We start from the raw sequence: 222232 nt of genomic DNA, 5'->3' as shown, positions 1-222232 counted from the left end.
ACAGCACGGTGGCGGGATCGAGCTTCCGCGACAACACCTTCCTGCTCGGCGTGCGCGTGAATCCCTGAACCGTTCTCAGAATCGTTCGACCCAGGGGCGCAGCTCGAGCTCCGTGGTCCAGGCGCTGCGATCCTGGCGCAGCAGGTCGCGGTAGGCGCGGGCGATGGCATCCGGATCGAGGTGGCTGTCGGGCGCGTCCGCTGGCTCACCGCCGCGCGCCGGGTTCCGGATGGCGCCGTCGATCACCACGTGGGCGACGTGGATGCCCTGCGGCTGCAGTTCGCGGGCGAGGCTCTGTCCGAGGCCCCGCAGGGCGAACTTGCCCATCGCGAAGGGGGCCGAGCCGGCAAAACCCTTCACGCTGGCCGACGCGCCTGTGAGCAGGATCGCCCCGTGCCGGTGCGGCAGCATCCGCCGGGCGGCCGCCTGCGCCACCAGGAAGCCGCCATACGCGGACACCATCAGCGACTGCGCCACCGCTGCGGGATCGAGGTCGACCACGGGCCCGCGCAGCCGCCCGCTTGCATTGTAGACCACCACGTCGGGCGGACCGCCCAGCGCCGGCTCCATCCGGGCGAACAGGGCTTCGACCTGGCCGGGATCGCTCGCATCGCAGGCGTGGATTGCGGCGCGGGTCTCGGCCGCCAGGGAAGCCAGCTTGTCGACGTCGCGGGCGGCGAGGCCGACCTTCAGCCCGTCCGCCGCCAGCAGCCGGGCGAGCGACGCGCTGAGGCCGGAGCCGGCTCCGACGATCAGCGCGCGGGAATAATGCGGGGTCATGGGCCAACGCTCCGTTCGATCCCGTCAGGATGCCGCGCGGCGACGCTTGTTCAAGCCCCCGCTCGTTTCAGCCCTCACGCGCGCCGCCCGGCGAAGAATGTCCGCAGCAGCGCGGCCGCTTCGGTTTCGCGGAACCCGCCATAGACCTCCGGGGCATGGTGGCAGGTCGGCTGGTTGAACACCCGCGGTCCGTGCTCGACGCCGCCGCCCTTGGGGTCGGGGGCGCCGTAATAGAGCCGCCGGATCCGGGCGAACGAGATCGCGCCGGCGCACATCGGACAGGGTTCGAGGGTGACGTAGAGATCGCAGCCGGACAGCCGCTCGTCGCCGATGGAAGCGCAGGCTGCGCGGATCGCCAGGATCTCGGCATGGGCTGTCGGATCGTGCAGTGCCCGCGGCCGATTGTGGGCGACGGCCAGCACCACGCCGTCGCGCACGACCACCGCCCCGACCGGCACCTCCCCGGCCTCCGCGGCCGCGCGCGCCGCCGCGAAGGCGCGGTCGAACGCCCCCGCGGCGTTCGCGGTTTCGTGCTCAGCGTCCTGGATCGGATTGGCCGTCACGGTGTTTATCACCCCATCGCCGGGACAGGCACCGACCGGCGCCGGAAGCCGATCCAGGTCAATGTTAATGCCTGGAACATTCCTCTCATCGTCACCGTTGCCTTTACGATTGCGGCGCCGCCGCGAGAGATTGGACGGAAGGAAACGCCATGAGCAGCACCACGGACAAGATCAAGGGCGCCGCCAACGAGGCCCTGGGCAAGGCCAAGCAGGGCCTCGGCGACGTGACCAACAACGACAAGATGAAGGCCGACGGCGCGGCGCAGGAGCTCAAGGGCAAGGCCCAGAGCACCGTGGGCGATGCCAAGGGCGCCGTGAAGTCGGCGACCGACAAGATCTGAACCTTCATGAATGACGGGATCGGAATCCGCCCCTCGCGGGTTCCGATCCTGAACCGGCTGAATTTCGTGAGGATGCCATGATCGGTTGGGCTATCACGTTTCTCGTCGTCGCCCTCGTGGCGGCGCTCCTGGGTTTCGGCGGCATCGCCGGCACGGCCGTCGAGGCGGCCAAGATCATCTTCTTCGTCGCGATCGCCCTGTTCCTGATCTCCGCCGTGTTCGGCGTGATGCGGGGACGTTCCCCGAGGCTTTGAACGGCGGACTGGCGCGCGGATCTTTCGGGGCGGTCCGGCTGGGCCGCCCCTTTTGCGTTCGCGGGTTGCGCGTCGTCAGGTTGTGCATCCGCGGATGCTCAACCCGTCTCGCCTGTCCGGGCCGGCTCTGGTATGGCCGGCTCATGAGTGACTTGCCGAAAGACGACGGTCCGGGGGCTTCTGCCCAGCCGGACACCGACACCACGCGGACCGAGCGCTGGAAGCCCGCCACCGACGCGGGCAGCGAAACCGAGACGAAGCCCAAGGGCAAGCCTTCGCCGAGCGACCCGAGCCCGCCTCAGCAGGCGGTCGCCGCCGAGCCCGTTGCCGAGGCCACGGAACCGGAGGCCGAGGCGCCGACCCCGCCGGGCGAACGCATCGCCAAGGCGATGGCGCGGGCGGGCATCGCCTCCCGCCGCGACGCGGAGGCAATGATCCTGGCCGGTCGCGTGAGCGTCAACGGCGAGACCCTGACCTCCCCGGCACGGAACGTCACCGACGACGACGCGATCCTGATCGACGGCGAGCGCATGCCGGCGCGCGAGCGTAGCCGCCTGTGGATCTTCCACAAGCCGCGCGGCCTGGTGACCACTGCTCGCGACCCGGAAGGCCGCCAGACGGTGTTCGAGGTCCTGCCCGAGGATCTGCCACGGGTGGTCGCAGTCGGCCGGCTCGACATCAACACCGAAGGCCTGCTGCTTCTCACCAACGACGGCGGTCTCGCGAAGGTGATCGCCCATCCCGATACCGGCTGGCTGCGCCGCTACCGCGTCCGTGCCCACGGCGACACCGACCAGGCCCAGCTCGACAAGCTCGCCAAGGGCGTCACCATCGACGGGATGGAGTACGGCCCGATCGAGGCGACCCTGGACCGCGTGCAGGGCGACAACCTTTGGCTCACGCTGGGCCTGCGCGAGGGGAAGAACCGCGAGGTCAAGCGCATCCTCGAGCATCTCGGCCTGTCGGTGAATCGGCTGATTCGCCTGTCCTTCGGGCCCTTCCAGCTCGGCGACATCGAAGTCGGCCTGGTCGAGGAGGTGCGCATGCGCGTGCTGAAGGACCAGCTCGGCAAGGCGCTGGCCGAACAGGCTGGAGTCGATTTCGAGAGCCCGGTGCGCGAGCCGATCGGCGCCTTCGGCAGCCCCAAGAAGGCCGAGCGTGCCCCGGCGCCCGCCAACACCCGCAATGCCGCGCGGCCCGCGCCGGCACCCCGAGTCTCGACCGGCGGGGCGGGATCCGGTCCGCGCCGCTCCGCGTGGCGGTCGGATCAGGAATCCGGCAAGCCGCGGGCGGCTCGCGTGCCGCGCCGGGGCGAGGATCCCCGCGCGTCCCAGGCTGCCGCGGCCGAGCGGGGCCACGAGCGGGTCGGCTCGATCCGCACCGGTGATCGCCGAGTCGTGGTCGAGCGCCTGTCGGCGAGCCCGGTCGCGCCGGCACCGGAGGAGCAGCCCCGGCGTCGTTACGCCGATCGCGGCGCCTCCGATGGCGCGCAGCGGGGCGCCCCCGGCCGCTCGGATCGCGAGAGCTGGGGCAATCGCGGACCGGCTCCGCGGAACGACAGAAGTCCGGGCGACCGGCCGGGCTTCGGTGACCGGTCCGGGCCGCGCGATGCGCCCCGGGGCGCACCCGGCCGGCGGGACGACGCACGGCGGGACGATCGCCGCGACGGCAGGCCGCCCGAACGCCGGGACCGGCCGTTCGGAGGTTCATCCGCCGACGGCCCGCCCCGCGGCAATGGCGGCTTCCGGAGCGAGCGCTCCGGACCCGGGGGCAAGCCGGCCTTCGGCGGACCGAAGCCGGCGGGTGCGCGCCCCGGCGGCAAGCCAGGCGGTTTCGGCGGGAAGCCCGGCGGTTTCGCGGGCAAGGGCGGCGGCGGATTTGCCGGGAAAAGCTCGGGCGGTTTCGGAGGCAAGAGTGCTGGCGGCTTTGCCGGCAAGGGCCCGGGCGGCAAGCCGGGCGGGCGTCCCGGTGGCTTCAAGGGCGGCGGCAAGCCCGGCGGCGGTGGCGGCGGTGGCGGTCGTCCGCCGCGCGGAGGCCGATGAGGATCGTTGGCGGCGCGTGGCGCGGCCGTAGGCTCGCGACCCCGCGCACCGACGCGATCCGGCCGACTTCCGACCGGCTCCGGGAATCGCTGTTCAACGTGCTGACCCACGCCTACGACGAGGTCGTCGCCGGGGCACGGGTGCTCGACCTGTTCGCCGGCACGGGCGCGCTGGGCTTCGAGGCGCTGTCGCGCGGCGCGGCCTACGCGCTGCTGGTCGACGAAGGCGCCGAGGCCCGTGCGGTGATCCGGTCGAACATCGAGGCGTTCGGCGCCGAGGGGGTGACCCGGCTGTTTCGGCGCGACGCGACGCGCCTCGGTCCGGCCGGGGCCACGGCTCCGTTCTCGCTCGTCTTCTGTGATCCGCCCTACAATCGTGGGCTTGCGCCGCAGGCGCTGGCAAGCGCCGCCAACGGCTCCTGGCTGTCGCCGGGCGCCCTGGCCGTGGTGGAGGAAGCCGAGGGCGTCCAGTTGGACTGGCCCGCGGGCTTCACCGCGCTGGAGCGAAGGGTCTACGGCGACACAGCGGTGTCCGTGGCGCGGTTCGCCGCCTGAGGGCGCCTCAGTCGCGAACGTCCGCTGCGATCTCGGGCCCGAAATGGATCGCCAGCCAGATCGTCGGCGAATCGGTACGCTCGACGCGGTGCCGACGACGGGGCTCGATCAGGACGGTATCGCCGGCCGACACGGTGCGCGGCGCGTGCTCGTCGGCGAAGCGTAAGTCGGCGGATCCCACAAGCACCGCCACCCATTCGGCATGGGGCTGATCGTAGTGGAATCCCGGCGGGCTGGCCTGTCCGGTCGAGACGATGCGCTCCACCCGCAGGCCCGGCGCCGTGTGCAAGACGGTGACAACCTCCTCGGCGGCTGCAAGGTCGAGATCGGTGTAGAGGTTCGTCAGGTCTAAAGCGGACATCGCCCGCGCCTCCCGAAATGACTTCGCGAGACGACGTGTGTCAGCGGACGGGGCCGGTCAACCGATGCCGACCGGGGCGTCAGGCCGACGGTGCGGCCACGCCGTTGGTTGTGGCTCGGTGCGGGGCGCCGTCCGCCGCTGTGGGACCATGTCCGATCCGGGCCGCGGACTTCACGAGCGCGATGACGTCCCGGCGCATCTGATCGTCGCCGATCTGATTGTAGGCGCGGAGCAGTTCCACGGCACCGGCGATCCGGAGCAGCGCGGGGCCGTTCTCGGAGGCGGCCTCCGGCTCGGGCTCGAAGAAGCTCGAGACCGGGACGCCGAGGCGCTCGGCGATCGCCTGGAGGCGACCCGCGCCGACCCGGTTCTTGCCGGTCTCGTACTTCTGGACCTGCTGGAAGCTGACGCCCAGCGCGCTCGCCAGCGCGGATTGGCTCAGCCCGTTGGCCGCGCGCAGGAACGCGATGCGGCTGCCGACCCCGTGATCGATGGCCGTGGTCTGTTTCGGCTTGGGGGTTGGGTTGGACATGGTGGAGAGTCCGAACTTCTTCAGGTTGCGGCGGGCGTGGTCGTGCGGATCTTAAGCCGCAGCTCACAACCCACAGGTGCAACATTGAGCGGCCAAGGTCCAGCCGGGTCGCATGTTGATGCCACAGTGCAGCTGAGTGTGCAATGAATGGTCACGCTTGCGCGACCATGCAGGGCGAGCATAGCCACCTTGGTTTCTCAATGGCTTCAAGGCGATCGATACAGAGTGCAACGGCCGATCAATTCTGGCATCACCGACTACGCAGACGGGGACTTCCGGCAACCGGTCGCCCTTGCACGATTGCCTACGGCGCAAGTGATTCGGTTTTGTCTAAACTGGCGGGATGCGGATCGGCGCCGATTCGGTCGCCGCGGATCCTTGTCGATCACGCGGCGGGGCCGAGCCAGTCGGTGACGATGCGAAGTTGTTCCGCGTCGAGCAAGGCCGGGGCGTGGCCGCAATCCGGGATCTCGATGCGCTCGGTGGGCGGTCCGCGGCGGGTCATCTCGTCCGCGGTCGAGGCGAGGAGCAGCTCCGAGCGCTCGCCGCGCAGCAGCAGCACCGGGCAGGTGATCGCGTCCCATTCGCGCCACATGCTGACGCTGTAGACCCGGCCGGGCCGGAAGGCGTCGCCGATGGCCGGGTCGTGGTGGGGGCGCCAGCCGCCGTGGGGCTCGGGGAAGAAGCTGTGCTTGGCGATGTGGCGCCACTGCTCGTCCGTCAGCGGGCCGAAGGCCGCCAGGACGGTCCGAAGGCGCGACTCGCCCGAGGCCAGGTTGTGGTGAAGCCGCGGAGCATCGCGCAGTCGTGAGCCGATATGGCGGATCGGCGCCCAGGGCAGGAACGGCCCGATATCGTTGATCACCATCCGGCGTATCGGGGTGTTGGCGGAGGCCGCCAGCACCATCCCGGTGAGGCCGCCGAGCGACGTGCCGACCCAGTCGATCTTGCCCGTGATCCGCAGGTGACCGATCAGCGCCGCCATGTCGGCGGCGTATTGGGGCAGGCCGTAGAGTTCCGGATCCTTCAGCCAGCCGCTCAGCCCGCGCCCGGGCAGATCGGGGCACACCACCCGGTAACCCATCTTCGCCAGCTTGTAGCCGAGGGGATCGAAGTCCCGGCCCTGCCGGCTCAGGCCGTGGACGCACACGACCACGTGCGGGCTGTCCGGGTCGCCCCATTCGACATACGCGATCCGATGGAAGTCGTGCGGCGCGTAGGCCGCGAAATGACCGGCCCGGAACGGCACGTCGGCACGGCTGAGATCGTCCAGGCGCGGCATCGGCTCGGGGGCGGCCGCCTCAGGCCTCTCGGCGGCGGCGGAGGTCACGGGGTATCCGTGCGCGATGCGGCCTCACGCGCCAGGCGGGTCGTGGTCTGGTGCAGGTCGACCATCTGGTCGGTGAGGCGGCGCGACTGCTCTTGCATGAACGTCACGTGCAAAGCCGCCACCTCGCGGGCGTCGGCCGCTTTCGCGAGGCGTTCGGCGAAATCCAGTGAGGCCCGGACGTTGGTGTCCGAGGCGACCAGCATGCGATGCCCGATCTCCCGCATCGCCGCCATCGAGTGGCCGGCATTGTCCTCGAACGCGTTGTAGAGGCGCGCCCCGGCGGCCTCCCATTGCTCGCGCATCCTGCGGGTGCCCGCGACGTTGCTGTCGGAAAGCTGGTGCGCGGTCTCCCGGCTCGAGCCCATCACCGAGCGCCAGCCCTCGAACGTCTGAGCCATCGAGGTTTCGAAGGCGTTCAGCGCCATCTCGCCGGCTTCGGCGAAGTGTTCGTAGGCCTCGCGGACCCGGGCAACACTGCCCTCGGCCATCTCGCGCCCGGCCTGTGGCGGCCGAACCATCGGTAGATTGTCGTCCTTCACGAGCCCCTCCCCCGCCGACTGCCATGACCGCCCGGTCAGGCACCGGATCCGGCATCCGTCAGGGCGGGGCCGCCGTCAACCGCTGCAGCGTGACAGACCTCGGGCCACCCCGCCGGGTCCTCCGCGCCGGGTCCTCCGCGCCGGCGCGGCCGATGATGACCGACACTGGCTGTAACCAGCACCCCGATTGACAGTCCGGAGGGACGCGACGTCATCTCTCTGCCTGCGCACGCCACGCCAGCCGCCCGATCAGAAGGCCCACCGATGACGGAGACAGTTCCGCCCCGCGCGGCCGCCCGGGACTCCGATTCTCATCCGTTCGAGACCGGGCTAGACCGGAACCGGGCGAACTACGTCCCGCTCACGCCGGCCAGCCTGCTGGCCCGGGCCGCCGCCTCCGTCGGGGCGCGGGTCGCGGTGATCGATGGGGATCGCCGTCTGACCTACGGCGAGCTGTACGCGCGGTGCCGCCGCCTCGCCTCCGGCCTGGCCGGGCGCGGGATCGGGCACCTCGACACGGTGGCGATCCTGGCGCCCAACGTGCCCGAGATGATCGAGGCGCATTTCGCCGTGCCGATGCTGGGCGCGGTGCTGAACCCGCTCAATACCCGCCTGGATCCGGCGACCATCGCGTTCTCCCTCGACCATGGCGGTGCCCGGGTGCTGATCGTCGAGGCCGAGTACGGTGCGCTGGCCGCCCGGGCGCTCACCGATCGCGCCGAGCCTATCCTGATCGTGGAGATTGGCGCCACCGGCATCGCCGGCGCGGTCCCGTACGAGACCCTGCTCGCCGGGGGCGACCCGGACTATGCCTGGCCCGGGCCGGCCGACGAGTGGCAATCGCTCTGCCTGCTCTACACCTCGGGCACCACCGGCGACCCGAAGGGCGCGGTCTACAGCCATCGCGGCGCCTACCTTCAGGCGCTCGGCAACGCGGTCACCTTCGGCCTCACCGCGGAGAGCGCCTATCTCTGGACCCTGCCGATGTTCCATTGCAGCGGCTGGTCGTACCCCTGGGCGAGCGTGGCGGCCTGCGCGACGCAGATCTGCCTGCGCAAGGTTGAGCCGGCGGCGATTTTCTCGCTGATCGCCCGGCACCGCGTGACGCACCTGTGCGGCGCGCCGATCGTGCTCTCGATGATCGCCCACGCGCCGGCCTCGGACCGCGTGCCCTTCCGGCATCGGGTGCGCTGCGCGGTGGGCGGGGCTGCGCCGTCCTCGACGATCATCCGCACCATGGAGGAACTCGGCTTCGAGGTGACGCACCTCTACGGCGCCACCGAGAGCTACGGGCCGGCCACCGTCTGCCTGGAACAGCCCGACTGGGCAGACCTCCCGGACCAGGACCGCTACGCCCGGATGGCGCGCCAGGGCGTCGCGCTGGCGACCCTGGAGGGTGTCGTCGTGTTCGATGCCGCCACCGACCGGCCGGTGCCGCAGGACGGCACCACGGTCGGCGAGATCTGTCTACGCGGCAACACGGTGATGAAGGGCTATCTCGGCAACCCCGAGGCCACCGCGCGGGCGTTGGCCGGCGGCTGGTACCGCACCGGCGACCTCGCGGTCTGGCACCCCGACGGCTCCGTGGAGATCAAGGACCGGGCCAAGGACATCATCATTTCGGGCGGCGAGAACATCTCCAGTCTGGAGGTCGAGGAGGTGCTGATGCGCCATCCCGCCGTGATGCTGGCGGCCGTGGTGGCGCGCCCGGACGAAACCTGGGGCGAGAGCCCCTGCGCCTTTTTGGAGATGAAGCCGGGTGCGGCCGCTCCCACCGACCGCGAGCTGATCGATTTCTGCCGGGAGCGGATGGCCCGGTTCAAGGTGCCCAAGACGGTGGTTTTCGGCCCCCTGCCGAAGACCTCGACCGGCAAGATCCAGAAGTTCGTCCTGCGCGAGCAGGCCCGGGGGCTGTCGGATCCTGTCTGACGGCGGGTATCCCACCTGCCCCCTCATCGTGAGGAGCCCGCCTCAGCGGGACTCGAAGGAGCCCTCCGTCGAGGGCTCCGCTCCGAGGCGCCGCCTCAGAGGCCGTGGGTCTCTCGATTCATCGCTCGCGACAGACGATGACGCTGCAGCATTCCTTTGAAGGTTCATCCAGGCTCGCGATCCCAGGTGGGACGTCCCCCCGAAGGTTTGCACCCGAGGTCGATGACGGAGCGCGACGCGCCCCCTCTCCCGTGCGGGAGAGGGCTGGGGTGAGGGATCAGGTCTTTCCGGAAAACGCGCATCCCTCACCCTGCCCCTCTCCCGCACGGGAGAGGGGACCCGCGGCTCATGCCGGCGGCATAGGCCCGTCCGGCGCCGCTAAGGCGTCGGGTGCATGGAAATCGAAGGATGATCGATCGAAAAACTCACAGCCTCTCAGGATGAGGGGGTGGGTTGGATATCCCCGGGTTCGAGCGTCAGGCTGCGGGCTTCGACGGCTTCCAGATGTCGGCGGCGGCCTCGGTCGCGGTGCTGAGGCGGGTGTGCAATTCCGGATCGGCATCGCGTGCGCCGGATCGAATCAAGTCGACCAAGTCGTCCAGGGCGTCATGGTCCGCGCCGCCCAACAGCCGCGCGCTGGCCTCCCCGAGCCGGTCCGCCTGTGCGATCTCCCGGGCGGCGATGCCGATCGCGTTGGCGACCATCAGGGCGACGTAGCGCGGGCGGCCGGTGAGGCCGGGGACGACCTCTTCCGTCAGCGCCCGGCGGGCGGCATCGAGGAGCGCGGCGCCGGAGGGTACGTCCTGCATTGTCAGCTCCAAGTCTCCGGGGCGGTCGCCCGCAGGATCGTCCGCTCCAGCTCGGGTACCATTCGGCCGGTGAGCGCCAGTTCCAACGAGAATTCCCGGCCCGAGACGTGGCGGGCGCCCTGTTCGAGGGCGATCACCGCCCAGCGCAGATGCGCCATCACCTCCCAATAGGCGACGCTCGCCTGATCGATGGTCCGGCCGCTCTCCTGCGTGTACCCCCGGTAGAACGACGCCCGGGAGCCGATGCCGCCGGCCTCCAGATCCGTTCGGCCGAAGCGCCAGCAGGCGGCGCAGAACCAGCCGAGATCCTGTGCGGGATCGCCCCAGCCGGCGAATTCCCAATCGAGGATCGCGGTCAGGCCCGATGCATCCACCATGTAATTTCCGGTGCGGAAATCGCGATGCACCAGGGACGGCGCCGGACAATCCGGCGCGCGAACCTCGCCCCAGCGCAGCCCCCACTCGATCGCCGGACGCTTGGCGCCGATCCCGTCGAGGCTGGCGCGCAGGCGGGCGATTTCGGCCAGCGCCGGCTGCTTCTCGGGCTCTCCGAGGAAGGCGAGCGCGGCCGGCACCTCGCGCGGGTCGAGCGCGGCGTGGATCCGGGCGAGTTCGCGGCCGAGCGTCTCGGCCAGAAGCTCCCGGTCGCCGCCGAGGCTCAGGTCCTTGGCGATGCGCGGCCCGAGGCCGACACCCTCGACCAAGCCCATCAGCGCGAATGGCGCGCCCACCACGGCGGGATCGGCGCAGAAGCCGACCGGTTCCGGCACCCGCACGCCGGCCTTCCAGACCGCCTCCAGGATCCGGAATTCCTCCGCCCGGGACCGACTCGACGCGATGGTCGCGGCGGCGTCCATGCGCAGCACGAAGCCCCGGACGGTGTCGCCGATCCGGCAGCGGACCAGTCGGTTCTCCTGGATCGAGCCGCCGCCGAGGGGCTGGACCGCCTCGATGGCGAGATCCGGACAGCCGAGATGCGAGGCGATCCAGTCGCGCAGCTGCGCCTGTTCCATCCGCTAAAGCCCCGACACGAGGTGGCCGCCATCGACCGCGACGACGCTGCCGGTCATGTACGAGCCCGCCGCGGAGGCGAGCAACAGCAGCGGCCCATCGAGTTCCGACGCCTCGCCCAGCCGACGCTGCGGCACGCGCTTGATCAGCGCCTTGCCGGGTTCGGATTCGAAGAACGCGTCGTTCAGCTCGGTGGCGATGTAGCCGGGCGCGAGGGCGTTCACCCGGATCCCGTGGCGGGCCCATTCCAGGGCGAGGCTCTTGGTGAGCTGGACCACCCCGGCCTTGGAGGCGGCGTAGGGCGCCAGCCCACCGGCGACCCGCAGGCCGAGGATCGACGCGATGTTGACGATGCTGCCGCCGGAACCATGCCGGACCATGCGCCGCCCGGTCGCCTGCGCGACGAGCCAGACGCCCTTCAAATTGGTGTCGAGGACGGAGTCCCAATCGGCCTCGTCCAGCTCGAGGGCCGGCTTCGTTGCGGTGACGCCGGCATTGTTGACGAGCACCGCCACGGGCCCGAACCGCGCCTCGGCGGCATCGAGCGCCCGCTCGACGCTCGCGGCGTCGGTGACGTCCATGACGATCGCCTGCGCCTCGCCGCCTTCCCCTTCGACCCGGGCGACGGTCTCGGCCAGCGCGTCGGCCCGCCGGGCGCAGAGCGACAGGCGGGCGCCGGCTTTAGCCAGCGTGCCGGCGAAGTGGCGGCCGAGGCCGCTGGAGGCGCCGGTGACAAGCACGTGCCGGCCGGTGAGATCGAACAAGCCGGCCATCTCAGTGCAACCGCTCGATCGCCATGGCGATGCCCTGTCCGCCGCCGATGCACATGGTGACGAGCCCGTAGCGGCCATTGACCCGGGCGAGTTCGTAGAGCGCCTTGACGGTGACGATCGCCCCCGTAGCGCCGAGCGGGTGGCCAAGCGCGATGGCGCCGCCGTTCGCGTTGACCTTGGCGGGGTCGAGATCCAGGGCGCGGGAGACCGCGCAGGCCTGGGCCGCGAAGGCCTCGTTCGATTCGATCACGTCGAAGTCGGCGGCGCGCAATCCCGTGCGCGCCAGCAGGCGCTCCACGGCCGGCACCGGACCCATGCCCATCTCGGAGGGATCGACTCCGGCATGGGCGTAGCCGACGATCCGGGCGAGTGGCCTGGACCCGTCACGCTCGGCCGCCGCCGCGCTCGCCAGCACGACGATCGCCGCGCCGTCATTGAGGCCGGAGGCGTTGCCGGCGGTGACGCTGCCGGTCTTGGAGAAGGCCGGGCGGAGCTTAGCGAGGTCCTCGGCGCTGGTGGCCTTCGGGTGCTCGTCGGTGTCGAATCCCACGGTCTCGCGCTTGCGCTGGACCGCGACGGCCAGGATCTGCTCGCGGAACCGGCCCTCGCGGATCGCATGGGCGGCCCGGGCCTGGCTCTCGGCCGCGAACGCGTCTTGCATGGCCCGGGAGATGCCGTAGCGCTCGGCCACGTTCTCGGCGGTGACGCCCATATGGCCGTTGCCGAACGGGTCGTTCAAAACGCCGACCATGTAGTCGATCAGGGTCGCGTCGCCCATGCGCTGGCCGAACCGCCCGGTCTCCAGGAGATGCGGCGACCGGCTCATGCTCTCGGCGCCCCCGGCGACCGCCACCTCGGCATCGCCCAGCATGATCGCCTGCGCGGCCGAGACAATCGCCTGCAGGCCGCTGCCGCACAGGCGGTTGACCGTGAGCGCCGGCACGGCCTGGGGGATCCCGCCCTCCATGGCGGCGACCCGGGCGATGTAGGCATCGCGCGGCTCGGTCGGGATGACGTTGCCGATCACCACGTGGCCCACCGCCTCCGGCGCGGTCCCTGACCGCTTCAGCGCTTCCGCGACGCATTGCGCCGCCAGCTCGGCCGGCGGGATCGCCGCGAGCGAGCCCCCGAAGGTGCCGATCGCGGTGCGCACCGCGCCGGTGATCACGACATCCGTCATGTCTCTCGGACCTTTCCTCTCGTCGGCTGAGCGCCGATCCGGGCGCTCCCGGTGCCGGTTTTTGTTCTTTGCTGGCGAATGAGCGGACAAACGGTCATCGCAACCGCGCCGTCATCCTCAGGTGCCCGCATCAGCGGGCCTCGAAGGCGCCCTCCAGTCCGTCGCGCGATCCCTGGAGGCCTCCTTCGAGGCGGCTTGGCCGCACCTCAGAATGAGGACGGTGGATTGGACGTCCACCTTGCCCCGGTGGGAGGACAACCGTCACCCCTCCAAACCCCAGGTCCAAAACGAATCGCCCTCGGCTTCGAGGTTGCGGTTGAGCACCATCTTGTGGACTTCGTCGGCCCCGTCCACCAGCCGGGCCTGGCGGGCGTAACGGTAGATCCATTCGAGCGGCGTGTCGGTGGAGTAGCCCCGGGCGCCGTTGATCTGGATCGCGATATCGGCCGCCGCGTGGATCAGGTTGGCCACGTGGACCTTGGCCATCGAGACTTCCTTGCGGGCAAAGCTGCCCTGGTCCAGCGCCCAGGCGGCCTTCATCACCAGCAGCCGGCCGATCTCGATCCGCATGGCGAGGTCGCCGAGCATGAGCTGGATGCTCTCGCGGTCGGCGAGCCGGATGCCGAAGCCGTGCCGCTCGCCCGCATAGGCCCGGGCGATCTCGACGCAGCGCTTCGACAGGCCGAGCCAGCGCATGCAGTGCGTGAGCCGCGCCGGACCGAGGCGGATCTGCGTCAGCTTCAGACCGTCGCCTTCGGTCATCAGGACGTTCTCGGCCGGGATCTCCAGCCCGTCGAACAGCAATTCGCAGTGGCCGCCGTGCTCCTCCGGGCCCATGATCGGGATCCGGCGCAGGATCTCCCAGCCGGGCTGGTCCTTGTGGAACAGGAAGGCGGTGAGCCCCTTGCGGGCGTCGTCGGAGGTGCGCGCCATCAGGATGAAATGGGCGGCCTCCTCGGCCCCGGTGATATACCATTTGCGGCCGGTGACGACGTAGGTGTCGCCCCGGCGCTCGGCCCGGGTCTGGATCATGCCAGGATCGGAGCCGCCACCGGGATGCGGCTCGGTCATGGCGAAGGCGGAGCGGACCTCGCCGCGCACGATCGGGTCGAGCCAGCGCGCCTTCTGGGCCGGGGTCGCGACCTTCTCCAGCACCATCATGTTGCCGTCGTCGGGGGCGGCGGAGTTGAACACGACCGGCCCGAAGATCGAGCGGTTCATCGCCTCGTAGCAGACCGCCATGCCGACCTTGTCGAGGCCGGCCCCGCCGGTCTCGGGCTTGAGCTGCAGGCACCACAGCCCCTCGGCCTTCGCGAGGCCGCGCAGCCGCGCCAGCTCGGTGAGGCTGATATTGCCGTGCCCGTCATAGGCCGCCGGGTCCGATTCCAGCGGCACGACATACGCATCCACGAAGGCCGCGATGCGCGCGCGGTAATCCTCGACGCGGCGGGAGATGGTGAAATCCATGGTCGCGGGCTCCGGCGGCGGCGCGATGCGGGTCAGAGAGGTTGATGCGCGAGAGGAGGGGTATCAGGTCTTCGGTCCAGAAAAAGCACGCCCCCGAAGTCGGCATCGTGGGACAGGCGCTGGCTGGTGTCGCGCCCCGCCCGCAGGCGACGTTGGCTAAGACGTGGCGGAGACGAGCGGTTTCTCCAGGGCCGATCGGACCTGTTCGGGCATCCGATCGATGACGTGGAGATAGCCGAGCGCAGCCGGATCCGGCTTACGTCGGCCGGTCTCCCAATTGCGGATGGCCGACAACCTATCGGCGGCCGAACAGCCGCTCGATATCGGACAACTTCAACGCGATCGAGGTCGGGCGGCCGTGGTTGCATTGCCCGGAATTGGGCGTTGCCTCCATCTCGCGCAGGAGCGCGTTCATCTCCTCCGGGCGCAGGCGACGGCCGGCGCGGACCGAGCCGTGGCAGCTCATGCGCGACAGGATCGCGTCCAGGCGCCGCCCGAGCGGGCCGCCCTCTGCCGCGGGGGCTCCACCCTCCTCATCGCCGCTGGCTTCCAGCGCGTCGAGGATATCGGTGACGAGATCGCGCACGGAGGCGCCGACCAGCGCGGCCGGCACCTCGCGCACCAGCACGGCACCGGTGCCGAACGCCTCGATCGACAGGCCGAGGCGGTCGAGGTCCGGGGCCGCGGCGACAAGGCGCTCGGCGGCGTCCGGGCTCATCTCGATAACGTCTGGGATCAGCAGGCCCTGGCGGGCGATGCCGCCCTGGGCCCGCTCCGCCTTCATGCGCTCGTAGACCAGGCGCTCGTGGGCGGCGTGCTGATCGACGATCACCAGGCCGTCCCGGGTCTGGGCCAGGATGTAGGTCTCATGGATCTGGGCTCGCGCCGCGCCGAGCGGGTGGTCGATGGCCTCGGCCGCCTCGACCACCGGCCGGACATCCGCCTGGGGTGGGGCTGCGAGATCCGCCTCGGGCGACGGCGCGAACGGTGCCTGCGGAGCCTCGCCGAACCCCTGCGTGTCGCCGAAGACGGGCTCCGGCTCGGGTGTCGGTTGCCAGCCGTCCGGCCTCCAGCCTTGGGCTCGGCTGTAGCCCGACGGCGCCGCCACCGAGGGCGTGTTCGCCGGGAAGAAGCTCGGGCGGGCGGACCGGAACAGGCTCGGCGCGACAGCGCCGGTATGGGTCGCGAGCGCGGGGCCGGCCGGCCGCAGGGCGTCGAGGGTCCGGCTGGCCCCGGTGGTGGCCGCCCGCGCGCCGCCCCGGCGCAGGGCATCGTGGATCGCGCTGACCACGAGCGCCCGCACCAGACCGGGCTCGCGGAACCGCACCTCGGTCTTGGCGGGGTGGACGTTGACGTCGACCAGGTCGGAATCGCACGCGATGGCGAGCCCGAGCACCGGGTGCCGGTCGGAGGCGAGCGTGTCGGCATAGGCGCCCCGCACCGCACCGAGCAGCAGGCGGTCACGCACGGGGCGGCCGTTGACCACGAGGTGGATGTAGCCGGCGGCCCCCCGGTGATAGGTCGGCAGGCCGACATGGCCGGTGACCGAGAAGCCTTCCCGGGCAAGCGACACCGGCAGCGCGTTGGCGGCGAAATCCGCGCCCAGCACGGCGGTCAGGCGGCGCAGCTCGCCCTCGGGGCCGGTCTCGGCCGGCAGCAGCAGCGGCTGCCCCGCATCGGCGCGCAGCGTGAAGCGGATGCCGCGCTGGGCAACGGCGAGCCGCCGCAGGGTCTCCGCGATGGCGGCGTTCTCGGCGCGGTCGGATTTCAGGAACTTCAGCCGCGCCGGCGTCGCGGCGAACAGCTCGGTCACCTCGATCCGGGTGCCGCGCTGGGCCGGGGCCGGACGGACCGGGCCCTTCACGCCGGCCTCGACGGTGAGGCTCGCCCCGGCCTCGGCACCTTCTGGACGGGTGGTGATCGCGAGCCGGGACACGGCGCCGATCGAGGGCAAAGCCTCGCCGCGGAATCCCAGCGTGTCGATGGCCGAGAGGTCGCCGCCGGGCAGCTTCGAGGTCGCGTGGCGCTCGACGCACAGAGCGAGGTCGTCCGGGCCCATGCCGCGGCCGTCGTCGATCACCCGGATCAGCCGCCGACCGCCGTTCTCCACCACCACCTCGATGGTGCGGGCCCCGGCATCGATCGCGTTCTCGACCAGCTCCTTCACGGCCGAGGCCGGGCGCTCGACCACCTCGCCCGCCGCGATGCGGTCAACAAGGATCGGGTCGAGACGGCGGATGACGGGCGAAAGGGTGGACATCGACGCCCACGATAGCGGCTGGGCGGCGGCGCTCCTAGATCGTCGTCCCCGAAATCAGAGCCGGAACGGCGATCGAGGCTTCTGTTTCTACGTCATCTTTTTCCGAAAGCCGGAATCCACCTGTCGGGATGATGCTCTCGCGCACCCGATGACAGGGACCGTGTCGCGAAGCCGCGGCGCTCAGGCGCGGCGGCTCGATCCGCCCAGCGAAATGCGGCTGCCGGCGGGCCGGGCGCCATGGCTCGGCGCCTTGTAGGGGCGACGCGACGCGTCATACAGGGCGGTGCCGACGACCCCAGCGGCCCGTCGCAGGGTGGCGCCGTCGCAGGTCGCAGCGACGCGCACGCCGATCTCGTGGGTATGGCTGCGGCCGTACAGCCAGACCGCGAGGCGTGCCCGGGTCGCCTCGGGGATGCCGTCGAGGATGTACGTCGCGGTGTCGGCGTCGGCCTTGATCAATTGGCCGACGGTCTCCGGCGGGATCGGGCAATCCGCCGCCGGATCATCGATGCTCAGCGGCTGGGTCTTCGTCATGGTCAAACCTGTCAGCCTGGGAACTGCAGGTTGAGCGGGTGTGGTTAATGATCCGTCAACGAACCGGCACCCGCCGCGTCTCACAGCGGCTTGCGGATGATCCGGGCGATCAGGCCGACGATGCCCTCGCGGAACAGCAGCACGCAGAGCACGAAGACGCAGCCCTGGATGATGGTCACCCAGGCGCCGAACTGGGCCAGGTAGGTCTCCATGGTGACGATCACCATCGCGCCGACGATCGGCCCGAACACCGTGCCCATGCCGCCCACCAGCGTCATCAGCACCACCTCGCCGGACATCGACCAGTGGACGTCTGTGAGCGAGGCGAGCTGGAACACGATCGCCTTGGTCGAGCCCGCAAGCCCCGCGAGCGTCGCCGAGAGGACGAACACCGCGAGCTTGTACTGGTTGGCCCGGTAGCCCAGCGAAATCGCCCGGGGCTCGTTGTCCCGGATCGCCTTGAGCACCTGCCCGAACGGCGAGTGAATGATCCGGTAGATCAGCAGCATCCCGGCCATGAAGACCACGCAGACGACGGCGTACATCGCCCGGTCGTCGGCGAGGCTGAACACTCCGAACAGGTTGCCACGCGGCACCGCCTGGATGCCGTCCTCGCCGCCGGTGAACTTCGCCTGCAGCGAGAAGAAGAACGCCATCTGAGCGAGCGCCAGGGTGATCATCGAGAAGTAGATGCCCTGCCGGCGGATCGCCAGCGAGCCGAAGACCAGCCCGAGCAGGGCCGCCGTGGCGGTGCCCGACAGGATCGCCAGTTCCGGGGTGAAGCCGAGGTTCTTGGCCGTGTAGGCGCAGAGATAGCTCGCCATCCCGAAATAGGCGGCGTGGCCGAACGAGAGCAGGCCGCCGTAGCCGAGCAGCAGGTTGAAGGCGAGCGCGAACAGCGCGAAGCACAGCACCTTCATCAGGTAGACCGGATAGAGCACCAGCGGCGCCGCGGTCAGCACGACCGCGATGCCGACGAAGATCATCCAGTGCAGCGCCTTGTCGTCGCGGCGCGTCGGCAGCGCGGCGGCGATCGGGGCGACGTCGATGGCGGCGGTGTCGGCCATGGGGATCGAGCCTCTGATCTGGTTCAGGCCGTGCGCCCGAACAGGCCGGCGGGTTTGACGAGCAGCACCAGCACCATGATCACGAAGATCACGGTGGCCGACGCCTCCGGGTAGAACACCTTGGTCAGGCCCTCGACCAGGCCGAGGGCGAAGCCGGTGATCACCGAGCCGATGATCGAGCCCATGCCGCCGATCACCACCACGGCGAAGACCACGATGATGATGTCGGCGCCCATGTTCGGGTTCACCGAGTAGATCGGGGCGGCGAGGACCCCGGCGAAACCCGCGAGCGCCACGCCGAACCCGTAGGTCAGGGTCAGGAACAGCGGCACGTTCACCCCGAAGGCCTGGACCAGGGTCGGGTTCTCGGTCGCGGCCCGGAGGTAGGCGCCGAGCTTGGTCTTCTCGATCACCAGCCACGTCGCGATGCAGACGGTGAGCGAGGCCACCACTACCCAGGCCCGGTAGTTCGGCAGGAACATGAACGGCAGGCGCTGGCCGCCCGACAGCTCGGCCGGGATCGCGTAGGGCAGCCCCGACACGCCGTACTGGTTGCGGAACAGGCCCTGGATGATCAGCGCCAGCCCGAAGGTCAGGAGCAGGCCGTAGAGGTGATCGAGCTTGTAGAGGCGCGCGATCAGCACCCGCTCAAGCAGGATGCCGAAGGCCCCCACCACCAGCGGCGCCAGCCCGAGCGCCCACCAGTAGCCCAGCCCGACATAGGTCAGCAGCATCCAGGCCACGAACGCGCCCATCATGTACAGCGCGCCATGGGCGAAGTTGATGATGTTCAGGAGCCCGAAGATGATCGCGAGCCCGAGCGACAGGATCGCGTAGAACGAGCCGTTGATCAGGCCGAGCAGCAACTGCCCGAACAGCGCCTGGGTCGGCACGCCGAAGATCGTGGTCATAGCCGTCCTCCGTGCCGGACCCGCACCGTCAACCCTTCACCAGCGGGCAGTTGCCGTCGGCAAGCGGGCGGAAGACCTGATCGCCCGGGATCGTCTCGAGCTTGTTGTACAGGTCCCACTCATCCTTCGACTCGGAGGGCTTCTTCACCTCGAACAGGTACATGTCGTGGATCTTGCGGCCGTCCGCCCGGATCGTGCCCTTGCCGAACAGCGGATCATCGGTGGGCATGGACTTCATCTTCGCGACCACGGCGGCGCCGTCGGCACCGGATTTCAGCTCGGCCATCGCCTTCAAGTAGTGGAGCACGTCGGAATAGACGCCCGCGTGGTTGGCGGTCGGCTTCGAATTGCCCTTCATCTGCTTGGCGAACCGGTCCGAGAAGGCCCGGGTCTGGTCGTTCAGGTCCCAGTAGAACGGCTCGGTGAGCACGAGGCCCTGCGCGACCTTGGTCCCAAGCGAGTGCACGTCCGAGGAGAACACCAGGAGCCCGGCGAGGGCCTGGCCGCCTTCGGTAATGCCGAACTCGCCGGCCTGCTTGATCGCGTTGATCGTGTCGGTACCGGCGTTGGCGAGCCCGATCACCTTGGCGCCGGACCCCTGCGCCTGCAGCAGGAACGATGAGAAGTCCGAGGTCGGGAACGGGGTCTTGACCGAGCCGATGACCTTGCCACCGTTCTTGGTGATCACCGCGCTGGTGTCGCGCTGGAGGGTCTGGCCGAAGACGTAGTCGGCTGTGAGGAAGAACCAGGTGTTGCCGCCGCGCTTGACCATGGCGCCGCCGGTGCCGTTGGCGAGCGCCACCGTGTCGTAGACCCAGTGGATCGTGTTCGGCGTGCATTGCGGGCCGGTGAGGTCGGCGGTGCCGGCGCCGGTGTCGATGAAGACCTTGTTCTTCTCCTTGGTCACCTGGCTGATCGCCAGGGCGACCGACGAAGTCACGCCGTCGGTGATCATGTCGACGCCGTCGCGGTCGTACCATTGCCGGGCGATGCCGGCGCCGACATCGGGCTTGTTCTGGTGGTCGGCGGAGACGATCTCGACCTTCAGCCCGTGCTCGGCCGGCTTGAAGTCCTCCACCGCCAGCTTCGCGGCAACCACAGAGCCCTCGCCGCTGATGTCGGAATAGGCGCCCGAGCGGTCGCCGAGGATGCCGATCTTCACGTTCGTCTGCGCGCTCGCGCCGCCCATCATGAGGGCACCCGCGAGGGCGGCGAGGGACACGGACCCGATGAGACGTCCGAACATGATCTTCCTATCCTCCTGCGGCGCAGCGGATCACCGCCTGCCGAGCCTCTGACGCCGTTCTCCAGCGCTTATTGGGTATTCGCCGTCCGCCTCAGACGCCGAGATAGGCGTGAAGCTTGTCGATATTTGCGTCAAGCTCGGCATTCGGGATCATGTCGACCACCCTGCCCTGCTCGATGACGAAGTGCCGGTCGGCCAAGGTCTGCGCGAAGCGGAAATTCTGCTCCACCAGCACAATGGTATAGCCCTGAGACTTCAACTGCTGGATCGTCCGGCCGATCTGCTGCACGATTACCGGCGCGAGACCTTCGGTCGGCTCGTCCAGCAGGATCAGCTTGGCACCGGTCCGCAGGATCCGGCCGATGGCGAGCATCTGCTGCTCGCCGCCCGAGAGCTTGGTGCCCTGGCTGCCCGCACGCTCCTTCAGGTTCGGGAACAGGGTGTGGATCTCGGCCACCGTCATGCCGCCGGGCTTCACCCGCGGCGGCAGCATCAGGTTCTCGTGGACCGTGAGGCTCGCGAAGATGCCGCGCTCCTCCGGGACGTAGCCGAGCCCGAGCCGGGCGATGTTGCGCGAGGCCATCCGGATCGTTTCGACGCCGTCATAGACGATCGAGCCGGCCCGCTTGCCCAGGATGCCGATGATCGCCCGGAGCGTCGTGGTCTTGCCGGCGCCGTTCCGGCCGAGCAGCGTGATCACCTCGCCGGCCCGGACATCCAGGTCGATGCCGTGCAGCACGTGGCTCTCGCCGTACCAGCCCTCCAGGCCGCGGACGGTGAGGAGCGCATCGGTCGCCGCGGCCGGCGCGGGTCTCTTCACGGCGGCCTCAAGCATGTCCCGACCCAATATAAGCCTCGACCACGCGCGGGTCCTTCGAGACGGTGGCGTAATCGCCCTCTGCCAGGACCTGCCCGCGCGCCAGGACGGTGATGCGGTCGGACAGCGACGCGACCACCGAGAGATTGTGCTCGACCATCAGGATCGTCCGGTCCTTCGAGACCCGGCGGATCAGCTGCGCCGTCCGGTCGACGTCCTCGTGGCCCATGCCGGCCATAGGCTCGTCGAGGAGCAGCATCTCGGGATCGAGCGCCAGGGTCGTGGCGATCTCGAGCGCGCGCTTGCGGCCGTAGGACAGCTCGACCGCCAGCGAGTCGGCGAACTCGGACAGGCCCACGGCCTCGACAAGCGCCAACGCCTCGCCGTCGAGCGCCCGCAGCACCTTCTCGGGACGCCAGAAATCGAACGAATCGCCCCGGCGCCGGCGCTGGAGCGCGATGCGGACGTTCTCGGTGACCGTCAGGTGCGGAAACACCGCCGAGATCTGGAAGGACCGCACGAGGCCGAGCCGGGCCACATCCGCGGCGCGCAGCCCGGTAATGTCCCGATCCTTGTACCGGATGGTACCGGCGGTGGGGATCAGGAACTTCGTGAGCAGATTGAAGCAGGTGGTCTTGCCGGCACCGTTCGGGCCGATCAGCGCATGGATCGTCCCGCGCTCGACTTCCAACTTGACGCCGTTGACGGCCCGGAATCCCTTGAATTCCATCGTCAAGCCATCGGTCGCCAGGATCACGTCCCGTGCCAAGCGCGTCCCTCCCGCGTATGATTTATTGCCTGCCATATCGCCGATCACGCCCTGAACAGTCCATCGCAAACGCTCGGCGCGGCGGGACAATCCCCGGCTCATGATATGCTGATTCTTGGCTGATCCGGGCCGAACATCCCGTCGCGGTCATGATACCGACACGGAAGGGCGTCCGGCGACCCGTCACCCCAAGGCCGGGCGGGCGGCGGCGGCGCGCTTGACCTTGTTCCGGTCGGGCCTATAACTCAGACAAATTATTGGTAGGGAGGGCGTGCATGGTCGGTCGGGCCGCCTACATTGCCGTCGATTGGGGCACCACCAACCGGCGCGCCTACGCCATGTCGGAGGCGGGCGAGGTCCTCGACACGCTTCAGGACGATCGCGGCGTCCTCGCGCTAACCCCTGGCGAATATCCCGACGCGATTGCACAGCTGCGGGAGCGTTTCGGCGCGCAGGCCGTGGTCGCGGCCGGCATGGTCGGCTCGACGCGCGGCTGGCGCGAGGCTGCCTATATCGATGCGCCCGCAACGCTGCAGGACCTCGCCGAGGCGAGCCTCGCGGTCGCCCCCGACGTGCGGATCGTCCCGGGCGTCGCGCTCCGGAGCGGCCCACGCCCGGACGTGATGCGGGGCGAGGAAGTCCAGGTGCTCGGCGCGATCAGCAGCGGCGCCGCGCCGCCGACGGCGTTGTTCTGCCAGCCCGGCACGCACAACAAGTGGATCGCCACGGTGGACGGCGCGATCACCGATTTCGCCACCGTGATGACCGGCGAACTCTTCGCCCTGGTCCGCACCCACGGCATCCTGGCCGGCATGCTGGACGGTGCGGTCGCGGACGGTCCCGCCTTCCGGGAGGGGCTCCGCCGCGGGAGCGAGGCGCGCAACCTCGCCGCCGCCCTGTTCGAGGTCCGCGCCGGGGTGCTGCTCGACCGGCTGGCACCCGCCGATGCCGCCGCCTACGCCAGCGGCCTGATGATCGGTGCGGATGTCGGCACGCGCACCGATCTCGCCGAGCGTCCGGTACACCTGCTCGGCGGCGGCGCTCTGTCTGCGCTCTACGACGTTGCGATCACGGAAGCTGGCGGCCATGCCGTGCCGGTGCCGGACGGCGCCACGACGGCCGGCATCCACGCCATCTGGCAGGCCATCTCGAAAGTGCGGGCATGACGATCCTCGACCGATTCGAAGTGGCCTTCGCGGCCTGCCCCCTGGTGGCGATCCTGCGCGGGCTCACCCCGGACGAGGCGCCCGCCATCGGCGACGCGCTGGTCGAGGCCGGGTTCACCCTGATCGAGGTGCCGCTCAACTCGCCCGATCCGCTCAGGAGCATCGGGCTGCTGGCCGACCGGTTCGCCGGGCGCGCCCTGGTCGGGGCCGGCACGGTTCTCACACCGGCGCAGGTCGGCGACGTCGCGGCGGCAGGCGGGACCTTGATCGTCTCGCCCAACACCGACCCGGCGGTGATCGGCGCGACCATGGCCGCGGGCCTCGTCTCGCTGCCCGGCTACCAGACGCCGAGCGAGGCATTCGCCGCCCTCCAGGCCGGCGCAACCGCCCTGAAGCTCTTCCCCGCGGACATCGCGACCCCGGCCGCGCTCAAGGCGCACCGGGCGGTGTTCCCGGCGAGCGCCCGCGTCCTCGCCGTCGGCGGCGTCACGCCCGACAGCGTGCCGGTCTGGCGGCAGGCCGGCGCGGTGGGCTTCGGTCTCGGCTCGAACCTCTATCGCCCCGGCAAGCCGGCAGCCGATGTCGCCCGGGACGCTTCAGCCTTCATCGCGACAATCGGGGGATCTGCATGATTGCGGGCCCTCAGGGTACCAGGGTGAACCAGAGAACACTCACAATTCTTGTGGCTGGAACGCGACAGTGACGGCGCCCCCGTCTAGAACCGCGCCCGCATGGATGGCGGGAGCGGGCGGATGGCGGATGGGCAGTTCACACGGCCGGACGGCTTCGATGGGCTCGAGACGCCCTGCCTGCTCCTCGACGCGGACAGGCTGACCGCCAACGTCGCGACCATGCGGGCGGGGCTCGACCGGCTGGGCGTAACGCTGCGGCCGCACCTGAAGACCGCGAAATCGCTCGACGTCGCCCGCATCGCCATGGCGAGCCCGTCCGGACCCGCGACAGTCTCGACCCTCCGGGAGGCCGAGCACTTCGCCGAGGGCGGCGTGCGCGACCTGATCTACGCCGTCGGGATCGCGCCGCAGAAGCTCGACCGCGTCGGGGCGATCCGGCGGCGCTGGGGGGCAGATCTCGCCATTGTGCTGGATTCCATCGAGCAGGCAAACGCCGTGGTGGCGTGGAGCCGCCGCACCGGCGACCCGATGCCGGTGCTGATCGAGGTCGATGCCGACGGCCATCGCTCCGGTGTCGATCCGCGCGATGCGGATACGCTGGTCGCCATCGGCCGGGTGCTCTCCGACGGTGCCTCCCTGCGCGGCGTGCTGCTGCACGCGGGCGACAGCTACGGCCTGACCGAGCCCGCCGCGCTGAAGGCAGCAGCCGAAGCCGAACGCGCCGCCGCGGTGGCGGCGGCGGCGATCCTGCGCGGCGCCGGCCTGCCCTGCCCTGTGGTCAGCGTCGGCTCGACGCCGACCGCACGCTACGCCGACAACCTCGACGGCATCACCGAGGTCCGGGCCGGTGTGTTCATGATCGGGGACCTGTTCCAGGCGGGCGTCGGCTCCTGCCGGATCGACGAGATCGCCCTGACCGTTTTGACCACCGTGATCGGCCACCAGCGGGAGAAGGGCTGGATCATCACGGATGCCGGCTGGATGGCGCTGTCCCGCGACCGCGGTACGGCACGCCAAGCCGTCGATCAGGGCTACGGAATCGCCTGCGACATGGCGGGGCAGCCCTATCCGGACCTGATCGTGCGGGACGCGAACCAGGAACACGGGATCGTGGCCCTGCGGCCGGGCTCGTCGGCGCCTCTCCCCGACCTGCCGATCGGGGCCCGGCTTCGAATCTTGCCCAATCATGCCTGCGCCACCGGCGCCCAGCACGACCGTTACCATGTCGTCGCCGACGGCCGGCTGACCGGGGCGGTCTGGCCGCGCATCAACGGCTGGTGACGGCGGATCTTACCGCCCGTTCGAGACGGTCCGCACCGGACGATCCGACTGATCCATCACCATGCGGCAGCCGGCGCTGAGATTTGGCCGCTGCTGGCGCAGGCAGGCCGTGATCGCTGCCACGTTGGGGATCTGGGAGGCGCAGAGCTGCATGACGTCCGGGGTGCACGCCGCGCGGTCGGCGCGGGATTGCGCCAGCGCGGGCGCTGCGCCGGCGATCAGGGCGAGCAGAGCGAACGTGGCGGACTTCATCGAAACAGATCCTCAGACGGATGATGGATCGGCTGTTACAGCCGAGCCTCGAAGTGCGGCGTGAACGCCGCGACACACCGAAATATCCACCGCGCGACCGCCCTATTCTGTCGCAGCGCCGGGATTACGCGGTGCCGAGCGGCACCTCGCCCGGACACCCTGCAAGGCGTCCGACGCGATCAGGGTCTAGTCACCGGCGTGATCGCCCCGGTCGCCACGGGCTCGATCTGAGACGCGGCGGCGTTGGCCGGCGCCTTTTGCCGATCGAGCTTGTCCGCTGAGACGAGAGCCGCGGTGATCAAGGCCACCGCCGCTATCGTCGCCTTCAAGACCTCCCAGATTCGCGTAAGCATGGCTGAGTCCCAATGGCGTCACTGGATCTTCAGCATGTCTGCCTGGGGCGAAGCTGTTCAACACGCTCGCCCGGCGCCGTCTCATCGATCCGTGACTTCCGGATCTTCGACGGCGACCCTTCCCAAAACCTTTCCGGTCCACCGTTCCGCACTCATGCGTCGAGACCTGATGCATCCGGGCCTCACCTGGAGGCGGGGTCCGCCGCAGCCTCCGCGGCCATTGCCTCGAAGACCAGCGCATGCCGCAGCGCCAGCGCCTCGACATCGTAGGTGTAGCCGCCGCCGATCACCGCCACGACCGGGATGGCGCGGGCGCGGGCCTGCGCGATGACGAACCGGTCTCGGGCCAGCAGGCCCGCATCCGTCAGGCAAAGCCGCCCGAGACGGTCGTCGCGGTGCGGGTCGACCCCGGCATTGTAGAAGACCAGATCGGGCGCCAGCGCGTCGAGAAGCGGCGGCAGCCGGGCGCGCAGCACGTCGAGGTATCCGCCGTCATCGAGACGGTCCGGTAGGCCGATATCGAGGTCGCCGGCGATCTTCTGAGTGGGATAGTTGTTCTCGCAGTGGATCGAGAGCGTGAACAGCTCCGGGCAGAGCGCCAGACAATCCGCGGTACCGTCGCCTTGGTGGACATCCAGATCGACCACCAGGACACGCCGCACTGCGCCCTCCGCCTGCAGCGTGCGGGCGGCGACCGCCACGTCGTTCAGCACGCAGAAGCCCGCACCCTGAAGCCGCCGCGCGTGATGGCTGCCGCCGGCCGCGCTCCCGGCCAGCCCCTCGGCCAGGGCGAGGCGGGCGGCCAGGAGGGTGCCGCCCACGGAGGCGCGGGAGCGGCGGACGAGGGCGGCATCCACGGGCAGGCCGATGGCCCGCTCGATCTCCGGCGGGACCGCGACGGCGAGGACGGCCGCCACGTAGGCGGGGTCGTGCGCGTGGACCAGGATCTCTGCCCCGGCGAGGTCCGGCGTGACGAAGCCGAGCGGCGCCAGTCCCTTGGCCACCAGCGTCTCGGCCAGCAGGCCATACTTGCGCATCGGGAAGCGATGGCCCGCCGGCAGGCTCGATTCGTAGGCCGGGTGGAAGGCGATGGGCGGGATCACGCGGCCGGGCCAAGATCGCCGAGGATCGCCTGGGCCAGCGCCAGGCCGCTGTCATGGGCCGCTTCGATCCGAGGCCCGAGACACCAGTCGCCGGCCGCTCCCAGTCGGAGAGCAGGGTCGTACTGGCACGGGCGACCCAAGGCGGTCTCGACTTGGGCGAAGCGCCAGCGATGCGCCTCCGCGTAGCTCGGCCTTAATGGCACGGCCAGACACGCCGCCGCAGCCCGCGTCAACTCGGACACGACGACCTCTCGCGACAGTTCCAGATGCGCGCGCGACCAATCTGGCTTCGCGTGTACGGTCAGGCGGATGCCGGTGGGCCGCCCGGGCTTCGACGAGTCCGTCGCGATGAGCCCGAGCGGACCGTCCTGCGGCTCGATCAGGGCTGCTGAGGGCGCCTCATCGACCGCGAGCATCAGCGACCAGCACGGCGCGTAGGAGGCATGCTGTATATCGGGCATCGCAAAGCCGGAGGCCGCCAACAATGTCACAGTCTGGGGGGCCGGGAAGGTGATCGCCAGCGCCGAGAACGGACCGTGATGCCTGCCCGCGGCATCCGTCAGGCGCCAGGATGTGTCGTTGCGGTCGATCCGCGTGATCGTCGTGCCGCTGAAGACCGGGAGATCGGCCAGAAGGTCCTGGACCGGTGCGGTGATGCCCGGCACGCCGACGTGGCGCATCGACCCGCCCCAGGGAGCGGTGATCCCGCGCATGTCCCAGCCGGCAATCCGCGCCGCGAAGGCATCGCCGTGCGCGCGCAGGAATTGCGCGCCATGATCGAACTGCATCGTGCCCGAACGGCGGGTCGCCATGCGGCCGCCGACGCCGCGTCCCTTGTCGAACACCTGCACGGGCAGGCCGGCCTCGGCGAGATGGCGCGCCGCCGTGGCGCCAGCCATTCCGGCGCCCAGGATCGCGACGCGTCTGTTGTGACTCACGATATCGCCCCCGGCGCGACGCGGCCCTCGCTCCCGCGTTGACGGCAGAGATAGGGGACGATCCGTCGGAGGTCAGAGCGAACGGTCCGCGACGCAAGCGCTCGTGCGGGTGGCAACCATGCGGCCGAGGCCGGATGCTGTCATGGGCGATGCCGCGATAGGCCCGGTCCGATGCGCGCCATTCGATCGCTCGGTCGCCGAGACGATGGTGCGGGTAGAGGGAATCGAACCCCCACGCCTTGCGGCTGGCGATTTTGAGTCGCCCGCGTCTACCAATTCCGCCATACCCGCGCGCGTCGGGCTCTTCGCATAGGTGTGGCCTTCACGCCAAGGGTGCCGGACAGGTTTTTTGCCGGCGCCGTCGATCTGGCCAAGGCGCGGCGCCTGTGCTCAAAGGACGGCCGCTTCCTCACGACCCGGACCCTGAATGCTCCGCCGGCTCTACGCGTGGATCCTCGCGCTCAGCGGCAGGCCCTCCGCGCCCTACGTGCTCGGGGCCGTCGCCTTCGCCGAGAGTTCGTTCTTCCCGGTCCCGCCGGACGCGATGCTGGTGCCGATGGCGGTCAGCCGCCCGGACCGGGTCTGGCTCTACGCGACGATCGCCACGGTGGCCTCGGTCCTCGGCGGACTGGTCGGCTACGCGATCGGGGCGCTGCTATTCGATTCCCTCGGCGAGTGGCTGATCCGCCTGTACGGGCTGCAGAATTCGGCCGCGACCTTCCAGGATTCCTACGCCCGCTACGGCCATTGGGTGATCCTGTTGAAGGGGCTCACGCCGATCCCGTACAAGCTCGTCACGATCACGTCGGGCTTCGCCCATTACAGCCTGTTCTGGTTCACGGTGCTGTCGATCGTCACCCGCGGAGCCCGGTTCTTCATCCTGGCCGGGCTGCTGGGCCGCTACGGCGTCCAGATCCGCGGCGTCCTCGATCGGCATCTCAACGTGGTCGTGGCGATCTCGGTCGCCGTGATCGTCCTCGGCTTCCTGCTGTTCAAGGTGATCCTGTAGCCATGAACCTCGCGTCGGCGCTGCGCCTCAAGAAGGCGGGTCTTGGGCTGGCTCTCGGCTCCGCTTTGGTCCTGGGGGCCGTGTTGGTGCTGCAATACGGCTACGGCTACGCGCCGTGTAAGCTCTGCCTGACCGAGCGCTTGCCCTTCTACGCCGCCCTGCCACTCGGGCTCGCCGCGCTGTTCGCGCCCGAGCGCTTGGCCCGCTTGGCGCTCGGGCTCGCGGCCCTGGGGCTCCTGTATGGTGCCGGGGTCGGCGTCTACCACGCGGGCGCGGAATGGGGATTCTGGCCGGGACCGAGCGATTGCGGCGGCGGCACGGGTGCGAACCCGGGACAGGTCGGCGATTTCCTGAACCAGCTTCAGACCACGAAGGTGGTCGACTGCTCGGTGGCGGCGATGCGGGTCCTGGGAATTTCGCTCGCCGGTTGGAACGCCGTGATCGCTTTCGTGCTGGCCTCTTTGGCCGGCACCGCCGCCTTGCGTTCCTGAACGCAGCCCGATCAGTTGCGGTCGTCGGGCATGATCGGGATCGGCGCGACGTCGATCCCCTCGTCGATCAGGGCTCGCGCTTCGGCCGGGCTGGCCTCGCCGTAGATCGAACGACCCTCCGCCTCGCCGTAATGGATCTTGCGCGCCTCCTCGGGGAAGCGCGCGCCGACATGCTCGGAATTGGCCACGACCTGCTCGCGCAGCGCCCGCAGCATGGCCCGCACCTGCCGCTCGGGCTCCGCGATCATCGCCAACGGAGCCTCGGCCTGGGTCGCCACCGGCACCGGATGCTGCCCGCGATCGCTGCGGACCACGTTGGGCGCCATCAGCGCCTTCGTGACGTTCGCGCTCTCGCAGATCGGGCAGGTCACCAGCCCGCGCTCCGCCTGCGCATCGTAGGATTCGGAGGACGGGAACCAGCTGTCGAAGCCGTGGGCGGCTTCGCAGACGAGACTGTACCGGATCATGTGTTTGCTTACTGTGCGGCCTGAACCTGAGGCCCGATGCGCTCGACGGTGAACGCGCGCGAGTGTTGCAGTGCGGGAATCCGCGCCCGGGCGTCGGCGACCTGGGCGAGGTCGATCTCGGCCAGGATCACGCCGGGCTCGGCCCCGCCGGCATCGGCGAGCACCCGGCCCCAGGGATCGACGATCATCGAATGGCCGAAGGTCTCGCGACCGTCCTCGTGGATCCCGCCCTGGGCCGCCGAGATCATGAAGGCGCCGGTCTCGATCGCCCGCGCCCGCTGGAGGATGTGCCAGTGTGCCTCGCCGGTCTGCCGGGTGAAGCAGGCCGGTGCGGTGAGCACTTCGGCCCCGGCCTCGGCCAGCGCGCGGTACAGGGCCGGGAAGCGGATATCGTAGCAGATCGTCAGGCCGAGCGTCGCCAGGGGCGTCGCCGCCACGACCGCGCAGGCGCCCCCGGTATAGGTTGCCGATTCACGCCAGCGCTCGCCGCTCGGCAGGTCGACGTCGAACAGGTGCAGCTTGTCGTAGGAACCCAGGATCTCGCCGTCCGCGCCGATCAGGAAGGCCCGGTTGGCGATCTTGTCGCCCGACCGCACCGCGAGCGACCCGACATGCACCATAACCCCGGTATCCCGGGCGGTCTGCCGCAGGCCGGCCAGGGTCGGATCCTGCTCCGCCGCGGTGACGTGCGCGAACAGCCGCTCGCGGCTGCGCTCGACCAGCGAAGTCATCTCGGGGGTCTGGACGTAGTGCGCGCCGCTTTTCGCAGCCTCGCGCACTCCGGCGACGGCCGCGTCGCGGTTGGCGCCCGGGTCGCGGCCCGAGCGCATCTGCAAGCAGGCGGCGGTGAAGCGCCTCTCAGGCATCGGCCTTGTCCGTCAGCAGCGGATCGAGCTTGCCGGCGCGGTCCAGGGCGTAGAGATCGTCACAGCCGCCGACATGGGTCGATCCGACGAAGATCTGCGGGACGCTGGTGCGGCCGCCAGCACGCTCGACCATCGCGGCCCGCCCGCCCTGGGCGCGCTCCACGTCGATCTCCTGGAAGGCGACGCCCTTCTCCTTCAGCAGGCTCTTGGCCGCCGAACAGTAAGGGCACCAGGCCGTGGTGTAGATCGTGACCGGCTGCATGGCGGGCGTCGTCTCGCGCGGGAACTCCCGTCATATAGGAGTATGCCCGTCGAATTACCTATGCCCGCGTGGTCACAGCCGGGCCGAGCCGCATCCCGCGCGGCCCCCGGCGCATCTGAGGTCGGTCAGGCGGCCATCAGCTTCTCGACCTCGTTGACGAGATCACGCAGGTGGAACGGCTTCGACAGGACCTTCGCGTCCTTCGGAGCCTTCGAGTCCGGGTTGAGCGCCACCGCAGCGAAGCCGGTGATGAACATCACCTTGATGTCCGGGTCGAGCTCGGTGGCGCGCCGCGCGAGCTCGATCCCGTCCATCTCGGGCATCACGATATCGGTCAGCAGCAGCTCAAACGGCTCCTCGCGCAGCCGGTTGTAGGCCGAGAGGCCGTTGTCGAAGGACAGGACATCGTAGCCCGCGTTCTGCAGCGCCTTGGCCAGGAACCGGCGCATGTCGTTGTCGTCTTCCGCCAGCAGGATTTTCATCGGCCGTTTCCGAGCCCTCGAGTCGAAATGTTGATCCCATAAAGGGACGCGATGGTAAACAAGGTGTTAGGATCGGAGCCCGCAGCCGGCGCCGCGTGTCTCGAAAACGGCCCTGTGGGCCGTCGGCACCAGAGTGGACAGGCGATCGTTCGCATACCACACTGCGTATCCGCCGCGCTTTTCCAACCGCCGGGGTGTGCACGCAATCCATGACCGCGCCCGAAACGGTACAGCCCGACGCCCTCGGTTTCGCCCCGGCCTTCGCGGTCGAGGAGCCGGCGACGCACATCCTGCCCTTCGTCTTCAATACTGGCCATTCCGGCGCCGTCTACCCCCCCGATTTCGTGGCTGCCTCGCGCCTGGACGCCCTCACCCTGCGCCGGTCCGAGGATGCCCATGTCGACCGCCTGTTCGCCTCGGTTGTCGAACTCGGCGCACCGCTGCTCCGGGCGAACTTCCCCCGGGCCTTCCTCGACGTGAACCGCGAGCCGTATGAACTCGACCCGCGCATGTTCGACGGCCGGCTTCCGCCCTTCACCAACACCCGGTCGATGCGGGTCGCGGGCGGGCTGGGCACCGTTCCGCGGGTGGTGGCGGACGGCCAGGAGATCTACGCCCGGCGCCTGCCGGTCGGCGACGCGATCGCCCGCATCGAGGCCCTGTACAAGCCCTACCACCGGGTCCTGCGCGGCCTGATCCAGCGCACGGCGCGGACCCACGGCCACTGCATCTTGATCGATTGCCATTCGATGCCGTCCTCGAGCCTCGGACGCGACACCGAGATCAAGGCCGACATGGTTCTGGGCGACCGCTACGGGACCGCGTGCGCGCCGGGCCTGATCGAGGCGTTCGAGGCCGCGTTCCGGGCCCAGGGTTTTCGGGTGGTCCGCAACAAACCCTACGCCGGCGGCTTCATCACCGAGCATTACGGCGAGCCCAACCTCGGGCGTCACGCCCTGCAAATCGAGGTCAACCGGGCCCTGTACATGGACGAGGCGAGCCTTGCGACGACGCCGGATTTCCCGAGCCTCGTGAAGGCGTTGCGGTCGGTCGTGGCCGGCGTGGCGGCCGATCTCGGTGACCTCAAGCCCAGCCGGATCGCCGCCGAATAGGCTGCGGCCATTCCGTGTCCGGCGCCGCGTTCATTCCCAAATGATTTTTGCCCGGGGCGTTGATGACGCCCGCCCTGGCCTTCGACGCGAAACGGGCGCCCTCACGCGTCGATCGATCGACGGCGTGGCACCAAACCGGTCCGGAAAAGAAAAAAGGCCACTCCCGAAGGAGCGGCCCGAAGTCTAGGGAGGAAACGCCCAAGAAGGGCTACGGGACCGCGACGCCATCGCGATCTCGCAATGCACAAATGACAGTGCGGCGCACAAGACGCAAGGGCGAAATCGTCGCCGCCCGCGCGCCGAATGCATGGCTCAAGCGCGCAACGCGCAAAGGCCTCAGCTCTGCTTCAGGAGTTTCTCGATCTCGGCGCGCAGCGGGCCGGCGAGATCCGGGCGCTCCAGCGCGTAGGCCAGGTTCGCGGTCAGGAAGCCGATCTTCGAGCCGGTGTCGTAGGTCCGGCCCTCGTAGTGCATGCCGAAGAAGTCCTGCGTGCCCATCAGGTCGATCATGGCGTCGGTGAGCTGGATCTCGCCGCCGGCGCCCTTCTTGCCGTGCTCCAGGATCCCGAAGATCTCGGGCTGGAGGATGTAGCGGCCGGAGATGATAAAGTTCGACGGCGCGGTGCCCTGCTTCGGCTTCTCGACCATGCCGGTGATCTCGAAGGACTGACCGTAGGTCTCGCCGACGCTGACGATGCCGTATTGGTGCGTCTCTTCCGGAGCCACCTCCTCGACCGCGATGACGTTGCCGCCGTGGCGCTCGTAGGTCGCGAGCATCTGCTGCATGCAGCCGCGGCTCAGCATATCCGGCAGCAGCACCGCGAAGGGCTCGTCGCCGACGATCTCCCGGGCGCACCAGACCGCGTGACCCAGGCCGAGGGGGGCCTGCTGGCGGGTGAAGCTCGTCTGACCCGCCTTGGGCAGATCGCGCTTCAGCTCTTCGTAGGCAGCGGTCTTCCCGCGCTCCTGAAGGGTGTGCTCGAGTTCGAACGCAATATCGAAATGATCCTCGATCACAGCTTTGCCGCGACCCGTGACGAAGATGAAGTGCTCGATGCCGGCTTCGCGCGCCTCATCGACGACATGCTGGACGACCGGCCGGTCCACGACCGTGAGCATTTCCTTCGGGACCGCCTTCGTGGCGGGCAGGAATCGCGTGCCCAGCCCCGCGACGGGCAGGACAGCCTTGCGGATCGGTTTCATCAAGCGGCAACCTCGGAAACAGAATGGGACGACACGGGCAATGGATCAGGCAGTGAGATAGCCTAGCACGATGCTTCGCAAGGCCTCTACGTCGATAGTATGAGGCAAAGCACCGTAAATATCCCGTCTGCGACCACCTAAAGTGGCCGTTACCAGAAGATATCTCACCAGGCGTTTGAACGCGCGATGAAGCGGGGTCCGCGCCTTGCCTGTCCGTGCCCGGTTCGGGCAAGGCTCCCGGCAGCTTCCCTCGGAGCGGCTTCGGAGCGGGCGAAAACATGGCGGTTCTGATGATGGGCGGGGCCGGGTCTATCCGTAGCCGCCAGGTCGTAGTGCTCGACGGCCGCACCAGCGGGTTCGACCGGGCGCCGGCCTGGATGGGCAAACCCGGTCCGCGTAATCGGGTTTGAGGCGATGCCGTCGCGCCGCACGCTGCTCGCCGCCGCCCTCTGCCTCGTCCCCGCGGTAGCCCGGGCCGCGAAGCCGCCGGGTCCGAACGCCGCCTTCCAGGCGTTCGTCGCGACCCTGCGTCCGGAGGCCGAAGCCCGCGGCGTCTCCGCCGAGACCTTCGCGGCCGCGTTCCGGGGCATCACGTCACCCGATCCCGGCGTCCTGGCGCGGACGCGCCAGCAGGGCGAGTTCGTGAGGCCGGTTTGGGATTACCTGGTCGGCGCGGTCTCGGCGGGTCGCATCGCCCGCGGACGCGAACGGGCGGGCACCCTGGCGTCCACGCTGAAGGCGATCGAGGCACGCTACGGCGTCCCGGCGCCGATCGTGCTGGCGTTCTGGGGGGTCGAATCCGATTTCGGCGCCAGCGCCGGCAGCCTGTCCACGATCCGGGCGCTGGCGACCCTCGCGGAGGCCCGACATCGCGGCACGCTGTTCCGCGACGAGTTGCTCGCCGCCCTGGCGATCCTCCAGCGCGGCGATATCGCGCCCGAGCGCATGAGCGGAAGCTGGGCGGGGGCCATGGGGCAGGTGCAGTTCCTGCCATCCACCTACTTGGCCCACGCTGTCGATTTCGACGGCGACGGCCGCAGGGACATTTGGACCAGCGACGCGGATTCGCTCGGATCGATCGCGGCCTATCTCAAGGATCTGGGCTGGGATCCGACGGTGTCCTGGGGCTACGAGGTGCGTCTGCCCGAAGATTTCGACCTGACCGCCTATGCCGGGCCGCTCTCCGGTTTCGCTGCGCGGGGTGTCCGGCGCACGGACGGAAAGCCGTTGCCCGGGCGCGGGGACGCCGCGCTGTTCCTGCCCGGGGGCCTTGGGGCGCCGGCATTCCTGATCACCGGCAACTTCGAGGTGATCCGCCAGTACAACACCTCGGATTCCTATGCGCTGGCCGTCGGACACCTAGCCGACCGCCTGGACGGCGGCCCGGCGCTCGCGGCGCCCTGGCCTACGGGACCGCGCCTCGACGGTGCGGGACTGCGCGCGCTGCAGACCGGTCTGGCGACCGCCGGCTTCTACGAGGGCCCGACCGATGGACGCGCCGGGCCGAAGCTGCGCGACGCCGTGCGGCGCTACCAGATCGCGGCCGGCCTGCCGGCGGACGGGTATGCCTCGCCGGCGTTGCTCGCCCATGTCCGGGCCCGGCACGATCCGGCGCGATGATCCGTGCCCATGGGCGGGTTTAGACGCGCAAGCCGGTCTCCCGTATAGTGCCGCCTACCGACCGGTGTTTCGGTCGCCTTCAAGGTGCGGGATCTGCATGGGAGTCGCAGTCTGGCGTCGTACGGCGCGTCCGGCCATCCTCGGACTCGCCGTCCTGCTGAGCCAAGCGGGCCTGTCCCTGGTTGGCGGCACGTCCGCCCAGGCGCAATGGGGCGACAGCTATCAGCGGCCCGAGGGCGGCGCCTATTACGAAGCCCCGCCGCGGCGGCGCCCGCGCGATGCCTACTATCGCGACGACGGCTCCACCGCCCGCCAGCCCCGCTACGCTCCGCCCCAGGAAGCACCGCGGCAGTTCTACTGGCCGTGGGAGGACCGGCCCCAGCCGGTCGCTCCGCCGCCGGAGCGCACCTATCGGGCGCCGCGCCCGCGCAGCACGATCGGAAACGCGGACGCGCAGCGACCCTCGCCGGCCGTCAAGCGCCGGGAACGGCCCGCCCGGGCGCCGGTGCCGCCGAAACCCACCATCGCGAAGACCGCACCGAACGTCCAGATCGCCGTGTTCGGCGATTCGCTGGCCGACCACCTCGCCCACGGCCTGGACGACGTCTTCGAGGACAATGCGGACATCGCAGTCGTCGATCGGGCGAAGGGCGACAGCGGGCTTGTGCGCAAGGACGTGGTCGATTGGCCCAAGAGCGCGGAAGACTACCTGCGCACCAATTCCAAGGTCCGCTACGCGCTGGTCATGCTGGGCGCCAACGATCGCCAGCCGATCCGCGAGGGTGACGAGACCGTCGATCCGCTGACCGATCGCTGGAAGGCCCTGTACCGCGCCCGGGTCGAGGCCCTCGTGAAGGTCTTCGCCGACCACAAGGTGCCGCTGGTCTGGGTCGGGCTTCCGCCGGTGCAGAGCGAGAGCCTGAGCCGGGATCTCGCGAGCCTCAACGACATCGTCCGGGACACCGTGACGAAGGCCGGTGCGACCTATGTCGACATCTGGCCCGGCTTCGTCGACGACCGAGACCGCTACGCGTCCTCTGGCCCCGATCCGGAGGGGCAGATCGCCAAGCTGCGGACCGCCGACGGCGTGCACTTCACCAAGGCGGGCGACCGCAAGCTGGCGCATTTCGCCGATGTCGAGTTGAAGCGCCTGATGGGTACGGCCGCGCCGGCGCTGACCGATCCGCCGCCCACCGCGACCGTCGCACCGGGGGCGCCGAGCGTGACGCCCGGTCCGAGCCTCGACGGATCCGGGCAGCCCACCGACACCGCGGCGATCGATCGGCAGATCACAGCGATGCTGCCGAGCCTGCCGGAACCTCCGGGCGTCCCGGCTCTGCCGGTCAAGCCCGCAGCCGGGCCGGTCGTGCCCCTCGGGCGTACCGAGGTCTCTCCCGGCGGGACGCTGCTGACCGGCCGTCCGCGCGATTCCGACAACCTCGGCACCGTGGAGCGGACATTAGTCCGCGGCAACGCGCCGATGCCCCAGCCCGGCCGCGCCGACGACTTCCGCTGGCCCCCCGGCTGAGCAATGAGCCCGGCGCGGGGTTCGTACCGCGCGCCGGGACCGATCCTTCCTTAACGCGGCAGGACGCTCGCACCCATCAGGGCCTCGTCGATGGCACGCGCCGCCTGACGGCCCTCTCGGATCGCCCAGACCACCAGGGACTGGCCCCGGCGCATGTCGCCGGCGCTCCAGATCTTCGGATCCGAGGTCCGGTAATCCTCTTCGTTCGCCTCGACGTTCCCGCGCTTGCTGACGCTGATGCCGGACTGGTCGAGCAGGCCCTTCTGCACCGAGCCGGCAAAACCGATCGCCATGAAGACGAGGTCGGCCGGTAGGATGAACTCGGTCCCGGGGATCGGCTGCCGCTTGGCGTCGACCCGGGCGCAGACCACGCCGGTCAGCCGGCCTTTCTTGTTGCCGTCGAGCCGCAGCGTCGCCGCCTGGAACTCGCGCTCGGCGCCCTCCGCCTGGCTGGACGACGTCCGCATCTTGGTCGGCCAGTACGGCCATACCGTCAGCTTGTCCTCGCGCTCGGGGGGGCGGGGCCGGATGTCGAGCTGCGTCACCGACAGCGCGCCCTGACGGAACGCGGTGCCCACGCAGTCGGAGGCGGTGTCGCCACCGCCGATCACCACGACGTTCTTGCCCGAGGCCAGGATCGGGGCTTCGCCGTTGCCGCGCATCGGCTCCGCGGCCACGCGCCGGTTCGACTGGATCAGGTAGGGCATGGCGTAGTGGACGCCTTCGAGTTCCTGCCCGGGCAGCTGCGGGTTGCGGGGATCCTCCGCGCCGCCGCAGAACATCACCGCATCGAACTCGGCCTTCAGTTCGTCGACCGGCTTGGTCACGCCGACGTTCTGGTTGTAGTGGAAGACGACGCCCTCACCCTCCATCTGCCGGACTCGGCGATCGATGTGGCGCTTCTCCATCTTGAAGTCGGGAATGCCGTAGCGGAGCAGGCCGCCGGCCTTCGGCTCGCGCTCGAACACGTGCACGTCATGCCCGACCCGGGCGAGCTGCTGGGCCGCCGCGAGGCCGGCCGGGCCGGAGCCGACGACGGCCACGCGCTTGCCCGTGCGCATCGATGCCGGCTCGGGCTTGATCCAGCCCATGTTCCACGCGCGGTCGGCGATCGCCTGCTCGATCGTCTTGATCGCCACCGGCTGATTCTCGAGGTTGAGCGTGCACGCCTCCTCGCAGGGCGCCGGGCAGACGCGGCCGGTGAACTCCGGGAAGTTGTTGGTGGAGTGGAGGTTGCGCGACGCCTCCTCCCAATCCGACTGGAACACGAGGTCGTTCCAATCCGGAATCTGGTTGTGGACCGGGCAGCCGGTCGGGCCGTGGCAGAACGGGATGCCGCAATCCATGCAGCGCGCGGCCTGTTTGGTCAGGTCGTGCTCGTCGAGCGGCAGCGTGAACTCGCGGAAGTGCCGCACGCGATCGGCCGCGAGCTGGTACTTCTGCTCCTGCCGGTCGAACTCGAGGAAACCCGTGATCTTGCCCATCGATCAGTCCAATCGCGACGCTATGTCTTTTGCCGGGTCATCTTGCGCTCGAGCGGGATGGCGATCGGTCATGGCCGAAGCCAGTTCTCGATTGTCAAACCGCCGATCCGCGCGAATTCCCGCGTGTTGTCCGTGACCAGCACGCTCCCATCGGCGAGCGCCTGAGTTGCGATGAGCAGGTCGTTGGCCCCGATCGGTGTCCCGGCCCGCTCAAGCCCGAGACGGAGATCCGCATAGATCGCGTCGTACGGCAGCCGCCAAGACTCGATCGAGAACGCTTGGAGCACCGCCTCGACCTGTCGTGTCAGCCGCTCCGAACCCTTTCGCGTGGCACCGTACCGAAGTTCCGCCGCCACCACGACGCTCGTGTAGATCCCGGCTTCTCCGATCCGCCGCACCTGCTCCGCTACCGCTCCCCGCGGCGCCCGGATCAGCGCCGAATGGATATTGGTGTCGAGCAGGTAGCGCATTCACAACCGTACGTCTTCGGGTGGCGCGTCCGTGATTGCCGGCCAATCCTCGTCGAGATCTTCAAGGCTGTCGAGGAGACCGAGAAGGGATGGGCGGGCCACCGGCTCAAGGACGAGTTTGGCGCCATCCTGACGGAGTAGCACCTCATCACCGCCCAGCATGAAGCCGGGCGGGATTTCGAGCCGCTGACCGTCCTGAGTCCGGACCAAGCGGACCCGTACTACCGGTTCGCCCATCGTCGCCCCCAATCCCTACTCCGCTGCCACCGGCATCCGCGCCATCTCCATCTCGCGCAGCGCGCGGCGGTATTCCACCGGCATCACCTTGACGAACTTGGTGCGGAAGCTCGCCCAATCGTCGAGAATCTGCTTGGCCCGCGGGCTGCCCGTATATTTGAGATGGTTGGTGATGAGCTGGCTGAGGCGCTCCTCGTCGTGGCCGGACATGTCGGCCAGGATGTCGACGCGCCCCTTGGTCTCGAGATCGCCGTCCTGGTGGAAGCGGCGCATCAGGTCATCTTCCTCCTCGACGGGCTCGAGATCGACCATCGACAGGTTGCAGCGGGCCGAGAACGAGCCGTCCTCGTCCAGCACGTAGGCGATGCCGCCCGACATGCCGGCCGCGAAGTTGCGCCCGGTCTCGCCGATCGAGACCACGACTCCGCCGGTCATGTACTCGCAGCCATGGTCGCCCATGCCTTCGACCACCGTGATCGCGCCGGAATTGCGGACCGCGAAGCGCTCGCCCGCGGAGCCGCGGATGTAGCACTCGCCGGCGATCGCCCCGTACAGCACGGTGTTGCCGACCATGATGGTCCGGTCGGGCGGCGACCGCAGCGCGTCGCTCGGCCGGATGATCAGCTTGCCGCCCGAGAGGCCCTTGCCGACATAATCGTTGCCGTGGCCGGTCAGCTCGATGGTGACGCCGGCCGCGACCCAGGCGCCGAAGCTCTGGCCCGCGGTGCCCGCCAGCTTCACCACGATGGTGTCGTCCGGCAAGCCCTCGTGACCGTGCGCCTTGGCGACCATGCCGGACAGCATCGCGCCCGCGGCCCGGTCCGAGTTCCGGATCACGTCGGTGACGACCACCGGCTCGCCGGTCTCGACGGCGTGCCGGGCAGCCTCGATCAGGCGCCGGTCGAGGACCGTGTCGATTGGGTGGTGCTGCTTCTCCACGTGCCGGATGGCGATGCCCTCCGCCACCTTGGGGCGATGGAACAGCTTGGTGAAATCGAGCCCGCGCGCCTTCCAGTGGGCGATGGCCTCGACCTTGTCGAGCACGTCGGAACGCCCGACCAGCTCTTCCAACTTGGTGAAGCCGAGGGAGGCCAGGATCTCCCGCACCTCCTCGGCCACGAAGAAGAAGTAGTTCACCACGTGCTCGGGCGTGCCCTTGAAGCGCTTGCGCAGCACCGGATCCTGCGTGGCGACACCCACCGGGCAGGTGTTGAGGTGGCACTTGCGCATCATGATGCAGCCAGCCGCGATCAGGGGCGCGGTCGAGAAGCCCATCTGGTCGGCGCCGAGCAGGGCCGCGATGACCACGTCGCGACCGGTGCGGATGCCACCGTCGGCCTGGAGGGCGACGCGGCCGCGCAGGCCGTTGAGCACCAGCGTCTGCTGGGTCTCGGCGAGACCGGTCTCCCACGGTCCGCCCGCGTGCTTGAGCGAGGTCAGCGGCGCTGCGCCGGTGCCGCCGTCATAGCCCGAGATGGTGATGTGGTCGGCCCGCGCCTTGGCGACGCCGGCCGCCACGGTGCCGACGCCGACCTCGGATACGAGCTTCACCGACACGTCCGCCGACGGGTTCACGTTCTTCAGGTCGAAGATCAGCTGGGCCAGATCCTCGATCGAGTAGATGTCGTGGTGCGGCGGCGGCGAGATCAGGCCGACGCCCGGGGTGGCGTAGCGGACCTTGGCGATCTTGGCGTCGACCTTGTGGCCGGGCAGCTGGCCGCCCTCGCCGGGCTTGGCACCCTGCGCGACCTTGATCTGCATCATGTCGGCATTCACGAGGTATTCCGTCGTGACGCCGAACCGGCCCGAGGCGACCTGCTTGATCGCCGACCGGCGCGAGCGCCCGTCCGGCAGCGGCTTGAACCGCTCGACCTCTTCGCCGCCCTCGCCCGAGTTCGAACGACCGCCGAAGGAATTCAGCGCGATGGCGAGCGTCTCATGCGCTTCCTTCGAGATGGACCCGTACGACATCGCCCCGGTGGCGAAGCGCTTGACGATCTCGGAGGCCGGCTCGACCGAATCAACCGGCACCGGCTGGCGGCCGAGTTCGGTTGCGCTCCGGAGGCGGAACAGACCGCGCAGGGTCTTGAGCTGGTTCTCCTGCCGATTCACCAGCGCGGCGTATTCGCGGTAGCGCTCGGGCACGTTGAGGCGCACCGCGTGCTGGAGCGTCGCGATCGTGTCGGGCGTCCAGGTGTGAGCCTCGCCGCGCAGCCGGTAGGCGTACTCGCCGCCGACATCGAGGGCGTCGCGGTAGATCGGGGCGTCGCCGAAGGCGTCGCGGTGACGGCTGACGGTCTCCTCTGCGACCTCGGCCATGCCGACGCCCTCGATGGTCGTGGCCGTGCCGAAGAAGTCGCGGCTGACGAAGGTCGAGTTCAAGCCGATCGCATCGAAGATCTGCGCGCCGCAATAGGACTGGTAGGTCGAGATGCCCATCTTGGACATCACCTTGAGCAGGCCCTTATCGATCGCCTTGATGTAGCGGTAGATGATCTCGTCGTCGGTGAGGTCCGGCGGGAACTCGTCTTTCATCGCCAGCAGCGTTTCGAAGGCGAGATAGGGATTGATCGCCTCCGCGCCATAGCCGGCCAGGCACGCGAAGTGGTGCACCTCGCGCGGCTCGCCCGATTCGACCACGAGGCCGACCGAGGTGCGCAGCCCCTTGCGGATCAGGTAGTTGTGCACCGACGCGGTCGCCAGCAGGGCCGGGATCGGGACCCGGTCCGGACCCACCGCACGGTCGGTCAGCACGATGATGTTGTAGCCGCCGCGCACCGCCGCCTCGGCCCGGTCGCAGAGGCGGTCGAGCGCCCCGTCCATGGCCTGCGCGCCCATCTCGGCCGGGTAGGTCATGTCCAGGGTCTTGGTGTCGAACCGGTCCTCGAAATGGCCGATCGAGCGGATCTTCTCCAGGTCGCCGTTGGTGAGGATCGGCTGGCGGACCTCCAGGCGCTTGCGCCGGGATGCGCCCTCCATGTCGAGCAGGTTCGGCCGCGGCCCGATGAACGAGACGAGGCTCATCACCGCCTCCTCTCGGATCGGGTCGATCGGCGGGTTGGTGACCTGCGCGAAATTCTGCTTGAAGTAGGTATAGAGCAGCTTCGATTTCTCGGAGAGCGCCGAGAGCGGCGTGTCCGTCCCCATCGAGCCGACCGCCTCCTGGCCGGTGACGGCCATGGGCTGCATCAGCAGCTTGAGGTCTTCCTGGGTGTAGCCGAAGGCCTGCTGGCGATCGAGCAGGCTCACGTCGGAGCGCGTCTCCCGCGCCACGACGGGCTTGAGGTCTTCCAGCACGATCTGGGTGTTCTTGACCCAGTCGGCGTAGGGATGCGCGGCGGCAAGCTCGCCCTTGATCTCCTCGTCGGAGACGATCCGGCCCTTTGCCAAGTCGATCAGCAGCATCCGGCCGGGCTGCAGGCGCCAGGACTGGACGATCTTCTCGTCGGGGATCGGCAGCGTGCCCATCTCCGAGGCGAGCACGACCAGCCCGTCATCGGTGACGATGTAGCGGGCCGGGCGCAGGCCGTTGCGGTCGAGGGTGGCGCCGATCTGGCGGCCATCCGTGAAGGCCACGGCCGCGGGGCCGTCCCACGGCTCCATCAGGGCGGCGTGGTACTCGTAGAAGGCGCGCCGCTCCTCGCTCATCAACGGGTTGCCGGCCCAGGCCTCCGGGATCAGCATCATCATGGCGTGGGCGAGCGGGTAGCCGCCCTGCACGAGGAACTCGAGGGCGTTGTCGAAGCACGCGGTATCGGACTGGCCCTCATAGGAGATCGGCCAGAGCTTCGAGATGTCGTTGCCGAACAGGTCCGAATCGACGCTCGCCTGCCGGGCCGCCATCCAGTTGACGTTGCCGCGCAGCGTGTTGATCTCGCCGTTATGGGCGACCATCCGGTAGGGGTGCGACAGGCGCCAGGTCGGGAAGGTATTGGTGGCAAAGCGCTGGTGGACCAGGGCGATCGCCGAAACGAAGCGCTCGTCCTTCAGGTCGAGGAAGTAGTCGCCGATCTGGGTGACCAGAACCATGCCCTTGTAGACGATGGTCCGGGTCGAGACGGAGACCGGGTAGAACTCCTTCACCCGCGGGTCGTCGAGGGCGTAGACCTTGTTGGAGATCACCTTGCGGGCGACGAAGACCCGCCGCTCGAACGTGTCCTGGTCCGAGACGGAGCCCGGCCGGCCGATGAACACCTGGCGGTGATGCGGCTCGGTGGCCTTCACGGCGACGCCCAGATCCTCGGGATCGACCGGCACATCGCGCCAGCCGAGGAGCGGCAGGCCCTCGTCGGCCAGGGCCGCCTCGATGATTCCCTCGATGATCGCCCGGGGCTCCTCGGCCTTGGGCAGGAAGAACTGGCCGATGGCGTACTGCCCGGCGGGCGGCAGCTCGAAGCCGAGGCGCGAGCACTCGTCCGCGAAGAAGCCGTGTGGGATCTGCGTGAGGATACCGCAGCCGTCGCCCATCTTGGGGTCGGCACCCACCGCACCGCGATGGTCGAGATTCTCGAGGATCTTCAGGCCTTGCTGAACGATGGCGTGGGTCCGGCGATCGTGCATGTCGGCGATGAAGCCGACGCCGCAGGCATCACGCTCGTTGGCCGGATCGTAGGCGCCCTGGGCTTTGGGCAGAGCGGGATCACGCACCGTGAGCGGCACCGCGCCGCCGCGCGGGGCGGAAGCCTGGAACTCGGAAGCAGCAAACTCTTCGGCGGGTCCGCGCTGTGCCATGCTTCGTCTCGTCCTTCCCTCGATCCCCTCCGCCGCCAGTGGACCCGCGAGCATGTTTCATGCCCGCGAGCCGCAGCCGTGCGGCGTCCCGACCCGATGCCGCAGGCGATCCGGTCGGTCCCCGCGAGGACGTGCCCGTCGACCTTCGTTCATCGAAAACCCGGACCGCTCCAGGAGCGGCGTGCTGGCGCGCTCGAGACCGCCGGCCGAATTCCCCGCTGGCGCGCGGGACGGCGACGGCCGGCATGCGCGGCCAATGGGACAGTTCTGCTGTCCTAAGTCGCGAAATTGGCAGATTGAAACCGTTTCAGCAAGGGATCGCGCGTGCATGCGGGCGCGGCATCCGCGACTGCGCTTAAACCGCCGTTCATCAATCGCTTCCGCAATCTCGCCCGAATCACGCGGTCTACGAGCAGTGCCGAGCACAAGCGGCATGCGGGGCAACGACCTCGCCGGCATGGTCGAGGTCTGGGCAAACCGGCCCGGACCATGCCGGAACCGGATACTCTGCCGGGTCTCCAGGACGGGAACGCATCAGAGTGATGATCGAGAACGGAACGGCTCGCCGCGCAGCGCGGCGGGTTCTCAGCGCAGCCCTTCTGTCCGGCGGAATGATGCTGGGCCTCTCTCAGGGCGCCCGCGCGCAATTCGCCTTCGAGGACGAGATCCTGCCGCCGCGGGTGATCGCATGGCGCCTGGCCGATCGCGGCTTCAGCGGCGTGAGCCGTCCGCGATTCGACGGGCGCGTCTACGTCGTCGACGCCGTGAGCCCGACGGGTGTCCCGATGCGTCTTTTCGTTGATCCGGCCGCGGGCGCGATCGTCGGACGCCAGCGTATCGGCGCGCCCGAGAGCTATGCCCGGTTGGAGCGGCCGGGCGCCGGCTTCGGATGGACCGAGGAGGATGCTGCACCGCAGCGTCTCCTGAGGCCGGGGATGCCGGATGGCGTCCCGGCTCCGGCTGCGCGTCCGGCGCGCCGCGCGAGCCCCGAGGCTCTGCGTCCCGATCTCAATCCCGATGGCCTGAACCCGGATGGCCGGGCGCGGCCCGAGGCGCCCCGCAAGGTCGCCCGCGCCCCGGCGCCGGGGCGCCAGCCGGAGTTGAAGCCGGCGCTTCGCAACGTTCCGGAGGCGCCTGCCCCGAAGGCCGCCCCCGCGGAGGCATCCAGGGCGGATCCTGTGCCTGAGACGAAGTCCGCGGCCATCGAGAAGGCGCCTTCGGTCAGTCCGGTCCAGGCGGCACCCGCGAAGCCCGCAGCGGGCACGGTCGCCGAGGCGGCCAAGCCCCCGGCATCCGATTGGAAGGATCCGCCGCCGGACAAGAAACCGGTGCGAATCATCGGCGGTGCCACGATCGTCCCCGGCGCCTCCGAGAAAGAGCCCGGCGGCGCCCAGTAGCGCTGGCTATTCTGTCGCGCTCAGCCGCTGCGCGCCGGTAAAGACGGTCAGCGTGTCCGAACGGGCGATGGCGCAGAGCGTGATCCCGTGCGCCCGGGCGCGTTCCAGCGCCAGCGACGTCGGCGCCGAGATCGCCACGATCACGGCGGCGCCGAGACGCGCGGCCTTCTCGACCATCTCGAACGAACACCGACTGGTGATCACCAGGAAACCGTCGGACGGATCGGTGCCGGCCCGCATGGCCGCGCCGATCAGCTTGTCCAGGGCGTTATGGCGGCCGACATCCTCCCGGACGGACGCCAGGGTGCCGTCGAGCCGAGCCCATGCTGCCGCGTGCACGGCGCGGGTCTCGGCACCCAGCACCTGCGCGGCGTCGAGCCCGGCCAGCGCCCGGGCGATCGCCGGGAGCGAGACCTGGACGTCGGGAGCGCCCCGCATGTCGGCGCGCGGCAGCTCCGCCAGATCCTCGATGCCGCAGACACCACAGCCAGTCCGCCCGCTGATGGCGCGCTTACGCGCAAGGTGCTCCCGCAGGCGACCGGGGGCCAGCTCGACGTGGAGACGCAGCCCGTCCGGGCCGACCTCCACCCGCGTGGCACGAATCTCGTCGGCGGATTCGATGATCCCTTCCGTCAGGCTGAAGCCGTAGGCGAAATCCTCCAGGTCGGCCGGCGTCGCCATCATGACGGCATGCGGCACGCTGCCGTAGACCAGGTTGACCGGCGTCTCGACGGCGAGCACCCGCGTCCCCGCCCGAGGCGCGCCATCGGCATAGGCCACGACTTGCATCGGAGCCGGGACCGTGCTGGCCGGAAACTCCGCTGAGACATCCCGTTGTGCCGTCAACATCCATTGCTCCGAAAGACCGCTCCGGTGCCGCGATCGCGCCGGATACGCAGCGGCGATAGCGAATCGGCGGCGGCGAAAGACCGGTGTCGCGTGCCCGGGAAACCGCCCGAATCAGTCGGAAACCACCCTCTGCGACGCTTGTGCGGTTGCACCTGGAACGTCCTTGTGGTCTGAAGCCGCGATCGGATACATGCCGGGTAACACAACTGGCAGTCCGTCACGTCGGCACCATCCCGCGCTCATTCAAGACGGGAAAGTCCGACGGGAAATCAAATCGCAGGGGAGCAACGAGAGGCAGATGCGGACGGTGCGGACGATCACCCGATCACCCTTGAGCCTCGCCGCCCTCGGCGCCCTGCTCGCCTCGACATCCGGGGCGCTCGCCGCCGGATTCGGTCAGCCGGTGCCGTGGGAGATGAGCCGGCAGATCCCGGTCACCGAGAACGCGCGCGACATCCTCAGCTTCGAGATCGGCCTGCACTGGCTCTCGCTGGTGATCTCGGTCTTCGTGCTGGGACTGATCCTCTGGTGCGTCTTCCGCTTCAACGAGAAGACCAACCCGACCCCCTCGCGCACCACCCACAACACCGCGATCGAGATTGCCTGGACCATCGTTCCGGTGCTGATCCTGGTCGCCGTGGCGATCCCGTCGTTCCGCCTGCTGCGGACGCAGCTGGCGGATCCGAAGGCCGACATGATCGTCAAGGTCATCGGTCATGCCTGGTACTGGTCCTACGAGTACCCGCAGACCGAGACCGGCGGCGGTTTCACGTTCGATGCCAACATCGACGAGGACAAGCAGCCCCGCCTGCTCCAGACCGACAACGAGATGGTCGTGCCGCTGGGCAAGATCGTGAAGATCCAGGTCACGGCGGCGGACGTGCTGCATTCCTGGGCGATGCCGGCCTTCGGTTTCAAGATCGACGCCGTGCCGGGCCGCCTGAACCAGATGTGGTTCCGGGCCGACAAGGAAGGCACCTTCCACGGCCAGTGCTCGGAGCTGTGCGGCCAGCGTCACGCCTACATGCCGATCGTCGTCCGCGTCGTCAGCGAGCAGGCCTATGCCGACTGGCTGAAGGAAGCGAAGACCAAGTACGCGCGCATCGACAACGGAACGAGCTTCGCCGAAGCCCGCTGAAGTCCGGTTGACCGAATAGAACCCGTCAGATCCACAAGGCACCCGAATCCATGGCTACAGCCGCAGCCCATGCCGAGGCCCACGAGGTCCACGACCATAAACCGTCGTTTTTCGCCCGCTGGTTCCTGTCGACGAACCACAAGGACATCGGCACCCTCTACCTGCTCTTCGCCTTCTGCGCCGGCATGATCGGCGCCTTCCTCTCCTTCGGTATCCGAATGGAGATGGAGCAGCCGGGGCTGCAGTTCTTCTCCAACCCGGCGACGTACAACGTGTTCGTCACCGGTCACGGCCTCATCATGGTGTTCTTCATGGTGATGCCGGCGCTGATCGGCGGCTTCGGCAACTGGTTCGTGCCCCTCATGATCGGCGCGCCCGACATGGCGTTCCCGCGCATGAACAACATCTCGTTCTGGCTGACGGTGGCGGGCTTCTGCTCCCTGCTGTGCTCGCTGTTCGTTGAGGGCGCCCCCGGGGCGTCCGGCGCCGGCACCGGTTGGACCGTCTATCCGCCGCTCTCCACCGCCGGCCATCCCGGCCCGGCCGTCGACTTCGCGATCTTCGCCCTGCACCTCTCCGGCACCGGCTCGATCCTGGGGGCGATCAATTTCATCACCACCATCCTGAACATGCGCGCCCCCGGCATGACGCTGCACAAGATGCCGCTGTTCGCCTGGGCTGAGCTGGTCACCGCCTTCCTGCTGCTGCTGTCGCTGCCGGTGCTCGCGGGCGCCGTCACGATGTTGCTGACCGACCGCAACTTCGGGACGACCTTCTTCGATCCGGCCGGCGGCGGCGACCCGATCCTGTACCAGCACCTGTTCTGGTTCTTCGGTCACCCCGAAGTCTACATCATGATCCTGCCGGCCTTCGGCATCGTCTCGCACATCATCGCCACGTTCTCGCGCAAGCCGGTCTTCGGCTACCTCGCGATGGCCTACGCCATGGTCGCGATCGGCGTCGTCGGCTTCGTCGTGTGGGCCCACCACATGTACACGGTCGGCCTGTCGCTGCAGACGCAGTCCTACTTCGTGTTCGCCACGATGGTGATCGCGGTGCCTACGGGCGTGAAGATCTTCTCCTGGATCGCCACCATGTGGGGCGGCTCCATCCGCTTCACCGCCGCCATGCACTGGGCCGTGGGCTTCATCTTCCTGTTCACCGTCGGCGGCGTCACCGGCGTCGTACTCGCCAACTCTGCAGTCGATAAGTACCTGCACGACACCTACTACGTCGTCGCCCACTTCCACTACGTGCTGTCGCTCGGCGCGGTGTTCATCATCTTCGCCGGTGTCTACTACTGGTTCCCGAAGATGACCGGCCACATCATCCCTGAATGGGCTGGCAAGCTGCACTTCTGGCTGGCCTTCATCGGCGCGAACGTCCTGTTCTTCCCGATGCACTTCCTCGGCCTCGCCGGCATGCCGCGGCGTTACGCCGACTACCCGGATGCCTTCGCGGGCTGGCACAAGGTCTCCACCTACGGCGGCCACATCTTCGGCCTCAGCATGTTCGTCTTCGTGATCGGCGTCGTGCTGGCCTTCCGCTCGAAGGAGCGGGCCGCCGACAACCCGTGGGGCGAAGGTGCCACCACCCTCGAGTGGACGCTCCCCTCCCCGCCGCCGTTCCACCAGTTCGAGACGCTGCCGCGCATCGTCGACGAGCCGGGCGCGCACTGACCAATATCCGCGAGGGCCGCAACCGCGGCCCTCGCCCTTCCCCGGAAGCCGCGACGGCGACTTCCCGGCAAGGGCGACCAAGACGGGTGATCCGCACAAGCCGAGTGTGCCGCTCGCGCTGACCCTTGGAACTAATCGATTTCGAAACACGACTCGGCCGTGACGCGCGTGGCCGGGCGCCGACACAACAGCGGCAGACGCGATGACGAGCCTGACGAACACGATCGGACCGGACGCACCGGCCCCGGCCTTCACGGCGGTCGGCGGCGACGTGCCGGACTATTTCGCGCTGCTCAAGCCGCGGGTGATGGCCCTCGTCATCTTCACCGCGCTGGTCGGCATGGTCGTCTCCCAGGGCCACGTTCCGCCGGCCATCGGCGTGATCTCGCTCCTGGCCATCGCGGTCGGGGCCGGGGCGTCTGGCTGCCTCAACATGTGGTGGGATGCCGACATCGACGCCGTCATGACCCGTACCGCACAGCGCCCGATCCCGGCGGGGCGGATCTCGTCCGAGGAAGCCCTCGGCTTCGGGTTGTTCCTGTCGGTGGCGTCGGTGCTGGTGCTGGGCCTCGCGGCGAACTGGCTCGCCGCCGGCCTGCTGGCCTTCACCATCGTGTTCTACGCGGTGATCTACTCGATGTGGCTGAAGCGGGCGACCGCGCAGAACATCGTCATCGGGGGCGCCGCGGGCGCCCTGCCGCCGGTGATCGGCCAGGCCGTCGTCTCCGGCTCGGTCGGGATCGAGTCGCTGGTCCTGTTCGCGATCATCTTCATCTGGACGCCGCCGCATTTCTGGGCGCTGGCGCTGATCAAGGCTGAGGAATACGCCCGCGCCGGCATCCCGATGATGCCCAACGTCGCCGGCCCGGCCTCCACCCGCCGGCAGATTGTCTGGTACTCGGTGTTCCTGGCCCCGCTCGGCCTCGTGCCCGTGGCGCTCGGCTTCGGCGGCCTGCTCTACGCGGTGATCGCCGTGATCGGCGGCGTCGGCATGCTGGCGTTCAGCGTTCGCGTCCTGAGAAACCGCACCGGCGACGCCGAGAAGCGGGCTGCGATGGGCATGTTCGGCTTCTCGATCCTGTACCTGTTCGCGCTGTTCTCCGCGCTGCTCGCCGAACAGAGCTTCGGCCTGTTCCTGCCGGTGACGGTCTGATCGCCATGGCGGATCCGGAAGTCCCCTATCGCCAGCTCACGCCCGCCGAGGAGGCGCGCCGCCGGAAGCGTTCCGTGGCCATCGCGTTGGCCCTGGGTGCCTGGGTCCTGCTGTTCTTCGTGCTGACGATCGTCAAGCTCGGCCCGCAAATCCTCAGCCGTCCGCTCTGAGGGGCACGATGACAAAACCCCATTCCGATCCGATCCGCGGGGCCAAGCGCACGGCGATCGCGTGCGCCGGCCTGGCGGTCGGCATGGTCGGCCTCGCCTTCGCGTCGGTGCCGCTCTACGACGCCTTCTGCAAGGCGACCGGCTACGACGGCACGCCGCGCCAGGGCCCGGCCCTCGCGTCTGCGGCGCGCACCGACGACAGCATGGTGGTGCACTTCGATACCAACGTCGCGCCGGGCCTGCCGTGGAAGTTCGCCCCAGAAGCCAACACCGTCGAGGCGAAGCTGGGCGAGACCAAGACGGTGTTCTTCCGGGTGCAGAACACCGGAGCCAAGCCATCGACCGGCGTCGCGACCTTCAACGTCCAGCCCGGCCTGATGGGCAGCTACTTCGTCAAGATCGCCTGTTTCTGCTTCAACGAGCAGACTTTGCAGCCGGGCGAGACGCTGGACGTGCCGGTGGTGTTCTACGTCGACCCGGCGGTGCGGGAGGATTCGAACACCGCGCATCTCTCCGAGATGACCCTGTCCTACACGTATTTCGCCTCCAAGAACGGCCAGCCGGTGACGGCTTCGGTCGCGACCACGGGGGCTTCGGGCACGAAACGCGATTTCTGATCGCGAACGCGTGACAACAGAGGTCGGCACCGACTAAGTGTGCGGACAAGCTTGGGGGTCCTGTATGCGGCGCCCAGCCAAAGAGCGATTGGCCGGATGCCGGGAACGGCGCGGGGCGTCAGGGTGAGGAGCGACGGGACGATGGCCGAGGCGCACGCCAAGAATCACGATTTTCATATTCTAAGCCCGAGTCCATGGCCGCTGATCGGCGCCTTCTCGGGCTTCCTGATGGCATTCGGCGCCGTGTTCTGGATGAAGAGCCTCCAGATCGGCACCCTCACCCCGGGGCCGTACATCTTCGGGGCCGGCACCTTCGGCGTGCTCTACACCATGTTCGCCTGGTGGAAGGACGTGGTGCACGAGGCCAATTCCGGCGATCACACCCGCGTGGTCCAGCTCCACCACCGTTACGGCATGATGATGTTCATCGCCTCCGAGGTGATGTTCTTCGTCGCGTGGTTCTGGGCCTACTTCGAGGCGGCCCTCTACACCGCCGACCCGATCCAGGCCTCCCGGGTCGAGTTCACGGGTGGCGTCTGGCCGCCGAAGGGCATCGAGGCGTTCGATCCGTGGCACCTGCCGCTGCTGAACACCCTGATCCTGCTGACCTCGGGCACGACCGTCACCTGGGCCCACCATGCCCTCCTGCATGGAGACCGTAAGGGTCTCAAGTACGGCCTGTGGCTGACGATCGTCCTGGGCGTCCTGTTCACGGCCTGCCAGGCCTACGAGTACAGCCACGCCGAGTTCGGCTTCTCGGGCAGCATCTACTCGTCGACGTTCTACATGGCGACCGGCTTCCACGGCTTCCACGTCATCATCGGCACGATCTTCCTGGCCGTATGCCTGTACCGGACGTACGCGGGCCAGTTCACGCCGCGCCAGCACCTCGGCTTCGAGTTCGCCGCCTGGTACTGGCACTTCGTCGATGTCGTGTGGCTGTTCCTGTTCGCCGCGATCTACGTTTGGGGCTCGGGCATCTTCCACGGCGCCGCGCACTGAGAGCAGCTACCCCGTCACCGCATGGCGGGTCTGTGAAAGGGCGGCTCAGGCCGCCCTTTTTCGTGTGCGACTCGGCGTGATCCCCATATCGAGGGAATGGTTGCGAGGCGGCGCGCATGCGGCCGCCCGGGCCGGTCTGGAGTGATCACGTGGACCAACGAACCTATCCGCAGCCGCCACCGGTCCCCACGGGCCTCCGCGGCCGGTGCCCCCGCTGCGGCGAAGGCCACCTGTTCAAGGGTTACCTGACCCTGCGGCCCTCCTGCGAATCCTGCGGGCTCGACTACACGGGCTTCGATTCGGCCGACGGGCCGGCCTTCTTCGTGATGTCGATCGTCGGCCTTCTGGTGGTCGGCCTGGCCCTGTGGATGGAGATCACCTACGAGCCGCCGATCTGGGTCCACGCGCTGGTGGCCGGCAGCCTGTCGATCGGTCTCAGCCTGATCCTGGTCCGGCCGCTCAAGGGCATGCTGATCGCCCTCCAGTACAGCAACAAGGCCGAGCAAGGACGCTTCGAGCAGTGAGCCGCACCGTCCCGCGTTCGGCCGCCTGGCGCGACCTCGTCGCGCCCGGTCTCGCCTCCCTGATCGCGCTGGCGATCCTGCTGGGTCTCGGGATCTGGCAGATCGAGCGCAAGACCTGGAAGGAAGAGCTGATCGCCCGCATCGTCCGGCAGACGAAAGCGGAACCGGTGGCGCCCCCGGCACCCGACGCCTGGGATCCCGGCCGGGACGAGTTCCGCCACGTGCGGGTCTCCGGCCGGTTCGCCAACGATCGCGAGGCGCTCGTCCACGGACTTGCGGCCGGCGAGACGCCGGGCCGGGCGCTCCAGGGTTATTACGTGATCACGCCGTTCCAGCGGGCGGAAGGCGGTGTCGTCCTGATCAACCGCGGCTTCGTGCCCACGGAGTTGAAGGCCCAGGCCGACCGGCGGGACGGCCTGATCGAGGGTCCGATCACCGTGACCGGGATCCTCCGGGCCAGCGAGGCGCGCGGGATGTTCGTGCCGGAAGCGGACCCGGCGCGGGGCGAATGGTTCACCCGCGACGTCGCCGGCATCGCTGCCGCGCGCGGCGTCGCCGACCCGGCGCCCTACCTGATCGAGGCTGACGCGGTGCCGGGCCAGACCACGTGGCCACGGGGCGGCCAGCTGAAGGTCGATCTGCCGAACAACCACCTGCAATACGCCTTCACGTGGTTCGCGCTGGCGCTCTGCCTGATCGGTGTGTTCGGCGTGTTCGCCTATCGTCGCCTGCACGATTCGGACGTCGCCAGCACGGCGTGAGAATAATCCCGCCGCCTGACAAATTCGGCGCAGAAGAATGCCGCGTGACGAGGGTCTAAAACGGCATCGCGTTCCTTTGACCCGGCCGCTTCAGGGCGGAATACTTTGCGTGTTCCTTAACGGTCGCGCAATCCTGCATCTTGTATTCAGTTTGTCGCGACCCTTCGAAGACGCCGCGGGGCAACGTCCCCGCGCGACAGAGGTAGCGCGCCATGACCGACCGTTTCAAAGACACGCCGCCTGATCCGATCCGCTTCGCCTATTGGGTGCCCAACGTCTCGGGCGGGCTGGTGATCAGCAAGATCCCGCAGCGCACGAGCTGGGACGCCGACTACAACCGACGCTTGGCGCAGATCGCGGAGGAAGCCGGCTTCGATTACGCCCTGACCCAGATCCGCTTCACGGCGGGCTACGGAGCCGAGTATCAGCACGAATCGGTGGCGTTCAGCCACGCCCTGCTGGCCGCCACCTCGAAGATCAAGGTCATCGCCGCGCTGCTGCCCGGCCCGTGGCATCCGACGCTCGCGGCCAAGCAGATCGCCACCATCTCGCAGCTCAGCGGCGGCCGGATCGCCGTCAACATCGTGTCGGGCTGGTTCTCGGGCGAGTTCCGCGCGATCGGCGAGCCCTGGCTCGACCACGACGAGCGCTACCGGCGTTCGGAAGAGTTCATCCGCAGCCTCCGGGGGATCTGGACCCAGGACAACTTCACCTTCCGGGGAGATTTCTACCGCTACACGGACTACACGCTGAAGCCGAAGCCGGCCGACCCGCTGCCTGAGATCTTCCAGGGCGGTTCGTCCCGGGCGGCGCGCGACATGGCGGCCCGCGTCTCGGACTGGTACTTCACCAACGGCAACACGCCCGAGAACATCCGCGCTCAGGTCGACGATGTCCGCGCGAAGGCAGCCCAGAGCGGCAACAACCCGCGCATCGGCGTGAACGCCTTCGTGATCGCCCGCGATACCGAAGAGGAGGCCCGCGCCGTCCTCCAGGAGATCATCGACCAGGCCGATCCGGACGCCGTGAAGGCGTTCGGCCACGAGGTGAAGAATGCCGGCAAGGCCTCGCCCGAGGGCGAAGGCAACTGGGCCAAGTCGGATTTCAACGACCTCGTCCAGTACAACGACGGCTTCAAGACCAACCTGATCGGCACACCGGACCAGATCGCCGAGCGGATCCTGGCGTTGAAGGATGCAGGCGCCGACCTGGCCCTGCTGGCCTTCCTGCATTTCCAGGAGGAGGTCGCGTATTTCGGCGCGCATGTGATTCCCAGGGTCCGCGCGCTCGAAGCTGCCCGCGAGACGCGCGCCGAGGCGGCCTGATGGCCGTCCGCCCGAGAGATCCCCGTCCCGTTCGGAGTGAGCCATCATGAACATCGCCGTCGATGCGCGCGCGCTCGAAACCCAGCCGCGCCAGGGCGTCCCGGGGCCGGCCAAGCCGCCCTCCCCCGCCCATGTGATCCGTGACGACGCGGAGGCGCTGGCGGTCGCCCGGAACCTCGCCGCGGAGTTCCGACGCGGCGCCTCCGAACGCGACCGGAACCACACGCGGCCCCTGGCGGAGCTCGATGCCTTCTCCCAAAGCGGGTTGTGGTCGATCAACGTCCCGAGGGCCTACGGCGGCCCGGAGGTGTCCTACAAGACCCTGGCGCAGGTCGTCGCGATCATTTCGGCGGCCGATCCGGCGATCGGCCAGATCTCGCAGAACCACCTCGGTATCGTGGCGTCGATCCGCACAGTCTCGGACGAGGCGCAGAAGCGGCTGCTGTTCGGGGAAGTCCTGCGCGGCACCCGGTTCGGCAACGCGTTCTCCGAACGTGGGACCAAGCGGGCCGCGGATTTCGAGACGCGGTTCACCGATCACGGCGACCACGTGATCGTGCGCGGCCAGAAGTTCTACGCGACCGGGGCATTGCTCGCGCACCTGGTGCCGATCGTCGCCCTCGATGCCGAGGGGCGGGCCTGGTACGCCATCGCCGAGCGGAACGCGCCGGGACTGACGGTGATCGACGACTGGTCCAGCTTCGGCCAGCGCGGCACGGCGAGCGGCACGGTGCTCATCGAGAACGTCCGGGTTGAGAAGACCCACCTGGTCCCGGCCTGGAAGGGCTACGAGGCGCCCCGGGCGGACGGCGCCATTTTCCAGATCATCCAGGCGGCGGTCGATGCCGGCATCGGCCGCGAGGCCCTGGACGACACGATCGCGTTCGTGCGCGAGAAGGCGCGCCCCTGGATCGACAGCGGGCAGGAGCGGGCCGCCGACGACCCCTACACGATCCAGGCGGTCGGCGACCTCACGATCCGCCAGCACGCGGCCGAAGCCCTGCTCGACCGGGCCGGACTGGCCCTCGACGCCGCGGTCGCACAGCCGGACGCGGAGCGCGTCGCCGCCGCCCAGCTCGCCGTGGCGGAGGCGAAGGTGCTCACCACCGAGGTCGCGCTGGCCGCCTCCAACAAGCTCTTCGAGCTCTCCGGCACCCGCTCGACGCTGGCAGCGGAGAATCTCGACCGCCACTGGCGCAATGCCCGGACCCATACCCTGCACGATCCGGTGCGCTGGAAGGTCGCGATCATCGGCAATCACGCCTTGAACGGTGTCGCGCCGCCCTTCCACGCCTGGAGCTGACGCAGGTTCCGGCGGCCGGGCTGCCGGACCGGATGAAGCGTCGTCCCCGGGTGATACCGCGGGCGACGTTTCTGGCCGCGCTCGATGCCCTGGCGTTGGGCTGGGGTGCTCCTAGAGAACCGGAAGGCCCCGGGCCTTGGCTTCCTCACCCGGCTCAACGTGGATGGTCACGACCGCCCCCGGAATCGTAGTTTCCAAGGCGCTCTCCAGCCGGTCGCAGATGGCGTGCGAGGCTTCGACCGTCATGCTGCCCGGAACCACGAGGTGGAAGTCGATGAAGGTCGCCTGTCCGGCCGACCGGGTGCGGACGTCGTGGGCTTCGAGGGCGCCCTCCCCATGCAGCGAGATCAGCGAGCGGATCTCGCAGACCATGTCGGGCGAGGCGGCCCGATCCATCAGGCCGTCGACCGATTCGCGCACCATCCGGAAGCCGGACCACAGGATGTTGAGTGCCACGAGTCCGGCCACCGCCGGGTCGAGGGCCGGGTAGCCGGTCACCCAGACCGCAGCGACGCCCGCGAGTACGCCGCAGGAGGTCACCACATCGGCGAAGACGTGGCGTGCATCCGCGATCAGCGCCGGCGAGCGCCAGGCGCGGCCCCAGCGCATCAGCGCCCAGGCCCAGGCGGCATTGATGGCGCCCGCCCCGAGATTGATCGCGAGGCCCACGGCCGGCGCGTCCAGGGGTTTCGGGGCGAGCAGGCCGAAATACGCCTCCCGCAGGATCAGGACGGCGGCCACCACGATGAGCGCGCCCTCGATCACCGCGGAGAAGAACTCCGCCTTGTGGTGGCCGTAGGGATGCTCGGCGTCGGCCGGACGCGCGGCGACCCGCAGGGCTACGAAGGCGCCGATCGCTGCCACCACATTGATGATGCTCTCGAGCGCGTCGGAGTACAGCGCCAGGCTGCCGGTAAGCCAGGCTGCGTAGAACTTCAGCCCAGTTACCACGAGGCCGATGCCTGCGCTGAGAAGGGCTGCTTTCTGGGTCCGGTCCATGGGATGCGCCGATCACGAGTCGACGTGCCCATACGGGATGCAGCTTGCCTCAGGCCACGGCAAAGCTTCGACGCTGCCGAAAGAGTCTTAGCTGCGGCTATGCCTCGGGCGGTTCGGGAGCTGGGCTGCGGGCCGCCTCGCGCTGGCGGCTCCGCTCGGCCTTGGCCCGTGCCTCCGTCGCCTTGCGCAGCAGACGCCGCCGCTGCCACGCGAAGCGTGCGGAGGCGGCCATGGTGTCGAGACGCGCGGCTTCGCGGTCCCAGTACCCGACGAGTTGGCCGTCGAGGGTTACGCGGGCGGGACGGCTGATCCGGACCATGACGTTCAGTCCCGCGGCGCTGGCGGCTCGCCGGTCTCGGCCACGATCAGCGCGTCGGCGTCGCCGTGGAAGCTCCCAGTCCCGGAATTCGGCACCGGGACGGTCGGGCTTCCGAAGGGCTCGCTCGGATAGGCCTCCTCGAACTTCGACCGCGCCTGATCGGGATCGTCGGCCTTGAGCACGATCTGTTCGGTGCCGGGCAGCGGCCAACGCGGGTCGGCGGCATCACGGGGGCGCACGGCGTACCAGGGCATCGTTCGAGCGTCTCCGTCTACGGTGAGGCGTGAACCGGCGGCGCGGCGAACCGGTTCCGAGGTTGAAACGGCGCCCGGTTCGGTGCAGGCAGCCGGCGATGCGCGTGGACCTGTTCGATTTCGACCTGCCGGAGAGCAGCATCGCCCTGCGCCCGGCCGAGCCGCGCGACGGCGGGCGGCTCTTGGTCGTGCACCCCGGCGAGGATTTGGCGGACCGCACGGTGCGCGACCTGCCGGCGGCGCTGCGCTCCGGCGATGCCCTGGTCTTCAACGACACGCGGGTCATCCCGGCGCGGCTCAACGGCGTGCGCACGCGCCCGGGGGCGCCCGGCCAGCGCACGGAGGTGATGCTGCATCTTCGGGAGGCGCCCGCGCGCTGGCGCGCCTTCGCCCGCCCGGCCAAGCGATTGACCCCCGGGGACGCGATCCAGTTCGGCGCGCTCCAGGCCATCGTCGCCGGGAAGGCAGAGGGCGGCGAGATCGTGCTGGATTTCGACCGCGGCGGCGCCGAACTCGACGCGGCGATCGCCCAGGAAGGGGCGCTACCCCTGCCGCCATACATCGCCGGCAAGCGTCCCACCGACGCCCGCGACGCCACCGACTACCAGACCGTCTACGCGCGCCATCCCGGTGCCGTGGCGGCGCCCACGGCCGGGCTGCACTTCTCCGACGCGCTGCTGGCGGACCTCGATGCGGCCGGCCTGCGGCGGCACCACGTCACCCTGCATGTCGGCGCCGGGACGTTCCTGCCGGTCAAGGCGGACGACACCGACGGCCACCGGATGCATGCCGAGATCGGCATCCTCGACGCCGACACGGCCGGCGCCCTCAACGCCGTCCGGGCCGCGGGCTGCCGGATCGTCGCGGTGGGCACGACGGCGCTGCGCCTCCTCGAGAGCGCCGCGAGCCCCGACGGCACGCTCTCGGCCTTCTCGGGGCCGACCGACATCTTCATCACGCCGGGCTACCGCTTCCGAGCGGTCGACGCCCTGGTGACGAACTTCCACCTGCCGCGCTCGACCCTGTTCATGCTGGTCTCGGCGTTTTCCGGCCTCGACACGATGCGGGCGGCCTACGCGCACGCGATCCGGAGCGGCTACCGCTTCTACTCCTACGGCGACGCCAGCCTGCTGTTCCCGGGCCCGCGCGCGGACATCTCATGACCGTTCCTGCCATGACCGAGCCGGCGCCCTTCGGCTTCACCCTGCACGGGCAGGACGGCACCGCCCGGACCGGCGAAATCGCGACGCCGCGCGGAAACATTCGCACCCCGGCCTTCATGCCGGTGGGCACCGCCGCGACCGTGAAGGCGATGTATCCGGGGCAGGTGCGGGAACTGGGTGCCGACGTGGTCCTGGGTAACACCTATCACCTGATGCTCCGTCCCGGCCCGGAGCGGATGGCGCGGCTCGGCGGCCTGCACAAATTCATGAACTGGGACCGGCCGATCCTGACCGATTCCGGCGGCTTCCAGGTGATGTCGCTCTCGGCCCTGCGGAAGATCGACGAGCAGGGGGTGACCTTCCGCTCGCATATCGACGGCACCGCGCACCACATGAGCCCGGAACGCTCCATCGAGATCCAGGGCCTGCTCGGCTCCGACATCCAGATGCAGCTCGACGAGTGCGTGCGCCTGCCGGCGGAGCACGCGGCGATCGAGAAGGCCATGCACCTCTCGCTGCGCTGGGCCGAGCGCTGCCGGGTGGCGTTCGGCGAGCAGCCCGGCAAGGCGATGTTCGGCATCGTGCAGGGCGGCGACGTCCCGGCGCTCCGCGTCGAGAGCGCCCGCGCCCTCACCGACCTCGACCTGAAGGGCTACGCGGTCGGCGGCCTCGCGGTGGGCGAGCCGCAGGCGGTGATGTTCGCCATGATCGAGACCGTGGAGCCGCACCTGCCGGAAGGGAAGCCACGCTACCTGATGGGCGTGGGCACGCCGGACGACATCCTCGGGGCGGTGGCCCGGGGCATCGACATGTTCGATTGCGTGATGCCGACCCGCGCCGGCCGGCACGGCCTGGCCTATACCCGCAACGGCCGGGTCAACCTGCGCAACGCCCGCCACGCCGAGGATACGGCACCGCTGGACGAGACCTCGACCTGCCCGGCGGCGCGCGACTATTCCCGTGCCTATCTCCACCATCTCGTCCGGTCGAACGAGATCCTGGGGATGATGCTGCTCACTTGGAACAACCTCGCCTACTACCAGGACCTGATGGCGGGCGCTCGGGCTGCGATCCGCGAGGGGCGGTTCACCGATTACTGCGCCGCCACCCGTGAGGGCTGGGCACGGGCCGAACGCGCCGCCGCCGGATGAGGATCCGCCTCACGGATGCGCCAGAATGCGGTAGGTGCCGTCCGGGTCGTCGGCCCCGAAGCGGACGGCGGCCTTCAGGCCCGCTACGATCCGCGCCGCCACCGGCAGGCGGTAGTGCAGCGCATCCCAGTAATTGTCGTCCCGCGTGGTGATCGACGAGGGACGCCGGAAATCCACCACCACGGCGCCGTGCCGGGCACCGATCTCCGCGACGCGCGCCTTGCAGGCCGCCTCCCGGCGACCGGCCGGCGTACCGGGCGCCCCCTGCGCGACCGCGTGGACCGGCATGAAGGCGACGACCTTCGTCGCGGCGTCGGGCAACTGCCCGAGCAGCGCATCGAGCCGCGCCAGGGCCGGCATCGGCGCATCCGGCGGATCTGCCGGCGTCGCAGGATCGCGCGCGCCGGCGCGGATATGGGTGCGGGCGCGCTCGGGATCGTAGAGCGCCTCGGGCGGCGTGAAGACCGCATAGCCGTCGGCCTTCAGCCGCGGCTGCACGAGGCCGAGGCGCGCCAATCCGGTCTGCGCAGCGATCGTAAGTGAGCGGAGGCTGACCTGCCGCAGCACGCCCCAGGGTGTGCCGGCCTCGTAGAGCCAGTCCGGAAAGGCGTTGGCGCTGCGGGCCGGCGGATCGGCCGCGCACCAGGTCGCGTCGAGCCCGAACAGGATCGCCTTTACCGGCCGGTTGGCCACGAACAGCGCGGCTAGCCGCATCTGCTCATCCGGCGTCGCGGCGTTGACCGCAAGGTTGGCGAAGCGCGCCGCGAAGGCCGCGTCGAGAGCGCCCGGGTCCAGCAGCCGCGCTGTCGAGGTGCCGAACACCGCGGCGTCGAAGGCGCCCCCGCGGGCGATCTGTGGATAGGACAGCCGCTGGTTCGTATCCATGATCGGACCCGGCGGATGGCCGGGGGCCGCCCGCAGGCCGTAGGGGTCCAGGGCCGCGATGCCGCCAACCACGCAGAGCCCGACGAGCGCAGCGCCGATCAGGAATACTCGCGACCAGGATGCCCACGCGGACGACGCGGCGGCAACGGGGATGGGACCGGCTGATGTTTCCGAGGCCATAGGCAGGGCGCATACCCGCTTCGGACCGAGCCGTCGCGCAGATTAGCGGTCCGTACCGCGTGCGGGATCGCAGAAACCGAGCCGCGATGGCGGATGGCAGCACCCGGCCTGCAGGTGCCTGACCGAAGCCGCCGGATCCTATCAGAAGAAAGCGGGAAGACCGTCAGCCCCAAGAAGGAGCTTGGTCGGAGTGGCAGGATTTGAACCTGCGACCCCCACGTCCCGAACGGGGGCGCGGACCGCAGGCGCTCCCTCTGTAGAGCCCATTTCCGTAGGGGGCCATCCCCTTTCTCGTTCACCGCAGTTCGCCCCGAAACGCCGCGATTGATGACCAATGTTTGGTCGATGTTTGGTCGGGACCCCTTATGTTCCGGCCCCCGTGTCCCGTTCCAGGCCACGCGGGATTGACCGGCCGGTAACCCGATCCTTCTAGATACGGGGGATGCCCTGGCGCTCACGCACGATCCATCCCATGCATCCGCCGGTCGGCCTCGACGGTTGCACCCACCGAACGCCCATCCACGTCCGGACGCGCCGGTTCACGGACGCTTCGCGCCTGTCGTCTTCGCTCATGTGGAGAGACGCGCCGCTGACAGCCCGGGCGAGGACCTATCTCATCCACCGCGGGTTCGTGGCCTGGGACGTCGTGAGGTTCGACGAGTACGCGGCGTGCGGCCTCGTCATCACGTTCGACGTCGTGCGGGCGGACTATTGGGGCAGCGACCTCATCGTTTCTGCCTCGCCCCGGCGCGTGATCATGTACCGCGAAGCCCGGGAGTTGGTGATCACGACAGGCTCGGTCCGGGCCTGCCGCGAGGGGAGCGGGTTCGCGTTCCTGGCGGACGAACTCCTGCCGCCGGTAGCCCCCCGGACCAAGGCCCGGCGAGTAACCCGCGCGGAACGGGCCGAGGACATGGAGTTCATCGCCGACATGGACCTGTATGCCTGAATGCTGCAGACGGTGACGGCCCCGTCCGGACGGCACACCCCGCGCTTATCCAGGCCGTGCTGCATGGCGCCATGTCGAACTTCGGCACCCTCGCGCGAACGATCTCCTCAAGGAGAGCGACATGCCCCGATCAGCCCGCTTCGCGCCTTTCAGCCTCAACGCCACCCGGCCGCATGCCACGCCGCCCGAGATCTCCGGGCGCCGTCGGATGGACCCGCTCGACCGATGCGAGGGATGCCGGCATCACGCGGTGGTGAAGGGCCCGACCCCGGGCGGGGAGACTGTGAGCCTCGACCTGTGCTGGCACTTTCGGCGCGAGCTCCTCATCCCTCTGCCGTCAACCAGGCCATGCCCGTCGTTCGACCCGAGGTGACGGACTGAGCCAGGCCCCCCGCCGGGCGCGCTCCGTTCGGCCTCTCGAATTGGGTCATACGACAACCGGGGCTATTCCCCTCAACCCCTGTCGGGGTCCTCCACTCCGTTCCGGCGCTGCGCGTGCGGGTCGCCCTCGGCCGTCTCCAGGCCCTCCCATCGAGGCCGCATCGGGCGGCCAGCGGGAGAGCACCATGGCCCAGGACATCCACCAGATCGTCACCGACAAGATCATCGCGACCATGGAAGCCGGCGAGGCCGGACAGTGGACCTGCCCCTGGCACCGGACCGGCGGAGGCCTCCCCCGCAACGCCCTGACCGGGAAGGCCTACCGCGGCATCAACACCCTCAGCCTCTGGGTCGGCGCGCAGGCCGCCGGGTACTCCGACGACCGCTGGGCCACCTACAAGCAGTGGGGCGAGCTCGGGGCCCAGGTCCGCAAGGGCGAGCGAAGCACCATCATCGTCTTCTTCAAGGAGCTCGACGCCGAGGACGAGGACGGCAAGCGCCGGTTCGTGGCCCGGGCCAGCTACGGGTTCAACGCCGCGCAGGTGGAGGGCGCGCCCGAGGCCGGAGAGCCCCTGCCGGCGAGCGAGTGGACCATCCCGGAGGTGTTCGACGGGTTCGTCCAGCGCACCGGCGCCCGGATCACCCATGGCGGGGACGCCGCCTTCTACCAGCCGAGCGAGGACAGGATCATCCTCCCGAAGCGGGACCGGTTCGCCACCGCCCAGGGGTACGCGAGCACCGCCGCCCACGAGCTCGTCCACTGGAGCGGGGCCAAGGGACGCCTCGACCGGGACCTGACGGGACGGTTCAAGACGCAGGCCTACGCCGCCGAGGAGCTCATCGCCGAACTGGGATCAGCCTTCCTGATGGCCGAGCTCGGACTGGAGGCAGAGCCGCACCCGACGCACGCGAGCTACCTGGCATCGTGGCTCAAGCTTCTCCGGAGCGACCCCAAGGCCATCTTCACCGCGGCGAGCGCGGCCTCCCGGGCAGCCGGTTACCTCACCAGCCTCCAGGCGCAGATGGCGGAGGCGGCCTTAGGGCCGTCCCCCGAAATTCGCGGGGCGCCCGATTCGCGCCCCGCGAGGACCTGCTACCGATCAGACAGGAGCCCGCCATGCGCATCGCCCTCATCCTCATCCTGCTAGCCAGCCCGGCCGCGGCCGCGCCCGAGTACCCCGTCCGGCACACGACCGCCGAATATCTGGCGGCCTACGGGAAGGCCCAGGCCTATTCCCGGGCGCACTCGCCGCTGAAGGCCCAGCCCACCTGCAGGAAGGCCATCGGGCGGCGCGCCTCGATGGTGGTGGAGCAGCGATGCCGGGACGTCGCCGCAGGGACGCGGACGAACTGCACGACGCGCGACTGGTGCGTAGCCATGCTCAACAACCTGGAGCGCCACTGTTCGTCATGGCGGGGCGACGTCCCGTGCGTCTACGACGAGGACGGCGGGGCGATCAGGAACCCGGCGCCGAAAAGTCCCTGATCGGGGACTTTGCGTTCAGGCGCAGCCTCATCGCGTCGGCCCTCCGGGCGACGCCCTCGATGTCCGACATCATCGACATGATGGCCGCCCGGCCCCGGGCATCCTCCGCCAGATCGAGGGCGGCTGCCAGGTTCCGACGGGCAGCCCGGATCTGCGACGCGGCCTTGCCCAAGGCCGCGGCCTGCGCCGAGGCATCCTCGCCGCGACGTCTCATGGTGGGTTCAGCCGGTCGCGCAGGTGAAAGCAGTGGCCCCCTGAGGGCGTCGCGACCCGGCACCGCTTCGGCCCCGAAGCGTGCCGGACGCTTTTCGTGGGCACCCGCAGCAGGGGTGTCTGGTCCACCTTCGCGCCGGTGCGGATCGCTTCGAGGCGGGCCAGCATCCTCAGCTTGTTCGCGGCCCGGATGGCTTCGAGGGTCTTCCTTCCCGTCATCGAGCGAGCTCCCTCAGAACCGTGTGCAGTCCGGGCCGCCGAGGCCCCAGCCGCGCCAGCGGTCGATGATGGGCTCGGCCTCGTCGTAGAGATCGTGGCTATCGCTCCACTCCTCGATGGCGCCGGGGACTTGCAGCGCGGCCAGAACCCGCTTGCCGCGTTCGGTTAGCCAGGCCCCTCCGACGGACCCGCCGTGCTCGGTAAGGGCGGCGTGGTCGAGCATGTACCGGAGGACGTAGGCGCGACCCTGGTCCTCTCCCCAGACCGCACCCTGCAGGGCTTGCTTCTCCCAAGCCGGGTGCGCCTCCAGCGCTCGGCGAAGCCAATCGGCAGCGGCCGCTGGAATGCCGCAACCGCACCAGCCAAGGTGATGGGAGACGGCTTCGATGACGATGGCGGCTTCGCGCTTATCCATGACCGAGTCGATCCCTCTCCCACGTTCAGGAGATCGTCCGCCCCGGCTACGCGAGCCACCAGGGCCCCGGGCCGTTGCGTGCATGGAAAATCGAGGATTTCCCGATCCGCACCAGGGCGTTGGCCTCGCCCCGCGAGGATGTCAGCATCTCTGCGCACGCCGTGTGCGCACGCTCCGGGAGACCCAAGCTTGGCTGTGTCAATCTGACTCATCTCGGGGTGTCGATTTCGGGGGTCGCGTCCAGGCGAGGCGGAGGGCCGAGTGCTTCAATCCCAATGGCGGCACAACGAAACGAGCTCGCCAAGGAGGCCCGACCCCGTGTTCCAGACCCTAATCTTCTCCATCTTGGCGTTCCTGGGCTTCGCGCCCGCGACGCCGGCGCCCGCCCATCCCGGCCGTGTCGGCCCCGGTCCCGGCGGTCGCCGCCACGCGATCCTGCCGGGGCCGGCCACGGCCAGCGCGCCGTCGACAGGCCCCGGTCCTGGCGGGCGCCGGCATGCCATCCACCGCACGCCATCCCGCGTTGCGCAGGCCGTTGCGCACACTGTTGCGCAGCCCAAGCCGGCTGTGACGTTGCGCAACAAGCCGTCGATGCGGGAGATGCAAGAGGCCGCATACGCCCTCGGCCTCAGGACGACGGAAACCGTCCGCATGATCCCGGCCGGTTTGGCGGTCCGGTACCTCCAGGCGCAGGCCGGGTGCGCCCCCTCACAGGACGGCCTGGGACGCGTGACGCGCCGGGAGGCCGAGATGTCGCTCGGGCGGGATCTCATCGCTTACGTCGAGCTCTGCCTCTCCGCCGGGCAGACGCTCCTCAGCATCAGCCCGGACACCGAGAAGGAGGGCGACGCCCTCTACAGACTCCACCTGAAGAGGGCGCTGGAGGACGATGTCGAGCTCTGGGAAGCGGCGGCGCGGGCTCGGGATCGCCAGCGCGCCGACGCCCAGGCGGCCGGCCTCCCCCAGCCGGAGGCATTCCGCATCCCCGATGCCGTCGAGGTCATCATCGCGCAGCGGGCCGCCGCCGCCGCGGCCGCCCTCAAGCGCCGGGCCGAGGGTGCAGGTGGATCGGCCGGCAAGGCGGGGAGCAACGTGGTTCGCCTCCCGTCGGCCGATACCCCGGCGGCCGAGGTCGCGTCCGTCCCCGCCGGTCCCAAGTGAAGGAGTGTTGTGCCATGGTCTCGAACGACGTTGCGCACGACGCGTTGCGCACTCAAACGGAAACAGAATTTAAGCCAGCCATGGGTGCACAACAGCGTGCACCCAGCACCCCCGTCCCGGCGGTGGCTGACCAGGGGCTACGCCCCGTGGACCCCTCTAAGAAGCCTCTGGCGAAGCGGCCTACGCCGACTGTTAGGACGGCCCTCGGGACCGTCCTCGGCATCCGCCTGACGCCCGACCTGCGCGCCCGGGTCGCCGAGGCGGCCACCGCAGCGGGGGCGAGCGACAGCGCCTGGCTCCGGCAAGTCGCCCTGGAGGCGCTGGGCGTCGCATCCCCCGAGGATGCCGCTTCGGGCCGGCGCGTGCGGGTCGCCCCCGAGGATCAGGCCGCCCTTGCCGCTTGTGTCCGGGATCTCGGCGAGGCGTCCCTGGCGGCGCAGGCTGGCCGGACGCGGGAGGCCGTCGACGCGGTGGAGCGCGCCCGTCAGGTCCTGGTGCCCGTGATCCTCGGTTTCGAGAGGCGCACATGATCTCCGGCGCCATGAGGGGCAAGGGCGGCGATGCACTGGCCCGCCACCTCCTCAAGGATGAGAACGACAGCGTGGCGGTCATCGCCCCGCGCGGCCTCGGCTCGCCCGATCTCGTCCACCAAGTGAGGGAACTCGTCGCCATGTCCCTAGGCGGCCGGACGGACGCGCCCTGCTATCATGTGCACGTCGACCCGGAGACCGAGATCTCGGACAACGCCGGAGCGCGCCGGCGTTGGTGGGCCCTCTTCGAACGCGAGTTCAAGTTGGCCGGGCAGCCCTATTGCGGGGCCGAGCATGTCAAGCACGGACGCGGCCACGAGCATCGGGTCTACAGCCTCGTCCGCCGGGACGGGGGCGTCGTCGACGTCGCCTGGGACTATGCCAGGCGCGAGAAAGTCAGCCGAATCGTCGAATACGAATTCGGCCTCGCGCCGGTTCCCTCCAAACACGGCAGGAGCATCGCAAAGGCCTTGCGCGAGGAGGGCCGCGAGGACGTGGCAGACTGGCTGGAGGCCTCCGGCACGCTGGATGCCGAGCGACCAGTTGCGGCCCTCTCCCCGACTGAGCGCCTGGTCCAGGAACGGACGGGCGTGTCTCTCGCCTCCGTACGGGCGGCCGCCCTCGGCGCATGGCACGCCTCGACCGACGGCGAGGGCCTCCGGGAGGCGCTGCGCGAGAGGGGGCTCCGTCTCCACGCCGGGAGAAGCGGCCCCGTCGTCTACGACGAGAGCGGGGCGGCGCATTTGCTCACCCGGCTGATCGGAGCGGCCAGCAAGGCCGCCGACGGCCAGCGCATCCCGGCGGCCGCCGTCCGGGCGCGCCTCGAAAACGCAACCCTCACTCAGGCAGGAGACGACAATGGACTCGATCATGGACAGGTTGTCGGCGCAGGAGCGACTGCTGCAGGCGATCCTGACGGCGCTGGCGCCGGCGGAGGAGGAGGCCGGGCCGGGGCTGTCGGACCTGATCGAGGCCCTGCAGTCCCTGACGACCGCGGTCGAGATGCAGGGCGCGGAGATCCGAGACCTGCGCTCCGCCGTCTCCGCGGGCTATCCCTCGTCGATGGGCGGGCCCTCGCGCGCCGCCTGAGGGGGCTCGACGCGGCCCGGCTCACCGAGCTCGACAGGGAGCGCGCCCGCCTCGGGAACGGCCTCGCCAGGGCCGACATGTGGGGCGTCGGCCGGATCGGCTAAGGCCTCCGCCTTGGGCAGGCGCCCGGCGAGGCGGAGCGCGTCCGCCATCTCGGCGTGGCGCTCCTCGGCCGCGTCGCGCATCGCCTCCAAGTGCGCCGCCGTCGGCCTGGGCCGCGTCTTCGGGTTCCCTAGGACGCGCCACCGGCGGATCGTCCGATCCGTCACTCCCATCACATCGGCGGCGCGTGCGGCCCAGCCCTCCCAACCGAATGCGACGCGTGCCAGGAGCACGATCTCGGCGATGAACGGCATGCGGGGCGCCGGGAGGCGCGGCGCGGGAGCCGGCCCCGCCGGGATCTCGGACTCGGGCATCTCGTCGGTGTCCGGGATCGAGGCGCGGAGCGCCTGCAGTCCGGTAGGCCGGACATCGACCTCCACGACCGTCGGGGCCGTCAACGTCGGGGCGGGCCGAGCGGCCGGGACCTCGGTCGCCGAGGCGACCGGCGTGGGCGGCGCGGCGAGGTGATCCAGCAGGCTGGTCTGAACGGGCGCGACGTACGGCTCCACGGGAATGTCCCGGGGCACCGGCGGGATGGGTCTGGGCGGCTTCATTCACATCATGCTCGGCGAGGGGGCGTCGTCCGGCTCCGGGACCGGGACCGGATCGGGCTCGGGCGAGGCGACGAGGCGCGAGGTGAGCCGGGCCTGGAGGAACAGCGCCTCGGTCCGCAGGCGCTTCCCTTCGTCGAGGATCGCGACGATGCGATCCTGCGTGATCTGCAGCAGGGCGCTCTCGATCCACTCGGGATACGGCCTCGTACCGGCGATCCAGTGGCTCACCTGCGGTCCGCCGATGGCGCGTCCCGTGACGCGCGACAGGTCCGCCGCCAACGGGGCGATCCACCGGCCGCCGTGGATGAGCGTGCCGAGGCGCTGCACGAGCTCGCGGCGGAAATCCTGGTCCCTAGTGGCGGCGGTCATCGGGGCTCCCCTTGGCGTTCGCGAGGCCGGCCTGCAGGCGGGCACGGCGCAGCTGGACGATGGCGCGCTCCCGGTTGAGGAGCGCCTCGTGATCGGTGGAACAGGTCTCGGCGAGGACCGCCCAGGGGGCGTCCTCATGGGGCTGCCGGGAAGACGGGGCGGGGCGGGGGCGGCGCGAGACGAACGGCATCAGCGGGTGCCTTCGAGAACGCCGGTGTAACCGTCCTTGGCCGGTACGGGGGCGGGGACGGTGAATGGGGCATTGAGGCGCGCCATGAACGCCTTCACCGCGTCCTGCCTCTCCACGACGCGGCGCAGGATGGCCTCGTCGACGTGGAACCCCTCGCAGGCCTGGAGGCACTCTTCGAGCGTCTTCTCCCCGGTCTCCAGCCACTCGATCCGGATCGTCTCGGCCAGGAGGACCTGGGCGGCGTGGTCGTGCATGCGGGCCTCCTCGTGCGCGAGCCGCGCGGCCCGGTGGCGGGCCTCGTAGTCGGCAAGGCCGGGGTGGGCGGCGGACAGGTCCTCGTGGGTCTCGACGACCGCGTCGCCGGTCGCCAGCAGGACGCTGTAGGCGGCGATCAAGGGCTTGTTGAAGCAGTTGCGGGTGTCGCCGTTGATGGTGACGCTGGGGACGCGGTAGGACATGGTGGCGGGCCTGGGCTCGGTGGACACTGTTACAGTGTGCTCAAAGACTCCAGGGTTTGCAATAGATGGTACGTGATTTAGTGACCATGCCCCGGGGATTTGTGGTGGGTCCGCCGCCGTGGCCGGTTCGCGTTCAGCCAGGCCGAGGTAGGATGCGCATGTGTTAGTACGCGCGCGCGAGGAGGCGGCCATGCTGGAAGGACGGGGGCTAGACTACGAAGGCATGGGGGCGGCCATGGGCTACGCCCGGGACGTTCGCCTGATCGAGGCGCAAGCGACCGGCGTGATCCAGGCGGCCAACCGCGAGATCTGCATCGGGAATGCCGCGTTGAAGGGGCGGATCGCCCAGGTCGAGGCGCTCACCGCGGCGCTCCGGGAGGCCTCCCCGGGGCATCCCTTGATCACCGGAACGGGGCGCTACTATCGCTCGGGGATGGAGGAGACCGGGTGCTGGCGCCTTTACGACGAGGCCCACGACGCCCGGGCCCGGAGGGACGGCATCCGTGGGACTGAGCGAGCCCTGACGCGGGCGGAGCATGCCGAGAGGGCGGAGGCCGAGATCCTGCGGACGCCCATCGCCGTCAGGGGGTGGCTCTCCTCCAGGTGGTACTGGAGAGGTATCCAGCATCGGACGAAGGCCGGCGCGGAGCGTGCCCGGACGGCCGAGGCGGCCGCGGCCCGGGCGGAGGTCCTGGCGTCATGAGACAGGCATTCCTCCTCGCCGTCGCGCTGGCGGCCGGCGCACCGGCATCGGCGCAGACCGGGCCTAACGCGGTGCCGCCCCCGTACATCGCGGACGATCAGTGGCCGTCGGCACGGGACCGCTGGCACTACGCCGTGCAGACTCCCGCGGGACCGGGGCGGACGCGCTACGCGTACGTCGACGCCGTCCCCGACGGCCGGGCCGGCTGGACGGTGACCGTGGCCTGCGGGGAGCACGTGCGCGCAACCGGGAGGGAGACGTCGCGTGTCGTGGCGACGGGGACCGCCGGCCGGGGGCGGATGCCGGCCATCGGCGGGGCGGCCGCATTCCCGGACGGCGTTCGGCTCTCGTTCCTGATCGGACAGGACCCGGGGGACGCGAACCTGGAACTCGCGTCCCAATTCACGGACTCAAGGTGCGCCTCGGGCGTGGGGCAGCTATCGACCGGGGACTGAGGCCCCGCCCCGGGCGGCCATGGCGGCCTCGAATGCGGCGCGTCCCTGCCCGAGGGCGGCCGCGGCGAGGATTACGTAGACCGCGAGATAGGCGGCGTCGGCCTCGCCCGCCGCCTTCCCGGACATCACCCTGTTGGCGGCCCGCAGCGCGTCGCCGGCGAACAGGGCGGCCTCCTCGGTGGGCGTCAGGGCCCGGCGGCAGGGATCAGCCTCGGGCACGGGCGGCCTCCTCGGCATCGAGAGCGACGATGGCCCGGTGGAGGGTGTCCTCCAGGCGGGCGGGCAGCGGCCGATCCGGAGGGAGCTCCAGGTACCAGCGCCGGCTCCGGACGAGCTCGCGGGCGGCCTCGACGACGGCGCGGGCGGCCGGGGTCATGCCGCTCTCCACGGCGGCCGGCGGGGCGGGTCGGCTAGGCACAGCCCGATCAGCATGCCCACGACGAATGCCACGGTCACGCTCACGGGTGCCTCCGGGGATGGCGGGCCGCGGCGCCACGGACGGCTGCGGCGACGGCCTGGGGCGGGGCGGCCCCGGGAACGGGCTCGCCCCTCAGGGCCCGGTAGACGTCGGACCCGACGAGCGGCGCCGGCGCGGCCGCGACGCAGTACAGGGCGACCAGGGCGGCGGGGACGGTCATCGCTTCCCCCCGCGGACGATGCCCCTGACTTCGCCGAGCTTGCCGGCGCAGTCGGCGTGGGCGTCGCCGAGATCCTCGACGAACCCGGCGACGTCGCGCTGGGTGCCGCCCTTCCAACGGGGCGCGCCCGAGCATGTGAGCAACGAGTCCGGGATCGCGGACACGTCCGGCTTCCCGGCGTTGCAGCCGGCGACCACGGCGGCGATCAGGACGGCGAGGACGATGCGGGTCATCGGAACCGCTCCAGCGTCTGCCCGAGGACCGGGGCCACGGGACCGTCGTCCGAGGCCGGGGCGGACCCGATCCGGGCATGGGCGGAGGCGTTGGCCTTGGCGCGCCTGGCCGCGGCGGCGGACGTCCGCTGCAGGGAGGCGATGACGAGGCGCTGGGTCTCGGCCTTGTCCGCCGCGGCGGCCAGGTCCCGGCGGGCGGCGGCCGCCTCGTCGTGGAGCCGTGTCACGTAGGCGACGCCGTAGAGGATGGCGGCGACGAGGATCAGGGGCAGCGCCAGGCGGGGCGCGTAGGCGACAGCCAGCGCGGCGGCCAATGCGGCGAGGACGGCCGCGATGCCGGGGACCGTCCACACCAGGGCGAGGAGCAGGTCGAGCATCAGCCGACGTCCGCCACGGACCAGCCGGGGCCGGACTGGAGCACCCATGCCAGGCCGGGCGCGTTCTGTATCTCGGCGGACAGGATCACGGGCGGGCGACCCGGGACCTCGATGGTCCGGAGCCGGAAGGTGCGCCCCGTCGGAAGGGGCTCGCCCATGTTCCCCTCGGCATCGAGGACGAGCCGGTAGGTCTCGGCGTACTCGCTCTCGCGGACGGTGTCGGGAGTCTGGGACATGGTCAGTGCGCCCTCTTCAGGGTGGCGGCAGCAACCCTCGGGTCGGCGTCGGACCCCGCCGAGAGATCGGTCCCGGGCGGGAGTTCGAAGACCGCCCCCGGGGTGAGGGTCACGGAGCGGAGATCCCGGCACGGGCAGGCAGACGCCCTCGCCCGGATGGCGAGGCACTCCTTCACGGCGTCGAGAAGGGCGGTCCATGCCAGGAGGGCGAGGACCGCGAGCAGGACGATGGCGCCGGTGGACATGGGTCAGAGGCCCTTCAGGCAGAGGGCGCGCTCGGCTTCGCGCCGGCGGGTCAGGCCGGGAAAGACCACGCCGCCGGCGCGGTTGAACTTGCGGATGGCGTCGCAGGCGGCGCGGGGCTGGCCGGCGTTCGCGAGGCGGGCGACCGAGCTCCTGCAGAACCCGCCGGTGCCGATGTTGTAGGCCAGCGACACGTAGGCGGCGTATGCGCCGTCCGTGATCGCGGACGTGACGCACCCCTCGACGGCGAGGGCGTACTTCTCCAGCATCGCCTTGCACTCGGCCACCGAGTAGCTGTCGCCCGGTTTCACCCCGAGCGTCTCGCCGTAGCAGACCGTCCAGGGTTTCCCCCGGGTGGCCGGGTCGGGGTAGGCCGTCTGGCGCAGGCCCTCGAAGGCGCCGACCACGCTGATGCAGGCGGCGCCGAGGGTGGCGCTCCGCTTCATGCGGGACGGGCCGCGTCCGGACTTGCGGACATCGGTGCGGAAGTCCGGGATCGCGGACGCGCCGGCGATGGCCGGCTTGCGGTTGAGCCAGGCGAACATCAGGCGTCCTCTCCGGAGAGGCAGGTCTGGGCGACCAGCCGGGCGGCCATGCCGCCGAGGTTGACGGCGGCGTAGACGGTCGCGAAGACCGCCGGCGAGATCGGGGGGCTCGCCGCGAACACGGACATCCCGAGCTCGGCCGCGCCGAGGACGGCCCCGACGGCGTTGAGCCGGAAGGACCAGGAGCGCTTCGCGACGGCCTTGGCGTTGGGGACGAGCTTGGGCTTCCTCACGGCTGAGGCCTCCGGGTGCGGGTGCCACGGGTGGCGGGATGAGTCGGGGAAGGCGCGCCCATCGGCGCCATGGCGGCCCGCAGGATCTCGCCGTGGTCGTGGAGCGCCCGTGTTAGGTCGGTGCCGGTCCTGATCAGGCTGAAGCCCATGTCCCGGTCGGTCGGGTCGAGGGCGACGCGGGGCAGGCCGACGACCTGTTCGGGCGGTCGCCGCGCCTCCTTGATGCGGGAGACGACGTACGTGGCGCCCGCCAGGGTGCCGCCGACCGCGATGGTCCCGATGGCCTTCAGCGCGTCGGCCGGGAGGTTGATGATCGCGTCGAGCCACTCGGTCACTGTGCGGCCCTGGAAATGATCTTGGCTCTGGCGTCGTTGCGGCCTTGGTCCCAGATGGCCCGGAGCGCGCAGTAGGCGTCGACGATGGCGAGGATGCCGTAGGCCCCGCAGCCCGTGTTCCAGCCGGGGTACCCGTCACGGGCCAGGAGGAAGGCCATCCCGGACCAGACGCAGGCGCCGACGGTGGCGGTGACGAACCTGAGCGAGGGCGAGTGGCGCTTCGATCCGTTGACCCAAAGGCCGATCATCCGGATCAGGGCGACGCCGAGGAGCGTGGCCCCCCAGGTGCCCTCGGGGGCGATGGCAGACCAAGCGTCGAACGTCGGACGGCTGAACGTGGCGCCCGGCAGCAGCAGCGCGACCGCGACGCCGAAGAGGACGAGGGCGCCGACCCATTCGGCCTCGCGCCGCTCGTGGTGACCCTGGAAGGGCAAGCCGTACCGCGTCATCGACCGCTCCCCTTGCCGGACGCCCGGGGCGCCTCGGCCTCGGCCACAGACTCGGTCTCGGGCTCGGGCGCCGGGGCGGGCACGAGGTCGGCATGCACGACGATGCCGGTCTGGCGGCACCGGCCGCAGTGGACCTCGGACCAGGTCATCCCCGGGGCCAGGAGCGGGCGGATGCCGGCCCGGCACGCATCGGCGTCGGCGCATCCATCGAAGGAGAAGGCGGGGGTCGCGCTCACGGCAGGTACTCCGCGTCGAGGCACGTCCGCTGGCGGCGCTGGACGGGCACGGTGGGTCCGGAGGGCGCCGGGTCAGGACGAAACTTCTTCGCCAGGACGGTCACGACGGCGCCGTCGGCGATGACGATCTTCAGGCCGTTGGCGATGACCGCCTGCGCCCCGTTGGCGACGCCGAGGCCCCCGACGGTCGAGAGGTGCCGACGGACGGCGCCGACCGGGACCCGGCGCTCGCGCAGGGCTGTCATGGCCTCGGCGTCGTCGCCGTCGACGGTCACCCCAAGGGCCCGCTCGGCGTACCGGCGGACAGCGTGGTCGGTGACGCGGGCCCGGACGCCCTGGGGGTTGGCGCGCATGGCGTCAGGCCCGGGCGGGGGCTGAGGGGCGGGAGACTGAGGGGTGCTTCACGGTGACGGTCCCTGGGTGACAGGGTGAGCGTCACGCAGCGGGACGTATTCGGATAGGTGACAGGCCCAAGGTCATTGGCCCGATGGTCCCTACGGACGGGAACCTTTGCGCCGCAGGGCGTCAGGGCTACCCGCCCTTACCGTGCCTAAAGGCATGCTATAGTCCCGGCTTAATCGAAAGGGTTGACGCCAGGGCGGGTTCGGAAGGACCGGCCGGACCGTTCTCGCCGGGGTCGGCCGGCGTTCAGGGGATCGACGTTTCGGTCCCGGAAACGGAGCCCTTTCGGTCCAGCCGGGACTATAGCATGCCCTAAGGCACGGGAGATCGAGGGGGCTCTCCCCCTGTGCGGACCCGCTATCTGATCCTGACGCGTCGAAACCGCTTGTCGTTCGCAACCCCCAGGTCAACAATCCCACATCGAATTCGGAGACCGGCGGGTCGTGGTGCCCCGCAGGTCTCCCGAGCCAGGGAACGTTGCGAACGTGTCCGACGCTGATCTACTCCCCGAAGCCCCGCCCGTGGGCGTTCCAGGCCCGTCCGACGACACGCTCGGACGCCTTCCGATCCACCATCTCCGGTGGTCCTCGTACGCCTCGGTGATCCATCCCGAGGACACCCGCGGCGTCTGCGTCCTGACCTACACGGCCCGGGTCATGATCGAGGGCATCGAGGAGCCCCGCACCCGTTCCGCCGGCGCCAAGGGACACGAGCTCGCCGAGACCGTCCGGCGGCACCGGCCGAAGTTCATGACCCTCAGCGCCTTCCGCGAGCCCAAGCCGACCAAGGATGGCAAGCCGGGCCGGGACTACCGCGAGAGCCCGTGCAAGGCGTTCTGGAACCTGTCGAGCCTCGGCGCCCTCTGGGTCGACCTCGATTTCTACAACAAGAAGGCCTACCGGCACGGCACGCCGCGCACGATGGTGCCGCTGGTTCTCGCTCGCCTCCAGGACCTCGGCCTGCCCCTGCCGTCCTACATCATGTCGAGCGGCAAGGGCCTCTTGGCCGTATGGCTGCACACCCGGCTTCTGCCTGCCATGCACCCGGTCTGGAAGGCGGTACAGAAGTGCCTCAACGACAGCTTCATCGATATGGGGCGGGACATCCAGGCGATGGCCTGCACGTCCAATTTCCGCGTCGCCGGGTCGACCAACGACAAGCGCACGGTCGAGGTCTTGTGGCCCGCCTACGTCGACCAGATCGAGCGCTTCGACTTCGACATGCTCCGGACCGAGATCCTGCCGTACACGCCTGAGCAGGTCCGCGAGTACCGCAAGGTCCAGGCCCGGAAGAAGGCCGCCAAGGCGGAGAGCGCCGCCGCCAGGAAGGCCGAGGGACGCCCCGCCCCGAGCGTCAGGTTGAACCGCGTGACGTATTCCAAGGCCGTGGTGAAGGACCTGTACAACCTGTTCGAGGCGCGGTTCCAGGGCCACCCGGTCCAGAAGGGCGAGCGGGACACCTGGCTCTACCACCTCACCGTCGCGGCGGCATGGGTCATGGAGCCGGACGCGCTCAAGACCGAGGTCAGGCGCCTGGCGCCCCTGTGCGGCCTTTCCTGCACCAGGGCCGTCACCCTGATGGGCAGCGTCATCGCCAAGGCCCGGCGCGCCGCCCAGGGCCATAGCGCCACGTACAAGAGGCGGTCCGTGGACCCCCGCTACCGCACCAACCCGCAGATGCTGGTCGACTGCTTCGGCGTCACGGTCGAGGAGGCCGGGGAGCTCGACCTGCGCGTGATCGCGCCCCGTGCCCTGAAGACAGCCCGGGAGGCCGAGCGGTCCCTGACCCGTCGCCGGGATGCCGGCGCGCAGGACCGCACCCTGATCCAGGCCCAGCGCCTCGCATTCGGCCGCTTCGCACTGGAGCGCAAGGCCGCCGGCACCCGGGTCGAGGACATCGCGTTCGAGGGCAAGCGCAGCGTGTCCTACGTCGAGAAGGCGATGCGGGAGGCCCGGGTCGTTGCCTCCATCGGGAAGGGACAGGTCAAGCCCAAGGCCGGTCGCCCTCGGAAGGCCCCCAAGCCCATCTCGGAAAAACCTTTCGGTTCGACCGTGTCTATTGACGCGGGGACTTCGCCCAAGGGCCTCGATGCCGAGCCCCGCTCTGTTGTGGCCCGCGGTGACCAGGCGTATGCTGACGGGGTTCGCAACGTGCACCACACGGGACTGGACACGACGCCCGCCTTGGCTCCGGTCGAGGCGGGCGTCGCCGTTTCCGAGGTGGACGAGGATTTCGAGAACGGCCAACCCCAGAAGGTGAACGGGGTCTGGCGCCATTGGGACGGCTCGCAGTGGACGCCCACGCCGGTGCTCGCGATTTGCCTCTGGAACCTGGAGGCTGGCACGCTGGACGAGTTGAAGGCCCGCCACCCCTCCGCCCCGTACGTCTTCGCGTAGCCTAGATCGCGCCATGCCCGGGCCGGCATCGTCCCGGGCATGGCCCATGAGTTCAAAGTCCGCATCGCTTCAGACGTCGGTCCGCTGATCGAGGACTGGCGCGACCGCTTCGTCTCGACCGTCGGCATCGCCAAGTACCGGCGCGCTGCCGGCTGGGCCATGGACGAGACCGCCAAGGCCGCCGTCGTCGGCATCCGCAAGCAGTTCCAAAAGACGCTCAAGCGGAACACGCCGTGGACGCAGAGCGCGATCAAGTACACGAGGTCGGGCGTCGTCGGCCTGAACCAGATCGAACGCAACGACGCCGGCGACGGAGTCTGGGCGTCCGTCGAGGTGATGCCGAAGCAGAGCACCTACCTGAAATATTTGTTCGGGGTCGGCGACAACACCCGCCTGCCCGGCGACGTCGGCTTGGCTCAGGACAGATCCTGATCCCCTGGTGGGAAAACATCAAGCTGACGCAGGGCGTCACCCCGACCCAGTACTGCGGCGTGCCCACCGGGTTCCTCGCACGCCTCGCCCGCGAGGTGCAGGGCACCAAAGCGCCGAAGCGCTCCGGCACGCAGAGCCGCTGCAGCATCTACAGTCCAGGAGCAGGCAGAGCGCAACCTCGTCGATAACGCCTTTGTCGCCGACGCCGCGATGAACTCGTTTGAGACCGGCGTCGAGGCCTAGATTGGAGGCGGCGGGATCAGTGCGGCCAGCCCCGTCAGGACCGCGCTGGCGGCGGCTGCCAACGCCGCCCATCGGTTCCATTTCGTCTGTTCTTTCAGGGTGTCGTGAAGGTCGATCCGGTTCCCGCTCGCGTCCTTGGAGATGAGGTAGCCCCCCGGCATAGCTCCTACTCCGCTAGTCTCTGGGGGGGCGGGTACGCTCACGACCGTCGATTTGTACCAGCAGGCGGCGGCAACGAAGGCCGTCACGGCCACCAGCCAAGGCAAGGTTCCACCGACCGTCATACGCATCCCCAGGCTTCCAACCACTTCACCATAGGTCCCCGCAGGCGCGTGGCCTAGATTGGGACACGCACCGACAGGCAGCCTCTTTAAGTCACCGGAGAAGCTCTTTTGCCCCAAGCCACTGCCATTACGAGCACGAGCAGGATACCCGCAGCCGCTGCCGTCGTGGACGTCCGGTGCGCGCGCGGGTACAGGGCCGCATCGATCTCGCAGGGCGACGGCGGCATTCCCTCTTTGGACGCCGAGATCCTGAGCTTTGAGTTAGTACTGGCGTCGAACCCCCCTGCCGGTCGTACCGGTGTTCGCCCGAGACCTACGACTACGTCGAGGTCGAGGAGGTGCTCAACATGTCCGGGATCGCGGACGTCGGCTTGCTGTTCGGCGCCCCAATCATAAACATGCATTCCAGCTACAGCAGCTGGAACGTCATCCGCGTGATCAAAGCTGCCCGAGTGGAGGGACATAATTAGTCTCCCAGGCCTATCTATTGGACCGCAAGGATTTATCCAATATTATCGACAAAGTAGCCGAATTTGATTCCGCGAGCATCCGGGAGTTGCTGCGGAAAATATCAATACCGGTCGTGAGATGCTTCTCCGGCGTCGGTACGGTCGGCACCCATTCTAGTATCGCCAATTCGGCAGCCTACTGGCGATCGGGAGGCGCACATTCTCTCACCGGCGCGACCGGATTAGCCCGCGGTTCTTTGCGATGATATCGATTGTTAATATGGTGACGATATCAGAAGGCAGGAGCGAAGAGGATAAAAGCATGCCACTCAACATTGGAAGCAACGGTTGGGACATTGACGTTGAAGCAGCATTTGATGCGGTTCTTGAAGCGGCAGAGCACATGGTAAAGACCCAACAGATACCTGGCGTCATGTCAACATGGGCATCAGGGGAAGCTCTCGTAAAATCCTTTAAAGGGTGCGACATCGTCGATAATCTATGCCAAGACCAACGGGACGAGCTCGCTGATTGTATTGAGGGTTATTATGAAAGAAAAAAAGAAGACGGTACGGTTTTCTAAACCTGATCAATGAGCTGCATTTGATAGGTCAACTCGGCAATCGATAAAGTAAAAATAGGGTGATAATATTTTAAAATGTCTTAGGCTGCGATTGGTAAGGAAATAGTACGTACCGCTCTTTTCTCCGCTAACAGCCATTACATGGATAGGAGCATGATCGGTGTCCGAATGCATCGCCTACGGGCTGATCGCGATCATCGAGGAAAGTAACGCAAATTTGGTTGCCGCCTGGAAAGAGGACTGCGTCCGGACGATGTCATCTGCACCTTGGCGACTTCGCCTATAAGTGCATCCTGGTTTACGCCGCATCGATCCAGGCGCGCCTGCATGGCCGCATTCACCTAATTCGGGGCTACCACGACCACGGCCTGGGCGAACGTTTCAAATGGGCCGGCCCCGTCGTCGACGTCCAAAGGATCTACGTCCAGGACCTGGGGATGCCAGAACGCGTCGCCCTATGGGCCAGCCACTATGCGCACGTGACGTGGCCTAATGCCTGGCACGGCGACCTTCACGTCTATGGGCATTCCCACGGCGGCATCCCGGCCACCCGGACGAGCCTGGACGTTGGGGGCGATTGCTGGGATTGGCGGCCGGTTACCCTGGGGGAGATCATGGCGAGGATGGCGGCGTCCCCTGCCAATACCTCGTCATGCTGACGATGCGTCGGTGCCCGCTCCGGTCGGTTTATGAAGGTCGCTTCACGAACCCGATGTCGGCGGCCACGGACTTAAGCCGCTCGGGCTCGCGCTCCTTCCGCTCCGAGTATCTGTCGACGAGGTAGTCGGCGCGCTCCCGCGTCAGCAACGTGAACCTCACCAGTTCCTCGCAGACATCGACGACACGGTCGTAGAGCGGCCCCGGCTTCATCCGCCCGGCTTCGTCGAACTCCTTGTAGGCCATCGGGACCGAGGATTGGTTCGGAATGGTGATCATCCGCATCCAGCGCCCGAGCACGCGCAGGCCGTTGACGGCATTGAACGACTGCGAACCGCCCGAGACCTGCATCACGGCCAGGGTCCGCCCTTGCGTCGGGCGCACCGACCCTTCCGACAGGGGGAGCCAGTCGATCTGGCTCTTGATCACCCCGGTCATGGCGCCGTGGCGCTCCGGGCTGACCCAGACATGGCCTTCCGACCAGATCGACAGGTTCCGGAGTTCCTGGACCTTGGGGTGGTCGGCCGTGGCGTCGTCGGGCAGCGGCAGGCCGTGCGAGTCGTAGATCCGCGCCTCGCCGCCCATCGCCTCCAGGAGGCGTGCGGCCTCGTAGGCAAGGAAGCGGCTGAACGAGCGCTCCCGGAGCGAGCCGTACAGGATCAGGAAACGCGGGGCGTGGGTGAACGGCGTCTCCACGTGCAGGTCGGCTGCCGTCGGGACCACGAAATGCCCGTGGCTGAGGTTGGGCAATCCATCGGCGAAGGGCTGGAGGGGCTTGTCCAAGACGTTTCGTTCCTCTACATTTCAACTATGGTTGATATATTGACATCATGATGGACGAACGGCAAGCCGTGGCCGCCTTCGCGGCCCTCGGCCAGGAGCATCGCCTGCGCATCGTGCGCCAGCTCGTCACCGCCGGGCCGGAAGGCATGGCGGCCGGCATGCTGGCCGAGGCGGTCGGCGTTTCGGGCACCAACCTGTCGTTCCACCTCAAGGAGCTCAGCCATTCGGGGCTGGTCACCTCCCGGCGGGAGGGGCGCTCGATCATCTACAGCGCCGCCTACCCGGACCTGTCGGAGCTCATCCAGTTCCTGATGCGCGATTGCTGCCAGGGCCGACCCGAGGTCTGCGCCCCCGCCGTCGCGGCCTTGTCAGCCTGTTGCCTACCCACGGGAAACACCGCCAATGCCTGACCGCGTCTACAACGTCCTCTTCCTCTGCACCGGCAACTCCGCCCGCTCGATCCTCGCCGAGGCGATGCTGGCCAAGGACGGCCAGGGTCGCTTTCGCTCCTTCTCCGCCGGCAGCCAGCCCAAGCCGGAGGTGAACCCGATGGCGCTCCAGGTCCTGCGCGAGAGCGACTATCCGACAGAGGGTATGCACTCGAAGTCGTGGGACGAGTTCGCCAAGCCCGACGCACCGGTCATGGATTTCGTTTTCACGGTCTGTGACAACGCCGCCGGCGAGGCCTGCCCGTACTGGCCCGGCCAGCCGGTGACGGCGCACTGGGGCATCGAGGACCCTGCCGCGGTCGAGGGTAGCGAGATCGAGCGAAAGACCGCCTTCGTGACCGCGCAGCGCTACCTCAAGAACCGGATCTCGGCCTTCCTCGCCCTGCCGATGGCGAGTCTCGACCAAGTCTCCCTGACGTCCAGGGTTCGCGAGATCGGCAAGCAGGCCGGTGCCACCTCGCCCCGTCCGGAGGTCGCGTGATGGACGTCGTGATCTACCACAACCCGGATTGCGGCACGTCCCGCAACACGCTGGCCCTGATCCGCAACTCCGGCATCGAGCCGCACGTCGTCGAGTACCTGAAGACGCCGCCGAACCGTATCCTGATCCGCCAGCTCGCCGAGCGCGCTGGCGTCATGGTCCGTGACCTCCTGCGGGAGAAGGGGACGCCCTACGCCGAGCTCGGGCTCTCAGACCCGAGCCTGACGGCCGACCAGCTTCTGGATGCCATCTCCGAGCACCCGATCCTGTTGAACCGCCCCCTGGTGGTGAGCCCCAGGGGCGTCGCCCTCTGCCGCCCTCTGAGGCCGTCCTCGACCTCTTGCCGGCCCAGCGAGGCGAGTTCGCCAAGGAGGACGGCGAGCGCGTCGTCGACGAGCACGGGCGGCGCGTCGCCACCGCCTGATCGCACCCACGCAATCAAAAACAAGAAACGGTCCCGATGCTCGCGCTCGCCATCTTCGTCGTCACCCTCGTCTTCGTCATCTGGCAGCCGAAGGGTTTCGGGATCGGATGGAGCGCCCTGATCGGGGCCGCCGTGGCGCTGGCCACCGGGGTCATCCACCCGGGCGACATCCCGGTGGTCTGGCACATCGTCTGGGACGCCACCTTCACCTTCGTCGCGCTCATCATCATCTCGCTGCTCCTCGACGAGGCCGGCTTCTTCCACTGGGCGGCGCTCCACATCGCCCGCTGGGGCGGCGGACGGGGGCGCTTGCTGTTTCCGCTGGTGATCCTGCTGGGCGCCGCCATCGCGGCGGTCTTTGCCAACGACGGAGCGGCCCTCCTGCTCACCCCCATCGTTCTAGCCATCCTGCTGCGCCTCGACTTCACGCCGGCGGCTGCGCTGGCCTTCATCGTCGGGTGCGGGTTCGTCGCGGACTCAACCAGCCTACCGCTGGTGATCTCGAACCTCGTCAACATCGTCTCGGCGAACTTCTTCGACATCTCATTCAGCCGCTACGCCGCCGTGATGGTGCCGGTGAACCTCGTCTCGCTCGCCGCGACCCTGGTGGTGCTGTGGTTGTTCTACCGGAGCGACCTGCCGGCCACGTACCCGGTGACCGAGCTCGAACCGCCGCGCCACGCGATCAAGGATCCGCTCGTCTTCAAGGCGGCCTTCCCCCTCCTGGCCCTGCTGCTCGTGGCCTACTTCGTGACCGCGCCTTTCGGCGTGCCGGTCTCGGTGGTGACCTGCGCCGGCGCCCTCGTGCTGCTGGCGTTGGCCAATCACAGCCGGGTCATCCCGATCCGCAGGGTCCTCGCCGGTGCGCCCTGGCAGATCGTGCTCTTCAGCCTCGGCATGTACCTCGTCGTCTACGGCCTAAAGAACGCCGGCCTGACCGATTACCTGGCTCAGGGACTGACCTGGCTCTCGGGTCACGGACCGTTCGTGACCACCATCGGCACGGGGGTCGCCGCCGCGATCCTGTCCTCGGTCATGAACAACATGCCGAGCGTGCTGGTGGGCGCGCTCTCAATCCAGCAGGCCCCGGACCTGTCGCCCCTGATGCGCGAGTTGATGGTCTACGCCAACGTCATCGGCTGCGACCTCGGCCCGAAGTTCACGCCCATCGGGAGTCTGGCGACCCTGCTCTGGCTCCACGTCCTCGACACCAAGGGCCAGCGCATCACCTGGGGCCAGTACATGCGGGTCGGCTTGGTCATCACCCCGCCGGTGTTGCTCGTCACCCTGGCGGCCCTGGCACTGTGGCTGCCTGTGCTCGGGGCTCGGTAGCGGACCGATGGCCCCGCCGCGCCGCTGGACCGTGATCTCGGCCCTGGGCGTGATCCAGATCCTGACCTGGGGCTCCTCGTTCTACCTCCTGTCGGTGCTGGCCGCCCCGATGATCGCGGATACAGGATGGCCCTTGGGCTGGGTCATCGGCGGCCTGTCCCTCGGCCTCCTCGTCGCGGGTTTGGTCTCCCCGCGGGTCGGGACATTCATCGGGGAACACGGCGGTCGGCCGGTCCTGGCCTTCGCGGCAGTCATCCTCGCGGTGGGCCTTACCGTCCTCGGTCTGGCGCCGAACCTGCCGGTCTACCTCGCGGCATGGCTGCTCATCGGCCTCGGCATGGGGACCGGCCTGTACGATCCGGCCTTCGCCACCCTCGGCCGGCTCTACGACGCCGAGGCAAGGCCCGCCATCACGATGCTAACCCTGTGGGGCGGCTTTGCCAGCACGGTGGGCTGGCCGCTGTCGGCCTTCCTGGTCGAGCGGGTTGGCTGGCGTGGGACCTGCCTAGCCTATGCCGGGCTGCACCTCTCGGTCACGCTGCCCCTCGTCCTTCTCGTGATCCCCCGGCCCCCTGCACATCCGGTCACGCGACCCGCAGGTACGAGCCCCGTCATTCGTCTCCATGGTCGGGAGCGGCGCGCCTTCCTCCTCATGGCCGGGGTGCTTACCCTCGGCGGGACTGTGATGGCCCTGGTCTCGGTGCACCTCATCACCCTGCTGCAGGCCCGTGGCGTCGCGTTGACCTCGGCCGTGGCCTACGGCGCCCTGATCGGGCCGTCGCAGGTCGGGGCGCGCATCGTCGAGATGGCCGGCAAGGGCCGGCACCATCCCCTCTGGACCCAGACGGCGGCGATGGTTCTCGTGGCGATCGGGATCGCGATGCTGGCAGCGGACTTGCCCGTGGTCGGATTGGCGCTCGTCCTCTACGGGGCCGGGAACGGGATCTATTCCATCGCACGCGGCACGGTGCCTCTCGCGCTGTTCGGTCCCGAGCGCTACGCCCCGCTCGTCGGTCGGCTCGCCCGTCCGGGGCTGGTGGCGCAGGCGCTTGCACCCTCCCTCGGGGCCGTCGTGCTGACGCATGCAGGCGCCGACGCGACCTACGCTCTCCTTGCCGTGCTCGCACTCGCGAATGTCGCACTCGCCGTATCGCTCTGGCGCGTCAGGTAGTCCCTGTCCCTTCCTCGCCGACATGCGATGTGGCATCGTCCGTTCGTGACCTTCTGGCTCGCCCTTCGACGGCTGCTCCCGCTCCTGGCGGTGCTCAGCCTCGCCCTTGCGCCGGTGACCGCATCCGCGGCCGCCGCCGGCATGCGCGCGCCGACGGCCGTTCAGGGGCACGCCATGGCGATGCCCGACGAAGCCATGGATGACATGGCCGGGATGGCCATGGATGAGATGCCGTGCTGCCCTAAGGAGCGGCCGGACATGCCCGACTGCTCGAAGGGCTGCCCGCTGATGGCCCTCTGCTTAGCGAAGGTCGCCACCGGGCTGCCGGTCCCCGTCGGACTTCCGGGCCGCGTTGCCCGCTTCGAGGGGCCGACCTGGGGCGTCACCGCCTCTTTCGACAGCCTGTCGCAAGGGCCGCCCACCGAGCCTCCCCGAGCCTGAACCCGATGCCGCCGGCGCCTGCGCCGGCCGATCCCGCGCGCCTGAAGGCCCGGGTCCCATCGTTTTCAGGAGATCATCCACCGTGTCCAAGACATCGTTTTCGCGCGCCCTCACGGCTGCGCTGCTCGGCCTCGCGCTGACCACCGCGGCCCGGGCTGACACCAAGGACTACGAGTTCCAACTGGTGAAGGACGAGGCCAGGCAGGGCGAGGCCATCCTCGACGTCCGCCTCGTCGACAAGCGCACGTCCAAGCCCGTGCCGAACGCCGTCATCTTCGCCAAGCGCATCGACATGGCGCCCGACAGCATGGAGGAGATGACCTCGAAGATCGAGCAGCTGCCGTCACCGGAGCCGGGCGTCTACCGGTTCAAGGCGAAGCTGACGATGGCCGGCGGCTGGCGCCTCTCGCTCGGGGCCAAGGTGCAGGGCGAGACCGGCACCGTCGAGAACAGGCTGGTGTTCAAGGCCACCAAGTGAGCCGGTCGGCTTGGGCAGCCGGGACCCTCACCGCGCTCGCGGCGGGGGTTTTGGGCTATGGCGCTGGGCATGAGGGCAGCCCCGTGCCGGCGCTCGTCCAGCAGGCGCGGACCGGGTTCGGCCAATGGCTGCCGGGAACTCGGCAGCCCCCTTCGGTACCCGCTCGGGTCCCGGCCAAGGCGACGGGACCAATCGTCTACTACCAGGACCCGGACGGGAAGCCGGACTACGCTTCGGAGCCGACACGCACCGCGGACGGTCGAGACTATCGCGCCGTCCACGCCAGCGAGGACGTGCGCTTCGACGAACCCGACGAGGCGGAGGCGATGCCCGATGCCGGGCACGGCGACATGGCCATGGGTCAGGCCACCACGCTTGCGGGGACCCGCAAGGTGCGCTTCTACCGCAACCCGATGGGCCTTCCGGACACCTCGCCGACCCCGAAGAAGGACTCGATGGGGATGGACTACCTCCCCGTCTACGAGGGGGAGGACACCGACGACGGCACCGTGAAAATCTCGCCCGGCAAGCTCCAGCGCACCGGGGTCCGGACGGCGGTGGCCGAGCGACGGGTCCTGTCGATGCCGGTGCGGGCGCCCGGCGCCATTGAGGAGGACGAGCGCCGGATCTCGGTCATCGCGATGCGTACCGACGCCTTCATCGAGAAGGTCGAGGCCGTCACTACCGGCGACCACGTCCACAAGGGCCAGCCGCTCCTGCGCCTGTTCTCGCCGGAGATGAACGCGGCCGCCGCGCAGTACCTCACCGGCATCGGCTACGAGGGCGCCCGGCGGCGCCTGGAGAACCTCGGCATCCCGCCCGAGGTCATCGACGAGATCGAGCGCACCCGGAAGGTACCATCGACCATCACGTGGTCGGCGCCCCGCGACGGCGTCGTGGTCGAGCGCAACGTCTCCGACGGCATGCGCGCCAAGTCTGGCGACACCCTGTTCAAGCTCGTCGACCATTCCAAGGTCTGGGTCCTGGCCGACGTGACAGAACGCGACTTGGCGGCCGTGGCGGAGGGCCAGACGGCGACGGTGCGCGCCCGGACGTTCCCGGATCGCCTCTTCACCGGCACGGTGACCCGGATCTACCCGCACCTCGCCATGGCGACCCGGACCGCCCGCCTGCGGATCGAGTTGCCGAACCCGAACGGCGACCTGCGCCCGGGGATGTTCGCCGACGTGACGATCGCCACGGGCAGCGACAAGCCGGTGGTGGCGGTGCCCGACGACGCGGTCATCGACACCGGCACGAAACAGGTCGTCCTGCTCGACAGGGGCGAGGGCCGCTTCGAGCCGAGACCGGTCAGGCTCGGCACCCGTGGCGACGGCTACGTCGAGATCCGCGACGGCATCGTCGCCGGCAACCGCGTGGTGACCTCGGCCAACTTCCTCATCGATGCCGAGAGCAACCTGAAGGCGGCCCTCCAAGGTCTTTCCGAGCCGAAGCCCGATCCCGGGCCGCAGGCCGCCGCCGAGGGGAAGGCGCCATGATCGCCCGCCTGATCGCCTGGTCGGCGAGGAATCTGATGCTGGTCCTGATCGGGACGGTGTTCGCGGTGGGAGCGGGGCTCTACGCCCTGAAGACCCTGCCGCTCGACGCGATCCCGGACCTGTCGGACGTGCAGACCATCGTCTACACAGAGTACCCAGGGCAGGCGCCCCAGGTCATCGAGGACCAGGTCACATACCCCCTGACCACCGCCATGCTGACGGTGCCGCGGTCGAAGGTCGTGCGTGGCTTCTCGTTCTTCGGGGTGTCGTTCGTCTACGTCATCTTCGAGGACGGCACCGACCCATACTGGGCCCGCAGCCGGGTGCTCGAATACCTGAACACCGTGGCGAAGCGCCTGCCGGCCGGCGTGACCCCGACCCTGGGACCGGACGCGACCGGCGTCGGCTGGGTCTACCAGTACGTCGTCGTCGCCAAGGAACGCACGCTGGCCGAGCTCCGCTCGCTCCAGGACTGGGTCGTGCGCTTCGGGGCGTCCCGCGCTGAGGGCGTCGCGGAGGTCGCCGGCGTCGGCGGCTTCGTGAAGCAGTACAACGTCGTCGTCGACCCGAACCGGCTCCGGGCGCAGGGCATCACCCTGACGAAGCTCCGGGAGGCCATTCGGGCCAGCAACGCCGACGTCGGCGGCCGCACCGTCGAGCTGTCCGAGTTCGAGTTCGTCGTCCGCGGGCGGGGGTACCTCAAGAGCGTCGCCGACATCGAGAGCATCGTCCTGAGGACCGAGGCGGGCACGCCCCTGCGGGTGAAGGACGTCGCTAAGGTCGAGCTCGGTCCCGACGAGCGCCGCGGCATCACCGAGATGAACGGGGACGGCGAGGTCGCCGGCGGGATCGTCCTGCAGCGGTTCGGGGCCAACGCCCTGAACGTCATCGAGAACGTGAAGGCCCGGCTTACCGAGGTCGCCGCCAGCCTGCCCAAGGGCACGGAGATCCTGCCGGTCTACGACCGCTCGCACCTCATCGAGGCGGCCATCGAGACCCTCAAGGGCACGCTGATCGAGGAGAGCGCCATCGTCGCCCTCGTCTGCGTCGTGTTCCTGCTCCACGTCCGCAGCGCGCTGGTCGCGATCCTGATGTTGCCGGTCGGCATCCTCATGGCGTTCGCGGGCATGAAGGCCTTGGGGCTTGGGGCGAACATCATGAGCCTCGGTGGCATCGCCATCGCGGTGGGCGCCATGATCGACGCCGCCATCGTGATGATCGAAAACGCCCATAAGCACCTGGAGCGGGCGGACCCAGGCAAGCCCCGGGTCGAGATCCTGATCGCGGCCGCGGGCGAGGTCGGGCCGTCGCTGTTCTTCTCGCTCCTCATCATCACGGTCAGCTTCCTGCCGATCTTCACCCTGGAGAGCCAGGAGGGCCGCCTGTTCGGTCCGCTGGCCTTCACCAAGACGTTCGCCATGGCGGCGGCGGCGGTGCTGTCCCTGACCCTCGTCCCGGCGCTGATGGTCCTGTTCGTCCGAGGCCGGATTATCCCCGAGCACCGCAACCCGGTGAACAGACTCCTGATCTGGATCTATCGGCCCCTGATCGCCGGCGTCCTGCGGGCGCGGGTCCTCACCGTGCTGATCGCCCTCGTCATCCTAGCGGCGACGGCATGGCCGGCGAGCCGGCTCGGCTCGGAGTTCATGCCCGACCTCGACGAGGGCACCCTGATGTACATGCCCACCACCCTGCCGGGCATCTCGGTGACCAAGGCCGGCGACCTGCTCGCCACCCAAGACCGGATCATCAAGTCCTTCCCCGAAGTGGCCTCGGTCTACGGCAAGGCCGGACGGGCCAACACCGCGACCGACCCGGCGCCGAGCGAGATGTTCGAGACCATCGTCAACCTGAAGCCGAAGGCGGAATGGCGCCCCGGGGTCACGACGGCGAGCCTGAAGGCCGAGATGGACGCCGCGCTCCAGTTCCCCGGGGTATCGAATGCCTGGACCCAGCCAATCCGCGCCCGCATCGACATGCTCTCGACCGGCATCCGCACGCCGGTCGGGATCAAGGTGCTGGGGACGGACCTGACGGAGATGGAGAAGGTCGCCCGCCAGGTCGAGGCGGTGGTGAAGGCGGTCCCGGGCACGTCGAGCGCCTATGCCGAGCGCGTCCAGGGCGGCTACTTCCTCGACATCACCCCCGACCGCGAGGCGCTGGGCCGGTACGGCCTGACCGTCGGCGACGTGCAGGACGTGATCGGGATGGCGCTGGGCGGCGAGAGCGTGACCAACACCGTCGAGGGCCGCGAGCGCTACACCGTCAACGTGCGCTACCCGCGCGCCTTCCGCTCTGACCCGCGCTCCATCGCCTCCGAGGTCCAGGTGCCGATCGCCGGCGGGGGGACCGTGCCTCTCGGCGAGGTCGCCAAGGTGCAATTGAACCGAGGCCCGACGCAGATCCGGACGGAGAACGGGCAGCTCGCGGTCTTCATCTACGTCGACGTCGTCGGTCGCGACCTCGGGGGCTACGTTGCCGAGGCCAGGGCGGCGGTGGCCAATGAGGTCAGGCTCCCCCAAGGCACCCTGGTGCAGTGGAGTGGGCAGGTCGAATACCTCGACCGCGCGACCGCCCGGCTCAAGGTCGTGGTGCCGCTGACGCTGCTGATCGTCTTCCTCCTGCTGTACCTCAACTTCCGTCGGCTGACCGAGACCGTGATCGTGATGCTGTCGTTGCCCTTCGCCCTCGTCGGCGGCGTCTGGCTGATGTGGTGGATGGGCTTCAACCTGTCGGTGGCCGTGGCGGTGGGCTTCATCGCGTTGGCCGGCGTGGCAGCTGAGACCGGGGTGATCATGCTGGTCTACCTTGACCATGCGTTGGCGGAGATCCGGGCCGAGCGCGACCGGGCCGGGCAACCGCTTACCCGCGCCGACCTGGGGCTGGCCATCATGGTCGGAGCGGTCGAGCGGGTCCGCCCGAAGATGATGACGGTGGTTGCGATCATGGCCGGGCTCCTGCCCATCCTCTGGAGCACCGGCTCGGGCTCGGAGGTGATGCAGCGGATCGCGGTGCCGATGATCGGCGGCATGGTCTCGTCGACGGTGCTGACCCTGGTGGTGATCCCAGCAGTCTACGGGCTCGTGAAGGGATGGGGGCTACCGAGGTCCGATACCGCGATGGAATCCGTCGAACCTGAAAGATTACCCTTGGCAGCCGAGTGAGGACGGGAGAGCGAACATGATCGACACGACGAGGACGACCCGGCGCGCCGTGGTCCTGGGCATGGCGGCATCGGTGGCCTTCGGGCGGCATGCCCTGGCGCAGGGCCTGCCAACGGTCGCGGTGACGAAGGACCCGACCTGCGGCTGCTGCGAGAAGTGGGTCGCGCACCTCCGCGAAAACGGGTTCACCGTGTCCGTGACCGAGGGGCCCGTGAACCCGCTCAAGGTCCGCCTCGGCGTGCCGCGGGACCTCGCCTCGTGTCACACCGCCCAGGTCGGCGGTTACGTGGTCGAGGGGCACGTTCCGGCCGGGGCGATCAAGCGCCTCCTGGTGGAGAAGCCCCAGGGTACGGGGCTGGCCGTTCCTGGTATGCCCGCAGGTTCCCCGGGCATGGAAGTCGAGGGCATGGAGCGCGATACCTACGACGTCGTCCTGTTCGGGCCGGAAGCCCGGACCGTTTTCGCGCGGTATCGAGGCGGCGTGGTGACCTGAAATTCGCCGAGGCTCTCACCATCCGCGTGCCATGCCCGCGTTCAAGAAAATAGAACTGACGATTGCGAAAGTCCTGGCGGTGACCTTGACCTTCCTATCATAGGAAGCCCCATCTCTGCCTGACATCACCCACGGGAGAGCCGTCATGTTCGAGATCAAGGTCACCAAAATGAATTGCGGCGGATGCGCCAAGTCGGTCACCCGCGCGATCCACGGCGTGGATGCCGATGCCACGGTCGCGGTCGACCTCGCCGAGGGCACGGTCAGCGTCACGAGCCCCGCCGGGATCCCGGCGGGACGCTTCGTCGATGCGGTCCGGGCTGCCGGGTACGGCGCGGATACCCTGCCCCTCGCGGCCTAGACCGCGAAAACCCTGCAACCGAATACCCGGTTCGAGGATTGCTTTCGTCGAACAGAGCGTTCCTCACGTCTCGAATTTGGTGTACCCAAGTTTCATGAACTTCGACCGGCAACTTGCGCGCCTGATGGCGGCGATGATCGTGATGATCATCGCCTACGTCTTGCCGTCTGCCGTGCAGGCTCATGAGGGCCATGCCCACCATGGTCACCATGAAGCGGCCGTGTCTGAACGCGCGCCTGTGCCGCCGGTCGTCCAAGCGGTGTCGGCACCGGTGGCGGTGTCGAAGGTCGCGTCGGCGATCATTCCGGCGGCCACTCCCGGGACCCTCGCGGGTTCCGCCGCCGTCGGATCGATCCAGTCCGACGAGCAAGGCAGGGGATGCTGCCCCGGACCGTGCAAGGGCACATGCTGCGGGACGATGTCCTGCTGCGTGCCCGGCATCCTGGGTGGTTCCGTTTCCCTGCCGACGCTCGCCTTTGGGCATGTCGTGCTGGCCTCACGTGATGTCGATGGCCGTTCCGGCGTCGGCCCCGAGGCCCTGCCCAGGCCCCCACGAACCTTCGCGTAACGAACGGCGCGCCTGAGGCGCGCATCGCTCGGATTCCGTCTGGCTCCCAGGCGCGCGTCCGGTGTTCGAACGTGAGGAAGCCCTTCCATGTCGTCTCGATTTGCCGCCGCCCTCGGCGCGGTGGTGCTGGCTGCCGTCATGCTGGCGGGTCTCGCCCATGCCCATGACGGGCATGACCACGGCGCCGCCCCACCCCCTGTCTCCAAGTCCATCGCGCCACGCGGCGAGGCCGCCTCGGACGCGCTCGAACTGACCGCCATCCCGCAGGACGGGACGGTCACGTTCTACCTCGACCGGTTTCGCACGAACGAACCGATCAAGGGCGCCGTCGTCGAGGTCGAGACGCCCGAGGGCCAAAGGACGGCCAAGGAGACGGACAAGGCCGCCTACGTCCTGCCCGCGCCCTGGATGACCAAGCCCGGGTCGCACGACCTATTGGTCACCGTGACGGCCGGCGACATCGTCGATGTGCTGACCGTCTCCGTGATCGTTCCGGACGCGAAGCCATCGACGCCCGCAACGTCCTCCGCGGCGCCCTCGGCGATGGCGCGGGCGTCCGATGCCGTCAGCGACCTGAAGGGCCGCCTCGCCGCCAAGGACCCTGTCCTGATGCTGGTCGCGGGCGGTGCCTTTCTGCTCGGCATGCTCCTCATGGTTGCCATGCGCGGCCGGCGCAGCCTCCCGGCCGTCGCCGTAGTCGCCGTCGTCGTCGTGACATTGGTGCTGGGCGGAGCCGCGTTCGCCCATGGCGACGAGGATCACGGCGCCCCGGTCCAGGGCTCCGCGCTGATCGATCCGGCCCAGCCTTCGTCCGACCTCGCCCAACGCTTGCCCGACGGCTCGGTGTTCGTGCCCAAGCCGACGCAACGCCTGCTGGTCCTGCGCACGACGATGACCGAGAAGGGGACGTTCCATCGGACGGTCGAGTTGCCCGGTCGGGTCATCCCGGACCCTAACGCTAGCGGCGTCGTGCAATCCTCTGTCGGTGGTCGCCTGTCGCCGCCGCCCTCGGGCCTGTTCCCGCGCCTCGGCACCACGGTCAAACGCGGCGATGTCCTCGCCTTCGTCACGCCCCCGGTCCAGGCCGTCGACGTCTCGGACATGCGCCAGCGCCAGGGCGAGCTCGACCAACAGATCGACATCGTCCAGCGCAGGGTCGACCGCTTCCGAAAGCTCGCCACCACCGGCGCCGTGGCCCAGACCCAGCTCGACGATGCCGGGGCCGAATTGAAGGGGCTCCAGGACCGCCGCGCCGCCCTCGACAAGATCCGTGCGCAACCGGAGGCCCTGGTGGCCCCGGTCGACGGGTTGATCGCCCAGGCTTCCGCCGTGGCCGGCCAGATGGCGACCGCCGGGGCGATGGTCTTCCAGATCGTCGATCCGACCCGCCTCTGGGTCGAGGCGTTGAGCTTCGACGCCCTGACCCCAGCGGGGAACGCCACCGCGCGCTTCGCCGACGGGCGCACCCTGTCCCTCGTCTACCAGGGCGCCGGCCTCGCCGACCGCAACCAGGCCATCCCGGTCCAGTTCGCGGTCAAGGGCGACACATCCGGCCTGCGGGTCGGGCAGTTCCTCACCGTGCTCGCAGGCACCGACGCCGAGCAGTCCGGCCTTGCGCTGCCGCGCGCGGCGGTCGTCCGGTCCGGCAACGGGCAGGCCATCGTCTACGAGCACGTCGCCGCCGAACGCTTCGAGGCGCGCCAGGTCCGGGTCGAGCCCCTCGACGGAACCAACGTGCTCGTCGCCGAGGGAGTCGGTGCCGGCAAGCGCATCGTCACCGAGGGCGCCGAGCTCCTCGATCAGGTCCGGTGAGGAGGCACGGCCATGTTCAACTTCCTCGTCACGCAGTCCCTGCGCAATCGCCTGATCGTCCTCGCGGTGGCCGCCGTCCTGATCCTGTACGGTGCCTTCACCGCGACCAAGCTCCCGGTCGACGTCTTCCCCGACCTCAACAAGCCGACGGTCACCATCATGACCGAGGCAGAGGGGCTCGCCCCGCCCGAGGTCGAGCAGCTCGTGACCTACCCCATCGAGACCCGGATGAACGGGCTCCCGGGCGTCAGCCGGGTGCGCTCGGTCTCCGGCGTCGGCCTGTCCATCGTCTACGTCGAGTTCGACTGGGGCACCGACATCTATCGGAACAGGCAGCAGATCGCCGAGCGCCTGACCCTGGTCCGTGACCAGCTGCCGCCGAACGTCACCCCGCAGATGGGGCCGATCTCGTCGATCATGGGCCAGATCCTGCTGGTCGCCGTGACCAGCGACACCGCCACCCCGATGGAGACCCGCGAGGCCGCCGACTTCATCCTGCGGCCGCGCCTGCTCACCATCCCGGGCGTCGCCCAGGTCATCCCCATCGGCGGCGAGGTCCGGCAGTTCCGGGTCAGCCCGAACGTGGCGGCGATGCGCGCGCTCGGCGTGACCAACGCCCAGATGGAAGGGTCGCTGGCCCAGTTCGGCACCAACGCCGGCGGCGGGTTCACCGACCAGTATTCCCGCGAGTACCTCATCCGGAACATCGGCCGGACCATGAGCCTCGACGATTTGCGTAGCGTCGTGGTCGCCAACGTCGGCGACGCACCGGTCTACCTCCGCCAGGTTGCGGACGTCTCCTTCGCCCCCAAGGTCAAGCGCGGCGACGGCGGCTTCATGGGCAAGCCCGGGGTCATCGTCTCCATCGAGAAGCAGCCCGACGTCGATACGGTCCAACTCACCCGCGAGATCGAGGTCGCCCTGAAGGAGGTCACCGCGACGCTGCCGAACGGGATCAAGGCCGACCAGGTCCTCTTTCGCCAGGCGAACTTCATCGAGACCTCCATCGCCAACGTCGAGCGGGTCCTCCTGGAGGCCATCGTGGTGGTGGCCATCGTGCTGTTCGCGTTCCTGCTGAACGTGCGCACCACGGTGATCTCGTTGACCGCCATCCCGGTCTCGATCCTCGCGACCGCGGTCGCCTTTCACCTCGCCGGGCTGTCGATCAACACGATGACCCTCGGCGGTCTCGCCATTGCCATCGGCGAGCTCGTCGACGACGCCGTGGTCGACGTCGAGAACATCTTTCGAAGGCTCGGCGAGAACAGGGCGGCCGGTTCGCCCAAGTCCACCTTCGACGTCGTGGTCTCGGCCTCGTCGGAGGTGCGCTCGGGCATCGTCTACGCGACGATGATCATCGTCCTGGTGTTCGTGCCGCTGTTCGCGCTCTCGGGCATCGAGGGGCGCCTCTTCGCCCCCCTGGGACAGGCCTACATCATCTCGATCCTGGCGAGCCTCGTGGTCTCGGTCACGCTGACGCCGGTGCTGGCCTACTACCTGCTGCCCGGGCTCAAGAACCTATCCGAGCACGACAGCGCCCTGCTGCGCTGGCTCAAGCGCGGCAACGCCCGGCTCCTCGGGGTCGCATTCCGGCACCAGAACCTACTGGTCGGCACCGTCGCCGTGGCCGTGATCGTGGCCGGCATCGCCGCCTGGAACCTGCCGCGGGCCTTCCTGCCGCCCTTCAACGAGGGCTCCTTCACCGTCAACACGACCTTCAACCCGGGCATCTCGCTGTCCGAGAGCAACCGGGTCGGCCTGATCGCCGAAAAGCTGCTGCTGCAGATCCCGGAGGTCGCGTCGGTCGGGCGCCGCACCGGCCGGGCCGAGCTCGACGAGCACGCCGAGGGCGTCCACTCCTCGGAGATCGAGGTCGAGCTCAAGGGCACCGGGAGGGGCAAGGACGCGGTCGTCGCCGACATCCGGCGCCGCCTCTCGGCGCTGCCCCTGTCGGTCAACGTCGGCCAGCCGATCTCGCATCGCCTCGACCACATGCTGTCGGGCGTCCGAGCCGAGCTCGCCCTGAAGATCTTCGGCGAGGACCTCGACGCGCTGCGCAGCGTGGCCAACGACCTGCGGGATCGCATGGCCAGGATACCCGGGCTCGCCGACCTCCAGGTCGAGAGGCAGGTCCGAATCCCGCAGCTTGAGATCCGGGTCGACTACACCCGCGCCGCGCTCTACGGGGTCCAGCCCGCGGCCGTCGTCGAGCAGCTCAGCCGCCTCTCCAACGGTCGCGTCGTCTCGACGGTGGCAGACGGGTACAAGCGCTTCGACGTCGTCCTGCGCCTGCCCGAGCGCCAACGCACGACGCAGGGGCTGAAGGACCTGCTGATCGAGACGCCCTCGGGATGGGTGCCGGCCCGCCAGGTCGCCGACATCCGCGAGACCGACGGACCGAACCAGATCCTGCGGGAGAACAGCCGGCGGCGGCTGGTGGTGCAGGCCAACACCAACGGGCAGAGCGACATGGCCACCATCGTGGCGGCCATCCGGCAGCAGGTGACGGAGGCCAAGCTCCCGCCCGGCTTCTTCGCCAGCCTGGAGGGGACCTTCCAGGCGCAGGAGGAGGCGAGCCGGACAATCGCGGCGCTGTCCGGTCTCTCCCTCGCCCTGGTCTTCGCCATCCTCTACAGCCGCTACCGCTCGGCCGTGCTGGCGCTCATCATCATGGGCAACGTCCCGCTCGCCCTCATCGGGAGCGTGATCGCCCTGTGGCTGGTAGGCCAGCCGCTCTCGGTGGCGTCGATGATCGGCTTCATCACGCTGACCGGCATCAGCGCCCGCAACGGCATCCTGAAGATCAGCCACTACCTGAACCTGTCGCTGCACGAGGGCATGCCGTTCGGGCGCGACCTCGTGGTGCGGGGCAGCCTGGAACGGCTGACCCCGGTTCTGATGACGGCGCTCTCGGCCGGCGTCGCCCTGGTGCCGCTGCTCTACGACGCCGCGACCCCGGGCAAGGAGATCCTGCACCCGGTCGCGGTGACGATCTTCGGCGGGCTCATCAGCGCCACCCTGCTCGACACGGTGCTGACGCCGGTCCTGTTTCTCCGCTTCGGCGCCAAGCCGTTGGAGCGCCTGCGCGCCGCGCAAGACGAGATCCACGATACGCCCCGTCCCGACGGCGCCAAGCCACGTCCGGTCGAGGCGTTCTGAGCCCCCAATCCCGAAAACGGAGAAAACCGATGATTCCCTGGAGAATTTCGTTGGCGGCGAGCGTCCTGCTCGTCCTTCCGGTGTGCGCCCACGAGACCGACGGCAGGAACGGCGGCCGCGTCACGGATGCCGGCAAGTTCCACGTCGAGCTCGTCGCCAAGGACCGGACCGTGGACGTCTACATCCTAGACGGCGACGAGAAACCCATTCCCCCCACCGGGTTCAAGGGCACCGCGATCCTGGTGGTCGGCGGCAAGCCCGCACGGGTCGCCCTGGCCCCGGCCGACGGCGCCCGCCTGACAGGCACCTCCGAGGTTCCGCTGACCGCCAGGCCCAAGGGCGCGGTCCAGCTGATCGCCCCCGATGGCTCAACCGCCAGCGGCAAGTTCAACTGAGCGGCTCCATCCCGGACCGTGCATCAAGAGGCAAGACAGACATGACGTATCCCAAGACCGTTCTCGCCGCGCTCCTGTCCCTCGGCCTGGCCGGAGGCGCCCTCGCGCAGGGCACGCACGATCACGGCTCGATGTCGGACAAGGACATGGGCTCGATGAAGCCCGACCCGCAGGACGACGCCTCGACCAAGGAGTTCAAGGCGGCCGACATGGCCATGATGAAGAACATGGACGTGGCCTACACCGGCAACCCGGACGTCGACTTCCGCACCCACATGATCCCCCATCACAAGGGCGCGGTGGCCATGGCGAAGGTGGCGCTGAAGCACGCCAAGGATCCGGTCACCAAGGAGATGGCCCAGAAGATCATCGACGACCAGGAGCGGGAGGTCGGCGAGATGGAGGCATGGCTGAAGAAGAACGCCAAGTAGGCGGTTACCCACCATCCCGGAATTCCGCGCGGAAACCGAACCACCCAAGGAGAACGAACATGAAGCGTCTCGTGATCACCACCGCCGCCCTCCTCGCCCTCTCGCTCACACAGGCCATGGCGGCCGGGTGTTGCGGCAAGGGCGCCAAGGGGATGTGCGCCAAGCCGATGGCCTCGATGTCGATGAAGAGCGGCAAGAAGGGCTGCTGTTGCGAGGGCATGGGCAAGAAGATGTCGATGTGATGCGGCACGCCTGGCGTCGGGGCGGCCGAACAGGCCGCCTCAACGCCGGGAACGCGACCGCTTGCGCGGCGCCGGTGGTTCGGGTGCTCCCTTGGGCTCGCCCGGATGGCAGGCCGGGACGGACGCGCCGGTCTCCAGGCCGGCGATGATCGGGCAGTCCGGCCGCCCGTCCCCGTCGCAGGCGACGGCGAGGCCACGCAGGACGTCCGCCATCTCCTGGAGGTGGCGGGCCTTTCCTTCAAGCTCCTTGATGTGGGTCAACGCGAGGGCCTTCACCTCGGCGCTACTGCGGCCGGGGTCGCCCCACAATCCCAGGAGCACCCGGATGCGTTCCAGGGAGAACCCAAGGTCCCGCGCCCGCCGGACGAAGCCGAGCCGGTGGACGTCCTCCGGGCCGTAATCGCGGTAGCCGCTGTCCTGGCGGTCGGCACGGGGCACCAGGCCGATGCTCTCGTAGTGCCGGATCATCTTGGCCGAGACGCCCGACGCGTTCGCCGCCTGCCCGATGTTCATGGCCATCCCCATCGTTGACCTTCCCATGATGGGAAGCCGTACACCGATAGGCAACACAGACGGAAGGGAACGGGATCATGATCCACGGTACCGCAGCGAACGACCATGGCGAGCATGCCGGGCACACGCACGGCCACCACGCCGGGCCGCCCCCCGGCGCAGATACGGTCAAGGACCCGGTCTGCGGGATGACGGTGGACCCGCACACTTCGAAGCATCGTGTCGAGCAAGGCGGGCATCCCTTCTATTTCTGCTCGAACGGCTGCCGGACGAAATTCGAGGCGGACCCCGTCCGCTACCTTGATCCGGCGGTCGCGGCGGCGTCGGCCGAGCCCGTGCCCGAGGGTGCGACCTACACCTGCCCGATGCATCCCCAGATCCGTCAGGTCGGTCCCGGATCCTGCCCGATCTGCGGCATGGCCCTGGAGCCGGCGACCGTGAGCCTGGACGACGGCCCCAACGAGGAGCTCGCCGACATGACACGGCGGTTCTGGGTCGGGCTGGTCCTGACGCTGCCGGTGTTCGTGCTGGAGATGGGCGGACACCTCATGGGCCTGACCGAGCGGATCGGTCAGCAGAACTCCAACTGGTTCCAGTTCGCCCTGGCCACGCCCGTGGTGCTCTGGGCCGGCTGGCCGTTCTTCGTGCGCGGCTACCAGTCGGTGGCCCTGCGCTCGCTCAACATGTTCACCTTGATCGCCATCGGCACGGGCGTGGCCTGGGCCTACTCGGTGGTGGCCACCTTCGCGCCGAGCCTCTTTCCGGAGGCCCTTCGTGGGCATGGCGGGGCAGTGCCCGCCTACTTCGAGGCCGCCGCCGTCATCACGGTGCTCGTCCTCCTCGGACAGGTGCTGGAGCTTCGGGCGCGCGAGAGCACCGGAGGCGCGCTACGGGCCCTCCTCGACCTGGCGCCGAAGACTGCGCGCCGGCTTCACGCGGACGGGACGGACGACGAGGTTCGGCTTGAGGACATTGCGGTCGGCGACCGCCTACGCGTCCGTCCCGGCGAGAAGGTGCCGGTCGACGGGACCGTGGTCGATGGGCGGAGTTCCGTCGACGAGTCGCTGATCACCGGTGAGTCCATGCCGGTGACCAAGGAGGCCGGCGCGACCGTCGTCGGCGGCAGCATCAACCAGTCCGGGGCGCTCGTGATCGAGGCCCGCAAGGTCGGACGCGACACCATGCTGGCCCGCATCGTCCAGATGGTGGCCGAAGCCCAGCGAAGCCGCGCCCCGATCCAGCGCCTCGCCGACAAGGTCGCGGGGTGGTTCGTCCCCGTGGTCATCGGGGTTGCGGTGCTCGCCTTCGCCGCCTGGATGGTTTTCGGGCCGGAGCCCCAATTCACCTACGCGTTGGTGGCCGCGGTCGCGGTCCTCATCATCGCCTGTCCCTGCGCCCTGGGGCTGGCCACCCCGATGTCGATCATGGTCGGCGTCGGTCGCGGGGCCGGGGTCGGCGTCCTGATCAAGAGCGCCGAGGCGCTGGAGCGGATGGAGAAAGTCACGACCCTGGTCGTGGACAAGACCGGCACCCTCACCGAGGGCAAGCCGACGGTGATCAGGATCGTCCCGGCGGAGGGTTTTTCGGAGGAGGAGATCCTGCGGCTGTCGGCCGGCGTGGAGCGGTCGAGCGAGCATCCGCTGGCGGTCGCCATCGTGGCGGCGGCGGAAAAACGGAAGATCACGATTCCGGCGGTGTCGGAGTTCGACTCGCCCACCGGCAAGGGCGCCCTCGGTACGGTCGAGGGGCGCCGCATCCTCCTCGGCAACGCGAACTTCCTCGCCGGGGAGAACGTCGCGACGACAAACCTCGACGCGGTAGCGGACGGGCTGCGCCGGGACGGGGCCACCGCGATCTATGCCGCCATCGACGGGCAGGTGGCCGGCGTCATCGCCATCGCGGACCCGGTCAAGGCCACGACCGCCGAGGCCCTGGCCGGCCTGAAGGAAGAGGGCATCCGCGTCGTCATGCTGACCGGCGACAACCGCACCACCGCCGAGGCCGTCGCCCGGCAGCTCGGGATCGACGAAGTCGAGGCCGACGTCCTGCCCGACCGGAAGGCGGCGGTGGTCGAACGCCACAAGGCGGCGGGTCGGGTCGTGGCCATGGCGGGGGACGGGGTCAACGACGCGCCGGCGTTGGCCTCGGCGGATGTCGGCATCGCCATGGGGACAGGGACGGACGTCGCGATCGAGAGCGCCGGCATCACCCTGCTCAAGGGGGACCTCGTGGGGATCGTGCGGGCCCGGAGGTTGTCCCGTGCCGTGATGGGCAACATCCGGCAGAACCTGTTCTTCGCCTTCGCCTACAACGCCGCCGGCATTCCGATTGCGGCCGGGGTGCTCTACCCGACCTTCGGCCTGCTGCTGTCGCCCATCATCGCGGCGGCGGCGATGTCGCTCTCGTCAGTAAGCGTGATCGGGAATGCGTTGCGACTGCGTGCGATGCGCCTTTAGGAAATGCCGTTTCCAAGTCCGCATCCGGATGGCCGAGGCTGAACGCTTTGTCGCGCTCCACCTCGGCCTGCCGGTCGGCGCCGGGTCGTCGGGACCCGGATTGGCGGAATGCTACATGCGGTGACCGCGATGGCCCATCATGTGGCCGCGGCGATGGCCGTGACCCATCATGCGGTGACCATGCCCGTGGCGCATCATGCGGTGGCCGCGGTGGTGGCCGTGGCCCATCATGCGATGGCCGTGCATGCCGTCCATCCGGACCTCGGTCACGGCGGTCGGGGCGTCGACGGCGCCGATCATGCCGGGGGCGGCCGAGGCCGGTGCGACCGATGCGGCGCCCAGGGTTGCCAGGATGGCGGCGGCGAACAGGGACTTTCTCATGGGCTTCCTCAAATCGTTGTCGGCGATGCGTCGAAACCGACGGCACCCGAGCCTTGGGAACGGCTCCGCTTCCACGACCGTTCCGCGGGGTACGTTCTTCTCCACGCGACGTGCCTAACGGAATGCACGTTCGCCACCGCCCGGGCCGGCGGCACGCCCCGCGGCGATGCGATCCCCGTCATCCTGGCCGGCCGGGGAGTGGCGGACGGTCCCGGCGATCCGCGGTCGGACCCGTCACGGCATCGATGCGAGCCAGCCGAACAGCGCCAGGACCCCGGCGATCAGGATCGTGGCCGTCAGGAACGCCCGCGTGGCGGCCTTGCGTACGTGCGGCCGGACCTTGCGCCGTCCTCCGCCCCCGCCGCCCCACGACTCCATCCGGCGGCCGAGCTTCTTGCCCGTCACCGCCGCGGCAACCGATGACGACGGATCCCGCGGTGGTCGGCCAGGCATTCAGGCCGGGGTCGCGTCGGCAGGCTCAAGGCACGCCGGACCCGAGCAGGTCGGCCACATGGGCCTCGGCGGGATGGCCGGTGGCGGCGCGGTGGCTTTCCGAGCAGGCCGCGTAGTCCGGGCCGGAGGCCGACATCACGAGCTCCGAGGTGCCGTCGGGCATCGTGCGCGTTGCCAGGACGGTTCGTCCCGAAGGCCATTCGAGCGATCCGGGAACGCGTCCCGGCCGTGGCTCGCCGTAGCGGAGAACCCCTTCGCGACGGACGGCGTCACGCGCGGTGGCATGGGCCGCGTCATCCAAGGGCCGCCCGACCCAGACGACCTGCTGCAGGCCCTCCTCACGGCAGACCACCAGCACCACCTCGACCGTGTCGGGACCCGAGGCGAGCGGTCGGTCGTGGAGGTAGTACAGGCCGGTCAGGTTGGCCTCGCGGTCGACCATCGAAGGGGTATCGATCCGGTCCACCGGACCCCATGCCAGTCCGAACGGCCCCTCGCCGACGGGTCGCTCGGCCGCGTGCGCCGCCCCGGCCAGGGCCGCCAGGACGAGCGCGGTCGGGAAGACCCATCGGCGCGCCATCGACCTACTCCGCGGCCTGGGGAACGACGGGATGGGGGCCGGCCCCGGTATCCGCCGCCTTGGCCCTGGCGGGGACGACGGCACCGGCGAAGCGGGCGTACAGCGCCGGCAGCACGACCAGCGTCAGCAGCGTCGCCGAGATGAGCCCGCCGATCACCACGGTCGCGAGGGGCCGCTGGATCTCCGCCCCGGTCTCCGTCGCCAGGGCCATCGGCACGAACCCTAGGGACGCCACGAGCGCGGTCATCGCCACCGGCCGGAGCCGGGTCATCGCGCCTTCGAGGATGGCCTCCCGGCGCGGCTTCCCTTCCGCGATCAGCTGCTTGATGTAGGTCAGCATCACGAGTCCGTTGAGGACCGCCACCCCCGACAAGGCGATGAACCCCACCGCCGCGGGTACCGAGAACGGCATGCCCCTCAGCCACAGGGCGGCGATGCCGCCGGTGAGCGCCAACGGGACCGCACTGAAAACCAGCAGGGCGTCGCGCGCCGAGTTCAGGGCCGAGAACAGCAGCAGGAAGATCAGGAAGAAGCACACCGGGACGACGACCATCAGGCGCTGCCGGGCCGAGGCCAGGTTCTCGAACTGGCCGCCCCAGGTCACATAGTAGCCGGACGGAAGCTGTACGCCCGATGCGACCTTGGCCTGGGCCTCCGCCACCAGCGAGCCGATGTCGCGGCCGCGCACGTTGGCGGTGACCACGACCCGACGCCGGCCGTTCTCGCGCGAGATCTGGTTCGGCCCCTCGGTGACGGAGAAGCTCGCCACCTGCTTCAGGAGCACCGAGGAGGCCCGTCCGTTGACGCCCGGGGGCAGCGGCACGGGGATGTTCTCCAGGGCCTCGCGGTCCTCGCGCACCTTGTCGTTCAGGCGCACGACGATGGGGAAGCGCCGGTCGCCCTCGAACACCATGCCGGCCTCGCGGCCGCCGATGGCCGCGCCGATCACGTCCTGGATCGCGGACGTGCTCAGCCCGAGGCGGGCCGCCTCGACCTTGTTGATCTTGATCTCCAGGAACGGCAGGCCGGCCGTCTGCTCGACCTTGACGTCGTCGGCGCCGTCGGTCCCGCGCAGGATCGTGGCAACTTGGTTGGCGGCCTTGAGCATCGGCTCGAACTCCTCCCCGAACACCTTCACGGCAAGGTCGCCGCGGGTGCCGGCCAGCAGCTCGTTGAACCGCAATTGGATCGGCTGCGAGAACTCGTAGACGTTGCCGGCGAGCGCCCCGAGAGCCTTCTCGATCTGCTCCTGCAGGTCGGCCTTGGACAGGTCCGGATCGGGCCATTCCTCCTGCGGCTTCAGGATGACGAAGGTGTCGGACGAGCTCGGGGGCATCGGGTCGGAGGCGACCTCCGCGGTGCCGGTCTTCGAGAAAACGTAGGCGACCTGGGGGAATCTGCTGATCGCCTGCTCGACCTTCAGCTGCATCGCCTGCGACTGCGTGAGGGAGGTCGACGGGATGCGCTGGGCGTTGAGCGCGATGCTCTTCTCGTCGAGCTGGGGAATGAACTCCTGCCCCAGCTTGGTGAACAGGAACCCGGCGCCGACGAGCAGCACCATGGCGACGGCGACGAAGGTCATCGGGCCGCGCAGTGCGGCGCCGAGGACCGGGCGGTAGGCCGCCTTGATCCCGCGGATGATGAAATTGTCCTTCTCCGTGACCTTGCCCGTGATGACGATGGCGATCATCGCCGGGACGAAGGTCAGCGACAGGATGAAGGCCGAGACGAGGGCGATGATGACGGTGAGCGCCATTGGCTCGAACATCTTGCCCTCGACCCCGGTGAAGGTGAGGAGCGGCACGTAGACGAGGATGATGATGGCCTGCCCGTACAGGGACGGCTTGATCATCTCCTCGGCCGAGGCGCGCACGGTGACGAGGCGCTCCTCCAGGTCGAGCTTGCGCCCGAGCTCCCCCTGTCTCTCGGCGAGGTGGCGCAGGGCGTTCTCGGTGATGATGACGGCGCCGTCGACGATGAGGCCGAAGTCGAGGGCGCCGAGGCTCATCAGGTTGGCGCTGATGCGGCCCTGGACCATGCCGGTCATGGTCATCAGCATCGCCACCGGGATCACCAGCGCCGTGACGATGGCCGCCCGGATGTTGCCCAGCAGCAGGAACAGGATGACGATGACGAGGGCGGCGCCCTCGGCCAGGTTCTTGGCCACGGTCCGGATGGTGGCCTCGACCAGCAGGGTCCGGTTGAGGACGGTCTGGACCTCGACGCCGGGGGGAAGCGTGCGCCGGATCACCGTCATCCTCGCGTCGACGGCGGCCGAGACCGTCCGGCTGTTCTCGCCGATCAGCATCAGGGCGGTGCCGATGACGACCTCGCGCCCGTCCTCGCTTCCCGATCCCGTGCGCAGGTCGCGACCGATCCGGACCTCCGCGATGTCCGAGATGCGGACCGGCACGCCGCCGCGCGTGGTCACGACCACGGACCCGATGTCCCCCATGGTCTCCAGGCGGCCCGCCGCGCGCACGACGTAGCCCTCGCCGTTGTCCTCCAGGTAACGGGCACCCTGGTTGGCGTTGTTGGCCTCCAGCGCCCGGCCGATGTCGGCGAACGACAGGTCGAGCGAGGTGAGCTTCATCGGGTCCGGCTGGACATGGTACTGCTTGTCGAAGCCGCCGATGCTGTCGACCCCGGCGACCCCCGGCACGGTCTTCACCTGGGGGCGGATGATCCAGTCCTGGACCGTGCGCAGGTACGCCGTGCGTTCGAGTTCCGTCGCGAGTCGTTGGCCCTCGGGGGTCAGGTAGCTCCCGTCCGATTGCCACCCGGCCTTGCCGTCCGGGGAGACCTTGCGCTCCTCCGGCTTGGCGTAGTGGATCGACCACATGTAGATCTCGCCCAGGCCCGTGGAGATCGGGCCCATGTGCGGCTCGGCCCCCGGCGGCAGGGTCGACTTCGCCTCGCCGATGCGCTCGGCGACCTGCTGGCGGGCGAAGTAAACGTTCGTGGCCTCCGAGAAGACCGCGGTGACCTGGGAGAAGCCGTTTCGCGACAGCGAGCGGGTGTATTCCAGCCCCTTGATGCCGGCGAGCGCGGTCTCGACCGGGTAGGTCACCTGCTTCTCGATATCGACCGGCGAGAGCGACGGCGCGGTCGTGTTGATCTGCACCTGGTTGTTGGTGATGTCCGGCACCGCGTCGATGGGCAGCTTCGTCAGCGAGAACACGCCGAAACCGGCCGCCAGCAGCGACAGGAGCACCACGAGCCAACGCTGGTGGACGGAGAAGTCGAGGATCTTCGAGATCATGGCCGGTCCCCGCTCAGTGGTCGTGGTCGGCTTCGGCCTTGCCGAGCTCGGCCTTCAGGACGAAGGAGTTGGCGACAGCGACCTCGTCGCCAGGCTTCAAACCGGTGAGGATCTCGAAGGCGTCGTCGTCGGCCTTGCCGATGGTCACGTCCCGGCGTTCGAAGCCCTCCTGGGTGCGTACGAAAGCCACCTTCTCGTCGCCGATGGTCTGGATGGCGGACTTCGGCAGCCGCACCTTCACCGGGTCGCGGGCGATCTCGACCTCGGTTGTCACGAAGGTGCCCGGCCGCCAGGCCATGTCCTTGTTCGGCAGGGCGACGATGACCCGGGCCGAGCGCGTCTCGGGGTTGAGGATCGGGCTGACGAAGACGACCTTGCCCTCGCCGCGGGGGCCGTCGTCGCCTCCGACGATGGTGACCTTGGCGCCCTCGCGGACCTTCGACAGCTCCGTGGTCGGGACGGCGAGCTCGATCCACACGGAGGACAGGTCTGCGACGGTGTAGACGTCGGCCGGGTCGCCTTCCTTGCCGACGGCGGTGCCCACGTCGACCTTGCGCTCGACCACACGCCCGGAGAGCGGGGCCTTGAGCTCGTAGCGGCGCAACGACGAAAGGTTCGGGGTGGTCTCGTCCTTCTTGGCGGACGTCGCGACCTCGGCCGCGTTCAGCCCCAGAGCCGAGAGTTTTTGGCGCGCGAGGTCGACGCGTAGGGTCGCCTCGGAGTAGGCGGCCTTCGCGTTCAGGAAGGCCGATTCCGCCGAGATGCGCTTGTCCCAAAGGGCCTGCTGCCGGTCGAAGTTGGTCTTCTCCAGGTCCGCCTTGACCGTCGCGGTGAGGAAGTCGCTCTTTGCCTCGGCCACCTCGCGGCTGTCGAGGACGGCCACGACCTCGCCCTTGGAAACTTCCTCGCCGAGGCGCTTGCGCATCTCGGCCACGGTGCCGACGACCCGTACGGGGACGCGAGCGATCCGGTCGGCGTCCTGGGCGATGGTGCCGGGCACTAGGAGATGGCGCGAGAGGATGCCGCCCTCGACCGTGGCAAGCTTGATATCCTGCTCCGCGGCCTGCTCGGCGGACATCTTGATCCTGCCCTCGCCCTCCTCGTCGTGGCCATGCGCCTCGCCCTCGGCGTGCTTGTGGCCTCCGGCTTCGGGCTTTGCCTCGCCCTCGGAATGCTTGTGCTCGTCGGCAGGCTTGGGCTCGGCGTCGGCATGTTCGTGGCCATGCTCGCCATGACCGTGGCCATCGTCGGCTGCGGGTGTCGCCGGCTTGGTCATGGCCGCGTTGGTCGGTGGCGCAGCCCGGGCGTTCGTCAGGCCGGCGGCGGCGAGTGCGCCCTGCACGACCTCGGAGACGCGGGGGAAGGCACCGCCGATGGCGATGCCGATAGCCAGGAAGGCCACGGAGAGGAATGCACGCATGGGAATGGGCCGGGTCCGCCACGGACGTCGCCTCGCCGCGCGTGCGGCCGGGGACGGTCCTTACTGAATGATCGCGATGGTGAGGGGCCGGGACCCGCGAGGGGCCGGCCGTGACGCGCCACGGACGTGACGACGTCGCCTCAGGCGCGAGGCGGCCTGGGAAGGCGGTCGGGCGAGACCGATCCGATGGCGGTGGTCACGGTCGCGTAGGAGGCGCGCGCGGTCCCGCGGGACGGCAGAACGGGCGTCCCGTCTACGTTCAGGGCCTGATGGCACCCGCAATTGGCATGGCAGGCCGGGCAGGCATCGGCGGGATCGGAAGCGACCGCCTGCGTCGGTGCGGACACGGACAATTCGTGGCTGACGGACCGGTGCGCCTCGGCGGAATGGATCGCGCCGGGAACGACGAGCGCCAGGACCAGGACGAGCGAAAGCACGCGGACGGTGGTCGCCCACCAGCCGCGCATCGTCTCGCAGGCCCTGATCCGAGGTCCCGTATTCATGGTCGCCTTATGAACGATTCAGGGCCGCCCGTACATGCCGGATGACCCATGACGATGCCTGAGCCTCAATCGTCGTCGTGATGGTGATGATGATGCCGTTCGCCGTAAAAGCGGCGCTCGCCGTAAAATGCGCGGTCGCCATAGTCGTGGCGGGGACGGTGGACGACCACGTCGTCGTGATCGCCGTGGTGGTACCTGTCGACGTGAACGTCGCCGCCGCGCCGGTCAAAGTCGCCACCGTAATATTGCGCGGACGCGGCCGCCGGGGCCAGAATCAGGCTAACGGCGACCAAGGCTGGAATGCGAACCGGCATGTCTTAATCCTCAAGGGTGTGTGTCCTCAGGATGGGCGCGATGAGTTGAACGGGGCCTGAAACTGACGTTCATCGATCTTGGTCCTGATGGCCCGAGGCCTCGCGAAGCACGTTCAGGGGCCTCGGGCCGAACAAGTTCAGTGACGCTCGATGACGGTCGTACGCGACTCGGTCTCGTGATGGTCGTCGTGGTGATCATGCACGACCGGATGATCGTCGTGGTGATGCTCGTGCACCACCGTCTCGTGACGGTCCTCGTGATGATCGCCGTGGACCGCGACACCACCCGGGCCGACATCGACGTGCTGGGCGAACGCACCCACCGGCGCCAGCGTCAGCGCGGCGATGGCGGCGATGGCGGCAAACTTGATTTTCATGTCGGATCTCCCTGGGTTGAATACAGGCCAGGAACGTAGCGACATGGAAAACCGATCCAGACATTCCCAGAAATTTCGGGATGATTCAGCAGTCTAAGCCGGGACGCATCGGCAAACCATTTGTCATCCGTCCCGTACGCAGGACAGTCCTTCGTTACGACTTGTGCAGAGGCATGCGACCGACGGCGTTCGCGCCTTTCTCGACCAGCAGGGTCGACCAACGACGAATGGTTACTACTGTCGGACGGGGTGGCCGCCTTGTCACGATGCCGAGGCGGGCGGTTTACGCTACGGAGGAGGCAACGCCGCACCACGAAGGGACCAGACCGGCTATCCGCCGCCGGGGCGTAGCCGATCAGGCGATGACCTGGTCTAGCGTGAGGAGGAGAAGGAAACCGCCGAAGAACATCGCCGTCACCCATGGACGGTCCTCGATCTCGTGCGCCTCGACCAGGAGCTCCTCGGTGACGAGGTACAGCAGCGCGATCAGCCCGAACGCGAGGAAGCCGGCCTGGACCGGTGCCGATAGGGTGGCGACGGGGCCCCCGAGCAAAGCTCCCAAAGGCAGCAGGACGACCAGACCCGCCGTAAGGCCGACCACCTTGCTCTTGGACGCGCCGGTTTCCCCGAATTGGGTCGCGACCGTCAGGCCGAGGAACAGGACCTCGATGGTCAGCGCGACGGTCAGCAGGATGCCGGCCTTGGCACCGGCGGCGAAGGCGATGCCGAGGACGAGCCCATCGACCAGGATATCGATGCCGGTGACAGACATCAGTCCGACGGGTCCCTTCGCCCGCTTGCCGAGGGCCTTTACGAGGAGCATGGCGCCGACGCCGAGCGCGCCGCCGATCAGCGTCGCCCAGGGCGAGCCGGTGTGTTTCAGGTCCGGTAGGATCTCCCCGGCAGCCGCGGCGAAGACGACGCCCGCCGCGAAGTGCTGGATGGCGCTGACCAGGATGGGTCCGGGTCGAAGGTTGACGGCGACCGCGGCGCCGATGACGGCCGCCGCCGCGGGAATCAGGGTATAGGTCCAGGCTTGCATGACGGCCTCAGGCGACGTGGTCAGGCGCGAGCGCGCAGGCGTTGTCCGCGCTCGTCTCGACCTGCAGGGTGGTGTGGCCGATGCCGAACCGTTCCCTGATGCCGGCGGCCGCGTCCATGAGGAACGCGTCGTCGGGTCGGCCGCCCGGCATCAGGAGATGGGCGGTCAGGCAGGTCTCGGTGGTGCTCATCGCCCAGACGTGGAGGTCGTGCAGGGCGGTGACGCCCGGCAGTCCTTCGAGGTGGGCGCGGACGTCGGCCGGATCGATGCCCGGCGGGACGGCGGCGAGGGACAGCGTGAGGCTGTCGCGCAGGAGGCCCCAGGTGCTCCAGACGATGACCGCAACGATGGCAAGGCTGACGACGGGATCGAGCCAGGTCCACCCGGTGTAGAGGATCACGAGGCCGGCGATCACCACGCCCGCCGAGACGGCGGCGTCGGCGGCCATGTGCAGGAAGGCGCCCTTGATGTTGATGTCGCCCTTGGCCCCGGAGGCGAACAGCCAGGCGGTGATGCCGTTCACCAGGATGCCGACCGCGGCCACGATCATCACCGTCTTGCCGGCGACGGGTGCTGGTTCGCCGAAGCGCTGGATCGCCTCCCAGGCGATGGCGCCGACGGCGACCAGCAGGAACACCGCGTTGAACAGGGCCGCCAGGATCGACGAGCCCTTCATCCCGTAGGTGTAGCGGGCGCTCGGGGCGCGCTTGGCCAGCACCATGGCGACCCAGGCCACCACGAGGCCGAGCACGTCGGAAAGGTTGTGGCCGGCATCGGCCAGCAGGGCCATCGAGTTCGCCAGCACCCCGTAGGTGGCCTCGACGACGACGAATCCGACGTTGAGGGCGATGCCGATGGCGAACGCCTTCCCGAAGCTCGCCGGGGCGTGGCTGTGTCCGGGGCCGTGGGCGTGCCCGGCGTGGGCTTCGGAATGGTCGTGTCCGGCGTGGTCGTGGCGTTCCGTCATCTCGGCTTCCGGTCTGAGGGTGCAAGCATCGATGCCTAACTCCTCTACCCACTAGAGGAGCAAGCCCGCGTTTCGGCCTCGGTCAGTGCCGGTCGCTGAGACACTCGCCGTGGTCGGCCAGCACCTCGATGATGCGGCATTCCCCGACGTCGCCGCCCGAGCACTGCTCGACCATGGCCTGCATCTCCCGCCTGAGGCCGGTAAGCCGGGCGATCCGGTCGTCGATGTCGGCGAGGTGTTTCCGGGCGATGGCGTCCGCCTCCCCGCAAGGCCGATCGGGATGTCCGGCCAGGTCGAGAAGGGTTCGGATATCCGCGATCTCGAAGCCGAGTTCGCGGGCGTGCCGGATGAACCGCAGCGTCCGGACGTCGCCCTCTCCGTAGGTGCGGCGATTGCCTTCCGTACGCACCGGCGTCGGCAGCAATCCGCGTTCCTCGTAGAACCGGATCGTGGGGACCTTCACCGCGGCGCGCCGCGACAACTCCCCGATGGCGATGGGCTTCATTCCGCTTGCTCCTCTAGTCGCTGGAGGAAGTAAGGTGCCTTCGAGAGATGCGGAAGGCACCCGCCATGAGCGACGCTGCGACCCCGGACCGAACCGAGAGCCCCCCGACGCGCCTGCGCGTGACCGGGATGGACTGCGCCTCGTGCGCCGCCAAGGTCGAGAACGCCGTTCGGCGCCTACCCGGCATCGAGGACATCTCGGTCTCGGTGGCGACCGAGACGCTGACGGTGCGGCATGGACCCGCCACCGACGCCCGGGCCATCGCGGCGACGGTCCGCAGCCTGGGCTACGGCGCCGAGGCCCCCTCCGCCGACACGGTGTCGGATGCCGAACGACCTGAGCCGGTCTGGTGGCGGTCTCCGAAGGCGCTGCTGGCGTTCGCCTGCGCGGCGGCCCTGGTGCTGGCTTACGCGGTCGGCCAAGCCGCGCCGGCAACGGAGCGCTGGGCTTTCCTGGCGGCCATGGCGGTCGGCCTGGTACCGATTGCTCGACGTGCCGTCGCGGCCGCCCGGCACGGGACGCCGTTCTCCATCGAGACCCTGATGTCCGTGGCCGCCATCGGCGCGACCGCCATCGGGGCGACCGAGGAGGCGGCCACGGTCGTCTTCCTGTTCCTGGTCGGCGAGGTGCTGGAAGGGGTGGCCGCTGGCCGGGCCAGGGCGAGCATCCGCGGCCTCACCGGCCTGGTGCCGGACACGGCCCTGCTGGAGGGCGACGGATCGATGGAGCGGGTGCCCGCGGCGAGCCTGCGGCTCGGGGCGACCGTCCTGGTGAGGCCGGGTGACCGGGTCCCGGCGGACGGAACCGTCCTCGACGGGGAGAGCGCGGTGGACGAGGCGCCGGTCACCGGCGAGAGCGTGCCGCGGCGCAAGGCACCGGGCGATGCGGTGTTCGCCGGGACCGTGAACGGGGACGGCGCGCTTCGGGTGCGGGTGACCGCGGCGGCGCGGGACAACACCATCGCCCGGGTCGTGCGGCTGGTGGAGGAGGCCCAGGAGGCCAAGGCCCCGACCGAGCGCATGATAGACCGCTTCTCCCGCATCTACACCCCGGCCGTGGTCGCGGTGGCCGCCCTCGTCGCGATCCTGCCACCGCTGCTGTTCGGGGGCTCGTGGGACGGCTGGGTCTACAAGGGGCTCGCCATCCTGCTGATCGGGTGCCCCTGCGCCCTGGTCATCTCGACGCCGGCCGCCATCGCGGCGGGGCTCTCGGCAGGCGCCCGGCGGGGCCTGCTCATCAAGGGCGGCGCCGTGCTGGAACGGCTCGCCGCCGTGACCATGGTGGCCTTCGACAAGACCGGCACCCTGACCGAGGGCAAGCCCGTGGTCACCGACGTCCTGGCGTTCGGCCGGTCCGAACGGGAGGTCCTCTCCCTGGCCGCCGCGCTGGAGGCGGGCTCCTCGCATCCGCTCGCCAAGGCGGTCCTGGCCAAGGCGGCGGAAGCCGGCGCACCGACGCCTCCGGCATTCGGGTCGAAGGCGCTCGGCGGCAAGGGGATCACCGGCAATGTCGGCGGCCTCGACCTGTTCCTCGGATCGCCGCGGGAGGCGGCAGCGCGCGTGACGCTCAAGGCGGAGCAGGAGGCGCGGATCTCCACCCTGCAGGGCGAGGGCAAGACGGTCGCCGCCCTGCTGGCGAACGGGGCGTTGGTCGGGCTGTTGGGCATGCGCGACGAGCCCCGGTCCGACGCCAAGGCCGGAATCGACCGTCTCGCGGCGGAGGGCATCGGGGCGGTCATGCTGACCGGCGACAACGCCCGCACCGCCCGGTCTGTGGCGGGAACGCTCGGCATCGAGGCACGGGCCGAGCTCCTGCCGGAGGATAAGCAGCGGATCGTGCGCGAGCTCCAGGCCGGGGGTGCGGTCGTGGCGAAGGTCGGGGACGGCATCAACGACGCCCCGGCGCTCGCGGCCGCCGATGTCGGCATCGCGATGGGTGGCGGCACCGACGTCGCGCTGGAGACGGCCGATGCCGCGGTGCTGCACGGGCGCGTCGCCGACGTGGCGCGGATGGTCGAGCTATCCCGCCGGACGCTGGCGAACATCCGCGCGAACATTGCCATCGCGCTCGGACTGAAGCTCGTGTTCCTGGTCACCACCGTCGCCGGCATCACCGGTCTGTGGCCGGCCATCCTGGCTGACACCGGAGCCACGGTGCTCGTCACGGGCAATGCGCTGCGGCTGCTTGGCATGCGGCTTCGTTAGGCGAATGGCGCTTTGGCGCGGCGTGGGACGTGCGAAGCTTGAAGCCGTCGGCTTCATTCGGTAGACTTCGCTCCGTGGGCTGCGGACTAGTTTCTGGAGATCGTCGTCGATCTACCTTTGACCCCTCCCGTGGACAAATCCAGAAGGCGGGTCTCCGAAAGGGGGCGCCGCCTTCACTCGTTCTCGACTTCGAAGGAAGCGGAAAGCGCATCCCGCGGCCCTCCTCCGGGAACCTCCTTGCATCGCCGGAAGGGTAGGCGCCCAGGCTCTTGCGTGCCGACAGCGTCGGCGCACCGAGCTAGGCCAGCCATGCTTCGCATTGAGCTTCACCGCTCAGGAACGACAAAGGCCGCCCTCCTTTCGAAGGCGGCCTTTGTTTTACTCTAGGTTGTTTCAATGCGGAACTTTGGGGGTGAAATGCGGATCATTGGGTCGGCTATCAAAACAGGAGTGGGCCAGGATCGTCAGCAACAGCAGGGCGATGATGTTGGTGATCTTGATCGCCGGGTTCACAGCGGGATCAAAGAAACTGTCTGTGTCCGCGCGGCCACGTTACCGTCTGACACCTGCTACGGCGGGGCCACCTCCAGCAAGCGGATCGACGTCGCCGCTCCTCGCGCTGTGACACCCAAAATGCTCTCTATCCGCGTCAGAATATCGGGGTCGACATCGGGGCCGATGATCCAAAGCGACACGTCTTTGGGGCGACCGAAATTGGGGTCGTACCAGAGCATCAGGCTGTCCGAGGCCGGCGGCAACAAGTAGGTGCGGTCTGTGACAAACGTCGGCAACTGCGCCAGCCCCGCATCGGCGAGCGCCTCAAGAGGACGCCACGCCTCCTGTCGCCGGGCTCGCCCCTCCGCTTGCTTGCGGGCGAGTTCCTCCATGAAGTCGGGTGGCGGTGGCGGGGCGCGGCGCGTCCCGTAGACGGGATCAACGTCCGGAAACTCGGCCTCCGGGGCGACCTCCGTCACCACATCCGCCGGCGGATCGGTGGCCTCGATGCACGCCAGCAGCGTCCTGGCATTGGCGTCAGACAGGCTCCCCCCGGCGATGTTCCCGGCCACGGCGTTGCGGACGTCGCCGGGAGTCGTGCGGGACAGGCTCCCCGCCAAGGTCTTCCACCCAAAGTTGGTCGCGAGATTGTGGGCGTGCAGGAACGCCTGGATGCCGCCCGACGGCAGGGGGGCGACCGCCGGGACGGCCGGCTCCGGGTCGACGTCCGAGGGAGCGGACGCCGAAGTATCAATGGCCTCCGCGTCCGGGGGTGCGGACGCCGACGTCTTAAGGGCCTCCGCGTCCGGAGGTGCGGACACCGCCTCGGTCGAGGAGGCCTTTGGCACCCACGCCGCCGCCTCGGCGTCCCACGTCTCCTTGGCCGGCAGGCGTCCCCAGGTCCTCGTGTCCGCCGCGTAGACGAGCAGGCCGGCCCCCGGCGCCTCCGTCCACTCCAGCACTCCGTCCCGCAGCGTGACGTGGCTCAGGCCTCCGTCATGCACTGCCGTCAAACACGCCCACAGGGCACCGTCGGGGAGGACGTGCGTCTCGGTGACGTTTTCGAAGGGGAATGGCGCACCCGGATGATTGCCGTCCCAGACGGCCTGCCAGACATCCATGGCGATCTGCTCATCGCGCATGCCATCGTGCGAGTAATACCAGGTCGGTAGGACCTCCCCACCGACGGGAGGCATCAGGCCCGGCGGGATGGCGTCGCCGAGCTTCCACGTCTCCGTCCATTGCGGGTCCGGGCCCTCCTCTTCCGGGATGCGCGTCCACTGCCCATCGAGCGCGACAAGCTCCCCCGCCCCCGGGACATACCCCCACTCGATGATGCCGCCCCGAACCGTGGCGTGGCTCAGCCCGGCGTCCCACGCCTCCAGGCGCGCCCAAGCCGCGCCGCATGCGAGGCGCCGGGTCTCGTAGATGCCGACGAATGGGCTGGACATTCCCGCCGGCCGCCACGCGTCGAGGGCCTTGGCGATCTCAATGTCGATCTCGTCGCCATCGCAAGCGATGCCCGGAGGAGACCCCGCCGGGAGCCTCGGCTTCGGGTTGTCCGCCCCGGGGACGGGCGGGCGCCAGCCAGGGGGGAGCGGGTCGCCCGCCTTCCAGGCGGGCCACCACCATGACCCGCAGGGGAACCCGGTCGTCAGGGCCGCGTCGACGGCGTGCATGAAGGAAAGCTGGGTCATCAGGAATCCCTCCGATCAAGGTTTGCCGGGTACCGGCGCCACCGCTTCGCCCTGCTGTCCCATCCGAGGGGCACCGGCATCTGCGACCACGAGTATTGACGGATGGTGTCGCGGGTGCCCCGCACGCTGATGCGATGCACCTCCGCGTCGAAGACCTCGACGTCGGCGACGACGGCATCGCCATCGCGCCACACCGACCGGACGTGCTCGACGCACGACGGGATGCCAGGACCGGTCATGTCGGTCAGGTGCTGTCGGATCAGGGCTCCGAGCCCGAGGTCATGATCCGGCCTGAGCGCGGGCCGGACGAGAGCGGCGAGGAACGAGCCCTGCTGGGGATCAGGGCGGGACATCTTAGGCCTCCGCCGAGCCGAAGATCTCCGCCCGGAGCTCCGGGGGAAGCTGCCGCCGGTGCCGAAAGACGGCAGCCAGCGCCTGGCTGGCCTCTATGACGCTGAGCGTCGGCAGCGATCCGAGGACATGTCCGACATGGCTGTGGGACTTGCCCCAACCCGCATCGTTTCGGATCGAGGCGCGGTCCTCGTCGAAGCTGCAGAGCAACTTGACGCCGACGTGGACCGCCTGGAGCACGCCTGGCTCCTGCGCCCGGGCCAACCAGTCGTGGACCGGATCTCGGGCGAGGCGCTCGCGGACCTTTTCGATGGCCTTGTCGACCTGGCGGACGAGTTGCCGGGCCATGTGCGCCACGTCCGGGTGCGGATACCCGCCGACGCCCATGGGATGCTGCAGAACCGCGACGGCGAGTTCCCGCTTCGCCTTGGGCCAAGCCCAATGGAACTTGTTGAGCGACACCTTCATGGCCTCGATGGCGGCCTGCCGGCCGGGCCCGTTCGCCTCCGCCTCCTCGATCTCCCGCTGGCGCAGATAGGCCTGGACACGCGCCTTGCCTTCGTCGTCGGCGACAATTGCGGCCTCGGCGGCGGCGATGCCCCGCTCGGCGGCGGCCTCATCGGACGGAACCGGCTCCCAGCAGCAGGGCGTCCAGTCGCCCTCGCGCACATCCGAGCGGTCGTCCGCCCACGAGTAGCCGGCGTCGCGCAGGGGGGCACGGGCCAAGTTGTATGCCCGGCGATAGATGGCCGGATCGCCGAGGCCCAGCCAGAGGACGCGGTCGCCATGCTTCGTCTTGACGGACCGCTGCTGGCGCCACGTCAGGCCCAGCGCCGTGAGGGGGATGGCCTCGGCGACGGGGAGCGGCCGGGCCGAGGCCGCGTAGGCCTGAGCCACGATTATGGCGAGGCCGATGAGGAGGAGGAGGAGCGTCAGCACGGCGGGGGGTTTCCTTCGGCGATTGGCAACAGCCACGAGGATGCCGAAACTCCCCCCCATTGCAAGTGTTACTCGGCCTTTTTAATCCTTCGAAAGTCGAAGGATTAGATGACCAATCCTTCGTTTCTCCTCTTGAGCATGCCTTCAAGCCTGCCTCATACTGACCATGCGGCATCTCGCCGCGTGGATATACAGGGATCGGAGGTAGAGCTTGTTGGCAACAGCGGACGGATTCGTTTGCGATAGCTGGGAGACCGACATGGCATCTTCAATGGCACCCCTCCCGCAGGAGGAGGCGGAACCCGATCCCCGCGAGCTCCTGCGAGAGGCCATTGACGTGGCAGGGTCCGCTGGCGCAGCGGCTCGGCGACTCGGCGTGAGCACGTCATACATGCTCGATGTCCGCCACGGTCGCCGGCCAGCCTCGCCGCGCATCCTCGCGGCCCTCGGTCTTGAGCGCCGGATCGTGCGGATCGGGGGTCGCCCGTGAGCAAGGTCGACGCCAGCGTCCACATCCGACCGACCGCCGCCAAGGTGGCCGCGCTAGTCGCCTCGCACTCAATGGAGGCGGCAACCGCAAGGTGGTGGTGGCTCGACGAAAGGACGATCTGCACGCTCGCCCAGGCCGGGCGTGCCGCCAAGGGCGAGGTGCTGCAAGGCGTGTCGAAGCGGCGCTCGTATTCCGAGATCGACGCCGCCGTGTGCGTCGAAGCTGCCTTCGTCCTCGGGTCAGGGACACGAGGGGAGCGGGCAGCGGGGATGCTCCACAACACCACGCGGGGGCTCTTTCCGCGTCGGGGCCTCCCGCACGTGTGCATCTCCCCGGAGGAGCGCGGCCGCGCCGCCAGCATCGGGAACCTCGCCAAGGGAGGCGCCCCCGACGCAATCGCCGAGCGGGACCGACAGCACGCCCACGAGCTCGCCGTCGGGGAAGTCTTGCGGGCCGCCCTCGCGCTCGTCCCGGCTCAGCCCGCCACCGGCCGATACCGCCTCCCCCCCGTCGACGACGTCCTGCGCGCCGCCCTCTCCGGGCAGGACCAGGCCGCCATCGAGGCCGTGTTCCCTGACCTCGCCCTCGTCGCCCCCGCCGAGGTTCCGGCCGAGGAGGCCGTCCCCGTCGCTGCTCCCCTTCCCGATCCCACTCCCCCCGCCGAGGTGCCCACCGTGTCCGAGACCACGCCCGACCACACGCCCCACATCCATCGTCGCGCGCCTGACAATTCGATCATCCGTCGCGACCATGCCGACGGTGGCAACCTCGTCCCCCTCGCGGCGCGCTACGGCATCTCGCCGACGTCGCTGTATGCCCACTGGCGCAGGATGGGCCTCTCCGGCCGCGGCCGCATGGATGGCCTGGGCGCCGCCCAGCGCCAGGCCGAGGAACAGGTCGTCGAGCCGGCGCCGCAGGAGGCCGCACCGGCGGACGTCCCCGCCGCGCCCGTCGCCCCGGAGCCCGTCGCCCCGTCCCGCCCGGTCGACCCGTACGGCGCGCTCGCCCCTGAGGAGGCCGTGGCCGTCGTCGCCCACATTCAGGCCACGGCGCCGCTCGGGCTGCATGACCTGGGTCGCGCGGTCGACCTCGCGGCCTCGAAGGGTCTCACCCGGTCCGACGCCATCGCGTGGGTCAGGGAGGACATCCGCTCCGTCGCGATGGCCCGGGTGATCCCGCCGGCGGAGGACGTGGTCGACAACGTCGCCATCTCCAACGAGGCCATCGCGAACGAGGTCTTCCGCGAGCTGATGCTGGCCGACGATGCCATGAGCACGCGCCAGTGACGTCGCTCGACGCATGGCGTGAAGAGACCCGCGTCGTCGATGCCCTGGCGGACGCCCTCCTCGCCGGTGACGGGCCCGCCGCGGCCCGGGCCGTCGAGGGGATCACCGATCCGGGCGCGTCCGCCCGGATCTGGGGGCGAGCCCGCCTCATCGTGCTGTGGCACGGCCTAGCAGGGAGAGACTGAGATGGCACGCAGGCCCCGATACCGGCCCAAGCCGGACCTCTCGCCCCTCGAACAGCACAATCTCGGCGTGCTCTTCGACGGCGCGCTTCTCAACCGGCCCTACGGCGGGGAATACCCCCGGTACAAGGCGCTGGCGAACCTGAAGCTGATCAAGCTGTTCGAGGGGCACGACGCCCTGTCGGACAGCGAGGCCCAGGATCGCGCGAGGGCCATCAACCCGTATCGCGATTGGAGCCACAAGTTCGTCGCCGAGTACGCCGGGAACCTCATCGGATGGGGCGTGGCGATGGGCGCCGTCGAGCCCGGTCCGACCCGGGACGGCCAGCGAGTCTGGGTCATGCCTGACAGGGAGCCGCGGTACGCCGAGCTCGGAGGGCGGTCCGTCCAGGTCAGGGGCCTGGAGCCACAGGCGCAGGCCGCCATGGACAAGAGGGTGCGGGCGCAGGCCAAGCTCAACGCGACCCTCAACAGGAAGGCCGCCGAGGCTGCTGCGCCCGAGATCGTCCGCCTCCTGGACGCCATCGCCGTGGCCGACCCCGACACCGTCATCCCGGATTTCTGGAGCCACTACGTCCCGGCTGACGTCAGGGAGCGGTGGCCGCGCATCGCCGAGGCGAAGGGGCTCCTCGCGGATCTCCACCACGGGTGGCCGCGGTTCTGGATCAAGCGGTGGGTGGGGCAACTGAAGGACGCGCACAGAGAGGCCCTCGGACGCGCTGCCGTCCGGGATCGCGACGCCAAGGCGCGGCAGGAACGCCTCACCGAGGACAGCGCCGCATTCGAGGACATGGACCTGTGATGACACGCAACGAGACCACCGACATCATCGCCGAGCAGGTCGCCACGGACGCCCGGCCGGACCATGTGGCGACGCTCGTCCACGCCCTCCGTATCGGCGGGGATGGTTTCGCCGTCGAGGTCGCCGCCGACTTTCCGGACGTCGCCTCGGACGAGGAGCGGGGGAGCCTCATCGAGAGGGCGCGGGTCATCGCCGACGGCATGGGCCCCATCGACCCGGTGACGCCCGGGGCGCTGCCGCTGCAGCAGATCGCGGAGATCCTCGGCGAAACCTATTGGGTCCCCCGAGCCTGGGTTTTCCAGGGATGCCCCCACGAAGGTTACGGGTCATCGCTGCGTTGCGACCCGGCGGCGCTGGCCGCCTGGTGCGCCGCGAAGGCGGACGGCATCACCTCAGAACCGGAGGCCCACCGGTTCCGGACGCTCGCCCAGCACCTCGCCGATCACGCCGCCCTGCAGGCAGCCTGAGCAGGCTCGGGACCGCCAGGGCCACGACATTAACCGTGGCAAACATCCCCGATTGCGGGCGACCAAACATTGGGTGATTCTCTCCGTGATGACCGCGACTTACGCCTTGATCGCATCCCTGGACGTCGCCCTCGATCAGTCCGAGGGCGCCCGCCCGCTACTCGCCGCTTCCGGCGACGACGTGCCATGGGCGCTCCACCGGGCTGTCTGGGCGCCCGAGCTCCAAGGCCTCTGGGGCTTCCCCGCCTACTCCGTCGCGGATCTCCGCGGCGCGATCAGGCGGGGCGAGCTTAGGGTGTCGCGTCGCGGTCGCCTCTTTGAGGTGTCGCGCGCCCAGCTGCGCGCATGGAGGAACGCGTGGCAGACAGACGACGGAAGAAGGGCCCCCGCAAGCTCGGCGTCGGAGGGCGAGGCGAGCCCTATGCCTGGTACCGCGAAGGCCGCATCGGAACCGACGGCGTCGAACGTGGCGGCCTTTGGGTCGTCATCCACAAGCGGCGGCAGGTCCTTAGCACTGGCCTCGGCCTTGGCGAAGGCGCGGAGCGCAAAGCGAACGAAGCCCGCGTCCTAGCCATCCTCCAGGACTACAAGGACAGCCTGGCGATCCAGGCGGTCGAGGCCGTCGTCCTGGACAAGGGCCGGCCGGCGCACGAGGTGTCCCTCGCCACCGTCCTGTCGCGGTACCTTGAGGCGAAGCGGGGCACCCTCGATCCGAAGACCGGCCAATACGTCGGCGGCGTCTCCCGCCACCACGAGCTCGCGCAGCGCGTCGTCGCTCTGTTGGAGTGGTGGGGCGAGCGGTCGTTGGCGGACGTCGATACGGTCTCGTGCGCCGCCTACGTCGCCTCGCGCGTCGGGCAGCCATGGAAGACGCATGCGCGCCTCGGGACCGGCAAGGACGGCAAGCCCGCCCGGACAGGGTACTCGAAGCCGACCCAGCAGCGGACCGTGAAGCCGGCGGGAGTCCGGCGGGAGCTTGAGGACCTGCGGGCGGCCGTGAACGTCGCCCTCGCGGACAACCTCACGCGCGACGTCGTCCGCGTGGTCCTGCCCCCGAAGGGCGAAGAGCGTGATCGGTGGCTCGAACGTTCCGAGGCGGCCCGCCTGATCCTTCGCGCTTGGCGCAAGCGCGAGGTCCAGAAGATCACGTCCGGTCCCCGCAAGGGCGAGACGTATATGACGCCCCGGCGCCCCGCCCGGCACCTGGCGCGCTTCATCCTGGTGGCGCTCCGGACCGGCACCCGGTCCGGGCCGATCTGCAACGCCTCGTTCGTCAAGACGCCCGGCCTGCCGTGGATGGAACTGACGACCGAGACGACGATGGTCGAACGCGTCGAGACCCGCACCATCGACGGCGAGGCGTTCGAGCGCCGGGTCCAGGTCCCCACCATCAAGCGGGTGGCGATCTTCCACCGGAAGGCGCTCGGTACGAAGGAGGCCGAGAACAAGAAGGCCCCGACGGTCCGGATGCCGGACAGCCTCGTCTCCCACCTGTGGCGCTGGCATCACGTCCTCGGCCAGACCTACGTGGTCGAGTGGCAGGGCAAGCCCATCGGGTCGACGAAGAAGAGCTTCGCCAACCTCGTCTACGAGGAGGGACTCGGTGACGACGTCGTCCGGCACAGCCTACGTCACACGGCGGTGACGTGGGGCATGCAGGCCGGTGTCCCCATCTGGGAGCTGGCCGGCTACGTCGGCATGGGCGTCGAGATGATCGAGCGGCGCTACGGGCACCACAGCGCCAAGCACATGGAAGGTGCCCGCGAGGCACTCGGCCGGCGGGGTGGGAAGCGGAAGGCGGCTTAGGGGGAGTGGTCTCGCTCTAGAAGCTTGGTCTCCGCCTGGATGGCACGGCTAGTCATCCAGCGAAGGCGGCTGAGCATGTCGTGCTCCGACCGCGTCAGGCGGCCCTTGCCGACGTGAACGATCTTCGACCGCACTCTGTAGATCGCCCGGAACTCTCGCAGCACTTCCTTTCGGTGCTCCTGGCTCTCCCCGATCAGGTAGGCGCATCGATTGGCGAGCAGTTCGCCGAGGCCCACCTCGTCCGAGGCCTCCTCTTCGCCAAGCAGGATCTCCAGCGCGACAGCCCCCTGCACGAACGCCATCGTCTCGTCGCGGCTTACCGAACTGCCGAACAGCCATCGGCCTGATCGCGTTATCCGGCCCGATGCCTCCGGGCGGCTGAAGCAGGTCCGGACCTTCGGCAAGGCGTGATCGAGCAAGGCCCGGTCGGTGATGTCTCCCATCTTGTTGAGCTCGATGGACGACATGGCGGCGGCAAGGGTCGTGTCGAATTCCGGTGTGCAGTCGAGCACCCATGCTCCGTCGACCCGTCGGTGAACCATGTAGGAGGGGCGGGACATGTGGGCTGCCGCGTTGGATGTCGACCAACTGAACCTGAAGAGGTGATGAGCCATGCTCACGCCCGCGAAGGCCCGCAGCGCCTCTTCGGCCTCGAATGCGGTGGCCGATTGCCCGAAGCGGCTGACGTATCCCGATCTCCTGACCTGCAGGTAGATGGTGTCTTCGTGCCATTCGGCCGCGAGCAGGCCGTGGATGCCTCCGAGCAAACCGAGCAAACGGTTCTCGCTCCGGGGCGCCGGAAAGGCCGCCATCGTCGCATCGTCGCCTCGCACCATGCTGATGGTCGGGGAGAGTTCGAGGGGTAGGCTGTCCTGTAGCGCGACTAGCATCCGGTCGCCGATGACCTTGGGCATCGGGAGCGAGAATACGTAGTCCCAAGGCAGCGAGTTCAGGTCTGCGATGATCTCGCCGGCGACCGCCTTGGCGTCCGAGAACCCGGCCAGCGTGCCCAAGGGCTCAGGGGGCTGATTGAAGATCGGCTCCACGGTCTCCTTAAGGCGGCGTCCGATCCAGTCCATTACGAACTCCGCGGCTGGGTTTTCGTCGATTATCCCGACCAGCTTCGACCGCGTACCGCCCGCGTCCGGAATGGCCGCGTCGAGGGCGGCCAAGGGTGACGGGTTCTCCATCAACACGAACATCCGGCTGTGAACCGGCAGGTCGGGAAGGGCGGTGGCGAGGATTTCGACGAGGCGCTTCATGCAGCCCTGATGCAGGTTCATCGGCATGGGCCGAGCGTCGCACGGGCGTGTCACGGGCGTAATGGGGCAGATCGCCAAGACCACAGCATCCGACCAATGTTTGGTCGAATGTTTGGTCGGGATTTGCTCTCTGAGCCGGGAAGACCGGTTTCCCTAGGGAAACTTGGTCGGAGTGGCAGGATTTGAACCTGCGACCCCCACGTCCCGAACGTGGTGCGCTACCAGACTGCGCTACACTCCGAAGGCCGGCTTGCGTCTCCGCAACTGCCGGCAGCGGGCTTATAGCTGCGCCTTTCCCGTACCGCAAGGGCGGTTTTGGGCGCTCAGCGCAGACGGGTCGTCCAATCGCCCACCGGATGCCGAACCGCGATCTCGAACGCCGCGTCGCGCAAAGCGGCCGTGGCGGCATATCCGAGACCGCAATCGATCTCCGCGAGGGTCCAGTCGCCGGCCTGCGCCATGCGGAGAAGCCTTGGGCGGGCGGGCGGCACGCTGACGCTGAAACGGTCGAGGGGCATCGACAGGCCGGTGCCCAACGCCTTCACCACGGCCTCCTTGCGCGTCCACAGGCCGAAGAAGGCGGCCTCGACCGTCTCGGGGGCGTGGACGGCGAGGGCTGCGGCCTCATCCGCCGCGAAATGCCCGCGCGCGATGCGCAGCGCATCCGGGATCGGCCGGATCGCCTCGACATCGACGCCGATGGCCACGCCGCGCGCCAAGCCGACGACCGCGCGTTCGCCGGAATGGGACAGGTTGAAGTCGAAGGCGCCTTGCACTGGGCCGGTCAGGCGCGGCTTGCCGGCCCCGCCGGCCTCCATGCGGATCTCGCCCGGTGCGAGGCCCAGCGCGTCTCCGAGAATCAACCGCAGAGCCGCGTGGCTCGCCTGGAAGCGGACGCGGTCGGCCGCCCGCATGAAGCGCGCGGCGCGGTCGCGCTCCTGGGCATTGAGGACAGATGCGCAACGCTCGAGCTGGCCAGGCGACAAAGCGAGATCGACCACCCAGATCTCGGCCGCGCTCACGCGACCCCTCGCGGCGTCCGCGCGTACGACGTACGAAGTTCAGGGTGAGGCGGCACGGGTTCGATCCGGTGGCGGCGGGGGGAGGAGCATCGTCGTGCGGCACCGGGCTGGCAAGTGCAGGGAGACTTGAGCGTTCGGTCCGCGCCGAGAGGAGCGGCGTTGCCGAGCCTCGCCGGGCGGCGCGCACGCTACGGCGTCTTCTTCGCGACCTACCTCTATCAGGGCCTGATCGCCGGCTTTTCCCTCACCGCCCTGGCCAACCACCTCACGGCGCACGGGGTGTCGGCAACCGAGGTCGGGGTCCATTTCGCCCTGGCGGGGCTGCCCTGGACGCTCCAGCCGATCCTGTGGGGGCCGCTCGTCGACCGGTCCGGAGACCTGCGCATGGGCCGGCGCCGGCCCTTCGCGGTCGCCGCGCTTCTCGGATGCCACGCGGCACTCGCCCTGATGCTGCTGCTCGATGCGGAACAGGTGGGCCTGCTCGGCCTCGCCTTCCTGGTCCACAGCCTGTTCGCTTCGCTGCTGGATACCGCGTGCGACCGGATGATCATGGACCACGTTCCTGCGGCGGAACTCGGCCGGGTCAGCGCCTGCACGCGCGCGGGCTTCGTCGTCGGCACGAGCCTCAGCGCGGCGATCCTGGGCTGGACGCTCGCCACCTACGGGTTGACCGTCAGCCTGTCCCTGCTGCTCGGCGCCGGTCTGATGGCGAGCCTGCCGATGCTGCTCGTGCGCGAAGCACCCGCCGACGCGTTGCTGTCGCTCGACCGGCGCGGGCCGGCTCCCCGACGGGTCCCGTTCCTGCGATTCCTCCGCCGCCTCGGCGTGGCCCTGCGCAGGAGGCGGGCTCTGCAACTGCTGGCCCTGTGCTTCGGCCTCGACGGCGCCCTCGGGCTGTTCGAGCTGCCCTTCTCGGTCGACCTGCTCCAGGGCCGCGGCTGGGAACCCGCGGTTCTGTCCCAACTCCAGGCGGGCCTGGCGCTCGTGAGCGGCACCGCGGGCGCGTTCGCCATCGGCCTGTGGTCCGATCGGGTCGGGCCGGTGCGGCCGCTGAGGCTCCTGCTGCTGGCGAGCGCGGCCACCTTCGTGCTGGCGGCGGTGCTGATCGGGGCGGGCCTTCTCGGCCCCGCGGCGCCGCTCATCCTGGCCCTGACCAACGCCCTGCCGGGCCTCCTGATCGTCGCGCTGATGCCCGCCCTGCTCCAGGCCAGCCGCGGGCGCGCCGGCGCGGCGACGCAGTTCGAGGTCTACATGGCGGCGATGAATCTCGGCTCGGTCGCCGGGACGGCTTCGGCCGGATGGCTCGCCCCGGTGATGCCGCTATCCGCCGTGGCGATCCTGGTCGCCGTCGTGTTCCTGGGCGCGGCCCTCCTGGTCGGCCGCGGCGATCTGCTCGCACCGGGCGGTTGAGGGAAATCGGGGATGTCTCAGGACGGGCGACTCCCCCCGGGCCCGCGATGCGCTAGAACGCCGGCATGCCAGCTGCGAAGCCCGACACGCCCGACCTCGACCTGACAGCCGAGGAGGCGCGCACCGAGCACGCGCGGCTCTCGGACGCGATCCAGGAGGCCGACCGGCTCTACCACCAGGAGGACGCGCCGGAGATCTCGGACGCGGAATACGACCGCCTGCGCCGCAGGCTGGAGGCGATCGAGACCCGGTTTCCCGATCTCGCCGGGACCGGGGCGGCCAGCACCACGGTCGGCGCCAAGCCGTCCGAGAAGTTCGCCAAGGTGCGGCACGCCGTACCGATGCTATCGCTGGGCAACGCCTTCGACGCGGAGGAAGTCGCGGAGTTCGTGGCCCGGGTCCGGCGCTTCCTGGGCTGGTCCGAGGACGCGCCCCTCGCCTTCACGGCCGAGCCGAAGATCGACGGCCTGTCGCTGTCGCTGCGCTACGTGAACGGCCAGTTGGAGACGGCGGCGACCCGCGGCGACGGCGAGGTCGGCGAGAACGTCACCGCCAACGCCCGTACCGTCCACGACATACCCGCGACGCTCGCCGGGACCGGATGGCCGGAGATCTGCGAGATCCGTGGGGAGGTCTACCTGTCCCACGCCGATTTCGCCGCGATCAACGCACGGCAGGAGGCGGCCGGCAAGCCGCTCTTCGCCAACCCGCGCAACGCCGCCGCCGGCAGCCTGCGCCAGCTCGATCCCGGAATCACGGCATCCCGGCCGCTGAAGTTCTTCGCCTATGCCTGGGGTGAGCTCTCGGCGCCGATCGCCGAGACGCAATCGGGCACCCTGCAGCGCTTCGCCGACTGGGGCCTGCCGGTGAACCCGCTCACACGGACCTTCACAGACATCGAATCGATGCTCGGTCACTACCGCCGGATCGAAGCGGACCGGGCGGGGCTCGGCTACGACATCGACGGCGTCGTCTACAAGGTGGACGACTTGGCGCTGCAGAAGCGGCTCGGCTTCGTCTCCCGCTCGCCGCGCTGGGCGCTCGCGCATAAGTTCGCCGCCCAGGAAGCGACGACGGTGGTGGAGGACATCGTCATCAATGTCGGCCGCACCGGCTCGCTCAACCCCCTCGCGAAGCTGCGGCCCGTGACGGTGGGCGGCGTGGTCGTCTCCAACGCGACGCTCCACAACGAGGGTTACGTGAAGGGCGTCGGCGCCGACGGCGAATTTATCCGTGAGCCCATTGAGGACGGTATCGGTGCCGATGGTCAGCCGAAGCTGAAACCCCGCGACATCCGCGTCGGCGACACCGTCACGGTGGTGCGAGCCGGCGACGTCATTCCAAAAGTCATGGATGTCGACCTCGCCAAGCGCCCTGCGGATTCGCGGCCCTACGTCTTCCCGGAGACCTGCCCGGCCTGCGGCAGCCGCGCCGTGCGGGCGGTCAACCCGCGCACCGGCCGCCCCGACGCGATCCGGCGCTGCACCGGCGGCCTGATCTGCCCGGCGCAGGGGGTCGAGCGGCTGAAGCACTTCGTCTCGCGCAACGGTTTCGACATCGAGGGCTTCGGCGAGACCTATATCGAGGTGCTGTTCGAGGCCGGGCTGGTGCGCCAGCCCGCCGACCTGTTCCGCCTGGATTTCGAGACCCTGAAGGCGGCCGTCGTGGCGCGGCGCGAGGCGCTGTCGGCCGAGCGGCGCGCCGAGGCCGGCACCACCGAGCCGCCGAAGAAGGCCGCCAAGAAGAAGGGCGACGAGGACGACAAGGCGATCAAGAACCTGCTGGCGGGAGTCGAGGCGCGCCGCTCGGTCCCGATGAACCGCCTGCTGTTCGCCCTCGGCATCCCGCAGATCGGCGAGGCCACCGCCAAGGCCCTGGCCAAGCGGTTTTCCGACATGCCGTCGCTGATCGCGGCGATCGCGGAGGCGGCGGCCGTGCAGCCGGGGCCGGACTGGGTCGAGCTGCGGTCCGTGGACAGGATCGGCGACACGACCCGCGACCGCCTGCTCGATCTCGGCTTCCCCGACGACGCCCCCTCCGAGGCGCCGCGCGCGCGCCTCAGCGCCCCCCAGCGGGAAAACCTGCTGCAGCATTACGGCGATGCCGACGCCGTGCGGGCCGCCCTCGCCCGGGCCGCCGCGCAGAAGCCCGGAGACGCCTACCGGGTGTTCGCCGACGACGGCGAGATCGGGCCCGTGGCGACCGACGCGCTGATCCTGTTCTTCTCCGAGCCGCACAATGCCGACGCGGTCAACGCCTTGCTCGAACAGGTGACGGTCGAGCCGATGGAGCGACCAGCCGCCGCCTCGGCCTTCGCCGGCCAGACCGTGGTCTTCACCGGCACACTGGAGAAGATGACGCGCAACGAAGCCAAGGCGGTGGCCGAGCGGCTCGGCGCTAAGGTCTCCGGATCGGTTTCGGCCAAGACCGACCTCGTGGTCGCGGGCCCCGGGGCCGGCTCGAAGCTCAAGGACGCCGAGAAGCACGGCGTCCGGGTCGTGTCGGAGGACGATTGGCTCGGGATGGTGGCGCAGGGTTGAAGCGCGAGTCGCCTGGGCTTAGACCGCTCGGGAACACCCCGAGAACGTTCCCCGGCATGGTTGACCCGCGATGACGGTCCTGGCCCTCGACTTCGAGACGGCCAACGAGCGGCGCGACAGTGCCTGCGCGGTGGGTCTCGCCTGGATCGCGGACGGGCGCGTGGTGCGCCGGGAGAGCCACCTGATTCGGCCGCCGGAGATGCGGTTCTCGCCGGGCAACATCCGGGTCCACGGCATCCTGCCCGCCAACGTCGCCAACGAACCGGATTTCGCTGGCGTGATGGCGCCCTATCTCGGCGACCTCACCCGCGGGCTGATCCTGGCGCACAACGCCAGCTTCGATATCGGTGTGCTCCGCGCGGGCCTCGCCCGGGCCGGCCTGCCGGTGCCGGCCCTGTCGTATCTCTGCACGGTCCAGATCGCCCGCCGGGTCTTCCCGGCGCCGGAGGGTTGCGGCCTCGGCAAGGTGGCCCGGCGCCTCGGCATCCGCTTCGAGCACCACGATGCCGGCGAGGATGCCTATGCCTGCGCGGCGATCGCCCTGGCGGCCATGCGCCAGACCGAGACGCCGGACGTCCACGGCCTCGCGGCGGCGATCGGCGTCCCGGTCACCCGGGTGACGGGCGGCCCGTCCCTCCCCCGCCGGGCTCCGGGACCGATCAGCGACCGCGCGCTGGCCGCCTTCCCGGCCGCCCCCTCGGCACTGAGCTTCTCCGTGCGGGGCTCGACCGGCAAGCGGTACGACGTCGTGCTCGAAGAGCGGGCGGGCGGCCCGCAGCTCCGCTGCACCTGCACGGCCGGGCGCTACGGGATGCGCTGCCGCCACGTGAAGGCGTTGGAGGTCGGGGATATCACCGACCTGCTCTCCGACAACGCCGACCACGTGGAACTGCTGGCCCGGATGCTCGGCGCGAAAGTCCGTGTCGCCTGATGACGATCAGGCTGCCGCGAGGCAATTCTGAAGCGCGGTGACTGGGCGCTCGACGTCGCTCGTAGCAATATGCCGACGTTCGATTAGCTGGCGACACGGTAACCCGAGCCGTTCCCGAATCGATCGGGAACGGCTCTCAGGTCCTGGTCTTATGAGCGTCTACCAGAAGATCAGGCCGCGCGCTTCGCATCGCCGTAGAACGTCCTGCCCTGCTCGGCCATGACGGCCAGGGTGTCGGGGACTCGGAAGCGGGCGCCGTGCTTGGCCTCGAGGCCGCGGGCCAGCGCCACGAAGGAGGCCGCCCCCATGAAGTCGATGTAGGACAGGGTGCCGCCGGTGAACGGGGCGAAGCCGAAGCCCAGGATCGAGCCGACATCGGCCTCCCGGGGATCCGTGACCACACCCTCGCCCACGCTGCGGGCGGCTTCCAGCGCCTGCACCACCAGGAGCCGCTGCTTCAGCTCGTTGAAATCGACTGCCTCCGGGGTGATCCGGTTGGGCTGCAGGTCGGCCAGGCCCGGCCAGAGGCGCTTGGGTGCGCCTTCGGGGTAATCGTAGAACCCCTTGCGGTTCTTGCGCCCGAGCCGGCCCTGGCCCTCCACCATGGCGGTGAGGATCGTCTTCTGGGAGGGGTCGACCGCATCCGCCCCGACCTGCGCCTCGGTGGCCTTGGCGATCTTGAGCACGAGGTCGAGGGCGACCTCGTCGTTGAGCGAGAGCGGCCCGACCGGCATGCCGGCCTGGCGCCCTGCGCTCTCGATCATGGCGGGCGGCACGCCCTCGGCGAGCATCTTGTGCCCCTCCAGGATGTAGGCGCCGACGCAGCGGTTGGCGAAGAAGCCGCGGGCGTCGTTCACGACGATCGGCGTCTTCTTGATCAGCCGCACGTAATCGAGGGCGGTGGCGAGCGCCGCGTCCCCGGTGGCCTCGCCCTTGATGATCTCGACCAGCATCATCTTCTCCACGGGCGAGAAGAAATGGATGCCGACGAACCGGTCTGGCCGCTGCGAGTTCTTCGCCAGGCCGGAGATCGGAAGCGTCGAGGTGTTGGAGGCGAAGATCGTGTCGGCGCCGATCACCGCCTCGACCTTCTGGATCACCTCGGCCTTCACCTTGGGGTCCTCGAACACCGCCTCGATCACGAGGTCGCAACCGCTGAGCGTGGCGTAATCCGCCGTGGTGGTGATCCGGCCGAGCAGCGCGTCGCGGTCCGCGGTCTTGGCGCGGCCCTTGTTGATCTGGCCGGTGATCAGCGTGTGGGCGTAGGCCTTGCCCTTCTCGGCGGCCTCGATCGACTGGTCGACCAGGACGACCTCGATCCCGGCCTGGGCGGTGACGTAGGCGACGCCCGCGCCCATGAAGCCGGCGCCGATCACGCCGACCCGCCGCAGGCTGGTGGCGGGAACGTCCTTCGGTCGGCGGGCGCCCTTGTTCAGCTCCCCCATGGAGATGAACAGCGTGCGGATCATCGCCGCCGCCTCCTTCGAGCGCAGGATATGCGCGAAGTACCGGCTCTCGACCCGCAGGGCGAGGTCCATGGGCAGCTGCAGACCCTCGTAGACCGAGGCCAGGATCGCCTTGGCGGCCGGGTAATTGTCGTGCGTTTCGCGGCGATAGATCGCGTTGGCCGGCGGCCAGATCATCATGCCGGCGGGCGAGTAGACCTTTCCGGAGGGCGCCTTGAACTTCGGCACGTCCCAGGGTGCCACCGCCGAGCCGCCGTCGCGGATCCAGGCCTTGGCGCGCTCGACGATCTCGGCCTGCGGCGCCACCGCGTGGATCAGCCCCATGCCCTTGGCCATCGGCGCGCGGATCTGCTCGCCCTTGAACAGCATCTGGAGCGCGTCGCCGGTCTGCATCAGCCGGGCGACCCGCTGGGTGCCGCCGCCGCCCGGGAACAGCCCGACCTTGATCTCCGGCAGCCCGAGCCGCGTCTTGGCATCGTCCGAGGCAATCCGGTGATGGCAAGACAGGGCGAGTTCGAAGGCGCCGCCCAGGCACAGGCCCTGGATCGCGGCCGCGAACGGCTTGCCGCAGGTCTCCAGCCGCCGGAACAGCAGCGACAGGCGCCGCGACGCCTCGAAGAAGTGGCGCATCGCCACCTCCTCGCCCTCCTCAGCCTTCAGCTGCTCATAGGCCCGGCCGAGTCCCTGCAGCATGGTGAGGTCGGCGCCACCGGAAAAATTGTCCTTGCCGGTGGCGATCACGCACCCCTTGATCGCCGCATCGGACGCGACCGTCTCGATGATCTGCTCCAGCTGATCCATCACCGCTTCGGTGATCACGTTCATCGACCGGCCCGGCATGTCCCAGGTCGCCACCGCAACGCCGTCTAAATCGGTCTCAAAACGGAAATCGGTCAGCGTCATGGTGCCGTCCTCCCAAAGTCACGCCGTCTAAAAGCCGGTGGTTGTACGTTAAGGTTGCATTGAGTGCTGGAGCGCATGATCCGCCGGTCGGGGGGTACCGACGGATTCGGCACATGACGAAGGATATTGGCTGCCGCGCATGCCGCGACGGGGCCGCCCTCGATTTCGACTTCACGATGGCCTTCCAGCCGATCCTCGACCTCGGATCCGGACACGTCTGGGCCTACGAGGCCTTGGTGCGCGGGCCCAATGGCGAACCGGCCGGCACGATCCTCGACCGGGTGACGGACGCGACGCGCTACCAGTTCGACCAGGCCGCGCGCGTGAAGGCGATCGAACTGGCCGGGCGCCTGTTCCCGCGGGACAGCGACACCCGGCTGTCGATCAACTTCATGCCGAACGCGGTCTACGAGCCCAACGCCTGCATCCGCGCCTCCCTGGATGCCGCGCGGCGCGTCGACTTCTCGTATCGGCGGATCATGTTCGAGTTCACCGAACAGGAGCGGTTCCACGACATCGAGCACGTGAAGCGCATCGTGGCCGCCTACCGCAAGCAGGGCTTCCTGACGGCGCTCGACGATTTCGGCGCCGGCTTCGCGGGGCTGAACCTGCTGGCGAATTTCCGCCCCGACCTGATCAAGATCGACATGGAACTCGTGCGCGGCATCGACACCGATTCCGGCCGCCACGCGATCGTGTCCGGTATCATCGCCATCGCCCGCGCGCTCGGCGTCACGGTTCTGGCCGAGGGCGTCGAGACCGCGGGGGAACTCGACGCCCTGCGCGGTCTCGGGATCACGCTGGTGCAGGGCTATCACTTCGCCAAGCCCAAGCTCGAGGCGCTGCCCCAGGTGGACGGCTTCGCCCACCGGGCGGCCGCGCGCGCGGCCTGAGGCCAGCCGATCGCGCGCGGGGGACGGCATCGGCTACTTCGGTGCCGGGGCGGGGGGAGCCGCCGGAGGCGGAACCGGCGGCGCACCGGTCTTCGGGGCGTTGTCGGTGGCGGCGGCCACAGCCAGCATGTTGAGGAGCTTCGTCACCGAGTTCTGCGAGATCGCCGTGACCGCAGAGTTGGGATCGGCGTTCATGGTCTGGAACTTGAGGTAGGTCGGATCGGCGTAGATCTCGTCCAGATGCTTCAGCTCCGTGAGCGTGAACTTCTGGGCGTATTCCTTCGACAGCCCCTCGATCATGATGCCGCGCTGCTTCTCGAACTCGTCCGTGAGTTCCTTGCGCACGGCCTCGGCGCGGGATTCCGGCATCGCCGCCACGGTCTTCTCCAGCGCGACGTTGAAGCCGGTCTGAAGGTTCTTGATCAAGGTCTTGTTCACCAGCGACGTGGCTTCGGTGATGCGGTCGGACGCATCGTCGGCACGTGCGGCCAGCGGCATGCTCAGGGAGACGCCCAGGCAGAGCGTCGCGATCAGGCGGTTCAAGGGCTCGACTCCCAATGTTTTATCGTCCGGCCCGGATTCGGGCCGACCGTCGCCCGCGCCTCTACAGCATCGTGCCGGATATCGGAACCGGCACGATGCTGTAGGTCCTTGGTTTCGCATCGTCTTTTTCCGAAAGCCGGAAACCACCTTTCGGGACGATGCGCGAGCAGCGTTCCCGGGCTTTGGAGAGCGGCCGTGGCCGGCCCCCGCGCCGCACCGTCGCTCAGACGCGCTCGATGATCGTGGCGGTGCCCATGCCGGCACCGATGCAGAGCGTCACCAGCGCGCGCTCCTTGCCGGTGCGCTCCAGCTCGTCGAGCACCGTCCCGAGGATCATCGCGCCGGTCGCCCCGAGCGGGTGGCCCAGAGCGATCGCGCCGCCGGTGACGTTGACGATTTCGGGATCGAGATCGAACGCCTGGCAGAAGCGCAGCACCACCGCCGCGAAGGCCTCGTTCACCTCGAACAGGTCGATGTCGGAGAGGCTCAGCCCGGACCGGGCCAGGACCTTGCGGGTGACGTCCACCGGGCCGGTGAGCATCAGGGCCGGATCGGAACCGATATTGGCAAACGCCCGGATCCGGGCCCGCGGCCTCAGGCCGGCGGCGGCACCGGCCGCCTGCGAGCCGATCAGCACGGCGGCGGCGCCATCGACGATGCCCGACGAGTTGCCGGCGTGGTGGACGTGGTTGACCGTCTCGACATCCGGATGCGCGTCGGTCGCCACCGCGTCGAACCCGCCCATCTGCCCCATCTGGACGAAGGAGGCCTTCAGCGCGGCGAGCGACTGCATGTCGGTGCTCGGCCGCATATGCTCGTCGCGATCGAGGAGCGTGATGCCGTTCACGTCGCGCACCGGGACCACCGAGCCGTTAAACAGCCCGTCCGCCCAGGATTTGGCCGAGCGCGCCTGCGATCGCACCGCGTAGGCGTCGCAATCGTCCCGCGTGAACCCGTACTTGGTGGCGATCAGGTCCGCCGAGACGCCCTGCGGCATGAAATACGACTTGATGGCGATCGCCGGATCGACCGGCCAGGCGCCCCCGGACGCGCCGATGCCGATGCGGCTCATCGATTCGACGCCGCCGCCCACCGCCATCTCGTGCTGGCCGCTCATCACCTGCGCGGCGGCGAAGTTAACCGCGTCGAGGCCCGACGCGCAGAAGCGGTTGATCTGGATGCCCGGGACGTGGTCGCCGTAATCGCTCACCAGCGCCGCGGCGCGGGCGATGTCGCCCCCCGCCTCGCCGACCGGGTCGACGCATCCCAGGATCACGTCATCCACCAGGGCGGTGTCGAGGCCGTTGCGGTCCTTCAGGGCCCGCAGGGCCGTCTCGGCGAGGCGCAGGGCCGTCACCTCGTGCAGGGCTCCGTCCGCCTTGCCACGGCCGCGCGGCGTGCGGACGTGATCGTAGATGAAGGCTTCGGGCATCGGCGTTCCCCAGCGTGTTCTTGCCTGTTGGCGACGCGGCCTTAGCGGGCCGACTCGCTGGGCGCCAGTCTGCCACGGCAGATATGCGTCGCACCATCCCGGACCGCGGCGAAACGGCCAAGCTTGAATCGCGCGCAAAACGGAACCGCGCCCGATCGGGGTTCGATCGGGCGCGGTTCTCGGGTCCGGCTCTGATGCGACGGGGGGCGCCGCAGCGGTATCCCGCTCGGAATCCTAGTCCTGAAGCATCCGCTTCAGCAGCTCGACCTCGTCGCCGAGGATCGTATCCTCGCCGATCAGCTTCTCGATCTTGCGCACCGCGTGCAGCACGGTGGTGTGGTCGCGTCCGCCGAACCGCCGGCCGATCTCGGGCAGCGAGCGCAGGGTCAGCACCTTCGACAGATACATCGCGATCTGCCGCGGCTTGACCACGGCGGCGGTGCGCCGCTCCGACAGGATGTCCGAGCGAGAGACGTTGTAGCGCGAGGCGACCAGCTTCTGGATGTCCTCGATCTTGATCCGCTTCGGCTCGCGGTTCTTCACGAGGTCGCGGATCGCGCTCTCGGCGGTCTCCATGGTGACGGCGGTGCCGGTGAGCGTGGCATGGGCCAGCAGACGGTTGACCGCGCCTTCGAGGTCGCGGCCGTTGGCCGTGATCGCCCGGGCCACGTAGGTCGCGACCTGCGGCGACACGTCGAAGCCCGGATGCGCCACCCGAACCGCGGCGAGCCGCGCCGACAGGATCGAGACGCGCAGGGCCTCGTCGAGGGCCGTGATCTCGACCACCAGGCCGCCGCCCAGGCGCGAGCGCACGCGCTCGTCCAGCGCCTCCAGCTCGGTCGGGGGCCGGTCGGAGGCGACGACGACCTGCCGGCCGGCATCGATCAGCGCGTTGATGGTGTGGCCGAACTCGGCCTGGATCGACTTGCCCTGGATGAACTGGACGTCGTCCAGGATCAGCAGGTCGATGCCGCGCAGGCGCTCCTTGTAGGCCAGCGCCGACTGGGTCTTCAGGGCGTTGACGAAGCCGTACATGAAGCGGTCGGCGGTCAGGTAGATCACCCGGCGGCCGGCCTCGCGGGCGGCGTGGCCGATGCCGTGCAGCAGGTGCGTCTTGCCGAGGCCGACGCCGGCATGGAGGTAGAGCGGGTTGTACAGCGCGCCCTCGCCCTGGTGCCGGGCGACCCGCTCGGCGGCGGCGTGGGCCAGCGCGTTCGAGCGGCCGATGACGAAGCTCGCGAAGGTCAGCCGCGCGTCCAGCGGCGTGCCGCTGAGGTCACCCCCCGCTTCGGCGGAGCGATGCTCCGACGGCGTGGAGACGGCCGCAACCGGCGCCGGCGTCCCGGTGGCGTGGAGCCGGGCCAGCGGGCCGCTGGCGGCTCCGGCCTTGGGCGCGCCGACGGCGGCCGGACGGACCGGGGCGGCCGTGCCGCGCACGCCGACTTCGATCCGGCCGATCTCCTCGGCCTCGGCCTTGAAGGTGCCGAGCACCCGGTCGAGGTAGTGCGACTCGATCCAGCTCTTGAGGAAGCGCGTCGGCACCGTCAGCCGCGCCGTCCCGGCGGTCACGCCCTCCAGTTCCAGGCGGGCGAACCAGCTGGCGAACACATCCTCGCCCAGCTCGGCGCGCAGCCGACGCTTCACCCGCGCCCAGGCGGGTGCAAAATCCGTGTTGCCGGCGCTGCGGCCGCCCTCGTCGTCGCTCGCCACCGTTCCGTCGACACGCATCACTGGCTCTCCCGACGCCGCCGGCGGAAACCCGCTGGCCGCGCGTACGCACGATTTACGCCCTCAGCGTCCCGCATAATCGGGCGGGACAGACTCCGCTGGCGGAGTCAACTCCCCACCAAGGAACTTTTGCCGATTGGAAGAGCCTATCAACAATTACCTACAGTTCCTTTAACAGTGGGACTTGTGGGGATGGCCCAGATTCCCAACTGCAAGTGTTCTGCGATCCAACCGGGTGGCTCGATAGAGTCTTGGCGAATCGGAATGATTCGCTCACGTCCCGAAATCGACGGTCTTTTCTTGAACACAGTCAGTTTCTGTTAAGATACACGCCACCCCAAGACTCCGCAACGTGCGAAATTCTGGTCTAGGGTTAACGCTTCGCCACCCGGGCCGGGCCAGGAAGGCCGGCGGCGCTCCGGAACGCGGACACGAAAAAGCCCGGCGCGGAGGCCGGGCTTGGTGTCGTCTTACGTGGTGCGGTGGCGGGATTAGGCGGCCAGCGCCTTCACCCGGGCGGCCAGGCGCGAGACCTTCCGCGAGGCGTTGTTCTTGTGAACGATGCCGTGCTGGGCGGCGCGCATCATCTCGGGTTCGGCGGCCCGCAGCGCGGTCAGCGCGTCCTGCTGGTTGCCGGCGGCGATCGCCTCTTCGACCTTGCGGACGAAGGTGCGCATGCGCGAGCGGCGCGAGCGGTTGACCGCCGTCCGCTTCTCGATCTTGCGGGTCATTTTCTTGGCCGAAGCGGTGTTGGCCATGGAGTCCTCGTTCTCTTCGTCGGGCGATGCCGACGGGCCGGCTCAGCCGGGAATCGGTCGTCGCATCAGGTTGTCAGGCGATGGCCGCGTAACGGCGCACGCAAAAGCGCGTCGTTCCGGCGAAGCGGCCTCTATAGTTAGCGCGATGCGGCGCGTCAACGCGGAAGATCCCGGAGCGCGCCGGTCGGGCCGACATTCCTAGATCTTGACATCTCTCCTATGTTCTTTCTTTGTTCTTTCGGCCGCAACAGGGCGGCATGGCGGGGTGGGGCCACCATGCGTGACGAATCTCAAGCGCACAGCGAAGCAATCATTCTGCGCCACGTTCTGGCTGGCCTCACCCTTGAGACGAAGCTGATGCGCCTGCAGCGGCAGCTCCAGGCCAAAAATTGGGAGACCCAGCCGCGCGCGCCAGCGGGACAGCCGAACGTCGGCGAGTGGGTGCCGGCCCCCGGCGGTGGCCAGTGGGCCTCGCTCCACGGGGATCGACCCGGCGGACCGTCCCGACAGGATCCACCCGCGCTCACGGACAGCACGACGCTCGAGGATGGGACGCGCATCCTCTCGATCCGCGTACATGCCGGGCGAAAATCCTTCGATGAACGACACACCGTCACGGCGCCGGATGGCGAGAGCCGGATCTTCGAGACATCCGGCGAAACCCAGACGATTCGAGATGGCAATACGGGTGAAGTTCTGTCGCGGACCACCTTCGCGCCGACAGGTCTCGTCGCTGAACCGTTTGCTCAACCTGCCCTGGCCCCTGCCCTACCTCTGATTGCCGCCCCAGTCATCGCAACCTTCGAGCTTGGGTTGCAACTCCTGACCTATCTCTCTGCCCGGGAGGACGGGTACGGCACCGCTCTGGGGCTTACAGCGCAAGAATATAAAACCGGGGACGATCCGCAAATGAGTATGCCGATCTGGATTGGCCGGCTCAGCCAAGCTCAATTGGACGAAGCTTGTCCAAGAAATGGGGAAGTGCAAGCGATCGTGGACGAGGTAACTGCGCGTGTGACAGCGCAAGGCGGATACGCAAACGCGGCGCAGTTGGGTACAAAGATTCACGTCAAGATCGCGCAGATTATCAATGAAAAGAAAGACCAAAATTTTGTTGCAGAACTAATTCTAGCCGAACGGAATAAAAATCAAAATTTTATCATGCCTGGTAGTAAAAGATCCGACGTATTCGAAAGAGCTCGCATCGATACTACATGTATCTACGATCCAAAAACCGGTCGAAGGGGATGGACCCCTCGACAAGCCGTCCACACAATCAAGGCGGCAAAACGCAAATTTCCCGAAGTCGTGCGATTTATCATGATACAGGTGAGACCCAGGAAATGGCCGCATTGATTCTTACACCGGCGCAGCAAATCCGAGATTTGTCTGCTCCGCTGGTAGATCGAAATCAAGATGTCGTTCTAACTGGCGGCAAATTTATATGCCTTCAAAGTGTTGGTCATATCGCTAGGCAGATACGGATCCATAACCGACCAAGCCGTGGATACTTCACGCTCGAATGGCGACTAACGGAGTTGTATATCCGGGGGGATAAATTCGATTTCGGAGGCTATGGTCGATCGATCGGCTTGATTGGTCGATCCCGTCGGTTCAAACCCGCCGGCCAGGACGGAGTCTGGGATTGGGACGACCCGATGATCCGTGGCGATTTCGTCGAGCAAATTGAGACGGAAGTTCTGCCCCTTCTCAGATCCTTAGACTCGATCGAGAAAATCGTGACCTTCATCCTATCCCGAGAATCAAGAGGCTACAGTTTTCACAAGGATCATATCTGGATGTGTTTCACGCAGGCAGCTCTTGGCGAGTTTGCAAGTGCAAGAATGCATTGGGAGTTCATCACTCCGAGCTTTAAGGAACAACATGAAAAGCAGACAGCAATCGATGGCGAACCGATGTCAGACTATTTTCGCAGCGGCCTCGCCGTGGGGGACGCTTTGAAAGAGCGCGATCATATGGCCTTGGCAAAGCTTCTTTGGGAGAACGAGCGCACCGAAGCAGACCGGTTCAAGCTCGGTCGCCACTGGCAGCCGACAGCGTTTCCATTTCAGAAAGCTGCCACACCCGCTACGGTCGCCGGCGGACCGGATCAACAATGATCGCCGCCTGAGGGACAGGTATCAATTCGAGCGCGTCGACAGCGGCCACAATCCGAACAGCAAAGAGATAAGCGCGATAGAGGGATCAGCAGCCAGATAGTCGCGGCAACCCGGAGTTGGCCAAAGTCTCCAGTGTCGTCCACGGACCCGCATCGACTCGCGGGGGAGGGAAGCGCATGGAAAAGCATACAATCTTCGACGTGCTAAAAGCCTTAGGCGGCAAATAGTGCATTCCGACTTGCGAGAGATCGGCCGGATACGATCAGGGTCGATGCGAACTCTGTACAGATTGCGGCTCGAAATAGGGTGCTTCGATGACAATCACGTCGAGGCATCGACATTCAGAGGAACAGGAGGCATTGATGGAGGGCATGGTTATCTGTTGAAGATATTGGCCGCGAATCCGATGGATTGGATTTCTGCTATGGGATAGCGCAATGTCGCGGAGCAATGGCGGCGCGTAGCACTTGAAAGCAAACGATCACTCCGGCCAGCGCAAAGCCGCCGCCGCCGCAAGCGTCCCGACCACGGCGGCGATCAGGGTCAGCGCCGTCAGCACCGCGAGCGGCACGAGGAACGGCACCGTGCCCCCCGTCGCCGCCTGGGCGGCCGAGACGCCGAAGATCAAGCTCGGGATCATCAGCGGCAGGACCAGGACCGCGAGAATCAGCCCGCCCCGGCGGATCGAGGCCGTCAGCGCCGCCCCGACCGCGCCGATGAAGCTGAGCGCCGGGGTTCCGGCGAGCAGCGTCAGCGCGGTGGCGCCCATGGCGGTGCCGTCGAGGGCGACGAGCAGGCCGAAGAGCGGCGAGGCCAGCGCCAGGGGCAGTCCCGTCGTCAGCCAGTGCGCCGTGACCTTGGCGAGCACCACGCCTTCGAGGGGCACCGGGGCGGCGGTCATCAGGTCGAGGGATCCGTCCTCCTCGTCGGCCTGGAACAGGCGGTCGAGGCCGATGAGGGTCGAGAGCACCGCGGCGAGCCACAGGATGGCCGGGCCGATCCGCGACAGCAGGTTGAGATCGGGTCCGAGCGCGAACGGCACCAGGGCGACGATCATCAGGAAGAACACCAGCGACAGGGCGCCGGAGCCGCCGACGCGGCCGGCGAGCCGCAGGTCGCGGGCGATCAGCGCGAGGATGGCACGGGTCACGCCCAATCCTCCGCAGGCTCGGGCTCCGGCGCGGTCCCAGGCTCGATGCGCAACTCTGCCGCCCCGTCGAGGCCCAGCGGCTGGTGGGTGGCGGCGATCACGAGGCCGCCGCCTGCCCGGTGGGCCGCCATCAGGCCGGCGAGCAAGGCTTGCGAGGTGGCGTCGAGGGCCGCCGTCGGCTCGTCGAGGAGCCAGAGCGGGCGATCGCAGACCAGCAGCCGCGCCAGGGCCACGCGCCGCCTCTGGCCGGCCGACAGGTAGCCGACCGGCAGGTCGTGGGCGTGGCCGAGGCCGAGCCGGTCCAGGGCCTCCCGGGGCGACAGGCGCGGTGCGCCGAGGAGGCTCTGCGCGAAGCGCAGGTTCTCGCCGGCCGACAGCGAACTCTTGAGGCCGTCGCGGTGGCCGACCGCATGGAGGCATTCGGGCAGGCTCGCCTCGCCGACCTCGGCCAAGGCGATGCGCCCGGCATCGGGCCGCAGCCGGCCCGTCAGGATGGCGAGCAGGCTCGACTTGCCCGCGCCGTTCCGCCCGGTCACCGCCAGGGCGTCGCCGGGCCCGAGGGCGAAGGTCAGGCCGGAGAAGATCCGCCGGCCGGAGCGGCGGCAGGCGAGATTGTCGACGCTGAGCCGCACCCGGTACCCCGCCCTCTCCCGCCGGCAGGCGGCCAGACCGATCCGCGTCGCCCCGCCGCGCGGACGGGAGCGGACACCCGGCGCCTCCATGCCCGATTGCGGCGCATAACGGAACCGTGCCGGGACGAGCCGGCTTTTTTCACCGTTTGCGGAGGCTGGCATGGACGAGGCGGGACACCCGAGCGAGGCGGACGTCGCCGCGACGGCCGATGCGAGGGCCGGCCGGGCCCTGGTCGAGGCCCGCGTGGCCCTCTGCACCCCGGCGGAGCAGGCGGCGTTCTGGGAGGCGGTCGGGCGCTGCTTCGGCGGCGGCAAACCGCCTGAGATCCAAGGCGACGCCTGATCAGCTGCCTTTGCGCGTCAGCGCCCGCAACGCCCCCCGGAATGTGCGCACGTCCTGCTCGGTCAGGCCCATGCGGTGGAGCATGTCGCGCATGTTGCGGGCGATGATGTCGCGCTTCTCGGGCGGGTAGAACCGGGCTCCGTCGAGGGCCGCCTCCAGGCTGCCGAACAGGGACATAAGGGCCTCGCGGCTGGCCGGCGGCGCCAGCAGCTCGCCCGAGAACGGCAGAACCGCCCGCCCGCTGGCCTGCCGCCAGGCGTAGCCCACCAGCAGCACCGCCTGAGCCAGGTTCAGCGACGGGAAGTCCGGCGACACCGGGAACGTGATGATGGCGTCGGCCAGCGACACCTCTTCGTTGGTGAGCCCGACCCGCTCGCGGCCGAACATCACCGCGACGCGCTGCCCCTGCCGGGCGACCACCTCGCCCATGGCGTCCTCGGGGGCGAGGACCTGCTTCATCTGACCGCGCTCGCGCGCCGTGGTGGCGAGCACGTAGTGGAGATCGCCGATCGCCTCGGCGACGCTGGCGTGGATCGTCGCCCGGTCGAGCACGTGGGTCGCCCCGGAGGCCGCCTCGCGCACGCCTTTCTTCGGCCAGCCGTTCTTGGGGTTGACGAGGCGCAGCTCCGACAGGCCGAAATTCGCCATGGCCCGGGCGGTCATGCCGATGTTCTCGGCGAGCTGCGGCTCCACCAGGATCACCACCGGGGCGATTCCGGGCGGCACCTCGGTGAGCTTGGTCGGAGCCTGGTCCTGCGGGTCTTGGGTCGTCATGCCGGCCCTCTGGCACAGGGGGCGACCGCCCGTCGAGGGCCGGGTGACGATGCCGCCCGGATGACAGCCCGCGCCTTCCGCTGCCGGAAGGGGCGCGCTATGTCGCCGGGGGCGAAACGTACCCAATCGACGGTTGGGCGGGCGACCGCACGGCCCTTGCATGCCGTGCGCGGGGACAACGCGAGAAGGCATCGGTCCATGGCGAAGATCAAGGTAGCGAACCCCGTCGTTGAACTCGACGGCGACGAGATGACCCGGATCATCTGGGCCGAGATCAAGAACAAGCTCATCCATCCCTACCTCGACGTCGACCTCGAATATTACGACCTCGGCGTCGAGCACCGCGACGCAACGGCTGACAAGGTCACGGTCGATGCTGCCGAGGCGATCAAGCGCCACGGCGTCGGCGTGAAGTGCGCCACCATCACCCCCGACGAGCAGCGGGTGCAGGAATTCGGCCTCAAGGAGATGTGGCGGTCGCCCAACGGCACGATCCGCAACATCCTGGGCGGCGTGATCTTCCGCGAGCCGATCATCTGCAAGAACGTCCCGCGCCTCGTGCCCGGCTGGACCCAGCCCTTCGTGATCGGCCGCCACGCCTACGGCGACCAGTACCGCGCCACCGACTTCAAGGTGCCCGGCAAGGGGCGCCTGACCATCAAGTTCGAGGGCGACGACGGCACCGTCATCGAGAAGGAGGTGTTCAAGTTCCCGGACGCCGGCGTCGCGATGTCGATGTACAACCTCGACCAGTCGATCATCGACTTCGCCCGCGCCTCGCTGAACTATGGCCTTGCCCGCAAGTACCCGGTCTACCTGTCGACCAAGAACACCATCCTCAAGGCCTATGACGGCCGGTTCAAGGACCTGTTCCAGAAGGTCTACGAGGAGGAGTTCGAGGCCAAGTTCAAGCCGCTCGGGATCACCTACGAGCACCGCCTGATCGACGACATGGTCGCGTCCTGCCTGAAATGGTCGGGCGGCTACGTCTGGGCCTGCAAGAACTACGACGGCGACGTGCAGTCGGACACCGCCGCGCAGGGCTTCGGTTCGCTCGGCCTAATGACCTCGGTGCTGATGACCCCGGACGGCCAGACCGTCGAGGCCGAGGCCGCCCACGGCACGGTGACGCGCCACTTCCGCGAGCACCAGAAGGGCCGCGAGACCTCGACCAACTCGATCGCCTCGATCTTCGCCTGGACCCGCGGCCTGTCGCACCGGGCCAAGCTCGACGGCAACGACGACCTCGCCAAGTTCTCGGCGACGCTGGAGAAGGTCTGCGTGGATACCGTCGAGGCCGGACACATGACCAAGGACCTCGCGCTCCTGGTCGGACCCGACCAGAAGTGGCTCTCGACCACGGGCTTCCTCGACAAGGTCGATCAGAACCTGAAGACCGCGATGGGCGTCTGACACCTCCGTTCCGGTCGGAACCTGAACGGCGGGCGCCCCGGGGCGCCCGCCGTTTTCGTCTGGGGGCGGCGCCCCCTCCGGTTCAGGCTTCGGCCTGTCCATCCCCCCCGCAGCTCTGGGCGAGCGCCCGCCCGACCTCGATCAGCAGCAGGTCGATGGCGGCCCGCATCAGCGGATCGCCGACCGAATCGATCAGGTCGCGCACCGAGAGGCACTGCGCCGCGAGGGTGTCCAGGTGGCTATCGTTCATGGCGTTGGTTCTCATCAGGCGGCCAGGTAGGCCGGCTCGGACACGAGGACGGAGCGGCTGTCGCCGTGGACGGTGCGAAGGCGCGCCAAGGTGCGGGCGTCGAAGGCGGCGGTCGCCGCCATGATCTCCTCGCCGCCGATCTGGATCGGCAGGCCGAGGGGCTGGGCGCGGAAATGCAGTTGGATGACGTGGATCATGTACAGGGTCGGCATCTGCAGCAGCAGGCCGGTGAGCCCGTGCGCCATGCCCCACTCGACGATGCCGGTGAGCAGGGCGATCGAGACCGGATTGACCACCCGGCCCCGGGCGCGGTGGGAGCGGGCGACGCCCTGCCGGGTCCATTCCCAGAGGTGCGGGCCGGCGGGACGCGCCCCCTCGCAGAGCTCCGGGTAGACGTCGGAGAGGAGGTGCGGGCGCGTGGTCGGCAGGAGGCGGCTGTAGCCGATGACGGCATCGCCCTCCATGGCCAGGAAGTGCACCGCGTGCGGCGTGTCGAACTGGTCGATCTCGCGTCCGTCCGGACGGGCGAGGTCGGTCCAGCCCTTCTCCTCGACGAAGATCTGGTGCCGCAGGCGCCAAGCCTGCTCCATCGCGTCGCCGTAGCGACAGGCGTTGGCGGGGGTGACCACATGGATCATGGAACAACCTCACGTCTCGATGCGTGAGTGTTCCGCGTTCGGGCTCGGGTGTGTACTACGTAAAACCGTAGGGTTACGTGTATCGCTTAGCGCCGATGCAACCGTGGATTTGGGGCCGGATCGCGGACCCAGCGGGTGCGGCGTTCAGGTGATGAGGCCGGCCCGCAGGGCCTGGGCGACGGTGTGCGCCTTGTTGACCGTGTCGAGCTTCGTGCGCGCCGAGCGCAGATGATAGTCGACGCCCGAGGCGGTGATGCCCATCACCATCCCGATCTCCGCGTCGGTCTTGCCTTCGGCGGCCCATTGCAGGGTCTCGCGCTCCCGGGGCGACAGGCGCACCGGCTCGCCGGCGGTGGGACGGCTGTTCATCAGGAGCAGTTGCCCGACCGCGTAGGTCGCCACCAGGTTGACCGCGATGCGGTCGGCCGCCTCGATCTCGATCGCTGCGCCGGAAAAGCTGATCCCGCCCGGCTCGCCGTCGAGGGTGACGAACGGGATCGTCAGGCCGGCCCGGATGCCGAATTCGGTGGCCTCGTCCATGACGCGGCCGGCCACCGGCGTCTCGGCCTGCACGGCGCTCCAGTCGAACGGGACGGCGCTGGTGCAGAGCCGGCGAACCGTCGGGTCGTGCAGGGCGTAGCCCCGGGTCACGTAACGGCGGGCCCATTCCTCCGGCATCGTGCTGGCGAGGACGAAGCCGCCGTGGCGCCGCGGCGGCAGCCCGGGTTCCGGCACGATGCCGGCCATCACGTACGAAACCCCGTATCCGCGGAATGCGCCCACGAGCAGTTGGGCGATCTCGTCCGGCGTCGCGGCCCGGTCGAGGTCGCGCAAGAGGTTGAAAGTCCTGTCCAAATGCTTCGCTTGCGGCATGCTCGCCCCGGATTTTACACGTAGCGCGACAAATCGCAGACCACCACAACCTGAGGATGGCATCTTGAACGCTTCGGCGATAGGTTGTTGGCGAAATCTGTCCCGCGGCCGGGGCGTCCTCCGGCACCGATGTGTGAAGCGGATCGAGTGCGAGTTTCAGGTCCATGATCGACGATGAGACTTCTCCGACGACGCGCTCGCTCCTGGAGCGCATCGCCGCCACGCTGGACGTGCCGGCCTCCTACTTCTTCCGCGTCGATTGCATGCCGGTCGATCCGTCGGGGGTGAGCGCGGCGCAGTGCGACGAGGTCACGTCGCTGTTCCGTGCGATCAAATCGCCCGCCCGCCGGGACGCCGTGATGCGGCTGCTCCGCGAGATGGCCAGCGATAGCTAACGCCCGCCTCCGAAAAGCGTATCGGACGGGCACCAACGACCATTCGGGATCACAGGCTCGACTTCGATCCGCGTTGGCGCGCTTCAAGCCGGCTTCGATCGGCCCCGGTTTCCGGGGGCCGGGCATCGCCCCGGAGATGCATGCGACCGAAGGTGGTCGATACCAAGGTTTCCGATCTGCCGCCTACACGATGCCCCGATCACCGCCAGCCGCTTTTGCCGGGCACCGCCGGTGTCGGCCGAGCCGCCGCGCAGCTGAGATATCTCCGCCGCGTCTTTGAAGAGGATCCGGCAGGACGAGCGTTCCGACGCTCAGGACGCCACCAGCAAGGCGGCACCGGCCACGCCGGACAGGACCAGCCGCAGGCGGCCGAGCCAGAGCGGCACGAGGCCGCGTCGGGTCAGGTCCTGATCGATCAGGCCCCAGGCCAGGACGAGGACGCCGAGCACGCGCAGGTCCCAGGGGGCCGGCGCCGCCATCGCGGCCCAGGCCACCAGGGACGGTACGATCGCCACGACATAATCGCCGTTGCCGGAGTTGCGGGCCGCTGCCGCGCCCCAGCGGATGCCGCCCAGGAACGACGCGATCACCGCCCCATACGCCGACAGGATCGTGCGGGGCGACAGGCCGATGCTGCTCAACCCGCCGTCCGAGCCCGAAACTGCGAGCGCCGCGAAACCCAGGAACGGGATGAGGCCGGCCACGCCGAGCACGAGCGCGCTCATCGGGACAGAGTTCCGGTGCGCCATCCATCCTCCGAGCCGCCGCACGGGCGGCCGCCACGCCGTGTTTACACGGGCAGGTATCGCCCGATCCGAGCGTTCACGCATCGTGGGAGAGCGGTCAAGCTGGGATCAGGGCGGCAAAACACAGCAGGCGTTCGCCGCCTTTCGGGCCACGCGTCCGGGTCCTGAAACGTCCCAGGCCGCGCCGGGGATACACGGATCGCGCGGCCGTGGTTGCCCGCATGGCGCGACGCGCCGGGCGCTGGGTTAGGATCAACCCCCCGAAGCCACGAGCGGAAAGCTCCCTGCGTCCTTCAAGCGGTGGCTGGGTCGATGCGGCCACACGCCGTCATCCCTGGGCAGCACGGCGGAGCCCAGGATCCAGAACCACCGACGTGTCAAGTTCCTGCACGGACAGCGTTTCCGGATTCCGGGCTCGCCTGCGGCACTCCGGTATGACGGCGCGGGTTATCAGGTATGGGGTGTCGGTCCTCAGAAACTGAGTCTTCCAACCCATGTAGCCCGTAGCCACGAGGCGAGGAGCGCGTCGCCTCCCGCATCGAGCGAGAGGTGACCATCGACGCCGGTTGCCATCGGCCGGGAGGAGGTTCGCACGGCCGCTATGACTTGCGGGCCGGAGCGGTGAAGCCGGTCGGGCTCGGGGTCGGGGCACCGAGGAGCGACATCGGCGCGGTGATGCCGTCCTTCGCGGCGGGGGGCTCGTTGACGGCGGCGTCGAGCTTACGCGGCTTGAAGGTCCCCGCGAGGCTCTTGGCGCTGGCCAGATCGGTAGGGCTGAGCTTGTTCGCCACGTCGTCCCGCTTCTTGGCCGCGTCGTCGTCGCCCTGCCCAGCGGCAGCCGAGAACCATGCGTAAGACTGGACCAGGTCCTGCGTCAGGCCGAGGCCGCGGGCGTAGAGCACCGCAAGGTTGTACTGGCTGTCGCGGACGCCGAACTCGGCGCCCTGGCGGAACCACGAGGCTGCCGAGGCGAAATCGGGCTTGCCGTTGGCGGCGGGGTTCTCGGCGTAGAGCACCGCGAGGTTGTGCATCGAGCGGGCATGGCCCTGCTCGGCGGCCCGGCCGTACCAGAGCTTCGCCTTGTCGAGGTCCCGGACCACGCCGGACCCCTTCTCGTAGTGGCCGGCGAGCTTGTACTCGGCCGGGGCGTAACCGGCCGCGGCCAGCTTCTCGAACAGCTTCGCGGCGACCGAGAGGTCCCGGGGTATGCCGCGGCCGTCCGCTTCGCGGGAGGCCAGATCCCAGATCGCCGTGCCGTCGCCGTCCAGCGCCGCCTGCTTCACCTTGGCGAGGGCCGGCGGAACCGTGCCCAGATCCGCCTGCAGGGTGTTCATGCCAGAGACCTGCGGTACCGCAGCCCGGGCGGCGGCTCCCCGCGCCTCGGCGGGAAGCGGCGTCGGCAGGGCCTGCGTGGTCACCGGATCGGCCACCGGCGGCTTCTGCGCCGGAGCCTCCGCGGCGGTCTCCGGGCGGGCGTCCCGGGCGGGCTCGGCCCGGTTCGGGGCGACCTGCGAGGTCTGGACCGTCCGCGGCGCCTCGTCGGGGGCGCGCATGCTGATCGCCTGGAGCGCGCCCAGAGCCAACACGATGGCGGCGAGGCCGAGCAGGAGGGGCCGCCGCCGGCGGTTGATCTCCGCCCGCAACCGGCTGAGTCGGCTCTCGCCCGCGGCGGCCGGCTCGCTTTCGGCCATGCGGGCGCGCAAGTCCCGGCGATCGGCCGGCGCCTCAGCGGCGAGTTCGGCCTGGGCAGCCTGGGCGGCCCGACGGGCGGCCGCGATGAAGCTGGTCTTGATGTCGGTCTCGCCGGCGGCCTCCGGAACCTGACGACCGCGCGCCGGCTCGGCCGAGCGCTCCCGCGCGGGCCGGCGGATGGCGGTGTCGCGGGCTGTGCGCGGCTCCCGGCCCGGACGGCCGCTGCCGGGTTCCAGCAGGTCGTCGGCCAGGCGCGACGCGTCGGACGCCGCGACCCGCGCCTCCGGGCTGGTGGAGGTCAAGAGCCGCTCGTCGAGCGACGGTGGGCGCGCGGCGGTCGGATCGGCCGGGCCGAGCCGGTTGACGAGGCGCTCCAGGGCGGACTGGACGCCCTCCAGGGTGGCACCGAGACGCTGGTCCGAGGCGATCTGCCGGGCCTGCATGTCGGCCAGGCTCGCCCGCAGGAGGCCGATCTCGCCGAGTTCGGCGCTCGGCAGGCCGGAGCCCTTGAGGGTCTGGGCCACGGCGTTGCGCGCGGCGCGCTCGACGACGGCCTCGCTCGGCGCCGATTCGCGCAGGGCCGCGACCTGCTGCAGCAGGTCGTCCATGGTGCGCTCGAGGCCGGCCAGGGCCGGGTCGCCGCTGCGGGGGGCATCGAGCCGGCCCGCGAGCGAGACGACCTGCTTCTCCAGGGCGTCGAGGCCCTCGTTCTCCGGGCGGCTGCCGACCTGATCGACCTTCTCGGCGAGGCTGCGCAGCATCGCGTGGATCGAGGCCATGTCGCCGGCCTGAGCCGACTCGGACGCTTCGGCGCGGTCGTAGCGCTGGTCGCGGGTGTAGAGGCCGTCGACCTTGTCGGCCAGCGTCTGGATCTGCTCGGCGATGGCAGCCGGGGCGCCCGTGCGGACGTCGCTGCGGATCTCCTCCAGCAGCGGGCGCAGGCTGGCGTCGCTCCCCATGCGCTGCAGCTGCGCGATCTGGGCGCTCACGGCCTGAAGGCTGTTGGCGAGACTCTGGATCCGCTCCGGGCCGGCCAGGGCGCCGATCAGGCGGCGGATCTCTTCGAGTTCCGCGAACAGACCGGCCAGAGTATGGTTGTCCGAACCGGCTTGGCCGGCCGCCGCGACGCTGTCGAGGCGCTCGGCCAAGCGGCGCACGTCGTCGGCCACGCGGGTGTGGACGTTCTCGGCGACCTCCTCGGCCAGGCGCTCGACCTGCGCCCGGACCTGCTCGACCGGCGCCGCGATCGCGGCGAGGTCGGTGCCGACCTGCGCCCGCTCGATGCCGTGGGCGAGCGAGGTCACGGCCTGCTCCAGCGCCCCGACATCGCGGCTGGTGGCCAGCTGATTGATCGCCTCGCGCAGACGCACGGTCTCGCGCTGCAGCTCGGACACGGCGGCGGACGGCGCCGCCATATCCTCGACGCGCGCCTCGAGGCGGCGGGCGAGGTCCATGCGCATGCTCGCCACGACGCCGCCGTCGGACCGGCCGCCGGCGAGCGCGCGCTCCCCGACGCCCTCCGACAGCTCGCGCTGGCGCTGGCGGATATCCTGGACGGCGTTGCGGATCTCGACCGCATCGGGCCGGCCGCGGCGGCCGGCGGGACGCCCGGAGGCGAATTGCTCGCCGAGCTGCGACATCCGCCGCTCGATGTCGCCGAGGCGCTCGGTCACCTGCTGGACCGGCGTCGCCTGCAGGGCGCGCTCGATCCGGGTCTCGATCTCGGCCAGGCGCCGGGCTTCGGTTTCCTGGGCGAGGCGCCGCTCCTCGTCGAGGGTGCGGTTGAGGCCGTCGATTCGGCTCATCAGGGCTGCGAAGCCCTCGCCGTAGGAGTCGGGGCTCTGCGCGTGCCGGCTCTCGGTCGGCCGCTCGAATGGCGAATGCCTTTGCTCGACGTGATCGTCGTGCTGGTCGATCTCGTGCCGGCTCTCCGGGCGCGCGGCCTGCTCGGCCCGCTGGCGGCGGCGCTGGCGCCGGTTGCCCTGGAGGCCCTGCTGCTGCGGCACCACGGAGGCGATCCAGGTCTCGAGCGGGACGCCCGCCCGCGCCGCGACGTCCCGGGCGGCGTCGAGCACCTCCGGGTCGAAACTGTCGAGCTGCGGCATGGCGTTACGGGTCATCGGAGGCCTGTCGTCGGCAGCGTTCGGCGCTGATCCTGTTCGCGGGGCGGGACCGAGAGACGGTATCCACGGAGCGCGGGTGCCGGATCGTTCGAAGGGACCTTTAACTTTCTTGGTAAACACACGGTTAAGGCGAGCATGACCCAGTAATCTTCGGCGCTCGCGTGCATGCCCCTGACAGATCCCGCGCCCGCGACGGCAGAACCGTTGCTCCGGATGCGGCGGCGCGCTTAGATGCTCGGAAACGAGCGGGCCGATTTGGCGCTCAGCCGGAACGAGGGGGAACTCCAGCATGCCGATTTACCGCGCCCCGGTCGACGACACCCTGTTCCTGCTCAACGATGTCTTGGGCTTCCATGCCCGGGACAATCTCGCCGGATTCGCCGACGCCTCGCCGGACGTGGTCGAGGCGGTTTTGCGCGAGGGCGCCAAGCTCGCCGAGGAGGTCCTCGCCCCGGTGAACCGGGCCGGCGATCTCGAAGGCTGCCGCCGCGAGCCCGACGGCAGCGTGCGCACGCCCACCGGCTTCAAGGCCGCCTACGACGCCTACGCCAAGGGCGGCTGGATGGGCCTGTCGGTCCCGGAGGAATTCGGCGGCCAGGGCCTGCCTCACACCGTCAACACCGCGATGCAGGAATTCGCCTCCGGGGCGAACCTCGCGCTGGGGATGTATCCGGGTCTGACCCAGGGCGCGATGGCGGCGCTCCTCGTCCACGGGACGGACGAGCAGAAGGCGCTGTATCTCCCGAAGATGGTCGAGGGCGCCTGGACCGGCACCATGAACCTGACCGAGCCGCATTGCGGCACGGATCTCGGGCTCCTGAAGACCAAGGCGGCGCCGAACGGCGACGGCTCCTACAGCCTCACCGGCACCAAGATCTTCATCTCGGCCGGCGAGCACGACCTCGCCGAGAACATCGTCCACCTGGTCATCGCCCGGATCGAGGGCGCGCCGGCCGGGACCAAGGGCATCTCGCTGTTCGTGGTGCCGAAGTTCCTGGTGAACCCGGACGGCTCGCTGGGCGCCCGCAACGGCGTGTCCTGCGGCTCCCTGGAGCACAAGATGGGCATCCACGGGAACAGCACCTGCGTGATGAACTACGACGGCGCCACGGGCTGGCTGGTCGGCCAGGAGAATCGCGGCCTCAACGCCATGTTCGTGATGATGAACGAGGCGCGGCTGGCGGTCGGCGTCCAGGGGCTCGGCCAGTCCGAGGTCGCCTACCAGAACGCGGTGGCCTACGCGAAGGAGCGGCTCCAGGGCCGGGCGCTGACCGGCGCCAAGGCGCCCGACAAGGCGGCCGACCCGATCCTGGTCCACCCGGATGTCCGCCGCACGCTGATGCAGATCCGCGCCTTCAACGAGGCCGCCCGCGCCCTGATGCTGTGGACGGCCCTGCAGGCCGACATCCTGCACCGGTCCGAGGATGCCAAGGAGCGCCAGACCGCCGACGACCATCTCGGCCTGCTCACTCCCGTGGTGAAGGGCGTGCTCACCGACCGTGGTTTCGCCAACGCGGTGGACGCGCAGCAGCTGTTCGGCGGCCACGGCTATATCGAGGAGTGGGGCATGTCGCAGTTCGTGCGCGATGCCCGCATCGCCATGATCTACGAGGGCGCCAACGGCATCCAGGCCATGGACCTGATCGGCCGCAAGCTGCCCAAGGACGGCGGCCGGGCGATGATGACCTTCCTGGGCGAAGTCCAGACCTTCCTGAAGGACCACGGCGAGGATCCCGCGATGGCCCCGTTCACCCAGCCGCTCCAGGCCGGGCTGAACGACCTCCAGGGCGCCGTCATGTGGCTGATGCAGAACGCCTTCTCGAAGCCCGACAATGCCGGCGCGGGCGCCACCGACTTCATGCACCTCTTCGGCCTGGTGGCGCTGGGCTACATGTGGGCGCGGATCGCCAAGGCGGCGCTCGCCAAGCAGGCGGAGGACGCCGCGCCCCGCTGGGCGGCCAAGCTCACCACCGGCCGGTTCTTCATGGAGCGGATGCTGCCGGAGACCGCATTGCGCCTGGTCCGGATCAAGGCCGGGTCGGAGACCACGATGGCGCTGGCGGACGAGGTTTTTTAGGCGCGCGCCGAAGGCCGGTTCAAAGACCGGCTTTCATGCGAAGCCAAACTCCACAGACGATCGCGAACGTCGCGTTTTCGCAAGTTCTTGCGACGAAGCGACCACTTCGCGACCGTCCTTCAGGACGCCGTTGTGGCAACGCGACGGCGTCAAAGGCCGAGTTCAGCAAGTGAGCCGAGACGAACCAGCGGGAGCGCCTGCGCATCCGGCAAGCGATAGATCAGCACGAGATCCGGTTTGATGTGGCAATCGCGATGATCGCGCCAATTGCCGACCAAAGCGTGATCGCGATGACGGGCGTCCAGCGGCTGATCGACCATCAAAGCATCAATTACGGGCGACAGATCTGCAACCAGCGTTGCGCGGTAACGCCCCTTCGTCTCTCGCTTGTAGTCCCGCTTGAATTGAACGGTGCGTTCAACCGTCCGCATCGAGGTCGGCCATCAATGCGGCCACGCTGTCGAACCGAACCAGGCCGCCCCGCCGCGCTTCCTCCATGGCGGCAAGGGTCGTCTGGTTCGGAATGAGCGGCTCGAAGGGCAGAGCCCTGTCGCGCGCGACACGGACCAGCATCAGCCGGACGGCATCGGACACCGTCAGGCCTATCGTAGCCAGGACCGCAGCTGACTCTTCCTCCGTGGCTGAGTCGATACTGGCCTGGATCAGCGTGTCAGCCATGGGGTCGACCTCCTGCCCGCATCACACCGTGATGCCGCGGACGATCCGGCGCCATGATACCTCGACGTGTCTCTGGCCGCTCTCAAGCCCCCAGTGCACCATCCAGATCCTCGATCAGATCCGCCGGATCCTCCAGGCCGATCGACAGCCGCACCACCTCCGGCCCCGCCCCGGCGGCGGTCTTCTGCGCGTCGGTGAGCTGGCGGTGCGTGGTCGAGGCCGGGTGGATCACCAGGGAGCGGGTGTCGCCGATATTGGCCAGGTGCGAGAACAGTTGCAGGTTCGAGACGAGCTTCACCCCGGCCTCGTAGCCGCCCTTCAGACCGAAGGTGAAGACCGCGCCGGCGCCGTTGGGCGTGTAGCGCTTGGCGAGCGCGTGGTAGCGGTCGGTCTCCAGGCCCGGGTAGCTGACCCAGGAGACGGCCTCGTGCTGCACGAGGTGCTTGGCCACCACCAGGGCGTTGTCGGAATGCCGCTGCATCCGCAACGGCAGGGTCTCGATGCCGTTCAGGATCAGGAAGGCGTTGAACGGCGACAAAGCCGGGCCGAGGTCGCGCAGGCCGAGCACGCGGCACGCGATGGCGAAGCCGAAATTGCCGAAGGTCTCGGCGAGCACCATGCCGGAATATTCCGGCCGGGGCTGGCTCATCATCGGGTAGCGGGCGTCCCCCGCCCACTGGAACGAGCCGCCGTCGACGATCAGGCCCCCGATCGAATTACCGTGGCCGCCCAGGAACTTGGTGGCCGAGTGGACGACGATGTCGGCCCCGTGCTCGAACGGGCGGATCAGGTACGGCGTCGCCATGGTGTTGTCGACGACCAGCGGGATGTTGTGCTTCTTCGCGACGTCCGAGAGCGCCTTGATGTCGGTGATGACCCCGCCCGGGTTGGCGATCGACTCACAAAAGATCGCCTTGGTGCGCGGCGTGATCGCCGCCTCGAACGAGGCCGGGTCGTCGTTGTCGGCCCAGGCCACGGACCAGCCGAAGTTCTTGTACGAGTGATTGAACTGGTTGATCGAGCCGCCATACAGCTTGTTCGAGGCGACGAACTCGTCTCCCGGCTGCATCAGCGCGTGCATGGTGAGGAACTCGGCGGCGTGGCCCGAGGCCACGGCGAGCGCGGCGGTACCGCCCTCCAGCGCCGCGATGCGCTCTTCCAGCACGGCGTTCGTCGGGTTGGTGATCCGGGTGTAGATGTTGCCGAAGGCCTGCAGCCCGAACAGCGAGGCCGCGTGATCGACGTCGTCGAACACGAAGCTCGTGGTCTGGTAGATCGGCGTGGCCCGCGCGCCCGTGCTCGCGTCGGGGGCGGCGCCCGCATGGATCGCCAACGTGTTGAAGCCGGGCAGGCGGTCGGTCATCGTCAGGTCTCCTCGCACCGTCTCGCCTGTATGCCCGCGCGGGCGCGGGGCGCAAGGTTCGACGGAGGCCCGGCGGTCGATGCCGCCCGGCCTCTCACGTTTCTAGGCCTCGTGCGCGGCGCCGATATCGACATGGGGCTGCCCGGCATCGACCAGGGCGCGGTCCACGGCCTCGATGGCCAGCAGGGTCCGGGTGAGGTCCTCGGCCATGGAGATCGGGGCGACGTCGATCCCGCCCAGTCGCTTGGCGATGGCGTTCCGCTGCCGCGCCAGGGCGCCGCGCGCGCGCTTCAGGTCTTCGACCTCGTCGAGGGTCATCCGCAATCCCTTTCTTGGCCCGGGCCGTTCAGTCGCCGGGCGTCCAGTCGATGGTCGGCCGCTGCGCCAGCATGCGGTCGAAGTAGTTGGCCACCGCCTGGGCTCCATCCGTGTGCATCATCGCGACGGGATGCGCGAGGTAGGCGCGGGCGAGATCCATCGGAATCTGGCCGGACTGGAGGGCTTTCAGCACCTCGTCGATGAACGCGTCGTTGGCGTCGTTGAAATCCCCCGACAGCTTCTTGCGGTCGTTGAGCGCCTTGATCGGCATGCGGTGTCCTCTGGTGCGAACGGTAATGGGCGACGAATGGGTGGGCCGGCGGGCGCGGACATCCTGAACGGCAGGGCGCGAGATGGGCGGCGTGCCTCGGCGCGCTGCCACCGGGTCGAACCCGCGTTGCGGTTAGGCCCGTGCGGGGCGCCGACGGGCCGATCCGACGATTGCGAGCGTGTGATTCCACACTTAAGTAATCACGCGGGCCGGTCGATCGGAGCGGATTTCCGGCGTGGAACGTTGATGATCCATGTCCATCGATCTGATACCCGCCCACAGCGTCGAAGTCATTCCCTGCGCGCGCGATCCGCGCTGCTACCGCTGGGTCATCCGGGCCGGTGGCGGCACCGTCGTGGAACGCTCGCCCTACGCGTTCGTCACGCAGAACGGCGCCCGGATCTCGGGAGAATGCTGGATCCGCGAGCACTTCGCCGACGGAGGGCGCGGCTGAGCGCGCCGCCGCGGACGATCCGCGGCATCGTCCGACACGCGACGGGTTTCCCATTCGCCAGAGGCCGCGATCGCGAAACCCAGTAGCGGCCGCGACCGCCGCATCGGCCGCAAATGCAAAAAACGCCCGGAGGCGTTTTGCGTAGATCTGGTTGGGAAGAAAAACTGGAGCGGGCGAAGGGATTCGAACCCTCGACCCCAACCTTGGCAAGGTTGTGCTCTACCCCTGAGCTACACCCGCTCACTAGTGCCTGGCCGCCTGGACTTTCGTGCCGGCGGCCCCCGGCGCGGCTCTCTAAACACCATTCCGCCGGGCGACGCAAGCGTCTCTTTTGCGGTTCTTGTCGATTCACCAATCCGGGTCGGAGGGGAGCCCGTCGCGGATCTCCCGCAGCCGGGCGGCGGTCGCCCGGGTCGTGCCCTCGGGGAGCGCGTCCACCGGGAAGAACCCGACGGCGGCGATCTCGCGGTCTGGGGCTTTGTCCCGCAGCACCGTGAAGACCGGCAGGACGAACACGGCCACATGGTCCCGGGGCGCCGCCCCGGCGTTCCGGTAGAGCCCGTGAAGGCGCAGCGGCGCCTCCGCGGCGATCTCCGCCTCCTCGCGGAACTCGCGCTCCATGGCGGCGACCGCCGTCTCGCCACGCTCGACGCCGCCGCCCGGCAGGTGCCAGCCGCTGACGTAGGTGTGCCGGACCAGGGCCACCCGCCCGTGCGGGTCGAGGGCGACGCCGCGCACGCCCAGCGTCATGCCCCGGGACGCGAGCGCCCCGAGGTGGAACAGGCGCCGCAGGAACGGCCGGTCGAGGAGCATGGTGCGCGCCGTCACACGACGTCGAGGGTCATCTCACCCAGGCCTGCGATCGCCGCGACCATGCGCTCGCCGCGCCGGACCGGGCCGACGCCGGACGGCGTGCCGGTGAAGATCAGGTCGCCCGGCTGCAGGGTGAAGTAGCGCGACAGGTAGGCGACCTGCTCGGCGACCGACCAGATCATGTCGGCGAGGTCGCCCGTCTGGCGGATGGCGCCGTCGACGGAGAGCGTGATCGCGCCCCTGGCCGGATGGCCGATCGCCGAGGCCGGAAACAGCGGGCCGATCGGGCCGGAGCCGTCGGCCGCCTTGCCGAGATCCCAGGGCCGCGACAGCTTCTTGGCCTCGTCCTGGAGGTCGCGCCGGGTCATGTCGAGGCCGATCGCATAGCCGTAGACCTGGTCGAGGGCGGTCTCGGTCGGGATGTCGCTGCCGCCCCCGGAAAGCGCGGCTACGAGCTCCACCTCGAAATGGTAGTTCTGCGTCTGGGGCGGATAGGTGTGCGGCGTCGGCTCGGCACCGACGATCTGCAGGGCGTCGGCCGGCTTCATGAAGAAGAACGGCGGCTCCCGATCCGGGTCGGCGCCCATCTCGCGGGCATGGGCGGCGTAGTTGCGGCCGACGCAGTAGACGCGGCGCACGGGGAACAGGTCGCTGCTGCCGGCGATCGGCAGGGCGATCCGGGGGGGATTCTGGATAACGGAGAGCATCGCGGCCTCTAAGGTGGAGCGTGCTGAAAACCGGGCGCACGTGCCCCGGGCGTGCAGGAGCGTTGTAAGGCCTGCCGGGGCCCGCGCCATCCCGGCGCTTGCAACCGGCGCCGGCTGGCCTACAAAATTTCAGTGATGACGCCCCCTCCCCTTCCCCACGATACGCTGCTCAGCGCCCTGCGCGACGGGATCGGCGCGCGCCACGTGCTGACCGAGCCCGAGGACCTCGCGCCCTACCTGGTCGAGAGCCGCAAGCTCTTCACGGGCTCGGCGCTGGCCGTGCTGCGGCCGGGTAGCACCGAGGAGGTTGCGTTCGCGGTCCGCGCCTGCACCCAGGCGGGCCTCGCCGTAGTGCCGCTGGGCGGGAACACCGGGCTGACCGGAGGCGGCGTCCCGCAGGGTGGCGTGGTCCTGTCCCTGGAACGGATGGCGCGCCTGCGCGCGGTCGATCCGGTCGATGCCACGATCACGGTCGAGGCCGGGATGATCCTCTCGGAGGTGCAGGACGCCGCCGAGCGGGCCGGCCTGCTGTTCCCGCTCTCCTACGCGTCCCGGGGCTCCGCCCGGATCGGCGGCGGCATCGCCACCAATGCCGGCGGCATCGCCGTGCTGGCCTACGGCAACGCCCGGGACCTCGTCCTCGGGCTCGAGGTCGTGCTGGCCGACGGGCGGGTGTGGAACGGGCTGCGGGCGCTCCGGAAGGACAATGCCGGGTACGACCTGAAGCAGCTGTTCATCGGGTCCGAGGGCACGCTGGGCATCGTCACCGCGGCGGTGCTGAAGCTGTTTCCGCGGCCCCGCTCCACCAGCGTCGCCTTCGTCGGCCTGGACTCGCCCCGCGCCGCCCTCGACCTGTTCGTCTTCCTGCGCACGCGGATGGACCGCGACCTCACGGCCTTCGAGTACCTGCCGCCCTTCGCCCTGGAGATCGTCCTGCGGCACGTCCCGGGCACGGTCCGGCCGCTCGCGGGCGAATACGGCGCCTACGCGCTGATCGAGGTGTCGTCCGCGCGGCCCGACGCCGACACGCGCGCCGAACTCGAGGCCGCCCTCGGCGAGGCCCTGGACTCCGGATCGATCGCCGACGCGACCATCGGGGCGAGCGGCGCCCAGAACGCCGCGCTCTGGGCCCTGCGCGAGGGCGTGCCGGAGGCGCAGACCCGGGAGGGCGCCTCGATCAAGCACGACGTCTCGGTGCCGCTCTCCAAGCTGCCGGACTTCCTGGAGCGGGCGAGCGCGGCCTGCAGCGCGGCGATGCCGGGCCTGCGCCCCTGCGGCTTCGGCCATTTCGGCGACGGCAACATCCACTTCAACCTGACGCAGCCGGCCGGGCTGGACCGCGCCGCGTTCCTGGCGGAATGGGGCCGGTTCAACCGCATCGTCCACGACATCGTGCACGAACTCGGCGGCTCGATCGCGGCCGAGCACGGCGTCGGCCTGATCAAGCGCGACGAGCTGGCGCATTACGCCGACCCGGTCGGCCTCGACCTGATGCGGCGGATCAAGGCGGCGCTCGATCCCGAGGATCGGATGAACCCTGGAAAGGTGATCCCGATCCCCGGCGGCGCACCGCCGGTCACGCCCTAGCCGCGCGCCTGCGCGTAGAGCGCCTCGCAGCGGTCGAGCCAGAGGTCGCGGGTGAATAGGCGCGCGACGCGGGCCTGCGGGACCGGGCGCGGGATCGCCAGCGCCGCGCCGATCGCACCGGCCAAGGCGGCCTCGTCCCCGGCGGCCACGAGGCATCCGGCCTCGCCGACGACTTCCCGGGCCGCGCCCATCGCGAAGCCGGCCACCGGCAGGCCGCAGGCCATCGCCTCGATCGCCACCAGGCCGAACGGCTCGTCCCAGCACGGGGTGAACAGGAAGACCGAGGCGCGGCCGATCTCGGCGGCCAGCGCCGAGCCGTCGAGATGGCCGCCGTAGCGGATCGGGCCGCCGAGCTGCGGGGCGATCCGGTCCGCCCAGTAATTCGGCTCCTCGATCGGGCCGTACAGGGTCAGCGGGATACCGGCGCGCCGGGCCGCCGCGATCGCGTGGTGGGCGCCCTTGATCGCAGCCAGCCGCCCGGACCAGACGGCGCTGCCGTCGCCGCGCTCCCGGAACGGCCAGGCCGCGGGGTCGACGCCGTTGTGCAGCACCGACACCTCCGGCGGCGCGCCCTCCGGCCACCAGGTGTGGAGCTGCGCCCGCGAGGTCACGGTGATCCGGTGACCCGGGCCGGGGCTGTCGTGCACGAACCCGCGCAGGGCGTCGTAGGGCGGCACGTGCAGGGAGGTGACGGTGGGGACCCGCGCGGTCCGCCGACCCTCCAGGGGCAGGCGGCTCAGGCTGTTGTTGTGCAGCACGTCGAACCCGCCCGCCGCGATCCGGTCGCAGGCGGCGGCGTAGCCGGCATCGACATGGGCCCGCAGCCCCGGATCGCCGCGATGCTCGAGCCCCGGGAAGACGCGCTCGTGGTGCATCGGCACAACGGCGTCGATCGCGAAGCGCGGATCGCTGTCGCCGGAGGCGAACAGCACAACGTCGTGGCCGCGGGCCGCCAGCCCCTCGGCGAGATGCCAGCTATGGGCCTCCATGCCCCCCGTGAAGGGCGGCGCGACCGGGTGGCGGATATGGGCGAGGAGCGCGATCCTCACGCGGTCGCCGCCGCGCCGACCCGGGATTCCAGATACCGGATGACGGATGCGGAGTTGGTGTAGGGCTGGTGGCTCTGCTGCCCGGTCAGGGCGAGGTCGTCGGCGTCGGGCCGGCGCAGGATCCGGATCGGCCGGTCGGGCGTGTCGTCGATCAGGCCCATGACCCGGAATGCGTAGAGCCAGTGGCCCATGGTCCGGTAGCCCCACTTGGCCTCGAACAGCTCGGCGTTGCGCACGACGCTGTCGAGGTGGTGGATCGGCGGCATGTGGTGCGGGTGGTACTGGTGATAGGCCAGGGCGCCCTTGATCCAGGCGATCGGGGTGCCGCTCTGGTCGAGGATCTTGCCGAAGTCGGTGTCCTCGCCGCCATAGCCGGCGTAGCGCTCGTCGAAGCCGCCCAGCGCCAGGAAGGTGGCCCGCCGGATCGCGAAGTTGAGCGACCAGAAGCAGCGGTAGTCGTTGCAGAGCTCGATGCCGGAGGCCGGCGGGCCGCGGCGGTCGGAATGCCGCTCAGCGCTGGCGGCCAGGTCGGCGTAGCGCCAGGCGCCGGCGGTGGCGCGCTCGGGCAGGTGCAGGACCTCACCCATCAGCAGGCCGTCGAGTTCGGCGAGCCCACGCGCGTAATCGGCCACGAGGTCGGGGGCCGGGATGCAGTCGACGTCCAGGAAGACGATGCCGTCGCCGGTGGCCGCGTCCACGCCCCGGTTGCGCGCGGCCGCTAGCGGCAGCTCACGGCCGGTAACCCGGATCTGGCGCACTGGAAACGCCGTCTCGGGCAGGTCGTAGGGCTCATCCTGCATCACCGCGACGATGAACTCGGCGGGGGCCTGCGTCTGGCGCTCCAGGCCGCGCAGCACGTTGCGCAGATGCGCCGCCCGGCCCTTGGCCAGGGTCACGACGGAAACGGTGGACATGCGGCGGTCGGGCTCCGAGTGGTGGGGAATGGGGGTGTAGGCGGGCGATCAGCCGTTCGCGACGGCGCGAAGCGGACCCGGTACTTCGGCGCCCTGCCAGAGGTCGTCGGTCAGCCCTTCGAGCCAGCCGGCGGCGCGGAATGCGGCGTCCGGGGCGAAGAGTCCGTGCAGCACGGAGCCGTCGAGGGCGCGCGCGCGGGCCAGGAGGTCGCGCCAGCCCTGGAGGTCGCCGGGCCAAGCCGGGGCCTGGACGGCGGCCCCGAGCCGGACCAGAGCCTCGGCCTTGCGGGTCTGCTCCGCGAAGTAGCGCCACTCCGGCATCACGATCAGTCGGCCGCCGACCCGGGCGACCTCGTGGACCGTGTTGTCGCCCGCGGACGCGATGACGATGTCGGCGGCCGCGAGATAGTCGGTGACGGAGGGCACCCAGCCCAGCTCGCGCAGGTTGGCGAAATCGGTCTCGTGGCCCTCCCGGTGGGTCGGCCCGAGGGTCAGCCACAGGGCGTCTGGCTCGGCCCGCGCCGCCACGGTGAGCGGCGCGTAAGGCGTGCCGCTGCCGCCGCCGCCGGTCACGGCGACGACGATCTCGCGCTGCGGATCGAGGCCGAGCTTCGCCCGCGCCTCGGCCCGGTCGGGGACCCGGTCGAGGCTGGTGCAGAGGCCGCCGCTGTAGAAGGTCTTTGTGCGCAGCGACGCCGGATAGTCGGCCTGCTCCAGCCGCGCGTCGAACGGCGCCAGCATCCCGACGCAGGCCTCGTAGGCGCCGACATGGCCGATATCGGAGCGGTCGCCGTGCATCCGGATCTGCACCGCCGGCACGCTGGCGATCCGGGCGAGCAGCGCGATCTCGGCCGAGACGTCGACCACGAACAGGCCGACCGCGCGGTCGTCCAGATGGTCGAGGATGGCCCGCATGGTCCGGCGCATCGGGGCGAGCCCCAGGGGCACGCAATGCATCACCTGCGGGGTCGGCTCGGCGTAGAGGCGCGCGGTCGGCACGGCGGCGCCGATCATGTCCGGCAGGGCCACGATCTCGATGTCGCGCGAAAAACCGTCGAACAGGTGCGGGCCGGCGGTCAACACCGAGACCGGCCGGTCGCGGGCGAACTCGGCGGCGACCGCCATGGTGCGGTTGGCGTGGCCCCGGCCCTGGTGATGGACGAAGAACGCGATCGGCTTCTTCATGGTCTGCTTCACGAGAACAGGGCGCCGGGCCGAAGGGAGGCGGCGACCTCCGGTACGGTGGGCATGCGGATCAGGCGGATCGCCGGGGCGGCCTCGTCCCAGTCGATCAGCCCGGCGGCGCGGAACTGGCCGAGCCAGTAGGTCATGCACCAGCGCCCATGGCGGGCGCGGAAGCGCGCCGCGTTGGCCAGGATCGGCGCGAAATGCTGCAGCGGCGGCACGTGGACCGGGTGGTGCTGGTGGTAGGCCCGGGCCCCCGCGACCCAGTCGGTCGGCAGCCCGGTGGCGGCGAGGCGGGCGGCGAAATCGGTCTCTTCGCCGCCGTAGCCGCAGAAACCCTCGTCCATGCCGCCGACCGCACGCCAGGCCTGGGCCGGCAGGGCGAAGGACAGCCCCCAGAGCTGGCCGGGATCGGGCTCCCGGCGCAGCCCCGTCTCCGGCACCGGCGGCCGTGCCGGGTGGGGGCGGCCGAGGCTGTCGAGGGCTGCGTCGTCGAGATCGGACGCGTCCAGCGCCGGCCCGGCTTCCGGCGGCAGGTACAGAACCTCGCCGAGGAGCAGCCCCCCGGCGCCGGAGGCGGCCGCCGCGTAGGCGCCGACCAGGCCGGAGGCCGGGATGCAATCCACGTCGAGGAAGACCAGCAGGTCGCCGGCGGCGGCCTCGGCGGCGCGGTTGCGCGCGGCGGCGAGCGGCATCGGCTCGCCCGGCACGTGGAGATGGCGCACCGAGCAGCCGGGATCGGGCAGGAAGGGCGCCGGCTCGGGCTGCATCCAGGCGATCACCAGTTCGCGCGGGGGCACCGTCTGCCGGGCGAGGCCGCGCATCAGGTTGCGCAGGCATCCGGCCCGGCCGCGGACCAGGGTGAGCACGCTCGGCGCGGGCGCCGATAAGCGCACCTCAGGTAGCCGAATGTCAGGAAGCATGGGCCAGCATCCGGCGGAAATGCGCCACGCCCTCGATGATGCCGCGGGCATGCGAGGCCCGGGCGACGTAGGAGTGCTGCAGCGCGGCGTTGCTGGCGAGGTCGTCGGAATAGTTCGCTACGATGATCGCCTGTACCCGGAGGCGCAGCATCTCGATGTCGTTGCCCGAATCCCCGGCCACGAACACCGCCCGCTCCGGCAGGCCGTAGAGCGCGCGGACATGGTCCACCGCGGTACCCTTCGAGGCCGCCGCCGGCAGGATATCGAGGTAGCGGTCGTGGCTGTGGATCACCCGGGCGTCGAGACCGGACTCGGCGAGATGCGCTCCGACCCGGCGGGCGGCGGCATCGTCTCCGAAATAGCTCAGCTTGTACGGCCGCTGCTCCAGGGGGCCCTGCGGCAAGAGCCCCGGGATGCCGACAAGTGCCGCGCGCAAAGCCTCCCGGTCCCAGTCCGCCGCGATGGTCTCGCGCCAGTCGGCGTCGGCCGTGTAGGTCACGCCGTTGGCGTCGAGGTGGTAGATCTCGGAGCCGACCGACGTGATCATCACCTGCGGCCGCGGGCTCGCCTGCTGCTCCAGGATCGCCATGGCGCTGTGGAACGAGCGGCCGGTGGCGACCCCGAAGGCCAGGCCCGCCTGCTGGCTGCGCCAATGCCTGAAGATGCCGAGCGCCGCCTCGCAGCCGACCAAGGTGTTGTCGATATCGCAGACCAGCATTTGCGCCGGCGTCCGCAGGGGCGGCTCGGGGGCGAGCAGGGCCCGCAGCAGGACATGGTAGCGCGCGGCGTGCCGGTCCCAATCGTAGGCTGCCGCGGCCCGGGCCCCACCCGCGACGTAGCGGGCGCGCAGGGCCGGATCGGACAGGATGCGCAGGCTGGCTTGCGCGATGGCCGTTGGGTCACGGGGATCGACCAGCAGGCCGTTGCCGCAGGTCTCCACGATGTCGTTGGGGCCGCCGCTGTCGGTGGCGACCAGCGGCAGGCCGGCGGCCGACGCCTCCAGCAGGGTCAGGCCGAACGGCTCGTTGAGCGCCGGGTTGACGAAGATGCCGCCGCGCGCCCGCGCATAGGCGTAGATCGCCGGGACATCGTCGGGCCTGTGCGTCTTGGGGTAGGCCACGCGGCCGTAGAGGTCGTAGCGGTCGATCAGCACCAGCAGGTCGCGCATGGTGGCGGCCATGTCGCCGTCGAGGGCGTCGATGTCGCCGCGGGTGCCGGCCACGATCACGAGGTTGGCCCGGGCCTGCAGCTCCGGGCTCTCGCCATAGGCCTCGACCAGGGCCGCCAGGTTCTTGCGCGCCACCGGCCGGGCCAGGGCCAGCAACGGCGGCTTGGTGGGATCGTCCAGGAAGCGGTCGATCAGGGCATCGACCCGCGAATGCGGCTCGGCGGCGGCGAAGCGCGCCAGGTCGCTGCCCGGCGGCACGACGCGGACGCGGCCGGGATTGTAGGATTCGTAGCCGGCATACTGGACCTCGGCCTCGTCCCTGGAGGAGGCGATGACCAGGGTGGCCTGGGCGAGGGCCGCCTCCTCTGTAGCGATCCGGCGGGCGAGGTCGGGGGCGCCTGCTGCGTCTCCTCCCAGCATCGCTGCCTTGACCCGCCCGAGGGAGTGGGCGGTGAACACGAACGGGATCCCGAGCCGCGCCTCTACGATCGCCGCCACCGCGGCGGCGTCGGCATAGTGGGCGTGGATCACGTCGGGCGCGCGTTCCTGGGCGCCGATCCAGGCGACGAGGCTCTCGGCGAAGCTCGCGACCTCCTCGTGCATCGCCTCCTTGGACCGGTAGCCCGGAGCCGCGCTCGGGAGCCGCACCAGCTTGACCTTGTCGGAGATCCGCTCTTCGGGCACGGCGTAATCCGGGCCAAGCGATCCGTGGAAAAGGCGGGTCGCCACCACGATCTCGGCGACGCCGAAATCCTGCGCCGAGGCGGCGACGAGATCCAGCAGGTAGCGGATGTGGCCGCCGGTATCGGCGGTCAGGCCGTAGACGACATCGCGCCCGCGCAGGCAGCCCTGCAGGGCGACGTGCAGGACGAACATCAGACGTTTGCTGACGCTGTCGGCTGCTTTTGCGACCTTAACTTATGTGAAGAGGGCGTCGTGATCCGTGTTGCCCAAGTCGCGCCGAACATTTTTCCCGTTCCCCCAAACCATCACGGCGGCACCGAGCGGGTTGTGCACGATCTTAGCACGGCGCTGCGAAGCTTGGGCGCGGAAATAACGTTATTTGCCCCCTCGGACAGTGCGACAGACTTGCCCCGGGTCGGCGATTACCCGAGCCTTGCGGCCCTGGAACAGCGCCACGGCCGGGTCGCGCCCGGGGTTCCGGCGGCGCTGGACGCCCTCCAATTGGAGGCGCTGCGGCTGCGGCTGCACGAGTTCGACATCGTGCATTGCCATGGCGAGTTCGCCCACGCGGCGCTGCTCGGTGCGGCCCGCGGGCGCAGCTTGACCACGGTGCATTGGCGGGTGGACGAGCTTGACCGGGCTCTGTTCTTCGCCGGCTTCCCAGATCTGCCGGTGGCGGCGATCTCGGCCGCGCAGGAGGCCGGCATCCCGGCCTCCAACCGGGCCGGGATCGTGCATCACGGCATCGACCGGGACCGCTACGCCTTCCAGGCCGAGCCGGAGGCGCATGTCGCCTTCGTGGGACGGATGACCGACCAGAAGCGCCCGGACACCGCGATCCGCGTCGCCCGGGCGGCCGGGATGCCGATCCGGCTGGGCGGCACCATCGATGTCGGCAACCCCGGCTATTTCGACCGCCAGGTCCGCCCGCTGCTCGGGCCCGACGCGACCTATCTCGGGCCGGTCGACGACGCCCGGAAGGGCTCGCTCCTGGGTAGTGCCCGGGCGCTGCTGTTCCCGATCGACTGGCCCGAGCCGTTCGGGCTGGTGATGATCGAGGCGATGGCCTGCGGCACCCCGGTGGTAGCCTGGAACCGGGGATCGGTCCCGGAGATCGTCGAAGACGGCGTAACGGGTTTCATCGTCGAGTCCGAGGCGCAGGCTTCGAAGGCTATTCGAAGAGTCGGCAGCCTGGACCGCGCATTAATTCGAAGAACATTCGAGACGCGGTTCACCGCCGAGCGCATGGCGCGCGATTACCTCGCACTCTACCATCGCCTGCTCGCCCGCTGATGCGCACGGCGCTCCTGGCCTGGGACTACCCGCCGTCGCCCAGCGGACTCTCCACGGCGGCCCGGGAGATCGCCGAGAGCCTCGCCGAGGCGGGCGCCGACGTGACGGTCTTCACGCTGGACCGGATCGGCCGGGAGCGGGTCGGCGGCGTCACTGTCATCGGTATTTCGCTACCACCGGGCAGCTCGCTGGCGCGGCTGCGCCTTTGGGGCACGGTCGGTCATCTCGCGGCGCCGCTGGCCTTCCGCCGGGCGGTGCTGGCGGAGCATGCCCGGGCGGCGTTCGATGTGGTCGAGGCGACGAACTGGTACGCCCCGGCCGTGCTGCTCGCCGCCCGCCGGGACCTACCTCTGGTGACCCGCAGCTCGACGCCCGCCGCCTTCACCCGCAACGGGAATCCCAACCTGCGCGACCGCCTCGACGGTGCCGCCGCCGACCGCCTGGAGCGCCGCCAGGCCCAGGGCAGCGCCGGGCTGATCGCCAACACGCAGGCGCATGCCGAGGTGATCGCCCGGGCCTACGGGCTGTCGGGCCGCCGACCGGAGGCGGTGATCGGCCTCAGCCTGCCGCCGGAGATCGCCGCCGCCCAGGCGGCGCCTTACCCGGCAGCCGGGACGGGGCCGGTGCGTCTGCTGTTCGTCGGCCGGGCCGAGGCGCGCAAAGGCTTCGACGCCCTGCTCGACGCGATGGTGATCCTGGCTGCAGAGCAGGTGCGCGGCGAACTTCCGTCCTTCTCGCTCGACTTGGTCGGGGTGCCCCCCGGCGACATGCCGGCGGACCTGTCGGAGGCCGCCAGGAGCCGCATCCGGGCTCGCGGCAGGATCGACGCACAAGGCCTGGCCGAGGCCTATGCGGGCGCGCACGTCGTCCTGGCGCCCTCGCGCTACGAAAGCTTCGGCCTCGTCTACCAGGAGGCCCTGGCCTATGGCCGGCCGGTCGTGGCCTGCGCCGAGGATGCGAGCGCCCGGGCCTTCGTCGGCGTCCCCGAGGCGGGACCGTTGGCGAAGGCGGCGACCGGCCCCGCCATAGCCGAAGCCCTGCGCCCGCTCCTGCGTGATCCCGCTTTGCGCTCGGCCTACCGCATCCGGGCCTTAGCGGCGGCGGGCCGGTTCGACCGGGCGAGCCTCGGGCGCGAAACCTTGGACCTCTACCGGCGGGCGATCGATCAGGCGCGGTAGGGTCGCAGCAGCGCCTCCAGCTCCTCCGGCCGCCCGCGCCCCGGATCCAGGGCCTCGTAGTGCTGGGAGCGTGCCCGGACATGCGCGCCGGTGAGCGCATGGTCGATCGCGCCGTGGAGCGCGATGAAGCTCCGGGGCCAGCGGCCGGAAAGCGCTGGCCGCTCGTGCACGCGGCCGGCATAGCGCGTCCCGGCCCGGTTCAGCCGGTACTGCACGTCCGGATAGACATCCGACAGGATGCCGTCGATGCGGTTGCGCCGGGGAAGTCCGACCGAGATGACGTCGCCGGCCTCGGCGAGCGCCGCCAGCGCGGGGAGATGCATTCCGGTCGCAGGATCGAGGGCCTCGTCGGCGTCGAGCTGCAGCATCCAGGCGTTGCGGGCGAGGTCCTGCAGCGCGTTGCGCTGGGCGGCAAAATCGCCCGCGAGGGGGCGCGCCGCCAGACGCACCGAGCCGTGCGCGAAGCCTGAAACCGCGACGGCGAGGGCCGGGGCAGCCGGCGCATCGAGCAGGATCGCGACATCCGCCGTCCAAGTACCTTGCGCCGGCAGCGCCGCCAGCACGGAATCCCGCTCGGCCGGGCGGCAGATCACCCCGAGCGAGACCGGGCGCCACTCCGCGCCGTCGAGGTCGTACAGGGCGCCTTGCGCGGCGCGCGTGCTGTGCGGCTGAAGCAGGGCGATGCGATCAGCGGGAGCGAGGGGGCGGATCCCGCGGCCGAGCCGGGTCGCGGCGCTGCGCAGGGTGTAGATGTCGAGGCCGTAGCCCGCCTCCGGGTCGGGAACGAAGACGGGCGCGGCGAGCCGTCCGGCGAGGTCCCGCCAGCATTGGTCGGGGTCCGCATCCGGCTCGATCAGGACGCCGCAGGAGTCACACCCGATCGCGAACAGCCGTCGGCGCCCGCCCGGGAAATCGAGGCTCCGCGCGTTCGGCGCCAGCATGTCGGCGGCGCAGACGAAGCAGCGGCGGAGGGGGGTCACAGCCCGTTCCGGTTTGTCGCGGCGCCCTGGCGACGCGGAGCCGGCGCCATACCTTGGCTGTTCCTCGCGACCCAGCCACCCATGTCCATCGCCATCGACTTCTTCCGCCCGGAGCGCGCCGACCCGCGCGCCTCGCTCGCCATCGTCGGAAACGCTCCCGGGATCGGCCCGGTGGCGCGCGCGATCGACGCGGCCCGCCATGTGGTGCGCTTCAACAACGCCCCGGGCTTCGGCGGCCGCACAGGCTCGCGCGTCACGCATCTGGCCCTGGTCAATCGCGGCGGGCAGATGCGCGAATGGCTGGCCGATCCCGGCTTTCTGGACCGTCCGGTGGTCCGAGAAGCAGAGGCGTTCATCCTGCCGTTCCCGATGCTGCCCGTGGAAGCGAACGCGCCCGAGCCGATCTGCTGGACCCGGCAGGCGCTGGCGCTGCTGCGCCCCCTCGGCAAGCCAGTCCATCTCCTGCCCGAGACACTGCACGACGAGGCGAGGCGCCGGCTCGCGCCTGGTACCAACGGTTCCCCGAACCCAAGCACCGGCTTCCTGGTGAGCCTCGCGCTGCTGCGCGACCGCCCGGCGGATGCCGGCCCGGTGAACATCCACGGCTTCGGCTTCGCAGGATGGCCCGGCCATCCCTGGGCGGCCGAGCGGGCCTGGTTCTCCGAGGCCGCAGCGGCCGGGCGCCTGCGCCTGCATCCACCCGAGGTGACGGACGCATCATGACCACGCTGATCACCGTCCTGAAGAGCGGCGGTCGCTACGACGCGACTTGGGTCGAGCGCCTGGCCCGGGGCGTGCGCCGCCACGCGCCTGCCTTCGACCGGTTCCTCTGCCTGACGGACTTGCCGCTGAATGTGGCCGGGGTCGAGCGAGTACCGCTGCGGCACGACTGGCCGACCTGGTGGGCCAAGATGGAAGCGTTCCGCCCGGGCCTTACGGAGGGCACGACCCTGCTGTGCGACCTCGATACCGTCCTCACCGGACCGGCCGACGCCCTGGCCGAGCCCGGCTTCGCAGCCATGGAAGATTATTTCCACCACGGCCGGCTCTCCAGCGCCCTGCTCCGCTGGGAGGGGGACGACCTCGCCGGCCTCTACGCGACCTTCACGGCCGATTCCGCACGCTGGATGGCGGCCGGCTCCTGCGGCTCGGTTCCGAACGCGGTGCATGGGGACCAAGTCGTGATCGATCACCTGCTCCGCCGAGACGGCCGCTATCCGGATTTCTTTCAGCGGATCCATCCGGGCCTTTTGGATTTCTATGATCCCCGTCGCGAGGCTCATGGTCCAGTCGTGATCTTCATCGGCGCTTCGAAGCCGGATACGATTTCTGGTCCTGTTCACCAGGCTTGGGCACGCATTTGAAACACTATGAATGCCAAACTACCTAAATCTGATAAATAAAAGATCTTATAGATAAATAATAACTGAGCTTTTTAATTCAAAGTATTTATATTTTATGCGTTTTAATCGATCTTCCTCAGGCAAGTAGCCAATTTTACGGTGCCAGCAAATCTGCGTTTACCGCGTTGATGGCACCACACCGAAAAACCCAAAGAATATGTCGCGTACGAGGAAGGCGGGTCCGTCCTGTGCGCGAACCACGCATCAGAATTGACCATATGCGCGGAATGCGCAATCTACTCGCCAGGCGAGGTCGGCATTGCCGACCGGACTATAAAAATTCGCGTGCATCACGCAGGGAGGAAACGAGCATGCAGATCCCGATCAAGCGGGCGATCGAGCGTGTCCCGGGCGGCATGATGGTCGTGCCCCTGCTCATCGGCGCGTTGATCGCCACGTTCTTTCCGGGAACCCCGAAGTATTTTGGTTCTTTCACGGGAGCGCTATTCTCGGGTGCGCTGACGATCCTGGCCGTGTTCTATGTTTGCATGGGTGCAAGCATAGATTTTCGCGCCACCCCTTACATCGTCAAGAAAGGCGGCACCCTTCTCCTCGTGAAGATCGGGATCGCCTTGATCCTGGGGCTGATCTTCGGACGGGTTCTCGGTGAGGCGCCGGTTGCCGCGGGAATGTTCGCGGGGCTGTCCACCCTGGCCATCGTCGCGAGCATGAACGACACGAATGGCGGTCTCTACATGGCGCTGATGGGCCAATATGGGCGCCCGCGCGATGTCGGGGCCTACACGGTCATGTCGCTCGAGAGCGGACCCTTTCTGACGATGGTAACGCTGGGCGTCGCCGGCCTCTCGGCGTTTCCCTGGCAGACGCTGGTCGGCGCGGTTCTCCCGCTCCTCGTCGGCATGATCATCGGAAACCTGGACCGCGAGATGCGCGCATTCCTGAGCCGCGCGATCCCGGTGATGATCCCGTTCTTCGCCTTCGCCCTCGGGGCGGGCCTCGATCTGAGCAAAGTGTGGCAGGCCGGCCTGCTGGGCTTGGCGATGGGGGTCGCGGTCGTGGTCCTCACCGGCATCCCGCTGTTCCTCGCCGATCGCCTGACAGGCGGGACAGGTGTTGCGGGCGTCGCTGCCGCGTCGACGGCCGGCAATGCCGCGGCCGTGCCCGCGATCGTTGCCGCGGCCAATCCGGCCTACGCGGATGCCGCCGGTCCTGCGACGATCCTGGTCGCGGCCTGCGTCGTCGTCACGGCGATCCTGGTCCCGATCGTCACCGCCTGGACGGCGCGAGTCGTCGGCCGCGGCGGAGACGAGCTGGAAGCGCTCGATGGAGAGCCCGTTGGTCCCGCGCCGGTCAGCCGCGCCTGAAATGGGCGCGCGCTGGCTCATCCTCGCCGACGATCTGACGGGCGCCGCCGACTGCGCGATCGCGTTCCGGCGGCGCGGAAGCGCCGCGGCCGTGATGTGGGGTGATGCGGCGCCGGACGATCAGCTTCCGATCCTGTCGTATGATGCCGACAGCCGTGGTCTCTCCGCAAAGGCCGCAGCCGGGCGCCATGCTGCTCTGCTGGAGCGACTGCACAGCGTGGATCGACGCCTGTTCAAGAAGATCGACTCGACGATGCGGGGGCAGCCCGCTGCCGAAAGCGCCGCAACGTTGGCGCATCTGCGTACCCGATACGGTCAACAAGCCTTCGGTGTGCTGGCACCGGCTTTCCCCGCGACAGGCCGGACTACGGTGAATGGCCGGATGCGGGTCGGCGGCCGTCCGTTAGAGGAGGCGGAGGTCTGGCGGCGCGATCATACCTATGCCAGCGCCGACCTCGGCGCGATGCTGGCGACTGCCGGGATCCGGGCCGGAACGATCACACTGCCGGTAGTGCGAGGTGGCCGTCTCGCCGACATGCTGGCGGAGGCTGCCGCCGGTCCTGACGAAATCGTCGTCTGCGATGCCGAAACCGACGACGACCTGCACCGTATCGCCGAGGCAGGACTGGCTGCGACGCCGTCTGCCTGCTTCATCGGCAGTGCCGGGCTGGCGCACGCACTCGCGGCTACCGGGCCGAAGGCTGCACGCGAGCCGGTCCGGATCACACCGGACGGGCGCGGCACGCTCCTCGTGGTCGGTTCGCTCGCCGAAATCTCGCGCGCCGGTGCCAGGCGTCTCGTCGCCGACGGCTGCGTCGCGCACCTGCCGGTCTCCCCAGAGACGTTGCTGGCCCGGGAAGGCCAGGGGTCTCTGGCGACGCAGCTCGCGGAGTGGCTGACAGCCGGCCAGGATGTCTTGGTCGAGATCATGCTCGGCGGCGAACCCGACATGAGTATCGGGCCGCGGCTCGCGCGTGCGCTGGCCGAAGCGCTGGCGCCGACCGCCGGGCAAATCGGGGCGCTCGCCGCCACGGGCGGCGAGACCGCGGCGGCGCTGTTGACGCGCTTCGATATCCACGGGATCCAGCTGGCCGACGAGATCGAGCCGGGCGTCTCGCTCGGCCTCACACTGGGTCGGCTTTCGATCCCCATCGCCACGAAGGCCGGGGCGTTCGGCGACGCCGACAGCCTCGCGCGCATTCGTGACCGCCTGCGCAGAGCGCGAATTGAAGGAAGCCTGACATGACCCGTCCGACCATCGCCATCACCATGGGCGATCCCGCCGGCATCGGGCCGGAGATCATCATGAAGGCGCTGGCGCATCCGGAGGTCCACGCGATCTGCCAACCGCTGGTGGTCGGCGATGCCGGGCGCCTGCGGCAGGCGGGCCGCATCGTCGGGGCCACGATCGGGGTCGCTTCGCTGGCCGATGCGGGCGACGCAGCGTTCGACACCGACGCGGTTCAGTGCATCGACCTGAAATGCGTCCCCGACGACCTGCCGTTCGGGAAGTTGTCCCCGATCGCCGGCGAGACCGCCTATCGTTGCATCGCGGCGGCGGTGGAGATCGTCCAGGCGGGGCAGGCGCAAGGCATCTGCACCGCGCCCTTGTCGAAGGAGGCGCTGCACGCGGCCGGCCACAAGTTTCCCGGCCACACCGAGATGCTGGCCCATCTCACCGGGACGCCGGAAGTCTCGATGATGCTGGTCTCGCCCAAGCTTCGGGTGATCCACGTCACGACCCATATCGGCCTGATCGACGCCATCGCGCGGATCGAGCCCGGCCTCGTCGAGCGCGTCATCGCCCGGGGACATGCGGTGCTGGTGAAGGCCGGCATCGCCGAGCCGAAGATCGGCGTCTGCGCCATCAATCCGCATGCGGGCGAGAACGGCCTGTTCGGTCATGGCGAGGAGGCGGAGAAGATCACGCCGGCGGTCGAGGCCTGCCGCGCAAAGGGCTGGGACGTTCGTGGCCCCCTGCCGGCCGACACCTTGTTCTTCTTGGCCGGCCGGGGCGATTACGACATGGTGGTCGCCATGTATCACGATCAGGGTCACGGCCCGATCAAGGTGCTGGGTCTCGAGGCCGGGGTGAACATCACGGTCGGCCTCCCGGTGATCCGGACCTCCGTAGATCACGGGACGGCCTTCGACATCGCCGGCACGGGCGTCGCGGACGAGCGCAGCTTGATTGAGGCCTTGCGGCAGGCGGTCGAGCTGGCGCCGAAACCGCTCGCGGCTTGACAGGATTGCCGGGACGGATGGAAGCGCCTCCTGTCGCGGGCAGGTAGGAAGAGCACGGCTATGCGCGGTACGGAACGCCGGGCGCGGCTGTTGGAGGCGCTGGGGCTGGGTGAGATCGATGTGGACGATCTCGCACGACGGTTCGGCGTCTCCGCCTCGACCGTCCGGCGCGATCTGCAGCACCTCTCCGACACCAAGGCGGTGCGGCGGACCTACGGCGGCGCCATCCTGGCCGCGGCCATGCCCGAGACCACGCTCGACCAGAGGCTGGCGATCAACGGCCCTGAGAAGCAAGCGATCGCCCGGGCGGCGCTCGCACTCATCGCGGATGGCGAGACCCTGATCCTCGATGCCGGCTCGACGGTCACGGCCTTCGGGCGCCTGCTGATCGATCGACGGCTGCGCATCATCACGAACAATCTGGCGCTGCTTCCCTGCCTTGCGCAGGCACCTGGAATCGATCTCGTCGTCCTCGGCGGCAGCCTGAGAGCCACGAGCATGAGCACCGTCGGCCCCCTCGCCGTCGAAGCACTGCAGAGGATGACCGCGGATCGGACGGTGATGAGCGCGGACGGCGTGGTCGCGGGACGCGGCCTGTGCGAGGCGAGCCTCGATCAGGTCGCGCTCAAATCGGTGATGATCGCGCAGGCGCGCGAGACGATCGTGCTGGCCAACGCGGGCAAGCTCGGGCGCGCGGAGCAGATGGCGTGGGCTCCGCTCCCACGGCGCTGGACTTTGGTCACCGACGCGACAGTTCCAGCGGACGAGCGGCGGCACCTCGCGGACGCGGGCGCCTTCATCATCGTCGCTGACCCCTGACGAACCCGGTGCCGTTGGCAGACGCGATCGAACGTTGGGACGGTCAGAGCCGAGCACGCGCTGTGCGATCCCGGTGCGACGGCCGGCCAAGGTGTACCGATCATGACCCAGAATCTGCCCGAGCTACCGCCGGAAGCGTTCGCCAAGCCCGACCGCCATCCCGATCCGCTGTTCTACGCGCAGCCGCGGTTGGTCGCGCATATCGACGCGGCCGCGATCGCCGCCGTGACCGACCTCTACCGTGCGGTCGTGCCTGCCGGCGGCATCGTCCTCGACCTGATGTCCAGCTGGATTAGCCACCTGCCGGACGAGGTCGCCTACGGAAGCGTCATCGGCCACGGGATGAACGCGGCGGAACTGGCCGTCAACCCGCGTCTGGCCCGGCACTTCGTGCAGGATCTCAACACCGAGCCGCGCCTGCCGCTCGACGCGGCGAGCGTCGACGCGGCGCTGCTCTGCGTCTCGGTGCAGTACCTGCAGCGACCCGTGGACGTCCTGTCCGAGGTCGCCCGCATCCTGCGCCCCGGCGCACCGGTGATCATCAGTTTCTCGAACCGCTGCTTCCCGACCAAGGCGGTCGCGATCTGGAGCGCCCTCGACGGTGAGGGGCACGCGCAGTTGGTTAGCCTGTACCTGCAGCGCGCCGGCTTCCCGCGCGTCGAGACCCGCGTCCTGAAGCGCGCGGGAGGCTCGGGCGACCCATTGACAGCGGTCATCGGATGGACGGGCTCGGCCTGACAGCTTTTCGGGGCCGGATGGACAATACAGCGGTCCGCGTCAGCGAATGCCGCCGTCGCTGAGCCGGTACCAGGCGATGATGGCCGACACGTACAGGCGGTGGAACGCGTGCAGCGGCAGCGGTGCGACCGGTGTCAGCGGCAGCGGCAGGCGGTCCGGATCCCCAGTCGCGACGTAGTCGGCGATCAACCGTCCCATGGTGGATTGCAGGCCGACACCGCGGCCCTGGCAGCCGATGTCGATGAGGAGCCCGGGTGCGGGCTCGTGGAGGTGCGGTAGGTAATCCTGCGTGATCGCCACCCGGCCGCACCAGCGATGGTCGAACGCGACCCCGTCGAGCTGCGGGAACAGCTTGCCGACGATGCGCTCGAGATGGGCCCAGTCGCGGGCACCGCGCGGCTCGCGGAACGGACCGCGGCCGCCCATGAGCAGGCGGCCGGTATGGTCGAGGCGGAAATACAGCAGGAGCTTGCGCGTGTCCGACGAGACCTGCCCCTCGGGCAGGATCGAGCGCCGCAGGTTGTCCGAGAGCGGCGTCGTGGCGACCTGAAAGGAATTGGCCGCGATCACGGTCTGCGCGAGCCCGGGCCATAGCCCACCCGTATAGCCGTTGGTGCACAGGACGACACGCTCGGTCGAGAGCCGCGCGCCCTGAGCCGTTGTGACGGTCCAGGTCGACCCGCTGCGGGTCAGGCCGGTGACGGGGCTGCCGCCGTGGATGGCGGCACCGGCCTTCAGCGCCGCACGGGCGAGGCCGCGGGCGTAACTCAGCGGCTGGACCGCACCGCCGCGGCCGTCGAGCCAGCCGCCGAGGTATCGCTCCGTCCCGAGCAGCCGATCGGTCTCGGCCTTGTCGAGGACCTGGGTCGGCGCACCGAGGCCGGCCCATTGCTCCGCCCGGCGCGCGACCTCGGCGAGCCCGGCCTCGGTATGGGCGCCCTGGATCCAGCCCGCGCGCCGGTGCGGCACGTCCATGGCGTGCTTGGCGATCAGGTCGAAGACCGTATCGGCGGTGCTTCCGGCAAAGCGCGCGAGCCGCTCGCCGCGCTCGCGCCCGAACTTGGCGACGAGGGCGGCGGGATCGTATTTCAGGCCCGGGATGACCTGACCGCCGTTGCGCCCAGACCCGCCGAAGCCGACCTCGCGAGCCTCCAGCACGACCGGTCGGATCCCGCGCTCGGCGAGGTGCAGGGCGGTCGAGAGGCCGCAGAAGCCGCCGCCGACGATCACCACATCGGCGTGCCCGGATTCGGACAGGGGCGGCGTCTCGGGCCCCGGTGTGGCAGTGGTAGCCCAGAGCGACGGCGCGAGGGGAAACGGTTCGGCCACGGTAATCCCTAGAGCGGATGCAGCACCCGCTGCAGGAAGTCCTGGGTGCGCGGGTGTTGTGGGCGATTGAGGATCTCGGCGGCCGGCCCCTGCTCGACCAGGCGACCGCCATCAAGGAACAGCACGCGGTCGGCGACCTCCCGGGCGAACCCGATTTCGTGGGTCACGACGATCATGGTCATGCCCTCGTCCGCCAGCCCGCGCATCACCCGCAGGACATCGCCGACAAGCTCGGGATCGAGGGCCGAGGTCGGCTCGTCGAACAGGATCGCCTCCGGGCGCATGGCCAGGGCCCGCGCGATGGCGACGCGCTGCTGCTGGCCGCCCGAGAGCGCATCGGGCCGGGCATGCTCCTTGCCGGCCAGGCCGACCCGGGCGAGCAGCGCCCTGGCGCGATCCTCGACCTCGGCGCGGGGCTCCCGCTTCACGTGGATGGGCCCCTCGACGACGTTCTCCAGCGCGGTGCGATTGGCGAACAGGTTGAAGCGCTGGAACACCATGGACACACGGGTCCGCACCGCCTGGATGCTGCGCTTGTCCCGGTCGACGCGCTGGCCGTCGACCCGGATCTCGCCGCCGTCATAGGCTTCGAGTCCATTGATGCAGCGCAGCAGCGTCGACTTGCCGGAGCCTGAAGGCCCGATGATGCAGACAACCTCGCCCTTCGTGACCTCGGCCGAGACGCCCTTGATCACTTCCAGCGAGCCGTAATGCTTGTGCACATCCTGAAGGACGATCACCGGTGGCGCCCCTTCGCTTCGAGGTGGCGCACCAGCAGGATCAGCGGAAGGCTCAGCGCCAGGTACATCAGCGCCACCATCGTGTAGACGCTGGTGTTCTTGAACGTCGAGGAGGCGATGAGCTTGCCCTGGAGGGCCAGTTCCGCGACCGTGATGGTCGAGGCCTGCGACGAATCCTTGAGCATCATGATCATGATGTTGCCGTAAGGCGGCAGCGCGATCTTGACCGCCTGGGGCAGGATCACCCGACGCATGGTCATCCACCAGCCCATGCCGATCGACAGGGCGGCCTCGACCTGCCCGCGGTCCACCGCCTCGATGCCGGCCCGGAAATTTTCGGCCTGGTAGGCCGAATAGGCGATCCCGAGCCCGATGATCGCCGCCTGCACCGCCGTGAGCGACAGGCCGAAATCCGGCAGCACGAAGTAGATGTAAAACAGCTGCACGATGATCGGGATGCCGCGCAGGATGTTGATCATCACCGCGCTGAACCCGGCCAGCACGGCGATCCCGGAGACCCGCAGCACCGCCCAGAACAGGCCCAGGACGGTCGAGACCACCAGGGAGGCCAGGGTGATCAGAACCGTTAGCTGCACGCCCTGGAACAGGATCGGCAGGTAATCCTGCGCGTCGGCCAGGAACTCGCGCATGAATCTCAGGACCGGTCGGCCGAGGGCGGCAGACCCCACTTCATCAGGATCTTCTCGAGCGTCCCGTCGGCCTTCAGCTTGGCGAGCGCGGCGTCGATCTTGGCGAGCAGTGCGGTGTCGGCCTTGCGCACGCTGATGCCCACCGAGGCGACGACAGTCGGCTTGAGGGTCTCGACCAGGCGGACGCCGGGAAACATGCCCTGCTTGACGTAGTAGGCCAGGATCGGGGCGTCGGCGAAGCCGGCCTTCAGCCGCCCGGAATTGACGTCGCGAATGATGTCCGGGATCGCGTCGTAAATCTTCACCTCGGCGAAAAGACCCGATTTCTTCAACGGATCGACGAAGGCGGTACCGACCTGGGCGCCGACGGTCTCACCTTTCAGGTCGGCGAAGGACGTGTAGTCCTTCGTGTCGGCCTTCGGGACGATCAGCCCCTCGCCGTAGCTGTAGACCGGAGCCGAGAAGGCCACGACCTCCTTGCGCTGGGGTGTGATGAACATCGCCGCCGAGATGATGTCGATCTTCGAGGCGGTGAGTGCCGGGATCAGCGTCGAAAATTGCAGTGGCTCAACCGCGACGGCGAACCCGGCCTCCTTGCCGACCGCGTTCACGAGATCGACCATGACCCCTTGGATCGAGTTGGTCTTGGTGTCGAGGAAGGTGAACGGCAGGCCGGTGGGCGTGGCCCCGACCCGCAGGGGCGGCTCGGCCCTGGCCGGGCCGGCGATCAAGAGGGCGAGGCTCAGGCCCAGGCTCGGAAGCAGGCGTCTCATGGCGCGGATCCTCGACACTGGCATAGCGCGACTCTTCGCTATCGCTCGTCTGTTTTCATATCTGTGAAGATTACCGCACGGTTCGCGGCTCGACGCAAGATGATTTCACGTGCATGAAGATGCCACGGACTCTCCAGGATGACGCGGCGGTGAGCAGGCCCAAAGTCGAACCGATGGCGGCCGATCCCGTGGACCGGGCCGTGGGCCAGCGGCTGCGCGCCCTGCGCCAGGAGCGGCGGCTGTCCCTGGAAAAGGTCGCGGCCAGCACCGGCCTCTCGATCGGCTTCATCAGCCAGGTGGAGCGCGGCCTGTCCTCGCCGTCCCTGCGCGTCCTGGCCCTGCTCGCCGACACGCTCCAGACCGGGATCGGCGGCCTGTTCGAGACGACCGCCCCGGAGAAGGACCCCGACCCGATCGTGGTGTTCGAGCGGGACCGGGCGGAACTCAAGCTCTGGCGCGCCGGGATCACCAAGCAGCTTCTGACGCCCGCGGGCAGGACGCCGAGCCTCAGCCTGTTCCACATGGTGCTCGAGCCGAAGGCCAGCACGGGCGACGAGCTGTTCAGCCACGACGGCGAGGAGGCCGGCCTGGTGCTCGAGGGGCGCCTGACCCTCGTGGTCGAAGCCCGGACGCTGGACCTTGCCGCCGGCGACAGCTTCCGCTTCGCCAGCCATCGGCCGCACCGTTTCGGCAATCCGGACGGCCGGACGCGTGCCGTCGTCCTGTGGGTCAACGCGTTGGGGGCGGATCGAGCGCCGGATCCGTGACTGGCTGCAACGCTCGCGCACAAGTCAGCGCAGCGGCCCGGCGGAGGGAGACTTCCGCTAGGTGTTTCGCAGACCAAGGCGACCGGTCTTGACGCTGAGTTGTAGCCCGTGCCCTCGTAACACGCACAAAAAGAAGCATCCGACGGGAGGTCCACCATGGCGCTGATCCGCAGCTGCGTCCTCTCGGCAGCGATCGCCTGCGGCGCGATGGCCGGGGCAGCCGCGGCGGAGCCGATCACCGTGAAGGTGGGTGTCCTGAACGATATGTCGGGGGTCTACTCCGACACCGGGGGCCAGGGCTCGGTGGTCGCCGCGCGGCTCGCGATCGAGGATTTCGCCAAGACCGACGCCAACGTGCGGGTCGATCTCGTCTCCGCCGACCACCAGAACAAGCCGGATGTCGGCGCCGCCATCGCGCGGCAATGGTACGATCGCGACGGGGTCGACGCGATCTTCGACGTGCCGACGTCCTCGGTGGCCCTGGCGGTGAGCCAGGTCACGCGCGAGAAGAACCGGATCTTCATCGATTCCGGCGCCGGGACCACGGACCTGACCGGCAAGGCCTGCTCGCCCAATACGATCCAGTGGACCTACGACACCTATGCCCTCGCGCACGGCACAGCCGGCGCGATGCTCAAGCGCGGGGGCGAGTCCTGGTACTTCCTCACCGCCGACTACGCGTTCGGGATCTCGCTTCAGAACGAGGCCTCCGCGGTCGTCCAGAAGGGCGGGGGCCGCGTGCTCGGTGCCGCCAAGGTGCCGTTCCCAGCCACGGACTTCTCGTCGTTCCTGCTTCAGGCACAGGCGTCGGGGGCGAAGGTGGTCGGGCTCGCCAATGCCGGCGGCGACACGATCAACGCCGTCAAGCAGGCCCATGAGTTCGGTCTGATGGAGAGCGGTCAGACCCTGGCGGCATTGCTCGTCTACGCGGTGGACGTGCATTCGCTCGGCCTGCAGACGGCCCGCGGACTGGTGCTGACCGAGTCGTTCTACTGGGATCTCAACCCCGGCACGCGTGCCTTCTCGGAACGCTTCGCGTCGCGCCACAACGGCACCATGCCGACGATGAACCAGGCGGGCGTCTATGCCGGCCTCCTGCACTACCTGAAGGCCGTCGCGGCGACGAAGTCGAAGGATCCGCAGACGACCATGGCCTGGATGAAGGCCAACCCCACCGACGACCCGCTGTTCGGCAAGGGCTCGATCCGGGTCGATGGCCGCAAGCTGCACCCGATGTACCTGTTCGAGGTGAAGGCGCCGGCCGAATCCAAGGGCGAGTGGGACCTGTACAAGCTCCTCGACACCATCCCGGCCGAGCAGGCGTTCCGCCCCCTCGCCGACGGCGGATGCCCCCTGGTCGCGAAGAACTAGACCCGGAGGACGGCGTCCGGCGCAGGCACGGGTGCGGCCCTCGACGAAGGACGTTCGGGAGATCACTCGCCATGCTGCGTGATATCAGAGGACAGGTCGCCTGGGTGACGGGAGCCGGGTCCGGCATCGGACAGGCCGCCGCGATTTCGCTCGCCAAGGCCGGGATGCGGCTGGCCCTCACCGGGCGGCGGGCGGACGCCCTGGAGCAAACCGCGGACCTGGTCCGCGCCGCGGGCGGCGAGGCCCTGGTGGCGCCCGCCGACATGGGCCGCGCCGCCGACGTCGAGCGTGCCTGGGCGGCGGTCCACGCGGCCTACCAAGGCTGCGACATCCTGGTGAACTCCGCCGGGCTCAACGTGCCGAACCGGTCCTGGAGCGAGATCTCGAATGCCGACATCGACGCGGTGATCGGCGTAGACCTCAACGGCCCCTTCTACGCATCCCGGGCCGTGCTTCCGACGATGCGCGCCCAGCGGGGCGGCCTGATCATTCAGGTCTCGTCGTGGGCCGGCCGTTACGTGTCCAAGCTGACGGGGCCGGCCTACTCGGCGGCCAAGCACGGGCTGGTCGCGCTCTCCGAGAGCCTGAACCAGGAGGAATGCGGACACGGCATCCGCTCCTGCTGCATCTGCCCCGGTGAGGTCGCGACACCCATCCTGGACAAGCGTCCCGTTCCGGTCACGGCGGACGACAAGGCGCGCATGCTGCAATCGGACGATCTCGCCGAGACGATCCTGTTCGTGGCGCGCCTCCCGGCGACCGTCTGCGTCAACGAGATCCTGATCAGCCCGACGTGGAATCGCGGCTACCTCGAAGGGATCAAGCTCTGAGCGGGAAAGATCGCCCCCGATCATCGGTTTATCGGGATCCGCGGCTCGATGTGGCCCTCTTGAAGGGCATGAGGCTTGCGGAGATCGGTTCTGCTAGCCGGGGACGTCCACGAGGCCGATATGCAGTACCGACACGATGCGCCCTACGCCTCCCGGCGCTCGCCCGTCTTCGCCCGCAATCTCGTCGCCACGTCGCAGCCGCTCGCTACGCAGGCCGGGCTCAGGATGCTGCAACAGGGCGGCAACGCCCTCGACGCCGCGCTGGCGGCGGCCATCGCGCTGACAGTGGTCGAGCCCACCGGCAACGGCATCGGGTCGGACGCCTTCTGCATCCTCTGGCACGACGGCAAGCTCCACGGGCTCAACGCGTCCGGCCGCTCGCCGGCGGGTTGGACGCCTGAACGCTACGTTGGGCACGCCGCGTTCCCGCATCGCGGCTGGGACACCGTGACGGTCCCGGGTGCGGTCTCGGCTTGGGTTGAGCTGTCGCGGCGGTTCGGGCAGCTGCCGTTCGAGCGCCTTTTCGAGCCGGCCATCGGTTACGCCGAGGCCGGCTTCCTGGTCTCGCCCGTCATCGCCGAACTCTGGAGGCGCGGCGCGGCGGAACTGAAGAACCAGCCCGGCTTTGCGGCCACCTTCATGCCGGACGGGCGCACGCCAGCCGCCGGCGAGCTGTTCCGGTCGCCCGGCCATGCGCGCACGCTCCGGTCGATCGCCGAGACGCGTGGCGACAGCTTCTACCGGGGGGCGTTGGCTCTCCGGATCGCGGATTTCGCCCGCGCGCACGGGGCGGCGCTCGACGAGGGCGACCTGGCCGACCACAGCGCGGATTGGTGCGGCACGATTCAGCAGGATTTCGGCGGCGTGAGCCTGCACGAGATCCCCCCGAACGGTCAGGGCATCGCGGCGCTGATGGCGCTCGGTATTCTCCGGGCGACCGGCCTCGAGGATCTCCCGGTCGACGGCGCGGACGCGCTCCATCTCCAGATTGAGGCCATGAAGCTCGCTTTCGCGGATGTCTACGCCTACGCGGCGGACCTTCGCCACATGACCAAGGTTACCCACGACCATCTGCTGGACCCGGGTTACCTGGCGTCGCGAGCGGCCCTGATAGACCATCGGCGCGCGCAGGTGTTCGGGCATGGAGCGCCGAACGAGGGCGGGACCGTGTGCCTCGCCACCGGCGACGCCGACGGCATGATGGTCTCCTACATTCAGTCGAACTATTCGGGCTTCGGGTCCGGCGTGGTGGTCCCGGAGACGGGCATCAGCCTGCAGAACCGCGGGTACGGCTTCACCCTGGCCGAGGGCCATCCCAACCAGGTCGGGCCGAGCAAGCGCCCGTTCAACACGATCATTCCGGGCTTCGTGATGCAGAACGGCGCACCGCTGATGGCGTTCGGCTTCATGGGCGGGCCGATCCAGGCGCAGGGCCACGTGCAGGTGGTGGTCCGAACCCAGGTGTGGGGGCAGGATCCGCAGACGGCGGTGGACGCGCCCCGCTGGCGCCACGTCGCCGGCCTGCAGGTGGCGGTCGAGACCGCGTTCCCGGCCTCGACGCTGGGCGACCTGGAGGCGCGCGGCCACGAACTCGTCCGCGAGCCGCCGGATTCTGCCTTCGGGTTCGGGGGGGCGCAGCTCGTGCGCAGAATTGAGGGTGGCTACGTCGGCGGCTCCGATCCCCGCAAGGACGGCCATGCCGGCGGATTTTAGATCCTCGCCCGACGACGTCTGAAAACCCCGTCGCGACGCGCGCCTCATCCAACCGAGATCGAGCAGCATATGTCGTCACCGGACGCGGCCGTGAGCGCGACACCCGTCCGCGAAGCGTCGCAAATGTATAAGGCGGTGATCGCGTCCTCGATCGGGAACGCCCTCGAATTCTACGATCTCACGCTGTACCTCTACTTCGCCGTCACGATCTCGAAGCTGTTCTTCCCGACCGACAATCCGACCACGTCGCTACTGATCGCCCTCGGCAGCTTCGGCATCTCGTACTTAATGCGCCCGCTCGGGGCGATCGTGCTCGGCCTCTATGCGGACAGGGCCGGCCGCAAGCCCGCACTGATGCTGTCGATCATGCTGATGATGGTCGGGACCCTCATGATGGTCGTGATGCCGTCCTACGAGTCGATCGGCATCCTGGCCTCGGTCGGCGTGCTGGTGGCACGGCTGATCCAGGGTTTCTCGGTCGGCGGCGAGTTCGGCGCATCGACCGCCTTCATGGTCGAGCACGGGCCGACGCGCAAAGGCTTCTTCGCGAGCTTCCAGTTCGCCAGCCAGGGCCTGGCGAGCGTCCTGGCGGCCTTGTCCGGGGTCATCCTGAGCGCCACGCTGAGCGCTGACCAGATCGCCGCGTGGGGCTGGCGCTTGCCGTTCGCGTTCGGGCTGTTGATCGGTCCCGTGGGCCTCTACATCCGTCGCAACATCACGGAGACGCCCGAATTCGAGGCCTCGGCCGAGACGGGTGAGGCGCGCTCACCCGTACGCGATCTGTTCGGGCAACAATGGCTCAACATGCTGCTGGCGACGGGGCTCGTGGCGACCTCCACGGCGCTGAACTACATGATCAACTACACGCCGACCTACGCCGCCAAGCAACTCGGTCTGCCGTCCTGGATCGGTTTCCTGGCATCGTTCGTCGGCGCCGTCATGCTGATGACGGTCGCACCGCTGGTGGGGCACTGGTCCGATCGGGTCGGCCGGACGCCGATCATGCGGATCGTGGTGATCGCGGTGTTCGTGCTGATGATTCCGGCCTTCGCGCTTCTGATCAGCTACCCGGTCCTGCTCGTCATCGTGCCGGTGCTCGCCCTGATCGGCGGCCTGAAGGCGAGCTACAGCGCGGCCCTGCCGGCGCTCATGGCCGAGATCTTCCCGACCCGCACCCGAAGCACGGGCATGAACATCAGCTACAACGTCGGCGTGACGCTCTTCGGCGGCTTCGCACCGTTCTGGATCGAGAGCCTGATCGCAATCACGCACACGCCGCTCGCGCCCAGTTTCTTCCTGATGTTCGCAGCCGGAATCAGCCTCACGTGCCTGGTGCTGGTCCGTAGGAAATTTGGATTGCGATGATCTGTGTCTCCGTAATCGGAAGAAGGCGGCGGCTGCCGGGTGCAGCTTAAGCCGGGGCGTGTCCTGCAGAGTTTGATCCGGACGTGAGGCAGTCGCCCGGCCTGGGTAACCGGCGCCTCAGGACACCGCCATGAGGAGTTTGTGGGGGGCAGATACCGCAGGGCTGGCATAGGACATCCTCTGCCACACCGTCGTTGCGAGCCTCGATCGTGGGCCCGACCTCGCCCGACGCTGTGATACCGTCCGCGTTCGGCCATAGTCACGCAGGCCGTCCCCATGGCGCTATCGCTCGCCGGTGGACTTCGCCTCACCCGTCCCATCAGGGCGATGGAATTTGTGCGGCGCGCCATAATTCGGCACGTCGAGGGGTGCAGGACAGTCGCGCGGCGCCGCGTTCGGCGGCCGTCGTGTTGGTCGTTAAACGCTTGCTAACGCTTCGAGCAGACCCTTTATGCAGCGATCGGGGACAGCCTCGTGAGCCCGGGCATAGTCCTTGCTCAGGATGCGTTCATCTCGCACGTGCGAGATATCGCGACACGCCGTCCACCGAAGACAGCGTTCATCTTTCTGGAGACCCACGGAATGCCGACCTCTCAGGCCCGCGTGCAGACCGCCGAGGCAAGCCGCTACCTGCAGCAGCTGTGCCGGCACTGGAGCCACAAGTTCAAGGTCGAGGCGACCCCCGAGCACGGCACCGTGCCGTTCGGCGAAGACCGCATCTGCACCTTCGACGCCGAGCCGGACGCCCTGGTGATGCGCATCGACAGCGCCGACCCGGTCAACCTCACTCGACTCGAGAACGTGGTCGCCGACCACCTGGCCCGCTTCGCATTCCGCGAGAGCCTGGGCGATATCCGCTGGTCTCGCGCCGCCTGATCGATCGCCAGGGTTGCCGGAGCGCGGATCCCTAGGACGCGCGAGCGGTGGCGTTCCGCTATGGGCCGCCCGGCTTCAGACCGGGACGGCTGTCTCAATCCTGACCATCCCGGATCCGGCTGCTGGCGTAGGCTTTGCAACCGATAAGCGCTGCGCGAAACCGCGTCGGCAACCGTGGATCGGAGCGGGACGACAGTATGAAGCGACGCACCCTGCTGCGAGGCGCCGGCGCCCTGATGGCCGGAGCCATGGCGCGGCCCGCCCTCGTCCGGGCGGCCTCGGCCACGACACTCCGCTTCGTGCCCTACGCCGACCTCGCTCTACTCGATCCGATCATCACCACGAATTACGTCACGCGCACGCATGCGCTGATGGTGTTCGACACGCTCTACAGCCTCGATGCGTCCTACCGCGCGCAGCCGCAAATGGTTGGTAGCCAGGACGTATTGCCGGACGGGCTGACCTGGCGACTGACCCTGCGCGACGGCCTGCGCTTCCACGACGGCACCCCGGTCCTCGCCCGCGACGTGGTCGCGAGCCTCAAGCGCTGGTCCGGGCGCGATGCCTTCGGGGGAGCGCTGTTCGCAACCGTCGACGAACTCTCCGCCCCGTCCGACACCGTGGTGCAGTTCCGGCTCAAGCGGCCGTTCCCGCTTCTCCCGGACGCCCTGGCAAAGCCGACCTCCTACCTGCCGGTAATCATGCCGGAACGGCTGAGCGCGATGCCGGCCACGCAAGCCGTGGCGGAGATCGTCGGCAGCGGGCCCTATCGCTACGTCGCGACCGAGCGCGTGCCAGGATCGCTCAACGTCTACCGAAAGTTCGAGGATTACCGCCCCCGTCAGGATGGCACGCCGAGCTTCACCGCCGGACCCCGGATCGCACATTTCGACCGGATCGAGTGGCGCACGATCCCCGATGGCGCCACCGCGGCCGGCGCCCTGCGTTCGGGCGAGATCGATTGGTGGGAGCAGCCGCTGGTCGATCTCGTGCCCGATCTGCTGCGCCAGCGCGACGTACGCGTCGAGCTGGTGGAGACGACCGGCCTGATCGGGCAGATCCGCCTCAACCATACCCTGCCGCCCTTCGACAATCCCGCGATCAGCCGGGCGCTCCTGGCGGCGGTCGATCAGAACGAGATGATGGACGCGGTCGCAGGCAGCGATCCGTCGATCCGTCGCGGTCCGGCCGGCATCTTCACCCCCGGCGGCCCGATGGCTTCGGAGGCCGGGATGTCGGTGTTCACCGGTCCGCGCGACATCGCAGCCGCCAAGCGGGCGCTGGCGGCGGCCGGCTACAACGGCGAGCGGGTCGTGCTGCTGGCGGGCACCGACGTGCCGCGGATCAACGCGGTCTGTGAGGTCATGGCCGACCTTTGCCGCAAGCTCGGGATGAACCTCGACCTCGTCTCCACCGATTGGGGCACGGTGAACCAGCGGATCCTCAATGCGAAGCCGCTCGATCAGGGCGGTTGGTCGATGTTCGGCATCTTCTCCGGCGGGCTCGACATGATCTCGCCGGCCTACCATCTGGCGGCCCGCGGCAACGGCCGGGCCGGCGTCCCGAGCTGGCTGACGGATGCGCCTCTGGAGGAGATGCGCGCCGCGTGGTTCGCGGCCCCGGATGTCGGCGCGCAGAAGGCGTTGGCGGCGAACATCCAGTCCCGGGCCCTGGAGGTCGGCGCCTACATTCCGTGCGGCCAGTATTTCCAGCCCACCGCCTACCGGCGCGACCTGGACGGCATGCTCACCGGCTTGCCGCTGTTCTGGAATCTGCGCCGGTCGGCGTGATTGATCAGCCGATCGCCATCAGGCTGGCATTGCCCCCGGCGGCCGCGGTGTTGATCGCGGTCGAGCGCTCCTCGACCAGGCCGGTGAGCGTGTAGAGGTCGCCCGCCGCAAGCGCGTCGACCGTGCGGGCCTGACTCTGAAGGATCGGACCAAGTCGCTCGGCCAGGGCGCGGTTCAGCGTCCGCAGGCCGACGGGATCGCCCTCGTACAGCACCGCCCGGACCTCGCCGGCCTGCGCGAGATCCGCCGTGCGCTCGACCCGGGCCGCGAGTTCGGCCGGCAGCTCGGCCAGGGCCGCGAAGATCCGGTCCGGGCTCAGCACCACGGCGCGGTTGCCGGTGGCGATGATCGCACCGAGTTGAAGGATCAGGCCGCGTTTGGTCTCGGCGATCGCTAACACGCGGCCGCGCGGGCGCAGGGCGTAGAGATTACGCTCCCCGACCGGCCCGGCCAGAGCGATCTCCGCGCCCTGGATCGACGGCAACGCGGCGACGATGTCGGCGAGCGGGTCGTGCCCGCGGGATCGAAGCCACTCCGCGTAGCGTCGGCCGAGATCGCTTGGGCCTTCAAGGCCGGCGAGCGCGGCCTGCGGCGGCCTCTTCAGCAAACGGCCGAGGTAGAGCGGACCGCCGGCCTTCGGCCCGGTACCGGACAAGCCGGACCCGCCGAAGGGCTGGACGCCGACCACGGCGCCGATGACGTTGCGGTTGACGTAGCGGTTGCCGGCGCCGGCGCGGCCGAGAATCCGGTCGGCAGTCTCGTCGATGCGAGTGTGGAGGCCGAAGGTCAGGCCGTATCCGGTGGCGTCGATCTCTTCCAGCAGGCGGTCGAGATCGTGGCGCGCGTAGCGCAGGACATGCAACACCGGCCCGAACACCTCGTGCTCGACATCCGCGACGCGATTGATCGCGATGAGCGTCGGCGGGACGAAGGTGCCGTTCGCCGTCTCGGCCGGCAGCGGGACCTGGTGAATGGCGAAGCCGCGTCCCCGCATCGTCTCGACATGCTGGTTCAGGCGCTCGGCCGCAGCCCGGGTGATGACCGGACCGACATCGACCGCAAGCCGGCGGGGATCGCCGACGACCAGTTCGCGCATGGCGCTGCGGAGCATTTCCAGGGTACGATCCGCGATCTCCTCCTGAAGGCACAGGATGCGCAGGGCCGAGCAGCGCTGGCCGGCGGAATCGAACGCCGAAGCGATCACGTCGGCGACCACCTGCTCGGCCAAGGCAGAGGAATCGACCACCATGGCGTTCTGGCCGCCGGTCTCGGCGACGAGCGGGACCGGCTCGCCGTCGCGGCTCAGGCGTTCGGCCAGGCGTCCCTGGATCGACTTCGCGATCCCGGTCGAGCCGGTGAACATCACGCCCTGCACCCGGGCGTCCCCGACCAAGGCCGCCCCGACATCGCCGGGACCCGGAAGGATCTGTAGGACATCCTCCGGGATGTCGGCGGCGTGCAGCAGACGGATCGCCTCCCCGGCCGCGAGCGGCGTCTCCGCGGCGGGCTTGGCCAGAACCGGGTTGCCGGCCGCCAGGGCGGCGGCGACCTGCCCGACGAAGATCGCCAGCGGGAAGTTCCAGGGGGCGATGCAGACGACCGGCCCGAGCGGCGCGTGCGGGCCGTTCAGAGCCCGCTCGGCCTCGGCCGCGTAGTAGCGCAGGAAGTCCACGGCCTCGCGGATCTCGGCGACGGCGTTGGCGAAGGACTTGCCGGCCTCGCGCACGATCAGCCCGATCAGCGCCGGCATCCGTGCCTCGAAGGCGTCGGCGGCGGCGCGCAGACGGGCGGCGCGGGCCTCGGTCTCCACCGCCGCCCAGGTGTCGGCTGCCGCCTCCGCCCGGGCGAGCGCCGCCTGGATCTCGGGGAACGACGCGGCCCGGACTGTGCCGACCACGTCCCGATGATCGGCGGGGTTGTGCACGGCCATATCGGCGGAGTCCGGATCGGCCCCGGACGGCACGGTGGACCAGGGCGTCCGCCCGCTCTCCGCCAGCGCCGCAGCGAGCTGGGTCAGGGCGGCCTCGTCGGCCAGGTCGAGGCCAACGGCATTGGCACGGCTGGGTCCGTAGAGTTCGCGTGGCAGCGCGATCCGCTCGTGCGGTGAACCCGGGACCGGCATCGCCTCGACGATGGCGACGGGATCGGCGATCAGCGCGTCAACCGGCACGGACGCGTCGCCGACCCGGTTCACGAAGGAGCTGTTGGCGCCGTTCTCGAGAAGCCGGCGCACCAGATAGGCGAGCAGGGTCTCGTGGGTGCCCACCGGCGCGTAGATGCGGCAAGGTCGGTCGAGTTCGGCCCCGCCGACCACCGTTTCGTAGAGCGGCTCACCCATGCCGTGCAGGCACTGGAATTCGTACCGGCCGAGGCGGAAATCGGGTCCCGCCATCTCGACGATGCTGGCCAGAGTCTGTGCGTTGTGGGTGGCGAATTGCGGAAAGATCGCGTCGGGCGCGGCGAGGAGCTTCTGCGCGCAAGCGAGATAGGACACGTCGGTGTGCAGCTTGCGGGTGAAGACCGGGAAGCCCGCGAGCCCGTCCACCTGCGCACGCTTGATCTCACTGTCCCAGTACGCGCCCTTCACCAGGCGGACCATCAGCCGGCGCCGGCTGCGCCGGGCGAGGTCGATCAGCACATCGATCGCGAACGGGCAGCGCTTGCCGTAGGCCTGTACGACGAAGCCCAGCCCATCCCATCCGGCCAGACCCGGGTCGGAGGCCAGGGTCTCAAGGATGTCGAGGGACAGGTCGAGGCGGTCGGCCTCCTCGGCGTCGATGTTGAGACCGATCTCGTAGCGCTTGGCGAGGCGGGCGAGGTCCCGGACGCGGGGCGCGAGTTCCGCCATCACGCGCCCGCGCTGGGATCTCGTGTATCGGGGATGAAGCGCCGACAGCTTGATCGAGATGCCCGGCCCGCGCAGCACGCCGCGCCCGGCAGACGCTTCCCCAATCGCGCGGATCGCCTCCTGATAGGAGCGCAGATAACGGTCCGCGTCCTCGGCGGTGAGGGCAGCCTCGCCGAGCATGTCGTAGGAGTAGGTGAACCCCTTCGCCTCCATACGAGCGGCGTTACGCAGGGCCTCCGCGATGTCGCGCCCGGTGACGAACTGCTCGCCCATCAGCCGCATGGCGAGATCGACCGCCTTGCGGATCAACGGTTCGCCACCGCGCGCGATCAGGCGGGTCAGCGTCGCCGAAAGCCCGGATTCACTGCGTGTCGCCGCGAGCCGGCCGGTCACCAGCAGGCCCCAGGTCGCGGCATTCACGAAAGGCGACGGGCTGTGGCCGAGATGCGCGGCCCAGTCGCCGCCGGCGATCTTGTCCCGGATCAGCGCGTCGCGGGTGCCGGCGTCGGGAATGCGCAGCAGCGCTTCGGCCAGGCACATCAGCGCCACGCCCTCCTGACTGGAGAGGGCGTATTCGTGGATCAGCCCCTCGACGCCGCCGTGGCGGGTGTTGCGGCGCAGGCCCTCTACGAGCCGCCGGGCCGTGTCGGCGACGCGACCGGCCGCGTCTGGCGGCAAGCGGGCGAGATCGAGAAGCGGCGCCACGCAATCCGGCTCGGGGCGCCGACACGCCGCGACCATCGCGGCCCGGAGTGGCGACAGGGCGACCACGTCGTCCGCGAAGGCCGTGAACGGGTCGTCCGCCGGGGCGGCGGGACGGTCCAGAGCGCCTGATCCTGGCATGGTCGCTTCCTCGGGCCGCAAAGACTCAACACGTGCGGGCATCAAGCTACGTCGCCAGGGCATCGTCCCGAAAGGTGGCCGCCGACGTTCGCCAGAACGAGGCCTCTGCCGACGGCGATCGCGAGCCGCTCAGCGCACGGGTCTCGCGCACCTGCCACGACGGCCATGGGACGGAGCGCCATGTGACGGACCGCCATGCGCAGTCCCTTGCCGGTCGGGCCATGATAGAGGGGCAGCCATGACAGCGATCCTGATCTACGGCGCCACCGGCTATACTGGGACGCTCCTGGCCGAACATGCCCGCACGCAGGGCCTTCGCCCGATCCTGGCCGGCCGAGACCCGGACAAGCTGCGTCCGTTGGCCGACCGGCTCGGGCTCGACTGGAGGGCGGCCCCACTCGATGACCCGGGACGGCTGCGGGAGGCACTCGCCGGCGTCGCCGCGGTGATCCACGCCGCCGGACCCTTCTCCAGGACGGCCCGCCCCATGGCCGAGGCGTGCCTGGCCGCGGGGACGCACTACGTCGACATCACCGGCGAGATCGACGTGCTGGAGGCACTCGCCACCCGGGATGCCGACGCGAAAGCGGCCGGCATCGTGCTGTTGCCCGCCGCGGGTTTCGACGTGGTGCCGAGCGATTGCCTGGCCGCCCACGTGGCCGGCCGGCTGCCCGGCGCCACGAACCTGCGAATCTCCATCGGCGGTTTCGGTGGCTTCAGCCGGGGGACGGCCCGCACCATGGTCGAGGGCATCGCCTGGGGAACGCGGGTGCGGTGCGCTGGCCGCATCGTCGAGCTGCCGAGCCCGCCCCGCGGCAACGCCGATTTCGGCCGCGGACCCCGTCGCACCGTGGGGCTTGGCTGGGGCGACGTGTCGAGCGCGTGGTACTCGACGCGAGTCCCCAACATCGAAGTGTATTTCGAGGCGTTCCCCGCCATGACTGCGGCAGCGGGCCTGCCTGCTGGCTTCCGGCGGATCATCGCCGGCAGCACGATGCAGCGGCTGATCAATCGCGGCATCGACCGCCTGCCGGAGGGCCCGTCGGCGGCCGCGCGGGCGACGGCGCGCAGCACGTTCCTGGCCGAGGCCTGGGATGAGAGCGGCAGGCGCGCGGCAAGCCGCATGGTGACCCCCGAGGGTTATACGCTGACCGTCCTGACAGCGCTGGACGTCGCCCGGCGCGTGGCTTCGGGCGCGGTCCCGGCGGGGTTCCATACCCCGGTCACCGCCTTCGGGCCGGATTTCATCCTGGGTTTTCCGAACGTGGTGCGGATGGATCTCTGATCCGGTATCCGCGTGTGTCGTTCGCGCCGACGACGCCGCCCCGGCATCGCAAGCGCACTGAGGCCGCGGCGCGATCACCCGAAGGCTCTTTCTCCGAGGTTGCTTCGCTACGCGCGCAAAGGCGATCGAGGGAGCGAACGCCGTTAAATCAGACGGTTGCGCCGAGTTGCCAGGGCGCGAATTCCGACGATCCGAAGTCGAACTGTTCGCTCTTCGTCCGCTCGCCGCTGGCGACCCGAAGGATCAGCTCGAAGATCCGTCGGCCTGCCTGCTCGACGCTTTCCTCGCCGTCGAGGATCGTACCGCAATTGACGTCCATGTCCTCCTCGAGGCGCCGGTACATGGCCGAGTTCGTGGCGATCTTGATCGACGGGGATGGCTTGCAGCCGAACACGCTGCCGCGCCCGGTGGTGAAGCAGACGAGGTTCGCCCCGCCAGCCACCTGCCCGGTCGCGGAGACCGGATCGTAGCCGGGGGTGTCCATGAACACGAAACCCTTGGCGGTCACCGGGTCGGCGTAGCGGACCACGTCGACCAGGTTGGTGCTGCCGGCCTTGGCCATGGCGCCCAGTGACTTCTCCAGGATCGTCGTGAGGCCGCCGGCCTTGTTGCCCGGGGACGGGTTGGCGTCGATCTCCGAGCCTTCCCGGCGGGTGTAGTCTTCCCACCAGCGCATCAGGTCGACGAGCTTCTGGCCAACCTCGGGGGCCACAGCCCTTCGGGTGAACAGATGCTCGGCTCCATAGGTCTCGGTGGTCTCCGACAGGATCACGGTGCCGCCGTTCTCGACCACGCGGTCGCTGGCGATCCCGAGCGCCGGGTTCGCGGAGACGCCGGAATAGCCGTCCGAGCCGCCGCATTGCAGGGCGACGATCAGCTCGCTCGCCGGCACTGTTTCCCGCTGCACCACGTTCGCCTCGGCCAGGATGCCCGTGACGAAGGCGATGCCGGCCTCGACGGTCTTACGCGTGCCGCCGAGCGTCTGGATGTTCATGCTGCGGATCCGGTCGCCCAGGCCCTGCTCCTCCAGGAAGGCGCCGATCTGGTTCACCTCGCAGCCGAGCCCGATCATCACGATGTGCGAGAAGTTGACGTGGCGGGCATAGCCCGCGAGCGTCCGGCGCAGGAGCCGCAGCGGCTCACCCATGGCCATGCCGCAACCGGTCTTATGGGTCAGCGCGACGACGCCGTCGACATTCGGGTAGGCGGCCAGCGGATCGAGGCCGAGGATCGGGTGGCGCCGGAACGCGTCCGCGATCAGGTCGGCGACGTGCGCGCTGCAATTCACCGAGGTCAGGATGCCGACATAGTTTCGCGTCGCCACCCGCCCGTCCGGGCGGCGGATGCCCTGGAAGGTCGCGGGCGGCGCGACCAGCCGGGTCGGGCGCGCATCGACCCCGAACGCGTAGTCGCGAGCGAACTCGCCCATGCCGAGATTGTGCACGTGGACGTGCTGGCCAGCCGCGATGTCGTCCTTGGCGAAGCCGATGATCTGTCCGTACTTGGTCACAGCCTCGCCCGAGCGATGGGGACGGACCGCGACCTTGTGGCCGGGCAGGATCCGCTCGACGGCCATGACGCCCGGGGCGACCGGCGTGCCCGGCTCGATCGCAGTCCTGGCGACCGCGACGCCGTCGTCCGGCCGCAGGGTGATGACGGGATAGGCGGACAGCCTGTCGGCCGTGACCAGCATCGGACTTCCTCCCTGAGCCGCGCCTCGCCGGGCGCGTGCACGAGGAACCTAACGTCCCTGCACGCAGGGCGCGAGAACCGTGGGTGACGCGGGAGCCCGGATGTCGTCGGGTGGCGTCAGGAGATCTCGCGCACCAGCTTTGCGATGAGCGCCCGGCCGAATGCCTCGAAGCTCTGCGCCGTCATGACGAACGCTCCTTCCCCGCCGATCACGGTCTCCCGGTAGTAGGCGGCCAGCCCGTCGGGGGGATTGGTGTGCTCTCTCAAATACCCCGGCATCCCGGTGGGATCGGTGAGGATGACGATGCCGTTGACCGTGGTGCCCAGCGCCACGGCGGCATCCCGGGCTTCGGCGATCGCGCGGCCGGAATTGCTCGTGCCGTCTCCGGAGATATCGATCACCGTCCGCTCGGCGCGGTAGGGCGAGCGGTCGAGCAGCATGGACGCGAAGCCGATCGCCGACCCGATGGCGGTCCGGCCGTAGAACGGGCGCGATGCTCCGGCCAGCCGCGTCGCGAAGGTGGCGGCATCGTCGGCCGAGGCGATGATCATCCAATCGACCGCGATCTGCTGCTCACCGGGGCCCGCCCAATCGAACAGGGCTACCGCGATGCGCCCGCGCTTTCCCTCGGCGATCGCCTGCAGGACACGCCGGTCGCCGAAGGCTTCGGCGTAGCCCCGTCGCTCCAGCTCGAAGCGGGACGTGCTGATGCTGAGCGAGACATCGACCGCGAGCACCAGGAGAACATCGACGCCAGTCTCCGCGGCCGCGGCCCGTCTGCCCGCAAGGGACAGGGTGGCGAGCATCCCGGAGAGCAGATGGCGTCGCCGCATGGCCGAAAACTCGGTGGCGGATGTCCGCACGATCCGGCAGACGCCCTCGCCCATGCAACGAGCCGGCCGCCGGGGTGGTTCGATACCGCGAGCGCCGGGTATGCGACAATCGCGCCCGGCTTCCAAGCGACGGGAGCGCCTCGCCGTTCGGTGATCGAAACGGTGGGATCGTCGGCAATGCGGGCGGCGACCGAACGGCGGGAAGGTTCCGTTCGATCAGGCGCGGGTGACGCCGCCTTCGGTCGCATCGGGCACCGAACTGTCCGCTCTATCTCAAGCCGGAAAGGCGCATCAGGCGCCAGATCCGGGAAAGCTCGAAACCGACAATGCGCATCTTCAATTGGATCGGCCGCGTCGCGAAGACCGTCGTGGTCGGCGGCGTAACCGGCACCGTGGCTTTGACCAGCCGGCTCCTCGACGGGACCATCGGGCTGGTCGGCCGATCCTCCGAGCGCCTGGATGAGAAGCTCGGCGCCCTGGCGCAGGCCTCGGAAGAGCGCCGCCGCCAGCAGGGCCGCCGCCCGATCGATCCAATCACTCTGCAGAAGTAGGACGGGCGCGCTACAGGCCCGGGCCCTTGGCGGCGCCGAGGATACGGCCCGGGCGACCTTCGGCGGCGCTCTGGACGAGAACGACCCAGCTGTCGGCCTCGGCGATCTCCGCCATGGTGCAGGGGACGTCGAACCGGATCGGCTGGCCGGCCCAGGTGCCGAGACGCTGCATGCCGCGCACGACGTTGACATAGGTGGCCGTCCGGCCGCCGTTCTCCCCGCCCTGGATCGCGATGGCCCGGCTGCGCAGCACAGGCACGAGCCAGACGTCGCCGCGGGTGTCGGTCCTGGTGTCCGGCGCGGCGCCGACCTCGACGGTGATCCGGTCTCCGTGCATCTCGCCGCGGACCGGGATCGGCAGTCCGCCGTGCTGCGTCGCCTCGCGCATCAAGCGTTCGAGGGCTACTCGATCGGATCCGACCGCGAAGCCGCTGCCGTCGACCACGATCTGCGGCGTGAATACCTGACGGGCGCCCCTGGCGCGGGCGTAGGCGCGCTGACGTTCGGTCAGAGGCCGCATCGCCAGTGTGTCTTTCCAGCCGAGATAATCCCAGTAGGTCACCGGCAGGGTGAGCGCGACCACGCCGGGCTGGCGCGCCAGGTCACGGATGACGGGGTCGGCGCTCCGGCAGGCGCCACAGCCCTGGCTGGTGAACAGCTCTACGACGGCGCGGACCGGCTCCGCCCGCGCCTGCGCCGAAGCCGAGACCGCGCACAGGAGCGCCGCAGCGCACAGCGCGCGGCTTTCGCGGGTCCTGGTCCGGGCGCGGTGCCGATGCGTCATCGATCCATCAGAGCGGTTGGGACGCCGTGTGGGAAATCACGTTGGCTTGAGAGGCCTCTACCATCGGTTGAGCTGAATGTGGGAGATTTCTCGCCTTAGGCAACATGTCCGGCCGCCACCGACGGTGCATCCAGAGCCACTGGCCGGGATGCTCGCGCACCCAGCCATCCACGACCGCGGTCATCGCCTGCATGGCGCCGGCCACATCGATCACCCCGTCGGCGTTGCGCGGCAGGTCGAGCGGCGGCGTCAGCTCGAGCCGGAAGCGGCCCTTCGGCAGGCGGATCACCCGGACGCCGTGAACCGGGCAGTCGTAGTGCCGGACGAGCTTGGCGAGCAGCGGGTTGGCCAGACAGGGCCGCCCGAGAAAGTCGACCACGACGCCGCGGGTGAAGTGCTGGTCGATCAGCTGTCCGAGATGGCCGCCGTTCTCGACGACGTCCCGCATGGCGAAGACGGCGCCAGGGGTCGAAGCCGCCAGGCCCCCCATCGAACGCCGGCGGACCTCTTGCACGAGGCGCGCCGCGGCCGGGTTGTTGGGCGGCCGGAAGACGGCGGTCGCGTCCAGGCCGAACCGGGCCGCGCAGATCGCCGGGAGTTCCCAGTTTCCGAGGTGGGCGGAAAAGATCAGCCCGGGCCGGCCATCGTCGCGCAGGGCCGCGAAGTGCTCGATCCCCGCGACCTCCGTGCGCATCGTGCCGGCGGCGTCGGGATCGTAGTCGAACAGTGAATCGAGGTGGGCGTATTCGGCGCCGGTCCGCCCGAGATTGTCCCAGGCTTCCAGCGCGATGCGCTTCCGCTCCGCCTCCGGCATGTCGGGAAACGCCGCACGTAGGTTCGCCAGGGCGGTGCGATGCGCCGGCAGCCACGGTCCGACCGTGCGCAGGAGCGCTGCGCCGAGCGCGGTCGAGCGATCCGGGCCGAGGGCGCGGGCCAGCCAGACCAGGGCGCGGATCAGCGGGACCATGGCGAATCCGGCAAGCCGCGGGAACGATCGTCTGAGGATGAGGGCGAGGCGCAGCACGTTGGTTTCCCGGGCACGATGCGGGCAGGCCCGGCAGTTCGCGTGTAAGGCGACGCTTAAACCATGTCCGACGGGGTGCGATAGCGCATCGCCCCGCAAGATGGCCGCCGCCTCTCGAGACGATGGCAGGCCTGGATTTGCCAAGGCGTCCGAGATGAGATCCTGGGAGACTGGGCCGACCCTTAGAGGCTAACGAGGATCTTTCCGAACACCTTGCGGGATTCGAGCCGCTCCAGCCCCTGGGCGAAGTCGCCGAGCGGGTAGACCGTATCGACCACCGGGCGGATACCCTGCGCCATCTTGTCGAGGGCCTGCGCGATATTCGCCAGCGAGCAGCCGAACGAACCGGTGATGCGGTATTGCTGCTGGAACAGCTGCATCAGATTCATGGTGGCCGAGACGCCGGAGGTCGAGCCGCAGGTCACCAGCCGGCCGCCGCGCTTCAGGCAGAGCAGCGAGCCGTTCCAGGTGTCGGCGCCGACATGCTCGAACACCACATCGACGCCCTTGCGCTTGGTCAGCCGCCGGACCTCGCCCTCGAACCGCTCGGTGCGATAGTTGATGACGTGGTCGGCCCCAAGCTCCGCCGCCTTCCGACCCTTCTCGTCGTCGCCGACCGTGGTGTAGACGGTGCAGCCGATCGCCTTGGCCATGCGGATCGCCGCGGTTCCGATGCCGGAGCCGCCGGCATGGACCAGTACGCTCTCGCCCGGCTCCAGGCGGGCATTGTCGAACAGCATGTGCTGGACGGTGCCGAAGGCGATGCCCGCACAGGCTGCGTCGGTGTCGCTGACGCCATCCGGCACCTTCACGACCAGGCGGGCCGGCAGAGTCACCAATTCGCGCGCGAAGCCGTCGACGTGGAAGCCCATCACGCCGGAGACATCCTCGCAGAGGTTATCGCGGCCCTCCCGGCAGGCCCGGCAGTCCCCGCAGGTCATCGCCCCGTAGGGCACGACCCGATCACCGGACGCGACAGAGGTGACGCCAGCGCCAACCGCTTCCACCACGCCGGCCGCCTCGGCGCCGACGATGAGCGGCATCTTGCGCTTGGCGAACGCCATGCCGCGAAAGCCCCAGACGTCGATGAAGTTGAGGCCCACCGCGCGGATACGGATCTGCACGTCGCCGGGCCCCGGCGCGGCGGGGGCCTCGACCTCGGTCAGGCGTAGGTCGCGGTCGCCGAATAGCTGGAGGGCTCGCATATCGTCTTTCATCGTTCCGGCGCGAGATAACGCCGCCGTGCCCAGCCCACGATTCGCCCGGCCTTGACCCGGCACCACGTGGCCCGGCTCGGCGTATCGGCGGTGCAGCCGAAGACCAGGGCACGGGTGCGGATCTCGCCGACCTGCTCGGCCGCGGCATCCGGCTCGGCGCGGATCGAGAGCGATTCGCCGGGGGAAAGCCCCGAGATCCGGTACGATTCCGGTTCGGCGCCGGCACGGCCCGGGACGAGGGGAGCCGCGAGGCAAAGTCCGGCGAGGAAGGCGAGGCGGGCGCGCATCGGGAGGTCGCTAAAGCATCGCGCGTGTAAGGGGAATTCCAAGCGTCGGACTTACCACGGCGGCGGCGAAAGCCGCGAGCCGCCATTGGAGACACGCAATCGGAAACGAAATCAGGCGCGGTGGACGCCCATCATCGCGGTGAGACCGCCGTCCACCGGCAAGACCGTTCCGGTGATGTAAGCGGCCCCGTCGCCCACGAGGAACGCAGCCAGGGCGGCGACATCGTCGGGGCGGGCGAACCGGCCGGCGGGGATCTGGCGCTCCATCCCGGCGCGGTGCGCGGCGTAGCGCGCCATCATGGCAGTGTCGACGAAGCCCGGCGCGATGACGTTGACCGTGACCCCGCGCTTGGCGGTCTCGATCGCAAGCGTGCGGCAATAGGCGATCAGCGCGCCCTTGCTGGCCGCGTAGGCCGCGTTGCCGGCATTGCCCCGCAGGGCGGCCACAGAACCGATGGCGATGACGCGGCCCGCCCGGGCACGGATCATCTCGCGCATCAGCGCCTTGGCGATCCGCGTCAGGGAAAAGAAGTTGACCTGCATGGCCGCCTCGGCCCGCTCCTGGTCGAACATCGCCGCCAGGGCGTCGCTGGCCTGACCGGCATTGTGGACGAGGCCATGATAGGCCGTGGCCTCGGCGGCCTCGCAGAAGCTCTCGAGGGCGGCCTTGTCGGCAAGGTCCAAGGCATGGCCGGTGAACGTGCGGTCCGGATGCGCTTCGCGCAGCTCGGTGAGCAACGCCTCGGCTGCCTCGGTCGAGGACCGATAAGTGAAATCGACGGCGTGCCCGGCGCGTGCCAGCGCCCGCACGATCGCCAGGCCGACCCCCGACGCGCCGCCGGTGACGAGCACGCGCCGCCCTTCGGCACCGCCGCTCACGCCGGTTCAGCCCCGAGGACCAGACAGGTGTTCTGGCCGCCAAATCCGAATGAGTTCGACAGCACCGTCCGCACCGGCAGGTCCCGGGCGGTCTCCACCACATCGAGGCCGATCGCCGGATCCGCCACCCGGTGGTTGATGGTCGGCGGGATGCGGCCGTGCTGGATCGTCAGCAGCGAGACCGCCGCCTCGATGGCACCGGCTGCGGTCAGCGTGTGGCCGATCATCGACTTGTTGGAGGTCACGGGCAGGGACGGGGCGCGGGAGCCGAATACAGCCGCGAGCCCGAAAGCCTCCATCTTGTCGTTCTCGGGTGTCGAGGTGCCGTGCGCGTTGACCGTGTCGACCGCGTCCGGAGCCAGCCCGGCATCGTCGAGGCTGGCCCGGATCGCCGCGATGACCGGCGCGCCATCTGGACTGGAGCGGGTGCGATGAAAGCCGTCGCCCTTCTCGCCGCAACCGAGCACGTAGCCGAGGATCCTGGCGCCCCGGGCGATGGCGGCCTCGGCATCCTCGAGGACCAGGGCGGCCGCGCCCTCCCCCATCACGAAGCCATCGCGATCCTTCGAGAACGGCTTCGAGGCCTCCTCGGGCACGTCGTTGCGCGTGGAGAGCGCCGAGAGCAGCGAGAACCGGATCAGCGATTCCGGGTTCACGGAGCCGTCGGTGCCGATGCAGAGCGCCGCGGCGGTCTCGCCCCGGCGTATCGCCTCGACGCCGAGCTGGATCGCGGTGGCCCCGGACGAGCAGGCGGTGGAGAGCGAGATCGGCGAGCCCTTGGTGCCGAACCGGTCGGCGATGCGGTCGGCCACGGTGCCGAAGATGAACAGGTCGTGCCAATCGTCGAAGCGCCGGGTCGCAGCGGCCCGAAGCAACCCGGCGTAATCGACCGCGCCTTCGCCGCCGGCGGCCTCAGCGAGCGCCTGGCGCTGCGGCCATTCCATCTCGACGGGCGGGACCGCGATGAACAGAGCCCCCGGGAAATCACCCTTCGTGCCGATGCCGGCCTGCGCGACCGCCTCCTGGGCGGCCTCGGCGGCAAAGCGTTCGGACAGGAGCGGGGCGATCAGCGGATCGGTATCGAGGAAATCGACGGTGCCGGCGATGCGGGTGCGCAGACCCTCGGTGGAGAACCGGGCGATGGCATGGATGCCAGACCGGCCGGCACAGAGGGCCGTCCAGGTGTCGGCTTGACCCTGACCGAGGGAGGAGACGACGCCGATGCCCGTCACCGCGATCAGCGGCCGGCCCCTCGCGTCGCGATGGGATCGCGCGCTCATGGCGCGTCTGTACGGGATTTTCTGGCGGCGTACACCCGGTCCGTGCGGGCCGTTCAGGCTCCGCGCCGTGACGCCCAAAATGCCTTGAGCGCTCGGAACAGCACCCGCGCCCCGGCCTCGATGTCGGGTAGGCTCGCGAATTCCGCGGGGTTGTGGCTGATTCCGCCGCGGCAACGCACGAACACCATGGCGATCGGCGCGATCGCCGCCACCGCCATGCCGTCATGTCCGGCGCCGCTCGGCATGGCGACGACGGGCAGGCTCTCGGCCGCGATGGCGTCCCGGATCAGCGCGGTCAGACCGGGATCGCATGGCACCGCCCCTGCCTCATGCAGGAGGCTGACGCCGAGATCGAGGTTGCGGCGCGCCGCAATGCTGTTGAAAGCCGCCTGGATGTCGGCGAGCGCGGCGAGGCGCTGGGCGTCGTCGGGCGCGCGAAGGTCGAGCGTGAACCGCACCCGCCCGGATATCGTGTTCCCCACGCCCGGTTCGGCCGACATCCGGCCGACGGTGCCGACCAGATGCTGCTCGGCGCGGCATCTTGCTTCCACGGCGAGCACGCATTCCGCGGCGCCCGCCAAGGCATCGCGCCGCTCGCCCATGGCGACCGTGCCGGCATGGCCGGCCTCGCCGATCAAGGTGAACTCCAGGCGGCTGGCGCCGGAGATCGCGGTCACGACGCCCACCGGCAGGCCGGCCTTCTCGAGCATCGGACCCTGCTCGATATGCAATTCGAGGTAGCCGAGAATCGCGTCCGGACGACGCGCCGCCGTGGCGATCGCCGCCGGGTCGAGCCCGGACGTCCGCAACGCCGCAGCGAGGGTGATCCCATCCGCATCCGCGGCATTGAGCACGGCCGGGTCGAGATGGCCCGCGAAGGCGCGGCTGCCGATCAGGGTTGCGGCGAAGCGGACGCCCTCCTCGTCGGCGAAGGCCACCACCTCCAGGGCGTGCGGCAGGCGGGTGCCGTCGCGGGCCAGCGCTTCGACGCAGGCGATCCCGGTGATCACACCGAGCGGCCCGTCGTAGCGACCGGCATTGCGGACCGTATCCAGATGCGACCCGATGACGACAGCCGGCCCGCCCGGCTCTGGGCCTTCGAGGCGGCCGATCAGGTTGCCGACGGCATCGTACCGCACGGTCAGGCCGGCCTCGCGCATCCATCCCGCCACCAGCGCCTCGGCCTGCGCCTGCTCGGGCGTCAGGTAGAGGCGGGTGATGGCGCCGGGCTCGGCGGTGATCGCTGCCAGCGCGTCGAGGCGGTCCTGGATGCGCGGGGCGAAGATCATCGCGCGGTCTGGTTCGTCCGGGGCGCGTTGGCGAGGCGCAGCACCGTCTGCAACAGGACGTCGGCGCCGGCAGCGCAATCGCCCGGCGTGGCGGATTCCGATTCGTTGTGGCTCACGCCGTCCTTGCACGGCACGAAGATCATCGCGGTGGGCACCTTGGCGGCGAGGTTGCAGGCGTCGTGCCCGGCCCCCGAGATGATGCGACGCCGGGGATGCCCAAGGCTCTCGGCGGCGGCATCGACCGCGGCCACGATCGCCGGATCGAACGGCACCGGTTCCTTGCGCCAGATCCGGGTCAGGGCGATCTCCAGCCGGCGTCGCTCGGCGATCTCGGTGGCGGCCTCGCGCAGGCTCGCCTCCATGGCGTCGAGGGTCGGGGATCGGGGATCGCGCACGTCGACCGTGAAGGCGACCCGCCCCGGCACGACGTTGCGCGAAGGGGCCAGGATCACGGCCTCACCGATCGTGGCCACCGCGGTGGGCGCATGGGCCAGGGCGATCCGCTCCGCCGCCAGCGCGAACTCGGACAGCGCCAGCAGCGCGTCCCGGCGACGTGGCATCGGCGTGGTTCCGGCGTGGCTCTCGAAGCCGGTGATCCGCCCGTCGAACCACATGATGCCCTGGCCACCCTCGACCACCCCGATGGTCTTGCCCTCGGCCTCCAGGATCGGCCCCTGCTCGATATGCAATTCCACGAAGGCGCCGATCTCGCGGGCGCCGACGGCTTCTCCGCCTCGATAGCCGATCGATTCGAGGGCTTCGGCGACGGTGACGCCGGCCGCGTCGCGCTTGGCCAGGATCTCGTCCGTCGTGAAATCGCCCGCATAGGCGGCCGAGGCCATCATGGCGGGGGCGAAGCGTGAGCCCTCCTCGTTGGTCCAGTTGACCACCATCAAGGGTGCATCGGTCTCGATCCCGGCATCGTTCAGGCTGCGCATCACCTCCAGCCCGGCCAGGACGCCGAGCACGCCGTCGAACTTGCCGCCGGTCGGCTGGGTGTCGAGATGGGAGCCGAACGCGATCGGCGCGCGGCTCATGTCCCGCCCCGGCCGCACGGCGTACTGGGTCCCGAGCGCATCGACCGAGACCGTGAGGCCAGCCGTCTCGCAGGCTTCCCGGAACCAGTCGCGCACGCAGCCATCCTCGGGCGACAGGGTCAGGCGATTGATGCCGCCGGCCGGCGTGCTGCCGAACGTCGCCGTCTCCAGGATCGTGGCCCACAGGCGCGATCCGTTCGCGCGCAGGTTGTCGGTCTTGCTCGGGGTGGTTTCGGCCATGATGGGTCCTCTCACGGCGCTGCGCCGTGCGAATCGATTCTCGGTCACCGTTATCGGGCGATGGGCCGGCCCGGAGCAACGGTGATGCCAGCCGGCGGGATCAGACCGGAGGCCGCCGCACCGGATTGGCGCGCAACAGTGCCGCGCCGTCGACCTGCAACGCGCTGGCGATCTCGCCCAGGGCATTCGCCTCGATGCCGCTGATCCCGTCCTGGTCTGCGACGTCGGCGGCGATCAGGAAGACATTCTCCCGCTGGCTCGTCGGCCGCTCCGCGACGGCGGCGACGTGGCGCAGGTTCTCGGCTCGGCCGAGACGTGTGCGGGCCCGCGCAATGCCTTCGTACAACTCCGTCTCTAGCATCAGCGCGTCGTAGCCCTTCACCAGGACCGGATCGGCGCGCAGGCCGTGCAGGGCCGTATCGAACTCTTCGCTCGCCACCTCGCCGTCGGCGACGATGACGTTGGCGGCGGCCGAGACGGCAGCGAGCATCAGCGCCTTGTCGCCCGCATAGGCTGTCACGGTACGGCCGACATGGCCGAAAATGTCGCGCAGAAGGCTCATGCCGAGTATTCGAGGATGTCCGCCGGAGCGGGAGGGATAGCAGACCGCGGTCGGGAAGGAAGGGGCCGGGAAGCGCTTGGTCAACGCGACGCGGTTCGGATCGGCGGTGGGAATTTCGCAACCCGCGAGCGCCAGAAATTCGCCAGCAACATCCAGATGTGAATCATGCATTCAACCGCGTCCCCAGCGCGGTCCGACAGATCCCGGGCCTGCCATCCCCCCCTCGGGCGGGCCCGGTTCCTGTTCAACGCCGTCGGGACGGTGCGCGAGTGGCCCCAACCGCGGTCGCCGTTCCGGCGGCGGTTTCCTGGGCGAGAAGATCCACCACCGCCGACAGGGCGTCGCGTTCCCGGGCACCGCGCTTGCGCGCTGCGGAGAAGATCGCGAGCTGTCGGTCGGCGCTCGAACCGTCGGCCACGATGGTCCGGGCGTGCGCGCAGGCCTCGGAGCAGCCGAGCACTTCGGCATCCTCCGCCGTGTCGTCGAGCAACATTTCTACCGTCTCGGTCATCGGCACCGTCTGCGCCCGCGCCTCGTCGATCAGCTCGGCCTTCACCCCGTCGCGTTCGGCCCGCCACAGGTTCTCACGGATGAACCCCCGGGAGGCGGCCGTCATCCCGGCATTGCGTGTTCGGTCCCGGACCACCCGGCGCACCAGGCATCGGTACAGGCTGGCGATGCAGAGTCCGTCGTCGAGACGGGGGCAGCTGTCGGCCACGCGCAATTCGAGCGTCGGGTATTTCAGCGACGGGCGCAGCTGCCACCACAGGAAGGTCGCATCCGCGATGGCTCCGCTGCGGGTCATCACGTCGACGTAGCGGGCGTAGTCGGCCGGGTCGGCGAAGAGTTCCGGCAGGCCGGTGCGGGGCAACTCGGCGTAGGCGCGGGTGCGATAGCCGGCCATGCCGGTTCGTTCGCCCTGCCAGAACGGCGAGGAGGTCGAGAGCGCGAGCAGAACCGGCAGGAACGGCAGCAGCCGCCCCATGAGGTCGATGCGGGTGTCCGGATCCGGCACCTCGACATGGACGTGCAGTCCGCAGACGAGGTTGCGTTGCCCGACCATCCGCAGGTCGGCCATGATGCCGTGGTAGCGGGCCTTGTCGGTGGCAGACTGGTCCCGCCAGCGGGCCGTCGGATGCGTCCCGGCCGCGAAAGTCAGGATATCGCGCTCAGAACCGATTTCGGAGAGGCTTCGGCGTAGCTCTGCCAGATGGCCCCGTGCCGCTTCGATGTCATCGGTCGGGGGTGAGGCGATCTCGATCTGACATTGCAGTTGCTCACGCTCGACCGTGTCCAGTCGCGCCTTGACGGCGGCGTGGAACGCCTTCAGCCGGGCTCGCGGCGAGCCGCGAGTGCGGGCGTCGGCGAGGAAGAACTCTTCCTCCATCCCGAATCGATAGGCATGGGCCATCCGCGCTCCTCGCCCGGTCCGTCGGCGCAGGCCGACATACCGATCAACGGGGCGTCGCGAGATCCGTGCCGGATCCAGTCGCAATCGGGCACGGATCCGCAGTCTCGGCCCGGAAGATCCGGTCCGAAAACGTCTGTCAGCGCCAGAACGGCTTGACGTCCAGCAGCTCGGCTCGCGCCTCCGCGGCCTCGATGAGGAGATCCCGGGTGCTCGCGTCGTCCGGACCGGGCATCGGGGGCCCTCCCAGCATCTCCATCATCGTGCGCGCCGTCTCCAGGTCGTTCAGCGCGCCGAGGTGATCCTGCAAATCCGAGAGTGCGGCACCGAACTTGTCCTGGCGACGTCGCGCCTTCTTCTTCGTATAGAGCGCCGCGAAGAACTCAGCGCCGTAGCGCAGTTTCTTCGCGGCGATCCGTGCCCGGTGGCGGGTATGCGGATCGAGCTTCTTAAGGCCCCGGCCGCGCTTCTTCAGGCGCTCGCGGGCCCGATCCAGGACGCGAGCCGCGAAGGCGCTTCCGTCCTCGGCGGCGGCATCCTGGGCCGCCCAGGAACCGGCCTCGACCCAGCCGGCGAAGTCGATGATCAGGCCGCGCCATTGCGGGCTCTCCAGGATCGCTAGCACCGCATCGTAGGCTTTGGCGCGCTCGGCCTCGGCCAGCTCGCGCACGGCGGTGAGGTCGGTGTCGTCCGGGCGCTCCTTGGTGAGGTTCGGCAGGGTTTGGCCGAGGAACACGTCGAGGTTGCGGGCATGCCCGAACGGTTCGGTGACGCGCTTGATCTCGTCGCCGAAAGTGGCCGCGCGCGGATCGGCCTCCAGCATGGGGGCGAACAGCGACAGGGCCGAGCGCAGCCGCCGCAGCGAGACGCGCATCTGGTGAAGGGCTTCCGGCGCATGACCCGCCAGGAACGCAGTCTCGTTGAGGCGCAGGTGGCGCAGACAGGCGCGGGCCACCCGACGGAAGACGTCGCCGGCGCTCGCCCCCTCGGGCAGTACCACCGGCTCGGCCTTGACGGAGGACGGGCTGGTTGCATCGACCAGGGCGAAGCCGCGGCTGCTCTTGGCGGTGGCGCTCAGCCGCAGCGGAACGGTCTCGGCCAAATTCTGTGCCAGGGCGAACAGGTCGGCGGGCTCGCCGTCGGCGATCTCAAGCTCGACCTCGCAGATGGGGGAATCGCCTGCCGGGCTTTCGACCCGACCCTCATCCAGGGTGACGAGGATGCGCGAGTCGCCCTGCCGAACCGGGATGACCCGACGCGTGACCACCGTCGAGAACAGCTTCACCAGGGGCGCGTCCGCCTTGCGCAGGACCTTGTCCGCCGCGGTTTCGGCCCAGGCTGCCGGATCGGGCGTCTCGCCCGCGATCTCAGACTCCCACTCGGAACGGTCGAACAGTCCGACACCGCCCTGTCCGGCCTTCACGGTCTGGATGTGGCGGCCGCGTTGGTTGCGGACCCGGAGGGTCAATCCGGCGGCGCGCAGATCCTGCTCCGGCGTATCGTAATAGGTGCTGACGAGGAGTTCGGGCTCGGAGCCTTCGGCCCCCTGGAGCCGGGGATGGGCCGCCAGCGCGGTCAGGTCGGGACCCGCGCAATCGAGCTTCAGCTCGATCTCACGGGGGGCGGCCACGGCGTGGCTATCGGTCTCGCTCATGCTCTCCTCTTCGAAACGTCCGGTTCTTAACTCGGCGCAGCGCTCGCCGGGTTGCATCCGGGCGTCGTAAATTCCGATCTAGGACCGATCCGGACTTTCTGGCAATCGGGACCGCCCTTAAGTCCTTGATCGTGTATGCACGATTGTGCCGATCCAGCGGCTGGAACGCATATGAGGTTGCACCCAGATATGAAGGGTGTCGGGCGGATTCGGCCGTGGCATGCGTATTGAGTCGCTTCACTTTTACGCTTTCCCAATCTGGGACGCCGTGGCAAACCCGATTGTCCACAATCCATCTGCCTCCACGGTCACGACCTCGACCGATGGGCGGCGAACGGCGCAACGCTGGGTCGGCAAGACGGAATCCCTTGCCGTGAATGCAGTGCGCCCTGCGTGGACGGCAGAACCGCGGAGACAATCGGGTCGGTGACTTCCTTAAAGACACTTCTGGTCGGTGTGATCGGGCATGTGGACCACGGCAAGACGGCCCTGGTCCGGGCACTCACGGGAATCGAGACGGACAGGCTGAAGGAAGAGCGAGACCGCGGGGTCTCCATCGTACCGGGCTTCGCGCTGCTGACGAGCGCGCAGGGCGAGATCGACCTCGTCGACCTGCCCGGTCACGAACGCTTCGTCCGCGCCATGGTCTCTGGTGCCACCGGCATGCGTGCCGTCCTGCTTGCGGTGGATGCCAACGAAGGCATCAAGCCGCAGACGGTCGAGCACCTGGAGATCGCCCGGCTGATCGGTGTCCGCCGCGGCGTGCTGGCGCTGACGAAGGCGGATCTGGCCACGCCCGAGACGATCGCCGCGCGATCAGCGGAGATCGCCGCCGCCGCCTCCCGCGCCGGGATCGTGGCAGGGCCGGTGATCGCCACCTCCACGCACGCCGGCACCGGAGTCGAGGATCTGGCCCGCGCCGTGGCCGATTTGCTGGCCGAAGCGGAAACCGGCGTCGACGACGGATTCCCGTATCTGCCGGTGGACCGGGTCTTCACCCGTCCGGGCTTCGGCACGGTGGTGACCGGGACCCTGCGGCGCGGACCGCTCGCGGTGGGCGACACCCTGGAGATCGTGCCCGGCGGCCGTAGCGCGGTGGTGCGCAGCCTCCAGATCCACGGACGCCCGGTCGAGCGCGCCGAGCCCGGACGACGGACCGCCGTGGCCCTGCGCGGTATCGGCCTCGACGAGATCGCACGCGGTCAGGCCCTCACGGTGCCCGGATTGCTGGCGCCGTCGCATTGGCTCGACGTGGCGCTGACCGCCGCGGCCAGCGCGGATGCCGCCTTGCCGGGCGGCAGCGCATGCCGGCTCCTGTTCGGGACCACGGAGGTCGAGGCCCGCCTGCGCTTGCTGGACCGCGACACGCTGGAGCCGGGCGCGACCGCGCCGGCGCAGTTGCACCTCGCCGAGCCGATCACCGTGCCGGCGCGCGAGCCGTTCGTGCTCCGTCTCGATTCCCCGCCTGCGACCGTGGCCGGCGGCCGCGTGCTCGATCCGGTGAGCCGTCGGCGACGGCGGCACGATGCCCGGGTGTTGGCCGACTTCAGCGCGCTGGCGACCGGGAAACCGGCGGACGCGGTGACGGTCCGTCTGTCGCAGGCCGGTCCAGCGGGGGCGACTTTGCCGGAACTCGCCCGCGCGGCCGGCATCGGAACCGAGCGGGTTCGACGGATCCTTACGGCTTCCGGCGCCCGGGAGCTCGGCGACCGCTTCATCGGGGCTCCCGCCTTCGCAACGCTGCGAGCCGCGGCGTTGGCAGCGCTCAGCGAGCATCACCGGGACAACCCGATGGAGCACGGCATCGCGCTGGAGCGCCTCGCCCGGCAGCTGTCGATTCCCGAGGTCCTGGCTAGCCTGGTCCTGCGTGACCTCGCCGGCACGGGAGGCACGGTTCAGGCCGGCGCACTCTGGCGCAGGTCCGATTTCGATCCGGCCCGCAACGAGAGCGAGACCGCACGCAAACTCGAGCAGCTGTTCCGCCGGGCCGGCCTCAATCCGCCCGATGAGACCGAGGCGGTCGGCCGTGATGTCCGGCGCCGGGAGGCGCTGACCTATCTGGTCGGCGCCGGCACGGTGATCCGCGCCATCGACCGGGTGCAGCGCCGGGCGGTGCTGTTCCACCGCGACGCGGTCTCGGTCGCCCGCACGCGGCTGGCCGAGGCATTCCCGAACGCGACGACGCCGGAAACCGGGTTTTTGGCCCGGGAGGCCGGGGCGGCCCTCGGGATCTCGCGAAAGTATTCGATCCCGCTCCTCGAGCACCTCGATGCCGCGGGCTTCAGCCGCAGGGCGGGGGATAGGCGCGTGATCGTGACCCTGGAGGAAGCGGCCGGCGGTCGCTGAGGTCGGCAGGCCATAACCGCGTGAGCCAGCGCATCACCTTCTTTCCGAAAGCGGGCGGCCAGATTTCGGGATGACGCTCTAGAAACCCTCGCCGGGCCAATCGTCCGCACCGGGTTCGTAGCAGGTGTAGCCGATCAGGCAGGTCGGGTTGTCGCGGGTCGGCCGGAAGGCGCGCCGCGCGACCTCGGTCGACTCGCAGAACGACCGGTCCCGGACGAACCGGTCGTAGGTCTGGCCGCCGGTCCCGAGGACCAGGGCACCACGGGTCTGGACCAGCCGGACGATCTGCTGGCAGGTCATGGTCGTGCTGGACGGACGCGCCTGGGCCACCGCGGGGATGGCCAGCACGAAGAGAGCCGTGGCGATCCGGATGATCATCGGTTGCGCCTCGTCCAGGCAGATCGGGTTATCGGAGAACGCCGCCTCAACCGAGATCTGCGCTGTGTCGGTTCGACACGGGCTGGCGGGGTGTCAAGCAATCATATGAGCAGCCAGCTTCGATCGGGTCGCCCCGCGTGCGCCATGGGCGATCTCGAAACGATCATTCCTCGAACGCCTCGATATGCACCGTGCCCGGCACCTGACGACGTGCGGCGTCCTCGATCCGGGCAAGCTGCGACTCCGCCCGCCCGCAGGGGAAGCCGTACCGCTCACGGACCTTGTCGCTCGCGCCGCCGAGAGCGAGGCGGATCAGCGCCAGGAACTCGTCGAGGGTGTAATCCTGGCCGACCGACAAATGGTCCTTGATGATCAGCGACGGCGAATAGCAGGCCTCGCGGCTGCCGTCCGGCCATCGGATATGAAAACGCATCTCAGGCATCGCCGGGGATCCGGGTGGTGTTCCAGGCGGCGGATCCCGTGGCGATCGCCGAAAGCGGGGCCGGACCGGGGGCGAACGACGCGTAGGTCGGCAGGTGACGTGCGGCGCAGGCGTCCCAGGTCTGGGCCCGGGCGACCTCCAGACCGGTGGCGCGCAGGCGGACGCGGCGCGATGGCTCCAGGCTCGCCTGCATGGCGGCGGCGATCGCATCGGGATCGTCGGGCTGAGCTGCAAGTGCCGCTGCGGCGTTCGGCTGTTTCGTGAAGGGCGACGGTGCCGAGACGACGACGGGCGTGCCGCAGGCCATCGCTTCCAGAACGCATAGGCCGTAGCCTCCCTGTGGGGACGGAAACACCAGCGTATCCGCGATGCGGTAGAGCCCCGGCATATCCGCCTGGGCGATCGGCCCGGTCCTGATCACCGGCTTGCCGGGACCGACCTCCAGCCCTTCGCGCTCCAGGGCTGCGCAGCACCGGGCTTCGTAGCCGGCATGGTCGAGGAGCGAGACACCGCCCGCGATCACGAGTTGTGCGGCCGGGATACGACGGTGCAGGCGCGCGAAGGCCGCGATGATCGCCAGCGTGTTCTTGCGCGCCTCGAACCCGCCGACGCTGAGGAAGACCGGCCCTGCCCCGAACCCGAGGCGCTCGCGCAACGCCGGATCGCCGGCTGAAGGCTCGGGGGTGTAGACGGCACCATCCACGCCGCTGCCGACCACGTCGGCCCGTGCGCCATATTCGGCCGCGAGAGCCGCAGCCCAGGTCGCGCTCAGGCAGAGCAGCCGCCCTGCATCGACGATCGCCCGTTCCTGCAACTGGCTCATCTGCGGGTCTGTCAGCGTATCGATGTGGTGGACCGTGCGGACGAAGCCGGGGATCAGACGGCGGCGAGTCAGGGTCGCCAGGGCATTACCGCTGATGCCGCAATGCGCATGGAAGATGTCGAAGTCACAGGCAGCCGGCGTCGAGAAGTGGGACAGGTAATCAGCGATCCGTGACTGGACCAGCGCTGACGTCGGTTCAGCAACGGGCTTGGCCGCGACCGAGACCACGGGACAGCGTGCATCCCGGAAGAAGCCGCGTCCGGTCGGGTCTGGGGCGTGGACCACCGCCTCATGCCCGAGGTCACACAGTGCCTCACCGAGCGCCAGAGCGTGGACCACGCCACCGCGGGGATGGGTCGAGTGCGTGAGAATCGCGATGCGCAAGCGATCGACCATGGGACGGCAGACGAGGCTCGCGGCCGGTCCGGACTCCACCCTCGAAGCCCAGCACCAGGATCCCGCCACCCATCCGGAGACCCGTTAAGTCCGGTCGCATCGATCGTGCCGAAAACTGCACCCGCGAGAATAAAACGTCAGACTCCGCCATCTTTGCTGGGCACAGGACGTCATCGGCGCATTCCATCGGCCCAACTTGAGCCACGGCGTCGCGCACCGGAACCCTGGCTCCATCACCTCATTGCCGGCGAGAGACCCGCGCGCTTTGATCCTCGCGGTGAATATTTAATACAGCGCGAGGATCACTGGGAGGAACTGAGCGTCGTCTTCCTACGAGAGCCGGCGGCCGGCTCTTGGGGCGATGCTCCGGCTGCGGGTCGTGCCGGAGAACCGAGACCTTGCAGAAGACCCTGATCGCTGCCGTCCTGGCCACCGTTCTCGCGGGTGCGGCCTACGCTGAAGACAACCCGCAGCTCGGCAAGCCCGCAAGCGCGGTGATACCGCCCGTCGAGCTGACCATCACGCTTCAGGATGACAAACCGGTCTGCGCGCCGGCCGACCTGCGCCTGCCGGCCAACACCGACGTCGTGCTGAAGGTGGTGAGCCAGGCGAATGTCCCGGTGACGCTCACGGCGCCCGGACAGTTCGAGCAGGGACACCTGCTGCACGCTGACGGCGACCTCGTCCACGTGATGAGCGAGAAGGGCTACACGGTCAAAGCCAACGGCCACGGCACCTTGAAGCTGCGCACTCTCGATGCGGGAGAGCACAGCTACGCCTGCACCGCAAACAACAAGCGCAATGCACCCTTCGTGGGCAAGCTCGTGCTGTCGCCGCCGGCCGGCTGACGCGTCCTGGGCGGGGCCGAGACGCCGTCCCAATCGGGCTCGGCGGCGTCTCGGACTTAATTTTGCGTTACGAATTCACTTCATCTTAAAGGCGCGAACGGAACCGGTCTTTTCAAGGACCTGTGTCAGATTGTATCTGTCGTGAACGAGCGGCGGAGCGATCGGTCCCGTGTCCCAGAACCTGACATCCGTCACGCCCGCCAAGCCGCGCCGCAAGCGCTGGCGGGACGTATTGGTTCTGTGCGGCCTGCTGATGGTCCCGACCGCGGTTCTCGCCTACGCGGACCTCCTCCCCGATTCGCTGGACATGCTCGGCATCGACCTGAGCGACAGCCCGGACCTCCCACACGTCGCCCGGCAGATCGCCATCGGCGCGCCACTCAAGATCGTCGCGTTCGGGTCGTCCTCGACCGAGGGCATCGGTGCTTCGAGCCCGGCCAATGCTTATCCTGCGCGCCTGCAGGTCAACCTGCGCAAGAAGCTCCGCGGCATGGATGTCGCCGTGATCAACCGCGGCATCGGCGGCGAGCATGTCGACGACATGCTGAAGCGCCTGGATCGCGACGTGATCGCGGCCGAACCGCAGCTCGTCATCTGGCAGACCGGCAGCAACGATCCGCTGCGCGGCGTCTCCATCGAGCATTTTCACGAGGCGACCGCCGTCGCGATCCGGCGGATCCAGGAAGCCGGCATCGACGTGGTGCTGATGGAACCGCAATGGTGTCCGAAACTCGATTCGACACCCGGCTCTTCGCGGTTCCGCGATGCGGTGCGGGCGATCGGGACTGAACTCGACGTGCCGGTCATCCGTCGGGCCGACCTGATGCACGGCTGGGTCCGCGAGGGGAAGCTCACCGCCAAGCAGCTCTTCGCCTCGGACGGCCTGCACATGGCTGACGGCGGCTACGCCCTGCTGGCTCAGGCGGCGGCCGAATCGATCCTGCACGACGCCGGCCCGGTGCAGGCGGCCGAGGCGGTCGCCGAATAAAGCCCCGCGCCACCGCAACGACGCCCGGCACGACGGAAGCGAGCGTCCTGTCGTCGGGACTGACGTCCGTTGGCTGGACGCGGCCGCCAAAGCTCCCCATCTCGGCGCGGACCGAGATCGGAGCCGAACTTTGAGCCAGGACGCATTCAGGTACGACGACCGGGGCTCTGTGCCCCAGATGCACGCCACCACGATCCTGATGGTCCGCAAGGGCGGACGCGTCGTGGTCGGCGGCGACGGGCAGGTCAGCCTTGGCCAGACCATCGTCAAGGGCAACGCCCGCAAAGTGCGGCGCCTCGCGAAGGGCGCGGTGATCGGGGGCTTCGCCGGGGCGACTGCCGACGCCTTCACGCTGTTCGAGCGCCTCGAAGGCAAGCTGGAGCAGTATCCCGGCCAGTTGACGCGCGCCTGCGTCGAACTCACCAAGGATTGGCGCACGGACCGCTACCTGCGCCGCCTCGAAGCCATGATGGTGGTGGCCGACCGCGACGTCAGCCTGTTGCTCTCCGGTTCCGGAGACGTGCTGGAGCCGGAAACCGGCGTCATGGCAATCGGTTCAGGCGGAAACTACGCCCTCGCAGCCGCCCGCGCCCTTGAGGATAGCGAACTCGACGCGGAAGCGATCGTGCGTAAAGCCATGACGATCGCCGCTGAGATTTGCGTCTACACCAACGGCAACCTGGTGATCGAGGCCCTCGATCAGGCGTGATGCAGAAGGTTCATGCGGCCGCGGTATGATCGCTTCGCCGCGGTGAAGTGGGCTGGTGCGACGAAGGGCGAGGCGACTTTCGGCGTTTATCGAACAGGATGAGATGCCGCTCTGCCGGTCGAATGACCACGCCGACTGGCGATTCGAATCGCATCAGCTTGGCAACAGACTTCACCTTAACGGAGCTTTGATCCGTCACCGGCACAATCGTTCCGCAAAGCCCTGGGTGGAAACGGCATGAAGATCGGTGGCAAGATCCTGGGCTTCGTTGCGGCTTGCAGCCTGACGACGCTCGTCGTCGCAGGAATCAGCGTCGCGACCCTGCAGCGCTTCGAGCACTCCCTGACGCAGGTCGAGGATGCCTCGGTTCGCGCGCTGAACGCCGCAAACTTCAACCGCCTCGTCGCCGAGGTGACAATGGATTCCCGCGGCGTCTACGCCTCGGCCGACCGGACCGAGGCTACGAAATACGCGGCCGGCATCCGTAAGGGCCTGGCCGCGATGGATGTCCTGCGGGCGGACTGGGCGCCCCGGGTGACCGAGCAGGAACGCCCGCTCTTCGACGCGATGGCGCGGAACGCCGACGCCTTCCGGACCTTGCGGACTGCGCTGGCCACCGCCGGCGTGGAGGCCGGTCCGCGCGCCGCCGCCGATTTGGGCTTCAACGAGGCCAACCAGTCCAACCGCAGGGCCTTCCAGGCGAGCATCGATGCCCTGGTCACGGGCGGCCGGGCCGAGATGGCTGCGGTCAAGGCCGAGACCCGCGATCTCTTCCAGGCGCGCACGTTGCTGGTATTCGCGCTGGCGCTGCTCGGCACAGTGGCATGCTGCGGGCTCGGCATCCTGGTGGGCCAACGCCAGATCGCCCGGCCGCTGCGCGCCGTGTCCGAGGCGATCCAGCGCCTTTCGCGGGGCGACCACACGCTTCCGGATGTGCACCCCCGTCGCGACGAGATCGGGGCGATCTGGGCAAGTATGCAGGTCTTCGCCGGTACCATGCGGGAAGCCGACGGGCTGCGTCAGGAGCGCGAGCGCTTGGGGGCTGAGGCGGTGACCCGCAAGCGCGCCGAGATGGTCGGGCTTGCAGACCAGTTCGAGGGCAGCATCGGCGGCTTGGTTCATCACCTCGCCGGCGCCGCCACCGGCATGGAACGCGCTGCCGCCGCCATGGCGGGCAATGCCGAGCGCACCGATGAGCAGTCGCGCGTCGTGACCCGCGCCGCCGAGACCACCGCACACAATGTCGAGGCGGTCGCCGCCGCCACGGAGGAACTCGCCGCCACCGCGAGCGAGATCGGTGTCCAGGTATCACAGACGTCCGACGCTGCCGCTGGCGCCGTCGAGGCGGCCAAGCGGACCCGCGCCAGCGTCCAGGCGCTCGCCCGTAGCGCCGACGGCATCGGGCAGGTTGTGTCGCTCATCTCGACCATCGCGGGACAGACCAATCTGCTCGCCCTCAACGCCACGATCGAGGCGGCCCGGGCTGGCGAGTCGGGGCGTGGTTTCGCCGTGGTCGCCACCGAGGTGAAGGCCCTGGCGACCCAGACCGCCCGGGCCACGGACGAGATCGCCGGCCAAATCGAGGCGATGCGTGCGGCCACCCATGCGGCCGTCGCGGCCATCGAGGAGATCGGCGGCACGATCGAGCAGGTCCACGGTATCGCGCTCGGCGTGGCGGCGGCCGTGGAGCAGCAGCAGGTCGCCACCCAGGAGATCGCCCGCAGCATCGCCGAGGCTGCCAGCGGCACCCGCGCCGTGACCGAGACCATGTCGCTGGTGCTGGGCGCCGCCCACGAGACCGGCGCCAGCGCCGGACAGGTGCTCGATGCGGCGGCCGACATCGCCCGCCGTTCGGATGGCCTGGGGAACGAAGTCGCGGGTTTCGTAGCGCAGGTGCGGGCGGCCTGATCCCGCCTCGATGTTGCATCGCAGTGCGATGCCTCGTAGGGTCGCACCATTCGCAAGGACCCGGTGAAAGCCCGGGTGGCTCTTCCGGCCGCCGATCCGCCGGACCACGCATCCGAGACGCCACTTGATCCGCCGTTCGAGCGGACGCGCGTCTCGTGCGGATCCTCATCATCATGCAACGCAGTTCATCCGGAACCGGCGGCCCTCTCGGGTCGTGGGTGTCCAATATCCGCGGCGATACCCTGTCGGGCATCGTCGTCGCCCTGGCGCTGATCCCGGAGGCGATCGGCTTCTCGGTCATCGCCGGGGTCGATCCCAAGGTCGGCCTCTACGCCTCGGTGGTCATCGCCTGCACGATCGCCTTCGCGGGGGGGCGGCCGGCCATGATCTCGGCCGCCACCGCCGCGACCGCGGTGGTGATGGTCGATCTCGTGCGCGAGCACGGGGTTCAATACCTGTTCGCCGCCACCGTCCTGATGGGCGTGATCCAGATCCTCGCCGGCCTGCTCAAACTCGGCCGGCTGATGCGGTTCGTCTCGCAATCGGTGATGACCGGCTTCGTCAACGCGCTGGCGATCCTGATCTTCCTGGCGCAGATGCCCGAGCTTACGGGCGTCACGCCGGCGACCTACGGCTTGATCGCCCTGGGCCTCGCGATCATCTACGGTTTCCCGCGGATCACCCGGGCCGTCCCCTCGCCCCTCGTGGCGATCGCGGTGCTGACCGCGGTGACGGCGATCTTCCACCTCGACGTGCGCACCGTCTCGCATCTGGGCGCCCTGCCCTCGACGCTGCCGAGCTTCGCGCTGCCGGACGTGCCGCTGACCTTCGAGACCCTGCGCATCCTGCTGCCCTACGCGGCGACGCTCGCCGCCGTCGGCCTCCTGGAAAGCCTGCTCACGGCGCAGATCGTCGACGACATGACCGACACCGCCAGCGACAAGAACCGGGAATGCATGGGCCAGGGCGTGGCCAACATGGCGTCGGCCGTGTTCGGCGGCATGGGCGGCTGCGCGATGATCGGGCAGTCGGTGATCAACGTCTCCTCGGGGGCTCGGGGCCGCCTGTCCACGCTGGTGGCAGGCGCCTTCCTGCTGCTGCTCCTGGTGGCCCTTCAGGACCTGCTGGCCGTCGTGCCGGTCGCGGCGCTGACGGCGGTGATGATCATGGTCTCGCTGAACACCTTCTCCTGGCGGTCGCTGGCGCGGCTGCGTACGAACCCGCTTCCTTCCTCGGCTGTGATGCTGGCGACCGTCCTGGTGGTGGTCGCCACCAAGGATCTGGCACAGGGCGTGCTGGCCGGGGTGCTCCTGTCCGGCGTGTTCTTCGCCGGCAAGGTCTCGCGGTTGAGCCAGGTCTCCTCCACGCTCTCGGAAGACGGCCGGACCCGGACCTATCGGGTGGCCGGGCAGGTCTTCTTCGCCTCGGCCGGCACCTTCTCGGAGGCGATCGACGTGCTGGAGCCGGTGGACCGCCTCGTCATCGACCTGCAAGACGCGCATTTCTGGGACATTTCGGCGGTCGCCGCGCTCGACCGCGTCGTCCTGAAAGCCCGCACCCGCGGGCGGATCGTCGACGTGATCGGCTTGAACGCCGCCAGTGCGACGCTGGTCGAACGGTTCGGCAAGCACGACAAGCCCGACGCCGCACCGTCGCTGGCGGGTCACTGAGACGGGGCGACGCACGCCCCAGGCCGCGCCCGGCCTCTTGCGTCGCGCGCGCCGCGACCCCATTCCCGGCCCAGGCCTGCGGTTGCGTCGGCCAGGCCGGGACAACAAGGATGGCACAGCGTTGACGACGTTCTCTCCCCGCGAGATCGTGTCCGAACTCGATCGCTTCATCGTCGGGCAGCACGACGCCAAGCGCGCCGTCGCGATCGCGCTCCGCAATCGCTGGCGTCGCCAGCAGCTCACGGGGCCGCTTCGCGAGGAGGTTGCGCCCAAGAACATCCTGATGATCGGGCCGACCGGCTGCGGCAAGACCGAGATCGCCCGCCGCCTCGCCAGGCTGGCCAATGCCCCGTTTCTGAAGATCGAGGCCACCAAGTTCACCGAGGTCGGCTATGTCGGCCGTGACGTCGAGCAGATCATCCGCGATCTCGTGGAGGTGGCGATCGGCCTGACCCGACAGGCGAAGCGCGAGACCGTCAAAGCCAAGGCCGAGGCGGCGGCCGAGAATCGAATCCTCGACGCCCTGGTCGGGCCCACCGCCAGCCAGGCGACCCGCGACAGCTTCCGGCGCAAGCTGCGTGACAGCGAACTCGACGACAAGGAAGTCGAGCTGGAACTGGCCTCGGGTGCCCCGTCGGGTCTGCCGATGTTCGAGATCCCCGGCATGCCGGGGGCCTCCATGGGGGCGATCAACATCGGGGACGTGCTCGGCAAGGCGCTGGGCGGGCAGCGCGGCAAGCCGCGCCGCATCCTGGTTCGAGATGCCTACGCGCCGCTGCTGGCCGAGGAATCCGACAAGCTGGTCGACGACGACGCACTGATCCGCGACGCGATCCGCGAGGTCGAGAACAACGGCATCGTCTTCCTCGATGAGATCGACAAGATCTGCACCCGTGAGGGCCGCTCCTCCGGGGACGTCTCCCGCGAGGGCGTGCAGCGTGACCTGCTACCGCTGATCGAGGGCACGACGGTCGCGACCAAGCACGGCCCGGTGAAGACCGACCACGTGCTGTTCATCGCCTCGGGCGCCTTCCATGTCTCGAAGCCCTCCGACCTCCTGCCGGAACTCCAGGGCCGTCTGCCCATCCGGGTCGAGTTGCAGCCTCTGACGGTGGACGACTTCCGCCAGATCCTGACCTCCACGGAGGCCAGCCTGCTCAAGCAGACGGTGGCGCTGATGCAGACGGAGGGCGTGACCCTCACCTTTACCGACGACGCCGTGGACGCGCTGGCCCGCGTCGCCGTCGAGGTGAACTCCTCCGTCGAGAACATCGGTGCCCGCCGCCTGCAGACCGTGCTGGAGCGGGTGATCGATGAGATCTCGTTCACCGCCACCGACCGGTCCGGGGAGACCGTGCCGATCGACGCCGCCTACGTCCGGGCCCGGGTCGAGGATCTGGCCGCCAACGCGGATCTGAGTCGGTTCATCCTGTGACCACTCGCTCGGGGTGGCGGCCGGATGCGGCTCTCCTCCCCGTCATCGCACTGGTGACCGGGATGATCTCGCTCCAATTCGGAGCCACGGTCGCCAAGAGCCTGTTCCCCGTCGTCGGAGCCGCCGGGACAGCGTCTCTGCGGGTCGGCTTCTCGGCCGTGATGCTGATCGCGGTCTGGCGCCCGTGGCGGCGCAGCCTGTCGGCGCGGGATGCCGGGTGGATCGCGCTCTACGGCATCAGCCTGGGGCTGATGAACGTCCTGTTCTACCTGGCCATCGCGCGCCTGCCGCTCGGACCGGCGGTGGCGATCGAGTTCGCCGGGCCGCTCGCAATTGCGTTGATCGCCTCCCGTCGCATGTCAGATTTCCTGTGGATCGGGGTCGCGGTACTGGGACTCGGCCTGCTCCTGCCGGTCGCATCGACGAGTTCACTGGACCCGCTCGGCGTGGTCCTGGCGCTCGGGGCGGCTCTTGCCTGGGCACTCTACATCCTGTTCGGCCAACGTGCCGGACGGATCGATGGCGGTCAGGCACTCTCGCTGGGCATGCTGGTCGCGGCGGTGGTCGCCGGGCCGTTCGGCCTTGCGGAAGCCGGTCTGGACCTGTTCGCCCCCGGTATCCTGGTGGCCGGCCTCACGGTGGCGCTCTTGTCGAGTGCCCTGCCCTACTCGCTGGAAATGTTCGCGCTGCGCCGCCTGGATCGCAAACGCTTCGGCGTCCTGATGAGCCTGGAACCTGCCGTGGCCGCCTGCGCCGGCTTCGCTCTGCTGGGCGAGCGTCTCGGCACCATCCAGTGGCTGGCCATCGGGTTAGTGATTCTGGCCTCGGCGGGCATCACCGCGACGAGCCGTCAGCCTGCCACCATGGCCGTGGCCCCAGAGGGCTAACGAGCTTTATTTGCCGGCAAGGACTCGGGAGGCGACGTTGATGTACTTGCGCCCGGCTTCCTGGGCGTGAAGGACGGCGTCGCTGAGGTTCTCCTCGTCACGAACGCTCGCCAACTTGATCAGCATCGGCAAGTTGATTCCCGCCACCACCTCGACCGAGCCGCCGTTCATACACGACAGCGCAAGGTTCGAGGGCGTGCCACCGAACATGTCGGTGAGCACCACCACACCGTCGCCGGTGTTCACGCGACAGACCGCCGACATGATGTCCCGGCGTCGCAATTCCATATCGTCTTCCGGCCCGATCGTGATCGTCTCGATCTGATCCTGCGGGCCGACCACGTGCTCCAGAGCGGCCTTGAATTCGGTCGCCAGCAGCCCGTGAGTGACGAGCACCATGCCAATCATCGACACGTGTTCCAACGTCCTCTGTCTGCCGCCATGTTGTGCAATGCACAGGTCCCAACAAGGCGATCGCGACGTTTTTGCTCGGACATTAGAGCGATCATGCCATGCGCGCTCCTTCGGCGCCATGGGGTCTCACCACCATGACGCGAATCGATGACCTGTGCGGCTGCGAAGTCACGGACTGGACTTTCGCAGCGCGGCACGAATCAGCAACATCGATAATCCCGCCCGCCGCACTGCGGCGTCGAGAACCAAGCGGGGTAATCGCACATCGAGAATGCGGGTGTCGTTTGGTGGATCGGGCAACCTCGGCTGTTCGTCGACGAGATCGACCGTGAGGCGCAGATGCGCCTCACAGCGCAGCGGCAATCCCAGGTCGGTTGCCGATAGAATGCCCTGTCCACGGATCTCCACCTGCCCCGCCAGCACCTCATGGGGCCGGGCGACGAGCGTATTGGCCCGTCGGTCGCAGACCACCCGGTCGTCTGCCACGAAGGCCCCATCCGCCTCCGCGGCGATGAGAACCGCCAGGCTCGACTTACCCGAGCCGGACGGGCCGCGGATCAGGATGCCGGCCTCGCCCAAGGTCACGCAGGCTGCGTGCAGGGTCGTCATCAGGCGTGGAGTTGCCGCGGTGCGGCCGGCAGGCGAACGGTGAAGCGGGCACCGCGCACCGTGGGCTCGCCGTCCTCGTCCGGTGCCCCGGGACGGTTCTCGGCACGAATCGTACCGCGGTGGGCCTGGACGATCTGGCGCGAGATCGACAGCCCGAGCCCCGAATTCTGCCCGAACCCCTGCTCGGGCCGATCGGTGTAGAAGCGCTCGAAGATGCGTTCCAGAGCGTGCTCCGGAATGCCGGGGCCCTCGTCCTCGCAAACCAGCTCGACCTCGCCGCGGACTCGTCGCAGCGCCACCCGTACCTTCGCTTCGGTGGGCGAGAACGAGCGGGCATTGTCGAGGAGGTTGTTGACGACTTGGCCCAGTCGGCTGTCGTGGCCGATCACCGTGAAAGGCGCATCCTGATCGGCGATCGGCTCGACGTCGAGCTGGATCAGGCAATCCTTCGGGCGCCTCCGCTCGTTCGCCACCGAGACGACCGTGGACAGCAGCTTCTTGAGGTCGACCCGGCGTGCCTCAGCCCGGGCAAGCTCGGCGTCGAGCCGCGAAGCGTCGGCGATGTCGCTGATCAACCGGTCCAGGCGCTTCACATCGTGCTGGATGATCGCCATCAGGCGGCCGCGCGAATCATCGGATTTCGCCAGCGGCAGCGTCTCGACGGCGCTGCGCAGGGAGGTCAGCGGGTTCTTCAACTCGTGGCTGACATCTGCGGCGAAGCTCTCGATGGCGTCGATGCGCCGGTAGAGCGCTTGTGTCATGTCCCGCAGGGCCCCGGAAAGGTGGCCGATCTCATCGGTGCGCTGGGTGAAGTCGGGGATCTCCTCGCGGGTCTTGATCCCCATGCGGACCTTCTCCGCAGCTTCCGCCAGCCGCCGCACCGGACCCGCGATGGCACCGGCCAGCAGCGCCGAGAGCACCACCATCACGGCCGAGGCGACCAGGAACACCTGCAGCAAACCGAAGCGCTCCGAGGCAATCACCCTATCGATGGCGTCCCCCTGCGTAGAGATCAGAAGCGCGCCGCGTACCGAGCCGGCGCGATGGATCGGTACGGCCACCGAGACGGTGGTCTCGCCCAGCGCGTTGCGGCGGACCAGGCTACCGCGATTGCCGGTGAGCGCCGCCTGGACCTCGCGGAGCGAATGGCCGTTGACCGGCCCCGTCTCCTCGGGTCGAGCGCCCCGGCCGCCGAACAGGCCGCTGAGCTTCGCCTGGACCGCTTGAAAAGCGGATTCGAGCATGCCCGCCTTGTGGGGCTTCGCCGCGATCGTGTCGTTGCGGCCGGCGTCACCGCGCTTGAACAGGGTCCGGGTGTCGAACAGCAGGCCGCCTTCCTGGTCGTAGACCCGGGCGCGGTTACCCGTGGGGGTGACCAGGCGCGACAGCAATGGCGCCACTTTCTCGGGGTTGAGCGAGAAGGCGAGAGGCTGGGATTCCTCCTCGGTTGGCTCCCCCGCCTGTTGCTGGAGCAGCTTGTCGGGGTCGATCTGGATGGTGTCGGTGTCGACCGAGGCGGAGGCCGCTATGGCGCCGGCGATGATCTCGCCCTGGATCGCCAGGCTCTGGATCCGGGCCTGGATCAGGCCCTGCCGGAACTGGTTGAGGTAGAGGAACCCGACGAGCAGCGCGATCAACCCGACGAGGTTGAGCACGACGATGCGGCGCGTCAGGCTCGACGACGCGCGCTGGCCGATCGCGTCCCAGAGGGCGCGCGGCCAGGTCAGCGGTCGGGACAGGAGCTGGGTGAACGAGGGGCGCGGCGGGGCGTCCTCGGCTTGGGCGGGGGTGTGGCCGGTCACGTGGCGGATCCTTTAGATCACGCCTCCTTGAACCGGTAGCCGACGCCGTACAGCGTCTCGATCATGTCGAAGGCCTGGTCGGTCACCTTGAACTTCTTGCGCAGGCGTTTGATGTGGCTGTCGATGGTGCGGTCGTCGACGTAGACCTGATCGTCGTAGGCGGCATCCATGAGGGCGTTGCGGCTCTTCACGACGCCGGGCCGGTGGGCCAACGCCTGCAGGATCAGGAATTCCGTGACGGTGAGGGTCACCGGCTCGCCCTTCCAGGTGCAGGTGTGCCGCTCCGGATCCATCATCAGCGAGCCGCGCTCCAGCGAGCGGGCCGCGATGTCGGCCTCGCCCCGCGGGGTGGCGCCCGCCGGCTCCTTGGCGAAGCGGCGCAGCACCGCCTTCACGCGCTCCACCAGCAGGCGCTGCGAGAACGGCTTATGGATGAAGTCGTCCGCGCCCATCTTGAGACCGAACAACTCGTCGATCTCCTCGTCCTTCGAGGTCAGGAAGATCACCGGGAGGTCGGATTTCTGCCGCAGGCGGCGGAGAAGCTCCATCCCGTCCATGCGCGGCATCTTGATGTCGAAGATCGCGAGGTCCGGCGGGGAGTGCCGCAGACCGTCGAGGGCGGAGGCGCCATCGGTGTAGGTCTGGATGCGGTAGCCTTCGGTCTCAAGCGCGATCGACACGGAGGTCAGGATATTCCGGTCGTCGTCGACGAGGGCGATGGTTGGCATGCGCGATCCCTGACTGAACGGGCTCAAGCGCGGTCCCGGCTGTTCGCGCGGGCCGCGCTCCATCCCGGCCCCGAGGGGCAGGCGGAAGCGCGAACCGGGCCGGTTTCGGCACCGCCCGGTTCGCGCAACGGGACAGGTGCTTTAGTACGGCCGATCGGAAAAAGCGAGCGGCGGTCATAGCTTGGCCATAAAGGCCGATCTGACGCGGGTCCGGGCGCTCGTGCGCGCAGCGGTGCAGCGCTACGGTGGCGGGCGTGCGGCAGCGGTGAAAAACGAGGGCGACCGGATGGGCGAGACGAGCACCAATGCGTCGGAACAGCGCGAGCCGGCCCGTCCGCTGCCCGCAGGCGAGGCGCCGTTCGACGCGATCGGGTTGTCGCGGATGCTGCTGCGGACCGTCCGGTCCGGGGCGCTGGCGACCCTCGATGCGGAGGGAACACCCTTCGCGTCGCTGGTGACCATCGCCACCGACCAAGACGGCACCCCGCTGATGCTGCTGTCGCGGCTCTCGGCCCACACCCGCAACCTGCTGGGCGATCCGCGCTGCTCGCTGCTGTTCTCGCAGGGCGGCAAGGGCGATCCCTTGGCGCATCCGCGACTCACCGTGGTCGGCACCGCCGTGCAGACCGACGATGCCCGGGCGCGGGCGCGTTTCCTGGCGCGTCATCCGAAAGCCAAGCTGTACGCCGACTTTCCGGATTTCGGGTTCTTCGCGGTGACTGCGAAGTCTGGCCACCTGAACGGCGGTTTCGCGAAGGCCGCGACGTTGATCCGCGAAGAATTGCTCCTCGACCTCGCGGGGGCTGAGGCCGTGGTCGCCGGCGAGGCCGGGGCGGTCGAGCACATGAACGCCGACCACGCCGACGCGTTGGCGCTCTACGCCGCCGCGGCGGGTGCAGAGGCGGGGTTGCCGTGGCGTTTGAGCGGGCTCGACCCGGAGGGGCTGGACCTGATGGCCGGCGACCGGACGGCGCGCGTGGTCTTTCCGGAGCGCGTCTCCGACATGGGCGGCCTGCGCAGGCACCTCGTCGCGATGGCGGCGCAGGCGCGCGGCGGGGCCTGAGCGGGCGACATCGGCGGCGGCCAATCACCCCGGGGCATGGCGAAGTGCCGCCCGGTGCACCATATCCGCGCGATGAGCGAGATCCAGACAGACACCTATCCCTTCAGCCTCGATGTGCAGCCGGTCGGCGAGAGCGGCGCGATGTTCCAGTGGAGCATCCGCAAGCACGGCAAGCTGCACCAGCGTTCGGACCGGAAGCATCCCACCGAGTCGAAGGCCCGGACCCACGGCGAGGCCGAGATCGAGCGCCTGATCCGCGATCGCGGCCGCTGAGCGCTCCTGACGGCCGCCGGCACCGGCGGAGCACTACCGACGGGCGGGGGCCGGTTCGATCCGGCTCCCGCTTCGTCGTTCGGGCCGGCCCGATCGCAGCGGGTCGGCCCCCGCGCTTGGCGCGTCTGCGCGGCGCTGCTATCTCGCGCGTGAGCCGACCCATCCGAACACGCCCAGACGTCAGACGGTGCGCGCCGTCGCGCGCCCGAACGGAATGCCGATGACAACCCCGATCGACAACATCCGCAACTTCTCGATCGTCGCGCATATCGACCACGGCAAGTCGACCCTGGCGGACCGGCTGATCCAGGCCACCGGCACCGTGGCGTTGCGCGACATGAG

At 69.3% G+C, this 222232-nt stretch carries 227 protein-coding genes, 3 tRNA genes, 2 pseudogenes and 1 other annotated feature (2 of these 233 cut by a window edge); of the genes and pseudogenes, 104 read left to right on the top strand and 128 right to left on the bottom strand.

All coding sequences use genetic code 11. The features are described 5' to 3' along the window. Window positions 1-68, top strand: partial view of an outer membrane beta-barrel protein gene (locus MFF40_RS01705; protein WP_238259493.1) — the 3' portion only. Its footprint begins 1705 nt before the window's first position; the window shows 68 of its 1773 coding nt (coding positions 1706-1773); its start codon lies off the left edge, out of view; its stop codon occupies window positions 66-68. 7 nt (window positions 69-75) lie between these two features. Here MFF40_RS01705 and MFF40_RS01700 read toward each other — a convergent pair whose 3' ends face one another. Both MFF40_RS01700 and MFF40_RS01695 read right to left on the bottom strand, forming a co-directional pair. Then, window positions 76-780, bottom strand: a complete 705-nt coding sequence (locus MFF40_RS01700; protein WP_147856392.1) for an SDR family NAD(P)-dependent oxidoreductase — start codon at window positions 778-780, stop codon at window positions 76-78. A gap of 74 nt (window positions 781-854) precedes the next feature. Then, a complete protein-coding gene (locus MFF40_RS01695; protein ID WP_238259490.1) occupies window positions 855-1343 on the bottom strand; it encodes a nucleoside deaminase in 489 nt (162 codons plus the stop codon). Window positions 1344-1492: 149 nt separating this feature from the next. Here MFF40_RS01695 and MFF40_RS01690 point away from each other — a divergent pair, with 149 nt between their 5' ends. From MFF40_RS01690 to rsmD, 4 genes are all read left to right on the top strand, one after another. Beyond that, window positions 1493-1684, top strand: a complete 192-nt coding sequence (locus MFF40_RS01690) for a CsbD family protein (protein WP_147857530.1) — start codon at window positions 1493-1495, stop codon at window positions 1682-1684. Between the two features lie 77 nt (window positions 1685-1761). Next, entirely contained in the window at window positions 1762-1938 is a 177-nt protein-coding gene (locus MFF40_RS01685; RefSeq protein WP_082643075.1) for a DUF1328 domain-containing protein, read from the top strand. A 143-nt stretch (window positions 1939-2081) separates the two neighbouring features. Next, window positions 2082-3980, top strand: a complete 1899-nt coding sequence (locus tag MFF40_RS01680; protein WP_238259488.1) for a pseudouridine synthase — start codon at window positions 2082-2084, stop codon at window positions 3978-3980. Next, window positions 3977-4534 carry a 16S rRNA (guanine(966)-N(2))-methyltransferase RsmD gene (rsmD, locus tag MFF40_RS01675; protein ID WP_147855698.1) on the top strand — a complete coding sequence of 186 codons (558 nt, stop codon included), beginning with the start codon at window positions 3977-3979 and terminating at the stop codon, window positions 4532-4534. The genes MFF40_RS01680 and rsmD overlap by 4 nt, the downstream gene beginning before the upstream one ends. A 7-nt stretch (window positions 4535-4541) precedes the next feature. On the opposite strand, the gene MFF40_RS01670 is transcribed toward rsmD, so the two are convergent. From MFF40_RS01670 to MFF40_RS01655, 4 genes are all read right to left on the bottom strand, one after another. Beyond that, a complete protein-coding gene (locus tag MFF40_RS01670; protein WP_147855699.1) occupies window positions 4542-4895 on the bottom strand; it encodes a cupin domain-containing protein in 354 nt (117 codons plus the stop codon). A gap of 79 nt (window positions 4896-4974) precedes the next feature. Then, on the bottom strand, window positions 4975-5427 hold the full coding sequence (locus MFF40_RS01665; protein ID WP_147855700.1) for a helix-turn-helix domain-containing protein: 453 nt from the start codon (window positions 5425-5427) through the stop codon (window positions 4975-4977). 385 nt (window positions 5428-5812) lie between these two features. Beyond that, entirely contained in the window at window positions 5813-6757 is a 945-nt protein-coding gene (locus MFF40_RS01660) for an alpha/beta fold hydrolase (RefSeq protein WP_238259487.1), read from the bottom strand. Beyond that, entirely contained in the window at window positions 6754-7296 is a 543-nt protein-coding gene (locus MFF40_RS01655) for a phasin family protein (protein WP_147855701.1), read from the bottom strand. The genes MFF40_RS01660 and MFF40_RS01655 overlap by 4 nt, the downstream gene beginning before the upstream one ends. A 264-nt stretch (window positions 7297-7560) precedes the next feature. On the opposite strand from MFF40_RS01655, the gene MFF40_RS01650 reads away from it, so the two are divergent. Continuing rightward, window positions 7561-9225: an AMP-binding protein gene (locus tag MFF40_RS01650; RefSeq protein WP_147896412.1), complete on the top strand. Its 1665-nt coding sequence runs from the start codon at window positions 7561-7563 to the stop codon at window positions 9223-9225. A gap of 476 nt (window positions 9226-9701) precedes the next feature. On the opposite strand, the gene MFF40_RS01645 is transcribed toward MFF40_RS01650, so the two are convergent. The 12 genes from MFF40_RS01645 to MFF40_RS01590 form a co-directional block, all read right to left on the bottom strand. Further along, entirely contained in the window at window positions 9702-10034 is a 333-nt protein-coding gene (locus tag MFF40_RS01645) for a DUF6285 domain-containing protein (protein ID WP_147855703.1), read from the bottom strand. Between the two features lie 2 nt (window positions 10035-10036). Then, a complete protein-coding gene (locus tag MFF40_RS01640; protein WP_147896413.1) occupies window positions 10037-11047 on the bottom strand; it encodes a phosphotransferase family protein in 1011 nt (336 codons plus the stop codon). Between the two features lie 3 nt (window positions 11048-11050). Then, entirely contained in the window at window positions 11051-11818 is a 768-nt protein-coding gene (locus MFF40_RS01635; protein ID WP_147896414.1) for an SDR family NAD(P)-dependent oxidoreductase, read from the bottom strand. A 1-nt stretch (window position 11819) separates the two neighbouring features. After that, the gene (locus MFF40_RS01630) at window positions 11820-12998 is read right to left on the bottom strand and encodes an acetyl-CoA C-acyltransferase family protein (RefSeq protein WP_147896415.1); all 1179 of its coding nucleotides are present in this window, start codon (window positions 12996-12998) and stop codon (window positions 11820-11822) included. A gap of 261 nt (window positions 12999-13259) precedes the next feature. Next, window positions 13260-14465, bottom strand: coding sequence for an acyl-CoA dehydrogenase family protein (locus tag MFF40_RS01625; RefSeq protein WP_147856621.1), 1206 nt, complete (start codon window positions 14463-14465; stop codon window positions 13260-13262). 295 nt (window positions 14466-14760) lie between these two features. Beyond that, window positions 14761-16725, bottom strand: a complete 1965-nt coding sequence (gene mutL / locus MFF40_RS01620; protein ID WP_147896416.1) for a DNA mismatch repair endonuclease MutL — start codon at window positions 16723-16725, stop codon at window positions 14761-14763. A 180-nt stretch (window positions 16726-16905) separates the two neighbouring features. Continuing rightward, window positions 16906-17259 (bottom strand): hypothetical protein, encoded by a 354-nt coding sequence (locus MFF40_RS01615; protein WP_147855164.1) that lies wholly within the window; start codon window positions 17257-17259, stop codon window positions 16906-16908. Between the two features lie 80 nt (window positions 17260-17339). Beyond that, window positions 17340-18326, bottom strand: a complete 987-nt coding sequence (locus MFF40_RS01610; RefSeq protein ID WP_147855163.1) for a branched-chain amino acid ABC transporter permease — start codon at window positions 18324-18326, stop codon at window positions 17340-17342. A gap of 23 nt (window positions 18327-18349) precedes the next feature. Beyond that, a complete protein-coding gene (locus MFF40_RS01605) occupies window positions 18350-19237 on the bottom strand; it encodes a branched-chain amino acid ABC transporter permease (RefSeq protein ID WP_147855162.1) in 888 nt (295 codons plus the stop codon). A 28-nt stretch (window positions 19238-19265) separates the two neighbouring features. Continuing rightward, window positions 19266-20483: an ABC transporter substrate-binding protein gene (locus tag MFF40_RS01600; protein ID WP_147855161.1), complete on the bottom strand. Its 1218-nt coding sequence runs from the start codon at window positions 20481-20483 to the stop codon at window positions 19266-19268. A gap of 91 nt (window positions 20484-20574) precedes the next feature. Beyond that, window positions 20575-21318 (bottom strand): ABC transporter ATP-binding protein, encoded by a 744-nt coding sequence (locus tag MFF40_RS01595; RefSeq protein WP_147855160.1) that lies wholly within the window; start codon window positions 21316-21318, stop codon window positions 20575-20577. Further along, entirely contained in the window at window positions 21311-22069 is a 759-nt protein-coding gene (locus tag MFF40_RS01590) for an ABC transporter ATP-binding protein (RefSeq protein ID WP_147855159.1), read from the bottom strand. The genes MFF40_RS01595 and MFF40_RS01590 overlap by 8 nt, the downstream gene beginning before the upstream one ends. A 275-nt stretch (window positions 22070-22344) precedes the next feature. Here MFF40_RS01590 and MFF40_RS01585 point away from each other — a divergent pair, with 275 nt between their 5' ends. The 3 genes from MFF40_RS01585 (at window position 22345) to MFF40_RS01575 (ending at window position 25148) form a co-directional block, all read left to right on the top strand. Beyond that, entirely contained in the window at window positions 22345-23235 is an 891-nt protein-coding gene (locus tag MFF40_RS01585) for a 2-dehydro-3-deoxygalactonokinase (protein WP_238259486.1), read from the top strand. Further along, entirely contained in the window at window positions 23232-23867 is a 636-nt protein-coding gene (locus MFF40_RS01580; protein ID WP_147855157.1) for a 2-dehydro-3-deoxy-6-phosphogalactonate aldolase, read from the top strand. The genes MFF40_RS01585 and MFF40_RS01580 overlap by 4 nt, the downstream gene beginning before the upstream one ends. Window positions 23868-23987: 120 nt before the next feature. Beyond that, on the top strand, window positions 23988-25148 hold the full coding sequence (locus tag MFF40_RS01575; protein WP_147896419.1) for an alanine racemase: 1161 nt from the start codon (window positions 23988-23990) through the stop codon (window positions 25146-25148). A gap of 9 nt (window positions 25149-25157) precedes the next feature. On the opposite strand, the gene MFF40_RS01570 is transcribed toward MFF40_RS01575, so the two are convergent. From MFF40_RS01570 to MFF40_RS01555, 4 genes are all read right to left on the bottom strand, one after another. After that, complete coding sequence (locus MFF40_RS01570; protein ID WP_147896420.1) at window positions 25158-25400, bottom strand: hypothetical protein; 243 nt, start codon at window positions 25398-25400, stop codon at window positions 25158-25160. Between the two features lie 535 nt (window positions 25401-25935). Continuing rightward, window positions 25936-26856, bottom strand: a complete 921-nt coding sequence (locus MFF40_RS01565; RefSeq protein WP_187278031.1) for a histone deacetylase family protein — start codon at window positions 26854-26856, stop codon at window positions 25936-25938. Beyond that, the gene (locus MFF40_RS01560) at window positions 26853-27794 is read right to left on the bottom strand and encodes an NAD(P)/FAD-dependent oxidoreductase (RefSeq protein WP_238259485.1); all 942 of its coding nucleotides are present in this window, start codon (window positions 27792-27794) and stop codon (window positions 26853-26855) included. The genes MFF40_RS01565 and MFF40_RS01560 overlap by 4 nt, the downstream gene beginning before the upstream one ends. A gap of 206 nt (window positions 27795-28000) precedes the next feature. Then, a tRNA-Leu gene (locus MFF40_RS01555) sits at window positions 28001-28085 on the bottom strand. Window positions 28086-28221: 136 nt separating this feature from the next. Here MFF40_RS01555 and MFF40_RS01550 point away from each other — a divergent pair. Both MFF40_RS01550 and MFF40_RS01545 read left to right on the top strand, forming a co-directional pair. Further along, window positions 28222-28803 (top strand): YqaA family protein, encoded by a 582-nt coding sequence (locus MFF40_RS01550; protein ID WP_147853841.1) that lies wholly within the window; start codon window positions 28222-28224, stop codon window positions 28801-28803. A 2-nt stretch (window positions 28804-28805) separates the two neighbouring features. After that, entirely contained in the window at window positions 28806-29294 is a 489-nt protein-coding gene (locus MFF40_RS01545; RefSeq protein ID WP_147896422.1) for a disulfide bond formation protein B, read from the top strand. Window positions 29295-29305: 11 nt separating this feature from the next. Here MFF40_RS01545 and MFF40_RS01540 read toward each other — a convergent pair whose 3' ends face one another. The 4 genes from MFF40_RS01540 to cpdR all read right to left on the bottom strand — a co-directional run bounded on the left by MFF40_RS01540 (window position 29306) and on the right by cpdR (window position 31371). Beyond that, window positions 29306-29761 carry a DUF1178 family protein gene (locus MFF40_RS01540; RefSeq protein WP_147896423.1) on the bottom strand — a complete coding sequence of 152 codons (456 nt, stop codon included), beginning with the start codon at window positions 29759-29761 and terminating at the stop codon, window positions 29306-29308. Window positions 29762-29769: 8 nt separating this feature from the next. Then, window positions 29770-30627 carry a carbon-nitrogen hydrolase family protein gene (locus MFF40_RS01535; protein WP_147896424.1) on the bottom strand — a complete coding sequence of 286 codons (858 nt, stop codon included), beginning with the start codon at window positions 30625-30627 and terminating at the stop codon, window positions 29770-29772. After that, a complete protein-coding gene (gene grxC, locus MFF40_RS01530) occupies window positions 30620-30889 on the bottom strand; it encodes a glutaredoxin 3 (protein ID WP_147853837.1) in 270 nt (89 codons plus the stop codon). The genes MFF40_RS01535 and grxC overlap by 8 nt, the downstream gene beginning before the upstream one ends. 125 nt (window positions 30890-31014) lie before the next feature. Beyond that, window positions 31015-31371, bottom strand: a complete 357-nt coding sequence (gene cpdR / locus MFF40_RS01525; protein ID WP_007558883.1) for a cell cycle two-component system response regulator CpdR — start codon at window positions 31369-31371, stop codon at window positions 31015-31017. A gap of 209 nt (window positions 31372-31580) precedes the next feature. Between cpdR and MFF40_RS01520 the strand changes: the two genes are divergently transcribed. Continuing rightward, entirely contained in the window at window positions 31581-32483 is a 903-nt protein-coding gene (locus MFF40_RS01520) for an N-formylglutamate amidohydrolase (RefSeq protein WP_147896425.1), read from the top strand. Window positions 32484-32819: 336 nt separating this feature from the next. Here the strand turns inward: MFF40_RS01520 and galU are convergent, their stop codons facing one another. Beyond that, window positions 32820-33686, bottom strand: a complete 867-nt coding sequence (galU, locus tag MFF40_RS01515) for a UTP--glucose-1-phosphate uridylyltransferase GalU (RefSeq protein WP_147853843.1) — start codon at window positions 33684-33686, stop codon at window positions 32820-32822. A 414-nt stretch (window positions 33687-34100) separates the two neighbouring features. Between galU and MFF40_RS01510 the strand changes: the two genes are divergently transcribed. Both MFF40_RS01510 and MFF40_RS01505 read left to right on the top strand, forming a co-directional pair. After that, window positions 34101-35306 (top strand): lytic murein transglycosylase, encoded by a 1206-nt coding sequence (locus tag MFF40_RS01510; RefSeq protein ID WP_147896426.1) that lies wholly within the window; start codon window positions 34101-34103, stop codon window positions 35304-35306. Window positions 35307-35403: 97 nt separating this feature from the next. Continuing rightward, complete coding sequence (locus tag MFF40_RS01505) at window positions 35404-36834, top strand: SGNH/GDSL hydrolase family protein (RefSeq protein WP_147896427.1); 1431 nt, start codon at window positions 35404-35406, stop codon at window positions 36832-36834. 50 nt (window positions 36835-36884) lie between these two features. On the opposite strand, the gene MFF40_RS01500 is transcribed toward MFF40_RS01505, so the two are convergent. From MFF40_RS01500 to gltB, 4 genes are all read right to left on the bottom strand, one after another. Next, complete coding sequence (locus tag MFF40_RS01500) at window positions 36885-38318, bottom strand: glutamate synthase subunit beta (protein WP_147896428.1); 1434 nt, start codon at window positions 38316-38318, stop codon at window positions 36885-36887. Between the two features lie 68 nt (window positions 38319-38386). Then, entirely contained in the window at window positions 38387-38788 is a 402-nt protein-coding gene (locus MFF40_RS01495; RefSeq protein WP_147896429.1) for a type II toxin-antitoxin system VapC family toxin, read from the bottom strand. Next, window positions 38789-39025 (bottom strand): antitoxin, encoded by a 237-nt coding sequence (locus MFF40_RS01490; RefSeq protein ID WP_147853831.1) that lies wholly within the window; start codon window positions 39023-39025, stop codon window positions 38789-38791. A gap of 15 nt (window positions 39026-39040) precedes the next feature. After that, window positions 39041-43756: a glutamate synthase large subunit gene (gene gltB / locus MFF40_RS01485; RefSeq protein ID WP_147853830.1), complete on the bottom strand. Its 4716-nt coding sequence runs from the start codon at window positions 43754-43756 to the stop codon at window positions 39041-39043. A 614-nt stretch (window positions 43757-44370) separates the two neighbouring features. Here gltB and MFF40_RS01480 point away from each other — a divergent pair. Continuing rightward, a complete protein-coding gene (locus tag MFF40_RS01480) occupies window positions 44371-45153 on the top strand; it encodes a hypothetical protein (RefSeq protein ID WP_238259484.1) in 783 nt (260 codons plus the stop codon). 6 nt (window positions 45154-45159) lie between these two features. On the opposite strand, the gene fdhD is transcribed toward MFF40_RS01480, so the two are convergent. Then, window positions 45160-45942: a formate dehydrogenase accessory sulfurtransferase FdhD gene (gene fdhD, locus MFF40_RS01475; RefSeq protein ID WP_238259483.1), complete on the bottom strand. Its 783-nt coding sequence runs from the start codon at window positions 45940-45942 to the stop codon at window positions 45160-45162. Window positions 45943-46300: 358 nt separating this feature from the next. Here fdhD and coxB point away from each other — a divergent pair, with 358 nt between their 5' ends. The 10 genes from coxB to MFF40_RS01425 all read left to right on the top strand — a co-directional run bounded on the left by coxB (window position 46301) and on the right by MFF40_RS01425 (window position 55674). Next, window positions 46301-47140 (top strand): cytochrome c oxidase subunit II, encoded by an 840-nt coding sequence (gene coxB / locus MFF40_RS01470; RefSeq protein ID WP_147853692.1) that lies wholly within the window; start codon window positions 46301-46303, stop codon window positions 47138-47140. Between the two features lie 50 nt (window positions 47141-47190). Further along, complete coding sequence (gene ctaD / locus MFF40_RS01465; protein ID WP_147853691.1) at window positions 47191-48819, top strand: cytochrome c oxidase subunit I; 1629 nt, start codon at window positions 47191-47193, stop codon at window positions 48817-48819. 202 nt (window positions 48820-49021) lie between these two features. Further along, window positions 49022-49972 carry a heme o synthase gene (locus MFF40_RS01460; RefSeq protein WP_238259482.1) on the top strand — a complete coding sequence of 317 codons (951 nt, stop codon included), beginning with the start codon at window positions 49022-49024 and terminating at the stop codon, window positions 49970-49972. A gap of 5 nt (window positions 49973-49977) precedes the next feature. Further along, entirely contained in the window at window positions 49978-50142 is a 165-nt protein-coding gene (locus MFF40_RS01455) for a cytochrome c oxidase system small membrane protein (RefSeq protein WP_187277643.1), read from the top strand. Window positions 50143-50150: 8 nt separating this feature from the next. Then, complete coding sequence (locus tag MFF40_RS01450; RefSeq protein WP_147853689.1) at window positions 50151-50759, top strand: cytochrome c oxidase assembly protein; 609 nt, start codon at window positions 50151-50153, stop codon at window positions 50757-50759. A gap of 141 nt (window positions 50760-50900) precedes the next feature. Beyond that, complete coding sequence (locus tag MFF40_RS01445; protein ID WP_147853688.1) at window positions 50901-51761, top strand: cytochrome c oxidase subunit 3; 861 nt, start codon at window positions 50901-50903, stop codon at window positions 51759-51761. Between the two features lie 149 nt (window positions 51762-51910). Then, entirely contained in the window at window positions 51911-52285 is a 375-nt protein-coding gene (locus MFF40_RS01440; protein ID WP_147853687.1) for a DUF983 domain-containing protein, read from the top strand. Further along, entirely contained in the window at window positions 52282-53046 is a 765-nt protein-coding gene (locus tag MFF40_RS01435) for an SURF1 family protein (protein WP_147853686.1), read from the top strand. The genes MFF40_RS01440 and MFF40_RS01435 overlap by 4 nt, the downstream gene beginning before the upstream one ends. Before the next feature lie 212 nt (window positions 53047-53258). Then, window positions 53259-54371: a dimethylsulfone monooxygenase SfnG gene (gene sfnG, locus MFF40_RS01430; RefSeq protein WP_147853685.1), complete on the top strand. Its 1113-nt coding sequence runs from the start codon at window positions 53259-53261 to the stop codon at window positions 54369-54371. 46 nt (window positions 54372-54417) lie between these two features. Then, on the top strand, window positions 54418-55674 hold the full coding sequence (locus MFF40_RS01425; RefSeq protein WP_147853684.1) for an SfnB family sulfur acquisition oxidoreductase: 1257 nt from the start codon (window positions 54418-54420) through the stop codon (window positions 55672-55674). 111 nt (window positions 55675-55785) lie between these two features. Here MFF40_RS01425 and MFF40_RS01420 read toward each other — a convergent pair whose 3' ends face one another. The 3 genes from MFF40_RS01420 to MFF40_RS01410 form a co-directional block, all read right to left on the bottom strand. Beyond that, window positions 55786-56673 (bottom strand): cation diffusion facilitator family transporter, encoded by an 888-nt coding sequence (locus tag MFF40_RS01420; protein ID WP_147853683.1) that lies wholly within the window; start codon window positions 56671-56673, stop codon window positions 55786-55788. 97 nt (window positions 56674-56770) lie between these two features. After that, window positions 56771-56992, bottom strand: coding sequence for a hypothetical protein (locus MFF40_RS01415; RefSeq protein ID WP_147853682.1), 222 nt, complete (start codon window positions 56990-56992; stop codon window positions 56771-56773). 5 nt (window positions 56993-56997) lie between these two features. After that, window positions 56998-57246 carry a hypothetical protein gene (locus MFF40_RS01410; protein WP_147853681.1) on the bottom strand — a complete coding sequence of 83 codons (249 nt, stop codon included), beginning with the start codon at window positions 57244-57246 and terminating at the stop codon, window positions 56998-57000. 98 nt (window positions 57247-57344) lie between these two features. On the opposite strand from MFF40_RS01410, the gene queA reads away from it, so the two are divergent. Then, window positions 57345-58409, top strand: coding sequence for a tRNA preQ1(34) S-adenosylmethionine ribosyltransferase-isomerase QueA (queA, locus tag MFF40_RS01405; protein ID WP_147853680.1), 1065 nt, complete (start codon window positions 57345-57347; stop codon window positions 58407-58409). A gap of 11 nt (window positions 58410-58420) precedes the next feature. After that, window positions 58421-59560 (top strand): tRNA guanosine(34) transglycosylase Tgt, encoded by a 1140-nt coding sequence (gene tgt, locus MFF40_RS01400; protein ID WP_378997431.1) that lies wholly within the window; start codon window positions 58421-58423, stop codon window positions 59558-59560. Window positions 59561-59569: 9 nt separating this feature from the next. Here tgt and MFF40_RS01395 read toward each other — a convergent pair whose 3' ends face one another. Continuing rightward, the gene (locus tag MFF40_RS01395; RefSeq protein ID WP_238259481.1) at window positions 59570-60625 is read right to left on the bottom strand and encodes a hypothetical protein; all 1056 of its coding nucleotides are present in this window, start codon (window positions 60623-60625) and stop codon (window positions 59570-59572) included. Between the two features lie 646 nt (window positions 60626-61271). Here MFF40_RS01395 and MFF40_RS01390 point away from each other — a divergent pair. The 3 genes from MFF40_RS01390 to MFF40_RS01380 all read left to right on the top strand — a co-directional run bounded on the left by MFF40_RS01390 (window position 61272) and on the right by MFF40_RS01380 (window position 63441). Next, window positions 61272-61574, top strand: coding sequence for a hypothetical protein (locus tag MFF40_RS01390; protein ID WP_238259480.1), 303 nt, complete (start codon window positions 61272-61274; stop codon window positions 61572-61574). Window positions 61575-62140: 566 nt separating this feature from the next. Next, window positions 62141-63103, top strand: coding sequence for an ArdC family protein (locus tag MFF40_RS01385; RefSeq protein ID WP_238259478.1), 963 nt, complete (start codon window positions 62141-62143; stop codon window positions 63101-63103). Further along, the gene (locus MFF40_RS01380) at window positions 63073-63441 is read left to right on the top strand and encodes a hypothetical protein (RefSeq protein WP_238259476.1); all 369 of its coding nucleotides are present in this window, start codon (window positions 63073-63075) and stop codon (window positions 63439-63441) included. Before MFF40_RS01385 ends, MFF40_RS01380 begins: the two co-directional genes overlap by 31 nt. On the opposite strand, the gene MFF40_RS01375 is transcribed toward MFF40_RS01380, so the two are convergent. The 3 genes from MFF40_RS01375 to MFF40_RS01365 are packed head-to-tail and all read right to left on the bottom strand — an operon-like array spanning window position 63413 to window position 64288. After that, complete coding sequence (locus tag MFF40_RS01375) at window positions 63413-63655, bottom strand: hypothetical protein (protein WP_238259474.1); 243 nt, start codon at window positions 63653-63655, stop codon at window positions 63413-63415. The genes MFF40_RS01380 and MFF40_RS01375 overlap by 29 nt on opposite strands. Beyond that, the gene (locus MFF40_RS01370) at window positions 63652-63873 is read right to left on the bottom strand and encodes a hypothetical protein (RefSeq protein WP_238259473.1); all 222 of its coding nucleotides are present in this window, start codon (window positions 63871-63873) and stop codon (window positions 63652-63654) included. Before MFF40_RS01370 ends, MFF40_RS01375 begins: the two co-directional genes overlap by 4 nt. Before the next feature lie 13 nt (window positions 63874-63886). Further along, window positions 63887-64288: a hypothetical protein gene (locus tag MFF40_RS01365; RefSeq protein WP_238259472.1), complete on the bottom strand. Its 402-nt coding sequence runs from the start codon at window positions 64286-64288 to the stop codon at window positions 63887-63889. A gap of 600 nt (window positions 64289-64888) precedes the next feature. Between MFF40_RS01365 and MFF40_RS01360 the strand changes: the two genes are divergently transcribed. The 4 genes and pseudogenes from MFF40_RS01360 to MFF40_RS01345 all read left to right on the top strand — a co-directional run bounded on the left by MFF40_RS01360 (window position 64889) and on the right by MFF40_RS01345 (window position 67068). Beyond that, window positions 64889-65449: a hypothetical protein gene (locus MFF40_RS01360; protein ID WP_238259471.1), complete on the top strand. Its 561-nt coding sequence runs from the start codon at window positions 64889-64891 to the stop codon at window positions 65447-65449. Window positions 65450-65595: 146 nt separating this feature from the next. Further along, entirely contained in the window at window positions 65596-65979 is a 384-nt protein-coding gene (locus tag MFF40_RS01355; protein ID WP_238259470.1) for a hypothetical protein, read from the top strand. Then, window positions 65976-66347 (top strand): annotated as a pseudogene (locus MFF40_RS29155) (relaxase/mobilization nuclease domain-containing protein); the annotation flags it as partial. The gene MFF40_RS01355 and the pseudogene MFF40_RS29155, both read left to right, overlap by 4 nt. 490 nt (window positions 66348-66837) lie before the next feature. Beyond that, complete coding sequence (locus tag MFF40_RS01345) at window positions 66838-67068, top strand: hypothetical protein (RefSeq protein WP_238259468.1); 231 nt, start codon at window positions 66838-66840, stop codon at window positions 67066-67068. Here the strand turns inward: MFF40_RS01345 and MFF40_RS01340 are convergent. From MFF40_RS01340 to MFF40_RS01325, 4 genes are read right to left on the bottom strand one after another with little or no spacing between them, the layout of a single operon-like run. Beyond that, the gene (locus MFF40_RS01340; protein WP_238259467.1) at window positions 67029-67679 is read right to left on the bottom strand and encodes a hypothetical protein; all 651 of its coding nucleotides are present in this window, start codon (window positions 67677-67679) and stop codon (window positions 67029-67031) included. The genes MFF40_RS01345 and MFF40_RS01340 overlap by 40 nt on opposite strands. Window positions 67680-67724: 45 nt before the next feature. Further along, window positions 67725-68093: a hypothetical protein gene (locus tag MFF40_RS01335; protein ID WP_238259466.1), complete on the bottom strand. Its 369-nt coding sequence runs from the start codon at window positions 68091-68093 to the stop codon at window positions 67725-67727. Then, window positions 68077-68283 (bottom strand): hypothetical protein, encoded by a 207-nt coding sequence (locus tag MFF40_RS01330; protein WP_238259465.1) that lies wholly within the window; start codon window positions 68281-68283, stop codon window positions 68077-68079. The genes MFF40_RS01335 and MFF40_RS01330 overlap by 17 nt, the downstream gene beginning before the upstream one ends. Further along, window positions 68283-68741 carry a hypothetical protein gene (locus MFF40_RS01325; RefSeq protein ID WP_238259464.1) on the bottom strand — a complete coding sequence of 153 codons (459 nt, stop codon included), beginning with the start codon at window positions 68739-68741 and terminating at the stop codon, window positions 68283-68285. The genes MFF40_RS01330 and MFF40_RS01325 overlap by 1 nt, the downstream gene beginning before the upstream one ends. Window positions 68742-68931: 190 nt before the next feature. Here MFF40_RS01325 and MFF40_RS01320 point away from each other — a divergent pair, with 190 nt between their 5' ends. Further along, on the top strand, window positions 68932-69444 hold the full coding sequence (locus tag MFF40_RS01320) for a hypothetical protein (protein WP_238259463.1): 513 nt from the start codon (window positions 68932-68934) through the stop codon (window positions 69442-69444). Beyond that, on the top strand, window positions 69441-69899 hold the full coding sequence (locus tag MFF40_RS01315) for a hypothetical protein (protein ID WP_238259462.1): 459 nt from the start codon (window positions 69441-69443) through the stop codon (window positions 69897-69899). The genes MFF40_RS01320 and MFF40_RS01315 overlap by 4 nt, the downstream gene beginning before the upstream one ends. Here MFF40_RS01315 and MFF40_RS01310 read toward each other — a convergent pair. The 13 genes from MFF40_RS01310 to MFF40_RS01250 form a co-directional block, all read right to left on the bottom strand. Further along, window positions 69882-70118, bottom strand: a complete 237-nt coding sequence (locus MFF40_RS01310; protein ID WP_238259461.1) for a hypothetical protein — start codon at window positions 70116-70118, stop codon at window positions 69882-69884. The genes MFF40_RS01315 and MFF40_RS01310 overlap by 18 nt on opposite strands. Then, entirely contained in the window at window positions 70105-70275 is a 171-nt protein-coding gene (locus tag MFF40_RS01305; protein ID WP_238259460.1) for a hypothetical protein, read from the bottom strand. Before MFF40_RS01305 ends, MFF40_RS01310 begins: the two co-directional genes overlap by 14 nt. A gap of 82 nt (window positions 70276-70357) precedes the next feature. Continuing rightward, window positions 70358-70537 carry a hypothetical protein gene (locus MFF40_RS01300; RefSeq protein WP_056278242.1) on the bottom strand — a complete coding sequence of 60 codons (180 nt, stop codon included), beginning with the start codon at window positions 70535-70537 and terminating at the stop codon, window positions 70358-70360. After that, entirely contained in the window at window positions 70534-70770 is a 237-nt protein-coding gene (locus MFF40_RS01295; protein WP_238259459.1) for a hypothetical protein, read from the bottom strand. Before MFF40_RS01295 ends, MFF40_RS01300 begins: the two co-directional genes overlap by 4 nt. Continuing rightward, window positions 70767-71147 (bottom strand): hypothetical protein, encoded by a 381-nt coding sequence (locus MFF40_RS01290; protein WP_238259458.1) that lies wholly within the window; start codon window positions 71145-71147, stop codon window positions 70767-70769. The genes MFF40_RS01295 and MFF40_RS01290 overlap by 4 nt, the downstream gene beginning before the upstream one ends. After that, window positions 71147-71383 carry a hypothetical protein gene (locus tag MFF40_RS01285; RefSeq protein WP_238259457.1) on the bottom strand — a complete coding sequence of 79 codons (237 nt, stop codon included), beginning with the start codon at window positions 71381-71383 and terminating at the stop codon, window positions 71147-71149. The genes MFF40_RS01290 and MFF40_RS01285 overlap by 1 nt, the downstream gene beginning before the upstream one ends. Before the next feature lie 2 nt (window positions 71384-71385). After that, the gene (locus MFF40_RS01280) at window positions 71386-71628 is read right to left on the bottom strand and encodes a hypothetical protein (RefSeq protein ID WP_238259456.1); all 243 of its coding nucleotides are present in this window, start codon (window positions 71626-71628) and stop codon (window positions 71386-71388) included. 3 nt (window positions 71629-71631) lie between these two features. Next, window positions 71632-72171 (bottom strand): lysozyme, encoded by a 540-nt coding sequence (locus MFF40_RS01275; RefSeq protein WP_378997335.1) that lies wholly within the window; start codon window positions 72169-72171, stop codon window positions 71632-71634. Further along, a complete protein-coding gene (locus tag MFF40_RS01270) occupies window positions 72171-72404 on the bottom strand; it encodes a DUF7940 domain-containing protein (protein ID WP_238259455.1) in 234 nt (77 codons plus the stop codon). Before MFF40_RS01270 ends, MFF40_RS01275 begins: the two co-directional genes overlap by 1 nt. After that, window positions 72401-72739 carry a hypothetical protein gene (locus MFF40_RS01265; RefSeq protein WP_238259454.1) on the bottom strand — a complete coding sequence of 113 codons (339 nt, stop codon included), beginning with the start codon at window positions 72737-72739 and terminating at the stop codon, window positions 72401-72403. Before MFF40_RS01265 ends, MFF40_RS01270 begins: the two co-directional genes overlap by 4 nt. Continuing rightward, window positions 72736-73188, bottom strand: coding sequence for a hypothetical protein (locus MFF40_RS01260; RefSeq protein ID WP_238259453.1), 453 nt, complete (start codon window positions 73186-73188; stop codon window positions 72736-72738). The genes MFF40_RS01265 and MFF40_RS01260 overlap by 4 nt, the downstream gene beginning before the upstream one ends. After that, on the bottom strand, window positions 73185-73424 hold the full coding sequence (locus MFF40_RS01255) for a hypothetical protein (RefSeq protein ID WP_238259451.1): 240 nt from the start codon (window positions 73422-73424) through the stop codon (window positions 73185-73187). The genes MFF40_RS01260 and MFF40_RS01255 overlap by 4 nt, the downstream gene beginning before the upstream one ends. Beyond that, window positions 73421-73777, bottom strand: a complete 357-nt coding sequence (locus MFF40_RS01250; RefSeq protein WP_238259449.1) for a hypothetical protein — start codon at window positions 73775-73777, stop codon at window positions 73421-73423. The genes MFF40_RS01255 and MFF40_RS01250 overlap by 4 nt, the downstream gene beginning before the upstream one ends. A gap of 570 nt (window positions 73778-74347) precedes the next feature. On the opposite strand from MFF40_RS01250, the gene MFF40_RS01245 reads away from it, so the two are divergent. Next, the gene (locus MFF40_RS01245) at window positions 74348-76222 is read left to right on the top strand and encodes a hypothetical protein (protein WP_238259447.1); all 1875 of its coding nucleotides are present in this window, start codon (window positions 74348-74350) and stop codon (window positions 76220-76222) included. A 39-nt stretch (window positions 76223-76261) separates the two neighbouring features. Beyond that, window positions 76262-76654, top strand: coding sequence for a hypothetical protein (locus MFF40_RS01240; protein WP_238259446.1), 393 nt, complete (start codon window positions 76262-76264; stop codon window positions 76652-76654). Window positions 76655-76893: 239 nt separating this feature from the next. Here MFF40_RS01240 and MFF40_RS01235 read toward each other — a convergent pair whose 3' ends face one another. Beyond that, window positions 76894-77058 (bottom strand): hypothetical protein, encoded by a 165-nt coding sequence (locus MFF40_RS01235; protein WP_238259445.1) that lies wholly within the window; start codon window positions 77056-77058, stop codon window positions 76894-76896. 894 nt (window positions 77059-77952) lie between these two features. Here MFF40_RS01235 and MFF40_RS01230 point away from each other — a divergent pair. Continuing rightward, window positions 77953-78213 (top strand): hypothetical protein, encoded by a 261-nt coding sequence (locus tag MFF40_RS01230; RefSeq protein ID WP_156648164.1) that lies wholly within the window; start codon window positions 77953-77955, stop codon window positions 78211-78213. A 687-nt stretch (window positions 78214-78900) separates the two neighbouring features. Here MFF40_RS01230 and arsH read toward each other — a convergent pair. Then, window positions 78901-79653, bottom strand: a complete 753-nt coding sequence (gene arsH / locus MFF40_RS01225) for an arsenical resistance protein ArsH (protein ID WP_283206079.1) — start codon at window positions 79651-79653, stop codon at window positions 78901-78903. A gap of 50 nt (window positions 79654-79703) precedes the next feature. On the opposite strand from arsH, the gene MFF40_RS01220 reads away from it, so the two are divergent. The 17 genes and pseudogenes from MFF40_RS01220 (at window position 79704) to MFF40_RS01140 (ending at window position 96553) form a co-directional block, all read left to right on the top strand. Then, window positions 79704-80063 carry an ArsR/SmtB family transcription factor gene (locus MFF40_RS01220; RefSeq protein WP_056221274.1) on the top strand — a complete coding sequence of 120 codons (360 nt, stop codon included), beginning with the start codon at window positions 79704-79706 and terminating at the stop codon, window positions 80061-80063. Next, window positions 80056-80583 carry an arsenate reductase ArsC gene (locus tag MFF40_RS01215; protein WP_238259444.1) on the top strand — a complete coding sequence of 176 codons (528 nt, stop codon included), beginning with the start codon at window positions 80056-80058 and terminating at the stop codon, window positions 80581-80583. The genes MFF40_RS01220 and MFF40_RS01215 overlap by 8 nt, the downstream gene beginning before the upstream one ends. Beyond that, window positions 80583-81007: pseudogene (gene arsC / locus MFF40_RS01210) on the top strand (arsenate reductase (glutaredoxin)). Before MFF40_RS01215 ends, arsC begins: the two are co-directional and overlap by 1 nt. Before the next feature lie 36 nt (window positions 81008-81043). Then, complete coding sequence (locus tag MFF40_RS01205) at window positions 81044-82339, top strand: arsenic transporter (RefSeq protein WP_238259443.1); 1296 nt, start codon at window positions 81044-81046, stop codon at window positions 82337-82339. A gap of 7 nt (window positions 82340-82346) precedes the next feature. Beyond that, window positions 82347-83510, top strand: a complete 1164-nt coding sequence (locus MFF40_RS01200) for an MFS transporter (protein ID WP_238259442.1) — start codon at window positions 82347-82349, stop codon at window positions 83508-83510. 45 nt (window positions 83511-83555) lie between these two features. Further along, a complete protein-coding gene (locus MFF40_RS01195) occupies window positions 83556-83951 on the top strand; it encodes a hypothetical protein (protein WP_238259585.1) in 396 nt (131 codons plus the stop codon). An 82-nt stretch (window positions 83952-84033) separates the two neighbouring features. Then, entirely contained in the window at window positions 84034-84429 is a 396-nt protein-coding gene (locus tag MFF40_RS01190) for a FixH family protein (protein WP_238259441.1), read from the top strand. Next, window positions 84426-85928 (top strand): efflux RND transporter periplasmic adaptor subunit, encoded by a 1503-nt coding sequence (locus MFF40_RS01185; RefSeq protein ID WP_238259440.1) that lies wholly within the window; start codon window positions 84426-84428, stop codon window positions 85926-85928. Before MFF40_RS01190 ends, MFF40_RS01185 begins: the two co-directional genes overlap by 4 nt. Beyond that, window positions 85925-89092 (top strand): efflux RND transporter permease subunit, encoded by a 3168-nt coding sequence (locus MFF40_RS01180; protein ID WP_238259438.1) that lies wholly within the window; start codon window positions 85925-85927, stop codon window positions 89090-89092. The genes MFF40_RS01185 and MFF40_RS01180 overlap by 4 nt, the downstream gene beginning before the upstream one ends. 16 nt (window positions 89093-89108) lie before the next feature. After that, window positions 89109-89585, top strand: a complete 477-nt coding sequence (locus MFF40_RS01175; RefSeq protein ID WP_238259436.1) for a DUF411 domain-containing protein — start codon at window positions 89109-89111, stop codon at window positions 89583-89585. A gap of 145 nt (window positions 89586-89730) precedes the next feature. Beyond that, entirely contained in the window at window positions 89731-89946 is a 216-nt protein-coding gene (locus MFF40_RS01170) for a heavy-metal-associated domain-containing protein (RefSeq protein ID WP_238259434.1), read from the top strand. A 94-nt stretch (window positions 89947-90040) separates the two neighbouring features. Next, a complete protein-coding gene (locus MFF40_RS01165; RefSeq protein ID WP_238259433.1) occupies window positions 90041-90514 on the top strand; it encodes a hypothetical protein in 474 nt (157 codons plus the stop codon). Between the two features lie 87 nt (window positions 90515-90601). Then, on the top strand, window positions 90602-92326 hold the full coding sequence (locus MFF40_RS01160; protein WP_238259431.1) for an efflux RND transporter periplasmic adaptor subunit: 1725 nt from the start codon (window positions 90602-90604) through the stop codon (window positions 92324-92326). A gap of 12 nt (window positions 92327-92338) precedes the next feature. Beyond that, a complete protein-coding gene (locus MFF40_RS01155) occupies window positions 92339-95485 on the top strand; it encodes an efflux RND transporter permease subunit (protein ID WP_238259429.1) in 3147 nt (1048 codons plus the stop codon). 29 nt (window positions 95486-95514) lie between these two features. Continuing rightward, window positions 95515-95880, top strand: coding sequence for a hypothetical protein (locus MFF40_RS01150; protein ID WP_238259427.1), 366 nt, complete (start codon window positions 95515-95517; stop codon window positions 95878-95880). A gap of 41 nt (window positions 95881-95921) precedes the next feature. Next, window positions 95922-96311: a DUF305 domain-containing protein gene (locus MFF40_RS01145; RefSeq protein ID WP_238259424.1), complete on the top strand. Its 390-nt coding sequence runs from the start codon at window positions 95922-95924 to the stop codon at window positions 96309-96311. Between the two features lie 59 nt (window positions 96312-96370). Then, a complete protein-coding gene (locus tag MFF40_RS01140; RefSeq protein ID WP_238259422.1) occupies window positions 96371-96553 on the top strand; it encodes a hypothetical protein in 183 nt (60 codons plus the stop codon). 39 nt (window positions 96554-96592) lie between these two features. On the opposite strand, the gene cueR is transcribed toward MFF40_RS01140, so the two are convergent. Beyond that, a complete protein-coding gene (gene cueR / locus MFF40_RS01135; protein WP_238259584.1) occupies window positions 96593-97066 on the bottom strand; it encodes a Cu(I)-responsive transcriptional regulator in 474 nt (157 codons plus the stop codon). Between the two features lie 77 nt (window positions 97067-97143). On the opposite strand from cueR, the gene MFF40_RS01130 reads away from it, so the two are divergent. Beyond that, window positions 97144-99522 carry a heavy metal translocating P-type ATPase gene (locus MFF40_RS01130; RefSeq protein ID WP_283206078.1) on the top strand — a complete coding sequence of 793 codons (2379 nt, stop codon included), beginning with the start codon at window positions 97144-97146 and terminating at the stop codon, window positions 99520-99522. Window positions 99523-99633: 111 nt separating this feature from the next. Here the strand turns inward: MFF40_RS01130 and MFF40_RS01125 are convergent, their stop codons facing one another. From MFF40_RS01125 to MFF40_RS01075, 11 genes are all read right to left on the bottom strand, one after another. Then, entirely contained in the window at window positions 99634-99903 is a 270-nt protein-coding gene (locus tag MFF40_RS01125) for a hypothetical protein (protein WP_238259420.1), read from the bottom strand. A gap of 234 nt (window positions 99904-100137) precedes the next feature. Then, the gene (locus tag MFF40_RS01120; RefSeq protein WP_238259418.1) at window positions 100138-100308 is read right to left on the bottom strand and encodes a hypothetical protein; all 171 of its coding nucleotides are present in this window, start codon (window positions 100306-100308) and stop codon (window positions 100138-100140) included. Between the two features lie 73 nt (window positions 100309-100381). Then, entirely contained in the window at window positions 100382-100936 is a 555-nt protein-coding gene (locus tag MFF40_RS01115; RefSeq protein WP_238259417.1) for a threonyl-trna synthetase, read from the bottom strand. A 4-nt stretch (window positions 100937-100940) separates the two neighbouring features. Further along, on the bottom strand, window positions 100941-104198 hold the full coding sequence (locus MFF40_RS01110) for an efflux RND transporter permease subunit (RefSeq protein WP_238259416.1): 3258 nt from the start codon (window positions 104196-104198) through the stop codon (window positions 100941-100943). 13 nt (window positions 104199-104211) lie between these two features. Continuing rightward, window positions 104212-105618, bottom strand: coding sequence for an efflux RND transporter periplasmic adaptor subunit (locus tag MFF40_RS01105; protein ID WP_238259415.1), 1407 nt, complete (start codon window positions 105616-105618; stop codon window positions 104212-104214). A 140-nt stretch (window positions 105619-105758) separates the two neighbouring features. Continuing rightward, window positions 105759-106121: a hypothetical protein gene (locus MFF40_RS01100; protein WP_238259414.1), complete on the bottom strand. Its 363-nt coding sequence runs from the start codon at window positions 106119-106121 to the stop codon at window positions 105759-105761. A 65-nt stretch (window positions 106122-106186) separates the two neighbouring features. After that, on the bottom strand, window positions 106187-106435 hold the full coding sequence (locus MFF40_RS01095) for a hypothetical protein (RefSeq protein ID WP_238259413.1): 249 nt from the start codon (window positions 106433-106435) through the stop codon (window positions 106187-106189). A 137-nt stretch (window positions 106436-106572) separates the two neighbouring features. After that, complete coding sequence (locus MFF40_RS01090) at window positions 106573-106812, bottom strand: hypothetical protein (RefSeq protein ID WP_238259412.1); 240 nt, start codon at window positions 106810-106812, stop codon at window positions 106573-106575. A 355-nt stretch (window positions 106813-107167) separates the two neighbouring features. Beyond that, window positions 107168-107854, bottom strand: coding sequence for a ZIP family metal transporter (locus MFF40_RS01085; protein WP_238259411.1), 687 nt, complete (start codon window positions 107852-107854; stop codon window positions 107168-107170). A 7-nt stretch (window positions 107855-107861) separates the two neighbouring features. Further along, window positions 107862-108821: a cation diffusion facilitator family transporter gene (locus tag MFF40_RS01080; RefSeq protein WP_238259410.1), complete on the bottom strand. Its 960-nt coding sequence runs from the start codon at window positions 108819-108821 to the stop codon at window positions 107862-107864. 82 nt (window positions 108822-108903) lie between these two features. Then, window positions 108904-109326 (bottom strand): MerR family transcriptional regulator, encoded by a 423-nt coding sequence (locus MFF40_RS01075; RefSeq protein WP_147750031.1) that lies wholly within the window; start codon window positions 109324-109326, stop codon window positions 108904-108906. Between the two features lie 65 nt (window positions 109327-109391). Between MFF40_RS01075 and MFF40_RS01070 the strand changes: the two genes are divergently transcribed. Further along, on the top strand, window positions 109392-111530 hold the full coding sequence (locus MFF40_RS01070) for a heavy metal translocating P-type ATPase (RefSeq protein WP_238259409.1): 2139 nt from the start codon (window positions 109392-109394) through the stop codon (window positions 111528-111530). A gap of 569 nt (window positions 111531-112099) precedes the next feature. Here the strand turns inward: MFF40_RS01070 and MFF40_RS01065 are convergent. From MFF40_RS01065 to MFF40_RS01055, 3 genes are read right to left on the bottom strand one after another with little or no spacing between them, the layout of a single operon-like run. Then, window positions 112100-113722, bottom strand: a complete 1623-nt coding sequence (locus MFF40_RS01065; protein WP_238259408.1) for a hypothetical protein — start codon at window positions 113720-113722, stop codon at window positions 112100-112102. Then, window positions 113722-114075, bottom strand: a complete 354-nt coding sequence (locus MFF40_RS01060; RefSeq protein WP_238259406.1) for a hypothetical protein — start codon at window positions 114073-114075, stop codon at window positions 113722-113724. Before MFF40_RS01060 ends, MFF40_RS01065 begins: the two co-directional genes overlap by 1 nt. A gap of 1 nt (window position 114076) precedes the next feature. Then, on the bottom strand, window positions 114077-115012 hold the full coding sequence (locus tag MFF40_RS01055) for a hypothetical protein (protein WP_238259405.1): 936 nt from the start codon (window positions 115010-115012) through the stop codon (window positions 114077-114079). Window positions 115013-115498: 486 nt separating this feature from the next. On the opposite strand from MFF40_RS01055, the gene MFF40_RS01050 reads away from it, so the two are divergent. The 5 genes from MFF40_RS01050 (at window position 115499) to MFF40_RS01030 (ending at window position 120045) form a co-directional block, all read left to right on the top strand. After that, window positions 115499-116788 (top strand): hypothetical protein, encoded by a 1290-nt coding sequence (locus MFF40_RS01050; RefSeq protein ID WP_238259404.1) that lies wholly within the window; start codon window positions 115499-115501, stop codon window positions 116786-116788. Continuing rightward, a complete protein-coding gene (locus tag MFF40_RS01045; RefSeq protein ID WP_238259403.1) occupies window positions 116785-116973 on the top strand; it encodes a hypothetical protein in 189 nt (62 codons plus the stop codon). Before MFF40_RS01050 ends, MFF40_RS01045 begins: the two co-directional genes overlap by 4 nt. A gap of 1 nt (window position 116974) precedes the next feature. Then, window positions 116975-117772, top strand: coding sequence for a hypothetical protein (locus tag MFF40_RS01040; protein ID WP_238259402.1), 798 nt, complete (start codon window positions 116975-116977; stop codon window positions 117770-117772). Next, complete coding sequence (locus tag MFF40_RS01035) at window positions 117772-118239, top strand: hypothetical protein (RefSeq protein WP_238259401.1); 468 nt, start codon at window positions 117772-117774, stop codon at window positions 118237-118239. The genes MFF40_RS01040 and MFF40_RS01035 overlap by 1 nt, the downstream gene beginning before the upstream one ends. Before the next feature lie 357 nt (window positions 118240-118596). Beyond that, entirely contained in the window at window positions 118597-120045 is a 1449-nt protein-coding gene (locus MFF40_RS01030) for a site-specific integrase (RefSeq protein WP_238259400.1), read from the top strand. Here MFF40_RS01030 and MFF40_RS01025 read toward each other — a convergent pair. From MFF40_RS01025 to MFF40_RS01015, 3 genes are all read right to left on the bottom strand, one after another. Beyond that, on the bottom strand, window positions 120042-121334 hold the full coding sequence (locus MFF40_RS01025) for a HEPN domain-containing protein (protein ID WP_238259399.1): 1293 nt from the start codon (window positions 121332-121334) through the stop codon (window positions 120042-120044). The two genes, MFF40_RS01030 and MFF40_RS01025, sit on opposite strands and share 4 nt — an antisense overlap. Before the next feature lie 137 nt (window positions 121335-121471). Continuing rightward, window positions 121472-121548, bottom strand: a tRNA-Pro gene (locus MFF40_RS01020). A gap of 82 nt (window positions 121549-121630) precedes the next feature. Next, the gene (locus MFF40_RS01015) at window positions 121631-122329 is read right to left on the bottom strand and encodes a 4'-phosphopantetheinyl transferase family protein (protein ID WP_147853678.1); all 699 of its coding nucleotides are present in this window, start codon (window positions 122327-122329) and stop codon (window positions 121631-121633) included. Between the two features lie 159 nt (window positions 122330-122488). On the opposite strand from MFF40_RS01015, the gene MFF40_RS01010 reads away from it, so the two are divergent. The 3 genes from MFF40_RS01010 (at window position 122489) to MFF40_RS01000 (ending at window position 127210) form a co-directional block, all read left to right on the top strand. Beyond that, window positions 122489-123739, top strand: coding sequence for an MFS transporter (locus MFF40_RS01010; RefSeq protein ID WP_238259397.1), 1251 nt, complete (start codon window positions 122489-122491; stop codon window positions 123737-123739). A 65-nt stretch (window positions 123740-123804) separates the two neighbouring features. Continuing rightward, on the top strand, window positions 123805-126279 hold the full coding sequence (gene ligA, locus MFF40_RS01005) for an NAD-dependent DNA ligase LigA (protein ID WP_238259395.1): 2475 nt from the start codon (window positions 123805-123807) through the stop codon (window positions 126277-126279). A gap of 70 nt (window positions 126280-126349) precedes the next feature. Further along, window positions 126350-127210: a 3'-5' exonuclease gene (locus MFF40_RS01000; RefSeq protein ID WP_238259393.1), complete on the top strand. Its 861-nt coding sequence runs from the start codon at window positions 126350-126352 to the stop codon at window positions 127208-127210. Window positions 127211-127380: 170 nt separating this feature from the next. Here MFF40_RS01000 and MFF40_RS00995 read toward each other — a convergent pair whose 3' ends face one another. Then, the gene (locus tag MFF40_RS00995; protein WP_238259391.1) at window positions 127381-129579 is read right to left on the bottom strand and encodes a 3-hydroxyacyl-CoA dehydrogenase NAD-binding domain-containing protein; all 2199 of its coding nucleotides are present in this window, start codon (window positions 129577-129579) and stop codon (window positions 127381-127383) included. A gap of 113 nt (window positions 129580-129692) precedes the next feature. Here MFF40_RS00995 and MFF40_RS00990 point away from each other — a divergent pair, with 113 nt between their 5' ends. Further along, window positions 129693-130472: an EAL domain-containing protein gene (locus MFF40_RS00990; RefSeq protein WP_238259390.1), complete on the top strand. Its 780-nt coding sequence runs from the start codon at window positions 129693-129695 to the stop codon at window positions 130470-130472. Window positions 130473-130505: 33 nt separating this feature from the next. On the opposite strand, the gene MFF40_RS00985 is transcribed toward MFF40_RS00990, so the two are convergent. The 4 genes from MFF40_RS00985 to rpsT form a co-directional block, all read right to left on the bottom strand. Beyond that, window positions 130506-131015, bottom strand: coding sequence for a DUF2059 domain-containing protein (locus MFF40_RS00985; RefSeq protein WP_147856882.1), 510 nt, complete (start codon window positions 131013-131015; stop codon window positions 130506-130508). Window positions 131016-131238: 223 nt separating this feature from the next. Next, window positions 131239-132447 (bottom strand): acetyl-CoA C-acetyltransferase, encoded by a 1209-nt coding sequence (locus MFF40_RS00980; protein WP_238259388.1) that lies wholly within the window; start codon window positions 132445-132447, stop codon window positions 131239-131241. A 234-nt stretch (window positions 132448-132681) separates the two neighbouring features. Beyond that, on the bottom strand, window positions 132682-134175 hold the full coding sequence (gene dnaA, locus MFF40_RS00975) for a chromosomal replication initiator protein DnaA (RefSeq protein ID WP_147896434.1): 1494 nt from the start codon (window positions 134173-134175) through the stop codon (window positions 132682-132684). A 491-nt stretch (window positions 134176-134666) separates the two neighbouring features. Further along, window positions 134667-134933 (bottom strand): 30S ribosomal protein S20, encoded by a 267-nt coding sequence (gene rpsT / locus MFF40_RS00970; RefSeq protein WP_147856441.1) that lies wholly within the window; start codon window positions 134931-134933, stop codon window positions 134667-134669. A gap of 276 nt (window positions 134934-135209) precedes the next feature. Between rpsT and MFF40_RS00965 the strand changes: the two genes are divergently transcribed. Together MFF40_RS00965 and MFF40_RS00960 are read left to right on the top strand one after the other, a co-directional pair. Beyond that, a complete protein-coding gene (locus tag MFF40_RS00965; protein ID WP_238259386.1) occupies window positions 135210-136289 on the top strand; it encodes a hypothetical protein in 1080 nt (359 codons plus the stop codon). After that, entirely contained in the window at window positions 136277-137053 is a 777-nt protein-coding gene (locus MFF40_RS00960) for a hypothetical protein (protein ID WP_238259384.1), read from the top strand. The genes MFF40_RS00965 and MFF40_RS00960 overlap by 13 nt, the downstream gene beginning before the upstream one ends. Before the next feature lie 481 nt (window positions 137054-137534). Here MFF40_RS00960 and ccmB read toward each other — a convergent pair whose 3' ends face one another. Both ccmB and ccmA read right to left on the bottom strand, forming a co-directional pair. Next, window positions 137535-138203, bottom strand: a complete 669-nt coding sequence (gene ccmB / locus MFF40_RS00955) for a heme exporter protein CcmB (protein WP_147856438.1) — start codon at window positions 138201-138203, stop codon at window positions 137535-137537. Beyond that, window positions 138200-138835 carry a heme ABC exporter ATP-binding protein CcmA gene (ccmA, locus tag MFF40_RS00950; protein WP_147896453.1) on the bottom strand — a complete coding sequence of 212 codons (636 nt, stop codon included), beginning with the start codon at window positions 138833-138835 and terminating at the stop codon, window positions 138200-138202. The genes ccmB and ccmA overlap by 4 nt, the downstream gene beginning before the upstream one ends. A 160-nt stretch (window positions 138836-138995) precedes the next feature. On the opposite strand from ccmA, the gene MFF40_RS00945 reads away from it, so the two are divergent. Further along, window positions 138996-139178, top strand: coding sequence for a hypothetical protein (locus MFF40_RS00945; protein WP_147896437.1), 183 nt, complete (start codon window positions 138996-138998; stop codon window positions 139176-139178). On the opposite strand, the gene MFF40_RS00940 is transcribed toward MFF40_RS00945, so the two are convergent. Further along, a complete protein-coding gene (locus MFF40_RS00940; RefSeq protein WP_238259383.1) occupies window positions 139179-139952 on the bottom strand; it encodes an RNA methyltransferase in 774 nt (257 codons plus the stop codon). Between the two features lie 198 nt (window positions 139953-140150). Between MFF40_RS00940 and MFF40_RS00935 the strand changes: the two genes are divergently transcribed. Continuing rightward, complete coding sequence (locus MFF40_RS00935) at window positions 140151-141365, top strand: NADP-dependent isocitrate dehydrogenase (protein WP_058190103.1); 1215 nt, start codon at window positions 140151-140153, stop codon at window positions 141363-141365. Window positions 141366-141447: 82 nt separating this feature from the next. On the opposite strand, the gene MFF40_RS00930 is transcribed toward MFF40_RS00935, so the two are convergent. The 3 genes from MFF40_RS00930 to MFF40_RS00920 all read right to left on the bottom strand — a co-directional run bounded on the left by MFF40_RS00930 (window position 141448) and on the right by MFF40_RS00920 (window position 143087). Next, a complete protein-coding gene (locus tag MFF40_RS00930) occupies window positions 141448-141615 on the bottom strand; it encodes a hypothetical protein (RefSeq protein WP_238259382.1) in 168 nt (55 codons plus the stop codon). 14 nt (window positions 141616-141629) lie between these two features. Next, window positions 141630-142253 carry an acyl-homoserine-lactone synthase gene (locus tag MFF40_RS00925; RefSeq protein WP_238259381.1) on the bottom strand — a complete coding sequence of 208 codons (624 nt, stop codon included), beginning with the start codon at window positions 142251-142253 and terminating at the stop codon, window positions 141630-141632. Window positions 142254-142397: 144 nt separating this feature from the next. Further along, complete coding sequence (locus MFF40_RS00920; protein ID WP_238259380.1) at window positions 142398-143087, bottom strand: autoinducer binding domain-containing protein; 690 nt, start codon at window positions 143085-143087, stop codon at window positions 142398-142400. A gap of 203 nt (window positions 143088-143290) precedes the next feature. Here MFF40_RS00920 and MFF40_RS00915 point away from each other — a divergent pair, with 203 nt between their 5' ends. Beyond that, window positions 143291-143521 carry a hypothetical protein gene (locus MFF40_RS00915; protein WP_147855459.1) on the top strand — a complete coding sequence of 77 codons (231 nt, stop codon included), beginning with the start codon at window positions 143291-143293 and terminating at the stop codon, window positions 143519-143521. Between the two features lie 311 nt (window positions 143522-143832). Here MFF40_RS00915 and MFF40_RS00910 read toward each other — a convergent pair whose 3' ends face one another. Together MFF40_RS00910 and MFF40_RS00905 are read right to left on the bottom strand one after the other, a co-directional pair. Beyond that, on the bottom strand, window positions 143833-144270 hold the full coding sequence (locus MFF40_RS00910; protein ID WP_147855460.1) for a DUF3429 domain-containing protein: 438 nt from the start codon (window positions 144268-144270) through the stop codon (window positions 143833-143835). Window positions 144271-144866: 596 nt separating this feature from the next. Beyond that, complete coding sequence (locus MFF40_RS00905) at window positions 144867-148079, bottom strand: tetratricopeptide repeat protein (RefSeq protein ID WP_238259378.1); 3213 nt, start codon at window positions 148077-148079, stop codon at window positions 144867-144869. Between the two features lie 292 nt (window positions 148080-148371). Here MFF40_RS00905 and MFF40_RS00900 point away from each other — a divergent pair, with 292 nt between their 5' ends. Next, entirely contained in the window at window positions 148372-150159 is a 1788-nt protein-coding gene (locus MFF40_RS00900; protein WP_147855187.1) for an acyl-CoA dehydrogenase C-terminal domain-containing protein, read from the top strand. 149 nt (window positions 150160-150308) lie between these two features. On the opposite strand, the gene MFF40_RS00895 is transcribed toward MFF40_RS00900, so the two are convergent. From MFF40_RS00895 to MFF40_RS00875, 5 genes are all read right to left on the bottom strand, one after another. Further along, a complete protein-coding gene (locus tag MFF40_RS00895) occupies window positions 150309-150590 on the bottom strand; it encodes a type II toxin-antitoxin system YafQ family toxin (RefSeq protein WP_147855186.1) in 282 nt (93 codons plus the stop codon). Beyond that, on the bottom strand, window positions 150577-150837 hold the full coding sequence (locus MFF40_RS00890) for a type II toxin-antitoxin system RelB/DinJ family antitoxin (protein ID WP_147855185.1): 261 nt from the start codon (window positions 150835-150837) through the stop codon (window positions 150577-150579). The genes MFF40_RS00895 and MFF40_RS00890 overlap by 14 nt, the downstream gene beginning before the upstream one ends. Before the next feature lie 82 nt (window positions 150838-150919). Continuing rightward, entirely contained in the window at window positions 150920-152200 is a 1281-nt protein-coding gene (locus MFF40_RS00885) for an O-acetylhomoserine aminocarboxypropyltransferase (RefSeq protein WP_147855184.1), read from the bottom strand. Between the two features lie 102 nt (window positions 152201-152302). Beyond that, window positions 152303-152518 (bottom strand): hypothetical protein, encoded by a 216-nt coding sequence (locus MFF40_RS00880; protein WP_147855183.1) that lies wholly within the window; start codon window positions 152516-152518, stop codon window positions 152303-152305. Between the two features lie 28 nt (window positions 152519-152546). Further along, a complete protein-coding gene (locus tag MFF40_RS00875) occupies window positions 152547-152789 on the bottom strand; it encodes a hypothetical protein (protein WP_147855182.1) in 243 nt (80 codons plus the stop codon). Between the two features lie 253 nt (window positions 152790-153042). Here MFF40_RS00875 and MFF40_RS00870 point away from each other — a divergent pair, with 253 nt between their 5' ends. Next, window positions 153043-153243, top strand: coding sequence for a hypothetical protein (locus tag MFF40_RS00870; protein ID WP_147855181.1), 201 nt, complete (start codon window positions 153043-153045; stop codon window positions 153241-153243). Window positions 153244-153408: 165 nt separating this feature from the next. Here the strand turns inward: MFF40_RS00870 and MFF40_RS00865 are convergent. The 3 genes from MFF40_RS00865 to MFF40_RS00855 form a co-directional block, all read right to left on the bottom strand. After that, a tRNA-Gly gene (locus MFF40_RS00865) sits at window positions 153409-153483 on the bottom strand. 108 nt (window positions 153484-153591) lie between these two features. After that, a complete protein-coding gene (locus MFF40_RS00860; RefSeq protein WP_147896825.1) occupies window positions 153592-154056 on the bottom strand; it encodes an NUDIX domain-containing protein in 465 nt (154 codons plus the stop codon). Window positions 154057-154067: 11 nt separating this feature from the next. After that, window positions 154068-154763 carry a fumarylacetoacetate hydrolase family protein gene (locus tag MFF40_RS00855; RefSeq protein WP_147855180.1) on the bottom strand — a complete coding sequence of 232 codons (696 nt, stop codon included), beginning with the start codon at window positions 154761-154763 and terminating at the stop codon, window positions 154068-154070. Between the two features lie 135 nt (window positions 154764-154898). Here MFF40_RS00855 and MFF40_RS00850 point away from each other — a divergent pair, with 135 nt between their 5' ends. Next, a complete protein-coding gene (locus MFF40_RS00850; RefSeq protein ID WP_147855179.1) occupies window positions 154899-156350 on the top strand; it encodes an FAD-binding oxidoreductase in 1452 nt (483 codons plus the stop codon). Here the strand turns inward: MFF40_RS00850 and MFF40_RS00845 are convergent. The 5 genes from MFF40_RS00845 to MFF40_RS00825 are packed head-to-tail and all read right to left on the bottom strand — an operon-like array spanning window position 156347 to window position 162465. Beyond that, window positions 156347-157399: a glycosyltransferase gene (locus MFF40_RS00845; protein WP_147896754.1), complete on the bottom strand. Its 1053-nt coding sequence runs from the start codon at window positions 157397-157399 to the stop codon at window positions 156347-156349. The genes MFF40_RS00850 and MFF40_RS00845 overlap by 4 nt on opposite strands. Next, on the bottom strand, window positions 157396-158313 hold the full coding sequence (locus tag MFF40_RS00840) for a glycosyltransferase family 2 protein (RefSeq protein WP_147896753.1): 918 nt from the start codon (window positions 158311-158313) through the stop codon (window positions 157396-157398). Before MFF40_RS00840 ends, MFF40_RS00845 begins: the two co-directional genes overlap by 4 nt. 48 nt (window positions 158314-158361) lie before the next feature. Next, window positions 158362-159498, bottom strand: coding sequence for a glycosyltransferase (locus MFF40_RS00835; RefSeq protein WP_147896752.1), 1137 nt, complete (start codon window positions 159496-159498; stop codon window positions 158362-158364). A gap of 8 nt (window positions 159499-159506) precedes the next feature. Further along, window positions 159507-160421 carry a glycosyltransferase family 2 protein gene (locus MFF40_RS00830; RefSeq protein ID WP_187277697.1) on the bottom strand — a complete coding sequence of 305 codons (915 nt, stop codon included), beginning with the start codon at window positions 160419-160421 and terminating at the stop codon, window positions 159507-159509. Next, window positions 160411-162465: an HAD-IIB family hydrolase gene (locus MFF40_RS00825; RefSeq protein WP_147854596.1), complete on the bottom strand. Its 2055-nt coding sequence runs from the start codon at window positions 162463-162465 to the stop codon at window positions 160411-160413. Before MFF40_RS00825 ends, MFF40_RS00830 begins: the two co-directional genes overlap by 11 nt. A 60-nt stretch (window positions 162466-162525) precedes the next feature. Here MFF40_RS00825 and MFF40_RS00820 point away from each other — a divergent pair, with 60 nt between their 5' ends. Then, a complete protein-coding gene (locus tag MFF40_RS00820) occupies window positions 162526-163566 on the top strand; it encodes a glycosyltransferase family 4 protein (RefSeq protein WP_147854595.1) in 1041 nt (346 codons plus the stop codon). Beyond that, window positions 163566-164744: a glycosyltransferase family 4 protein gene (locus MFF40_RS00815; RefSeq protein WP_147854594.1), complete on the top strand. Its 1179-nt coding sequence runs from the start codon at window positions 163566-163568 to the stop codon at window positions 164742-164744. The genes MFF40_RS00820 and MFF40_RS00815 overlap by 1 nt, the downstream gene beginning before the upstream one ends. Here the strand turns inward: MFF40_RS00815 and MFF40_RS00810 are convergent. Beyond that, complete coding sequence (locus MFF40_RS00810; protein WP_147854600.1) at window positions 164732-165685, bottom strand: glycosyltransferase family protein; 954 nt, start codon at window positions 165683-165685, stop codon at window positions 164732-164734. The genes MFF40_RS00815 and MFF40_RS00810 overlap by 13 nt on opposite strands. A 120-nt stretch (window positions 165686-165805) precedes the next feature. Between MFF40_RS00810 and MFF40_RS00805 the strand changes: the two genes are divergently transcribed. The 7 genes from MFF40_RS00805 to MFF40_RS00775 all read left to right on the top strand — a co-directional run bounded on the left by MFF40_RS00805 (window position 165806) and on the right by MFF40_RS00775 (window position 172253). Beyond that, window positions 165806-166447 (top strand): glycosyltransferase family 29 protein, encoded by a 642-nt coding sequence (locus MFF40_RS00805; RefSeq protein ID WP_147854593.1) that lies wholly within the window; start codon window positions 165806-165808, stop codon window positions 166445-166447. Further along, a complete protein-coding gene (locus tag MFF40_RS00800; protein ID WP_147896749.1) occupies window positions 166444-167088 on the top strand; it encodes a nucleoside phosphorylase-I family protein in 645 nt (214 codons plus the stop codon). The genes MFF40_RS00805 and MFF40_RS00800 overlap by 4 nt, the downstream gene beginning before the upstream one ends. A gap of 350 nt (window positions 167089-167438) precedes the next feature. Then, entirely contained in the window at window positions 167439-168452 is a 1014-nt protein-coding gene (locus tag MFF40_RS00795; RefSeq protein ID WP_147854599.1) for a 2-keto-3-deoxygluconate permease, read from the top strand. Window position 168453: 1 nt separating this feature from the next. After that, complete coding sequence (locus tag MFF40_RS00790; protein WP_147897355.1) at window positions 168454-169698, top strand: four-carbon acid sugar kinase family protein; 1245 nt, start codon at window positions 168454-168456, stop codon at window positions 169696-169698. Beyond that, entirely contained in the window at window positions 169695-170696 is a 1002-nt protein-coding gene (gene pdxA / locus MFF40_RS00785) for a 4-hydroxythreonine-4-phosphate dehydrogenase PdxA (protein WP_147855079.1), read from the top strand. The genes MFF40_RS00790 and pdxA overlap by 4 nt, the downstream gene beginning before the upstream one ends. 60 nt (window positions 170697-170756) lie before the next feature. Then, the gene (locus MFF40_RS00780) at window positions 170757-171515 is read left to right on the top strand and encodes a DeoR/GlpR family DNA-binding transcription regulator (protein WP_147855080.1); all 759 of its coding nucleotides are present in this window, start codon (window positions 170757-170759) and stop codon (window positions 171513-171515) included. A gap of 102 nt (window positions 171516-171617) precedes the next feature. Beyond that, a complete protein-coding gene (locus tag MFF40_RS00775) occupies window positions 171618-172253 on the top strand; it encodes a class I SAM-dependent methyltransferase (protein ID WP_147855081.1) in 636 nt (211 codons plus the stop codon). A gap of 39 nt (window positions 172254-172292) precedes the next feature. Here MFF40_RS00775 and MFF40_RS00770 read toward each other — a convergent pair whose 3' ends face one another. Genes MFF40_RS00770 through MFF40_RS00755 form a run of 4 tightly spaced genes read right to left on the bottom strand, consistent with a single transcriptional unit; the run spans window position 172293 to window position 175745 of the window. Next, the gene (locus tag MFF40_RS00770; RefSeq protein ID WP_147855082.1) at window positions 172293-173582 is read right to left on the bottom strand and encodes an NAD(P)/FAD-dependent oxidoreductase; all 1290 of its coding nucleotides are present in this window, start codon (window positions 173580-173582) and stop codon (window positions 172293-172295) included. Between the two features lie 8 nt (window positions 173583-173590). Beyond that, entirely contained in the window at window positions 173591-174322 is a 732-nt protein-coding gene (locus tag MFF40_RS00765; protein WP_147855083.1) for an amino acid ABC transporter ATP-binding protein, read from the bottom strand. Continuing rightward, window positions 174319-174972, bottom strand: coding sequence for an amino acid ABC transporter permease (locus tag MFF40_RS00760; protein WP_147855084.1), 654 nt, complete (start codon window positions 174970-174972; stop codon window positions 174319-174321). The genes MFF40_RS00765 and MFF40_RS00760 overlap by 4 nt, the downstream gene beginning before the upstream one ends. Before the next feature lie 5 nt (window positions 174973-174977). Further along, entirely contained in the window at window positions 174978-175745 is a 768-nt protein-coding gene (locus MFF40_RS00755; protein ID WP_147855085.1) for an ABC transporter substrate-binding protein, read from the bottom strand. 173 nt (window positions 175746-175918) lie between these two features. Here MFF40_RS00755 and MFF40_RS00750 point away from each other — a divergent pair, with 173 nt between their 5' ends. The 7 genes from MFF40_RS00750 to MFF40_RS00720 all read left to right on the top strand — a co-directional run bounded on the left by MFF40_RS00750 (window position 175919) and on the right by MFF40_RS00720 (window position 184457). Next, the gene (locus tag MFF40_RS00750) at window positions 175919-176512 is read left to right on the top strand and encodes a cupin domain-containing protein (protein ID WP_147855088.1); all 594 of its coding nucleotides are present in this window, start codon (window positions 175919-175921) and stop codon (window positions 176510-176512) included. A 156-nt stretch (window positions 176513-176668) separates the two neighbouring features. Further along, the gene (locus MFF40_RS00745) at window positions 176669-177883 is read left to right on the top strand and encodes an ABC transporter substrate-binding protein (RefSeq protein WP_147855086.1); all 1215 of its coding nucleotides are present in this window, start codon (window positions 176669-176671) and stop codon (window positions 177881-177883) included. Window positions 177884-177954: 71 nt separating this feature from the next. After that, entirely contained in the window at window positions 177955-178713 is a 759-nt protein-coding gene (locus tag MFF40_RS00740) for an SDR family oxidoreductase (protein ID WP_147897349.1), read from the top strand. A 120-nt stretch (window positions 178714-178833) separates the two neighbouring features. Continuing rightward, the gene (locus MFF40_RS00735) at window positions 178834-180426 is read left to right on the top strand and encodes a gamma-glutamyltransferase family protein (protein WP_147855307.1); all 1593 of its coding nucleotides are present in this window, start codon (window positions 178834-178836) and stop codon (window positions 180424-180426) included. Between the two features lie 90 nt (window positions 180427-180516). Next, window positions 180517-181791, top strand: a complete 1275-nt coding sequence (locus tag MFF40_RS00730; RefSeq protein WP_238259377.1) for an MFS transporter — start codon at window positions 180517-180519, stop codon at window positions 181789-181791. A gap of 582 nt (window positions 181792-182373) precedes the next feature. After that, window positions 182374-182667, top strand: coding sequence for a DUF2218 domain-containing protein (locus MFF40_RS00725; protein ID WP_147855309.1), 294 nt, complete (start codon window positions 182374-182376; stop codon window positions 182665-182667). 197 nt (window positions 182668-182864) lie between these two features. Then, on the top strand, window positions 182865-184457 hold the full coding sequence (locus tag MFF40_RS00720; protein ID WP_147855310.1) for an ABC transporter substrate-binding protein: 1593 nt from the start codon (window positions 182865-182867) through the stop codon (window positions 184455-184457). A gap of 4 nt (window positions 184458-184461) precedes the next feature. Here MFF40_RS00720 and putA read toward each other — a convergent pair whose 3' ends face one another. Then, entirely contained in the window at window positions 184462-188148 is a 3687-nt protein-coding gene (gene putA / locus MFF40_RS00715) for a trifunctional transcriptional regulator/proline dehydrogenase/L-glutamate gamma-semialdehyde dehydrogenase (protein ID WP_238259376.1), read from the bottom strand. Between the two features lie 238 nt (window positions 188149-188386). On the opposite strand from putA, the gene MFF40_RS00710 reads away from it, so the two are divergent. Further along, window positions 188387-189433: a saccharopine dehydrogenase family protein gene (locus MFF40_RS00710; protein ID WP_147853728.1), complete on the top strand. Its 1047-nt coding sequence runs from the start codon at window positions 188387-188389 to the stop codon at window positions 189431-189433. A gap of 148 nt (window positions 189434-189581) precedes the next feature. Here the strand turns inward: MFF40_RS00710 and MFF40_RS00705 are convergent, their stop codons facing one another. Both MFF40_RS00705 and MFF40_RS00700 read right to left on the bottom strand, forming a co-directional pair. Continuing rightward, entirely contained in the window at window positions 189582-191105 is a 1524-nt protein-coding gene (locus tag MFF40_RS00705; protein WP_238259579.1) for a UxaA family hydrolase, read from the bottom strand. Window positions 191106-191242: 137 nt separating this feature from the next. Further along, entirely contained in the window at window positions 191243-191959 is a 717-nt protein-coding gene (locus MFF40_RS00700; protein WP_147853742.1) for a DUF1194 domain-containing protein, read from the bottom strand. 326 nt (window positions 191960-192285) lie between these two features. Between MFF40_RS00700 and MFF40_RS00695 the strand changes: the two genes are divergently transcribed. After that, window positions 192286-192510, top strand: coding sequence for a hypothetical protein (locus MFF40_RS00695; RefSeq protein WP_147853729.1), 225 nt, complete (start codon window positions 192286-192288; stop codon window positions 192508-192510). Between the two features lie 10 nt (window positions 192511-192520). On the opposite strand, the gene MFF40_RS00690 is transcribed toward MFF40_RS00695, so the two are convergent. The 11 genes from MFF40_RS00690 to MFF40_RS00640 form a co-directional block, all read right to left on the bottom strand. After that, on the bottom strand, window positions 192521-193294 hold the full coding sequence (locus tag MFF40_RS00690; protein WP_238259375.1) for a DUF1223 domain-containing protein: 774 nt from the start codon (window positions 193292-193294) through the stop codon (window positions 192521-192523). A gap of 7 nt (window positions 193295-193301) precedes the next feature. Continuing rightward, on the bottom strand, window positions 193302-194318 hold the full coding sequence (locus MFF40_RS00685) for a lipid A biosynthesis lauroyl acyltransferase (protein ID WP_147853731.1): 1017 nt from the start codon (window positions 194316-194318) through the stop codon (window positions 193302-193304). 182 nt (window positions 194319-194500) lie between these two features. Further along, window positions 194501-195523 (bottom strand): zinc-binding dehydrogenase, encoded by a 1023-nt coding sequence (locus MFF40_RS00680; protein WP_147897341.1) that lies wholly within the window; start codon window positions 195521-195523, stop codon window positions 194501-194503. Between the two features lie 8 nt (window positions 195524-195531). Beyond that, a complete protein-coding gene (locus MFF40_RS00675; RefSeq protein WP_147853733.1) occupies window positions 195532-195822 on the bottom strand; it encodes an SH3 domain-containing protein in 291 nt (96 codons plus the stop codon). 111 nt (window positions 195823-195933) lie between these two features. Beyond that, window positions 195934-196701 carry an SDR family NAD(P)-dependent oxidoreductase gene (locus tag MFF40_RS00670; protein ID WP_147897340.1) on the bottom strand — a complete coding sequence of 256 codons (768 nt, stop codon included), beginning with the start codon at window positions 196699-196701 and terminating at the stop codon, window positions 195934-195936. Next, the gene (locus MFF40_RS00665) at window positions 196698-197981 is read right to left on the bottom strand and encodes a beta-ketoacyl-ACP synthase (protein WP_147897339.1); all 1284 of its coding nucleotides are present in this window, start codon (window positions 197979-197981) and stop codon (window positions 196698-196700) included. The genes MFF40_RS00670 and MFF40_RS00665 overlap by 4 nt, the downstream gene beginning before the upstream one ends. A 53-nt stretch (window positions 197982-198034) precedes the next feature. Beyond that, window positions 198035-199270 carry an allantoate amidohydrolase gene (locus MFF40_RS00660; protein WP_147897338.1) on the bottom strand — a complete coding sequence of 412 codons (1236 nt, stop codon included), beginning with the start codon at window positions 199268-199270 and terminating at the stop codon, window positions 198035-198037. Continuing rightward, complete coding sequence (locus MFF40_RS00655) at window positions 199267-200547, bottom strand: Zn-dependent hydrolase (protein WP_147853737.1); 1281 nt, start codon at window positions 200545-200547, stop codon at window positions 199267-199269. The genes MFF40_RS00660 and MFF40_RS00655 overlap by 4 nt, the downstream gene beginning before the upstream one ends. Window positions 200548-200647: 100 nt before the next feature. Beyond that, window positions 200648-201109, bottom strand: a complete 462-nt coding sequence (locus MFF40_RS00650) for a tellurite resistance TerB family protein (protein ID WP_147853738.1) — start codon at window positions 201107-201109, stop codon at window positions 200648-200650. Between the two features lie 244 nt (window positions 201110-201353). Next, on the bottom strand, window positions 201354-202520 hold the full coding sequence (locus MFF40_RS00645) for a carboxylate-amine ligase (protein WP_238259374.1): 1167 nt from the start codon (window positions 202518-202520) through the stop codon (window positions 201354-201356). Between the two features lie 136 nt (window positions 202521-202656). Then, window positions 202657-204171: a CYTH and CHAD domain-containing protein gene (locus MFF40_RS00640; RefSeq protein ID WP_238259373.1), complete on the bottom strand. Its 1515-nt coding sequence runs from the start codon at window positions 204169-204171 to the stop codon at window positions 202657-202659. A 393-nt stretch (window positions 204172-204564) separates the two neighbouring features. On the opposite strand from MFF40_RS00640, the gene selB reads away from it, so the two are divergent. Further along, on the top strand, window positions 204565-206517 hold the full coding sequence (gene selB / locus MFF40_RS00635; protein ID WP_238259372.1) for a selenocysteine-specific translation elongation factor: 1953 nt from the start codon (window positions 204565-204567) through the stop codon (window positions 206515-206517). A gap of 78 nt (window positions 206518-206595) precedes the next feature. On the opposite strand, the gene MFF40_RS00630 is transcribed toward selB, so the two are convergent. From MFF40_RS00630 to MFF40_RS00620, 3 genes are all read right to left on the bottom strand, one after another. Further along, window positions 206596-206895: a hypothetical protein gene (locus tag MFF40_RS00630; protein WP_238259371.1), complete on the bottom strand. Its 300-nt coding sequence runs from the start codon at window positions 206893-206895 to the stop codon at window positions 206596-206598. 163 nt (window positions 206896-207058) lie between these two features. After that, a complete protein-coding gene (locus MFF40_RS00625; protein ID WP_147853542.1) occupies window positions 207059-207337 on the bottom strand; it encodes an MSMEG_0570 family nitrogen starvation response protein in 279 nt (92 codons plus the stop codon). Next, window positions 207330-208556, bottom strand: coding sequence for an MSMEG_0565 family glycosyltransferase (locus MFF40_RS00620; RefSeq protein ID WP_238259370.1), 1227 nt, complete (start codon window positions 208554-208556; stop codon window positions 207330-207332). The genes MFF40_RS00625 and MFF40_RS00620 overlap by 8 nt, the downstream gene beginning before the upstream one ends. A gap of 398 nt (window positions 208557-208954) precedes the next feature. Here MFF40_RS00620 and MFF40_RS00615 point away from each other — a divergent pair, with 398 nt between their 5' ends. The 7 genes from MFF40_RS00615 to MFF40_RS00585 all read left to right on the top strand — a co-directional run bounded on the left by MFF40_RS00615 (window position 208955) and on the right by MFF40_RS00585 (window position 217001). Further along, a complete protein-coding gene (locus MFF40_RS00615; RefSeq protein WP_147853544.1) occupies window positions 208955-209404 on the top strand; it encodes a cupredoxin domain-containing protein in 450 nt (149 codons plus the stop codon). Window positions 209405-209573: 169 nt separating this feature from the next. Beyond that, a complete protein-coding gene (locus MFF40_RS00610) occupies window positions 209574-210392 on the top strand; it encodes an SGNH/GDSL hydrolase family protein (RefSeq protein WP_147897335.1) in 819 nt (272 codons plus the stop codon). Between the two features lie 178 nt (window positions 210393-210570). Continuing rightward, entirely contained in the window at window positions 210571-211101 is a 531-nt protein-coding gene (gene hslV / locus MFF40_RS00605; RefSeq protein WP_147897357.1) for an ATP-dependent protease subunit HslV, read from the top strand. Window positions 211102-211338: 237 nt separating this feature from the next. Next, window positions 211339-213009, top strand: coding sequence for a methyl-accepting chemotaxis protein (locus tag MFF40_RS00600; RefSeq protein WP_238259368.1), 1671 nt, complete (start codon window positions 211339-211341; stop codon window positions 213007-213009). Window positions 213010-213062: 53 nt separating this feature from the next. Further along, window positions 213063-213118: a sequence feature (sul1 is cis-regulatory element that is thought to sense ions involved in sulfur or methionine metabolism; They are found in Alphaproteobacteria), on the top strand. Between the two features lie 64 nt (window positions 213119-213182). After that, window positions 213183-214679 carry a SulP family inorganic anion transporter gene (locus MFF40_RS00595; protein ID WP_147897333.1) on the top strand — a complete coding sequence of 499 codons (1497 nt, stop codon included), beginning with the start codon at window positions 213183-213185 and terminating at the stop codon, window positions 214677-214679. 121 nt (window positions 214680-214800) lie between these two features. After that, window positions 214801-216114, top strand: coding sequence for an ATP-dependent protease ATPase subunit HslU (hslU, locus tag MFF40_RS00590; protein WP_147853548.1), 1314 nt, complete (start codon window positions 214801-214803; stop codon window positions 216112-216114). A 62-nt stretch (window positions 216115-216176) separates the two neighbouring features. Beyond that, window positions 216177-217001 (top strand): EamA family transporter, encoded by an 825-nt coding sequence (locus tag MFF40_RS00585; protein ID WP_238259367.1) that lies wholly within the window; start codon window positions 216177-216179, stop codon window positions 216999-217001. 6 nt (window positions 217002-217007) lie between these two features. Here MFF40_RS00585 and MFF40_RS00580 read toward each other — a convergent pair whose 3' ends face one another. From MFF40_RS00580 to MFF40_RS00565, 4 genes are all read right to left on the bottom strand, one after another. Next, window positions 217008-217409, bottom strand: a complete 402-nt coding sequence (locus tag MFF40_RS00580; RefSeq protein ID WP_147853550.1) for a PTS sugar transporter subunit IIA — start codon at window positions 217407-217409, stop codon at window positions 217008-217010. A gap of 174 nt (window positions 217410-217583) precedes the next feature. Continuing rightward, window positions 217584-218024, bottom strand: coding sequence for an HPr kinase/phosphorylase (locus tag MFF40_RS00575; RefSeq protein ID WP_147853551.1), 441 nt, complete (start codon window positions 218022-218024; stop codon window positions 217584-217586). After that, a complete protein-coding gene (locus tag MFF40_RS00570) occupies window positions 218024-219763 on the bottom strand; it encodes a sensor histidine kinase (RefSeq protein ID WP_238259576.1) in 1740 nt (579 codons plus the stop codon). The genes MFF40_RS00575 and MFF40_RS00570 overlap by 1 nt, the downstream gene beginning before the upstream one ends. An 80-nt stretch (window positions 219764-219843) precedes the next feature. Beyond that, complete coding sequence (locus tag MFF40_RS00565; protein WP_147853553.1) at window positions 219844-220554, bottom strand: response regulator transcription factor; 711 nt, start codon at window positions 220552-220554, stop codon at window positions 219844-219846. A 286-nt stretch (window positions 220555-220840) separates the two neighbouring features. On the opposite strand from MFF40_RS00565, the gene MFF40_RS00560 reads away from it, so the two are divergent. From MFF40_RS00560 to lepA, 3 genes are all read left to right on the top strand, one after another. Next, a complete protein-coding gene (locus MFF40_RS00560; protein ID WP_238259365.1) occupies window positions 220841-221617 on the top strand; it encodes a HugZ family pyridoxamine 5'-phosphate oxidase in 777 nt (258 codons plus the stop codon). 72 nt (window positions 221618-221689) lie between these two features. Continuing rightward, window positions 221690-221890, top strand: coding sequence for a hypothetical protein (locus tag MFF40_RS00555; RefSeq protein WP_147853554.1), 201 nt, complete (start codon window positions 221690-221692; stop codon window positions 221888-221890). A 220-nt stretch (window positions 221891-222110) separates the two neighbouring features. Further along, window positions 222111-222232, top strand: partial view of a translation elongation factor 4 gene (gene lepA, locus MFF40_RS00550; protein ID WP_147938642.1) — the start only. Its footprint extends 1681 nt past the window's final position; 122 of the gene's 1803 nt are visible here — the first part of the coding sequence; its start codon is at window positions 222111-222113; the stop codon falls past the right edge of the window.

The sequence above is a fragment of the Methylobacterium mesophilicum genome, assembly GCF_022179445.1.
Lineage (GTDB): Bacteria > Pseudomonadota > Alphaproteobacteria > Rhizobiales > Beijerinckiaceae > Methylobacterium > Methylobacterium mesophilicum.
This window is presented reverse-complemented; position numbering and strand designations above follow the sequence as displayed.

What these genes read in the sequence shown, in the direction of transcription:
- MFF40_RS01700 (WP_147856392.1), bottom strand. Translation starts at nt 780, where the DNA reads ATGACCCCGCATTATTCCCGCGCGCTGATCGTCGGAGCCGGCTCCGGC.
- MFF40_RS01690 (WP_147857530.1), top strand. Translation starts at nt 1,493, where the DNA reads ATGAGCAGCACCACGGACAAGATCAAGGGCGCCGCCAACGAGGCCCTG.
- MFF40_RS01685 (WP_082643075.1), top strand. Translation starts at nt 1,762, where the DNA reads ATGATCGGTTGGGCTATCACGTTTCTCGTCGTCGCCCTCGTGGCGGCG.
- MFF40_RS01680 (WP_238259488.1), top strand. Translation starts at nt 2,082, where the DNA reads ATGAGTGACTTGCCGAAAGACGACGGTCCGGGGGCTTCTGCCCAGCCG.
- rsmD (WP_147855698.1), top strand. Translation starts at nt 3,977, where the DNA reads ATGAGGATCGTTGGCGGCGCGTGGCGCGGCCGTAGGCTCGCGACCCCG.
- MFF40_RS01670 (WP_147855699.1), bottom strand. Translation starts at nt 4,895, where the DNA reads ATGTCCGCTTTAGACCTGACGAACCTCTACACCGATCTCGACCTTGCA.
- MFF40_RS01665 (WP_147855700.1), bottom strand. Translation starts at nt 5,427, where the DNA reads ATGTCCAACCCAACCCCCAAGCCGAAACAGACCACGGCCATCGATCAC.
- MFF40_RS01650 (WP_147896412.1), top strand. Translation starts at nt 7,561, where the DNA reads ATGACGGAGACAGTTCCGCCCCGCGCGGCCGCCCGGGACTCCGATTCT.
- MFF40_RS01645 (WP_147855703.1), bottom strand. Translation starts at nt 10,034, where the DNA reads ATGCAGGACGTACCCTCCGGCGCCGCGCTCCTCGATGCCGCCCGCCGG.
- MFF40_RS01640 (WP_147896413.1), bottom strand. Translation starts at nt 11,047, where the DNA reads ATGGAACAGGCGCAGCTGCGCGACTGGATCGCCTCGCATCTCGGCTGT.
- MFF40_RS01635 (WP_147896414.1), bottom strand. Translation starts at nt 11,818, where the DNA reads ATGGCCGGCTTGTTCGATCTCACCGGCCGGCACGTGCTTGTCACCGGC.
- MFF40_RS01630 (WP_147896415.1), bottom strand. Translation starts at nt 12,998, where the DNA reads ATGACGGATGTCGTGATCACCGGCGCGGTGCGCACCGCGATCGGCACC.
- MFF40_RS01625 (WP_147856621.1), bottom strand. Translation starts at nt 14,465, where the DNA reads ATGGATTTCACCATCTCCCGCCGCGTCGAGGATTACCGCGCGCGCATC.
- mutL (WP_147896416.1), bottom strand. Translation starts at nt 16,725, where the DNA reads ATGTCCACCCTTTCGCCCGTCATCCGCCGTCTCGACCCGATCCTTGTT.
- MFF40_RS01615 (WP_147855164.1), bottom strand. Translation starts at nt 17,259, where the DNA reads ATGACGAAGACCCAGCCGCTGAGCATCGATGATCCGGCGGCGGATTGC.
- MFF40_RS01610 (WP_147855163.1), bottom strand. Translation starts at nt 18,326, where the DNA reads ATGGCCGACACCGCCGCCATCGACGTCGCCCCGATCGCCGCCGCGCTG.
- MFF40_RS01605 (WP_147855162.1), bottom strand. Translation starts at nt 19,237, where the DNA reads ATGACCACGATCTTCGGCGTGCCGACCCAGGCGCTGTTCGGGCAGTTG.
- MFF40_RS01600 (WP_147855161.1), bottom strand. Translation starts at nt 20,483, where the DNA reads ATGTTCGGACGTCTCATCGGGTCCGTGTCCCTCGCCGCCCTCGCGGGT.
- MFF40_RS01595 (WP_147855160.1), bottom strand. Translation starts at nt 21,318, where the DNA reads ATGCTTGAGGCCGCCGTGAAGAGACCCGCGCCGGCCGCGGCGACCGAT.
- MFF40_RS01585 (WP_238259486.1), top strand. Translation starts at nt 22,345, where the DNA reads ATGGTCGGTCGGGCCGCCTACATTGCCGTCGATTGGGGCACCACCAAC.
- MFF40_RS01580 (WP_147855157.1), top strand. Translation starts at nt 23,232, where the DNA reads ATGACGATCCTCGACCGATTCGAAGTGGCCTTCGCGGCCTGCCCCCTG.
- MFF40_RS01575 (WP_147896419.1), top strand. Translation starts at nt 23,988, where the DNA reads ATGGCGGATGGGCAGTTCACACGGCCGGACGGCTTCGATGGGCTCGAG.
- MFF40_RS01570 (WP_147896420.1), bottom strand. Translation starts at nt 25,400, where the DNA reads ATGAAGTCCGCCACGTTCGCTCTGCTCGCCCTGATCGCCGGCGCAGCG.
- MFF40_RS01550 (WP_147853841.1), top strand. Translation starts at nt 28,222, where the DNA reads ATGCTCCGCCGGCTCTACGCGTGGATCCTCGCGCTCAGCGGCAGGCCC.
- MFF40_RS01545 (WP_147896422.1), top strand. Translation starts at nt 28,806, where the DNA reads ATGAACCTCGCGTCGGCGCTGCGCCTCAAGAAGGCGGGTCTTGGGCTG.
- MFF40_RS01540 (WP_147896423.1), bottom strand. Translation starts at nt 29,761, where the DNA reads ATGATCCGGTACAGTCTCGTCTGCGAAGCCGCCCACGGCTTCGACAGC.
- MFF40_RS01535 (WP_147896424.1), bottom strand. Translation starts at nt 30,627, where the DNA reads ATGCCTGAGAGGCGCTTCACCGCCGCCTGCTTGCAGATGCGCTCGGGC.
- grxC (WP_147853837.1), bottom strand. Translation starts at nt 30,889, where the DNA reads ATGCAGCCGGTCACGATCTACACCACGGCCTGGTGCCCTTACTGTTCG.
- cpdR (WP_007558883.1), bottom strand. Translation starts at nt 31,371, where the DNA reads ATGAAAATCCTGCTGGCGGAAGACGACAACGACATGCGCCGGTTCCTG.
- MFF40_RS01520 (WP_147896425.1), top strand. Translation starts at nt 31,581, where the DNA reads ATGACCGCGCCCGAAACGGTACAGCCCGACGCCCTCGGTTTCGCCCCG.
- galU (WP_147853843.1), bottom strand. Translation starts at nt 33,686, where the DNA reads ATGAAACCGATCCGCAAGGCTGTCCTGCCCGTCGCGGGGCTGGGCACG.
- MFF40_RS01510 (WP_147896426.1), top strand. Translation starts at nt 34,101, where the DNA reads ATGCCGTCGCGCCGCACGCTGCTCGCCGCCGCCCTCTGCCTCGTCCCC.
- MFF40_RS01505 (WP_147896427.1), top strand. Translation starts at nt 35,404, where the DNA reads ATGGGAGTCGCAGTCTGGCGTCGTACGGCGCGTCCGGCCATCCTCGGA.
- MFF40_RS01500 (WP_147896428.1), bottom strand. Translation starts at nt 38,318, where the DNA reads ATGGGCAAGATCACGGGTTTCCTCGAGTTCGACCGGCAGGAGCAGAAG.
- MFF40_RS01495 (WP_147896429.1), bottom strand. Translation starts at nt 38,788, where the DNA reads ATGCGCTACCTGCTCGACACCAATATCCATTCGGCGCTGATCCGGGCG.
- MFF40_RS01490 (WP_147853831.1), bottom strand. Translation starts at nt 39,025, where the DNA reads ATGGGCGAACCGGTAGTACGGGTCCGCTTGGTCCGGACTCAGGACGGT.
- gltB (WP_147853830.1), bottom strand. Translation starts at nt 43,756, where the DNA reads ATGGCACAGCGCGGACCCGCCGAAGAGTTTGCTGCTTCCGAGTTCCAG.
- MFF40_RS01480 (WP_238259484.1), top strand. Translation starts at nt 44,371, where the DNA reads ATGCTGGGCCTCTCTCAGGGCGCCCGCGCGCAATTCGCCTTCGAGGAC.
- fdhD (WP_238259483.1), bottom strand. Translation starts at nt 45,942, where the DNA reads ATGCAAGTCGTGGCCTATGCCGATGGCGCGCCTCGGGCGGGGACGCGG.
- coxB (WP_147853692.1), top strand. Translation starts at nt 46,301, where the DNA reads ATGCGGACGGTGCGGACGATCACCCGATCACCCTTGAGCCTCGCCGCC.
- ctaD (WP_147853691.1), top strand. Translation starts at nt 47,191, where the DNA reads ATGGCTACAGCCGCAGCCCATGCCGAGGCCCACGAGGTCCACGACCAT.
- MFF40_RS01460 (WP_238259482.1), top strand. Translation starts at nt 49,022, where the DNA reads ATGACGAGCCTGACGAACACGATCGGACCGGACGCACCGGCCCCGGCC.
- MFF40_RS01455 (WP_187277643.1), top strand. Translation starts at nt 49,978, where the DNA reads ATGGCGGATCCGGAAGTCCCCTATCGCCAGCTCACGCCCGCCGAGGAG.
- MFF40_RS01450 (WP_147853689.1), top strand. Translation starts at nt 50,151, where the DNA reads ATGACAAAACCCCATTCCGATCCGATCCGCGGGGCCAAGCGCACGGCG.
- MFF40_RS01445 (WP_147853688.1), top strand. Translation starts at nt 50,901, where the DNA reads ATGGCCGAGGCGCACGCCAAGAATCACGATTTTCATATTCTAAGCCCG.
- sfnG (WP_147853685.1), top strand. Translation starts at nt 53,259, where the DNA reads ATGACCGACCGTTTCAAAGACACGCCGCCTGATCCGATCCGCTTCGCC.
- MFF40_RS01425 (WP_147853684.1), top strand. Translation starts at nt 54,418, where the DNA reads ATGAACATCGCCGTCGATGCGCGCGCGCTCGAAACCCAGCCGCGCCAG.
- MFF40_RS01420 (WP_147853683.1), bottom strand. Translation starts at nt 56,673, where the DNA reads ATGGACCGGACCCAGAAAGCAGCCCTTCTCAGCGCAGGCATCGGCCTC.
- MFF40_RS01415 (WP_147853682.1), bottom strand. Translation starts at nt 56,992, where the DNA reads ATGGTCCGGATCAGCCGTCCCGCCCGCGTAACCCTCGACGGCCAACTC.
- MFF40_RS01410 (WP_147853681.1), bottom strand. Translation starts at nt 57,246, where the DNA reads ATGCCCTGGTACGCCGTGCGCCCCCGTGATGCCGCCGACCCGCGTTGG.
- queA (WP_147853680.1), top strand. Translation starts at nt 57,345, where the DNA reads ATGCGCGTGGACCTGTTCGATTTCGACCTGCCGGAGAGCAGCATCGCC.
- tgt (WP_378997431.1), top strand. Translation starts at nt 58,421, where the DNA reads ATGACCGAGCCGGCGCCCTTCGGCTTCACCCTGCACGGGCAGGACGGC.
- MFF40_RS01395 (WP_238259481.1), bottom strand. Translation starts at nt 60,625, where the DNA reads ATGGCCTCGGAAACATCAGCCGGTCCCATCCCCGTTGCCGCCGCGTCG.
- MFF40_RS01385 (WP_238259478.1), top strand. Translation starts at nt 62,141, where the DNA reads ATGGCCCAGGACATCCACCAGATCGTCACCGACAAGATCATCGCGACC.
- MFF40_RS01380 (WP_238259476.1), top strand. Translation starts at nt 63,073, where the DNA reads ATGCGCATCGCCCTCATCCTCATCCTGCTAGCCAGCCCGGCCGCGGCC.
- MFF40_RS01375 (WP_238259474.1), bottom strand. Translation starts at nt 63,655, where the DNA reads ATGAGACGTCGCGGCGAGGATGCCTCGGCGCAGGCCGCGGCCTTGGGC.
- MFF40_RS01370 (WP_238259473.1), bottom strand. Translation starts at nt 63,873, where the DNA reads ATGACGGGAAGGAAGACCCTCGAAGCCATCCGGGCCGCGAACAAGCTG.
- MFF40_RS01365 (WP_238259472.1), bottom strand. Translation starts at nt 64,288, where the DNA reads ATGGATAAGCGCGAAGCCGCCATCGTCATCGAAGCCGTCTCCCATCAC.
- MFF40_RS01360 (WP_238259471.1), top strand. Translation starts at nt 64,889, where the DNA reads ATGCAAGAGGCCGCATACGCCCTCGGCCTCAGGACGACGGAAACCGTC.
- MFF40_RS01345 (WP_238259468.1), top strand. Translation starts at nt 66,838, where the DNA reads ATGGACTCGATCATGGACAGGTTGTCGGCGCAGGAGCGACTGCTGCAG.
- MFF40_RS01335 (WP_238259466.1), bottom strand. Translation starts at nt 68,093, where the DNA reads ATGACCGCCGCCACTAGGGACCAGGATTTCCGCCGCGAGCTCGTGCAG.
- MFF40_RS01330 (WP_238259465.1), bottom strand. Translation starts at nt 68,283, where the DNA reads ATGCCGTTCGTCTCGCGCCGCCCCCGCCCCGCCCCGTCTTCCCGGCAG.
- MFF40_RS01325 (WP_238259464.1), bottom strand. Translation starts at nt 68,741, where the DNA reads ATGTCCTACCGCGTCCCCAGCGTCACCATCAACGGCGACACCCGCAAC.
- MFF40_RS01320 (WP_238259463.1), top strand. Translation starts at nt 68,932, where the DNA reads ATGCTGGAAGGACGGGGGCTAGACTACGAAGGCATGGGGGCGGCCATG.
- MFF40_RS01315 (WP_238259462.1), top strand. Translation starts at nt 69,441, where the DNA reads ATGAGACAGGCATTCCTCCTCGCCGTCGCGCTGGCGGCCGGCGCACCG.
- MFF40_RS01305 (WP_238259460.1), bottom strand. Translation starts at nt 70,275, where the DNA reads ATGACCCCGGCCGCCCGCGCCGTCGTCGAGGCCGCCCGCGAGCTCGTC.
- MFF40_RS01300 (WP_056278242.1), bottom strand. Translation starts at nt 70,537, where the DNA reads ATGACCGTCCCCGCCGCCCTGGTCGCCCTGTACTGCGTCGCGGCCGCG.
- MFF40_RS01295 (WP_238259459.1), bottom strand. Translation starts at nt 70,770, where the DNA reads ATGACCCGCATCGTCCTCGCCGTCCTGATCGCCGCCGTGGTCGCCGGC.
- MFF40_RS01290 (WP_238259458.1), bottom strand. Translation starts at nt 71,147, where the DNA reads ATGCTCGACCTGCTCCTCGCCCTGGTGTGGACGGTCCCCGGCATCGCG.
- MFF40_RS01285 (WP_238259457.1), bottom strand. Translation starts at nt 71,383, where the DNA reads ATGTCCCAGACTCCCGACACCGTCCGCGAGAGCGAGTACGCCGAGACC.
- MFF40_RS01280 (WP_238259456.1), bottom strand. Translation starts at nt 71,628, where the DNA reads ATGTCCACCGGCGCCATCGTCCTGCTCGCGGTCCTCGCCCTCCTGGCA.
- MFF40_RS01275 (WP_378997335.1), bottom strand. Translation starts at nt 72,171, where the DNA reads ATGTTCGCCTGGCTCAACCGCAAGCCGGCCATCGCCGGCGCGTCCGCG.
- MFF40_RS01260 (WP_238259453.1), bottom strand. Translation starts at nt 73,188, where the DNA reads ATGACGCGGTACGGCTTGCCCTTCCAGGGTCACCACGAGCGGCGCGAG.
- MFF40_RS01250 (WP_238259449.1), bottom strand. Translation starts at nt 73,777, where the DNA reads ATGCGCGCCAACCCCCAGGGCGTCCGGGCCCGCGTCACCGACCACGCT.
- MFF40_RS01240 (WP_238259446.1), top strand. Translation starts at nt 76,262, where the DNA reads ATGGCCCATGAGTTCAAAGTCCGCATCGCTTCAGACGTCGGTCCGCTG.
- MFF40_RS01235 (WP_238259445.1), bottom strand. Translation starts at nt 77,058, where the DNA reads ATGCCGGGGGGCTACCTCATCTCCAAGGACGCGAGCGGGAACCGGATC.
- MFF40_RS01230 (WP_156648164.1), top strand. Translation starts at nt 77,953, where the DNA reads ATGCCACTCAACATTGGAAGCAACGGTTGGGACATTGACGTTGAAGCA.
- MFF40_RS01220 (WP_056221274.1), top strand. Translation starts at nt 79,704, where the DNA reads ATGGACGAACGGCAAGCCGTGGCCGCCTTCGCGGCCCTCGGCCAGGAG.
- MFF40_RS01215 (WP_238259444.1), top strand. Translation starts at nt 80,056, where the DNA reads ATGCCTGACCGCGTCTACAACGTCCTCTTCCTCTGCACCGGCAACTCC.
- MFF40_RS01205 (WP_238259443.1), top strand. Translation starts at nt 81,044, where the DNA reads ATGCTCGCGCTCGCCATCTTCGTCGTCACCCTCGTCTTCGTCATCTGG.
- MFF40_RS01200 (WP_238259442.1), top strand. Translation starts at nt 82,347, where the DNA reads ATGGCCCCGCCGCGCCGCTGGACCGTGATCTCGGCCCTGGGCGTGATC.
- MFF40_RS01180 (WP_238259438.1), top strand. Translation starts at nt 85,925, where the DNA reads ATGATCGCCCGCCTGATCGCCTGGTCGGCGAGGAATCTGATGCTGGTC.
- MFF40_RS01175 (WP_238259436.1), top strand. Translation starts at nt 89,109, where the DNA reads ATGATCGACACGACGAGGACGACCCGGCGCGCCGTGGTCCTGGGCATG.
- MFF40_RS01170 (WP_238259434.1), top strand. Translation starts at nt 89,731, where the DNA reads ATGTTCGAGATCAAGGTCACCAAAATGAATTGCGGCGGATGCGCCAAG.
- MFF40_RS01165 (WP_238259433.1), top strand. Translation starts at nt 90,041, where the DNA reads ATGAACTTCGACCGGCAACTTGCGCGCCTGATGGCGGCGATGATCGTG.
- MFF40_RS01160 (WP_238259431.1), top strand. Translation starts at nt 90,602, where the DNA reads ATGTCGTCTCGATTTGCCGCCGCCCTCGGCGCGGTGGTGCTGGCTGCC.
- MFF40_RS01155 (WP_238259429.1), top strand. Translation starts at nt 92,339, where the DNA reads ATGTTCAACTTCCTCGTCACGCAGTCCCTGCGCAATCGCCTGATCGTC.
- MFF40_RS01150 (WP_238259427.1), top strand. Translation starts at nt 95,515, where the DNA reads ATGATTCCCTGGAGAATTTCGTTGGCGGCGAGCGTCCTGCTCGTCCTT.
- MFF40_RS01145 (WP_238259424.1), top strand. Translation starts at nt 95,922, where the DNA reads ATGACGTATCCCAAGACCGTTCTCGCCGCGCTCCTGTCCCTCGGCCTG.
- MFF40_RS01140 (WP_238259422.1), top strand. Translation starts at nt 96,371, where the DNA reads ATGAAGCGTCTCGTGATCACCACCGCCGCCCTCCTCGCCCTCTCGCTC.
- cueR (WP_238259584.1), bottom strand. Translation starts at nt 97,066, where the DNA reads ATGAACATCGGGCAGGCGGCGAACGCGTCGGGCGTCTCGGCCAAGATG.
- MFF40_RS01130 (WP_283206078.1), top strand. Translation starts at nt 97,144, where the DNA reads ATGATCCACGGTACCGCAGCGAACGACCATGGCGAGCATGCCGGGCAC.
- MFF40_RS01125 (WP_238259420.1), bottom strand. Translation starts at nt 99,903, where the DNA reads ATGAGAAAGTCCCTGTTCGCCGCCGCCATCCTGGCAACCCTGGGCGCC.
- MFF40_RS01115 (WP_238259417.1), bottom strand. Translation starts at nt 100,936, where the DNA reads ATGGCGCGCCGATGGGTCTTCCCGACCGCGCTCGTCCTGGCGGCCCTG.
- MFF40_RS01110 (WP_238259416.1), bottom strand. Translation starts at nt 104,198, where the DNA reads ATGATCTCGAAGATCCTCGACTTCTCCGTCCACCAGCGTTGGCTCGTG.
- MFF40_RS01105 (WP_238259415.1), bottom strand. Translation starts at nt 105,618, where the DNA reads ATGCGTGCATTCCTCTCCGTGGCCTTCCTGGCTATCGGCATCGCCATC.
- MFF40_RS01100 (WP_238259414.1), bottom strand. Translation starts at nt 106,121, where the DNA reads ATGAATACGGGACCTCGGATCAGGGCCTGCGAGACGATGCGCGGCTGG.
- MFF40_RS01095 (WP_238259413.1), bottom strand. Translation starts at nt 106,435, where the DNA reads ATGCCGGTTCGCATTCCAGCCTTGGTCGCCGTTAGCCTGATTCTGGCC.
- MFF40_RS01090 (WP_238259412.1), bottom strand. Translation starts at nt 106,812, where the DNA reads ATGAAAATCAAGTTTGCCGCCATCGCCGCCATCGCCGCGCTGACGCTG.
- MFF40_RS01085 (WP_238259411.1), bottom strand. Translation starts at nt 107,854, where the DNA reads ATGCAAGCCTGGACCTATACCCTGATTCCCGCGGCGGCGGCCGTCATC.
- MFF40_RS01080 (WP_238259410.1), bottom strand. Translation starts at nt 108,821, where the DNA reads ATGACGGAACGCCACGACCACGCCGGACACGACCATTCCGAAGCCCAC.
- MFF40_RS01075 (WP_147750031.1), bottom strand. Translation starts at nt 109,326, where the DNA reads ATGAAGCCCATCGCCATCGGGGAGTTGTCGCGGCGCGCCGCGGTGAAG.
- MFF40_RS01070 (WP_238259409.1), top strand. Translation starts at nt 109,392, where the DNA reads ATGAGCGACGCTGCGACCCCGGACCGAACCGAGAGCCCCCCGACGCGC.
- MFF40_RS01065 (WP_238259408.1), bottom strand. Translation starts at nt 113,722, where the DNA reads ATGACCCAGCTTTCCTTCATGCACGCCGTCGACGCGGCCCTGACGACC.
- MFF40_RS01060 (WP_238259406.1), bottom strand. Translation starts at nt 114,075, where the DNA reads ATGTCCCGCCCTGATCCCCAGCAGGGCTCGTTCCTCGCCGCTCTCGTC.
- MFF40_RS01040 (WP_238259402.1), top strand. Translation starts at nt 116,975, where the DNA reads ATGGCACGCAGGCCCCGATACCGGCCCAAGCCGGACCTCTCGCCCCTC.
- MFF40_RS01035 (WP_238259401.1), top strand. Translation starts at nt 117,772, where the DNA reads ATGACACGCAACGAGACCACCGACATCATCGCCGAGCAGGTCGCCACG.
- MFF40_RS01025 (WP_238259399.1), bottom strand. Translation starts at nt 121,334, where the DNA reads ATGCCGATGAACCTGCATCAGGGCTGCATGAAGCGCCTCGTCGAAATC.
- ligA (WP_238259395.1), top strand. Translation starts at nt 123,805, where the DNA reads ATGCCAGCTGCGAAGCCCGACACGCCCGACCTCGACCTGACAGCCGAG.
- MFF40_RS01000 (WP_238259393.1), top strand. Translation starts at nt 126,350, where the DNA reads ATGACGGTCCTGGCCCTCGACTTCGAGACGGCCAACGAGCGGCGCGAC.
- MFF40_RS00995 (WP_238259391.1), bottom strand. Translation starts at nt 129,579, where the DNA reads ATGACGCTGACCGATTTCCGTTTTGAGACCGATTTAGACGGCGTTGCG.
- MFF40_RS00990 (WP_238259390.1), top strand. Translation starts at nt 129,693, where the DNA reads ATGACGAAGGATATTGGCTGCCGCGCATGCCGCGACGGGGCCGCCCTC.
- MFF40_RS00980 (WP_238259388.1), bottom strand. Translation starts at nt 132,447, where the DNA reads ATGCCCGAAGCCTTCATCTACGATCACGTCCGCACGCCGCGCGGCCGT.
- dnaA (WP_147896434.1), bottom strand. Translation starts at nt 134,175, where the DNA reads ATGCGTGTCGACGGAACGGTGGCGAGCGACGACGAGGGCGGCCGCAGC.
- rpsT (WP_147856441.1), bottom strand. Translation starts at nt 134,933, where the DNA reads ATGGCCAACACCGCTTCGGCCAAGAAAATGACCCGCAAGATCGAGAAG.
- MFF40_RS00965 (WP_238259386.1), top strand. Translation starts at nt 135,210, where the DNA reads ATGCGTGACGAATCTCAAGCGCACAGCGAAGCAATCATTCTGCGCCAC.
- MFF40_RS00960 (WP_238259384.1), top strand. Translation starts at nt 136,277, where the DNA reads ATGGCCGCATTGATTCTTACACCGGCGCAGCAAATCCGAGATTTGTCT.
- MFF40_RS00945 (WP_147896437.1), top strand. Translation starts at nt 138,996, where the DNA reads ATGGACGAGGCGGGACACCCGAGCGAGGCGGACGTCGCCGCGACGGCC.
- MFF40_RS00940 (WP_238259383.1), bottom strand. Translation starts at nt 139,952, where the DNA reads ATGACGACCCAAGACCCGCAGGACCAGGCTCCGACCAAGCTCACCGAG.
- MFF40_RS00935 (WP_058190103.1), top strand. Translation starts at nt 140,151, where the DNA reads ATGGCGAAGATCAAGGTAGCGAACCCCGTCGTTGAACTCGACGGCGAC.
- MFF40_RS00930 (WP_238259382.1), bottom strand. Translation starts at nt 141,615, where the DNA reads ATGAACGATAGCCACCTGGACACCCTCGCGGCGCAGTGCCTCTCGGTG.
- MFF40_RS00925 (WP_238259381.1), bottom strand. Translation starts at nt 142,253, where the DNA reads ATGATCCATGTGGTCACCCCCGCCAACGCCTGTCGCTACGGCGACGCG.
- MFF40_RS00915 (WP_147855459.1), top strand. Translation starts at nt 143,291, where the DNA reads ATGATCGACGATGAGACTTCTCCGACGACGCGCTCGCTCCTGGAGCGC.
- MFF40_RS00910 (WP_147855460.1), bottom strand. Translation starts at nt 144,270, where the DNA reads ATGGCGCACCGGAACTCTGTCCCGATGAGCGCGCTCGTGCTCGGCGTG.
- MFF40_RS00905 (WP_238259378.1), bottom strand. Translation starts at nt 148,079, where the DNA reads ATGACCCGTAACGCCATGCCGCAGCTCGACAGTTTCGACCCGGAGGTG.
- MFF40_RS00900 (WP_147855187.1), top strand. Translation starts at nt 148,372, where the DNA reads ATGCCGATTTACCGCGCCCCGGTCGACGACACCCTGTTCCTGCTCAAC.
- MFF40_RS00895 (WP_147855186.1), bottom strand. Translation starts at nt 150,590, where the DNA reads ATGCGGACGGTTGAACGCACCGTTCAATTCAAGCGGGACTACAAGCGA.
- MFF40_RS00890 (WP_147855185.1), bottom strand. Translation starts at nt 150,837, where the DNA reads ATGGCTGACACGCTGATCCAGGCCAGTATCGACTCAGCCACGGAGGAA.
- MFF40_RS00885 (WP_147855184.1), bottom strand. Translation starts at nt 152,200, where the DNA reads ATGACCGACCGCCTGCCCGGCTTCAACACGTTGGCGATCCATGCGGGC.
- MFF40_RS00880 (WP_147855183.1), bottom strand. Translation starts at nt 152,518, where the DNA reads ATGACCCTCGACGAGGTCGAAGACCTGAAGCGCGCGCGCGGCGCCCTG.
- MFF40_RS00875 (WP_147855182.1), bottom strand. Translation starts at nt 152,789, where the DNA reads ATGCCGATCAAGGCGCTCAACGACCGCAAGAAGCTGTCGGGGGATTTC.
- MFF40_RS00870 (WP_147855181.1), top strand. Translation starts at nt 153,043, where the DNA reads ATGTCCATCGATCTGATACCCGCCCACAGCGTCGAAGTCATTCCCTGC.
- MFF40_RS00860 (WP_147896825.1), bottom strand. Translation starts at nt 154,056, where the DNA reads ATGCTCCTCGACCGGCCGTTCCTGCGGCGCCTGTTCCACCTCGGGGCG.
- MFF40_RS00855 (WP_147855180.1), bottom strand. Translation starts at nt 154,763, where the DNA reads ATGCTCTCCGTTATCCAGAATCCCCCCCGGATCGCCCTGCCGATCGCC.
- MFF40_RS00850 (WP_147855179.1), top strand. Translation starts at nt 154,899, where the DNA reads ATGACGCCCCCTCCCCTTCCCCACGATACGCTGCTCAGCGCCCTGCGC.
- MFF40_RS00840 (WP_147896753.1), bottom strand. Translation starts at nt 158,313, where the DNA reads ATGTCCACCGTTTCCGTCGTGACCCTGGCCAAGGGCCGGGCGGCGCAT.
- MFF40_RS00835 (WP_147896752.1), bottom strand. Translation starts at nt 159,498, where the DNA reads ATGAAGAAGCCGATCGCGTTCTTCGTCCATCACCAGGGCCGGGGCCAC.
- MFF40_RS00830 (WP_187277697.1), bottom strand. Translation starts at nt 160,421, where the DNA reads ATGCTTCCTGACATTCGGCTACCTGAGGTGCGCTTATCGGCGCCCGCG.
- MFF40_RS00825 (WP_147854596.1), bottom strand. Translation starts at nt 162,465, where the DNA reads ATGTTCGTCCTGCACGTCGCCCTGCAGGGCTGCCTGCGCGGGCGCGAT.
- MFF40_RS00815 (WP_147854594.1), top strand. Translation starts at nt 163,566, where the DNA reads ATGCGCACGGCGCTCCTGGCCTGGGACTACCCGCCGTCGCCCAGCGGA.
- MFF40_RS00810 (WP_147854600.1), bottom strand. Translation starts at nt 165,685, where the DNA reads ATGCTGGCGCCGAACGCGCGGAGCCTCGATTTCCCGGGCGGGCGCCGA.
- MFF40_RS00805 (WP_147854593.1), top strand. Translation starts at nt 165,806, where the DNA reads ATGTCCATCGCCATCGACTTCTTCCGCCCGGAGCGCGCCGACCCGCGC.
- MFF40_RS00800 (WP_147896749.1), top strand. Translation starts at nt 166,444, where the DNA reads ATGACCACGCTGATCACCGTCCTGAAGAGCGGCGGTCGCTACGACGCG.
- MFF40_RS00795 (WP_147854599.1), top strand. Translation starts at nt 167,439, where the DNA reads ATGCAGATCCCGATCAAGCGGGCGATCGAGCGTGTCCCGGGCGGCATG.
- MFF40_RS00790 (WP_147897355.1), top strand. Translation starts at nt 168,454, where the DNA reads ATGGGCGCGCGCTGGCTCATCCTCGCCGACGATCTGACGGGCGCCGCC.
- pdxA (WP_147855079.1), top strand. Translation starts at nt 169,695, where the DNA reads ATGACCCGTCCGACCATCGCCATCACCATGGGCGATCCCGCCGGCATC.
- MFF40_RS00780 (WP_147855080.1), top strand. Translation starts at nt 170,757, where the DNA reads ATGCGCGGTACGGAACGCCGGGCGCGGCTGTTGGAGGCGCTGGGGCTG.
- MFF40_RS00775 (WP_147855081.1), top strand. Translation starts at nt 171,618, where the DNA reads ATGACCCAGAATCTGCCCGAGCTACCGCCGGAAGCGTTCGCCAAGCCC.
- MFF40_RS00760 (WP_147855084.1), bottom strand. Translation starts at nt 174,972, where the DNA reads ATGCGCGAGTTCCTGGCCGACGCGCAGGATTACCTGCCGATCCTGTTC.
- MFF40_RS00755 (WP_147855085.1), bottom strand. Translation starts at nt 175,745, where the DNA reads ATGAGACGCCTGCTTCCGAGCCTGGGCCTGAGCCTCGCCCTCTTGATC.
- MFF40_RS00750 (WP_147855088.1), top strand. Translation starts at nt 175,919, where the DNA reads ATGGCGGCCGATCCCGTGGACCGGGCCGTGGGCCAGCGGCTGCGCGCC.
- MFF40_RS00745 (WP_147855086.1), top strand. Translation starts at nt 176,669, where the DNA reads ATGGCGCTGATCCGCAGCTGCGTCCTCTCGGCAGCGATCGCCTGCGGC.
- MFF40_RS00740 (WP_147897349.1), top strand. Translation starts at nt 177,955, where the DNA reads ATGCTGCGTGATATCAGAGGACAGGTCGCCTGGGTGACGGGAGCCGGG.
- MFF40_RS00735 (WP_147855307.1), top strand. Translation starts at nt 178,834, where the DNA reads ATGCAGTACCGACACGATGCGCCCTACGCCTCCCGGCGCTCGCCCGTC.
- MFF40_RS00725 (WP_147855309.1), top strand. Translation starts at nt 182,374, where the DNA reads ATGCCGACCTCTCAGGCCCGCGTGCAGACCGCCGAGGCAAGCCGCTAC.
- MFF40_RS00720 (WP_147855310.1), top strand. Translation starts at nt 182,865, where the DNA reads ATGAAGCGACGCACCCTGCTGCGAGGCGCCGGCGCCCTGATGGCCGGA.
- putA (WP_238259376.1), bottom strand. Translation starts at nt 188,148, where the DNA reads ATGCCAGGATCAGGCGCTCTGGACCGTCCCGCCGCCCCGGCGGACGAC.
- MFF40_RS00710 (WP_147853728.1), top strand. Translation starts at nt 188,387, where the DNA reads ATGACAGCGATCCTGATCTACGGCGCCACCGGCTATACTGGGACGCTC.
- MFF40_RS00700 (WP_147853742.1), bottom strand. Translation starts at nt 191,959, where the DNA reads ATGCGGCGACGCCATCTGCTCTCCGGGATGCTCGCCACCCTGTCCCTT.
- MFF40_RS00695 (WP_147853729.1), top strand. Translation starts at nt 192,286, where the DNA reads ATGCGCATCTTCAATTGGATCGGCCGCGTCGCGAAGACCGTCGTGGTC.
- MFF40_RS00690 (WP_238259375.1), bottom strand. Translation starts at nt 193,294, where the DNA reads ATGACGCATCGGCACCGCGCCCGGACCAGGACCCGCGAAAGCCGCGCG.
- MFF40_RS00680 (WP_147897341.1), bottom strand. Translation starts at nt 195,523, where the DNA reads ATGCGAGCCCTCCAGCTATTCGGCGACCGCGACCTACGCCTGACCGAG.
- MFF40_RS00675 (WP_147853733.1), bottom strand. Translation starts at nt 195,822, where the DNA reads ATGCGCGCCCGCCTCGCCTTCCTCGCCGGACTTTGCCTCGCGGCTCCC.
- MFF40_RS00665 (WP_147897339.1), bottom strand. Translation starts at nt 197,981, where the DNA reads ATGAGCGCGCGATCCCATCGCGACGCGAGGGGCCGGCCGCTGATCGCG.
- MFF40_RS00660 (WP_147897338.1), bottom strand. Translation starts at nt 199,270, where the DNA reads ATGATCTTCGCCCCGCGCATCCAGGACCGCCTCGACGCGCTGGCAGCG.
- MFF40_RS00655 (WP_147853737.1), bottom strand. Translation starts at nt 200,547, where the DNA reads ATGGCCGAAACCACCCCGAGCAAGACCGACAACCTGCGCGCGAACGGA.
- MFF40_RS00650 (WP_147853738.1), bottom strand. Translation starts at nt 201,109, where the DNA reads ATGAGCCTTCTGCGCGACATTTTCGGCCATGTCGGCCGTACCGTGACA.
- MFF40_RS00645 (WP_238259374.1), bottom strand. Translation starts at nt 202,520, where the DNA reads ATGGCCCATGCCTATCGATTCGGGATGGAGGAAGAGTTCTTCCTCGCC.
- MFF40_RS00640 (WP_238259373.1), bottom strand. Translation starts at nt 204,171, where the DNA reads ATGAGCGAGACCGATAGCCACGCCGTGGCCGCCCCCCGTGAGATCGAG.
- MFF40_RS00630 (WP_238259371.1), bottom strand. Translation starts at nt 206,895, where the DNA reads ATGATCATCCGGATCGCCACGGCTCTCTTCGTGCTGGCCATCCCCGCG.
- MFF40_RS00625 (WP_147853542.1), bottom strand. Translation starts at nt 207,337, where the DNA reads ATGCCTGAGATGCGTTTTCATATCCGATGGCCGGACGGCAGCCGCGAG.
- MFF40_RS00620 (WP_238259370.1), bottom strand. Translation starts at nt 208,556, where the DNA reads ATGGTCGATCGCTTGCGCATCGCGATTCTCACGCACTCGACCCATCCC.
- hslV (WP_147897357.1), top strand. Translation starts at nt 210,571, where the DNA reads ATGCACGCCACCACGATCCTGATGGTCCGCAAGGGCGGACGCGTCGTG.
- MFF40_RS00600 (WP_238259368.1), top strand. Translation starts at nt 211,339, where the DNA reads ATGAAGATCGGTGGCAAGATCCTGGGCTTCGTTGCGGCTTGCAGCCTG.
- MFF40_RS00595 (WP_147897333.1), top strand. Translation starts at nt 213,183, where the DNA reads ATGCAACGCAGTTCATCCGGAACCGGCGGCCCTCTCGGGTCGTGGGTG.
- MFF40_RS00585 (WP_238259367.1), top strand. Translation starts at nt 216,177, where the DNA reads ATGATCTCGCTCCAATTCGGAGCCACGGTCGCCAAGAGCCTGTTCCCC.
- MFF40_RS00580 (WP_147853550.1), bottom strand. Translation starts at nt 217,409, where the DNA reads ATGATTGGCATGGTGCTCGTCACTCACGGGCTGCTGGCGACCGAATTC.
- MFF40_RS00575 (WP_147853551.1), bottom strand. Translation starts at nt 218,024, where the DNA reads ATGACGACCCTGCACGCAGCCTGCGTGACCTTGGGCGAGGCCGGCATC.
- MFF40_RS00565 (WP_147853553.1), bottom strand. Translation starts at nt 220,554, where the DNA reads ATGCCAACCATCGCCCTCGTCGACGACGACCGGAATATCCTGACCTCC.
- MFF40_RS00560 (WP_238259365.1), top strand. Translation starts at nt 220,841, where the DNA reads ATGGGCGAGACGAGCACCAATGCGTCGGAACAGCGCGAGCCGGCCCGT.
- MFF40_RS00555 (WP_147853554.1), top strand. Translation starts at nt 221,690, where the DNA reads ATGAGCGAGATCCAGACAGACACCTATCCCTTCAGCCTCGATGTGCAG.